Below are 230,686 nucleotides of genomic sequence, written 5' to 3'. Positions count from 1 at the left end.
TGTTCCCGTGATGAGATACATCATCATGAAACCGGTCAGCATGGCGAATCCGCCAAATACGGTGATCAGGAAGGACTTTTGTGCTCCTGACGTTGAGGCTTTACGTTTGTAATGAAAAGCAATCAACAGGAAGGACGTAATACTGGTTAATTCCCAGAATCCGTATAGCACGATCATGTTATCAGACAGTACCACACCCAGCATGGCTCCCATGAACATCAACAGATACAGGTAGAAGCGGTTCAGTGCTTCTTTCATATCCATGTAAAAGATGGAGTAGAGAACAACCAGGACACCGATTCCGGTGATTAGCAGTGTCAGCATTAGGCTTAGACCATCCAGATATAAGTTAAATCCAATGTCCAGTGATGGGATCCATGGGATATTTCCGGATACGTTATTGCGCTGGGACACAGCGGGTATGAGGCTCGCAAAGTATACAAATAATAGTGCCGGGACAAGGAGAACCGGCCATCCCAGATGTAATTTACGGAAGAAACGATGCAGCATGGCAAGAAGAATGCCAGCGGCAAAAGGCAGAATAACAGCAACATGAAGCAGGCTCAACATTACACCCCCAATGTTTAGTATTTCGACTACTCTCTCTGTGACATACAGGCGCATAATCCTCAAAGGATATGCTTGCTCTCTATATTCATAACCCAAGTATGTATATACAGAATCGTGTCTATTCTTTGAATGGAAGAAACACGGTGAAGATTTCAGTATAATATTGTATGGATATGTATAATAAAAAAACACAGAAGTTCCGATAAAGATGAAAACGATTAGGTGACATCCCGTGTACCGTTTGCAGCATAGTTATGTTGAGAAGCAAGATGGTTTCACCGTGTAATGGAGGAAATAATGTCATTCAAAATCAGAACTGTGCTCACTGTCATCTTCGCTGTTTTATCCTTGCTGGTTACCCTGACGATTGGGTCTATTTTTAGCCAAATGTCATTCGTTGCTGTAGAGACAGAGATTGGTCACTCCCTTACAGGCACGGCCTCGCAGGCATCAGACAAGCTGGATCGGTTCATGTCCGCTCGCGCTGGCGAGCTGGACCTGCTGGGCCGAATGGCTGCACTCGAAGATGGATTTATACCTGCGGAGATTCAGATGTTGCTCGATCAGTTACAAGATAGCTTTCCCTCTTTTTCATGGGTTGGATTCATGGACCCCAAAGGAAAAGTTTTAGCCGCGACGAATGGGATCTTGATTGGTGAAAATTTATCGGAGAGACCTGTGTATCAGGAGGGAATTAAGGGTAAATTTATTGGAGATGTGCATAATGCAGTGCTTCTTGCCAAGCTGCTTCCGAATCCAACGGGGGAGCCGTTACAATTCGTTGATATCAGTTTTCCCTTAAAGGATAGCAAAGGTCATATTCAAGGTGTGCTCGCTGCACATTTAAGCTGGGCCTGGACGAAGGAAGTCGAGGAATCAGTGCTTGCTCCGCTCAAGCGGGAGGAAAAGGACATTGAGTTCTTTATCGTGAGCAAAAATGAACATATGGTACTGCTGGGGCCTAAGGAATGGATCGGTAAACCGCTCATGTTACCCGGTATCGCAGAGGCTCAGCTTAACAAAAGCAGTTGGTCCATTGAAAAATGGCCTGATGGAAATGACTATGTCACAGGTTTTGCCTACAGCCAAGGTCACCTGGATTATCCCGGATTAGGATGGACCGTAGTCATTCGTCAAGTCAAGTCTACTGCATTTGCCTCTGTATTTGATCTGATGTGGTTTAATGTGTGGGCAGGGCTTGCTGTCACCTTGCTATTTGCACTTATTGGCTGGTTTGTTTCTCGTCTGATCTCTGCCCCAATAGTGCGTCTCACCAGAGTAGCCAATCGACTGCGAGTAGGAGACGCTCTTGAGATTCCCGAGAATAAAGGGATTAAGGAAATCGAAGTGTTGTCCCGTTCCCTTCGGGATATGGTGACCTCTCTTGTGAATAAAGACTCGGAGCTGGTCGTGATGCAGAATCTGGCACATTTTGATCAGTTGACCAGTCTGCCAAATCGTACTGCACTTGAAGTGTATCTGGAAGAGTCTTTGGAGACCGAAAGTGAAAATCATACGCTGACTTTTCTCTATCTGGATCTGGATGGATTCAAACGTGTCAATGATACACTTGGACATCAGGTCGGAGATGTTCTGCTACAGAAAGTGGCCCAGCGTCTGTCAGCTCTTGGTCAGGAGAAGGGCATAACGGTTCGCTTGGGCGGAGATGAGTTCCTGATTGTACTTCGCTCTGTTGGAAATCATCCGAAGGAGGAAGCCAGCGCTTATGCAGAAGCGATTATTCAAAGCCTGAACAAGCCGTTTATTATTGAATACGAGCGAATTCAGATTGGATGTAGTATCGGAGGGGCTGAATATCCGACCAACAGCGGCAACCCAAGTGAGATTATCCGGATGGCGGATGAAGCTCTGTACGAATCGAAACGTGCAGGCAAGAATAGAATGACATTTTATTCCGAGTTGAAGCAGGGGAGTTAGCATATAATAGTATTAGCTGAGTGATTCCAATCACCTTTGTATGATTCTGTGTATAGACAAGGAGGAATGAAATGTCTGGAAAATATGCATCGGTACCTTATGGGTTTGAGCCGCCTGCGGCCAGCCATAAAGGGACACTGACGTTTTATGACTCGTTTGAACATGTGACCGATGAACAACTTGAACGAGCCGCTGCAACGGTAGATACTCGTTCATTTATACAACTCGTGCTATATCCATTACACGAAAGCACATATAAGCGGATGAGCCGGGATCCGATTCAGGCATATTACAAAAGAGAAGACCGCCTGCATGATTGGCGGCGGGAACATCCAACCTTACGCATACGTGTGGAAGGTCTGGAGGGCAAGAGAAAGAAATATACGCCTGTGGATAGCGCGCTACGCCATATTACTGCGGAATACCCGGCTCCTCATTTTCTGTATATGACAGTGGAGATGGCGAATCTGTTCGCTTCGTTCGATTCCTTTAAGGATTGGATCAAGGAACTGCGTCTGATCATCGACGGATCGTCTGAAGATCTGCATCCAAGGCTGGAACAAAATCGCCATCGCTGGGAATGGGCGGAATGATGATACAGACATAGTTGTAAGTATAGATTTAGGGAGAAAATCGGCTATTGATCATAAGCAAACCCAAAAAAAGTTGTGTTGTACAACCGTAAATTCGGTGTACAGCACAACTTTTTTTGATGTTTTTTCAAGAAGAGCTATGTCAGGTCAAGGGACGTTACGGTTTTATTTTTACCCGTTCGTTTGGCTGCATACAGACAGGCATCCACTTCCTCAAACAACTTGTCTTTGCTTAGGTTGGGACTGTAGCTTTTGAGGCCAATACTCACCGTAATGGAAGCTCCTTCAAGTTCCAGATGGCCCATCAGGGCAATCTTCTGACGAATCTGTTCCACCAGAGCGTAGGCCTGCTCGAAAGACTGCTCAAACATCAATAAGGCGAACTCTTCGCCCCCATACCGTGCTGCTATGTCACTTGAGGTAATGTTCTCCTGAATAATCAATGACACCTTTTCGAGAATAATGTCTCCAACCCGATGACCATATGTGTCATTAACGGATTTGAAATCATCAATATCGATCAGGGCCAGATGCAGACTCATGCCACTATTGGCGTACTCAAATGCTTTTTCATAATAATCCTTGAAGGAGCTTTGGTTATAGAGGTTGGTTAAACCATCTGTTTTGGACTGTTTGGTCATAATGGCATTTCGCACAATAAGATCCTGCTTGGCAAGCATGCTGGCTTGAAGATCGTCGAGCACCTCGACTCCACTGGTTACGATAACCTGCGCTACATATGTACTTAGAATTAGAAAAGCCGGAATGGATACCATGTCAAATGAAGATAGATATAGTCGGTAGACTGGATCGAACAGAACCAGGAAGTAACCCGTCATCTGCATCAGGAAGACAATCCAGACTCTCTTTTTACTGAAGAACAGCACCGAAGCGAAGATGGGTAACAGGCAGATCGCTAATATAATCCGAATGTCATAGTTGACATGAATAATTGTCCAGGCGATAACTGTACTGGCTACAGACATGGCATAGAAGGAAAATGAACTAAAACGACGATCAATCCAACTCGCGATCAAAATACAAGCACTGCTGATCGCAGTAGGCCAAAACAGGACATTTATTATGAAATCTGCAGGCGTGCGATCATACTCCAGAAACAGGAAACAGCCAATCTGAATGGCTAAATGTGCAATAATGACAATCCAGTAGGCATAAAGCATTTTTTTGATCCATTTGGAATGTTTGAATTCGTATTCTGTTGGAATGTGGCTATTGTGGGTATTGAAACTCTTCATATATCACCGCTAACTGCATCATAATGATACGACAGAATTACTCTCGTATATGATGATTATAATTCACGATGAACAAAACGCAAATCATTATATTCGTAGCATGAGAACTAAGCTTACATAATATTACAGAGAGGACAAAAACTTTCCGAGAAGGGACATACAAATTTTGAATGGACCTTCATAGACTCTTATAAGGCTCCGTTCCATCGGATTGTAATTCTTGCTGAAGGGGAGGTGAATTCCATTCCTCTTGTCGTTCGTTCATCCGTCAATGCTACGGGAGCAATTACGTTTACTGGTAATACACTCGGACTAAGCCGCTCCGAAACGTTAGGAGTGCCTGGTACACAGGATAGCATTGGGGCATTTTCGACTGTCAATGCGGATGTGCGTTTCGGAACGTATCCGCTGGGAACAACGAACTTGTACCAGAGTAATAGTTCCGCTGCGATCCTTGTTCTTCCTGCGGGGAGTACCATACTATATGCGGAATTAATCTGGGGCGGAAGTTATATCAATGGATCGGTCAATCTGAGTGCTGCGATCAACAATCCGGTAACGTTGATCACTCCAGCGGGTTCATTCAGCGTTACACCTGATCCGGCAACCTACAATCAGTTCGATCTTGGGAACAATGCGGCAGGATATGTACGTTCAGCCAATGTCACAACACTTGTACAAAATGGGGGAGCAGGTACATATATTACCGGATCAGTCGTGGGAACGATTGTGATAACGAATGATTCCACAGCGAATCATGCCGGATGGACACTAGGCGTTATTTATCAGAATCCGAATCTTCCTTTTCGGAACATGTCATTACGTGCTGGCGCCGTCCTTGTCCAATCGACTTCTCCACCCGTTGTTACCACATTGTCTGGATTCGCAACTCCCCTCTCCGGTGCACTCGGAGGAAGAGCACTATTCAGTGCACAGGAAGGCGACGCGAATCGTACAGGAGATCAGGCTTTGTTCGGACCAACCTCTGCAACATCAGTGGCCTTATCGGGACCGAACAACCTGGCTGCGAACTTTTTCGCATCTCAGATCAATGGAGATACCGGAGCGCTTAATACAACAGGTACTTTCGGTACTCGAAATCAGACCAATGGTGCTCCAGGCACCAATATTATCGGTGGACGTCAAGGCTGGGATATTACCAATGTGGATGTGTCGGCAAGACTGATCAACAACCAGTCGTCTGCGGTGTTGACGTTAACCACATCGGGAGATGCCTACATTGTCAACGCCAATGCGATTCAAGTTGATATTAATGCGCCCAAGATTACATTGGCTAAGGCAACGGTCGCCGCAGGTTCAGTTGCCGGGGATAGTATTCTATATTCGGTTACCGTCACCAATGCAGGTACTGCGAGTGCAGCCAGTGTAGTCTTATCCGATTCACTTCCTGCAGGTCTTACCTTTATTCCAGGCAGTGTCACGGTTGCTGGCATACCCCGCCCAACCCTCGATGTGACCGCAGGCATTCCGCTCGGTTCATTAAGTTTATCCAGCAGTGTCGTTGTAACCTATCGAGCCCTCATCGGTCAGGATGCAAACATCCTGCAGCTGGTGAATTCGGCCAATGCAGCCTTTACATTTCAAAGTGTAGCAGGGGGACCGATCATTACAGGGGTTATTCCGTCTAATAATTCCACCCTTACTGTATATTCACCCAACCTGTCCCTTGTGAAGTCAGCGAGTACAACTAATGCCACGGTGGGTGATCTGGTAACTTATACAATCCAGGTGAACAACGGAGGGAATGTTGCTGCCAACGTTACATTGAGGGATAACATTCCAAGTGGTAGCTCATATGTAGCAGGCAGCTTTCGGCTGAATGGAAATGTGATTGCTGGCGCCAATCCGGTTACCGGCGTTAACCTGGGGAGCCTCGCGGCAGGAAGTGCAAATACCGTGACCTTTCAGGTACTTGTAACAAGTTTGCCCACACCTCCTACGCTGGTGGATCAGGCTACGGCTTCTTATTCCTTCAATTCACCTGATGGTCGGACAATCACGGGAAACATCGCCTCGAATACCTTAACGATCCCGGTAACATTGCCCAATGTGACCACGGTAAAATCAGCATCCGTTACCGATGTTGCTGTCGGGGAAACGTTCACGTACACCGTAGTGACCACCAATAGCGGCATCCAAGTGATTAACAATGTGGTACTCACAGATGCTCTACCTGCTGGAGCAACATTTGTTTCCGGCAGTACGACTGTAAGGGGGACTGTCGTACCCTCTGCTAATCCGAGCAGTGGAATCTCTATAGGAACATTGGCAGCCGGAAGTTCTGCGACAGTGACGTTTCAGGTGAATGTGCAGTCCATGCCTGCTTCGGGTTCGTTAGTCAATCGCGCGGTAGTGTCCTATAGCTCGGGTTCGTTCACGGGCATTTCCAACTCCAACTCGATTACAACCCCTGTATACCAAGCGGTTATCGGCATCACAAAGTCGGCGAGCCAAACCAATGCGACACTGGGGGATCAGCTTACCTACACACTTGTGGTAACGAACAGTGGGAACATAGCGACCCAAGTGAACGTGACTGATACGATTCCGACAGGGCTGACATTTGTCCCGGATTCGGTAACCGTGAATGGTACTGGGCGTCCTGGAACCAGCCCATTAACCGGAATAGCGCTGGGCAGTCTCCTGCCAGGGGCTACTGCCACAGTGGGGTTTCGCGCTACTCTCACCACCATCCCAACTCCGCCGACACTGGAGAATCAAGGGACTGCCAGTTATACGTACCAGCTTCCAAGTGGACGGAATCTCTCAGGCAGCAGCTTATCCAATATCGTTCGTATACCTGCATCGGCTCCCAATATTTCTATTAGTAAAACAATAAACACTCCGGATGCGACAGTAGGAGATGTGCTTACGTATACCGTTGTTGCAACAAACGCTGGAATTAGTGCTGTACAAAATCTGGTGATTTCAGATGCACCATCCGGCTCGGAATTTGTCTCGGGTAGTGTCACGATCAATGGAACTGCTGTTATAAACGCAAGCCCTATTACGGGAATTGCAGTGGGTACATTGAATAGTTCAAACAGTATAACTGTGACCTATCAGACCAGAGTGAATTCCGTTCCATCCACAGGTTCGGTTAGTAACCGGGCTAATGCAGCATTTACGTCAGGCAGTTTTAATGGTGTTTCTTCTTCCATAACGGTAAATACACCTGTATTCCTGCCCGTGATGCAAGTGGTGAAATCAGCAAGTACAACGAGTCTGACGGTAGGCGATTCCTATAATTACACCATCGAGATTAACAATACAGGAAATATTGCCGCGACGGTTACTTTGACAGATCCCATTCCAGCAGGAGCATTATTCAGTACGAATAGTGTCATTATTAATGGCGTACCTACACCTGGGGTTAGCCCGGAGACGGGAATCAGTCTAGGAGAGATTGCCGCTGGCTCCAGTGCAACGGTCACGTTTGTTGCGACAGTTACCAGTTTGCCAGATGCAAGGCAGTTAATGAATCAGGTGGTTGCTTCGTTTGCCTACACGCTTCCAAGTGGGAGAACGGTTGCCGGTCTCTCGTCATCGAACACCATCACTATTCCAGTGTCTCTGCCCAATGTTACGATTGTCAACAGTGACAATGTAGAGTACGGCGTAGTCGGGGATGTCATTCGATACACATCTGTTATTCGTAATAACGGCACAGTAGCCGTTAATAATGTGGTATATGTCAATCCTCTTCCTTCAAATACCCCATTTGTACCCGGAAGTGTCATTGTGAACGGGACTTCGTTCCCGCTCTCCAATCCGACCGCCGGCATTCCAATCGGTACGTTGGCTCCAGGAGCCGAGGTTACCGTAACTTTTGAGGTGACGATTACCATGCCGATCCCTTCGCAGATTAACAATCAGTCGACGGTCAGTTTCACATCCGGTTCATTTTCGGGGTCATCATCGTCCAATACAACACAGACTCCGGTCATACAACCGCAGATTTCACTTGTCAAAACGGCGAACACAGCCAATGCAACCGTAGGTGATACGGTTGTATACACAGTAACGGTCAGCAACACAGGCAATCTCGAGGCAAATGTTACCGTGACAGATACCATTCCTGCTGCGACTACTTTTGTACCCAACAGTGTGGTTGTATCCGGTGTGCCACAGCCTGGATCGACGCCGGCAGCAGGCATTCCGGTAGGCATTGTAGCCGCGGGAGCGACGGCTGTTGTCACGTTTGCCGTTGTTGTGGATTCACTTCCATCTCCACAGCAGCTTAGCAATTTTGCTACATCATCTTTTACATTTACACCTCCAGATGGGCGGACGTTGACTGGCTCAGCCACATCGAATACACTCACGTTCCCGGTCTCGTCACCAAACGTCGCTGTTGTCAAAAGTACAGTTTCCACTGCGGCTACGGTAGGCGATACGGTGACCTATTCCATTCTGGTGACCAACAGCGGAATTGCACCGGTGAACAATATTCAGTTTTCAGACCCGATTCCAGCTGGAGCCTCCTTTGTTACAGGGAGTGTCACAGTGAATGGGGTTGCACAACCCGGAGCCAATCCGGCAGGTGGGGTACCCCTTGGTACATTGGGGCCCGGAACGTCCGCGACGGTCACATTCAGTATCCGTGTCGACGCGATCCCGCCAAGTGATCAGTTGAGCAATCGCTCTACGGTCAGTTTTACCTCAGGTACATTCTCAAGCACAACCTTTTCAAATACCGTGGTCACTCCGGTGTACCAGCCTATTCTTTCAGCACAAAAAGCAGCCAGTACACAAAATGCTACCGTTGGGGATACCGTCAGTTACACGATAACCGTGAACAATCAGGGAAACTTTGGAGCCCAGATTAACCTGACAGATAACCTTCCAGCCGGAACCATCCTTGTTCCAAATAGCGTTATTGTGAACGGTCAACCGCTGCCAGCAGGAGATCCAGCAACGGGCATCCCCGCAGGCAATGTGGCTCCCGGAGCTACGACCACCATTACCTTTTCAGTAGTTGTTGATACGCTGCCAAGTCCGCAACAACTGGTGAATCAGGCTTCGGTAGCTCTATCATATACATTGCCGGATGGGCGAAACATCACGGAGTCCGTTCAGTCCAATGTGCTGACTATTACCGTATCGGCACCGGATGTCGATGTGGTCAAATCCACAACCTCGACGGCTGTATCAGTTGGTGATGTCGTAACGTATAACATCGCTGTAACCAATAACGGAATTGCAACAGTCAACAATGTGGTTTTCACGGATGCAGTGCCGACAAGTACCGTTCTTGCGCCAAGCGGCGTGTTTGTAGATGGTGTTCTGCGCCCTGACGCCAATCCTTCTACGGGAATAACGCTTGGTTCCATCGCACCTGGAGCTACCGTAACCGTTGTATTTAGTGTGCAGGTTACAGCACTCCCGGCAAGTGCAGTGTTAAACAATCAGTCCACAGTCAGCTTTACATCAGGCGCTTTCTCAGCAACCACATTTTCCAATACGGTTACAACTCCGGTCTATCAACCTATTCTGTCGGCAGTCAAAACGGGAGATCAGACGATAGCTACGGTAGGAGATACCGTTGTATACAGCATCGCTATCTCCAATGCCGGGAACTATGGGGCGTCTGTCACGTTGACCGATACCATACCGGCAGGAACAGAACTTGTACCGAATAGCGTTATTATTAACGGGGCTTCTGCACCGGGTGCCGATCCGGCTTCGGGCATTCCGCTTGGTGTTGTTTCCACCACAACCGTGGTTACCTTCTCCGTCGTAATTGTGACGTTACCTTTGAGCCAGTCCATAACCAATCAGGCTTCTGCGACCTATTCTTATACATTGCCTGATGGAAGAACACTGGGAGGTAGTATCACGTCCAATCAACTCAACATCCAGGTATCTGCTCCGAACGTGAGTGTAGTCAAGACGGCTTCGGTAGTCGATGCCGTGGTGGGTGACACGATTGTGTATGAAATGGTTGTGACCAATGAAGGAATTGACCCTGTAAACAATATTGTGTTAACCGATCCCATCAGTCCGGCCGTAACATTTGTTGCTGGAAGCGTCCTGGTAGATGGTGTTCCACGGGGCTCGGCAAACCCGGCGCTGGGCATAGCCCTTGGTAGTTTAGCCCCTGGAGCATCAATAGCGGTATCGTATGCAGTGCTGGTCAATACACTGCCAACACCACCGGAAGTGAGCAGTCAATCTTCCGTAAGTTTCACATCGGGTGTCTTCTCGGGAGCAGCGTATTCCAATACGGTTGTAACACCAATCTATCAGCCGATTATTGCTGTAACCAAAACGGGGAGTACCTCCAATGCAACGATTGGTGACACCATCACCTATTCTTTTGCAATTATCAATAGTGGGAATCTTGCTGCCAATTTGACATTAACGGACAATATACCGAATGGAGCTGTACTTCTTCCTAACAGTGTTCTGATTGATGGTATTCCACAGCCAGGTGCCAATCCAGAGACAGGTATCGTTGTGGGTACCATACCGCCAGGAGGTTCCGTTATTGTAACGGTTACCCTCGAAGTTACTGTGGATTCGTTGCCGCAGGATCAGCAGCTGACCAACCAGGCGGTGGCCAATTATACATTCAGTCCACCAGATGGACGTGTGTTGACGGGGACTGTATCCTCCAATGTTCTAGTTATTCCGGTATCTGCACCAAATGTAACTGTTGTCAAAAGCACAAGTGCAATTGATGCCGTTGTCGGTGACGTGATTACCTATACGATTGTTGTAACGAATAGCGGCATTGAAGTGGTCAATAATGTGGTTATGGTTGACCCGGTACCTGTCGGTACGGTATTTGTTCCAGGAAGCGTTACGGTGGATGGCGTGCCAAGACCAACAGGCAATCCGAATACAGGCATCACGCTTGGTTCGATTGCAGCGGGTGCTTCAGTTACGGTTACATTCAGAGTAGAGGTTGTGGTGATATGAATCAATCTTCCGGTCCGTTGTCCCACTGGCTAAAGAATCAGTCCCTGGTTCGATTCAGCTCGGGTGCGACTGAACTGGAACAGGTATCCTATTCGAATACGGTTGTAACACCGTGGATCGGCCCCAGGGTTGAAGTCAGAAAAGTGTGCAATGTCACAGAGGCTGCCTTGGGGCAGTCTCTTGTCTACCGTATTGAAATTGGTAACTCTGGAAATCTTCCGGTTGTAGTACACCTCTTGGATCGGCTATCTGCAGAGACGTCACTGCTTCCCAACAGTGTATTGCGTGATGGTATTCCGTTACCAGGAGCATCGCCGGAGAGGGGATTGCCTCCGGCAGAGATCGCGCCGGGAGGCATGTTGCGATACCACTTCCAAGTTGTAATTTTGCGTTTACCCGCGGCACTGAAGCTGCTGAATCAGGCACAGGTTAACTATGAGTTTTTGACACCGGAAGGCAGAACGGTTACGGGTGTTGAACAATCCAATATAGTGGAGGTCGATCTGGTCTCATCTCGGCTGGAGATCTCCTTGCAGGCAGATCATATCCATACCTTTTCAGGGGACATTGTCATGTATACGGTCATCGTGAGTAATCCGGGTTTTATTGCAGCGACGAATGCCCAAGTAACGATTGCTTTGCCTCAAGGGATTGCTTTCATACCTGCGAGTGTCATTGTAAATGAGATGTTCGCACCTCAAGTAACACCTGATACGGGAATAGAGCTGGGGCAGATTGAGCCCGGAACTGCCGTTCGGATTCAATACAGGGTTCAGGTTGTAGGGGGAAGTGAAACGAACGGAATATCCAGCGTAGCTGTACTAAAGTATATCTCCGCAGGCAAGCAGGAGACCATCTACTCCAATGATGTTACCCTGGAAGTGATTCAACCTCAGATCTCTGTGGTCAAAAGTGTACTCCCGGTCACGGCCACATTAGGAGATGCCGTCCAATATAATATTACCGTCTCGAATGCAAGCAGCTATGCGGTGGATGGAACCTTGGTGGACGTATTACCAGCAGGAATGACCTTCGTAGAAGGCAGTCTGGGCTGGAATGGGGTTAAACGCCCTGCAGCCAATCTGACCAGAGGGCTTAATCTGGGGACATTGACGGCCCGGTCTGTTCTGAATATTCAGTTCGAGGCAACCCTTGCAGAACGAGGCGAATTAATCCCTGATCACTACAGATATGTGAATCATGCTAGCCTGATGTATACATTTCGGTTGCCGGATTCACGGACAGTGCAGCGGATGATTATATCCAATGAAGCTGTCGTCGAGTTGAAGACACCGATAATCCAAGCATATGTTCAAGTAGTACCGACACTAGTCGAGCAGGGAGGCACAGTCACGTTTGACGTGCGTGTGGTGAATACGGGCAATTGGCCGGCACGCGTACAACTAGGGAGCATTTTACCAGAGGGTGCCAGATGGCTTGGGCAAGCTACGGGTGAGATCCAATGGAGCATACCAGAGTATTCCACACCACGGGTTCTGCATGTGGGGGAGATTGAGCCTGGCACGGAAAGGAACATCTCCTATGTAGCGAAGTTAGCTTCTGAGAAGACGGGGACGCTGCAAGGAGCCTTGATTGCTCGGTACACTTATGAATGGAATGGACAAAAACGGGCTGGCGAAACTCGATCGAATGAGTACAGCATCATTGTGGAGTCTGGAGAAGAATAGGAGGTATCACGGTTAACGGTAACTTGCCTGAAGAATTTGCTCAATATGGGGTTCCATGACATTACACGAACGTAAATGAATGGTATACTAATTGAATATGAACTCGGCAATCAACCCGTGGAATCGGGACGTCGGAGTAGAGGAGGCAGCCACATTGGCAAAAGCAAAAGTAGCAAAAAGACCTACACGGGATGAGTTTGAACTTGAAGAGTTGGGAAATCAGCTGGTTGAAGCCTTTCGTGAACGTTCGGAAGTACTGTTGACGGTATGGGGCAAAGAAGATCAGGTGCAAGGAGTCATCGTCAAAATGGACTCTCGTACAAGACTCGTTCATGTAGAGTATACAGAAGAAGAGTTCACGGCAAAGGTACCTTTTCTGGATATCATGCGAGTACAATCTCCACGGTACTAAACGAAATGAACAGCATTTGAATAATTAGGGCATCCGCCCTGTCAAAGTCGTTCTTCCTGCATAAGATAACCCATACCTGTTGCAGAGGAGGTACGGTCAATGAGCGAAGTATTAGGTGGAGAAACAAGAGGCTACGGCTACGGAGGTTTCACTTCTGTAGGTGCTATTCTGGTTCTGTTCATCCTGTTGGTTATCATCTCCAAAGCGTTCTTGGTATAATTGTAGCATTCAAAATGGTTGAAAGAAGCTCTGCCACCTTGGCAGAGCTTTTTTATTTCAGATCTTGGATGGATGTTTGCGACTGAATATGCCATAGATAATTACGATAAGAACGGGATACAGTACGGCCCAGGAGATGTATTCAGTCATTGGCGAATTTTGTAGAAAATCGGTGTAAGTCCTGCTGACGTTATGTTAGAATATAACCATCCCTAGAGAAAGAAAGAGGTGTTTGGATTATGAGTAAAGAGTTAACAGAATCTTTAAATGAACAGATGAACTTTGAGTTTTATTCTGCTCATGTATATCTGGCTATGGCAGCATATTGTTCCAGCAAAAGTCTGGATGGATTCGCGAACTTCTTCATCGTACAGGCGGAAGAGGAACGATTCCATGGCATGAAAATATACAAATTCCTGAATGATCGTGGACAACGTGCCACACTTGCGGCTCTGCCAGAACCGAAGAATGAATATGCTTCGATGCTGGATGTATTTGAGCATGGTTATGCTCACGAGCAGCAAAACACGAAAAAATTCTATAATCTGGCTGACATCGCCTTGAATGAACGTGAGCACGCGACGATGTATTTCTTGAAATGGTTCATTGATGAGCAGGTTGAAGAAGAAGCGTTGTTTGACAACATTATTCAGAAGCTGCGCCGGATCGAAAAAGACAGCAATGCATTCTACATGCTGGATGCCGAGTTCGGCAAACGTTCTTTCGTTGCTCCTGCTGAATAACTAACGTAAGGGAGTCGAGAAGATTCCAGTGATAGAAGACCATTTACATACAGCATGATACCATATGCTGATTGAAGACGATAAAGCTTGCACTTGTGCAAGCTTTTTTTGCATGCGAAAATTTTTCGTTATTGGTTTGAATAGCTTGAATTGGAGCAAAAGTCTATCAAAATCCTGAATGTGGGTAATAGAGGATATGTCACAATTGATCTATCCTGGCGGGACCTTTATTTTGCTCAAATCTATCAAATTCGTATTAAATTTTAGGTTTATCTGACAAAAGTGTAACTCTACCGTAGCCTTTGAAACGAGAACAGGAGACGCTATCTTTGATAGTATTAGGATTAATCGCCAAGGGATGAAGGTAGAAAAACATGGACACCCGGGGAAATATAACACATAAGGGAGACTTTTAATTATGCTACATATTCGTAAATCTATCATGGTCACACTTGCAATTCTATTGATCATTCCACTATTACTGCCGCAGTCGGTATCTGCCAAATCTGCTACATCCAAGGAAAGCGCAAGCAAAGCGAGTTCCAAAATCATATACCTGACTTTTGACGATGGGCCAAGCGCTCACACGGGTCAATTGCTCGATATTCTGGATCAATATCATGCGAAGGCAACGTTCTTCATGCTGGGTCCTCAAATGGAGCAATTTCAGAAGGCTACCAAACGAATCGTAGCTGACGGACATGGATTGGGCTTGCATGGTGTGACTCATGTTCCAGGCAAATTCTATAAATCCGCATATAGCGGACTAAAAGAAATGCAACAGGCCAATGCAAGTCTGAACAAGGTTGCCGGAGTTAAAACAAGCCTCGTTCGGACGCCATACGGCAGTAAACCATACCTCAAGCCGGCGTTCCGTAATGTACTGCTTGGTCAGGGTGGATTCCATCTGTGGGATTGGAATGTGGATTCGGAAGATTGGAAATACAAGAAGGATCATCAGAAAGTCTATAACAGTGTAATGAAGCAGATCCACAATGTGCAAAAGAGCGGAACAACGCCTGTTGTGCTTATGCACGACCAGGAAGCGACGTTGAAGGTTCTGCCACAAGTATTGAAAACATTGAAGGCAGAAGGGTATCGTTTTGAAGTATTAAGCAAGAAAGTGCAACCGGTCAACTTCTGGAACGACAAGCGTTAATCTCTTCAATCTGTGGATCAGATCATAGATGGATCCGGACTACACACTGGACACAACTCACAACTAAGGAGGTGCACATCATGAAGAAACAACCATTATGGATCACCATTCCGGTAACGACAGCCGTTTTACTCGCTCTTGCAGGGTGTGGTGGACCGGATTCGAGTACTGCGTCATCAGAGAATGGTTCTTCTCCAACGACGACAGTGGGCGAACAGACCCAGACCGGAAGCGGTGGTGCTGATTTTTCTAATGAAAATGAAGCGGGAACCCAAGAGAACACGACCACAACGGATAGTCAAGAAACATCAGGATCGAAGGCGAATGACAACCAAGCTGCCACGGGTCAGTCAGATGTGAATGAGGTAATTCAGCAAATTCGTAATCAGTTGACGATAAAGAATGCATCTTTACCCACATCCTTTACGTTAGAGAAGGGCTCATATTTGAGTGCGGCAATACCGTCTAACACTGCTGATGCGTTTAAAGTAAACTTCTACGTTACGACTAAGCCTGTTGCCATTAATGATGCATCGTTAACTGCATCTGGCAGCAAGGTACCTGTACTGGCTTCCTATGAAGTGAAGACCTATAAGGACCCGGATCAGCCAGAAATTTTCCCTGAGACGGACCTGAAAGACATTCCAAACGATATGGCTGTGGATCTGGGACATGGTATTCAAGGTATGAGTGAAGGTGCGGCAGGAAGTCAATACCTGACTTGGCAAGAAGGTAGATGGACGTTACAGATTCGTTCGGTTTCCGAAGATGAAATGAATAATCCGGCTATTGCGAAAAAAATGGTGGAATATCTGGAGTCACATACATTGCCTGTACCAAAAGATAAAGGGTATATCAAGGTGGAATATCCAACTGGTGGAAAGTCTGTTCATGTAACGATTTCTTGGCAGGACGGTAATAAAATTCACCAGCTTAAGACCGATCAAGTACCATTGGAAGCCCTTGGTATGACAGTATCTGTGAAATCTTGAGCGCTACACGGATATTCTGCAATTGAATTGAGATGAATGCTGGAATGTTGTAATACACAAAAAAGCTTGGCCCAGGAGTGTTTAACTGGGCCAAGCTTTTTATTGTAAAGTATGTTATACGACTTGTGCAGCCGGTTTACGTGCTTACTTATGTTTTAATGGGTTAAAGCGGTACTTTCATTTGAACCACCCTTTTTCCTTGGAACGAGTGATGGCTTCAATGCGGTTACTGGCATTTAACTTGTTGAGAATAATGGAAATGTAATTCCGTACTGTGCCCGTTGTAATGAAGAGATGTCCGGCAATTTCCTTCGTGTTCTTCCCGTCTGCCATGAGGCCGAGAACAGCATTCTCCCGTTCCGTCAGGGGATTCTCTTCTACATAAGCCTCATCGACCAGGTCGGGAGCGAAGATTCTTCTGCCACTCATGACTTGGCGGATGGTTTCAGCCAGTTCTTCAATCGGACTATCCTTGAGCAGGTATCCACGAACACCGCCTTTGAGTGCACGTTCGAAATAGCCGGTTCGGGCAAAAGTGGTCAGAATAATGACTTTACAGTTCAAACCTTTCATCTCTTCTGCCGCTTCCAGCCCACTTTTGACGGGCATTTCGATATCCATCAGACAGATATCCGGGGTCAGTTCTCTGACAAGTGCCAGAGCTTCCTCTCCATTGCTTGCCTGTCCTACCACCTGCATGTCTTCTTCCAGATTAAGCAGGGAGGACAAGGCGCCCAGCATCATGCGTTGGTCCTCGGCGATTACAATGCTGATCATGTTGCATCCTCCTTTATTGGTTTGCGTGTCAGCTTAGGCACCTGAATGACGAGTTGTGTGTCTGTTTTGTCTGCTCCGGAGCGGAGATCCAGACAACCGTTCACAAATTCGAGCCGTTCCTTCATACCCAAAATGCCGGTACCGCGTCGATCCTTGTTGCGCGTGCGTTCTATGCCTACACCGTTATCCTGAACCGTTAAAATGTTATCAGACTGTGTCTCTTTAATAGTGATGGTGCATACCGTGGCCTGACTGTGCTTGACTACATTGGTGACGGCTTCTTTCAAGCACATGCCGAGTACATTTTCATTTAATTGCGATGTGTCTTGCAGCTTCGGATTGCCTTCCAGCCTAAATTCAATTGAAGCGGCCTTCAGAATCTGCTCTGCCCGGAACAGTTCATCGACCAATTGGGTACCACGCATGGTTGTTACCATTTCGCGTACTTCCTTCAGAGCTGTGCTTGCCGTTTGTCTGAGGTCATTCAATTCAATCTCGGCCTGATCGGGATTACTGCGGAGTAAACGCTTCGCTAGATCGGTTTTCAGACCAATCAGTGAGAGCTTCTGCCCAAGAGTATCGTGCAGGTCACGAGCAATACGCTGACGTTCTTCCATTTTCACGAGATCATCCAGTCGTTTGTTGGCATTCTCCAGTTGGCCTTCCAATTGTTCAGTCTTATTTTTATTATACGTACTAATCGGAAGCAGGATGGAGGCCATTAAGCTGATGAATACAAACGGGAACTGACTCACGAGCAATGAACTCTGATTGATGAAACCATAATTAATGGTCAGGAAACTGGCTCCCAAATTCACCGAATAGAGGGTGAAGAAACCGGCTTTATTTTTAATATTCCCAATAAAAAAAGCAAGAAACAATGAGAAATAGGCATAATCATAGGCGATCGTCATCGTAATGGATATGGCAATAAGCAGTCCAATCCACATGTACACTTGCCAACCCTTGGTGATGAAGGCAAGCAAATAACAGACGAAGAAGACGAGAATGATCACAATGCCGGTTACCATTGTCCATAATTTGGAATATTGTGAAATGTAATAGAAGGGCAAGATGAAAAATACAAGCCATACATAAGGGTTCAACCCTGTATTTTTATAAAAGATCTGCATCCACTTTTGAATGGAAATTCTCCTCCTCAACGTGCAATGTACTCAAACTTAGCCTGACTGTAGCATGACTTTGGCCTGAATACAAGAAAACGAATCCGACAGAGTAAAGGCTTCTCTGTCAGACCCGCTGGATTAGTTACTCGAATTGGCGGTTATACAAAAGCTTGCGGGATGAGGTTTTGAGCTGTCTGAAACTAATAAATTGTTTGGAATCTTCGTCCCACAGACGGAAGCGCAGGGCAACCAGACTGGAACGCAGTGTAATGGTCGTTGCTTTTTGCAAAGGCGGTGTTGCATTATGTGCCTCTTCCAGGAAATAGTTCGGTACACGCGGGCTCAAGTGATGCACATGGTGGAACCCGATGTTACCACTGATCCATTGCAACAATTTTGGCAACTTATAATAAGAACTGCCTTCAACCGCTGCTTTTACATAACTCCATTCATCTTCATGTTCAAAATACGTTTCTTCAAACTGATGCTGAACGTAGAACAACCAGATCCCGAAGAAACCGGAGAAGAAAAATACAGGAGCTTGCACCATAACAAAAGCCTGCCAACCGATTAACCAGCACATGAAGGCATAGAGCCCAATGATCAAGGCCGTAGTCAAGTGAGTGTTAATGCGTTCTTTACGTCTTGCACCTTTGCGGTTAAAGCGATAGGCCAGTATGAATACATAGATCGGTCCGATGCAGAACAATACGAACGGATTACGATAAATCCGGTAGAACAGACGACCCCAAAGGGAAGCTGCTTTGTATTCATCAACCGTCATGACCCAAATATCGCCTACACCACGTTTGTCGAGATTACTACTGGTTGCGTGATGGATGGAATGCTCGGCTTTCCATTGTTGATAAGGTGTCAAGGTTAATACACCTGTTATGGTGCCGAGAATGTCGTTGGCGCGTTTACTTTTGAAGAATGAACCATGACAGCAGTCATGAAAAATGATAAACGTTCGCAGTACAAATCCGGATGCCACGAGGGCAATCGGGAAGGTTAACCAATAGGAAACTGATAAGCTAAAGTAAGCGGCAGCCCATAGCAACACGAGCGGGAGTAATGTATTGATTAACTGACGGATACTTAATCTGAGATCATTTTTTTCATAAGGTGTTATTTCTTTTTTTAGCGCCATCTCTTTGGTTCTACTCATTGGATGTCCTCCTTCAATCGTTATATCTGTAACCAGCTATAACTTTCCGTTCCCCAATAGATTTTCCTTTAGGAAGCGTTTTTATCATTGTAAAACAATATGACCATGACAGTAAGTCATAAACGTCAGCCTTCTATAATGATGAACATCAATGATGGACCATGACATTTGTCATGGTGTAGGTGAGGGACTGGCTTTGCAGAAGAGGAAAAAGAGCGTTTATACAGATTCCTTTGCACAAATTACGCAACAATTTGTATTATGTATACAAATTTCGTTGTGGGCATGGTAAAATCTATCTTTGAGTGATTATGACAACTTATGAGATTGTCGATTAGGTTGATTTCTGATGGATTGGATGGAATGCATGATGAAGAAACGAATTACGGATATTCTATTTATTATGGCAGGTGCCTTTCTGTTTGCACTGGCGGTGAACCTGTTCGTGATCCCGAACGATTTAGCTGAAGGCGGCGTCACGGGCATTACGATTATTTTGTATTACCTGTTTGAATGGTCCCCGGGACTGATGAACTTGATCCTGAACGGTATTTTGTTAATTGTGGGATATCGGTTTCTCGATAAAACGACTACAGTGTATACGATCATTGCGGTTGTATTCAACTCGTTGTTCCTGCATCTGACGGAGAGCTGGACGATTGCATCAGATGAACTCTGGATCAATACCATCTTTGGTGGATTATTTGCCGGTCTAGGTATCGGTTTGATTGTTAGAGTGGGAGGCACTACGGCAGGTACAGTGATCCTGGCCCGGCTTGCCAATAAATATCTCGATTGGAATATCAGTTACGGACTTCTGTTTTTCGATCTGATTGTGGCCTTCTCGTCATTCTTCATCATTGGACCACAAGGTTTAATGTGTACCATTGTCCTGCTGTTTGTCGGAACCAAAACGATGGAGTTCATCATTGAAGGACTCAATCCGAAAAAGGCAGTTATGATTATCTCTTCCAAGCAGGATGAGATCGCAAAGCAAGTGATTGAGAAGATGGACCGCGGAGTAACCGTCCTGTCCGGTCATGGGTATTACACCAAAAATAAGAAAGAAATTCTATACATTGTGATTAGCAAGCAAGAAGTTTCCATGCTGAAGAAAATTGTACGAGCAGAAGATGAGATTGCTTTTATTACCATCCATGATGTGCGTGATGTATTCGGTGAAGGATTCATTGAACTCTCTAAGACCTAGAAATGATGCTCTTATATAGAAGAAAAAAGTTGCGGTGGAAGCTCACTGCAACTTTTTTTGTTGCGATCAGGGGACTAATACTGAACTTGTAACCTTGGACAAAAATTGATCTCGGTGATGTGGCAATATGATGTCATCTATTGGAGCATAAAAAGCTGTACACTCCCAAAAGGCGGTGATATATTGAATTTAATTAATTTGTTAATAAACTTAACTAACTATAAAGGAGGCGATAACATGGCTGGCACACCGCAATATATTCGCAATCTGAATGAAAATCTGATTATGGATGCTCTGATAACACAGGGAACCATGTCGAGAGCGGATATCAGCCGTCAGACCGGACTTAGTAAACCCACAGTGTCGTCGGCTGTCGAACATCTGATTGCCCGGAATCTGGTGAGGGAAACGGGGAGAGCTGACAACGCTCAGGGTCGCAAAGCAACCCTCCTCTGCTTTAATGAAAAGGCCTATTATGTCTGTGGTGTAGATCTTGGAGCAACACGTATTCGGATCGCATTATCCGATCTGAATGGAGAGATCATCGCTTATCGAACGTATCCCATGGTAGTCCAAGAAGCCAATGACCAAGCAGAAGCGATGATGCTGGAGCTTCTTCGAAGCTATATGAACGAATTGCTCGAGGAGACACATCTGAACTGGAACCAGATTCAGTGCATTGGGTTCGGCATACCGGGTGTAGTGCAGCCTGAATCGGGGCGTATTAATCGTATTGTGGACCCGTTAGCAGGTTTGGAACAGGCCTTCTCCCTTGAGTCGTTGTCTGGCGCATTTCCCTGTGAAGTAATCTTGGAGAATGATGTGAATCTTGCGGCGCTGGGGGAGTACAGGAGTGGTGCAGCAGCAGGCTATCCCTTGTTTATTTTTTTCTCCATCGGCACAGGAACGGGAGCTGGAATCATGGTGCATGGCCAACTACTTCGAGGTCTTGGTGGCTTAACCGGAGAGATCGCGGAGATGCTGATGGAAGATGGGCGCCGTCTGGAGGAAGTGTTGTCAGCTGATGGACTGATGCAACTGGCAAAACGACATCTTGATTCGCTTGATGAAGTATTGGAGGTTGCTGATTCAAATGCAAAAGCAGATGTAACTGTAACTGCGACTGTACATGTAGAAGATATCCGCACACACCTGACTCCGGAAAAGTTGTTTGAAGCTGCACGTAGTGGAGAAGCAGAGGCATTAGGGATTGTTAAACAATACAGCCAGATGATTGCTTCTGCTCTGCGTCAGATTAGCGTTGTGCTTGCTCCCAATCTCATTGTGCTTGGCGGAGGTGTTGGGGGGAACGGTGATGTGTTGCTGCCATTACTGAGACAGATCGTATCTGAGCAATTCCCGGTCCAGCCACAGTTAATCTGTTCCAAGCTTGGTGAGCAGGCTGTTGTCACTGGCGCGGTGCAGGTGGCCGTACAACAAACAATGCTAAATCTTCAGCAGGAAGCCATGGAATAAGAGAATGGATATATACATGTGAGGAGGGAAACGGGATGACAGAGTCCGTGAAAAACGTAAGTAAGGATTTTCAACCCAATCAAGGTGGTACGGTTAGTGGTATGACATCCGGCTGGATCGCAGGTATTGACATTGGAGGTACCAAAACATTAATCCTGTTGTCTTCACAGAAGGCTGGAAGTAAGGTTCATGAACGCCAGTTACCTACCCTTGTTAGTGATCAGCCGGATGTGTTTTTCCGATGGTTATTCGCTGAACTGGAAACGTTCTGCCGTGAGGTGGGGTGCAGTCTGAATCAACTTTCAGGTGCAGGTTTGGGATTCCCTGGTGTGATTCTGCAGGAGGAAGGAATACTGCGAAATGCTCCGGCTTTTCAGTGGCTTGAGCAAGATATTCGTCCTATTATTGCGAAGTATTACACCGGGAACATCATGTTGGATAACGATGTGAATATGGCCGCAATGGGAGAATATGATCAAGGGGCAGCGCAGGGACATCGCCATTGCGTGATGGTCACGGTTGGAACAGGCATCGGAGCCGCGCTTATCCTGAATGGACAGCTGTATAGCGGTCAGAATGGAGCAGCCGGCGAGATTGGGCATTTTATTGCAGGAGACGAAGGGCTTCATTCAGGTTACGTTGCGGATGCTGATTCATTTGGTGTATTCGAGCAAGCGACTTCAGGTACCGGAATTACGGAACAGGCGAGGCGGTATTTTGCTGATGGAAAGGGAAGTTCCTTATCCCTGATTATGGGTCTGGCAGGAGGAGAAGCCGAACAGATCGAAGCCAGGCATGTATTCAAAGCAGCCGAATCAGGTGATCTTGCTGCACTGGAGATCCTGGAGCTGCCCATGCGATATATGGCGAGAGGTCTGGCGAATATCACGGCTTTACTTAATCCTTCTATTATAGTTATCGGCGGTGGCGTAGCTGCATCCAACCCATCCTATTATCTAAATGAAGTGCGCACACGACTCCAACGTTACACCGTTCTACCTACACCTTTAGCTGTAGCTGAACTGGGGAACAAAGCAGGGGCAATCGGGGCATTGGCTGCGATCAAGTCGAGTCTGACACGCACATATTAAGAGAATAGGCGAAGCAACTACAGAATTAAAGGATGGAGATCCGGATGAGAAGCAGACATATGAAGGCTTACACAGAGAAAATAAAAGCCGATTCCAATGATGCAAGACGTGTTCTACTCAAACTACAGGGCCTGTACCTGTTTATGGGACTTGCGGGGGGAATGTTTAACCCGTATATTAATCCCATATTGGTAGAACAAGGGTTTTCCAGTAAAGAAACCGGATTTATTATGGCGTTTGGTACACTTGTATCTATTATTCTTCAACCTATATGGGGAATTCTGGTAGATAAGTTTAAAAAGACACGGTTTGTACTGGTGATCAGCCTGCTTGTTCCTGCATCGTTAGCGTACTTCTACAATATTCAAGTGTACTTTATATTAATATTGATTTATACTTTATGCACTATATTCCAAGTGACTCAAATACCCGTCGCTGACTCCTATGCGGTTACAGCCGCGAGAGCAGCGAACACCTCATATGGCATGATCCGACTCTTCGGGAGCATAGGAACGGGAGTTGGTGGATTTGCAGCTGGTATGTATCTCTCCCAGTTTTCCATTCACATGTTATGGCTGCCATTTCTCCTGTTTAATATTCTGAGCGCTATACTGGCAAGTACACTTCCCCGGCAGACGAGCATATCCTCGTCCTCGGTAACCTTCTCCGTAGGTTTGGCAAGGTTGCTCCGAAACCGGACATTCCTTCTATTTCTAACAGGTTGTTTCCTGGTTAACCAAACGCTCACTGCGTTTAACTCCTTTTTCGTTATTTCATTTCAGATGGCTGGCGGTTCTGTGACCATGACGGGTACAGCACTGTTGCTGGCGTCGATTACCAATGTTCCATCCATGTTGGCAGCGGCATTCATACTCCGTAAATGGGGACATGAACGAACGATGCTGCTTGCAGCGGGGGCGTATATGTTACGTTGGGGCATACAATGGTTATGGCCTTCGCCTGAGGTGATGATTGGAGTTCAGGTGCTGCACGGGTTATCCTTTGGATTCTTCTATATCGCAGCAGTGGAATATGTGGCTTCCGTTACGGGGCGGGAAATGCAGGCCACAGGACAAAGTTTGTTTAACATGGTGTTTGCCGGATTGGGCGGAATTGTTGGTAATATGCTGAATGGATATTTGCTCGATTCCGGTGGTCCATCACTGATGTACCTGGCTTGTACGATCAGTGCGGCATTAGGATCAGTGATTCTGTATATCGTCAGTAGGCAAGCCAAAGAACAGAGAAGATCATATTCACTAGAATAGAGATGGAAGGAGTTGGAGCCTATGAAAGTAAATTTGAAGCGGAATTGGCACACCAAGTTGATGTATTCGTATTTTCCCATTTTTCTGCTTACGATTTCCATTCTGATCTTTCTCTCCTTCCTGATTGTCAACGAACTCTCACGTAACGAAACTCAAAAAGCCGACATGATCTCTACCCGCTACATCGTGGACACGCTGGAGCGCTCGCTAAGCGACATTGAACTCCGGTTGTTGGAAGATATCGGCACGAACAAGACATACAGTCGTTTTCTGGAAGCCGGGCAGGGACAATTATCAAGCCAGTTCATCTATGATGCGGCAAGTGGGCTGGGACGTATGCTGGATCAGCAGGATATGATTCAATCCATCTATCTCTATCGGATGTCTGATTCACAGATTCTTACGCCCAGAGGCATGATGCGCATGGAAGATTTCGAAGATCGTGCCTATATTGAACAAGCCTTGAAGAATCGAGAGAACCTTGGTTGGAACTTGCCGCGTGAATACAAGGAACGTTATTTCGACTTGCCTTCACAGGTGATTAGCATGAATAAGTGGCTTCCGTTGCCGTGGGGTGGAGAAGGCCTGCTCGTTATTACCATCAACATGTATGCAGTCGAACGTCAGATTGATCATATGACCAATGAAAAGTTGTCTGTACTTCAGGTTCGGGACAAGAGTGATAATCTGATCTATACGGCGCATCAAATGGACCCGTCAGCAGGTGAAATACTTAATCGTGTGTCTGCGGACAAGCTAGGTCTGGTCTTCGAGAGTGGTATTCAATCCGGACAACTGTATTCATGGGTATCCCTTGTATCTTATGTGTGGATCGGTATTGGATTATTAACGATCATTGGTGCGGTGGCTGGACTAATCTACATTACTCGAAGAAATACACGCCCCATTCAGCTGATCATGAATCGAATTCAGGCGCTACAGCCACGTGCCGAGGAGGATGAAGCAGCTCCATCTGTCAAAGATGAACTGGCACTCATCGACCGTGCGCTGGAACATTTGATTGCTCAGACGGTTGACTATGAGAAACAGCATCATGAAAACCTGTTAATTCACCGCAGGCAATTGCTTGTTGATCTGATGGAAGGGGAGCGGATGGATTCATTCCGTCAGCGACTTCGCCATCTGCAACCTCTAGAGGAACGATTCATGGAACCGAAGAGTGTTGCCGTGCTTATTGCAGAGATGAATGGTGAGGATCTCTCGACCAATCAGAATATTCTGAAGATTGCACTCATGAACGTAGTGGAAGAACTTGTGCAGAACGAGATGGAATTCGGTGGTTGGGCTGAATGGTTTGGGAATCGCAGACTTATTGTCGTGATTGCATCGGATGAACAGGAAGGACTGGATCGTGAGTTGCTTATGGATCTAGCTAAACAGATGCATATGTGGATCGCGGAGCATTTCCGACTGCGGTTTACCTTTGGAATCGGACGAACCGTTTCAGGTTGGGAGGAAATTACACGATCGTATGCCAGTGCAGATGCTGGATTGCAGCATAGACTTACTCTTGGTAAAGATGCCATTGTTCTCAGTGAACAACTTCCAGATCGTATTGAGATGCAATCTTACAAGTATTTGCAGATGCTAGCAGACTTTGTCCGTGAATTCAGACTAACCGGTGATGGGTGGCGAACGCAGCTGGATCAGATGTTTGTAGCGTTTGGCGAAGATCAGATTACAGATAACGATATTCGCATGCTGCTGCAGGCGTTAATCCAGATGTTGTCTCGTGAATTCGGCGAGCTGTCTGAGCGATTGCAAAGTCAGTTTTCCGAGGAAATCCTGACTCGTCTTCGCAGTGATATCCAGCAGGTGGAGACACTCGAGGGAATTCAGGAGATTTTGCAGGAATGGCTTAAAGAGGTCTATCGCAATTATGTTTCTGTGAATGAAACAAAAAGTCATCGCGCGATGATCAATGAGCTGCGGATCTATATTGAAGAGCATTTTGATGATCCGGATCTGTCGCTGAAACATCTGAGTGATCGGTTCCAAATCTCGGGCAAATATGCGAGTTATCTGTTCAAGGAAGAGTTTGAGATGAAGTTTGTTGATTTTCTGGTGAAACTGAGGGTCGAAAAGGCCTGCCGTCTGTTGTCTGCATCCGATATGGCTGTACAGGATATTGCTCTGCAAGTGGGTTATGCCAATGCCATCTCTTTCGGCAGAGTATTTAAACGGATTATGGGCGTGACACCAGGGGACTACCGCAAGCAGAGTGGAAAACAAGGCGATCAATAACGGGATTGCACGTGTTAGAACATCCAAGCATCGCATGAAAATCAATATTCTTAGAGATATCATATGAAATCTCCTGTATGAGGCACTAAGGTTCGTACCTTATCGCCTTTGCAGGAGATTTTTTACGTGCGGGAAATGCCATCGATACATTGTTTGGTCAAGTGAAGTTTAATCTTCCACCGAGGAATTAGTGCGTCAAATGCATTTATATGTGCTACACATGGAGATCACTACAGATGTGGTCTCTTTTTGTTATGGTTTGATGGAGTTATCCAGTGGAAAAAGGATTATTGCGTTCTGGGCTATGCCAGACTGTATACGATAAATCATATTCAATACAACACTATGTGTTATTATAGTTAACATTAAGGAAGTGAAAATTGTATATTGTCAGGAAATATGTTTATATATCGTGGTATTTAACTTAAAAACCGTAATTTTTACATTTTGAAAATAGTTTATTGTCTAAATATCAAATCGTATGTAATGATTAGTGACATTCACAGGTGCAACGAAATGGGATGAACAAAGTGGAGTGGCAATCATGTGAATTCATATCAGAGTGTGTGCGAAAGGGGAAAGGTCAAATGAGATTATTTCAAAGACGTAAGGCAGGCAAGGCAAGTTCAATCCTCGCAGTGGTAACAGCATTCACTCTATTGTTATCTGCATGTTCATCAGGAAGCGAATCAACATCTTCATCAGGAGAGTCGGGTTCGGGGGAAAAAACGACTTTGAAAGTAGAAATCTTCGATCGGGGAAACACACCGGCGGGCTACACCATTTCGGACAGTTATCTGACTCGCTTCATTCAAGAGAAGTTTGGCGATCCAAACAACATCGATGTTCAGTTTGTTCCGGTACCACGCTCGGAGGAAGTACAGAAACTTAATGTTCTGATGGCGAGTGGCTCTGAAGTACCTGATATCGTATTTACCTATGATTCGGGAACATTCAACCGGTATGCAGAGCAAGGAGGTCTGACCGAACTTACGGATCTGATCAATCAAAGTGGTCCTAACCTGAAGAAGTTCCTGGGAGATGAAACGCTGGCCTACGGTCAATACGATGGACAACAATTCGCTGTTCCAGGTAAACGTCTTGTACTTGGCAAGTACGCATCCTATGTTCGTCAGGACTGGCTGGACACACTCGGACTGCCTTCCCCTGAGACAGCTGAGGAGCTGCATACTACACTGAAGGCGTTCAAGGAAAAAGATCCAGGTAAAGTCGGCACAGGACTTATTCCTATGGGAATGTCTATTGCTTCGGCTCAATATGAACCGCTGATCTGGTCATTCATTGAACCGCTGACGGAAGAACAGAAATATACATTAACGCAACAACTGGGTTCCAATGACTATCCAACCTTATTGCCTGGTTTCAAGGACGCCCTGAAATATATGAACACACTTTATAATGAAGGATTAATGAGCAAGGACTTTGGACTCGACAAAGATAAGAAAAAGCTGTGGGAAGATGTATCTAACGGCAAAGTTGGATTCTACACCGAGGATGCGGGGGAGATCTACATCTCCGGTACGTACAAAAATCTGCAAACCAATCAACCTGGTGCAGTGATCACACCGATTGATGCATTCAAAAACTCGGAAGGCAAATTCGCCAAACCGGCATATGCGCCAAATGCAATGTATGTCATGATTCCGAAATCAAGCAAAAATGCGGAAGCAGCGATGAAGTATCTGGATTGGATGGCTTCAGACAACAACCTGTTCGACCTGCAATTCGGTGTTGAAAACGAGAACTATGAACTTGTGGATGGGGTTCCATTGATCAAAGATGATGCTTCTCCTGAAATCGCAGGTCGTATCTATAATTCCGGTGACATTGCCATTATTGTCAATGGTAAATACGTTGGAGATGACAAGAAAAATGAAGAGGCCTATGTCGTTCAGGTAGAGTCGAAGTATCGGGATGATATGCGTAAGTCGGTAGCGATCTCTAACACGGACACGATTCAACCAGTGCGCTTCTCTAAACCGATTGATGCAGAAGCACGCTACGGTAATGGTCTGAAAGACAAGTTTATGGAGTTCTTCGTGAAAACAACGATATCCAAACCAGCTGATTTTGAAGCCACGTATGACAGCATGATGAAGGACTACATGGCGAGCGGTGGTCAAGCAATCCTGGATGAACGTACAGAAGCTTACAATGCAATGAAATAGGTAAGTAGAGATCACATCTAATGCATACGGCAACAAAGAACAGGGATTCCATTAAGGTGATGACAACATCACCTTAATGGAGACATCCTGTATGACATGGGGGGAAGGTTTATGAAAACAAGCATCTATTTCCGCAGAAACTGGCAACTATATGCGTTGCTCCTACTGCCCATGATCTACTTCATTATTTTCAAGTATGGGCCAATGTATGGCGTGCAGATTGCGTTCAAGGATTTTAACTTCTTTCAAGGTATCTCCGGTAGTGAGTGGATTGGTTTGGATGCATTCAGAGAAGTGTTTCAAAATCAGGGCTTCTACACTGCATTACGTAACACGTTAGTACTTAACATGCTGGATTTACTGGTCTCCTTCCCGGCACCACTTATATTGGCCATCTTATTGTTCGAGTTGAAGAAGGCCTGGTTCAAAAAGTTGGCACAGACCTTACTGTACATTCCTCACTTTATTTCGTGGGTGATTATTGGAGGAATCGTACTTCAGGTATTTGGTACGCAATCCGGATTCATTAACAATATCTTAATGAGCATGGGATTCGATCCATTGCCTTTCCTTTCAGACAAAAACTATTGGCTCTTTACGTATCTTGCGGTAGGCGTGTGGCAGAGTGCAGGCTGGGGTACGATTCTGTATCTGGCGTCCCTGACGGGCATTAACCGGGAACTGTACGAAGCAGCAGAAGTGGATGGAGCAAGTCGGCTGCGCAGAATCTGGCACATCTCCTTACCAGGCATCAAAACGACGATTGTTACCTTATTGATCATCAATGTCGGCAACATGATCTCCATCGGCTTCGACCGGCCGTTTATTATCGGAAACGTGGCTGTGCGTGAATACTCGGATGTACTCAGCACATTTGTCTATCGTGTCGGTTTACAGTCTGGTCAGGTTACGCTCGCAACAGCTGTAGGTTTGTTCCAGGCTTTAGTTGGACTTGTCTTCATACTCGGAGCGAACTATACGTCCAAGAAATTAACCGATGAGAGCATTATGTAGTGGATTGAATCACATATGATCTGTAAGGAGTGAGTGGGATGTCTGAAAACACGGCGAATCGAATATTCAACACGGTAAACGTCATTCTTATTGTCATTACGATGGTGCTGTGTCTTGCACCATTCATTCATATTATTGCGATCTCGCTCAGTTCAAACCGGGCGATCGGTTCAGGAGAAGTATCCTTTTTTCCCAAAGAGTTGTCCTTTGAGGCGTATACCAAAGTATTTGCAGATGGATCAATGATTCGTTCCCTTATCTATACAATATGGCTGACCGTCCTTAGTACTGTGCTAAGCATGGTGATGACTATCGCAGCAGCTTATCCACTGGCGAAGAGTAATCTGAAAGGGCGCAAGTGGTTCATGCTCGTCATTGTGGTGACGATGTTCTTCAGTGGGGGCATTATTCCCGAGTACATTCTGATCAAAAATCTACATTTACTCGATAGCACATGGGGACTTATTCTGCCTGGATTGATTAGTCCGTTCTACATGATCATTCTCATTACCTTCTTCCGAGGTATTCCTGAAAGTCTGGAAGAAGCAGCAGGCATTGATGGAAGCAGCCATTTTGGAACACTCATACGCATTATCTTGCCACTGTCCCTTCCGGTTATGGCGACACTGAGCCTATTCTACGCGGTAGGACGCTGGAATGGTTTCCAGGATGCACTCATGTATATCACCAAGCCTGAGCTATACCCTTTGCAATTAAAGTTGTATCAGATGATTCAGCAAAACCAGATTACAGAACTGATGCAGAACGAAGGAATTGGTGCCGTTCAGGTATTGCCTGAGAGTCTGAAAGCAGCCAGCGTTATATTCTCAACGTTACCGATCCTGCTTGTGTATCCGTGGTTGCAGCGGTACTTTATCAGTGGCGTAATGGTAGGTGCTGTAAAAGGTTAACAATCTCGGGAGGTCGCATGACATGACACAACGAATGGTAGAGAAGATGTCGAAAGAGCAGCAGTATCTTGTAAATCAGTCGATGTTGATGATGGATAGCTTCTATGATGAGGAACTGAATCTGATTCGGAGTTTTGAAGAGGAGGATTCATCGCAGCACAGCACACGAGCCAGTGCACATTATGCACTCGGGTTGTTGATTCGAAATGAGCCTGGTGATGTGGAACGCGCGATACGGGTGTTCCACAAAGTGCTCGATTATCAATATGACGCTCCGGATGAAATCTATCACGGAACCTTCGCGACCCGACCCAATGATGTGCATCCACCAGCGGGTCACTATGCTTGGAAATCTTTTGCGCCAGGCACGGCCTATTTCCTGGAACGCACCTTTGAGAAGGTGTCTGCGCAGTTTATCCATAAACTACAGGAAGAGGGTTCTCTGCTCACTGAGGCAGCGGATCCCAAACAACTGAAACACCTTTTTAATTCGGCAGTGAATGAGGTTCTCCCACCAGTCTGGATCAGCTATGATCCCAACTGGCGCGAGTTCATCGCTTGTGTCTGTGTGGTCGTAACTGCCGAATTCTCCGAACTTATGCCGGAGACACTCATGAAACGGATGGACCATGCGATGGGGTTGACTGTTCAAGGCTCAATAGAACGCAGGTTATCCGACGTAATCCCCATGAACACAAATATTGAGTTGATGCACATTTTCATTACCCACTACTATGGTCATCGCTTGAACCGAACAGATTGGATTCGTCATTCGGAAGAACAGGCAGAGGGGTTAATGAAAGAGTTTGAACAGTACGATGGTACATTCGCGGAATTCAATACGACAACGTATTACGGGGTGGATCTGTCCGTGCTTGGCATGTATCGAAAGTATGGACTCACCGAACGTTTGATCGAAATTGGCCACCGGATTGAACATGGGCTGTGGAATAACATTGCGCTATATTACAACGCCAACCTGGAGAATCTCTCCGGCCCGTTCTCCCGGGCGTACGACATGGAGATGCGAGAGCACAGTTCGATCGGTGTATTTATCTATCTCTTGCTTGGAGAAGGGTATGAATATCTGGCAGGAATCAACTGTGAATCTGGGCATGATCCGCTGATTGCGCTCCTCGGGGTGGATGTGCCCGCTGAAGCCGTACCCTTTTTCAAGGCTCATCAAGAGGATCGTCTTGTGCAGAAACAGTTCATGGAACTATGTGAGCGCAATGATCCAGCGTCTAACCGGAATCTATGTACGGCCAAGGCCTGGATCGGAGAAGACCGGATGATCGGGGCCATGTCGGGAAGTGTGAATACCAACGGCCAGATGCATCCAGCCACGATCCACTGGCAGACAGATAAGGGTGAGCGTTATTATCTCCGCTTGATCCGTCGTGAGGTGGGCGAGGGGTGGAATAGTCATCTGGGCGGAATAACGTTCGATGCGGATCTCACGCCAGATACGTTAACCATTGATGTGGAATTGGATACGGCGGAAGAGATCGATGTTTATTTTGAAATCAGGGGGCCATCCCTTAGTCAGCAGGATATTACACCAGCGTTATGGCGGTTCCCTGGCCTTACTTGTGCCGTAAAGGCTGAGGCGCCTGAACCATCCGTGTTAATGCTTGTGAATCATGCGGAGATCATCTATCGTTATGTGCCTGGGAAGACTGCGAACAAGATGAGATTCGAATTGACTTTTCGTGAAGACAACGGTTTGAGGAATAAATAGGTATATAAGATGAACTGAACATTTACACGAGAACGAAGAGTGCAGAACCGATCTGAAGAAGCGGAGCGTTCGCCTTTATCACCGGATTTTTCCCTTTGGAGAAGGGGATCAAAAAAATCTGGGGATAACAGCGATCGGAAGATGGTACTGCAATTGGAGTGATCTAGTGTAAAGTTTATTGGTTCAACTTATATAGATAGAGATAAATGGAATATGAATGGGCGATAGAATGAGAGTCAGGAGGACCAAGTATGTACACAGACAAACAAGAATATTCGTTCTCAACATGTTGGAATATCAAACGTCATACGACCGGACAAGGCATGATTGAGGAGATCAAGTCTCTTGGATTCAAACAGGTTGAACTGAATTATAACGTTACGGAAGAGATGCTGCAGACGATAGAGCCGATGATTGAACGGGGAGAGATCGGTGTATCCAGTGTGCATAATACATTTCCGTATGTGGCTGATCCGGATTACGGAACGGATTCCGTCCTGCTCGGATTTGATGATGAACCGCGCCGAAAACGGGCGATTGAACTGTTACTTCGTTCAGCCGAGTACGCACATCGTTATGGTGCCAAGGCTGTCGTTGTACATCCCGGTGAAGTTCCGTTCGAATACAACATAGATGAAGCATTGAAAAAGATATACCACGATCAGGGGCCGGACTCAGCGGCGTATCAAGCTTTATGGCAAGAGATGATCGAGAAGAGGCAAGATGGCAGCACACATTACCTGAGCCGGATTCAGGAAAGTCTCGAAGAGGTATGCGACTTGTCCGAGCAGCGAGGATATGGGGTGAATTTCGGTATTGAGACCCGTTCACGCTGTTATCAGATGCCGACTTTGCATGAAGCCGGAACGATTATTGGACAAATGAAGGGCGCGCCGCTTGGTCTCTGGTATGATATTGGTCACGGTATGATGATGGATCGAATGGGCCTGTACGATAATGTACGGGAGGCTAACGCGTTGATTGATCACGTGGTTGGCGTGCATATTCATGAAACCGTAGGGTTGGCAGATCATTGGTGTCCATACATCCATAGTAAAGACATGACCTTCTTTGATTCATTTTTGGATATCATTGATCGTTCGCCAGTGAAAGTATATGAGCTGAAAGCCGCGTGCACACCGCAGGAAATCGATGAGAGTCATGGTTTGATTACAGCTCGTATTGCTGAACGTCATGCGGCGCGTCAGCACGGATAAGGGAGCAACCGCATCAAACATGAATGCACCTTATAGAAGTAAACCAACATATAGAGCGGTTCAGAACATACCTTAGGTTGCATGTGAGGGGTTCTGCCGCTCTTTTGTTGTTCTCGTAAAATGTTCCATGCTTTAACGTTTCTCAGGGAGTGTTACGTCACCGAGAATCCCTGCCTGATAGCCTTTGACTACAGCACCAATTCTGGACTTAACACCAAATTTCTGCGTAATAGAGGTAATATGATACTCCACTGTACGTTGACTGATCGCCAGATCCTGTGCAATCTCCTTGTTGGTCATCTCCAGTGCAATGCGGTTAAGCACTTCCCGTTCAGTTGCTGTGAGGGATTCCTCCAGATTAGGAGATAACATTTTCTCTGGAATAAGCACATGACCCAACATACTTTGGTGGATGGCGTTGATAATCTGTCCATACGTTGCTTGCTTCGACAAATAGGCATGAACGCCCAGATCATAAGCTTTTAACTGGAATTCGTGATAGTTGTATCCGGATAGTAGTATGATTTTAACGGATAACCCGTATTGATCTTTCAATCTTCTCACAACTTCGAATCCGTCAAGCTGGGGCATGCGGATATCCATCACGACAACGTCTGGTCGCAACGTCTCTACTTCGGATAAGAAAAGCAAAGGATCATTGAATGTCTTCACTACCTGTATGTCTGGTTCACGATTCAAACGGTTGTTGAGACCTTCCATGACCAGAGGATGATCATCAAGCAGTACGACTGTGATTGGTTCGTTCATTATTCAATAGCTCCTTTGATGAAAGGCAAACGAATGCTTATTGTGGTTCCTTTGCCAGGGGTGGAATGTACGGTGAATTCTCCACCGAGATGCTGAATGCTGCTTTGTATGGAAATCAAACCGAAGTGCCCTGTTGCAGTATCAAATGTGGTATGAACATTAAACCCCAAGCCGTCATCTTTGACTTGAATAATCAGATGGTTATCTCTTGTATGTACCTGAATGGAGCAAAACGTAGCTTCGGCGTGTTTCATTACATTCATAATGAGTTCACGGATCGACCGAAAAACAGTGGACTTCAGTGGTTCTTGCTTCAACTCTTCAGACGAAGCATGGTAGCTTAGCTCCATCATGATACCACTTTGCATTTCAAGCGTACGGATGAGCCATTGCAGCGCTTCTTCAAGATCACTTCGATCCATAATATGAGGGTACAGATCATCACACAGTTGGCGAATATCTTTCTGGGAAGCATACAGGCACTCCAGCCAAACAGCCGTTTGACCCCTATCCGTCACTCCGGTATCATGTAATTCCTCCAAATCACGAGACAGGAAGATCAGGTTTTGAAGTAGTTGATCATGAAGGAAATAAGAGGTTTTCATACGCTCTGCCTGTTGGGCTTCCATCAAAATATCATTGAACTCCCGATGACGGCGTATCTGGTGTTCATGAAGCGTTGTCTGATCAACACGGTGTTCATATCGCTTTTGCAGATCGGATAAGAGTTTGCCATTGACGAGCATTCGAATTGCTTCCAGCCTGCCTTGATCAATGATATCCTGTTCTTCTGCTGAAAAAAGGGTGCGATTTTCTTTGTGACCGATACCCAGAAATCCTATCGTCTCCGTAGTGGGTTCACCTGACAGCTCCCAAACCTGTGCCAATTCGTATTTCTGTCGTAAAACTTCAATATCCAACGCCTCATTATTGGTATTCTGAATGGAAGCAAAAATCCCTGTACCTTCCTGAGAATATCTGTGCTTATCATCAATCCATATGACAATTACACCTTCAATATCAAGCATCTTGTGGAACATCTCGGCAAACACGTGAATCATGTCCCGCATGTTTTGCTGCTCAGCCATTCGCACAGTCAACCGCAGTTGCTGGTGTTCCAACCAGTCTTTGTTAAGTTTGTTTTTCTTACGTGAGCGGGTGAGCATGTACTGATACACCCAAGTGATCAGCAAAAACGAGACAAACAACAAGCTGATATGAATTAACGAATGCAGGTGAGAAGCAGCCAGAAACAGTAAAAATACGATTAAAACATATAGTCCTTGAATCATCAATCTTGGCATAACCAGTTTGAGGTCAAGCATACTCCGTTGTACAAGTACATAAGTGAACATCCATGACAAAGGTAGAAATCCAATTAATGTGTACTCTACAGGCAATAATGGTTCACCTTGAAGCAGGGTTGGAATAGCAAAACAGATGATGAAGGGAATCAGGCTAACAAGTATTCCAGTTAACATGAGCAATAGCTGGTTCTGCTCCTTGCGATTGTAGCTTTTACGATTAACCCATGTCATCCAGATTAAGATCAGAAGGGTTGCACAAAGAATAAAGTTGAGCAGGTTGGTTGGACCAGACGGTGCAACAGGAGTACTGACGGTAGTAATGCCTTGATTGATTTGAACATCGGTCATTATCCACTGCTTGATGTACAGAAAGGCAAGGCCAGTAGAGTAGGCAACGGCAATACATCTGCTGATGATTAATAACCATCGGAAACGATGCAGACGGGTACGGAATACAAAAGACACATAAAAAGCAGTTAGACAGTAAGGTAACCATGCCGCACAAAAGGCCAAAATATAATTAGATAAAGGCAACTGGGATGTGTATATCGTCAGTATACATATGGCCATGGACAGGTTAAGGAGGTAGAACAGGCGCATCACTCGTGAACCGGGTTGGCTAAACAAGGCATAGGTTCCGGTCAACAATAGCAATAATTCTACTATGGATGAGAAGCCGATGTTGAACCATTCACGTGATCCAGGCTTCATTGTATGTCCGGATGCCTGACCGTGAGAATTCTCAACGTCGATGGTGTAGGCTTCAGTCACTAAGAATACACCTTTTTGATGGAGTAAGCGGACTCCTCCTTTGGGTTCCAGCGAGATAACGGTGTCACCCGATCGAATCCCGGATGTATAAGCTAAACCTTGCGGATCTACATAATGTACTGCCCAAGAATTGGAGGCATTTGGTGTCAACGAAAGTCCGATATAAGGATTCATAAATGAAGAGATATGGATATACGTGGCTGTCAGTATAAAGCACAGCATCGTTACAAACCACACGAAATTAAATTTAGTTTTCATGAATCTATGTAATGGGAGTCTTAGTCGCATGGTAAAATCATCCGTTCTTATAAAATGCATCATTGGTAAAATGAAGTGGAAAAACAAGCCATGCAGCAATGTCATGGCTTGCCGAGCATCACTCTATGTTAATGTAGCAGAGTGCCTAACATTTTGTACATCAAAACTGATGATTCCTGCCTGAGCATAGGCTGCTTCGATCTATAATCCACAGCACCGGTGCTGGATACGGATACTTCGGGACCGTAGAGACCTAGAGCAACCACAAACTGGACACCTTCTTCAGCCCAACGATCCTGTGAACCGATGAGATCGGCAGTTACGGCAGGTGCGCCAAGTAGTTGTTGTGCCGTTCTCGAAATAATCACCGCGGCCTCTTGCCTTGTTATGGCTTGCTCGGGATGGAACAATCCACGGGTATTACCTTGCACAATGCCCAGTTCATGGGCAGTTTGAATGTAGGCCGCATAAGGACTAGATTGGGTATCTTTAAATGTTGGTGGTTGAGCTGAAATGGACATCCCGCTTATGCCCACAACCTGTGTTACGAACTCCCCACGACTTACGGGCTTCTCCGGTTCAAACAGGGATTGATCCTGTGGATACAGGCCAATCTGTGTCAAACGATAGATGTACGGAGCATAGGGATGGTCTTCTGGCACATCTTCATAAGGCTTGGCTTCGGGTAATTTTTCGGACCAGCTATCTGACTTGTTGTAATAGAAATATGTGATTTCACCTGACTGATTTTTTTTGAAACCAGCAAGCTTACCGTCCTCATCCATGAACAACATGTCCTTAACGGGTGTTAAAGTGTGAGTGCCATAAGCATCTATAACCTGAAGTCCTGTCTCTGTTGCTGAAATATCATATAACCATGCAGGCAGGCGGATATCACGATATAGTCCCTCGTAGGAACGGAGTGAAGACTCGGGTACACTATAATTGACATCTTGGGTCTCTTTGTTCGGATAAAAATGATCCATAAATGCTTGAAAAAGCGTTTCTCGCAGATCAGGTCCATCACTGTTGGAAACGATAAGCAGTCCGGTCTTCTCGTTAGGCAACAGCCACATATTGGAGTGGAAGCCCGCAAGATCGCCTGCTTTACTCACGACTTTCCGTCCATGATTATACTGCGAATAGGTGGATTCGAATCCATAACCTGTGCCAGGTATATCGGGGTGTATGGAGACATCCAACATTTGCATCGCTTGGACGGATGGTGGTTCGAGTATACGTGCGCCCTGGTAGGAACCTTGATTGAGCTGCGCAAGCATAAAATGAGCCATATCCCGTCCAGTCGTTATTAATCCGCCTTCAGGTGAACTGTCGGGTACATTGGGATATTGCGGGATTTCCCGTCCTACAGCGTCATAAGGAGTTGCGAGTTTTCCCAGCGTGTCTTTGCTTAGAGTAAAATGGCTATCCGACATATGAAGAGGGTTGAATATATACTGTTGTATATAAGTCTCAAAAGGAAGGTTGGACTGTTTCTGTACAATGTAGCCCAAGAGTGCATAGCCGTAGTTGTCGTAACGGAAAACTTCTCCTGGAGTTCGCACAACGGACGGTTTGTTGTCTTGGATGAATTGCTCAAGCGGATAAGAACGATCCAGCTCCCTGGGTATAGCTGCTGCATCTGTGAAATCAAACCCGCTGGTGTGGGTCATCAGATGTTTCAATGTTAACGCTGTTCCGGTATGGTTGGTCAGATGCAAAGCATCTGTGTATGCGCTGATATCCTGATCAAGCGTTACGTTACCTTGCTCGACCAATTGCATAATGGCGGTTGCTGTCAGTGTTTTGGAGATGGAGGCTACACGGAATAGAGTGGAGTCGGCATCGACGGGGATTTGTTTTGCCACATTGGCATAACCATATCCTTTATTCAAAACGATCTGTTGATCGTGAACAACGGTGACTACCGCACCTTTCAGAGCAGACTTCACTTCAGGCTGGGCGAAGAATTGATTGATGAACGATTCAGTTTCCTGAGGGCTTACCTGAGGAAGAGGGAGACTGCTCTCTGCCGATACACTGGTTATTGTGGTGAAACTCAGAGATGCAACAAGGAGGATGTTGGCTACGGCACGTTTCCAATTAGGATTCGATTTGTAGCTGTGTTGTTGTTGCTGTTGAGTTGGATAAGTTACTGCGTCAGATTTCATGAAATTCTCCTTTGTTTAATGTTATGTACGCTCTCTTACATTTGAGTTACATCTACAATCTATCAGTTCGACTACATTGGCGATTCCGTAGTGCACACTTATTTTTGCGTGACTTCCGCAATGCTTTTTGCGTGATCCCGCAAACGTAGAGGATGCAGAGTGCGTTTCGAATGATCTTAAATATATGAAAAGAGGTATTTGTCATGATGGACCCAATGGGGGTCTCGACAAATACCTCTTTTTGTTCCACCTTTTATTTTCAAAGGGTAGCGTTATAGTGTGAAGGGATTGGTAGTTAGATATATAAGCTACTCATACATCCGTCGTTCAAGTTCGGCATAGGCGATGGCTGAGTCATTACTCGAGTTGTCGATATAAGCGACGGATGCAGCAGGGAGCGGCCAGGCTACTTCTTTTCGGACCAGAGAAGCTGTGAAGGCATCCCAGTTGGCTAGTTTCCATTCATCCAGTGGGGATTGTCTCGCTGTAATCCGCTCGTGATATAAGGCTTCATTCTCCAAATAAATATAGGCCACCCGCACATCCGTATCATCCAGGGTATGTCCAATTCGTGCAAGTTCCTGAGCAATCCAATCCGGGGTACCGATTTCTTTGGTAAATGGCCCCACAACGATAGTATCGATACCCAACTGAACGTTATCCAGAGCGGCGTCCATCGTAATGCGGTACCCAAGATCACGGCACAACCTTTTGTATTCAGGCGAATCCCGGTCGGATGGATCCAATCCCTGAAGAGTCATAATTGCTTCAGCCGCGGGCCGAAGCAGGATATCCATGTCGAAGAAAGCAGCTTTATGTTTACGTGAAAGGGCTTTGGCAAGTGTAGTCTTGCCGCTTCCAGCCCCGCCGAGAAAGAAAATCAATTTGCTCATGAATGTAATGCCTCCTTAGTGTGTTAGAAGATCGTGTGGAATGTAAGTTAATATTATTTTGTTTATTTTAGCATAGTCCACATTGTAGTCTCACTTGATTACCTGCGAAGGAAACCAGATATGACGCAGGTTCACCCAGCCCTGACTGTTAAAAGATAGACCACGCACGGAAGGCAGATAAGCGGTCTCTACCGGTTTTTCAGATAAATGGAACAGTAGGTTCTGGTCAATCAAGAATCGCTCAATTCGGTCTAATTCAGAAGTTCGATCTGCTGCGATTGGAGAGGCGACGATGGTTTGCAATATCTCATGAATCGTCATCCGAGCAGAATCTTCAAGGTGCTCAGACAACGTGGAGTAGAGATCATATCTGCGCAGTTCTTCATCCCTGTCCCGAATCAGCGAGAAGAGAATCAGATCAGACTCCAGCCGCAGATTTCCTTTGAACTGCTCCATCGTAGCGGTTCGGACGGTACAAGAGAAACCGCACTGCTCCAGTATGAACGCCAGATGTTGAGCATCCCTGCGATATTGTGGAATGGTTGCAATGTGCAGGGAGATGGGACTGGTGGAAGCGGATCTTATAGGTATATCGCTAAAATTCTCTGGGTGGACAGCCCCGGTACTCACGGCATCAGAATTGAAAACCGTGATTTCAGATTCGTCTGCATGTCCGTTATCTCTATACATTCCAGCAAGGCATGACTGAAGGTGTGCTCTTACTTCCGGATCGTTTAACGGTCCGGTTTTTTGCGTATTACACGTGAGTAATTTATGGACCATTACACCTGCACTAATCTGTGTCCAGTCTGCACCCTCAGACGAAGACGGATTATGAACAAGATGGATAAATGGAGTTTCGATATCTTGACTATCATCCCATTTTGCCTTGGTACTCCACGGAATCTGCAGAATATCCACCCGGTCCATATGCGCTCTACCCTGAAAATACGATGTGAATGCTTCAAGTCTGCATAAGTGATCATCCCATGCGGTGACCTTGAACGGGCCAGTCCCAACAGGTTTCTGCATCCCTTGCACATCATCTGCATGCTTTATGTTCTGTTCGTTTTTTCCTGGTGAAGGTACAATCGCTGCACGACTTGTTGTAAGAAAGGACAGAAACAATTCGTGAGGGTCTTTAAGCTGGAAACACACGGTTAAGGGATCAACCGCTTCAATAGAAAGGATCTGTTTACTTACATCACGGTACAGTGTCCGGCGATCTGTGGATTGTAGCCGTTCGAACGTATGCACAATATCATGAGCCGTCAGCATCTGACCATTGTGAAAAGTAATACCTTTTCGTAAATAGAAGATCCAGGTCTGCCGATCTTCACTGACATCCCAGGTATGAGCCAGACAGGGAAGAATCTCACCCTGTTCCCCCCGTTGAACCAACCCGTCAAAGACATGACTGGTAACAAAGGACTCAGCGAGTAAATTGATATATAGCGGATCAAGCGCATGAAGCTGTTGACGGAGAGGCAATCGAAGTGTATCAATCTGCTCATTATTGGTGCCGGCTTCCGTATGATGACCCGAATATCCAAGCAACCACTGATTGAGATGATCCTGCATAGTTGTTGAACTGGAGAATGCGCTCACCTGCTCGGCAGCTTCCAACAATTCCCGGCGATTCATGGCCTGCATCATGTATTCTGCGGCGATTTGGTCAGCCGGGACAAGCAAGGTCAGTGAAGAACGCCGACCACGACCGCGCTGGGAAACCCAATGAATCCAATCGTGGGCTACCATCTTTTTGACAATCGTTAACGTATTGCGGTGGGTACAATCGAGCAATTCAGCGAGATCGGCGAGTGTAAGTTCATGTTCTGTATGGTGACCATAATGACGATGCAACAGCAGATATTGCTGATGTAATTTCAACGTGTGGATTCCCTCCTGGAGGTGATCTCTGGCGTAATTCTCTAAAATAAGAAGTTTTATTGATTTTAATTTCTATTTATATTCCTATTTTATCATCTAGAATAAAGCATAGAAAGGTTAATGGAGGTTTTTCCCATGATTGATAAAATAATGGCTTCACCACAGCGCGCACTCATCACGCTAGGATCTGCATGGATACTGGCTATCATTCACCAGTATTTGTTCTATGACAATGAGATTGGCGTATCGTATCCCATCTTTGTAATTCTCTTTTACAGCTTCATGTATCTGTTCGCTCGGGACCGCATGAGGTCTTTCCAGTGGATTGATGCATTTGTGGCGGGTGTTGTACTGTTGCTGTCGTTAACATTCCTGTTATATGACAATGAACTATTGCGTGTTCTTAATTTTCTGTCTGTACCGGGTCTTATTATTTTACATATGACGTATCTGATGGGCAGGAAACAGAGGCAGTGGTGGGAGATCGGTTTAATCGGAACGGCTATTGACCATGTGCTGCCACAGACCATACGACATTGGGGAACCGTTGCGGCCATTGCTGTGAAAGCAGGAGGACGTGGCATGGGCAAATCACAGAAAACAGTTGTTTTCAAAGTGCTTATTGGCCTTGTGGCATCTCTGCCCATCCTTATTGTAGTCATCGCGTTGTTGTCGTCAGCTGACGGGGTTTTCGATCAGTACTTATCCGGTTTTCCAGAGTGGTTGAATCAACTGGCTTTTACGCCAGGATTGCCTAGAATGATCTGGGTGTTCATCGCAGGTATACTGTTTTTCGGTTATGTATGGGGATTCGTGCAGCCGATGCAATATGAGGCAGACAAGAGAGCGAACGCACATTGGAAAAATGGAGCAGTACCCACGGTTGATAAGCGTGATCACACCTATATATTCTCTCCTGTGGACCCGGTCACTAAAGGTCAGGTTACGAATAAAAACACACCCGAGACGCTACACACTCCGACTCATCGGGAACCATTCAGATTAGACCCCATCATTGTGGGTACGATGCTGATTGTTATCAACTGCGTGTACGTTCTATTTGTGCTAGTACAATTTTCGTACCTGTTCGGTGCGGGTGAGGGGCATCTCCCGGCGGATCTGTCCTACGCAGAGTATGCGAGAAGTGGATTCGCAGAATTGGTTCTTGTCACGGGGATTAACTTTTTTATCCTGATTATTGCTTTGCAGTATACTCGTCCGAGTGGCAAAGCGGGATTAATCCTGCATCAAGTGCTCCTTCTGATTCTGGTCAGTTGTTCAGCAATCATGCTGTATTCCGCGTTCATGCGTCTTAATCTCTATGAGCAGGCGTATGGATATACGTATATTCGCTTCCTGGTACACGCATTCATGATCTTTCTGGTACTCTTGTTGCTGATCGCTGGTCTTCGTATACGCTACACGTCGATTCCGCTGATCCGCTGCTATATTGTACTGGCACTCACTGCCTATGTTGCGGTCAATTATGTGGGAATGGATAACCGGATTGCCGAATTGAACATAGAACGTTATCATCAGACTGGCAGTATTGATGCATCCTACCTGGCGAGTCTATCGGCAGATGCAACTCCGCTACTTCGAGAGTTTGCTCTGAAGGAGTACCCGGATCTCAAGAGAGAAATGCTGGAACGTCAAGCCTACTTGGACATGTACTCATCAGAACGTTCCTGGCCTTCTTATAATGTAGCGAGACACAGAGCCGAGATAGAATTGTCCAAATTGAGAACAGAATAGTTGATTAATCGCTATTTTCAAGCGCGGATTTATGCAAAATCAATATGTAAGTGTTATAATATAAAAACTAACCTATAAAGGGGGTGAATCCCTTGTTTGAACTTCAGGAACTATTACCGTATTTATTCTCGATTGGACTCATCTTCACCGTCAGTTATGCCTATATCGCCCATCTTCACTGTGGCATGACAGAGTATTGGATGGAAGGTAGCGCCGGTGGTGGACTTGAACCAGTACTTCCCGCTTTGAGTTTGGACAGACAACACAGACAGGAAGTCTGGAGTCGCATGATCAGACGAAGAGAAGCGCCCGATGAAGATGATTCAGATTGTCATTCCTCGTTGAACGATTGGTCAACAAATCAACGAGGAGGATATATATGGAAAACAAGACCAACAAGGGATTCACTTTTAGATCGGGCAAGGGACGGATCTATGGCCTGATTGCTATATTGTTTGCAGTCATGCTGCTTGCCGGATGCAGCAACAACGTGTCGGAGATTACTTCATCGACACCGGGATTTTTTAATCACTATATCGTATTTCCACTGTCGTACCTGATTCAGCACATTGCCACCATATTTAGTGGAAGCTACGGGATCGCGATTATTGTAATTACGCTTGTCATTCGTCTGGCACTGTTGCCTTTGATGATGCGTCAAGCCAAGTCCCAGCAGGGGACCCGAGTTATCATGAACGCCATGAAACCCGAGATGGATGCGCTCAAGAAAAAATATGAAGGCAAAAATGACCCTGCGGATAAGCAAAAGCTGTCACAGGAAACAATGGAACTATACAAGAAACATAAGTTTAATCCGCTGAATATTGGTTGCTTGCCAATGCTCATTCAGTTGCCTATACTTTCAGGTATTTACACGGCTATCCGACTTACACCGGAGTTGTCCTCCCACTCGTTTCTGTGGTTCAAACTGGGAGCGCCGGACTACGTACTCGCTGTGGTGGTCGCGGTCATATATCTGATTCAAGCCAAGGTATCACAAGCCAATATGGCCCCTGAGCAGCGAAAACAGTTCGCCATTATGGGTTATCTCTCCCCATTGATGATGGCATTCTTTTCTCTTACAGCTCCGGCAGCGATGCCGCTCTACTGGACAGTTGGTGGTTCATTCCTGGTACTACAGACGTTATTGTTCCGCAAAATGTACCCGTTGGAACACCCACAGGAACCTGTAGTAGTGGAAGTGAGTAAGAAAAAGAATAAAAAAACGGGCTCATCCAAATCTTCTCCGAAACCTGCAAAGTCGTAAGAAAATCGGTCGAATGTGACTAGGGAAACATGCGAATACGGAAACTTGTTGAACACGGAAAACATGATGAAGAAGCCTGATCCATATGGATCAGGCTTCTTTTTGTGTTGAGAGCAGACATTCCTGTCCGAAAGAGGGCAGAAACATCTATGATAGCGAAGTCATGCATTTAAATAAGCATGCCAACTGGATGATTTGAAAGATATCTTAACAAGTTGAATGATTTTGCAATGGACGAAGCTTGTGAAATCCTGCAATGATATAGAAAATAACGACCCATCAATCAAACGAAGTGAATGCCACACAAGTCTACGACATGAAGGAGGAGTGTACATGGCATCTCGGCCAAAGCTCGGCTTGAAAAACCAGGCCAAGTGTATTGTAATGTTTATTCTAATCATTAGTTTGGTTGCAATGGCTTATCCTTATCCGGTATCAGGTGAGGCGTCTGTGAATGAGAATACGTCAGCAGAATATCTGCCAACGATTCATGTGGAAATTGATGCAAACGGTTTCAAACATCCGGGAATTGGGCTCACCAAGGACATTCTTGAGAATATGCGCACACAGGTGCTGGCAAAGCAAGAGCCGTGGTACAGTTATTTCAATCGAATGACAGATTCTCCAACTGCATCTAGGAACGTTACGTCCAGCAATCAGAGCAGTGCGGATCCGACAAAGCCTGGCAGCGTGGATTTTAACAGTCAATCCTTTAACTCCAAATTTATTGCGGACAGCTTAAAGGCCTACACGCAGGCCATCATGTACTATGTAACAGGGGAAGATGTGTACAGAGCTAACGCGATGGGCATCATCCGAATCTGGTCTCAGATGGACCCGGCAAAATACAGCTATTTCACCGATTCGCATATTCACACTGGAATTCCGCTGAATCGGATGGTGACAGCAGCAGAGATTTTAAGATATACCAGCACTACAACGCAAGACCTGGAGTGGACAGACCAGGACACAGCCGATTTTAGCAATAATCTCATCTATCCGGTCATTGATACATTCCAGCATCACAACGGGTATTTTATGAACCAGCATTTGTATCCGCTCCTTGGAGCAATGTCGGGATATATATTTACAGGAAACCGTGACCGTTACAATGAGGGCGTGGAATGGTTTACCGTGAATGAGACCGCTGTGGATCAAGGGCAAAATGGCTCGATTAAGCAGTTATTCCGATGGGTGCATACTAATATTGTGACAGGTGAAGCAGTGGTTCCACCGAGAGTGCAACATGTGGAGATGGGCAGGGATCAGGCCCATGGCGCTGGGGATCTCACCAATGTGGAGATCTTGGCCCGCCTGTTGGAAGCACAGGAAACCAAGGTCGATCCAGTCGCAGGAACGGTGTCCACTGCGGAGAATGCGGTCAATGCCTACGAATATCTGGATCAAAGGATATTGAAAGCGGCCGATTATTTTGCACAGTTCATGCTGGGCCATGATACGCCATGGACACCAGTGGCGGCTCATACGGATGCCGATGGCAATCCGACCATTATCTATAAAGAGCTGGCTGAAGGGTACAGAGGACGTATTGGCGGCAACGTATATGGTCTCTACTATTATTACAAATATGCGGTAGGCCTAGATATGGAAGAGAAAGCTCCATACTATGCCGATATGTTTAAGAAGCGACTGCCTTTCTATTGGGAATCTCCGGATGGAGGCGCTGATTATTGGATGTTTATCCCCGAAGAAGCAGCAACTGAGGGAGCAACAACACTTCCAAAAGTATCGACGAATGCGGATTGGAATGAAATCGAACACCGGGCTACAAGTCTGGATTCACATTCCGAGATAAAACAAGAGGGTGAAACATCCTTTGTAGAGATTACAGCCACGGAAGAGGGGAGTCGATTCTCCGTCGTCAGCACCAGCACTCCCGTCAAAACCATAGGTCTGCGGATTCGGACGAATGGTACAGCTAAGCTCGTGATTAATGGGTGGCATGATGCTCCTTTGATTTTGCCGGATACCAAGGGGCAGTGGAAATATGTATCCTATACCATGCACAACCTGCGAGGTCTAAGTGATTTGACGTATTTCAAAATTCAGGGAGCGGGCACTGTAGTGGATATGGATCACATACATCTAAAAGCGGGTGAACAGCTGACGCCACCTGTCTTTAACGATAGCGGAACCTCTCTTGATTTGTATACGTATGTCGGGTCAAATGCAGCATTGCAGTACGATTTTACTGCCACGGATGCAGGCGCAGGTGACAGCGTCACTTACCAGATCAATCATAAGCCTGAGGGGGCTGCGTTTGACGAAAGTACAGGTGCTTTTTCGTGGAAGCCGGAGCAGGTCGGCACCTATTCCATAGTGGTAGAAGCGACGGATGGGACCACCATCACTGCGAAAGAAGTCAAGGTCATCGTGAGTGCTGACCGTTCGTCTGCCGTTGCCGCAGTGATTGCTGCCTATAACCCGGAAACCAGCTATGTATCGGCGAGTTTAACACACTACAATAGCATATATGCTGATGTCATGGACGTAATAGCAACGGCTTCAGATGATGAGTTTTTGCAAAAGCTGGTGGAGTTGAGAGCTGCGGTAGTTGGTCTCCAAGAATTAACACCACAGCTTCAGGATGGAAGTATGGACTATTCCCATATGCTGGCTGCCGCAACCTTCTACAACGAAACGCTGAATTTATTGGATAATTACGCGGGGAGCTTTGCATTTTACGGTAACGCCGTCAATTTGACACACACCATGGATTTTGGACCGGATTATAAAGTGACTGCGGATGCTTTCTCCCTTCAGGTAAGGGCAAGCTTCCCCGAGCGGATCGGCGGTACTGCGTTTTTTGGTTCTAATGATAATGAAACATGGACACGGCTAACGCCAGGGTTGACCGTCGTATCTGAAGATATGCAGACACTTGAAGTTAGCGAAGGTCACAGAAATACGCCTTTCCGTTTCTTCAAGATTCAGATGATTGAGCCATCCAGTACGATGCTGGAGTTGTCCGAATTCAGAATATTTGGAGAACGCCATGAAACGAATAATAAACTTCAATCGCTCTCAATAAGCTCTCCCCAGAGCGTACAGAATCGAGTTGATGCAGGCAATACGGTTATTCTGACCTTTGAATCCAGTGAGCCGATTCATGATGTGCAGGCAGTGATTCAAGGTCATGAGGCAATCGTGCATTCGATGGATCAACTGAACTGGACGGCATCTGCGGTCATGGATAATCTTGCGCCTACAGGTCCTATTCGGTTTGCCATCGATTATAAGACAGCTAATGGACTGTCCGCAGGTCCTGCTATCTTCACGACGGATCAATCTTCGCTGTACTTGGTGAACCAATCCAAGCTCCTCGATGTAACCAGGCTGGCCACCGTAACAGCTTCAGATAAACAGTATGGTACAGGCGGACTGAGCAAGGAACAGGTAGGGTATCTATTGTTCGATGGCAATACAGGTACTTTTGGCGATCTGGCAACTGGTGCCGGAGCCTACTATACGTTGGACTTTGGACCAGATGTATCCGTAACGCTGAACGATATAATGCTAATGCCCAGAGCCTCCTATCCCGCAAGAATGAACGGAGTGGTCCTGCAAGGTTCGAACGACAATAACAGCTGGACGAACTTGATTGCAGCCGTCACAGGAACAGCAGAAGGCAAGTGGACTTACATTGGCGGGGACAAAATAATCGATCATGATGCTTACCGATACCTGAGAATTTACAACAGCGCTGCATGGAACGGCAATTTGGCAGAAGTGGAATTGTACGGAAAATATGATATTCGCAGCATCGATTCCAAGGTAGTTAGCCCCGATGGATATACGAAGGGAAGCTATTACCAATACATGCAAGAGGTTGAGCGCATTCGAGAACTCTTCAACAATCCTGCATCTGATCGGCCCGCTTTGCTGGAGGAGTTGTACCAGGTTCAAGAGCAGCTTGTCTCTCTATCTTCCCTGCCTGCACAGAAGCTTACCGTAACGCCTTCCATGGTGACGGCCTCCACGCCAGTCTATCAGAACAAGGGGACCAAAGAGCAGAATGGTTGGCGTGCCGTGGACAGTAATGTCGACACGTTTACCGATACCATGGATGCTGTATCATGGATTGATATTGATTTAGGAGAAAATCAGGCCGAGTCATTGTCGAGCTTCAAGTTTTATCCGAGAAATGGTAAGACTTCAGAAATTACGCGTGTTAACGGAGCTATTCTACAGGGATCTAACGACGGCACGCATTACACCGATTTGTATACCATCAGTGGGATCAGTAGCGTCCAATGGCATACGGCTTCGATAACCAACGATACAGCGTTCCGTTATCTGAGGTATTATTCACCGGGCGGTTATGCCAACGTGGCGGAACTGGAATTGTACAGCAAGCCCACAGACCTGACACTGCTAGTCATGCTACTGGAACAAGCGGACACCTTACAGGCAGAAATCTATGACGAGACTGGTTTTACCGCCATGTTGGCGGCCAAATCACTGGCCACGGAAATAGCGGAAGATGCTGACAGCACCCAAACACAGATTGATTCCGCAGCTAACGAGCTGCTACAAGCGATACAGGCACTGGTTATCCAGACGGAAACGAACGAAGAAGGATGAAAGGAGGTGCTGTTGCAGGATGAAAAAAACGTTGATTGTTACCATGTTGTTCAGTCTGTGTATGGGGATATTCGGTTTTGGTTTTGTGGCAAAAGCAGAAGCAGCAGCTGAATTCACTCACCCTGGTTTGCTGCATACACAGGCTGATTTCAACCGCATGCAGCAGATGGTAGACTCAGGTGAGCAGCCTTATTTGGATGGATGGAATCAGCTGCTGAACAGTCCGCTTTCACAGTCTGGTTGGACCCCGCATGCGACCGCTACGATTATCCGAGGGGGGACGGGCGATAATGTAGCCTTGCTGTATAACGATATTGCCCGTGCATATCAGAATGCTTTACGATGGAAAATCAGTGGTAATACGGCTAACGGCGATACCGCACGTGACATTCTGAATGCATGGTCAGGGACGCTAACGACACTCACCGGTAATGCTGACCGTTATTTGGCTTCCGGGTTGTACGGATATCAGATGGCTAACGCAGCAGAGATCATGCGGGATTATCCTGGATTCAATGTGACACAGATGCAAAATATGCTGTTGAATGTATTTTACAAGCCGCTTAATGAACGCTTTCTTATTGGCAATGAATTCGGCGGAGATCACAACGACGCCTATATCCAGAATTACTGGGCGAACTGGGATCTAAGCAACATGGCGGCTACGGTTGCGATTGGTATTTTCTGTGACCGCCGTGACATCTATGAGGTGGGAATTGAATATTTGAAGCACGGTAGCGGAAACGGATCCATCTATAACGCAATTCCTTTCCTGCATCCGAACGGGCTTGCACAATGGCAGGAATCCGGACGTGACCAGGCACACACGATATTAGGGATTGGATTGATGGGTGCAATCAATGAAATGGCATGGAATCAAGGGGAAGATCTGTATGGATGGGCGAACAATCGCTTCCTGCGCGCTGCCGAATACGTTGCCAAGTATAACAATGGAGAGGATAATGTCCCTTTTGCGACCTATGAATGGGGCTCTGGAACGAACGGCGCTGTTCAGACCCAGACTGTGATTTCGAGTGCGGGCCGTAACGAGTACCGTCCGGTTTGGGAGATGATCTATAACCACTATGCACAACGCAAGGGGCTATCCGTTCCCAACATTGCTGCTCGTGCCAACCTGATGAGACCAGAGGCAGGCCCGAATACCGCATATCCTTCAACTTTTGATCAGCTTGGATTTGGAACACTTCTTTATACCAGGCCAGCGGGGAGTGGTGGCTCAGCCACACTTCCCAATGGGAATATAGCTAATGGCACGTACCGATTTACTGTGCGTCTTGATGGCAAAGTGATGGAAGCAGCCGGTACTTCAAGTGGTGCACAAGTTCGAAAATCGACTTATACCGGGGGAACCCATCAAAAGTGGAACGTGACTCATCTTGGCGGTGGCCAATACAGTATCAAAAATGTACAGAGCGGGCTTTCGCTGGATGTAGCAAGCGGTGCCTTGAGTCATGGGGCCAACTTTCAATTGTGGAGCAATAATGGCGGTGATAATCAGAGGTTTGCCTTCATTCCTACAGGGCAGGGTTATTATCGAATCACTCCTGTGCATTCGAACAAACCCGCTGACGTGGTGAATGCATCTTCGGCAGAAGGAGCTCTGATTCAGCAATGGAGATATTTGTTAAGTAGTAACCAGCAGTGGAAGCTCGAACCATCCTAATAATACATTTTGACGAATCTGCTTGTCTGCAAGAAAGCACGTGTTCAATGTTTATGCCCCGAAGTTCCTATACAAGGAGGCTTTGGGGCATTTTTTTGCTTTGTTTTGTACCAGATAAGTGCAGGTCCGGGACAGGGTTGAAAGAAATTAGAATAAAGTTAAAGATTTTATACTGGATTTTAGAGAATGATTTTGATAGCTTAAGCAATATGAATAACTATTGTTGATCTCATTTATGATAGCGCATACATTATTGTGGGGACGGGATAGTGCACGATGAGCGAAGCTAAAGGGGATGGATGAAAATGCCTGAATACAGAAAAACCATCTTTATCAAATTTATTTTGTCATATACCGTTCTGTCCGTAGTTCTGATCGGCATTATGGGTGGGTATTGGTATACTCAGGCCAATGAAATGATGGAGGATGAGATTGCCAAAGACAATAAAAACCGCCTGGTTTCCGCCAAGGATTATATCGAGCAGACGATATTAAAGAAATATGAAGACAACCTGCAGAATAAAGCACTATCCATTCGGTTTATTCAGAATAACTTCAACTTGAATCTATTGTTAACGAAGAGTTGGGAGGGGAATATGAGTCGAATTGCATCCTTTCGGCAGGAACTGGAATTCTACAGGATTGAAAATGAAGGGCTAACCAATGTTACCGTTTATTTTCCGGCCAATCATTATGTCGTGGATGCCAGCAACTTTCATATGAAGAGTGATACATCCGAAGATGCTGCTTTCATTATGAAGCTGAACGAAGTAAAACCTAAAGAATGGCTGTTTCGGACCTTGGCGGATGGAAGCAAGGTGATGACCTATGTGATTAAACTGCCATACGAGACACCTGGCGTGCCAACCATGGGTTATTTCTTTATGGATGTAGGGGTGGAATATCTGCAAACAGCGGCTTCCCGAATTTTGAGTTCTCCGGCAGATCAGTTGTATATTTTCGACTCTTCCGGTAAAGAGCTTCTTCACACGGGGGATTATAATGAGGCTCTCGGTGGTCTATTGCAGAATACCATTCACAACCGCCAAAGCGGAGAACAGATTATAGAAGGAGTGGAAGGCAAAGCCGTTCTGTCTTATCTGGAATCCGCGAACTCCCAGCAGGATTGGACTTATGCCATGTATCGTCCGATGAACTCGTTTGTCCTGTCCTCTGAACAGTTGAAAAACAGTCTTGTAATTAGTTGCGGCGTAGTTGTTCTATTTGGTTTGCTACTATCGTTCTTCTTCTCCAAACAACTCTACATTCCGGTAAAGAGACTGATGATGCAGATCAAAGGTTTACACACATCAAGTGCTGTCACGTCCTTAGGTAATGAGTACGCTTTTATCGGAAGCACCTTTCATCTGATGGAGGAAAAGATCGTAAACCTCGAAACCCAAGCCAGAAAAAATGATTTGAAAAACCTTTTGCTGGGCGTGAGCCTGGAGATCGAAGCGGAACAGTTCATTCAACCGGGATATCACTATTGCACCGTCTATCTTCGGATTCCAGAGGAGGGCAGTGCAGGTCTGAAGATGCGTTATGAAAAGATGAATCGGTCTTTACATAGCATTTTCGTTACATTGAATGAGAATGAGGCGGCTATGATTTATTATATTTCTCCTGATGAGCAGGACGCAGAAGACCATATTATGGCCGATTTGCTGCAAGCTCAGCATTCTGCTGAGCAGGGTTCTCGGTTTGGAGCGGCTATTGGAAGTAGGGTAGACCACCCAGAAGCGCTCGCCGATTCTTATCAGATGGCCAAGCAGGCAAGCAGATATCATTTTTTATATGGAAAAGATTCTATCGTTACGTATTCCAGAGTTCTGGAAATGAGTACAGCGCCTTATCTGTTTCAATACGATCATTTCAAAAATGCATTACAGGCAGGAGATCAGGAGGCGGTTGCTGATTTCATTAATCATTTTCTGGAGGTTCTTCAGGATGGTCATATGCAGATCGAGACTGCGGAGCTCGCTGTGCTGCAATTAATGATGCAATTGTATCAATCGGTGCTTGAGTTGAAGTTACAGCACTTTCTGCCGCATTCCAATATCTTTGATGAATTGAAAAAGGATACGCTGATCGATACGGTTGAAGGGATACGTAGACTCTGCATGCAGATTACGGAACATTTAAAGTATGCCGGTAACCATGCACATATGGATGTGATTCGTACGTTGAAGGTGTATATTGCAGATCATCTGCATGAAGAGTTATCCCTGCAGATCCTCTCGAAGGAGGTTTCACTCGCCCCTGCTTATATTTCTACACTTTTCAGTGAGGGGACCAAAGAATCTTTTACGGAATATGTAACTCGGTTGCGGTTGGAAAAAGCTGCGGATCTGCTGCGTGATCAGCCACGTCTCTCGGTGTCGGTTATTGCAACGCAAGTCGGATACCGGAATCCTCAGTATTTTCACAGCAAATTCAAATCACGTTACGGCGTAACGCCTGTACAGTATCGGAATTCACAGCTGGCAGCGCTGGATTCAATCTCTCTGGATAAAGAATAGCACGAGCAAGTATGGAGGTAGAAGGTAAGGTGAATATGACTGTTGTTTGGAGCATCTAACGAATGTTACCCAAGCAGCGGTCATTTTTTATGAATTCGTTAGATTTTATAAGAAACCGTGAAAGAATTTATAAGGAATCGTATGAACTTGCAATAGAAAAAGCGCTTACATAATTCTAAGATTGAAGTGTGGCTTGAGGAATTTTTGGATGGTTGGAAAGGAGCAGTTATCATGAACCCGGTGCACAATCCGGAAGTGGAAGGCAAAAAAAATATATTTAATGGACAGCCGTCAAAATGGGCAGCAACATGGAGGGAATACAAGAAGTGCAGATATCTGTTTCTGCTGCTAGTTCCGGTGATGATCTGGTACGCGGTCTTTGCTTACGGCCCAATGTATGGTATTCAACTGGCCTTCAAAGATTTCAGAATTATGGATGGAATCTGGGGAAGTCCGTGGGTGGGCTTCAAGCATTTCGAGTTTTTGTTCTTTCAATCTCCTGATTTTTTGATGATTCTGAAGAATACGATCGTCATCAGTTTTTTGCATATTTTGTTTGGATTCCCGGCGCCGATTATACTCGCGCTGCTGATTAATGAGATCCGGTCAGGTGCCTTCAAAAGGGTAGCACAGTCGTTGACCTATCTGCCGCATTTTTTCTCCTGGGTTATTCTCTCTGGGATATTAATTACACTGTTATCTCCATCGTCTGGTGTAGTCAATTACCTGCTCCAGCTTGTGGGATTGGAGTCGGTCTATTTTCTGGGAGATCCGAATCATTTCCGGTCAACACTGGTCATTTCGGCGATCTGGAAAGAAGTCGGCTGGGGCACGATTATATATTTGGCCGCGCTTGCAGGTGTACAACCCGAGATGTATGAGGCTGCTGTGATGGACGGAGCGAGTCGCTGGAGGCAGACCCTCAGTATTACGCTTCCGACAATTATGCCGGTCATTGTACTGATGTTTATTCTGCGCATTGGCAATGTACTCGATGCTGGCTTTGACCAGATTTTGAACCTCTATTCACCTGCGACTTATAGTGTGGCTGATATTCTGGACACCTATGTTTACAGGGTAGGCTTGCAGAATTTCCAGTTCAGCTTGACGACAGCCGTCGGTTTGTTCAAGAATGTGATTGCTTTTGCGCTGGTACTGGCAACGAACTATATGGCTAAAAGGTTTGGACAGCAGGGGCTCTTCTAAACAGAATAACCAGATTGGAGGACAAGGCAGTGAAGCATAGCAGGGGCAGTAACCTTTTTCAGGCTTGTTTGATTACGTTCATGATTATCTTGTGTATTGTCATGCTGTATCCGTTTGTCCATATGCTTTCGATTTCGTTCAGTACGCCGGCAGAAGCATTGAGGTTGGGTATCCATCTGTATCCACAGCAGGTATCATTTTTTGCCTGGGAGAAGGTACTGGGTAACCAGGATATCTGGATGGGGTTCGGAAACACGGTTTTTCGTACCGTGGTGGGGACCGTTTGCTCGATCCTGTTCATGTCGTTTGGGGCCTATCCGCTATCCCGCAAATACTTGCCGCATCGCAATGTGTATACGATGTTAATTGTGTTCACGATGTTCTTTAGCGGGGGGATGATCCCTTCCTATTTCCTGATCAAATCGCTGGGGCTGCTGGATTCGCGGCTGGTGTACATTATCCCGGGACTTATTAGCACGTTCTCCATGCTGATTCTGCGAAATTTCTTTCAGAACATACCTGATGAGCTGGAGGATTCAGCCAAAATCGACGGGGCGAACGATCTGCGTATTCTGTTTCAGCTGGTTCTCCCGTTATCAATGCCTGTTATCGCCACGTTATCGCTATGGTCTGCGGTAGGGCATTGGAATGCATGGTTTGACGCAGTGTTATATATTCAGGACCCTTCCAAGCAAGTGCTTCAGACGTTCTTGAGACGAGTGGTAATCACAGGAGAGAATCTATCCATGTTCGCGGCAGACGTTAAGGGTTCGGAATTGGGTTATCAGGAACCGATCAAAGCCGCTACACTAATGTTTACGGCGCTGCCCATTATTATTGTGTATCCATTTCTGCAAAAGTACTTCGTAAAAGGAACGATGGTTGGTTCGCTCAAAGGATAACACGGATTCATTCAAGCTGCCTCAGGGCGTCTTGATTCAAATATGCGAATAGTTAGATCAAAAGGGAGGAATTCAGAGATGAAACAAAAGAGATTCATTACCGGTATGTTGGGCCTAGTGATGTCGGCTTCATTACTTATAAGCGGTTGCAGTGGTGGTGCGACTACTGATAACAGTACAGGTGAAACTTCAGATGGAGCTAATAAAAAGCCAATTGAAATTTCAATCGCAAACAACTGGAATATCCCTAAAGCCGATAACAATTACGTACAGAAGTTTCTGGAAGAGAAATTTAATGTAAAGTTCAAGAATATCTCCTTCGAAACAGCAACCTGGAAAGAACAATTCAACGTCATGCTGGCTTCCGGCCAGATCCCGGACATTATTTCCGTGGACGGCACTGTAGGCGATGTGGTGCAATGGGCAGATCAAGGCATCCTTGCGAGTGTATCCCAAGAAGAGATCAAGCAATACATGCCTAAATACACGGCGGACGTGGAGAGCGTTGATCCAAATGCATGGGACCCAGGTACATACAACGGCAAGAATTGGGGTGTTCCCAAGGTATGGGGGGAAGGTGCAACTGGTTTTATTCCCGCATACAACGGACAATGGCTGAAAGCTATTGGCTACAATGAACCGCCAAAGGATCTTGCGGAGCTTGAGGATGTGCTGACCAAATTCATGAATAATGACCCGGACGGCAACGGTAAAAAAGATACGTACGGCTTGACCGGACGAGGCAAAGATGCCCAGGCACAGCTGTTCAATACGGTGTTCGCAGCTTATGGAGTAGCTCCGTACCAGTTCAAACTGGACGCGAATGGCAAAGTAACTTATGGCGCAATTACAGAGGAAGCTCGCAATGCGCTGAAACTGCTAAATGAATGGTATAAGGCGGGCATTATTGATCCCGAATTCATCACCGATGGCAATAGCGAGATTCAAACCAAATTTGTCAGCCTGCGTACCGGGATCATTGAAACCGGAATGTGGCACCATCTGTATGATGATGGATACTTTGGCCTGATCTCCAAGGATAAAGGCATTGAACTTGTTCCCGGTGTTCCGTTCTCTGGACCGGACGGCAAGAAGTATGCGATGGCGAACGGAGCTTTACAACCTCCGTTGTTGTTTGGAGCGCAGCTTGAGAAGGATGACGCCAAACGAATTAAAATTTTGCAAATTCTGGAGTATGTCACGACCGATATGGAAGGCTACTTGACGACAGTGTTTGGCGAAAAAGGGAACTCCTATAATCTGGAAGGTGAATTGGCGGTCGTTACGGAAGCGGCGGCGGGTACGGAGTTAATGAATGAACTGGGTGCAGGTTTCTATAATCCATTCGGTGCCAAAGTGAGCTCCATGATGAAGCATCACTATTCTCCTGAAAAACTGGCTTTCAAAGAAAAGTTGACGAATGTGGAAGGTGTAACCGTCCTGAGTGATCTGATGCAGTCGACGGTGATGAAGACCAAAGCCCAATATGAGGCCATTTTGAACACACTACAGGCTCAATATTATATTAAAGCGATCTCTGGTGAAGCGAATACAGACAAAGATTTTGATGATTTCCGGTCACAGTGGCTGAACTCCGGGGGACAGTCGGAACTGGATGAAGCTCAGCAGATTTACGAGGAACGCAGTAAATAAAAATGACTTTCAGGGATGATGGTAAGATCGTTAGCAGATGAACCTTGGAACGGTGCTCATCTGCTAACCGGCTCATCTCTAGGGATGGAGGAGAACGGATATGCAGACTGTAAATACCCATTTAGTAATTTATCCGGACCCGACGGGTGCCGTAGTCAACCCGGACTTCACCGTGAGTGTCCGTAAGCCGCATGGGGAGTGGCAGCCCTTGTTCAGCTACAATGTGAAGGTCGATATGCATGACGTCCGCAATGCATCGATGGTAACGTTTGATTGTTCTGGACCGGTGGAACTGGAGATTGTAAAGAATGAAGGGAGTGTTCAGGCGGCGATCATCCGCCCAATCTCAACAGGATTAAGCTGTGAGTGGGGAGCAAACCGTATGTTGCTTCATCTTGACGGACCGCAGCAGCTATCCTTGGAAGTGAACGGAGATCGATTCCACAATCTGCACATTTTTGCTAATGCTCTGGAGCAGGATGTCCCGCAGGTTTCGGATGATGGTGTCCTGCCGATTGAACCGGGATTGCATAACATGGCAGATATTCTGGGGAATTTGGCAGATATGAGTTTAGCAGTGAGATCCAAAGTGATATACTTTCAACCCGGTCTCCATCATTTCGATACGTCCCGTTTAGAGGTACCTTCGAATACTATGATCTATATCGCCGGTGGCGCAGTAATCTATGGAGGATTTATTTGTAGCCGCGTGGAGGACGTGGTCATTCGTGGCAGAGGAATTCTGTACCTTTCCGATTTTGAGAAAACGACCTTTTATCGTGGGGTGGAAATCAGTTATGCCCGAAATATATCCATTGAAGGCATCACGATCATCGATCCGCCCCATTATACGGTCCTGATTGGTCAATCGGAGTCTATAGATATTTGCAATATAAAAACTTTTAGTACACGTGGCTGGTCGGATGGCATTGACATGATGGCCTGTTCAGATGTGAACATCGACAGTGTATTTCTGCGTACTTCTGATGACTGTATTGCGATCTATGCTTCAAGGGATGAATATCGAGGCGATACCCGAAGGGTTCGTGTTACCCGTTCGATCTTGTGGGCAGATGTAGCGCACCCAGCCAATATAGGCACACATGGTAACTATGAAGGAGATGGAGATGTGATTGAGGATATTATATTCAGCGATATTGATATCCTAGAGCATCACGAACCACAGCCGGATTACTGGGGATGTCTTGCGATCAATGCCGGAGACAATAACACGGTACAGAACGTAGTGTATGAGAATATCCGCATTGAACCTTTCGAATTGGGTGAACTGTTCAATGTGAGAGTACTGCAAAACCCAAAATACAATCCTGCTCCGGGGAAACAGATCCGGGATATTCTTTTCAAAAATATTACGTATAACGGAAGTTGTCTGAATCCATCCCATATCGAAGGCTACGATGAAGCGCGGAAGGTAGAGAACGTGAGATTTGAGAATGTAACTGTTAATGGGGAACATTTCTCAATGGAGAGAGATGTTATTCTCGGACCTCATACTAATGAAGTGGAAGTGAAGCCAACATAAGTGTGATTTTGATCTGTCCAATGGAGCATTCGCACGCTTATCCGCTCACGGGGAAAATAAGCAAGCGACCCCAAAGCACAAGAATATCGTCGCTTAAGAAGTCGCCTGAATGGTGGCTTTTTTTGCTTTGGTAACCCAAGTGAGTTGGAACTGTAGAGTGAATTACTTACCTGTCAGGCTTTATATAGCAGGCTCATCCGACAGCTGGAAGCGAGATACGAAATACCAGATGAGCTCTCGACGCGAGGATACTTTGGTTTTGGCAAAAATGGATTTCAGATGATCTTGAACCGTGTACACAGAAATATGCATCGCGGCAGCAATCTCTTTGGAAGAATAGCTGCGCAGTACATAACCGAGCAGTTCCCGCTCTCGACTGGATAATCCATGGCTTTCAGCGAGCAAGGGCAGCAAATCCTGCGGCATTGCCTGCTCCAGGCGGATGGCAATCTGGTCCGGTCCCACGAACTGTTGCATGAGACTGGCATGAAGTATGAGGTAACGCCCATCCGGAAGTTGTATGCAAACTTTGGAGGGTGAGTCGGGTGCACTCTGAGTACCCAAGACCAGTTCTGCCTGATTCTTGCGCTGCAAGTGGGAACTCACTGCACGTACCGGACGGGGCAGGACGTCTGGCCCTACATGTTCCAGCATACGTAACTGGGACAGCCAATAGTCAGCCGGGGCGTTCAAGGATATGAGTTGGAACGTATCCGTGGTGATCAGAATGCCTGGTTCCTCGGGACTGCTGCTCGTGATCTCATCCATCAGTGTCAGACTGGTGGACCGCAGCATGGATGCAATAGAAGCGGTCCAGGTCTGAATCATCAGCCTTTCCTCCTCTGTAAAGACAGAGTTCTCTGCCTTTCGATACAGGGTCAGGTATCCCCAACAAGCGTCTCCATTAACCAATACAGCGCGCAGTTCATCACCGAACCCCGCTGGCTGAAGAATGTTGATATAACGTGGGCTTTGTTCAGGCTGTGCGTTCACGGATGTGTGGAGTGTAGCTGTATGTTCACCGCTGCGAATTAATTCAGCGTACTTATGTATATCTTCTTCCATGTATTCATTGATGAATAACCGATCATGAATGGCTTCAATGCCATCTTCTGTCACAGCTCCTGTGGAAAGAAGAGTCAGCGGATCAACGGTAGTGAAACAGTACGCATCGTAAGGTACAACCGTATGGATCTGCTTGAGAACCGCTTCCCGGTAGGTACGCGAGGTCCAGGTTCCTTTTTCAAGAGAAGTGATAAGTCTGTGGTTCCGATCAATACGTGATGTCAACAAGATATCTCCTCTCTATGCGTATATCCCATAGATCTGGGATTGTAGGCTCGGCGTATCCTTCTATAATGAAATTAGACGAACAACGAGTCAAGTCTAACTTCAATTCAAGAGGGAGTGCAGTATCCATGAATCACAATCCATCACCGATGAGCTGGGAAACGGCAGATGTTCATCGTTACGAACAATCGATAGCCCTGAAAATTCCGGGTTATTCTCATATGCATGATCTAATGGAAAGGCTGCTTACAGCATCATTTGCGGATAACAACGATATCCATATACTTGTTGCCGGAGCAGGAGGGGGGAAAGAGATTGCTCTGCTTGGAGAACGCCATGCTGAATGGACATTGACTGGAGTAGATCCGTCACAACCTATGCTTCAACTTGCCGAGAGTCGAATCGCAGAAGCGGGCATTGGCTCCAGAGTGAAACTGCAACCTGTCACGGTTGAAGAATTGGCGGAGGATATTTTATATGATGGGGCGACAAGCATGCTCATGTTGCATTTTCTTCAGGGGATGGAGGCCAAGAGAACGTTTCTTACCAGTCTTGCAGCAAGACTCAAACCGGGTGCCCCACTAATCATTGCGGCTGTTAATGCCGATCTTCGTTCACCTGCGTATCCTGTGATAATGCAAGCTTGGAAGGATCACATGCTGAGTGCTGGCGTCCTTCCTGAAGAGTGGGAGCACTTTGCTGCTTCCTTGGGCCGTGAATCCGATCCCATAACATCTGAAGAGATGACTCAGCTGCTTAACGAATGCGGTTTTTCACATATTACACGTTACTTCGGGGCGTTCTGGGTGGAGGGGTATTATGCAAGTCGAAACTAGCGTAAAGTCTGTGAAAGATCAGATCTGGGTGGTTGGTGGGTATGGCCAAGTGGGGCAGATGATATGTACTCAGATGGGACGTTTATTCCCGGGTAAAGTATGGGCAGCAGGTACACGTATGAACCGTGCGGAAGAATTCAGCCGATCCACGGGTGGTGCTGTGTTGCCGCTTCAACTGGATGTAACACGACCTGTAGAACTATCCATGTTACGGCCTGTGAAGCTGGTAATCATGTGTGTGGATCAGAGTGATACCCGGTTCGTTGAATCCTGCGCACAAGCCGGAACCGACTATATTGATATTTCTGCAAAATATGATTTTCTCGCTCAAGTTGAACAGCTGCACACCAAAATGCAACGTTCCAAATCGACCGCGATACTCAGCGTTGGATTATCACCCGGAGTGACTAATTTGCTTGTGCGCGAAGCGACCATGCATATGGATCAGGTGGAGGAAGCAGACATTACCGTAATGCTGGGACTTGGAGAGAAGCACGGAAAAGCTGCCGTAGAGTGGACCGTTGATCAGATGAATGCCACCTACCAGGTGATGCAAAAAGGCAAGCCTGCTGAGGTACAAAGTTTCGGAGATGGGAAAAGGATTGATTTTGGAGCAGAACTGGGGAACCGGAAGGCATACCGATTTAACTTTTCGGATCAGCACGTGGTTGCTCGAACGTTACGTATTCCAACCGTATCTACCAGACTCTGTCTGGACTCCCGTTGGATCACGACAACCATGGCAATCTCCAAACGTGCAGGGTTGTTTTCGTTGCTCCGCATCCCGTCTATTCGCAATGGAACAGTCAAGGCATTTGGCCTTATTCCCGGAGGAGAGCCAATGTATGCGGTCAAGGTTGATGCCGTAGGTTGGGAAAATGGTGAACAAGTCCGCGTCGAACAACTGCTTGTTGGCGACAAGGAAGCAGATGCAACAGCGGCCGTGGCAGCAGCGGTGGCCGAACGCGTATATAGAACAGAGTCAGAGTTACCTCATGGTGTGTTTCATATTGAACAGTGTCTCTCTTTGCAGGACATTCAGGATGCACTTCCTACACCGCTAAGCGTGACGACCAAGATCACCTAGTTTCAAGTTCTTTTGCTGGTACCCTCTGATCTGCTATGATGTAACAATAATCATGACATGAATGGAGGGAGATCATGAACTGCGTTGCTGTATTACCTTATTACAAAGTACAGAGAGAAGTGACGGGTCTCGCCCAAGAGATTGAGATGAATGCCCGCTCCATGATTCTGTATTCAGATAAAATTGTGACCAAATACCGCGAGTTCAACATCACGGAAGTGTTTGACATGTCATTTCGCCGTATGGGTGACAAAGGTGGATTTTTCTATCTGCATACGAGCACAGGAGTATATCCGTATATGGTCGAAATCGATCCTAAACCCTTTATACAAAGTTTCAGAAAGATGACGAACCAAAAATTAAAATGACTTGACCTTGCCGTTACGTAAAGGCTTACCCTCGGATATGGAAGGAACGATAACCAATCCAGAGGAGCCGTGAATGTAATGAGTGTATTGATTCAGCAAGCTACGATCCTAACGATGAAAGATGCCGAGGCCCCCTTTATGGGGGATATTCGTATTGAAGGAGATCGCATTGTACATATTGCGAACCACATTCCTCCTCAGCCTGAAGATGAGATTATCGATGGACGCAATAAGGTTGCCATGCCGGGACTGATAAATGCCCACCAACATACACCGATGAGTCTGCTCCGGGGATTCTCGGACGATCTGAAGCTGATGGACTGGCTTGAACGCAAAATGCTGCCTGCCGAAGCACGGATGAACCCGGAAGACATCTATTGGGGTGCCACGCTATCCATCGCCGAGATGATCCGTTCGGGTACCACTGCTTTTGCGGATATGTATATCCATATGAATGAGATTGCAGAAGCGGTTAAGCAAACGGGTATGCGGGCATCGCTTACACGTGGGATGGTATTCATGGAGGATGATGGGGGACGTAGATTGCAGGAGGCGATCGATCTTGTGCAACGCTGGTCTGGAGCGGCCGATGGGCGAATTACAACCATGTATGGACCCCACTCCCCCTATACATGTCCTGTAGAGCCGCTACGTGAAGTCATCGCTCTGGCTGTCGCGGAGGATATCCCTCTGCATATTCATCTGGCTGAGACGAAGGAAGAGGTCGTGAAGATTCGCGAGCGCTATGGCATGACACCGACAGAGTATTTGGAAGAGGCGGGTATGTTCGAACAGGCGCATGTGCTGCTTGCACATGGTGTGCACCTCAATCGAAGGGACATTGGTAGATTGAAGGGCATGCGCGGCGGTGTAGCACACAATCCGGTCAGCAATCTGAAGCTGGGATGTGGAATTGCTCCAATTACCGAGATGTTGGCCCAGGGAATTAACGTGGGAATCGGAACGGATGGAGCGGGAAGTGCCACAACCGTGGATATGTTCGAGGAGATCAAAGCCGCGACCTGGCTGCAAAAGCTGGACTATGGTGATCCCACTCGCTTGCCAGCTAAGGACGTTCTACACATGGCTACACGCGGAAGTGCTAATCTGCTTGGCCTTCAGCATGAAGTGGGTGTGCTGGAAGAAGGGCGCAAAGCCGATCTGATCCTGATCGATCTGGCGAAACCACATCTTCAACCGGTACACGAAATAGAATCGTTACTGGCTTACAGTGTAAATGGGGCAGACGTGGACACCACGATAGTGAACGGCCAGATCCTCATGAGAGGCAGAAAGCTGCTCACGATCGATGAGGATGAACTTTACCGTGAGGTGAAGGTTAGGGCCAAGCGGGTTGTTGAGGGAATTTAATTTTTAGAGGTAGCGATAGCGCTAAAGTACAGGCATGGGCAGCTGAGCCGGTTGCATCGGCGATTGTGAAAAGGCTGCTGGCAAAAGCCGGATTAATCTATCAAATTTCTGGACACCTACACTTACTTGAGATGATTTATTTCAAGCAAGCTGTAGGTGTTTTTTTGTATATAGTTCTTTTGAACAACCTCTTATAGGTGCAATGGTCCAGTTCATTATCAGTTCATACTGATTTGTTACGATATGAACATCAAATAGATAGATATTGTGCATGATCAGGAGAGGAAGAGATCCATATGAAAATACTAGAAGTTAAAAATGTGAAGAAATCATACACCTTATATGGAAAAGAAAGAGTTCCGGTACTCCACGGTTTGAACTTAAGTTTTGAGACAGGGGAATTTGTCTCGATCCTTGGCGAATCTGGCTGCGGTAAGTCGACACTGATGAATATCATTGGTGGCATGGACTCCGATTATGAAGGGGATGTCGTTGTTCGTGGCAAGAACTTAAGTGCCATGACAGAGAAGGAAATGGATGATTATCGGAAGAATAATATCGGCTTTGTCTTTCAAAACTTCAATCTGATCCCACATCTGTCTGTCCTCGAAAATGTTACCATTGCGATGCAAATGACGGATACGAATGAGAAGGAACGGAACCAACGTGCCGTTGATATATTGACGGAGGTCGGACTGAAGGATCACCTGAACAAACGTCCGAATCAGCTGTCCGGGGGTCAGAAGCAACGGGTTTCCATTGCACGGGCTTTGTCCAACAATCCGGATATTATTCTTGCAGATGAACCGACGGGTGCTCTGGATAGGGAGAACGGAGATCAAATCCTCGCTCTGCTCGAGAGCATAGCTAAAAAGGGAATGCTGGTGATTGCAGTAACTCACTCGCAGAAAGTCGCGGACTCAGGTACACGTATTGTGAAGGTTGAAGAGGGGCGTATTAGTGATGATATTCACCTGAAAGATCCTTCTACGGCTGTTTACGAGAGTGGTCAGGATTCTTCCCGGAGCCTGAGCTTGCTTGCTTCATTCAAGATGGCACTTAAAAATATGAAACTTAACGGCAAGCGTAATGTTCTGGTCGCTTTGGGTGGATCTATAGGTATATTAAGTGTACTCCTGATGCTCTCCTTGGGGAATGGAATAACGACGTATATGAATGACGAAATCAATTCAAGTATGGACCCTTTGCTTGTGGATATAACGAAGCCGAGTGAAGAAGCCAAGGACATGCAAGGCCCTGAGGCCTTGATGGCACCAGGTGAACCGTTCACAGAAGCTGATATTGAGACGATTCGCAATTTTCCTAATGTGGATTATGTAGAGACGATCACGACCATTACAGGCAAATCCACGATGGTGAATGAAGAACAAAGTGTGGGACTCACACAGCTAACAACGTTAACGGATGCTTTTGATCCAGCAATGATGACAACGGGTGTTCTGCCGGTAGAAAATCAGATGTTGTTACCTCTGGATACGGCGAAACAATTAAGCGGAAATGACCAGGCTGAATCGATGATCGGCAAGTCTGTGTTTCTATATATCAATGAGATGGATGGCAATAATAAACCAGTAACTTTGGAGAAAGAAGTAACTATTTCCGGGGTCTATGAAGCAGCAGATCAACGATCTCCAATGCAACAATCCCCAGGATACATTTCATCAGAGACGTTGGAGCAAATGTATATGGACAAAGGAATAACGATCGGGCCAATTCAGGTTAACGCCTATGCAACTGATATGAAATATGTAAATGATATCAATGAAGCTGCTGTTGATGCTGGCTTCGCAGGCTCTCAAATGGCCAAGGTCATGGAGAATATCACGACATATGTAAGTATGGCTTCCATTGTACTCGCTGGTATTGCAGGCATTTCGTTGATCGTATCCGGTATCATGATATTGGTTGTACTCTATATTAGCGTCGTGGAACGGACGAAGGAGATCGGAATTCTTCGGGCGATTGGAGCGAGAAAGAAAGATATCAAGCGAATATTCTTCTCCGAATCTGCTTTATTAGGCGTATTTAGTGGCATTATTGCGGTAATCTTTGCAGTGATCATTAGTTATGTGTTAAATATTCTATTGGACAATGCATTTGGAGCAAAACTCATTAATCTCTCGGGATATTATATCTTGTTCGGTATCGTGGTAAGTACAGCGATTAGTATCATTGCCGGTTTGATGCCATCATCAAAAGCTGCGAAGCTGGACCCGATGGAATCCTTACGATACGAATAAAACCGATGACGGAAAGGATAATGGATACATGAACACGATTCTGGTGGTGGACGATGATTCCCATATCCGCAAATTAATCCGAATCTATCTTGAAAAGAATCAATTTTCCGTGCTGGAAGCACCAGATGGTCAAGAGGCGTTAGATATCCTCTCTCATACGAAAGTTGATCTGGCGATTGTGGATGTGATGATGCCCCGAATAGACGGCATTGAACTGACGGAAGATATCCGATCTTACCTGGATATTCCCATCCTGATGGTGACTGCCAAGGGAGAATCCAAGGACAAAGTCAGAGGATTTAATGCAGGATCAGACGATTACCTCGTTAAACCTTTTGATCCAGTGGAATTAATCCTGCGTGTGAAATCGTTACTAAAACGATATAACAAAAGTGCATCGAACATCATTCAGATCGGCGGTGTAACCATTGATTTGAGCAATCTTATGGTCAGTGCCGACGGACGAACCATCGAATTGAAAAAGAAGGAATGTGAATTGTTATTTTCTCTGGCAAGCTCGCCAGGGAAAATATTCACACGTACACAGCTTATTGATGATATATGGGGCATGGATTATGAAGGTGATGAGCGTACGGTTGACGTACATGTCAAACGTTTAAGAGAACGGCTGGAACCTGTTCCTGAACTATCGATCTCGACGATCAGAGGTCTTGGATATCGGCTGGAGCGAGCATGAATATATTGAGGAAAAGCCTGCGACTTCGAATCGTAGCCACGTTTATCGGGATTGTTCTGGTGAGTTTGATTCTCTCCTTTATGCTGAATAGCGGGTCCCAGGAGAAGACGCCGAATCGTTTTATGGTTACTTTTGCCGAAGACATCGCTACACTGATTAACCTGATCGATGATCCGGAAAAAGTGAAATCAAGCATGGATATCTTTGCCCGGTACGGCTTGAACATCACTCCCGTGAATGAACAAAGTGAAGTGTTATCTTCCTTGCCAGAGGACAAAGTTCATTCGTTATTTGAGGAGGGTACAACCGATGCTATGTTTCTATCGAGTAAAGATGGCATCGCGACCATAGGTGTTCCCGGAACAAACGAGGGGATAGGCACATTTCTGATTCAAAGCGATTTTTCCTCTCTTTTTCATACGCTGCGAAACACCCTCTTAACCTCATTGTTAACGGTTCTGATCATTGGGAGTTTATTAATCCTGTTCATGTCAGGGTTCATTGTGAAACCGATTAAGAGGTTAACCGTTGCTGCGAAGGAGATGTCATCCGGGGATCTTTCGGTGCGGTTAAAACATAATAACCAGGATGAGTTCGGCGAACTGATGGAGAGCTTTAATCATATGGCCAGTGAGTTGCAGAAAATCGATTCTGTTCGTGATGACTTTGTCAGTAACGTTTCTCATGAAATGCAGTCTCCACTGACATCGATTAGAGGGTTTACCAGAGCGCTGAAAGACGGCGTTATTCCACTAGAAGAGCAGAAAGAGCATCTGGATATCATCTATGAGGAAACGCTGCGCTTATCGAGGCTCAGTGATAATCTTCTTCGGCTAGCCTCGCTAGATTCGGAGCATCATCCGGTTCATCTCACCACATTCCAATTAGATGAACAATTAAGAAGGACGATCCTATTGGCGGAGCCTCAGTGGGCGCCGAAGGACATACAGATCGAACTGGACTTGTTGCCCTGCGAGATCACAGTGGACAAAGATTTGTTTGATCAGGTCTGGCAGAATTTAATAAACAATGCGATCAAGTACACCGGTTCACAGGGTACCATTCATGTCGAGATTGAGACGTCATCTTCATTCGTGAAGGTGCTGATTAGAGATTCTGGACAAGGCATACCTGATGACGCCCTTCCGTATATCTTTGATCGATTTTATATGGTGGACAAAGCACGAAGCAGCTCGCTTCGAGGTAACGGATTAGGGTTATCCATTGTCATTAAAATTCTGAAATTGCATCAATGTACAATTGATGTCGAGAGTGAAGTAGGAAAAGGTACGCAGTTTATTGTCACGATCCCCAGATCGGTCATTACACCTTAAGGCAAACCGGAATAGAGAGCAGCAATATGGAAATAATCAATCGGTCTCTGTGAATTCAGGGTTCAGATGGTTTTCATATTGCTTTTTTGATATTTGTCCAAGTGATAGATTTTATATATAGTTTTGTTTAGCGACGGATCATTTGATAATATAGAAGAGACGTTATGTGAATCTATGAACTTAATCAAATTTAATCATATAGAGAATGGAGCCATTCAATGAAATATCGCAATATGGAAGATTGTATTAACGATCTGGAGCAGCATGGTCATTTGATTCGGGTCAAAGAAGAGGTTGATCCTCATCTGGAGATGGCAGCGATCCATATGAAAGTGCACGAGGCTAAAGGCCCGGCTTTGTTATTCGAAAATGTAAAAGGCTCGAAGTTCCAGGCCGTATCGAATCTGTTCGGCACGGTGGAACGAAGCAAATTCATGTTCCGCGGTACGCTCGAAGGCGTACAACGAGTCATGGCTGTTCGTGACGATCCCATGAAGGCGCTTAAGACACCATTGCAGCATGTCCGCACAGGTCTTGCTGCATGGCAAGCTTTGCCGAAACAGAAATCTATTAGTCTACCCGTGTCTGCTCAAGAGATTCAAATCTCGGACCTGCCGCTAATCAAGCACTGGCCGATGGACGGTGGGGCATTTGTGACGCTACCACAGGTTTATTCGGAAGATCCGGACAAACCAGGAATCATGAATTCAAACTTGGGGATGTACCGGGTTCAACTGGATGGCAATGATTTTGAAATGAACAAGGAAATAGGATTGCACTATCAGATTCATCGCGGAATCGGTATACATCAAGCCAAGGCGGTCAAAAAGGGAGAACCACTAAAAGTCAGTATTTTCATCGGGGGTCCACCCGCACATACACTCTCCGCGGTTATGCCTTTGCCTGAAGGACTCAGTGAGATGACATTTGCCGGCCTGCTCGCTGGACGTCGCTTCCGGTACAGTTACAAGGATGGATATTGCATCAGCAATGATGCTGATTTTGTCATTACCGGTGATATCTACCCAGGCGAGACGAAGCCTGAAGGCCCGTTTGGTGATCACTTGGGATACTACAGCCTGACGCATGAATTCCCGCTAATGCGAGTGCATAAAGTCTATGCCAAACCTAATGCCATCTGGCCGTTTACGGTTGTGGGTCGTCCACCGCAAGAGGATACAGCGTTTGGTGATTTGATACATGAGATTACAGGAGACGCGATCAAACAGGAGATTCCGGGCGTCAAAGAAGTGCATGCAGTCGATGCAGCCGGAGTGCATCCGTTGCTGTTCGCTATTGGTAGTGAACGTTACACGCCTTATCAGGCCGTGAAGCAGCCGACAGAGTTGCTTACGATTGCCAATCGCATTTTGGGTACGGGTCAGCTCAGTCTGGCGAAGTACCTGTTTATTACTGCTGAGGATCAACAGCCCTTGGACACCCATAAGGAAGTTGAATTCCTGACCTATATCTTGGAGCGCATGGATATGCAGCGGGATATTCATTTCTATACACATACGACGATTGATACACTGGATTACTCGGGTACCGGGCTGAACAGCGGCAGCAAGGTTGTTTTTGCAGCGTATGGCGACAAGGTTCGGGACCTGTGCACGGATGTGCCAGAGTCTTTGAAGAACATTCGCGGTTATGAAAATCCGCAGCTCATCATGCCAGGGATTGTTTCGATTCAGACATCGGCTTTCACAAGTTATGAGGATACAGCACAGGAGATCAAGGCATTCACATCTCTATTGAAGGAGCAGGGAGGTCTGGACTCATGTCCGATGATCATTCTCTGTGATGACAGTTCGTTCCTGAGTGCTAACCTCAGCAACTTCTTGTGGGCAACGTTTACCCGCAGCAACCCTTCACATGACATGTATGGAGTGAATAGCGGGTATGACCACAAACACTGGGGCTGTGATCAGATTATTATTGATGCGCGCACCAAACCGCACCAGGCACCGCCGCTGATCCCCGATGCTTCGGTGGAGAAGAGTATTGAACGTTTATTTGTTAAAGGAGCAAGTCTGGAATCAATTAAAATCTAATTTGGGATGTTGTAAGAAGTTCAAACGGAAGGGTTTGGACTTCTTTTGCTTACTCTGATCCAGCCAATAGACACCAAAAAGTGTCTACATGTTCAAAACCGGGACTAATTTGGATACAGGAGTGAGGATAAAGTCTTATACGTTCGTATTTACCTTCGCGATTAAGGTCGTTTGAACTATGTATGAAATGAAGAATTATAACGATATAAAGAAGTATAGGTATTTTTGTGGACCCGATCCATTGGGTGCTGTTACTATAATGAATTGTTCAGGGGGAATACCGATTTGAGAATCCATATTATGAACCTGCAAGACGGAGACCGTCTGACTGCAGATACATTCAGCGATGCAGGATTACACGTTCTCGGGAAGGGGACTGTAATTAAAAGTGAGGATATCTCCTTGCTCATGCAGCACCGTGTAGATTATGTAGATATTGAATCACGCGAAGAGGAAATTACTGAGGCCGAGTTTTTTGCTGCAGCGGCAAAGCATGCTTCCGGGTTAACCACAAGCGCCAAGGAAGAGCCGCCTGAAGAAGAGATGAAGTCCCAATTTATTCAGACAGTACATAATTATCAAAATGCTTTTCTCGAAGCTCTGACCGTTGGCAAGTTCAACGCGACCATGGTGGATGATGCACTGCAACCGATGGTTGAGGGACTGGATGAGCAGAAAGATGTGGTTCATCTCCTGATGATGCTGGAGCGGGATGACGTGAATAACTATACACATTCAATCCAGGTAGGATTGTTGTCCTTCTACCTCGCGAACTGGCTTGGGTATTCTCAGAAGGAAAGTTATCAGATTAGTCGTGGTGGCTATCTGCATGACATCGGAAAGTGCAAAGTATCCCACCGGATCCGTAACAAGACAGAACCGTTGACGGCTGATGAGCAGCTTGAAATGCAACGTCATACGATCTATGGCCATGATATTATCAAAAATTCCATGACGGATGAAGCGACGGCATTGGTTGCCCTGCAGCATCACGAGCGGGAAGATGGTTCCGGTTATCCGATGCAATTAAAAAAAGAAGAGATTCATCCCTACACCCAGATTGTATCTGTAGCCGATATCTATATTGGCATGAGATCCGGGAATCACGGAGGCAGCAATCCGAACCTGATCAACAACCTTAGAGATATCTATGGTATGGGATTTGGTAAATTGAACGAAAAGCCGGTTCAGGCATTAATGCAACATTTGCTTCCTAATTTCATTGGGAAACAGGTTCTGCTCAGCAACGGAGAAAAAGGTGTTATTGTCATGAACAATACATCTGATATTTTCAAACCGCTCATCAAAGTAGAGTCTGAGGAATATCGTGATCTCTCCAAAGAGCGTACACTTGCCATTGATGAATTACTTATTTGATCTAAATATTATCTGTATTCCTTACTTATATTGAGAACGGGCCTCCTGCACTAAGACAGGGGACCCGTTTTTTGTTGCATCATCCATGATGTGTTGTTCAAGCAAAAAAGCAGGCGTATACTTTGCAAAGATCATATTTTTCCTATGGGAGCGATTGCCATGATTGAAGTAACAACCGAGATTACGATACATGCCTCGATTGAACGGTGCTTCGACGCTGCCCGGGACATTGATGTACATACTCAGACCGTCTGGAAACATACGAGAGAGCGAGCAGTCGCAGGAGTAACAACAGGAAGAATTGGAGCAGGGGATACAGTTACATTTCAGGCTACTCATTTTGGTGTCAGACAGAAGCTGAAGTCCCGTATTGTGCAGTTTGAACGACCTTTCCTCTTTGTGGATCAGATGGAGAAAGGGGCTTTCAAGAGTATGCGACATGAACATCATTTCAGCGTAATTGGAGATCAGATGACTTTCATGAGAGATACACTTCGATTCGAAGCTCCACTTGGATTGCTGGGATGGGCAACCGAACGACTTGTGTTAAAGAGATACATGAAGGCATTTCTGGAGAGCCGCAATCGTAAGCTCAAAGAGATGCTTGAACAGCATCCAGATTGATTGGATAAGGGAGAGGTGATTTTTGATGGATAATGAATACTTTGTAGGTTGGGGGACACTTGCCTTGATAAATGCCGGACTGGCTCAGGGAAAAAACAGAAGTGGTCGGAACTGGTTTCTGATTTCCCTGTTGTTTGGTCCGTTAGCAACCCTTTTTATAGTTGTCTGGAATAAGTTGGACTAATTCCGATGCATATAACGATCGATCATCCAGAACAGAAGGGCCGCTGCACTAACACCAGCACCTAACCAGCATACAGCTGTCCACCCCGCCCATGCATATACCTGTGTAGAGGCAATCGAGCCGGTCGCACTGCCGATGGAATAAAAGATCATATAAGCTGCCGTCAGGCGGCTCTGTGCTTCAGGACGAACTTCGTAGATCAGGGTCTGGTTGGTCACATGTATTGCTTGAACGGCGAGATCGAGAAGGATAACACCCAGGATCAGGAACCATAGAGATTGATGGACATAACCGATGGGCAGCCAGGACAAGAGTAGAATGACAAGAGAGATACCCGTTGTTTTTTGCCCAAGGCCCCGATCAGCGAGCTTACCTGCACGGGCAGCAGCCAGTGCTCCAGCCGCTCCTGCGAGACCGAATGCACCTATGACCGTATGAGACAGGGACAGTGGAGGGCTACTTAGTGGCAGAACCATGGAAGTCCATAAGATGCTGAAGGCTGTAAAAATGAGCATGGCCAGTACACCGCGTACTCGTAATACAGGCAACTCACGGTACAGTAGCAAGACAGATCTGAGTAATTGGAAGTAACTTTGTTTCATTCGTTGGGGTTGCTGCCTTGGGAGAACAAGGAAAAGGGCAAGAATGCCGAGTAAGGTAAGACTGGCAGAGAAGAGATATACCGATCTCCAGCCGAGCCAATCGTTCAGCGTACCTGCAACAGTTCGTGCAAGTAAAATGCCGATGACGATTCCGCTGGTTACCTGTCCGACAATGCGGCCACGTTCTGAAGGGGCTGCCAAGTATGCAGCAAAGGCAACCAATGTTTGCGTAATGACGGCTAATAAACCAACGACCGCCATCCCCATGAACAACAGGGAACTGGACTGTGCGGTTCCTACAATAACCAGTGCAAGCACGGATAAGAGCATTTGAATAATGATCAGCTTGCGGCGGTTCAAGAGGTCACCAAGTGGAACGAGAAGAAACAGCCCCAGGGCATAACATATTTGAGTTACTGTAATGACAATGCCTATGGAGGATGGAGAGATGCCGAATTCCTGGGCGATGGAGTCCAACAAAGGCTGAGCATAATAGATATTGGCCACCGCGAGTCCGCTGCACACGGCAAAGAGTAGAGCAACTAACTGTGACATGGCAGGACGATCTTTGTTGGATAACTGTGCATTTGGAGAAGAAGTTTGCATAAATGGTTTTCCCTTTCTATTTTGTACCGATTGGTATGATATGTTTCCGCATAACCATACTTTATTTGCTTGAACTCTGTCAACAGAGATTTAGGGGAGTTTGAAAATTCGTTAATGTTACTTTGTAGCTGAAAATATTTACTACTCTGTTAATTAGCTTTGACTTCTTACTTGAGATGAGATTACAATATAATAAATACTGATCGATACATAAAGAGGTGGATTGTATGGTTAGACAACGGGAATTTGATACGGATAAAGCACTTGATGCAGCGATGCATACGTTTTGGGATAAGGGGTTCGAAGCGGCATCGTTGAGTGATTTGACGACTGCAATGGGCATCCAACGCCCCAGTCTATATGCAGCCTTTGGGGATAAAAAGGAATTATTCGAAACAGCGCTACGACGGTATACTACTCAGCATGCGGCTCAAGTCAGAGCCAGACTTCAACAGGGCACCTCCGTGCGAGAAGCCTTTCGTGGACTGTTTGAACATATTGGAGCAGAGGGAAGTGTGACCGAGCCCAGTCACGGCTGTTTTTGCATTAATACGATGGTTGAACTGGCTCCGCATGATCCCAAATTCGCTGTTCTTACACGTGAGCATCAGATGTATCTGGGTGTTCTTTTCAAGGAAACGATAGAACGAGGGCAACAGAGCGGGGAGTTGTCTACTGACATGAACGCGAATGCGGTCGCACAGTCTCTAGTTGTATCCATGATTGGATTAACTGTATTGATGAAATCGGGGCCTGAGCGTTTGTTTGTAGAGCAGAGCATCCAGGTTACGCTGTCTTTGCTGAATTAATAGGGGAATGATCCTGTTTAAAGTGATGCAGAGTAATTCACTAAACGAAGGTTATGGAAGTTGCACCCCTTCTCTTATCTGTGTCTGATGGCATTGGGCAGGCTAAGCCGAAGTTGCTACAATATATATATTGAACTTAACATTTACACAAACGGAGAGGACAGAAATAAGCTGAGGAAGCGGAGCTAAAAGCTATCTGAAAGAAAGCTACATCGGAAGCATATGCCTCGCCTTTATCCCCGGAATTTCCCTCTAGAAAATGAAATGAAAAAAATCTGGGGATAACAGCGATCAGAGGGTTGTTCTGTCATTGGAGTAACTAGTGTAAATATTCTTTAGTTTAATTTATTTGGTTAAGAATGGAGCAGATATAGGAGGAGATCAGGAATGGATACGAAGTTGCGCTGTGCCGTTTTGGATGATTATCAGAACGTCGCTCTGACGTCAGCGGACTGGAGTCCGTTGATGGATCGGGTAGAGATTCAGACATTCAATAACTATATGGGCTCAGAAGAAAAAGTCATTCAGGAATTGCAGGATTTCGATATGGTGATCCTCATGCGGGAACGTACTCCGTTTCCGGAGAAGGTCATTTCTCAGCTTCCCCGGCTGAAACTTCTGATTACAAGTGGTATGCACAATGCGTCCATAGACCTCTGGGCTGCAGAGCAGCATGGAGTCATTGTGTGTGGAACGGAGGGAAGCTCCAATCCGCCAACAGAACTTACCTGGGCTCTTATTCTGGGACTGTCCAGACAGCTGGTAACGGAAAATAATGCACTTCGCTCCAATCGAAACTGGCAGAGCACTGTAGGCTTTGATCTGCATGGAAGAACACTAGGATTGCTCGGTTTGGGCAAAATAGGTACCCGTATGGCTGAGATTGCACAAGCATTCGGCATGAATGTGATAGCCTGGAGCGAGAATCTGACACCAGAAAAAGCCGAAAAACATGGTGTGATCTGGTCCGAGACCAAGGAGCAACTCCTTGCACAGAGCGATATCATATCCATTCATCTGGTATTAAGTGATCGTACGCGGAATCTGATCGGACAAGCCGAATTTCAACAAATGAAATCTAGTGCCCTATTCATCAATACGTCACGAGCGGGCATTGTCGATCAGGAAGCTATGGTGGAGGCATTGCAGATTGGTGTGATTGCTGGCGCAGGTCTGGATGTATATGAGCAGGAACCGCTACCGGTTAACCATGTGATGCGAACATTGCCCAACGTCCTGGCAACACCGCATCTGGGTTATGTGACTCGTGGCAATTATGAGATCTATTATAACCACACCGTAGAAAATATAGAGATGTTTCTGAAGGGAACACCGATCAGGCAACTGCTCCCTTAGATAAACGTGTGCTGAATAACGACTCGCCTATAAGTGATATGAACTCAACAACAAATAAGGTGTTGCCCAGGAAAGGATTATCCCTGAGCAACACCTTTTTAGTGTATCCGTATAGAGAAGAACTGCAGAGATTGCGACAGCCGTAGCTGTAAAGTATTCCATCCTACTCACCAAGTTTACTTGTGTGGTCCTGGGGAAGAAGAACGGATCGTGGTAACACTTGATTCACGAACAATTAAGCGCGGTTCAAATTGAATGTGTTCGTAATCACTCGTGCTCATTTCCCGAATTCGTTTTAACAACAGCTCAGTAGCGAGCCTGGCGACTTCCTCCCCCATGATGGACACAGAACTAATCTGTGGAGACGAGACAGTGGTCCATTGATTATTATCCACGCCTACCACAGCCACATCCTCGGGTACACGAATCCCTAACTCCTTGAAGCGATTAACCAACCCGATGGCGACCATGTCATTAATGGCATAGACTGCATCTGGCATATGCGTTAGTCCGTAGAAATAATCTGCAGCATTGGCACCGGTATTCAAGGAAAAGTCCTCACCGAAGTAAACGAGCGAGATGTCCACGTGGCCTACGGCTTGCTCATATGCACGGAAGCGTTCTTCAATAATGTCCTTCGGTGCTCCGGCATATGCGATTCGAGTCCGGCCGATTTTGAACAGATGTTCCATCACCAATTTGCCTTCAGGTTGAGACAGAGAGACGATATCTGCCTTCATGCCCGGTTCCAGTTTCTTCCCGTAATTAATCATGGAGATGGGAAGAGGGGCTTTATCAATCAGCCCGGGCAACGTTTTGGGATACGCCAGAGGCATGAAGATCAGTCCATCCACATGCAGTTTTTTCACATTACGAATGGTTTCCAGCTCGGTTCGAGCATTGCCGGCCGTATTGATCTGCACAACATGGTATCCATGCTGCTTCGCGGTTTGCTCCACTGACCAGGAGATTTCCGGAATGATGGCGTTACGTATGTCGGGTACAACGAGTGCGATCTGGTGCGTTTGCCGAATTTTCAGACTCTGAGCGGAGGTGTTGGGTACAAACCCAAGTTCTTCAATAGCCTGCATCACCTTATCTCGCGTTTTACTGCTAATGCCTTCTGAATTATTAATAGCCCGGGATACGGTAGCGATGCCCACGCCAGCACGTTCGGCCACGTCCTTGATCGTAAGTTTCTGATCTTTACTCAATGTATGGTTACCTCACTTAATCGGAAACGATTCCGGATTTTTGGGATATGTATGAATTCGCTGATAAATATATAACTTGATTATAACATTTGAGCAATGAAGTATCTCGCGTAAGGAGCAGATTCATGTTGGAGCCTATTGAGTTAAACATTAGTATTCTATATTAAGCTCGATATGATCACGAAATAGACATATTAGTGGAGAAATATGTTTGACAGCGTATCTAAAATGTGACATATTTAATTTACGGAAACGTTTCCGATTATATCACAAATTATGATCTGGGAGATGAAATGAATGAAAGCATTACGTTGGCATGGAGTCAAAGATTTACGTCTCGAAAATATTAATGAACCTCAGCCTGAAGAAGGAAAGGTCAAAATAAAAGTGGAATGGTGCGGTATCTGCGGTAGTGATTTGCACGAGTACACAGCAGGTCCAATCTTCATTCCCGCTCAAGCACCGCATCCGCTAACAGGGGAACAAGCGCCTATAGTTATGGGGCATGAATTCTCAGGACAGGTGGTTGAAGTAGGGGAAGGTGTTACACGTTTCAAGGCGGGCGATCGTGTTGTGGTAGAACCCATCTATGCATGTGGACACTGCGAAGCTTGTAAACAGGGCAGATACAATCTGTGCGATCAGATGGGTTTCCTTGGACTCGCTGGAGGCGGAGGAGGATTCTCCGAGTATGTAACTGCTGCAGAAAACATGGTACATGCCATTCCGGATTCAATCTCGTATGAGCAAGGTGCGTTGGTTGAACCTTCAGCTGTAGCACTTCACGCTGTGCGCCAAAGCAAGCTGAAAGTGGGAGATACGGCAGCCGTGTTTGGCGCAGGCCCAATTGGACTACTGGTCATCGAAGCGCTTAAAGCTTCGGGAGCGTCGGATATTTATGTGGTGGAGTTATCGGATGAACGGAAAGCAAAAGCTGAAGAGCTCGGTGCCATTGTGATTGATCCAATGCATTTTAATGTCGTGGAAGAGATCCATCAACGTACACAAGGTGGCGTTAACGTAGCCTATGAAGTGACCGGTGTTCCACGTGTTCTGCAACAAGCCATCGATTCGACACGTATTGGTGGAGAGTTGATGATCGTCAGTATTTTTGAACAGGAAGCGCCGATTCACCCGAACTCAATTGTCATGAAAGAACGTACAGTTAATGGCATTATTGGTTATCGCGATGTGTTCCCGGCGGTTATCAGTCTGATGGATAAAGGTTTCTTCCCGGCTGACAAGCTGGTGACCAAACGAATATCGTTGGATGAAGTGGTAGAGCATGGATTTGAAGCACTGTTGAAAGAGAAAAATCAGGTTAAGATTTTGGTAAAAGCTGAATAGAAATCACAGATAGTATGAACAAGTAGACAGCACATCAACCGACGTGATTGTCTACTTTTTTTGTATAAATAGGGCGGAATTTGTTGCATGTGCGGGTCGAATTACATAGTATAAAAAGATACAAATTGTATCATCTTGGTGTGAAGGTAATGATGATGAAAAAATGAAGGAGGAAGCGGACATGCAGAGACATACAAAATGGACAGCCGTAATTTTGACCATTGTTGCAGGAATGAGCTGGATGCTTATGGGGAACTCCAAGCCGAAAAACACCACCTCAACGAATCAACCCCCTGCGACGGAACGTGGGCTTGCCAAGGTGTCGAATGCACCGATCAGTTCAGCGGATGTAACAACGAAGATCGAACTGCTAGGCAGACCATTTACCAAAACACCATATGCTAATAACGTCTGGGACATGCAACTGTACAACGGCAAAATATATTTGGGCCACGGAAATAGCAGCAATCTGGGCGTAGCGCAGAATTCAGGCCCTATTCCAGTCATTTATTATGATACGGCGAATGCGAAATTCAAGACCCAGTCGGTGACTAACAGCAACCCGGGCATCTTGCCATCGACGAAGATGTATGTGGATGAGGAACAGATTGATATTTACAGAGTACTAAACGACAAGTTATATATTCCTGGCAATGATTCTGATAGTGAACAGTGGGAATTGGGCAACTTCTATCGTCTGGATGGAGAGGTGTGGACCAAATATCGCAATCTGCCGCTAGGTGTACACGTATACGATTTGGCTTCTTATCAGGGCAAGATGTTTGCCGCGCTGGGTACGGATTCCAAACCAACCATATTAATCTCTCATAACGAAGGTGAGACTTGGCAGAAATATGCGACCATTAATACGTTCGGCTTCCGGGCTTATACGATGTTCCAACTCAATGGAAAATTGTATGCTTCTGGCATGATGTATCCAGCCAATAAAATATGGAATGACAAAACCAATATCCTGGAGATTAACGAAAAGCTTGAGAAACGGGATGTTGTCATCTATGGTAGCAAAATGCTGCCAGGACTCACTTATCAAAAGGGTACGATTCCTTATAATAAAATAGGTAAAAATGTTAACTTCAATAACAAGTTGCTCTATATAGCGGGAGGCGTGTTCAATGATGGGCAGCTGCTGCCCAAATCCTTGAATGTCATGACTGACATTAATCAGGCAAGGCGAGTTATTCTTCCAGATGCCAAGGCTCTTCCTACGGATGTGTTGCTACGGGACGGCAAGGTGTATGTACTCACGTACACACGTCAAAGTGCCAATCTGTACATCAACCGGGTCTACCAATCAACGGATCTGACAACATGGAATGAGATTCTGCGCTTCAATCAAGATACGTATGCCAAGTCATTCGAAGAGAATGAAGGTGACTTCTACTTTGGTCTCGGTACAGACCCTGATGTGCTGTCTACTTCGTCAGGAAAATTACTTCGAGTGAACCGCAGTGATATCCCGATGAATGCTAATTAAATTGGAAGGAAGATTATGGATTATATACTATGCCACATCCACATTATTGGTGACCGGGAAAACATCTGAAGATGTAGTAGAGTGTGGGAAGACTGCTTCGGCAGCGTGCTCAAACAGAGACTGCCACAAGGTAGCTCTCTTTTTTGTCAATAAAATAAGTTTGAACGCCCAACTTCGAAAATTTGAAAATAAAATTAAGAGGCTATAAAATAGATAGAGAAATAACGTTAACCAGACAGCTGGATTACATCTGTTACTTTATACAAAAGCGTGTCGCATTTCGTGTAAATGCGGAGTTTCATACTTCCAATTGCAAAGGAGCAATATACCATGAACGTACCTTCAGCATTATTTAAACCCTTCACCTCGGACAAGCTAACATTGTCTAACCGAATCGTTATGGCACCCATGACACGAGGATTTTCACCAGAGGGCGTACCTGGACCAGAAGTTGTGGAATATTATCGCCGCAGAGCAGCAGGTGGAGTGGGACTTATCATTACGGAAGGTACAGGCATTAATCATCCGTCTTCGGTTAGTGGTGGGAGTATTCCATTGTTCCATGGTGAAGATTCTCTGCAAGGATGGGCTAACGTAGTGAAAGCAGTACATGAAGCGGGTGGCAAAATCATGCCACAATTGTGGCATGTGGGTACAGCGCGTCGTTCCGGCGACTTGCCTAATGCAGAAGCTGAGCCGGTAAGTCCGTCAGGTGTTAGCATGGCAGGTGAACCATCACGTGAACCATTAACGGAAGATGAGATTCAAGGTCTTGTTCAGGCCTTTGCCCAAGCGGTAGCAGATGCACAGCGAATCGGGTTTGATGGAATTGAGCTGCACGGAGCCCATGGATACCTGATTGACCAATTCTTCTGGGGGCAGACGAATCGACGGACGGACAAGTATGGTGGTGATTTGGTAAAGCGAACCCAATTTGCGGTTGAAGTGATTGAAGCTTGTCGTGCGGCAGTTGGTCCTGATTTTCCAATTGTGCTCCGGTTCTCCCAATGGAAGATGGGGAATTATGAAGCACGTCTGGTGGAGACGCCAGAACAATTGGAGGAATTCTTGGCGCCACTCAGTGCTGCTGGCGTAGATATATTCCATTGCTCTACACGCCGGTTCTGGCTACCGGAATTCGAAGGTTCCGAGCTGAACCTTGCCGGTTGGACGCAAAAAATAACGGGTAAACCAGCTATTTCGGTTGGATCGGTAGGTCTTGAAGCTGAATTTGTGGATAGAGCAACCGAGAACCAGGGAACAGGGGATGCCCATCTGGATCTATTGAATGAGAAGCTGGAGAATAATGAATTTGACTTGATTGCTTTGGGCCGCGTTCTGCTCAGTGATCCCGAATGGCCTGCCAAAGTTCGTGAAGGTCGTTCATCCGAAATCATTCCGTTTACAACTGAAGTGTTGAAAACACTCCGTTAATAGAAGAATAAGAACGTTTGGCGAAAGATGACCCAACCCTGAACGGCAACAATTTACAAAGAAAAATGAAACGAAAACGAACAAATGAGCCGCCTTTGGGCGGCTTTTTAATCTACCTATACTAATAATTTCAACATATGAAAAATTCACAACAGAAAAATATTTCGTGCACCGTTACTCCTTTCCATTGCCCCCATACATCGCACTCGCGCCGAGTCACAACAACATTAGGTTCCACATCGCAGTTCCCAAAGCAACCATTTTTTTCGCTGTAACTATATCTGCACTACGATTTAATTTCATACATGACTCATTTTGAAAATCCATCACCTTATGATAAGGTTATGCCTGAACCCATGGGTTGCCAAGACGACATTACATAAGGAGGATGAATATCCTTGCACAACTATAGGGACAACTCGAACAATAAACGAAGAATACCACTGCAGGTGCTGTGTCTTCTACTGGGAATCGTTCTGCTTTTATCCGCATGCGGCCAAGCTCAGAAACCTTCCTCCGCAACGGACTCGAATACCGGATCAAACACTGGCTCTAGCACAGGACAATCATCTTCATCGCCGGAGCAGAATACCGTTCCACCAAAGGAAGAAATACCAGAAGAACCCGATCCGGTGCAGGAACAGCTCAGTTCATTAACGTTAGAAGAGAAGATTGGGCAGATGATACTGGCCGGTGTTCAAGGGACAACGCTGGACGATCAGGCCAAACAGATGATTACAGAACAAAAAGTAGGGGGCATTATATTTTATGCCAATAATGTAACGACACTTGAGGGAACAGCCAAGTTTGTGCGATCCATTAAGGAAGCGAATCAGTCGAACCCGGTACCGATCTTCATGAGCGTAGATCAGGAGGGTGGTAAAGTCAGCCGTATGCCCGAAACGGTAGAGTCCATTCCTTCCAATGGAAAGGTAGGGCGGACGAAAGATAGCGCGCTTGCTAAAACGATGGGCGAATTGCTGGCCAGACAAGTTCAGCTTGTGGGCTTTAATGTGGACTTTGCTCCTGTGCTGGATGTGAACAGTAACCCGAAGAACCCGGTGATCGGAGATCGTTCATTCGGCAGCTCGGCAGAACTGGTGTCACGGATGGGGATTGCTGAGATGAAAGGTCTGCGAAGTGAAGGCATTATTCCGGTAGTGAAACATTTTCCGGGTCATGGTGATACGTCCGTGGACTCCCATCTTGATCTGCCTGTCGTGAACAAAACGGAAAAACAACTGTCCGAGCTGGAATGGATTCCATTCCAAGCCGCAGTGAAAGAGCAAGTGGAGGCGGTCATGGTTGCACACATTTTGTTCCCGAAGCTGGACCCGGATCATCCGGCATCCTTATCCGATGTCATTATTGATGAACATTTGCGTGGGAAGTTCAATTATGATGGTGTGGTCATCACAGATGACCTGAGTATGGGAGCCATCGCGAAGAACTTTAAGTTGGACGAAGCTGCTATAGCAACTGTTAAAGCAGGAAGTGACATTCTGTTGGTCGCTCACAGTTATGAGAGTGCCAAGACGATTTTTGATACACTCCGGAGTGCGGTGAAGTCAGGTGAGATCTCTGAGTCTCGAATTGATGAAAGTGTACGTCGTATCCTGACATTGAAGCAACAATACAAGTTATCGGATGATCAGAAAGCTTCCGGAGACCTGAAACAATTAAATGCAGATATTGTGGATTGGCGTAAGCAAATCGATGCTCGATAATCAATCCTGTGATATGATTTTGGCAGAGGTGAGACTCAACCATGTATACCATTATGATTATAGAGGACGATCCCAAGATTGCGGGATTATTGAAATCTCATATTGAGCGTTATGGAGACAGGGCCGTTCTGGCCGAGGATTTTGAGCGGATTGTACAGCAGTTTGAGCAGGTACAGCCGCATGTGGTGCTGCTGGATATCAATTTGCCCAGCTACGATGGTTTCTATTGGTGCCGCCAGATTCGTACACTGTCTACATGCCCAATTCTGTTTATATCCGCGCGGAGTGGAAAGATGGATCAGGTCATGGCTCTGGAGAATGGGGCGGATGATTATATCACGAAGCCATTTGAGCATGAGATTGTTATAGCCAAAATTCGTAGTCAGCTGCGCAGGGTATATGGGGATTACGCTGCACGTGACGAAGAACGCAAGGTGGAACTGGACGGCTTGGTCGTGTACTTGGAAAGACTGGAGATTCAGCTCGGTGATCGCAAAGTGCAGCTGACGAAGAAGGAAACCATTCTACTGGAAACGTTACTGCGCCGCAGTCCCAAGCTGGTGAGCAGAGAGACAATCTTGGAGAAGCTGTGGGATGACTCTTTTGTGGATGACAACACACTCAGCGTTAACGTTACTCGGGTGCGTAAGCGATTAGCCGAGCTTGGCATTACCGATGCACTGGAAACGGTCAGAGGTTCGGGTTATCGACTGAACAATAACTGGAAAGCCGCTTCTCCATCATGAGATTGTTTATACGAGAACATGTCGCTTTAACTTGTTGGGTTGTTGCCATCTTGTTCACCGTTGTTGCGGTGTTCTGGTATGACGGTTACAACGATTGGATCACGGCTGGTTATGCCGTAGCGCTGGGATTATTTTTGTACGTTGGATATTTGGTGTATCGTTATTATTCACATCGTTCTTTTTATGCCCGGATGTCACGATCGATGGATTCGCTGAAGGAGTTTGTACCATTGAACGAAACAAGTCCTTTATCACTGGCGCTGGAGAAGCTGCTGGATTCACAATACGGACAGTATCATGCTCATCTGCATCGGCTGGAACAGCGGCAGCAAGAATATCTAACGTTCATGAACCAGTGGGTACATCAGATGAAGACACCATTATCCGTCATTGAGTTGACCGTGGAAGATCAGGAGGATGACGATCCTCGGCTCATAAGCATTCGGGAGGAAGCGGACCAGATGAGACGAGGTTTGGAGACTGTGTTGTATGTGGCGCGGTTGGATACCTTCGAACAGGATTTTAGTGTTGAACCTGTGATACTGAAGACCGCTGGAGAAGAAGCGATCCATGAACTGAAGCGATTCTTCATCCGCAATCACGTCTATCCAGAGATGCATATAGAACCTTCGCTGGTTGTGCAATCCGATGCCAAGTGGATACGTTTCGTCCTGGTGCAGTTACTGTCCAATGCAATCAAATACTCCGCAGGCAGCGGGCAAAAGATCCATATGCGTGCGTATGAAGCGGAACGCTCCATCATGCTGGAAGTGCAGGATCAAGGTATCGGTATTCCGAAGTCTGATCTGAATCGGGTATTCCAGCCTTTCTTCACCGGGGAGAACGGGCGGCATTTCAAGGAGTCCACAGGCATGGGGCTGTATATTGCAAAAGAAGTATTGACGCGAATGAATCATCGGATCGATCTTGAATCCGTGTACGGTGAAGGAACGACCGTCCGAATTACATTCAACTCCTGAGAGGCAGGTTGAGGATAAGATTGGACGTGAGCTGTGTATTTTTGTTGAAGAAGTGTGAGTGGAGTATGATTTACAGTGTAAGTGTAAGTATAGACGTCTATTGCCTGGTCGGGGCAGAGACGTCTTTTTTGGTTACCATGATGTAACCTTACAACATTGTCATGTTGATGAAAGGTTAAACCATAGGAGAATGGCCGAAACTTCGATAGACTGTAGTCAGAAGATCACAGGAAAGGCTACGCGCAATACGCATGCACACAGCATGAATGTAACTTGATTTTGAATTCATACATCACTAAGGAGTTGTAACCATGGAGATTTGTTCTGTGAAACAGATCAGTAAAATCTACAAAGGCATCGTATCTTATGAAGCGTTATCAGGTATTGACCTCAGTATTCAGGAAGGTGAGTTTGTTGGCATCATGGGACCATCGGGTAGTGGCAAAACAACGCTGCTGAACATGATCTCAACCATTGATCATCCAACATCAGGAGAACTTCGGATTGCAGGGAAGAATCCGTTTGAATTGGATCAGGACGAACTCGCGCTGTTCCGGCGCAAAGAGCTTGGTTTCGTTTTTCAATCGTTCAATCTGTTAAATACACTGACAGTCAAGGAAAACATTGTGCTGCCACTGACTCTTGACGGCGTTTCGCTAGCAGAGATGAACACACGTGTGGAACAACTGGCAAGCAAGCTGGGGATCGAGGGTATTCTGAACAAACGGACATATGAGATATCAGGAGGACAGGCACAGCGTACGGCCATAGCCAGAGCGCTTATCCATTCCCCGAAGTTGATTCTTGCCGATGAGCCAACAGGCAACCTGGATTCGAAGGCGGCAAGAGATGTCATGGAGATTCTCGAAACACGCAATCAGGAGGATCAGGCTACGATGCTGCTGGTCACTCATGATGCAGTAGCTGCAAGTTATTGCAGTCGGGTTGTCTTTATCAAGGATGGCAAACTGTATAATGAAATTCACTACGGCGATAATCGTGCAGCTTTTTACCAGAAGATTATTAATGTATTATCCCTAATGGGAGGGTCAGGACATGAATTTTCGCCAGTTCGCCATTAATAACGTTGTTCGCAACAAACGAATTTATCTGGCTCATTTTCTGAGCAGTACATTTTCCGTTATGATCTTTTTTACTTACGCATTGCTCCTGTTCCATCCTGATCTGAAAGCGGGGTTAAAGGGATCAAGTGGTACGGTTACGTTGCTTGCGAATCAGGGGTTTATGATTGCAGAGATCATTATATTCATCTTTTCATTCCTGTTCCTGCTCTATTCCGTTGGTTCATTCCTGAAGACGCGCAAGAAGGAATTTGGTATTTTCCTGATCATTGGTATGACACGTAAACAGATGAACAGGCTCCTGTTTATGGAGAACATGTGTATCGGGTTAGCTTCCATTATTACCGGTATCGGACTTGGGATTATTTTCGGGAAATTAATCCTGCTGATCTGTGGCTCCATGCTGGCTGTTGAGAACAGCCTACGATTCTATTTTCCGCTAAAAGGCATTGCCCTGACGGCTGGTGCATTTCTGCTCCTGTTTGTTGTTATCGCAATGTCATCATCCTTGCTCATCCGCAAAGGAACTCTCATTGACCTTGTGAAATCAGAGGAAAAACCGAAACCGGAACCCAAAGCATCACGTCTGCTCGCCTTGTTATCAGTATTGTTGATTGGCGGGGGCTATGCAGGAGTATTCACTTTTGTATGGATAAGCTTCTCGTTTCCGTTATTACTCGCAAGTGTCGTGGTCGTTATTGCAGGTACGTACTTTCTGTTCACACAGCTCAGTGTATACATCATTCGGGCACTCAAAAGAAATCCAAGGTTGTTTTTCCGTAAAACCAATCTGCTCTTCCTATCGGAACTTACCTATCGAATGAAAGATAACGCGATCATGTTTTTCATGGTAAGTATCATCTCGGCTTCTTCATTCACAGGAATTGGCACCATGCTCGCGATTGCTGACCCGGGGTTGTCGTCGATGTCGAATCCGTACGCATTCAGTTATATGAATTCATGGGATACTCCCCAGTCAGAGCGACATATTCGGCAGATTGAAGAAACGTTGATTGATCATGAAGTTCCCTACGTGAAGGGCAGTTATGCTCCTATATTTGAAAATAACAATGGGAATATTATCAAGCTAAGTGATTATAACCGTCTGGCGAAGGCACTTGGGTATGAAGAACGCACGTTGAAACAGGTCGATGAGTCATTTATGACACCAAGCAATTTGGCGGTTCGTAAGAAGTACCGTGATCAGGCCGAACAAGGATTCTCAGGGACGGAGGTCAATCTGGAGATTGATAATCGGTCGGAACAGATTCGGCTAGTGACACCTGGTACCGATATTGTGATTCCTTTTCAAAATGAAATTAATCTCTACGTCGTAACCGACGAATTGTTTGAGAAGTTGAGACCAGCGTATAACCAGGAAGTGGGGATGCCTGAAGATTTCTATTCCAACCGTACGACTCAATTTGTGGTAAAAGATTGGATGAGTACACGCAGCTTCGCTCCTGAACTAATCGAATCCATTCAAAAGGATCAATCCGATCGAGGTTATTTCGAGATCAGCGCGCTTGTGGTGGACTGGCTTAATTCCAAACAAACGAACGGGATCATTCTGATCTTGAGCGGTCTGATTGGCATTGTTTTCTTCACCTTTGCAGCAAGCTTCACGTATTTCAGACTCTACGCAGATCTAGAACGGGATGAAGCGCAGTATCGCATGATTGGCAAAATGGGACTGAGTCGTCCCGAACTCCGCAAGATCGTAACAAGGCAGCTATTGCTTATGTTCTTCCTGCCTATTCTGGTGGCGGTCATCCACAGTTCGGTTGCCTTTGTAGCGTTGCAGCAACTGGTTGATTTCTCGGTCTTCGGATACAGCCTGCGAATTTTCTTGGTGTTTGCTTCCATGCAGATTTTGTATTTTGCACTCGTGCGCTGGAGGTATCTGCGTCACATGTATTCCAAATTAGTCTAAAATAGTATGGCCCAACAGACACCGGACTCATCGCTCGGTGTCTGTTGACTTTTCTATCCCTGGCACAGTACTATTTTATTGGATACATAATGTATCATTACATAGTTTCTCAAGCAGTTAGACGGATGGGGTTACAGAAATGTCAGGCTGATGCCTGAGAGGGAGGACATATCATGAGTATCACGATGTCTCGTGGACAGGCTTACATTCAACGTTTGAATGATGAGCGGAATGTATGGCTGAACGGAGAGCGTATCCAGGTAACCCGACATCAGGCCTTTCAGGGAACACTTCAAACCATAGAAGGATTGTTCAATCTGGTGGATGATCCGGAGACAAGGGAAACCGTGGCCTACTGGGACGAACAGACGGGAAGTTACGTGCATCGGTCCTTTCTTGTGCCTCGTTCCGTTCTTGACGTGAACAATAGGGCGGATGCTTTTCGGCTATGGGCCGATCGGACGTATGGGGTGATGAGCCGACTGTCTGATTATGCCCGATCCCGCCTGACAGGTTGGTACGCAACACGACATGAGATGAGAGCACATGACCCGGCATTTGCAGGTAAAATATCCGCTTATTTTGAACAAGCCAAACGAAAAGATGCATTCCTGACAATTGTTCAGCGGGACCCGCAGATTAATCGTTCCTTGCCTGTTGGCGAAGATGAGGATGCCATGCTGCGAATTGTCAAAAGTAATACAGAGGGCGTGGTCATTCGCGGGGCCAAAATGGTGGCAACAGCAGCGCCTTATGCGGATGATATCATTGCTTATCCCGTTCAACGAATTCCGGGCCATCGACCAGAGTTGGCCCATATGCTGATTGTAGCTGCAGACAGTCCGGGCTTACACATGATGTGTCGGGAATCTTTTGCGGCAAAAGATTCGGATCACTCTCATCCGCTAAGTGCGCAGTATGATGAGATGGATGCTGTTTTATTTTTTGACGATGTATTCGTACCCTGGGAACGTGTATTACTGCACAATAACCCTGAAGCCGTATGGCAGATTCGCTGCAATACAGCTTCAGCCAGTCTAGCCTATCATCAGAGCGTCATTCGATTACACTCGAAACTGGAGTTCATTACAGCCGTCACCACGGCCATTGCCAAGGAGATTGGGGTGAACTCTTTCCTGAATGTGCAGGAACAACTCGGAGAGATGATCAGTCAGATGCAAACCATCGAGGGACTGATTATTGCTGCTGAGGCGCAGTCCAAACCAGATACATTCGGCAACTGGCTGCCGGAATTCAAATATATTGAAACCGCACGTAATCTGGGCAATCGCTATTACCCCCGCGCGGTGGAGATTTTGAAGACAATTGCTGCGGGTGGTCTGATCCAGATTCCTTCAGGTACGTTTGAGATGAATGAAATGATGGGTTCCATGATAGGCAAATATCTTGGTGGAGTAACGATGCAAGCCGCGGAGAAGATTCGACTCTTTCAACTCGCATGGGAGCTGACCGGAAGTCCACTCGGAGCAAGGCATGATCTATATGAACGTTTCTACGCGGGTGATCCCGTGCGCAACCAGGCGAGCCAATATGTGCAATATGACAAGGAACGTTTATGGGGCAAAGTTGAACCGTGGCTTCGTACGGGTAAGAAATAACCTGATACGAATGGCCCGGATGAAGAATGAAAAGCCTGAATGAAGAAGGAAGACAGTCCTGATATAGTTCAAGCCTTGGCCTGCGCCAGGGCTCTATTTCTATTTATTTAGATTATCTTTAGAAATGATTTAGGTTGAATTAAGAGACGTAGTATATAGTAATAATGTAGAGATAGGCATAGAGTATAGGAAATGAGAGGAATAACATGAGATACACCGTATTAATTGCAGATGACGAACCAGAGATTGTTGAACTGCTTCAACTGTATCTGGAGAAGGACTATACCATTAAGACTGCAGTGAATGGAGCCGAGGCGCTGCAAACCATACGTTCAACACAGATTGATCTGGTCATACTGGACATCATGATGCCTGTAATGGATGGATTGCAGTTAATCAAACAGATCAGGGCGACACATCACATGCCTGTTCTGTTCTTATCCGCCAAAAGTCAGGATCACGATAAAATCCTTGGACTCGGACTTGGGGCAGACGATTATATAGCGAAGCCATTCAACCCGCTTGAGATTGTCGCCAGGGTAGAGGCGTTGCTCAGAAGAGTTAATCATTTTGATGCAACGGAGATCCCCGCAGCGAAAGAACAGAATCTGGTATTAGGCGATCTGACGCTGGATCGATCCCAATGTATCCTTTTTCGTTCAGGAAGTCCTGTAACATTAACCTCTACAGAGTATAAAATTATGGAATTGTTGCTCGATCAACCTGGCCGAGTGTTCACCCGTAAAAAAATATACGAAGCGGTCTGGGGCGACTATTATGCGCACGAGGACAGCACCATCATGGTACATATCAGCAACATTCGGGAGAAGATCGAGCGTGACTCCAGACAACCGGAATATCTCAAAACGATAAGGGGACTTGGATACAAAATTGAAGCGCCCATGGAAAGCTAGAGAAAAGCGACTGTTGCAGACATCCCTGACACTGGATTTCTTGCTGTTCAACTTCTTTTTGCTGTTACTGGTACTGATCGTGTACCTTATGGTATCTCTGGATGTCGTGGATTTCCGCATCTCGGATCAAGTGGTTGATCCGGATCTGAATGTCGAAGCCCATGTATATGTGGCAGAGCTGGAGAACGAATTTTACTCCGGTGGAGGTTCGGTGTCGCAAGACAAAGAAACAGAGATCCAACGTCTCAAGGACAGCGGCGGCTGGATTGAGATTCTGGATGCCAATCGCAACGTCATTCATCATGTGGGAGACAAGCAAGATGCGTTCACCCAATACAGTGAAGCCGATCTATATGCTGGATTGGAAAATCGAAGCGATCAGCCCTACTATTACTCCATCACTCCGTTTTCGACAGAAGGAGCGGCAGCCTATGTGTTGCTGAAGATCCCGCGTGATCTGGTCAGCATAAGAATTAATGATAACCAGTTGATTACCAATCTGAAGCATCCATTATCCTTTTACATTATGATTGGCATCGGTTTAGTGTTGTCATTGATCTTCGTATATAGCTATTGGGTCGCACGGAGAATCAAAAAGCCACTCAGTATTCTTTCCTCGGGTCTTACGCAGATGATCCAGGGAAATTATAGTACACGGATGTCGATTTCAGCCGAGAGAGAGTTTGTCCAGATTGGTGAGACCTTTAACTACATGGCGGACGTCATTGAGAATACCTCTGCGGAGAAACGTTACGCCGAAGAGAGCAAACAGCGACTGATTGTAGACTTATCACATGATCTGAAGACACCGATAACATCCATACAGGGATATGCGCAGGCATTGGTGGAAGGACGTGGAGAGGACAAGGACAGGCAGCAAAGATACCTGGGATACATCTATAACAAGTCCGTTCAAGTTGCACGCATGATACAGAATATGCTGGAGCTGCTCAAGGTGGATTCACCCGATTTCCGCATGCAGATTGAGAGAAGAGAGATTGGAGAATTCGTGCGCGAGATTATGGCAGATACCTATGGGGAGATTGAGCAGAAACAGTTTGTCCTTCATGTTCTTGTTCCTGATGAGGAGATCTACGCGAGGTATGATCCGGAGCTGCTATCCAGAGTCATTCAAAATCTGATTACCAATGCCCTATCTTACAATCCGCTCGGGACAGAACTGCGCGTGGAACTCATTCCGCTGGATACCCATGTGGTGATTGAAGTGGCAGATACCGGGGTGGGAATACCCCAAGAACTGTGGTCAACCATCTTTGATCCGTTTGTACGAGGGGATGAGGCACGGACAGCGACCGGAGGCACCGGTCTGGGATTGTCCATCGCACGTCGTAATACGGAGAAAATGGGCGGACGGCTGATCCTATCCCGGCGTGGGCGAGAGACCACCGTGTTTACCATTCAGATTCCGAATTAAATAAGAGAAGAAATGTCCATGTGGAGGGGAATATTTTGTTCAAAGTAAATACGTTTGTCCGGTTCAGTATTGCACTGGCCCTGATATTGGTTAATATCTATTTATTATCACGTGTGAGCTTCATCTTTCAGCCGCTCGTCACCATGATCACGGTCATTACCGTGCCGATGATGTTGTCCGTGTTCTTTTATTATCTGCTAAGACCGCTTGTGAATTACATGGAGAAAAAGAAAATAAATCGCACGCTAAGTATTTTGCTAATCTATCTGGTTATTGCTATTCTGGGAGTGTTCTTCATCATTGGCTTATGGCCATCGTTACGTGAGCAACTGATTAATCTGGTCGATAACGCGCCGAATCTAATCAATTCATTAAGTGAACAGCTGAGAGAGCTGGAGCAGAATGGTGCCATTCAAGCCTTGTTCCCTGAGGGGTCGACACCTTTCTCTCAGATCACGGAGTATATCAACAAAGGATTTAACTTTGTGACGAACTATGTCAGTGGATTTTTCTCGCTTGTTTCCAGTTTTGCGATCATCTTGTTTACCTTACCGATCCTTTTGTTCTATATGTTGTTACAAGGCGAGAAATTTGGTCGTACACTGGCACATATCGCTCCAAAACGTTTCCAAAATGACAGCCGCGAAGTCGTGCTTGAAATTGATCAGGCGCTGAGTGGTTTTATTGTGGGAAGAGTCTTGGTCAATCTGGCGCTGGGTGTATTGATGTATATCGGTTTCCTCATCATTGGACTGCCGTACGCATTACTGCTCACGGTAATCGCGGTCATCATGAACTTTGTTCCGTTTATCGGCGCGATTGTGTCGTCTGTGCCTATTGTGATCATGGGTCTCGTGGTATCGCCATCGGTTGCCATCTGGTCTCTGATTATTATTCTCGTCGCTCAGCAGATTCAGGACAACCTCGTAGCACCTTATGTATTCGGCAAAAAGCTGGATATTCACCCGCTCACAACCATCATTCTGGTGTTGGGTGCAGGGGACCTGGGTGGCATTATTGCCATACTGATTATTATCCCGGTCTATATGATCGTTAAAATTCTTTTGGTTCGAATCTATAACATGTTCTTCAAGGACAAATGGCAGAATGCATAGAATTTAAATTATTCGAAGGAGTGGAGCACATGTCTGAAATTATCGAAAAACAATACAATGAACCTGAATATATCGCACCTCAATCTGTTCAATTGGGTACAATTCACATCTCGAACGATGTGCTGTCCAAGATTGTGGGGATGGCTGCTCAGAACACGAATGGTGTATCCTCCATGTCTGTTGGACTGACTGAAGGAATTGCCAAGAGTATCAGCGGCAAGAGTCTGCAAAAAGGGATTGACGTACACGTCAAAGACGATCAGGCAACCATCCAGTTACGCATCAACATTCAATATGGCAACAAGATGCACGAGGTCTGTCGTGAACTTCAACATAACGTTCAACAGGCTGTAGAGCAATTAGCTGGCGTTATGGTGAATGAAATTAAAGTACAAGTCGTCGGCGTATCCATGCAGGAGACGGTATAAACGGAATGTAAGGATAAACGATTGGCAAAAACAGCACCTTCCCAATTAACAACTTAACTGGGAGGGTGCTGTTTTATGTTTGCGGTAGTAGGTGGGGGCTTCACCCATCACTTTTTTGAACATCTTGGAGAAAAGCAATTGATCCGTATAGCCCACCGAGCGGGCAATATCACCAATGGTCAGACCCGGATCAAGGGTCAATTCGGCTGCCCTGCGCATCCGGTAATGGACCAGATATGACTGAATACTGCTTCCCATCTGATCCTTAAACAGAGAGCACAGATAACTGCGCTGCAAACCGACATGGGCCGCGATGGACTGAACGGTAATGGCATTGGCATAGTTCATTTCAATGAAGTCCATTACCTGCGTTACGTACGTTTCCTTCGAATAATCCGGCATGGGTTGAAGATGCTCTGAATTAGCCTGATCAATCAAAATAGAGAAGAATTGATACAGCAGACCAGTCATGCTAATCTCCCAGCCTTTGTGAGTATTACGCGAATTGATCATTCGGTGCAGACAGGATCGCATCTCGTCATCCTCATTTCCCAGCTCAAAAATCGGGTGATGCTCTGACAGACAGGCTTGCTGTAAGAAGGATGGACTATTGCTGCCTTGAAAAGCAACCCAACTGTATTCCCATGGGTCATCCTGATCTGCTTCGTAATGCACGACGGAATGCGGAACGATTAGAAATCCTTGTCCTTTGCGCAGGGTATACGTTTTGCCACCAACTTCGAAGGTGCCTTTGCCATTCAAAATATAATGAATTTTGTAATAGTCTCTCATCGCGGGGCCAAAGTGGTGACCTGGTGTACAGGCTTCGGTTCCATAATGAAGGAGCTGAAGCTCCTGAAAATGATTGTTCTTGAACATATACGTAATCAAGGTTATTCACTCCTGAAGATTTCGTCTCATCTTGCATTTTAACATGCTACATATCTGAAAAGATTAAGAATCTAACAATAGTATATATAGATAACAATCATTTTTCCATATGGTTATAGTGAAATGCCATATCGTTTTGGCAGAAAAATGTCTAAGATGAAAAGGAATTCAACAAACCTTACAGGAAAGTGAGAATAACGATGCCCTATACTGCGAGTGAACAACGATATGATGAGATGAAATATGTACGCTCAGGCAAATCCGGAATCAGACTGCCGCAAATTGCGCTGGGTTTATGGCAGAACTTTGGTGGCAACCGTACATTGGATATTCAGGAAGAGATGATTTTGCGTGCCTTTGACCTCGGAATTAACCATTTCGATCTGGCGAATAACTATGGCCCACCTCCAGGATCAGCCGAAGAGAACTTTGGTGTGATTTACAAAAAACATCTGCGTCCTTATCGGGATGAACTGCTTATCTCGTCGAAGGCAGGCTATCACATGTGGAGTGGACCTTACGGCGAGTGGGGCTCCCGCAAAAACCTGATTGCCAGTCTGGATCAAAGTCTTGGTCGGATGGGGCTGGATTATGTAGACATTTTCTATCATCACCGTCCAGATCCGGATACGCCATTGGAAGAAACGATGACGGCACTGGATCATATCGTGCGGCAAGGTAAGGCACTGTATGTGGGCTTATCCAATTATAATGCAGAACAGACGCAAGAAGCGGTAACCATTCTCCGTCGTCTGGGTACGCCATGTCTGGTTCATCAGCCAAACTACTCAATGCTGAATCGTTGGATTGAAGACGGTTTGCAAGACGTACTGGATGAGCAAGGCGTAGGTTCAATTGCATTCTGTCCACTCGGCCGCGGTCAGCTGACGAATAAATACGTCGACAAGATCAAGACAGAACGAGCCAATCCAACAGGCCAATTGAAAAAAGAAGCATATACAGACGAGCGGATTGCCAAGTTCGATGCGCTTCAGGCGGTTGCCGAGCGAAGAGGACAGACGATCTCCCAACTGGCTCTGAACTGGATCTTGCGCGGTAATCGTGTTACCTCCGCACTGATTGGTGCAAGCCGTGTGTCCCAGATTGAAGAAAACGTGGCTGCGCTCCAGGCACCGGATCTGACAAAGGAAGAGCTTAATGAGATTGAGAGCATTCTGGACGGAATGGGTAATTATCCTTGGTAACATACACAGTACAGCTAGGTAAAAATTATAGTTAGATTCTCTTATAAAAGTGGCACCTTCCTGAGGAGCAGGTAGGTGCCACTTTTAGTTATGTCATTTTCTTTATAAGAACAGATCTATTATAATGGGAGTTATCGTTAATTGACCTATGTTTATTTTTTCAGAATGAGCCTAGTTCATAGCACCTGGTCCTAGGATTTAGGGTATAATATATAGAAGCTTTACATTTGAACTATGAAGGAGAGGCTCCATTTGAACTTTGAACAGTGGATTTCGCCTGAAAGCTATAACCTGACATCCGAGATGGAGAATCATCCATCAGACCGGATTGCACTTAGATGGCTCAGCGATCAACGAGAATTGGAAGAGATTACGTATGGTGATTTATTCAAGCAGGCGAATCGTCTTGCTGGTGGCTTGCGTGAACTTGGACTAGAGAAGGGTGATCGGGTGTTGGTCATGGTACCACGCCGAATTATTGCCTATGTCATTTATATTGCTTGTCTGAAACTGGGGATTGCTGTTATTCCTTCCTCCGAGATGTTACGGGCAAAAGATCTGGAATATCGTCTGCGTCACTCTGAGGCGCGGGCTGTTATTGTATGGTCCGAGACGACCTCGGAAGTGGAAAAAATGGATGCGGATCTGCCGTCACTTGCACATCGCATCGTGGCATCTCCGAATGGTGAAGTTAGCGTACCTGCTGAAGGTTGGGTCAATGTGCATCAGTTAATGCAGAATCAACCCGATGAGATGGCGGCGGTGGAGACTCACCGTGATGATACAGCAATTCTCGCTTATACATCAGGCACGACTGGTAATCCCAAAGGAGTTGTACATAGCCACGGTTGGGGATATGCCCATCTGCGGATCGCTTCTTCATTATGGTTGGATATTCAGCCATCAGACACGGTATGGGCAACGGCTGCACCCGGATGGCAAAAATGGATATGGAGCCCGTTCTTGTCGGTACTCGGAAGAGGCGCGACCGGACTGGTCTACAATGGATCATTCCAGCCCAAGCGTTATCTGGAGTTGATGCAGGAACATCAGATTAATGTCCTTTGCTGTACACCGACGGAATATCGTTTGATGGCCAAAGCCGATGATCTCGGACACTATGACCTGTCTCATCTGCGCAGTGCCGTGTCGGCGGGGGAACCACTCAATCAGGAAGTCATTGAAATCTTCCAGCGTCACTTCGACCTGACCATTCGAGACGGATATGGACAGACTGAGAGCACGTTGTTAATCGGCAGTCTCAAAGATGCGCCTGTACGCATTGGTTCCATGGGTCAGTCGATTACACCTGGATTGATTGAAATCATTGACGAAGACGGACAACCTGTGCCTGCGGGTGAAGTAGGAGATATCGCGGTACACAAAGAGATGCCAGCTTTGTTCCGTGCCTATTATCAGGATGAGGGACGGAAGGAAGCGAATCAGCGTGGCGATTATTTTGTAACAGGAGACCGTGCACGTAAAGACGAAGAAGGTTACTTCTGGTTTGAAGGTCGCAGTGACGACATCATCATCAGTTCGGGCTACACGATTGGACCATTCGAAGTGGAAGAAGCACTCATGAAACACGCCAGCGTGAAGGAATGTGCGGTGGTTGCAAGTCCGGATGAGATCCGTGGCAATGTGGTGAAAGCATTTGTCGTACTGCGAGATGATTCGCTGGCTTCACCAGAACTGATGCGTGAATTGCAACACCACGTCAAGGAAATCACAGCACCTTATAAATATCCACGTAAGATCGAGTTTGTTACAGATCTGCCGAAGACCAACTCCGGTAAAATCCGCCGGATCGAACTGCGCGAACAAGAAAAACGAAATAGTTAACTCATTTTGTATAAATGAAATTTTGGATATTAAGCCTGCGTAGTGAAAGAGAAGGAATCGATTCTGAAGAAGCGATAGCGCTCGTATTTGTCTCCAAATTTTAACCTTTGAAAATACGATGAAGAAAATTTGGAGACAACGACGATCTAAAGAACGATCCTTCGCTATAACGGCCACTCAGCAGATTCCAAGTCATATTAAAATTTGAAACAGGAGTGAACACAACCATGAGTCAATTTGAACAAACCTTTGAAAAATCGTTAGAACAATACGCAGAGCTGGTTGTTAAAGTCGGCGTGAATATCCAAAAAGGACAGGATCTGCTCGTTACTGCTCCCATCGAAACGCTTGAATTCACACGTCTGATTGTGCAAAAAGCCTATGCGGCTGGTGCAAACTATGTACAAGTGGACTTCGATGATGACAACATTACCCGCAGTCGTTTCCAGCATGGTTCCAATGACAGCTTCGATTACTATCCAGCGTGGAAAGCGGATATGATGGAGAAATTTGCAGAAGCCGGCGGCGCTACTCTGACGATCAAAGTTCCAGATCCAGAACTGTACAACGGTATCGACTCGGATAGCGTTTCCCGGGCTACCAAAGCGGCTGCTCAGGCACGGAAGGGATACGCAAAATATACACGTAACCATGAAATTAGTTGGTGTCTGATCAAGGCACCGACCAAGGCTTGGGCGAACAAAGTATTTGCCGACATCCCGGAAGAAGACCGAATCAACGTGATGTGGGAAACGATCTTCAAAATGAACCGTGTCGATGGCGGGGATGCCGTACAAAATTGGAGAGAGCATCTGGATACCTTGAATAACATGAGTGATCTCCTGAACAAGAAGAATTATAAGAGCTTGCATTACCGTGCGCCAGGTACAGACCTGAAAATTGAACTGGTCCATAACCACATCTGGGGTGGTGGGGGCGGCGAAAATAAACAAGGTGTATACACGGTCGCCAATATGCCGACTGAAGAAGTATTCACCATGCCTAAGCGCAGCGGAGTGAATGGTTATGTTAGCAGCACCATGCCTCTCAATCTGAACGGGCAACTGGTAGACCAGATGAGAATCACATTCAAGGATGGACAGGTTGTAGCGTTTACGGCGGCATCCGGTGAAGAGCATCTGAAGAATCTGTTTGCTACTGATGAAGGTGCGCGTTATCTGGGTGAAGTGGCACTCGTACCGCATGACTCCCCGATCTCCAACCTGAATCGCATATTCTACAATACGGGTATTGATGAGAATGCATCTTGCCATTTGGCCGTGGGAAGTGCGTATCCTTTCAATATGAAAGATGGCACAACCATGTCGAACGAAGAGTTGCTGAAGCATGAGTGCAATGTGAGTTTGACACACGTCGATTTCATGATCGGTTCCGCAGAGCTGAATATCGATGGTGAGTTACAAGACGGTACAATCGAGCCGGTATTCCGCAAAGGCAACTGGGCATTTTAATTTCTTAACAAGTCTTAACTAGCTAGTAGTAGCAGTCGTTAACCAAAAAGTGACTTCAATATGAAGTCACTTTTTTATTTCCTCGTAACGTGGATTACACGGGTCTTACAGGCACACATATCTCGCAATCATGCTGATTGAGCAGTTCCCAACGATATCGTTCTATAACCGGCTTGTTGTCCATCCTATAACCACTTGTGTGCAAATGGGGCATGATCACATTCCATACATGCTGAATATCTTCTGCCGTGTGCTTCACTTTACAGATGAGATAATCTCCGCCTGATAGCTCGCCAAACTCAATAGAATCATCTTCCAGACGTTCAGATTCAGTAATAACTATACAGGCATCATATCTGCAGTTCTGAGGAGGTGTGCTTGCCGGGTCATCTTGGGGAATACCGAGTAAAATTGCTGCTTCATTAAGGAGTTGGTTTTTGTCTGCCCACTGTTTCAACGTATTCATCGCTTGGGCATTAGCTGGACCGTAAGGACCGATTTGTCGAACATAAGCCAGCCGGTATGACGGGAGGTTTTCGATATACATTTCCATGAAAATCTTCCTCTCTGTACGATTTCTCTTACATGTTGAATGCTAACATGGTATAAAAGAAATTGCTTAGGTCATTGTTGAATCCCGGCGACGAAACTCATAGTATAGTGATAATATGTTGGAGGACTGTTCCAATAAACGCGGAGTTCGACGATGAATTTCACATGTTGGATACGTTGATCTATGAAACGTATTAAAGCCACGAGATCGTGGCTTTTTTGCTGTGTCATTTAACTACTTTTATGTTATTCAGCGTGCATTTTGTTGAAGCTAACATATTCGTTAATCGGTTTACGGTAACCGCGTGGGCGTTGTTTGGCTTCCGACTTTTTGCCGATGGTGATCATCATAACCGGTACGTAATGGTTAGGGATATCCAAGCTTCGTTGTAGTTCTTCGGCGTCAAAGCCGATCATTGGACAGGTATCCCAACCACGATCCTGAGCAATCAGCATCAATTGCATGGCGGACAGGCTGGCATTGCGAATGGCATCCTCACGTTGGAAGAATCTGCCGCGAGATTCGTAAAATTCGGTTACACTTTGGGATTCCTGCTCATATTGGAAAGGAGTAAGAGCGCCAAGGTTCAGCAACCCTTCGTTAATGGTGCGGATGTGATGGTGTGCGTTGACATCGCCCAATACGATAATGACTGCAGAAGCTGTTTTTACTTTGTATTGCTGGGAAGCTTCATAGACTTTCTCTTTCTGTTCCTCATCTTTAATCACAAGATAGTGTGTATGCTGCAAGTTGAAGGCAGAAGGTGCGAATTTGTTCAGGGCAAACATCTCTTGCAGTTCAGAATCCGATATTTCAATTCCTTCTTCAAAAATAACGGCTGATCTACGGTTTTTGACCAGATTCTCCAACTCACTCATGGTAGTTTCCCTCGCTTATGTATAATTTATAAACTGACTATAACATACCTAGTTACTTTATGTAAGTATTATTTTTGAATAAGACAAGGTTTGGTTGCCATACGCTAAAATAAAACACTAGAGGTGATTCATGAAAGCTTTTATCACAAAATATAAGGGAGGACATGACCCGCATGAATTTCGGGTCTATGTGATCCAATCTTCGACGTTAAAACGTTTTGTTGTTATGGAGATTATTCTGGGCTCAATCGTGTACAATGTCGCACTGTATTTGTGTCATAATGCACTGCTCGCTGGGGTAGGCTCTTGGGCTGGAACGGAAAGCCTGAAGAGATTGCCACTGGTCTTTAGAAGAATCGCAGGTACATGATGAGGAGTGAAAAGAAAGATTGGAGCAGAGGAGGGCCAGTTTCGGCCCCATCTCTGCTTCAGCCATGCTTCTTTTATCTTGTTCAATAACTCGCTAAGCGTTGTGTTCAAACCTACCTTATTTGGCACGTTCCAAATACTGCTCCAGCGTAAGTTTCTGGCTGGTGATCTCACCAGCAATATATACACCTACATAACGTACATGCCATGGCTCATAAGAGTAACCTGTTAATTTCTCCTGATCTTTGCCGTAACGGATAATGAATCCGTATTTGTGGGCATTGGCTTTCAGCCATTTGCCTTCTTTGGTGTTGCCGAAGCTTTGCTCTAGATCATAACCGGCCGATGCGCTTGAGATATCCATTGCTAGACCCGTTTGATGTTCACTTTGTCCTGGACGAGCACTTGTTTTGTTGGCAACAGCTTCACCTTTGATGCTGGCATTACGGTCAAAAATAGATTTCTGGGTCGCATAAGAGCGATAACCAGAGACGGCTTTAATATCGATGCCGTCTTTTTTGGCAGCGGCGAATAATTTTTCAATAGCCGTTGCAGCCACTTTACGCATCTGTTTCTTCGGACTGGAACCTGAGAAGCTAAAAGGAATATTAGGTACAACCAAATCTTGAGGTGCATAAGTCGAAGGCAGATTTCTCTTTTTATTGACCAGTACAACTGTACTGGACACATTGGTCACGGTTGCCACATTTTTTATCGTTTTGATTGTACGACCAGGTGCATTATCATGCAGAAATTGAGTGAAGCTGGAGCTTGCTGCAGATGCGACAGGATTCAGGATTGAAGTAATAGGAAGCGTAGTAAAAGCAGAACCTGCTACAACAGAACCTATGAGAATTGTGGATATGATGGATTTAGAAGTAAAAGATTTCATGATGTGTGTTCCTCCTCGGATTATATGAATCTATATACCGAGTATACTAGAGGATTATATCCATAGGTTCTCCAATTGTTTCCGAGTTGTAAACAAAGTTTGCTAGAGTCTTCTTTTTGCAACGCTGATAGAGGCATATAAAGAAAAGAACATTAAAAAACCGTTGCATTAGATGCAACGGTTTTTGATGTGAAGAGAGATAATGCTAGATTACTTCAAGTATGCTGGAGACTGTGTTACAACGTGCAGGCGTCAGATCCACCGGAGCTTCCCGCAGTTACGGCACGGGTATCGCGAACACGAACATTGGCGCTGAGTACACCAGAATCACTGCTTAATTTGAAAGAAGGATAATTTTCTTCCGTATCCAGCTTCATGTGTTGTTCAAGATTCAGCTGCTGCTTCGGATCAACATAGAACGGGACCAGATTGGTTTCAATCTGCGCGTCGAGAGCTGCAAGTTCGTCGACAATGATAATAGCGATAACTCCGTTACATCCGCAACCTTCCAGGTCATAGATTACTTTGAAATATCCAGGTTGGTCATTCAGACTTTCCGTCAAGCGTTTTGCAGCCAGATCTGTAATTTGAATATACATATGGGTACACTCCTTTATATGTTGTCATGGTTGTATATGGTAAAAGAAATCATTCAGCTTCTATTCCCATTATACCACTTTGTCAAAAATCAAAGTATTTATTTTCTTGACTGATCAGTCCGAAAAAGGTATTCTTTACTTAATGAACAGGGAGGTGAGGTCTAAAATTGGGAAGAGCCAAGGCGTTTGACACGGAGACCGTTCTAAGAAAAGCAACGTTTGTATTCGGAGCCTACGGTTATGAAGGCACATCATTGAGCTTACTGCTGAGTGAACTTGGCATTGCGCGGCAAAGCTTGTATGACACCTACGGAACCAAACATGATTTGTTTGTCTCTGCTCTTAAATTCTATATTCAGCAGAAGACAGAGGCGGGGATCAGACTATTAAATGAATGCACAAGTGTGAGGCAAGGCGTGACACAATTGTTCAACGAAGTGGTTAACGTGTTGACAGACGATGAACGTCGCAATGAATGTTTCATCATTAATAGCGCGGTTGAACAGGCACCACAAAATCACGAGATCGCAGCCTTTATTCAAATGACTAACCAACAAATGGAAGATGTTTTTCATACTGCGCTGCTACGAGGACAGAGGAATGGCGAGTTGAAGCACGCAGAGGAAGAATTGCCCGGCCTTGCCCGGTTTTTGAATTATTCCCGACTCTCATTGACCTTTACAGCGAAGAGCGGTGCAAGTGCAGAAGTACTGCGAGAGTTTGTACAGATGACTTTAAGGGCCATGGACTAATGTTTCACAGGATTGATCATAAATGCTTATTGGTTTTTTGAAAATGAACGCTTAGGGCGTTTATTTTTTGAATATTATAGACTGATTGGTCTGGAAAAAGAATATCAAACAAACTATAGGAGGAATGAAGAGATGACACAATCCCAGCAGCTGGAAGCGGGCAATAGTGTACCACATCAGATTATGCATGGATTTACTCAATTGCTACTGGAGGGAAAATTGGAACAGTGGATGGAACTATATACAACTGAAGCTATCTTTGAATTCCCATATGCACCAGAAGGATACCCTCAGAAACTGGAAGGCAAAGCCGCAATTTCGAATCATCTACATAATCTACTGGGGATGGTTGAAATCCAGCAGTTTTCCGAACCGGTGATTATTGCTGATTCCACGAAACAACAGTTTGTGGCCGAATTTACTTGTAAAGGGCGTTCATTCGTTACAGGCAAGCCATATAACCAAACTTACATCTCTGTAGTGAGCCACAAGAATGGAAAAATTACACATTATAAAGACTATTGGAATCCGATGATCGTAATCGAATCGGACTTAGGAGGAAGTAAACATGATCAATGATAAACCGTTGACACTTATTACAGGCGCTAATGGGAAGACAGGAAGCCGTGTTGCGGCCATACTTCAAAAGCAACAATATCCGGTGCGTTTGGCAGGAAGAACTAAAGCATCTTTTTCTGGTTCTGGTGATAACTATGTATATTTTGATTGGTATGATTCCGAGACTTATGCTCCGGCACTGAAAAATGTGAACCAGGTGTACCTTGTCGTGCCAGTCATGGACATGACCCCAGAAGACGTCATGATTCCGTTCATCAAGGAAGCATTGTGGAGCGGCGTTAAGCGATTTGTCTTGCTTGGCAGTGCTTCAGTTAATGAAGATGGTCCTATATTTGGCAAAGTACATCAGTATCTAAAAGCGCATGCTCCGGAGTGGGCTGTACTACAACCTTCCTACTTTATGGAGAACTTTACGGAGGGACCACATTGGGAGACGATGAAGCAATTCGGTAAAATCTACAGTGCTGCGGGTGAGGGTAAAATCGGTTTTGTCAGCGCAGATGATATTGCAGCTGTTGCCTTCCGAGCTCTGACAGATATGGTCCCTCATAATACAGCCCATATCATTACGGGACCGGAAACATTGTCTTACGGGCAGGTTGCCGACATCATTAGTCGTATACTGGACCAGTCTATTCAGCACGAATCTTTGTCCGATGATGAATTGAGGAACAGCATGATTCAAGCCGGGATGCCCGAAGACTATGCAACAGTTCTGGCTGGGTTGGATATTTTCATCCGTGAAGAAGGCCGGGAAGATCAAGTAACGGATACCGTGCTGAGATTGACGGGGAATAGCCCCATTAGTATCAGTCAAGTATTTAATCGTTTTATACAATAAAATCGAAGGCATCATAAAAAATAATAGAAATCTTGGAAGAAATTCTGTGGAGTAACAAGAAGGCGGTGCCCGGAGGCCCGTCTTTTTTTGCTGATTTATCAAACATTTGCAATATCCGTCTTGTTCAAGTGGATATCAATCGCACTGCACCTGTTCAATACCAATGATTATATGAGGGTACTTTTGGGGAAATAGATGAGAATGAATGTTTGATAAAGGAGAGAAGAGTCTGGATGATTCAGTTCGAAAATGTATCTAAACAATACCCTGATGGAACTACGGCTTTGCGTCAGGTTAACCTCAACATTAACAAGGGAGAATTGTTCGTCATGATTGGTCCGAGTGGATGTGGCAAAACCACCATGCTCAAAATGATCAATCGCCTGATTGAACGAACAGATGGAGCGGTGCGCATTAATGGACGCTCTATCGATGAATACAACATTCATGAATTACGCTGGAATATTGGATATGTGCTGCAACAGATTGCATTATTCCCGCATATGACCATTGCCGAAAATATTGCGGTTGTCCCAGAACTCCGGAAATGGAAATCAGATCAAATCAAGGAGCGTGTACATAATCTGCTGGACATGGTTGGATTGCACGGAGATACGTACAGTGAGCGCAAGCCTGCCGAACTATCCGGTGGACAGCAACAGCGAATTGGTGTGTTGCGTGCGCTCGCTGCCGATCCCGAGATTGTATTGATGGATGAACCGTTCAGTGCACTCGATCCAATGAGCCGCGAGAAATTGCAGGACGATATTCTGGATATCCAGCGTCAGATGAAGAAAACGATTGTATTTGTCACCCATGATATTCAGGAAGCGATGAAGCTGGGGGATCGCATCTGCATTATGAAGGATGGAGAAGTATTGCAGGTAGGCACTCCGGAAGAGTTAATCCAGCACCCAGCCAATGACTTCGTACGTGAGTTTGTCGGAAGTCCTAATGCCGATACAAGTTCAGAATCTGGATTCGATCTCGAATCCATCATGTCACCACTCTCACCTGGTCATGTGCCAAAATCAGCCAAAACGGCCGTTCCCGTATCCATTTCGTTAAATGAATTAGTTGATATCATGGCTTCCCATGACCATCTGCTGGTTGAAAGTAACCGCCAGATTATTGGCGAGATCAGTCGGGCTGATCTGATGAAATATTGGTCCGGTCAGTTGCAGGAGCGAGGTGATGGACATGAGTAGATTCACGGAGGTGTTCAGCGAGCGTAAAGGTCAGTTATTGTCTGCTCTTCTTGAACATATTCAGATCTCATTTATCGCGTTGTTCTTTGCTGTCCTAATCGCCATCCCGCTTGGTATCTACTTGACACGCAAGCCCAAAGTCGCTGAACCGATTATTGGAGTTACGGCTGTATTGCAGACGATACCGTCCTTGGCACTTCTCGGCTTGCTTATTCCGCTATTCGGTATAGGTACACTTCCAGCAATCATAGCACTGGTGGTGTATGCACTGCTTCCGGTACTTCGCAATACGTACACTGGCATCTCCGAAGTCGATTCTTCCATGGTCGAAGCGGCGAATGCGATGGGCATGAACAGTCGACAACGTCTGATCAAAGTGGAACTGCCACTGGCGATGCCTGTCATTATGGCCGGAATTCGGACCGCGATGGTCCTCATCGTAGGAACGGCGACACTTGCTGCCTTGATCGGCGCAGGAGGCTTGGGTGCATTAATCTTGCTGGGCATTGATCGGAACGATACAGCATTGATCATCCTTGGTGCTGTTCCAGCCGCATTGTTGGCCATTTTGTTTGATGTACTGCTTCGCCAGTTCCAGCGCTTGTCTTTCAAGAAAACATTGGTTACCTTGGGTTCGCTGGCTCTGATCGCGATACTTGTGATCACCATTCCCTTTTTTGCGAGGGGAGGACAGAAGGATCTCGTGATTTCCGGGAAATTGGGGGCGGAACCCGAAATTCTCATTAATATGTACAAATTGCTCATCGAAAAAGACACGGATTTAACGGTTGAATTGAAGCCTGGATTGGGCAAAACACCATTCCTGTTCAATGCCCTCAAGTCGGGGGATATCGATATCTATCCTGAATTCACAGGGACAGCCATCTCCGAATTCATGAAGGAAACGGCTGTGAGTACGGATCGAAAAGAGGTCTACGAACAAGCCAGAGACGGAATGTTAAGCCAGTTCAATATGGTGCTGCTGAACCCTATGGATTATAACAATACGTATACGTTGGCTGTACCACAGAGCATTGCAGATCAATACAGTCTCAAGACCATTTCGGATCTCAAACCGGTTGAGCAGCAGATCAAAGCAGGGTTTACGCTTGAATTCTCTGATCGGGAAGACGGATATCTTGGCATACAGAAGAAATATGGCATTCAATTCCCGAACGTGGCGACTATGGAACCCAAACTTCGCTATGGTGCTCTTCAGCGCAGAGATATCAATCTCGTTGATGCTTACTCCACAGACAGTGAGTTGAGGCAGTATGAACTCGTTGTGCTGGAGGATGATCAGGAATTGTTCCCGCCGTATCAGGGCGCGCCCATGCTTCGTAAAGAGACGGCCGATCAATATCCACAACTGGTTGAGGTGCTGAATCAGCTTGCTGGCAAAATTACGGATGACGAGATGCGTCAGATGAACTATGACGTGAACGTAGAGGGAGAGAATCCTGAACAGGTTGCAGCAGAGTACCTTAAACAGGCTGGATTGCTGTAACTTCAGGCATCCCTGCAATAGATGTACCAAAAGGATGAGGAGGAACCATGATGACTCAAGAAACCTATGACCTGATTGCAATTGGAACAGGGAGCGCAGCAAGCTCTGTAATCACCCGTTGCGCTGAAGCTGGATGGAAAATCGCTGTGATTGATGAGCGTGAGTTCGGAGGAACCTGTGCACTGAGAGGCTGTGATCCCAAGAAAGTACTGACTGGAGCGGCTGAGCTGATTGACTGGAATGAGCGGATGCAAGGGAAAGGAATTCAAGGTCAGGCAAGAATAAACTGGTCTGATCTGATGGCATTTAAGCGGACTTTTACCGAGAGTATTCCTAGAGCAAGTGAGGATCAATTCAAGCAGGCCGGAATGGACACGTTCCATGGAAAAGCTTCATTTGTCGATGAAGACCATATCCAAGTTGGAGAAGAAATCCTTCATGGCAAACACATCCTGATTGCTACCGGTGCAAGACCAGCGCCACTTGAGATTGAAGGGTCAGAGCATCTTATATATAGTGATGACTTTCTGGATCTGGAACGGCTTCCGGATCGACTAGTTCTGGTAGGGGGTGGATATATTGCATTTGAGTTTGCTCATATTGCAGCCAGAGCCGGGACGGAAGTCCATATCCTGCATCGGAGTGATCAGCCGCTAAAATCATTTGATGCGGAGCTGGTGGAATCTCTGTTACAAAAATCGAAAGAGATCGGCATCCACGTTCATCTGAACGCCGAGGTGAAGTCCATACGACAAGAGGGGGATGCTTATGTCGTTCACGGCACACGCAATGGTGCAGACCACCAGTGGCAGTGCGGACTTGTCGTGCATGGAGCAGGGCGCATTCCCAATGTGGATGGACTTGAACTCGAGAAAGGTAACGTCAGCTACAGCAAAAAGGGGATTGCGGTGAACGAGTATTTACAAAGTGAAAGTAATCCAAGAGTGTATGCTGCTGGAGATGTGACCGACACAAAAGGGTTGCCTTTGACTCCATTAGCAGGTCAGGAATCCCGGGCCGTATCGTTCAATTTGTTGGAGGGCAATCAACACAAACCGAATTATACTGTCATGCCTTCCGTTGTGTTTACTGTCCCTGCACTTGGGGCTGTGGGGATGAGCACGGAACAAGCCAAGAAAGAAGGCTATGATGTGCAGGTAAATGATATGTCGAAATGGTATACTTACAAGCGAACTCATGAAAAAATGGCTATGGCCAAAGTGGTGATCGACAAACCAACGGGCCGCATTCTAGGTGCGCATGTGCTCGGAAGCAAAACAGAAGAATTGATTAACCTTTTTGCGATGGCGATTCAGTTCAATCTGACCACAGACCAGTTAAACAGCATGAATTTTGCGTATCCTACGGCTGCATCGGACCTGAGTTCTCTAATATAGAAGTGATGATGAGCCCCTTTGGGACTAAAGGAAGGATGAGAATAACGATGTCGGAATTTATCGGATTTCATACAGGGAAGTGGACTACGGAACCCGTTGCTGCGCGGATGGACGGGGATCGTTTCGTCGTGGAAGCTCAGGAAGGCAGTGACTTCTGGGAGAACACATTCTATGGGTTCTGTCATCGGAATGGACACGCTATGCTTGCTCCATGGGATGGAAGTGAAGCGATTGAAATATCGTTTGATCTAAGCTCATTCACCGAATTATATGATCAGGCTGGATTAATGTTATGGCATGGAGACGATCAATGGATCAAGGCTGGTGTTGAGGTCAATGATGGCGTAGTTCATGTTGGAGCCGTCGTGACAAATACGTATTCGGATTGGTCACTCTCGCCTGTACCAGAATGGGGTGGACGAATCGTAACGATTAGAGCCTCATACAGTAACGAAGCAGTCATCATTCGTGCTCGGACAGATGAGCATCCTTGGCGAACAATACGAGTTGCACGATTTGCCCATCCAAACAACAAGCACGCGGGTCCATTTCTGTGTTCACCCAAGCGGGCAGGTTTCGAGGTAGCCTTTACCAAGTGGAGTTCCACGGCACCTGATGAAGACTTGCATACAGATCCACCGATTACGGATTAAAACAAGTTAAGATGCACGATAAACAATGAAACATGAACAGGTGTATCTGGCTTAGAAAGCAAGACAACACAAATAAGCAAGTCTTCCATCAGCGGAGGACTTGCTTATTTTCGTGTTCAAACATCGGACTATGAAGAGGACCTCAAGGTACCATTTCATAAACACAGGGTTAGCGAGTTTTTTCGCATTTACCGCAAAGGTTCCTTGCGAACTTTTTTGAGTTTAACGTTTATTTACTCGTGTCCGTATCCAGGGACTGGGTATCAGTCTCTTTTTCACCCTCATCATCATTGGACTTATTGAACTCAAGCATACGCTCCTCGTAATCGTCCAGGAACCATAACGGGTCCATACTGTCTTCCTCACCGTTGTAATTAATCACGATTTCATCGCCAGCTTTGATGTCTGTATACGCGTAGAAGTCAAAGGTGTGGTTATCAAAATTGATATCGTAAGTAGCGTTAGGTTCATAGGAGTGGTTGATGAGACTGCCGTAGCCGAGCAGAATGGCGGTATGATTCGCCCCATATTCGAAAACGTAATCTTCCAAAATTGTTTTTTCGACATGCTCATGATCTTCATTTGGGTAAGGCACAACGGGTGCCTGATGGATAAGCGTTCCCTTGGCAATATCAACGGTAGCAAATACTCCGCGATTAAATTCACCGCCATCACCCAACTTGGATTGTTTTACTTCGATCATAATCTTCACCTGATGCTCTTCGAAGAGCTCCGTTCTATATAGTAGTAATTCGTTAAGGCAAAATTTTACCCCATACTTTCATATAAGGCAAATTTCAGACAAAAAGGTGTAATATTTTTTAATATGGCGTTGAGTTGTGCAGGATATAACGCTTATAATATACAAAGAATTAAGTCTATATAGAAAAGGTGTCATGAATGAGCATATTAAATGTAGAAAAATTAAGTCACGGTTTTGGTGACCGTGCTATCTTTAACGACGTTTCATTCCGCCTGTTGAAGGGCGAACATATTGGTCTGATCGGGGCCAACGGTGAAGGTAAATCCACCTTCATGAACATTATTACAGGCAAGCTTCAACCGGATGAAGGCAAGGTGGAATGGTCCAAACGGATGCGTGTTGGTTATCTGGACCAGCATGCTGTATTGAATAAAGGCCAATCGATCCGTGACGTACTTCGCGGCGCGTTCCAGTATTTGTTCGACATGGAGCAGGAAATGAATGATATGTATGGCAAGATGGGCGATGTTACCCCGGAGGAACTTGAACAACTTCTTGAAGATGTGGGTACGATTCAGGATACACTGACAAACCAGGATTTCTACATGATCGATGCCAAAGTGGATGAAACCGCACGTGGTCTGGGTCTGACAGATATCGGCCTGGATAAAGACGTCAATGACCTGAGTGGTGGACAGCGTACCAAAGTACTGCTTGCCAAGCTGCTGCTGGAAAAACCCGATATTTTGCTGCTCGATGAGCCTACGAACTATTTGGATGAATTGCATATCGAATGGCTGAAACGTTATTTGCAGGAATATGAGAATGCTTTTATTCTGATCTCTCATGATATTCCGTTCCTGAACAGTGTAATCAACTTGATCTATCACATGGAGAACCAAAATCTAACTCGCTATGTGGGCGATTATGATCATTTCCAGGAAGTGCATGAGATGAGAAAACAGCAGCTTGAATCGGCGTACAAACGCCAACAACAAGAGATTGCTGACCTCAAGGACTTTGTAGCGCGGAACAAAGCAAGTGTAGCTACACGCAATATGGCGATGTCCAGACAGAAGAAGCTCGACAAGATGGATGTCATCGAGATCGCCAAGGAGAAACCGAAACCGCAGTTCAACTTCCGTGATGCAAGAACATCCGGCAAGCTCATTTTCGAAACCAAAGGTCTTGTAATTGGATACAACGAACCGTTGTCCAGACCACTGGATCTGCGCATGGAACGCGGACAGAAGATTGCCCTCGTTGGTGCGAACGGAATCGGTAAAACAACCCTGATGCGCAGTATTCTGGGTGAAATTCAAGCTCTGGAAGGAACCGTTCAACGTGGTGAACATCTGGAGATTGGTTACTTCCAGCAAGAGATCAAGGATGCCAACTACAATACCTGTATTGAAGAGATCTGGCAGGAGTTCCCTTCCTATACCCAATTCGAGGTGCGTGCTGCACTTGCAAAATGTGGTTTGACTACAAAACACATTGAGAGCAAGGTAGCTGTACTAAGTGGTGGCGAGAAGGCTAAAGTGCGTCTCTGTAAGCTCATCAATAACGAAACGAACCTGCTAGTACTCGATGAGCCGACGAACCATCTGGACGTAGATGCCAAGGAAGAGTTGAAACGTGCGCTCAAGGCTTACAAAGGCAGTATTCTTCTGATTTCCCACGAACCCGAATTCTACCGTGATGTTGTTACGGAGACTTGGAACTGTGAGTCGTGGACAACAAAAGTATTCTAAGGTAATGTAATACGTGCGAGCTTGCGAACAAGCTCGAAGCGTGAGAAAAGGCGCGAATTTTGCTTGCAAAACAGGCAGAAACCGCGCCTTTTTTGCGTGGTTTTAACGAAAAATGTTTAAACCCAATTCACAGTTGACAGCTTGAATAAGGCAATAATATAATTCAGGAAAGCGATTACATTTATATATTAAAAACCTGTTTCACTGCATAGGGGCAAAGAAAACACGGTATTCCGTATGGGTATCATTGCACTTAGAAGGGAAGACGGGTCTTTTTTTGCACTCCAATGAAACCGGTTTCATTAAAATAAGGAGGTGGACAAAAGCTCGTTACTGACCACTGGTTGCTGAGTATAGGCTGAACAACAACACCGCGCATACAAGAACCATGCTTTCATCTTTCACGCCAAAGGAGAGAATGAACATTGGATAAACTCAGGAAACCCATGATATTTATGTTATCTGCAACACTTGCGCTGTCTTCCGGACCGTTGATGCTGCCGAGTAAGGCGTATGCCGACTTGAGCAGTATACCCGCCACGTTGTTGCAGGACGATTTTTCGGATGGGAATTACACGGAATCACCCACGTGGAACGTAAGCTCAGGCAATTGGGAAGTACTCGCTGACCCGACAGATACGTCCAACTCCACGCTTTTCCAGAGCGATACCAATGAAGGCATCATCTCTACTGGAGGCTCCATGTCGGACATGACCGTGTCCATGCGCTTTTACACGGGAGCCGGTCAGGGGTATCCGGGAATATTGCCGCGGTTTCAGGATAAGAGCAACTTTTACTATTTTCAAATGCAGATTCCTAATAATAAACTCGTTTTCTCCAAACGGGTAAACGGATCAGACACACCTCTGAAAACGGTGGATTATGCGTTTGCCAAAAACACATGGTACACACTTAAAGTGGTGTTATCAGGTACCACCATTCGCGGGTATATCGCCGAAAACGGCTCCGATCGGTTGGTATTTGATCTGGTCGATACTACATACGGGTCAGGTACCGTGGGCATTCGGAATAAGTGGCAGTCGGTACATGCAGATGACGTGATCATTGCGGAGCATCCGCCTGAGAACGATATACAGCTCTCCATTGCTGAGCAGACGGCGTCTTCGGTTTCACTGCAATGGTCTGAAATCGCGGGTGCATCAGCCTATCGCTTGTATCGTTCCTCTACGCCTGAAGGCGGTTATTCTCTGATAACAAGTACCGGATCTTTGGGACACACGGATGAAGGATTAAGCGGGGATACGGTGTATTATTACAGGCTCGCTTATGAATACGGAGGCCTAACCGAATCACTATGGACTGCTCCGCTAGAAGTTCGGACGACTGCGGCGGCACCACAGGCTCCTGGCGAATTAAAGGCCGAAGCACTTAACGCGACCAGCGTTCAGCTGTCTTGGCCCGCTGTGGATAAGGCGACTGGTTATCGCGTGGTTCGGGCCGAAGCTGGCAGTGAGCAGTATGAGCAGATCTATGAAGGGAAGGGGCTTGTTTTCACAGATGAAGGGCTTGAGCCTGGCAACAGCTACAGCTATCGCGTAACAGCCTATAACGCAGCTGGGGAGTCAGCATTCACTGTTGCAGAAGCTACGACTTACTCCATTGACTCTCCAGCAGAGTTCGCTGCCACAGCTGTGACGGACACATCAATCTCTCTGGGGTGGAATGTCCTGCCTGGATCTGATGTAACGTATACCGTGTCCCGTGCAACCAGTGCTACGGGTACGTATCAGCAGGTCTATAGTGGCAATGAAAACACGTTTAACGATAGCGGTCTGACGATGGGCACAGGATATTTTTACATCATCCAGGCGACCGTGGACGGCGTAACTTCTCCAGCATCCGCACCGCTTGGTGTTGCCACAGTTCGCACAAGCATTACACCAGGGCAATTGTGGCCAGATCTGGACGGGAAGCCGATTGATGCGCATGGGGCTGGTTTTTTCTATGATGAACAGACGGAGACCTATTACTGGTATGGCGAATATCATAAGGGCGGCTGGCCAGCTGTTGGTGTGCGAGTGTATTCATCCAAGGATCTGATGAATTGGACGGATGAAGGCATGGCTTTAACAACACTTCAATCCATGGATGATTTTGACAATGACCCGTTGATCTCCAAATTGTATGCGGGGCGTGAAGACCGCGTGGATATCTGGGCAGATATCCGCAAAGGACGGATTATTGAACGACCAAAGGTCATCTACAACGACAAAACGAAGAAATACGTGATGTGGGCCCACATGGACGGCGACAAGGACCCCTATAACGATAATGCGAATTACGGTAAGGCGCGAGCCGGTTATGCGATCAGCGACTCTCCAACAGGGCCTTTTGTATATCAGAAGAGTTACCGGATGGACAGAGCTCCCGAAGGGGAGAAAGATTATTTCCCAAGCGATAAGGGCATGGCACGTGACATGACGCTGTTCAAGGACGATGACGGTACCGGTTATCTGATCTACTCCAGCGAAGAAAACCTGACGTTATATATCTCCAAACTGAATGAAGACTATAGTGACGTAACAGGGTGGCATAAGGAAGGACGAACGGATGACAAAGGAAATCCGATACGGGATTCCACCTATCAGGCACAACACGGCGTCGATTACGTGCGGGTGTTCCCGGGAGGACAGCGCGAAGCGCCGGCGATGTTCAAGTATCAGGGGAAATATTATATTTTGACCTCTGGAGCTTCCGGCTGGGCCCCTAACGAAAACAAAGTGACGGTGGCGGATAACATTTTTGGCCCGTGGTCAACGCAGACCAATCCGTTTGTGCGTACGTTACCGAGCGATCCCGATCCAGGCAAAGCATTTGGCACGCAGACCACATCCGTCATTCCGGTCGATCCGGAAAAAGGCAAGTTCATTTACGTGGGCGATACGTGGAATGGTGGCAATTTCTCGAATGACGCTGCAAAATACGTGTTCTTGCCAATTGAGTTTGGAATAGGCTCCGACATTGCCATCAAGTGGTATAACAGTTGGACACCTGATCTGCTGAATTCGATGGGTAAGGTGGATATCGCTGATCCGTTGCCAGAAGCCGTGGCACTAGGCAAAGTACCATCCCTGCCAACGACATTGAATGTGCGCGACGGTGGTGAACTGGTGTCAACGCCAGCAGTATGGACAATTGATAACCGGGCCATGACAGCAGAAGATTTTGCTAAACCAGGACCGCTCACGTTACAGGTCACTACACCGGAATATAACAACAAAAAGCAGGCGGTTCGTGTAAACGTTATTCCGGAGAATACACTTTATTTCGTGAACAGCGGAGGTTACGAAACGGCTGATTACAATCTTATGGGTGCCTATATGAAAGGAACGCTTGCCAACCCGGGAACGGCGGATCAGATGTACGCTCCGGCCGAGGGACGCAATTGGGGTTATGTGAGCGCAGATGCACTGGCATCCGGTTCGAATGGCGGGGATATATTCTCGACCGTACGATATCTGAACGGTGGCAATGTCAGCAATTCTCCCAAAGGCACGGACTTAACCTATACATTTGATATGCCAAACGGGACATACGATGTCTACGCCGGATTCAACGATCCGTGGACCAATGCATCGCGCAAAGCGAACTTCCTTATCAATGGCACCAACACTGGTGCAGTTACTTTTACGCCTGCCAGCGTTAGAACCCACAAAGGCATCAGCGTGTCGGACAACAAGCTGGAGTTGACCGTGCGCAATACGGCATCGCAGGACCCGATGATTAGTTGGATTATGATCGTTAAACCTGACGCCGCGCCACCTGTCAATGACAGTGCTGGTCTCAATGCTGATACGTTGGATTCAATGAGCGCAAGACTTCACTGGGATGCTCGTCTTGGTGCAGCAAGCTACAAGCTCTACCGCTCAGATCGTGAGCAAGGGGAGTATACGCTGGTCTATAGCGGCAATGGACGGGAGTACACAGACAGTGCACTGAATCCTGGCACGGATTACTATTATAAAGTGGAAGCTTTTGATGCGTCTGGGCAATCCGTGAGCGGTTTATCTTCCGCTTATCAGGTGCATATGGTTCAGCAGACCGCTGCCGATATAGCTACAGGCATTACGGCACTGGAACAGCCTTCCGCAGGTGCAAAAAAACTGAAGTTCCCATCCTTGCCACAAGGTTTCACGGTGACGATTGCTTCCAGTTCGGTACCATCTGTCATTCAAACTGATGGAACGATTGTCCCACCATCTAAGGAAACAACAGTAACCCTGGAGTTGGTAATTACTCGAACTTCTGACGACAGTAGAGCCCTGACTGTACCGTTGACGGTGAAGGTGCTCGCATCAGTTCCTTCCCCTGGAGGCACGGACCCTGGTTCGGGCGGTAGTCCAGGCGGCAATTCCGGTGGAAATCCGGGAAATGGTTCTGGATCGGCCAGCAATGGCGGACAATCAGGAAGTGGTAACCCAAGTGCAGAGAATGCGGTACCACAACCTAAACCGGAGAAGGACCGTTCTGTTCTGGAGTTGCAGGGACAATCAGATCAGAAGGGTGTAGTGCAGTCCAACGTGGATGTTTCAACGATTAAAGAGGCTTTTAAAGTTGCCCCTGCAACGGATGCGGGTCAGCGCTTGGTCGAACTTCGGCTGAAGCCGGTCTCAGGAGCAAACGCATATGAACTGTCCCTGCCTGTCTCTGCGTTGTTGGATCAAGACGAGTCACACGTGCTCAACATCGTTACGGAACTGGGGACGTTGGAGCTTCCTGCACAGCTGATACCGAAGGATATGGTGGGTGACGGGATTGCATCAATCCGATTGGTCAGAACGGAGCTGCCGAAAACAGTCGCAGATCAGCTTGGTACGCAGTATGGAGTCCAGCTGGAACTCCAACTGGATGGTCATCCATGGGCATCGGGAAGCGAGTTGACGCTGCGTCTGCCTTACCAATCATCAGACGATACGCAACAGGATCGAATTGTAGCGTTTGTCATTGGCGCGAACGGTGTGGCAACTCCATTGCCGCAAAGTCATTACGATCCAAACAGCGGGGAGATTGTATTCTCCGTAACGTCACTTACAGGAAATTATGCTGTTGTGTCTGTGGAGCAGACATTCGCAGATCTTGCAGAAGTGCAGTGGGCCAAGAAAGCAATGGAGGCTTTGGCTGTTAGAGGTGTAATTGATGCAGAGGCAAGCGGTGATTCCACGCAGTTGTATCCAAAACAAGGGATGACCCGCGGCCAATACGTGCAGTGGCTGATGACAGCGCTGGGCTTGAATGCTGCATCAGGTAATGCGTTCTCTGATGTGAGCGAGACGTCTTCTTACTATGAAGCGGTTACAGCTGCTCATTCACTAGGCATCACCAGCGGTACCGGTGACGGACGCTTCTTGCCAGAGTCCACGATCACCCGTCAGGAAATGATGACGTTGACTGTGAGAGCCCTTGAAGCGGCCGGACTGGTTGACGCTGAGTCGGCTGCATCGGATAGTCTTACCCTTTTCCGCGACGCTTCTGCGATTGGTTCTTACGCCCGGGATAGCGTGGCATTGCTTGTAAATCTGGGTATTACCCGGGGGTATAACGGCGAGGTGAAACCTCTTGCCGAAGCAAATCGAGCTGAAGCGGCTACGATGCTATATGCGATGATGAGCAAACTGGTATGGAATAACTGACGATATACAAGAATTGTAGAGTGTGAAAAAGAAGGCTTACTTTGACCTGAAACGCAGGTCGGAGTAAGTCTTTTTGCGTTACCTTAACAGAGGTGGATTCGCACATATTGTTCCTTTATCAGCGAAACTGATAAATGTCATAAAATCATTGAAATTGACCCTAAACACCCGGTGTGTTAGGTTTTAGAGAGAAGAAATTAAATTAATGTGATCATTTTAGTCGGAATTAAAATCGAAGCAATGCGCGAGGTGGCAAACAGTGGAACTTCAAGTGACAAACAGCCCTTTTAATCAAGAACAAGTTGAACTGCTTAATCGTCTTATTCCTACATTGACCGATGGACAACGTACTTGGTTGAGCGGATATATTGCAGCAATTCAGACAAGCGCGACTATAGCGGCTCCAGCTAACCTGGTACAGGCTGCACCAATTACAGGAATTGCACCTGTCAGTGCTCCGTCAGTGTCCCGAGAAGTTACCGTGCTTTTTGGTTCACAAACCGGGAATTCCAGTGGCCTATCGAAGAAGCTGGCCAAGAAACTTGAAGAGCAAGGTCTTCAGGTAACGTTGTCATCGATGGGAGATTTCAAACCGAACGGACTTAAGAAAATTGAAAATCTCCTCATCATCGTCAGTACCCACGGCGAGGGTGAACCACCGGATAATGCGATTCCGCTGCATGAATTCCTGAACAGCAAACGGGCTCCGAAGCTTGAAGGACTTCGTTACTCGGTTTTGGCTCTAGGGGACACCTCTTATGAGTTCTTTTGTCAGACGGGTAAAGACTTCGACAAGCGATTGCAGGAGCTGGGTGGTACAGCCCTTGTACCACGCGTGGACTGTGATGTTGACTTTGATGAAGCAGCGGCGGAATGGATGAATGAAGTACTGGCCTCATTAAGCAGCACATCGGCTGCTACAGGTACAGTAACCACTGAAGCTGTCACAGCTGCGGTAAGCGGCGGGGATTCCGAATATGATCGCACGAATCCATTCAAGGCAGAGGTACTGGAAAATCTCAATCTGAATGGCAGAGGATCAGACCGTGAAACACGACACATTGAATTGTCTTTGGAAGGTTCCAACCTGGATTATCAGCCGGGAGACAGCCTTGGTGTATTCCCTGAGAATCACCCACGCCTCGTGGATGAAGTCATTGCAGCCATGGAATGGAATGCCGACGAGCGTGTGACCGTGAATAAAAATGGGGATCAGGCATCTGTGTACGAAGCGTTGCTGCGTTATTTTGAGATTACAGCCGTAACGAAACCGGTTGTGGAACAACTGGCGAGACTGAATCCTGAAAGTGGCCTGACAGCGTTACTCGCAGATGATTCCGAATTCCGCACGGTCATGAACAGCTGTGATCTGCTGGATCTGGTTCAGGATTATAATGTGAAAGGCATTCCTGCCGGAGAATTCGTAGCTGCTCTTCGCAAAATTCCGGCACGTCTGTACTCCATAGCGAGTAGCTCGAAGTCTTTCCCGGATGAAGTTCATCTGACCGTTCGTACGGTGCGTTATGAAGCGCGTGGCAGAGAGCGTTACGGTGTATGCTCAGTACATCTGGCTGAACGAATCGAAGCTGGCGACACCTTGCCTGTATATATACAGCATAACCCGAATTTCAAACTGCCTGAGAACCCGGACACGCCGATCATCATGGTTGGCCCAGGTACAGGGGTAGCGCCGTTCAGATCTTTCCTTGGTGAGCGTGAGGAAACTGGCGCAGAAGGTAAGACATGGCTGTTCTACGGGGATCAGCATTTCTCCACCGACTTCCTGTACCAGACCGAATGGCAGCGTTGGCTCAAAGATGGTGTGCTCACGAAGATGGATGTAGCCTTCTCCCGTGATACGGAACAGAAAGTATATGTACAACATCGCATGCTGGAGCACAGCAAAGAGTTGTACCAATGGCTCCAGGAAGGGGCAAGCGTATATATCTGTGGTGACGAGAAAAAAATGGCACATGATGTGCATGCTGCGCTTACCACGATTCTTGAACAAGAAGGCGGCTTATCGCCTGAACAGGCATCGGAATATCTGACACGGTTGCAACAGGATAAACGTTATCAGCGGGACGTCTATTAATTACCGGCCCAGCCGGATTGCATCATCCCGCAGAGACGAGAGGAGAAAGCAGTATGGCTTATAATAACTTACTTAACCCGCAGCGCACGAATAGCGATGTGGAAGATATAAAGATCAAAAGTGATTACTTGCGCGGAAGTCTGACCGAAACGTTGGCTGATCGCATCACGGGTGCAATTCCAGAGGACGACAACCGTCTGATGAAACACCATGGCAGTTATATGCAGGATGACCGTGACCTGCGTAATGAGCGTCACAAATCCAAGCTGGAGCCTGCATACCAATTCATGTTGCGTGTGCGTGCTTCCGGTGGGATTGTAACCCCGGAGCAGTGGTTGATGATGGACAGAGTGGCACATAAATATGCGAATGAGACGATTCGTCTGACCACACGTCAGTCTTTCCAACTGCATGGTGTACTGAAGTGGGATCTTAAGAACACAATTCGCGAAGTGAACGATTCATTGCTAAGCACACTGGCTGCATGTGGGGACGTGAACCGTAACGTGATGTGTAATCCGAATCCGAATCAATCCGATGTGCATGCTGAAGTGTATGAGTGGGCATGTCAGGTGAGTAATCATCTGGATCCTCGCACGCGGGCTTATCATGAGTTGTGGCTGGACGGAGAGAAAGTAATTGATTCTCAGGATTCTGACGAAGAGGTTGAACCGATCTATGGCAAAGTATATTTGCCACGTAAGTTCAAAATCGGCATTGCTGTACCACCATCCAATGATGTGGACGTCTTTTCACAGGATCTTGGCTTTATTGCTATTGTGGAAAACGGCAAGTTGCAAGGCTTCAACGTTTCTGTTGGCGGTGGTATGGGGATGTCTCATGGTGACTCCAAAACCTATCCTCAAGTTTCCAAAGTTATTGGGTTCTGTACACCAGAGCAAATGATTGATGTTGCGGAGAAAACAGTCATGATTCAGCGCGATCATGGAGATCGTGCCGTTCGTAAACATGCTCGTTTCAAATATACGCTGGATGACCGTGGTGTGGAGTGGTTCATTGAAGAGTTGACTACCCGTTTGGGTTGGGAACTGGATGCAGCACGTCCTTATCATTTTGAGACGAACGGAGATCGATATGGTTGGGTAAAAGGTAATAATGGCAGATGGCATTACACGCTGTTCATTCAGAATGGCCGGGTAAAAGATGTAGATGGCTATCCGCTCATGACGGGTCTACGTGAAATTGCCAAAGTGCATACGGGTGATTTCCGTCTGACGGCGAACCAGAATCTGATCATCGGTAATATCAGCAGCCAGAAGAAGAAAAAGATCGAAGCGCTGATTCAGGAATACAATCTGACCGATGGTGCGCATTACTCAGCGCTGCGCAGAAGTTCGATGGCTTGTGTTGCACTTCCGACATGCGGTCTTGCGATGGCTGAATCCGAACGTTACTTGCCGTCCCTGATCGATAAACTGGAGCCTGTACTGGACGAAGCTGGGCTGAGAGACGAAGAGATTGTCATTCGGATGACCGGCTGCCCGAATGGATGCGCAAGACCGATGCTGGCGGAGATTTCATTTATCGGTAAAGCGCCGGGTAAATACAATCTGTATCTCGGTGGCAGCTTCACCGGACATCGCTTGAACAAGCTGTACAAAGAAAACATCGGCGAAACCGAAATTCTGGAGACGTTGACACCAATGGTTAATCAATATGCCAAAGAGCGCAATGAAGGAGAGCACTTCGGAGACTTTGTCATTCGTGCGGGGTATGTTCCTGAAGTGCTGGATGGTCGTCAATTTCATGCCTGATTGATCGGGTGTTAAGAATTAATGTTAGGACTTATTTCAGGACAGAAGCATTCCTTAGGGGGTGCTTCTTGTGTTCTATACAGGCTGGATAGAGGTACCCATAGTTGCTGCAGAGAGATAAATCAGAGGATAAACTGTGACTACACATCATACGGAGATGGATAATCGCCGCAGTTATTCCCATTTTTTCGTGGGTATTAACTTGTTGAAGTACGTTCAACAAGCTATAATGACATAGTAGAAAGCAGATTAAATGTTGAAAGTGAGCGGAAACGATATGGGTCGTAAGTGGAATAATATCAAGGAAAAGAAAGCTTCAAAAGATGCAAACACGAGCCGGGTCTACGCCAAATTCGGTGTTGAGATCTATGTAGCTGCCAAGAAGGGCGAACCGGACCCGGAAGCGAACCGTGCACTGAAAGTCGTGCTGGAACGTGCCAAAACGTATAATGTACCCAAAGCCATCATTGACCGTGCGATGGAAAAAGCAAAAGGCAGCGGGGATGAGAATTATGAAGAGCTGCGTTATGAAGGCTTCGGACCGAATGGTGCGATGGTCATCGTTGATGCACTCACCAACAACGTGAATCGTACAGCGCCAGAAGTGCGCTCTGCGTTTAACAAAAATGCGGGCAACATGGGTGTCAGTGGTTCTGTTGCTTACATGTTTGATCCAACAGCTGTTATCGGGGTGGAAGGCAAGAATTCCGAAGAAGTGCTTGAACTTCTGCTTGAAGCAGACGTAGATGTACGTGATATCGTGGACGAAGACGAAGCTGTGATTGTATATGCAGAACCGGATCAATTCCACGCTGTACAGGAAGCATTCAAAGCTGCGGGTGTTACTGAGTTCACAGTAGCCGAGCTGACGATGCTGGCTCAAAACCATATTGAACTTCCAGAGGATGCACAAGCTCAGTTTGAGAAACTGATCGATGCGCTTGAGGACCTTGAAGATGTTCAGCAGGTTTACCACAACGTAGAGTTCGTATAAGAGAACGATTCTTACCGAATTATAATGTTTAAAAAGAGTGTGCATCCAATCCCGCTGATTGGATGGACACTCTTTTTTATTCATTTACGAGTCGGACTGCAACTTTCCAGGGGACTGATCTGATTTTTCCGATTTACGCCCACCGAACTTGAATAATACAATTCCGCCCACAATGACAAGTACACCGAGCAGTTGATTCCACGAAAACGGAATTTGCTCCAGACCGAGCCACCCCATGGAATCAAAGAGCAGGGCGAAGCTCAACTGGGACGTGAGCACAATGGAGATCGCATAAGTGGGGCCGAGCAGCTTCATCCCTTGCACGAGACAGAAGACTACACCAACACCAATAGCTCCACTGAGCCAGTACCAGGGCTGCATATGCTGGAAGCTGAATGTATTTTTACCCTCCACTAACAGAGAGATGAGGAATGAAGCAATGAATCCGGTGAAAAGCACCATTGTTGTGGTGGACCATGAACCGGTGCGTTCATTGACTTTGCTATTAAAAATCGTCTGCAGACTGACAAGCGCACCTGCCAGCAGTGCAAGCGAAATGCCTGTGATTAACATGGTTGTCGAACTCCTTATTCATAAATGTTGTGACCTGCTATTTCACGTAGACCTGCACGGTCCTTAATCATAATCAATCCCTGATGTCGTTCAATCAATTCGTCTGCACAGAGCTTCTGGATCACCCGATTGAGATGTCGATAGCTGGTGCCAATCAGATTCGCGATGTCGGTCAGATTGAACGCGTCCAGTTCTTCATGAACCACGTTCCCAGCTTCTTCTGTCGAGATGGAGAGCAGGTAGCTGGCTAGACGAACCTCCACGGGATACATTAGGTTGAAATTGGAAAAGTTCGAATCGATATAGAACTTGTGAGAGATGATCTTGAGCAAAAATTTCAGTAAAGGTGCGTAATCGCTGGCGAGCTCAGCGAGCCATTGATAATGAATACGAAGCATCACAACAGGCGATACGGCCTGAACCGTATTGACAATGTTGCTCTCTCGGACGTACTCCACGTCGCCAACCACTTCAAGCGGTGTTTTGAAACATAGAACCAACGTTTTGTCTTGAGCGGAGGTGGTGAAAATTTTGATTTTACCTTCGACCAGAACGTATAGGTATTCGGAAGCTTCGCCTTCACGGCAGATCAGTTCACACTTTTCGAAGTGGCATATCGTCATATGGCGACGCAGGGGCTCGTGAAATACCGTTTCGAGTTGATATTGCTTCAGGTATTGAGTTAATTGCTGCTCATCATGAATCTCTTGCACGCTGTTGTTCACCCCCGACGATATGTTCCAATCATTCTCATAAATTATAGTTTCATAATAATGACACCCGTCACCATTAAGGCAATGCCCAGAAATTGTGGCAGTTTCATCTTCTGTTTCACAACGCCAAACCATCCGTTACTATCGACCAGGAAGGTTAGGAACAGCTGAGCAATCAACAGAGCAGAGATCGTGAATGTAACCCCGATTTGCTGAATGGCCGTTACTTCGCTGAAAATAATGACGGCGCCAAAAGCACCTCCAGCCAGGTACATGGGTTTTACTTGTTTGAGTCCCTGAAGGTTGGTGTCACGAACGAACATCAGGATTAACGCCGCTAATATGAATCCCGTCAATTGTGTAATCGTAGCGGCCTGCCATGTGCCCATATCCGTGCTGATACGAGTATTGGCCACCCCTTGCAACGTGATACACGCACCGCCCAGTAATGCAAAAATAATTCCTCTCATATGTACTCTCCTTATCAAAATCACTTCGACTTCTATTTAATGATAAACTCACCCCGAACGCCAAGGACAAATGTCCTGAGCTCTGAAGTCACAGCATTTAGAGTACAATAAAGAACCCTGAAAATCCAGATGGGGCATGAAGAAAAGGGGCGGTAAAACAGGGGGGAATGGAGAAATAGGGTGACTATAAGTCGTTACATTTAAAACCGAGCACATATTTGTTAAATAGAGTGTGCTCGGTTCGTTAGCTATTCAAGAAACGAAAAGAGAGTCTCCCTACTAGACCCCGGAGTGTAGAAAGTATGCAAACCTCAGGGGAACGCTGGGCAATTGAGATTAGAACCAGTCAGCTAGACCCTCTCCGTACAAATCAAATCAAAAACATTAGATCACAGTGTAAACAGGCTTTTCACCTACAAAGCGAACAGACAATTCAGGAAAGTGTGCTGCCAACGTGTCTGACAAAAGCTTCATCCCTGAAGCCTCGCTTTCGGCATGCCCCATCATGATAAGTGCTTTGGACTGTCCTTGTTGCACAGCATCACGAATATACTCCGGTGTCTCCCATTCGAACCCTTCTCCAGCGATGATGAGATCCAATTGCTGGTGCTGAATCAGGGGAATTGTCACATTTCCATTGCCGCGAAAACCAACCAGTACCGCTACGCGTTGACAGATCATTTCCACATCGCCAGCAACGCGTACATAATCGATCCCCAGGAAGCTTTTTACATGTTGTGCAACAGCTTGGGCAGTCTGACCTTCCGGCAAAGAAAGGATATCTGCTTCCGGTAGTCGTTGCTCCACATAAGGGGACCATCGCAATGCCTCAATCAATCCTTCCGTTATGCCATCAGGTTTAAATCGATGGATGATATCATGACATCGATAGATGGAAATGCTTGCTTCGTCGATCATTTTCCTTTTGTGTACATAAACAGGATCACTTGCGAGCCAATCCGTATGACTATGATGGTTATAAAAGGGAGACTCATGTGCAATGATCAGGTTGGCACCATGCTTAATGGCTTGTTCAATGACATGTTGCGTCGGCATAAAAGCAATGATAATACCTGTGACCCTATGAGTAAGGGAGCCTGTAATGAGCTGATCTACCGTGTTTTCCGGCAGTTCAATGTTATCTGTAAGATGAAGTACAATATCTTGAACAGTAAAGTCCATATGGCGTATTCCTCCAATGACAGGATATAAAGCTAGTGTACCATGTTGGGGAATACGTTGTTGTAGCATTGTGGTTATGCGTAAGGAACCGCGGGTTAATTGGGGGTCAGTATTACTGTTTTCGGTTAATACTAGTAAATAGAAACTTCAGGTCAGTTAAGATAACAACGAAGGAAAGTATGGAGTACGTACTGTTGTTGGATTCATATAGTGTTCTCTAACAAGAATAAGTATACTTACATAGAGTCTTTGTCTGCGTTAATGGAGCTGATTGCAGCGCAAGTTGTTTCTATTTTTAAGATACAGCGAGATTCAATTGAGGGTAAGCATGAATTTGCATATACAGAACAGATTGTGAAAGGGGATAACTACAATGACAGCAACAAATATTATGGAACGTCTGAAGAGAGAGACTGCTCATTATCACAGACAAGTCGAACAGAACCCCTATGCGAAAGCCATTATGAATCAAACGGTGACGATAGAAGAATATAGAACATATCTAGAGAAATTTTATGGGTTTCTGAAACCGCTGGAGGATCAGGCTGTACAGCAGCCTTTCTGGGGAAATACGGGACTGGATATTGAGATTAGAGGCAAGGCTGGATTACTGGAGAAAGATCTGCACAATCTGGGTGCGAGTGAAGAGGACATCCGCCAACTTCCGCTCTGTGAAGAACTGCCGGATATTTCAACACCTGCCCGTTTGTTTGGATATCTGTATGTGATTGAAGGATCTACGAACGGTGGACAGATCATGACCAAACGATTGTCGCAGTTCCTGCCGATTGATGCTGATCGTGGATTGGAATATTTCAACGCCTATGGTACTGAGACAAGAACGAGATGGAGCGAATTCATGGGTTTGCTGCAGCAGTCCATCACGACTCCAGAAGATCAGGATAACATGGTGCACAGCGCATCAGAGACTTTCCGACTGCTTGATCAGTGGATTAATACGGACAAGTAGCATCCCTTTTCATCAACCCGAACGCCTGTAGGGCAGATTTTTTCACATTTAAAAGGTATCTATATAAGTTGAACTAATCATTTCCACTTATATAACATCATGAGAGGGGATTTTCCTGGCCATGGCCGAACCGAAGTCCAAGAAAGAACAAAATTTATTGAATCGCAGATTACTGCATCAAGGGACATATACCAATGATCCAATTGATCTGAATAACTGCGAGAAAGAACCCATTCACATCCCCGGTTTTATTCAACCTCATGGTGTACTCTTGGCCATTAATACCAGTCATACGCCTACCATTGTTCAGTGTAGCCAGAATACGGAGGATCATCTGGGTATTGCCTCTGAGGACGTTCTGGGTATGCCTTTGGAACATTTGATTGGTAAGGAATATGTAAGCAAACTGTTGAGTAGCAGCTTCAATGCATCGGTAACCTCTGACTTGCATTACATGGATCTGACTATTAAGGTATCCGGTGAGGATCGGATTTTCTCCTCTGTTCTTCATGAAAGTGAAGGTCTGCTTATTCTGGAGATCGAGCCTTTTTATGAAAAAGAAGATATGGAAACCACCGACTTTGAGTGGATATCCCGATTCTTTGGCCGAATCAAAAGTATAGACAGTCGCGTGGAAGCGAGCCAGATTGCGGCTGAACAGGTGAAAGAAATGCTCGGCTATGACCGGGTTATGATCTATGAGTTTGATGAGCAATGGAACGGTAGAGTGATTGCTGAAGCGCGTGAACAAGAACTCGAACCATTCCTGGGACACCATTATCCGGCTTCGGATATTCCCAAACAGGCTCGGGAATTGTATCTTCGCAACTGGCTGCGAACTATTGTGAACGTAAATTATAAACCAGTGGAGATTGTGCCTACATTACAACCGCTCACAGGCAAACCGCTGAATTTGAGTCTTTCGGTTCTGCGCAGCGTATCTCCCCTTCATATCGAATATTTGCATAATATGGGTGTAGGTGCGACGGTTACGATCTCACTCATTCATAACAATCAACTGTGGGGACTCATTACATGCCATCATTATTCGGTAAGATACGTACCCCATCGCGTTCGGAATCTGTGTAATTTCCTTGGAGCGTTCTTCTCCAATGAATTGTTCCAGCGTCAGCAACTGGATGATTACCAGTCGGAGATTCAGTCACGTGAGGCCGCTTCACGAATCGCCAACATTTTTATCGGAAATACAAGCCCTGCCCGAGTTCTAGAGGAATTACAGGGAGAAGATGAGACGATTTTGAGTCTGATGGATGCTACAGGAGCAGCAATCTGTTATCAGGACAAGCTCTTGTTATATGGTGAAACCCCAAACAGTGGACAGATTCGTGAATTGGCAGGTTGGCTTGCAGGCAAGTCGGATGATTACAGTTATCATACGTCGAAGCTCAGTGCAGAGTATGAGACATCCAAAGCTTATCAAGATAAGGCTTCGGGGGTTATTTATGTTGCGATTTCGCCTGGACAGCAGAACTATATACTTTGGTTCCGACCGGAGGTCATCCAGGTGGTCAATTGGGCGGGTGATCCAGCAAAGGCGGTGCTAAAGACAGATGATGGCATACGTTTGTCCCCGCGTAAATCATTCGAGAAATGGAGAGAAGTTGTAAAAGCGACTTCATACCCATGGACAACGAAAGAACTAAGCGTGTTACCTTTGCTCAAAACCATTGTACGTCGTCAGACCGAGAATCAGTTGATTCAGGCCGAAGAGCAGGCACTTCAGAATGCCCGTATTTTGCGACAGAATGAACAGCGTTATTTGCAGCTAATGGATTATTCACCCGTGGCATTCTTTACTCTAACGGACGGTCAGATTATCTACTGCAATACGAAGGCAGCTGAGTTGCTTGGATTCGATAGTTCCAAAAAACTGATGGGCAAGGATTTCAGAGAATTTGTACCTGATCAGGCGAGGGAACCACTACAACAGAATTTTGAAGAGTTAAAGCAGAACAATACAAGCTTGATCACAAGCCAGTCCTATTTCACGACAGCGGCAGGGACCTCGTTGTTGCTTGAAGTTACACTCGCTGCTGTTACGCATGCAGGCAAACCTTCTGTGATGGTACTTCTGCACAGCGGAGCTTCTCACCTTGAACAGGACCATTACTCCGAAACGACAAGCCAACTGCAAAATTATCTGAACACAGATCCGTTAACGGACATGCCGATTCAAACGGTGTTCAAGTCTCAGCTTCAGGATGATTGGGATGACTGTTTGCAGGCGAAGTGCAGTCTGGGGCTACTTATTATAGATATTGATGATTTCCGATCATATAATGCAGCATACGGCCTTCAGGGAGGCGACCTATGTTTGCAATGGATCGGTGAGGTGCTTACAGTGGTCAGTGAGCAGCACAACGCACTAATTTCGCGACTTCGCGGAGGCACATTCATGCTGAAATTGAAGAGCACAACTTCTGAATATTCAGCGCAACTTGCGGAAGCGATTAGACAACACGTTCTGGCTTTACAGATCCAGAGGGAATTATCCGGCCCAAGTGGAGTCGTTACTGTTAGTGTTGGGGGTGCAGTTCTGGTACCGGATGAACGGTCGAATGCATCCGACCTGATCGAAAAGGCGAATCGCGCGCTGACGCAAGCGAAACGTGAAGGGAAAAATCGGGCAATCGTTGTGTGATATTGCCTAAGCAACGTTCATTTTGACCAAGAAGAAAAGAGGGCAGAAATGCCTTCTTTTTTTGTGTCCAAGAATGTCTTAATTTCGTCACCGCAGACACAGGACAAGTGATATAATGATCCCTATGGATACACTTGTTCGTATTCTGTCTTGGAGGAGGGTGAGATAACGTTCTATGAAAGACGATTCAAGACAATTGGAATTTATGGAGATAGATCTGAGTGAAGAACCGGATACAGCGGCTGTTTCGATTCCTGATCGTTCAACCATTGTACAGAGTGCTTATGATGGGATGCAGCATCGTGGAGGCATATTGTCCTCAGAGAAACGTTTTGTAGAGGAAGCAAGGCAATGGGCAGAGATGGAGGGAGATATATCCCCGTGGGTACCCTTCATGAGTTACTGGCCAACGTATGGCGTGATGAACGAAGCCCAGCGTAAGTGGTATATGTATTGGAGGAAGGAAGTACGCGAGGGGAGATATCCGGATACCGATCTGTCCTATCTATTCATTCATATCTACGAGCTAATTAACGGCATTGGCTGGCAGAATCCTCTGGATGGGTATGATCAATTAAAACAGTTATGGGTGAACTACCGTGAACGGCTTCCTCAACTAAATATATATATGCAAGAATGGATGGTTGATTATGTACTGATCCATCAGATGGAGACGTCATTATCCGAAGTCATGGACCTTTCGGGCGGATATCTGCCAGCGGAGATGCTGGATATGGAGCTACAGCGTATTTTACAAGGGAAGTTATCGGACATTTCGCTGAATATGCTGCAAAGATACTATGATTACGATATTACACTTAGTAAGTTCTATAGAGATGGCGGCAAAGAAGTGATGGAGCAGTACATTCCAAGAGTCATGGCATTGGTTCATTCGTACCTGGAACGTACGCGACAAGTTGGACTGTTGCCTGAGTTTGAACCCAAAGATGAACGTACGGTGGAGCGCATCCTGTTTCGCAAAGCAGTCTATGATGATTCGATCTATGGAAGATCGGTATCGTTCAGATATATGCCCATAGGTGAACAGGCTGATTTTGTGCAGATGGTGACCCGGATCTATCGATGTACTGAAAATAAACTTCGTGAACTGCTCGGATTCAGAGGCCGATTGCGTGGACAGACCCTAGAGCCTGAACTTGCGAATCTGATTGAGCGTTACCTGGACAAAGCATATGCGACCGAGCAGGCGGAGTCTGTGGAACAACCGGTGATTCGTATTGATTCAGAGAAACTGGCGTCGTTACAGCAGGAAAGTGAGTACGTGCGAATGGCACTTACGATTGAGGATGGTCACTCTTCTGAAGTGAAGGGTGAAGAGGTTAACGATGCAAATGTTGGGAGTAATCGATTAGATGCACTGGGAGCATGGGACGAGATAACTTCAACTGAAGGTTCGTTGGAGCCGAACCCATCCGCAGTAGAGATTGCAGCAGGAGGGTCAGCAGAATCGATTAGGTTGCAGTGGGATGAGTCTGCTGAGGCTGATCTGGATGAAGAGTGGCTGCATTTTGCCAAAGAGCTGTCTCCTCAGCAGGTGCAAGCAATCCATGCCCTTCTAGGCGCAAGTCCGGATACGGATTTGATGCGTCTGGCTGAGCAATATGGGACGATGCCTGCTCTTTTGCTGGATGAAATTAATGATGTGGCTATGGACACGATCGGTGATCTTCTGATTGATGGGGATCGGATTGTTCCTGATTATATAGATGTGTTCGAACATGTGAAGAGGTGATACGCAGTGACAGAACTTAAAATACCGAAGCGGCTGACCACCGCACTTGTAAATTCATTAACAGCGGGTGTTGTCCCGCGCATAGGACTGGAGCAGATTGCTGTTGGTCGTAAGGCTGAAGTGGACGCGATCTTGCGAGATATGGACAATATCGCCGAGGGCGGCGCAGCGTTCAAGCTCATCACCGGCCGTTACGGCAGTGGTAAAAGCTTTCTTTTGCAAATGATTCGTAACTATGCCATGGATCGCGATTTCGTTGTGGCAGATGCGGATCTGTCACCGGAGCGACGATTGGTGGGCACCAAGGGTCAGGGACTTGCCACATACCGTGAGCTGATGACTCGTCTGTCTACACGCACGCGACCTGATGGGGGAGCGTTGGAGCCGATTTTGCAAAAATGGATCGCAGGGCTGCAACAATCCACGATGCAGAGTCAGAACCTGCGCCCGGATGATCCCGCTCTGCCGCTGGAAGTAGAGAAACAGATCTATGCGGTGACGGGTGAGATGCAGAATCTGGTTCACGGCTTTGATTTTGCCAAAGTACTGGCGTCGTACTGGAACGGGTACAAGCTTGCTGATGATGATCGTAAACAGGCGGCGCTTCGCTGGCTTCGAGGAGAATTTGCAACCAAAACGGAAGCGAAAAAAGAACTGGCTGTTGGCGTTATCATTGATGATGACAACTGGTACGACTACTTCAAGTTGTGGTCTGAATTCACAGCGCGCATTGGTTACAAAGGATTGCTGTTGTTCATTGATGAAGCGGTGAATCTGTACAAAATTACAAACAGTGTCTCCCGTCAAAGCAACTATGAGAAATTGCTGACCATGTTCAATGATACGATGCAGGGCAAGGCAGAGCACCTGGGCATATTTGTAGGAGGTACACCACAATTTGTAGAGGATGAACGGCGCGGACTATACAGCTATGAAGCGCTTCGCTCCAGGCTTATTGATGGTCGCTATGCAGCAAAAGAGTATGCGAATTATACAGGCCCTATCCTGAAACTGGCGATGTTATCGCATGAAGAGATTCTGATTCTGCTTCAGAAGCTGCGGCAGATTCATGCCTTGCATTTTGGATACAGCGCAAGTCTGACAGATGAACAATTGGTTGATTTTATGCAAACGGCAGTGAATCGATTGGGTGCGGATGAATTGCTGACGACGCGTGAAGTGGTAAGGGACTTTATGGATGTACTGCATACGCTCCACCAGAATCCCGAAGTGACTTATACTCAATTACTTGGTGACCGGGCTGCCAAACCTCAGGAAACGGGAAAAGGGGATGCATCCGCGAATCCGGATGATCTGGACGATTTTCTGGCGGAGTTTGAATTATGAGTGATAATCCATTCTATCGGCTGGCGCCGTTTGTTCAGGAGTTTATATATAAAAAAAGATGGGATTCGCTTCGGCCTGCCCAGATTGAAGCCTGCAATATCTGCTTTCATACCCCGCATCATATGCTGATTGCGGCGGGAACGGCCTCCGGCAAGACGGAGGCGGCTTTTTTTCCTGCATTGACCGAGCTGCATGAACGGCCTTCCAAATCGGTTGGCATTTTGTACATTGGACCTTTGAAAGCCCTGATTAATGACCAATTCGAACGTCTCAAGGATTTGTTATCCGAGGGAAATATTCCGGTATGGCATTGGCACGGGGACGTACCTCAGGCGGAGAAAACAAAACTGATGAAGAACCCGTCTGGTGTGCTCCAGATAACGCCAGAATCGTTGGAAGGTCTGCTCATGAATCGACCGAATGCAATCCCGGCGCTGTTTCATGACTTGCGATATGTCATCATCGATGAGGTGCATGCCTTCATGGGAGCGGATCGGGGCATTCAGGTGCTCAGCGAGCTTGCCAGAATCGAGCGTATGGCTGGCTGTGCACCGCGAAGAGTGGGTTTGTCGGCTACACTTAGTGACTATAATGCGGCGACAGCCTGGCTTGCTGCCGGAACGCAGCAGGGGGTAGATGTGGTCTCTTCCCCGGGGGGGCGCAAGCTGCGACTGCGAGTGGAACATTTCTCTTTTCCTGATGCACAGGATGAAGAGCAGGCGGAGCAACTGCATAACGCACGCAAAGCCTACTATGACTTCATCTATGAGAGCACACATCGTAAAAAAGCGCTGATCTTCACCAATAGCCGCACGGATGCCGAAGTCACCATTCTTGAGATGAGACGCGTTGCGGCTCGCAGACAGGAACGTGATGTATTCCATGTGCATCATGGAAGTATCTCGGCTATGTTGAGGGAGGAGACGGAAGCTGCCCTTCGTACCGGATCGGGGCCAGCTGTTGCTGCGGCAACAGTCACACTCGAACTGGGCATCGATCTGGGGGAGCTGGAACGTGTGGTTCAGCTTGGTGCACCGTATAGTGCATCTAGTTTTGTGCAACGGCTGGGCCGTTCGGGTAGACGGGAAGACATGGCATCGGAAATGCTCTTTGTATGTCCGGAGGAAGAGGATGAAGAAGCGCAATTGCCGGCACGGATGCCCTGGACGTTGATGCGTGCGATTGCTGTTATTGAACTATATGTAAAAACGAAATGGGTCGAGCCGCTTGAAGCCCGCAAAATGCCCATAGGTGTACTCTACCATCAGACGATGAGCATGCTGAAAAGTATGGGGGAGGCGGAGCCGAGAGACCTTGCGGAAGCAATCCTCTCCCTTGCACCGTTCTCGTTGATTAGCCCTGATCAATATCAGGTATTCCTGAATTACCTCATTGAGACGGATCACCTGCAATGGACAGAAGAGCGAACTTTAATTATTGGACTTACCGGTGAGAAAATTGTGAATAATTATCGCTTCTACGCAGTGTTCAAGGACGATGAGGAACATAAAGTGCTGAATGGTTCCGAAGAGATTGGTTCCATTACAACCGTACCCCCACCGGGGTATTGCTTCTCCCTCGCAGGGAAACTGTGGAAAGTAGAAGAGGTGGACCACAAGCACAAAGCTGTGTATGTGAAGTCTGCCAAAGGAAAAGTGGATACGTTATGGCTTGGGGCGGGAGGAGATATTCATACGACGGTGGTACAGAAAATGCGTGAAGTGTTGTCCGACTCGATCATCTATCCGTACCTGTCACCGCAAGCCGTCAATCGACTGGAACGAGCACGCCGCCTCGCTCGCGAAAGTGGTCTGCTGAACCAAGTCGTTATTCCTGCAGGGGGAGATTCCATGTATGTTCTTCCATGGGTGGGAAGTAAATCTTTCCGTACATTGGAGCGCTTAATGAAGCATAATCTGTCCGGCAAACTTGCTTTGCGTTCTGTCGTACCCATGGAGCCCTATTATTTTGTAGTGTCCGGCAAGGTCGATGAACGAACTTTGTTAGCCGAAATCATGAGTGAGTGTCGGTCAGCTCAGGACGCATCTGCGTTACTGGCTGAAGATGAAGCACCTTATCTAGGCAAGTATGATGAATTCGTCGCACCGCCTCTGATCCGTGAAGCTTTTGCCGTGGATGGGCTGGATTTGGATGGATTGAAGGCAGGTCTACAGCAAACATTGGAGTGGGATTCCTCGAACTCCAATCAGGTATTTTAACTTTTACATCGAATAGGGTTGACACCACCTCACCTCCCATGTAATATATGAAAAGTCGTCACACACGAATTACATCAAATTGCATATATCATTTCGTATAACCTCGCAGGCCGAAAGTGTACACAGGGCGAGGGTCTCTACGGGAAGCCTATACTTCCTAACTACGATGCCAAGGAATCGATGTATTCCTTGCTCGTAGTTAGGATTTTTTGCATTTTCGATGGTGTCTGTGACCTTGGCATGAACCAAACATGCGGACGTATTTTTCAATCATCAGGAGGTTTATTCACAAATGAAATATTATCTGTCCGTTCTCGCGGGAGCGATGAGCTATGGCATATTATCCACGATTGTGGTTCTGGCTTACGGTGAAGGATATAAACTTGGAGAGGTTGTGGGAGCACAACTGATTACGGGTTTTCTCCTATCCTGGATGCTGGCGCTATACACACGATTTAGAACAAAACGCAAGTCACAAACAGCTGGAAAAGCTTCAGGAGCCGTGGCTCAGGTATTCAAACGGTTGACGTGGAAACAACGTCTGCTATTGATGGCTGCCGGAACACCAACGGTAATTACAGGTCTCGTCTATTATCAGTCTTTACGCTATATCCCGGCATCACTTGCCATTATCCTGTTGTTCCAGTTCACATGGATTAGCGTATTGATTCAAGCGATAAGCAAACGTCAACGTCCAGATAAAGTCACGTTCCTGACGTTGATCATTCTATTCGGCGGAACTTTGCTGGCAGCCGGTTTCCTGGAACAGGGACTGGGTGAGTTTAACGGTCTGGGTATTGCTCTTGGACTAATGGCAGCCGTAAGTTATTCCCTGTTCGTATTGTTCAGCGGTAAAGCAGTTCCTTCTGCACATCCGGCCTTCCGCAGTGCGTGGATGGTTACAGGCGGATTGATCCTGCTGTGCATTTTGTTCCCGCCGACATTTCTCTTTAACGGATTGATCTGGAGTCAGTTACTGGTGTTCGGACTACTGCTCGGATTCTTCGGGGCTTTCATTCCACCAGTACTGTTCGCCATAGGCGTTCCGCATATTGGTGGCGACATGGCCGGAATTCTGGGCGCAGTGGAGCTTCCAATTGCTGTCTTGTTATCCTCTATCGTTCTCCATGAGCATGTCAGCGGATTGCAATGGTTCGGGGTTATCATTGTGCTCATTGGTGTTGCCCTGCCAGAGTTGTATAAATTACGAATGAGACGAAGTCGGAATACACCGATCTATTCCTGAGTTATGCAAAAAGGGATATTGCGAAGCATGAACGGGAATACCCGCAGATAAGCCTGAGAAATCAGGCTTTTTTGATTGAAATATTCTATATAAATTGAACTAAACATTTACACGAAACGGAGAGGACAGAAATAACCTGAAGAAGCGAAGCGTGCGCCTAAAAGCTTTCTGAAAGAAAGCTGCTTCGGAAGCATACGCTATTCCCGGATTTTACCCTTTGAAAAAGGAAATCAAAAAATCTGGGGATAACAGCGATCGAAAGGTTGTTCTGTCATCGGAGTGTCCAGTGTAAATATTCTTTAGTTCAATTAATATAGCTCAATCGCAATAGCCCAGAGGGGTCATTTTCATTGTCATGCGAATCAGGTATGCTTAAAGAATACATCCGTCTGTTGATTGAATATTGATTGGACATCGAATGAGGAGTGTTTAGATGAAAAGCTGGTTAGGAAAAACATGGCCTTGGTTAACACTGGGCCTGACCGTTGTTGTATTGCTTGGATCATTTTTGGTTTATTTTATGGGCAAAGACCTGTCCCCGGGATCGGGAAGTGCGGTAACTGCACAAGCGGAGACACCGGAGGATCTGAAAGGATATGAAGTCATTGATGTGGACGTAAGCAACGATGGTTTTGGACCCGACGTTATTGAGGTGAAAGCTGGCGTGCCGACTAAAATCAACTTTATTCTGACCCGGTCGGTGACACATGTCAAATCCGTGGGATCACAAAAGCTTGGCATGGATCTATACATGCAAAAGGGAGCCAACTATTATACTGTCGACAAAGACCTGCCCAAGGGAGAATACGAAATTCACTGCGGCATGTATATGATATACGCAACGATTAAGGTCGTATAAGCAGAAGGAGCATGGTTTCGGATTACCGAGCTTTGCTCCTTTTTTTGGTGCGTGATATCATGGGAAAGTGGGTAAAATCGATCAGGAGGTGCGAAAATGAAAGCGCTATTTATTGGAGGGACAGGCACCATCAGTACGGCTATTACAGAAATGCTTGCACAGCAAGGCTGTGAACTCTATTTGATTAATCGAGGTAATCGTAATGATGAGTTACCAGCCGAAGTCAAGGTACTTCAAGCCGACATTAATGACGAGGCCCGCGTAGCGGAACTGATTGCTGATCTGGAATTCGATGTTGTGGCAGACTTTATCGCCTTTGTACCGTCTCAATTGGAGCGAGATTACCGTTTGTTCAAAGATAAAACAAAGCAGTTTATTTTTATCAGTTCAGCATCTGCGTACCAGACTCCTTTGGCAGATTACCGGATTACGGAAGGGACGCCATTATCGAATCCATACTGGGAGTACTCTCGCAACAAGATTGCCTGTGAAGACTATCTGATGAAACAATATCGTGAGCATGGATTCCCCGTGACCATTGTGCGTCCGAGCCATACGTATGGGGACCAATCAGTACCTCTCGGTGTTCATGGTGCTCAAGGCAGCTGGCAGGTTCTCAAGCGCATACGAGAAGGAAAACCCGTTATCATTCATGGAGATGGCACATCACTGTGGACCATTACGCACAATACTGATTTTGCCAAAGGGTTTATCGGGCTTATGGGAAATATCCATGCGATTGGTGAATCGGTACATATCACCTCAGATGAATCTGTCACGTGGAATCAGATTCATGAGATTATTGCCAGCGTGTTGGGCGTTAAGCTTCATGCGGTACATGTACCCTCCGAGTTCTTGGCAGCATGCAGTGACCAGGATCTGCGCGGCGGTTTGCTAGGGGACAAAGCCAATACCGTTGTGTTCGATAACAGCAAGCTGAAACGGCTTGTTCCAGAATTTGTAGCAACGACAAGAGCCGATCAGGGCATTCGACGTACGATTGAGCATATTCTGGCGCATCCTGAATTACAGACCGAAGATCCTGAGTTTGATGTATGGTGTGACAAGGTCGTTGGCGCATTGGACGAGGCGTTATTGAAGATAAGGGATGAGAAGTGAGCAGTAAAACGTTCATGATCAAGTGTTTACATTCATGAGCTGAATCGTTATAATCAAGAAAAAATGACACTTGTTAGGGGAGGCACCCCAACTTAGGACATCGTTCCTTTGTTGGGGTGCCTCCCTTTTTTGTGTGCCAAAAAGGAGAGCAGACGTTGAAGAAATCAGGAAAACGTGTGAAGAAACAAGCGGAACAGTTAACCAAAGTGGTACTGGCATTTGCGTTATTATCACCTCAAGCCCTGTTGCTTGAATGGGGTGCAACCACGGTAATGGCTGAAACGGTTGAAACAATCGGGATTGTATCCGATACGTCCAGCATGAAGGCTGTACAGTCCTCCAAGGTCAAAGTGGAGATGAACAGTGAGGGTAAATATAGAATTGTATTACTACCGAACACGAATGTATTTTACGGTGGTGACACAGGGAATGTATCTACCATTATCGACCACAACGGATCTCCGGTGAATTTCAAAACTTTGCCGCTTAATTATTACCGTATTAACAATAATGTGATTGAAATGTCCCGGCAAAAGGACAATGTCGAATATATTTTGCGTGTATCTATCGTCAATGCTACCTCACAGGGTGGGTACATGAAGGTTGAGCTGGAAGCCATCAACCGCAGCGGATCGGCAATGAATTTGGGTGGAACATTTTATTGGGACACGATGGTGAATGGCAATGATGCTTCTCCGTTTGAAGTCATTGAGAATGGATGGCGCAATTATAGTGGCGGTGTTCAGGTCACGGCTTTTTATGCGAACACGTACAATGTTATTAATGCAGATCGCATATACATGGGACAGTACAGCGGTCCGGATAATGCGCAGCTAACAGGGGGGTCTTCACCTTCGGCATTCACTCCAGGCCAGACCGTTACGGCGAGTGATACAGCTGCACAATTCTGGTGGAATGCCAAAGCAACAGCGAATCAGGCTTCACGCAAATTTTCAACGATCGTGGGAATCGGCCCTCAGAACGTTCCGCCTTCATTTACACTAACGGCTCCTTCTTCGGGGCAAACGTATTACAAAGGCGAGCAACTTCAGATCTCTGGTACCACGCGAGATACGGATGTAGGTGACCTGTTGACCGTCAAATGGTCAATCGATGGAGGGTCTGAGAACATTTTGACCCAGATGACTGCGACGGGTTCGAATCAGTCTTTTAACACCAATTACACCTTGCCTGATACCCTGCCAGATGGCACGCACACATTGCAAGTATGGGTCATGGATGATAAAGGTGGGGTGTCCTCAGCAGGAACCGTTAACTTTACGGTAAGAAGTTTTGTTGTGCCGGGAACGCCCACATATACACTGGTTAACCCTAATAACTTGACGGTGAACTGGGATAAGAAGGCGAATGATGCGTCCGTTACGTATGAACTCAAGAATATGACGACCAATCAGATCGTGGATACAGGTGCGTCAAACAGTCGGCAGGTGACAGGACTCACTCCGAATACGAGTTATTCTTTTGCTGTACGGGCCAAAAATTCAAGTGGTTCCTTCACGGGATACTCCAGTCCGTCCACCAAATATACCTTGGCCAATCCACCCGTTGCTGCGGCAGTGACACAATCAGGCAACTCTGTTACAGCGAGTTGGAATAACAATAGCAACCCTGCGGGTACCCGTTACAAAACAGAAATACGCAGTCCAGGCGGGCAAGTCCTTGCAACGGGAACAACAACTTCCACACGTACAGCGTTTGCCCTGACCGGACTCGCGGACGGAAAATATGAAGTATTCGTGGCGGCAGTGAATGGAGAAGGCATACAGACTTCGTTTATATCCGCTGGTGAAATGATTAAAGATACGACAGGACCAACTGCTCCTTCCGTGTCAGTCACTCCTTCCGCATGGACAAAGGAAGATGTTCTCGTCACGGTTGAAGAGGGAAAGGATACATTGAGTGGAACTCAGAAGACTGAGGTCAAAGTCGGGTCGACAGGAGAATGGCGTGAATACAGTGTTCCGTTTACCGTGAACAGTGAAGGCAGCACAACTGTTATGGCACGAAGTATTGATGCGATCGGTAATACAGGACAGGAAACGACTGTGACAGCCAGGGTAGATCGGACGGCACCCACGCCTCCCGTCATATCGCTGAATCCGCCCGAATGGACAAAAGCTGCGGTAATCGTCACATTAACGGAGGGTGCGGACGAAGCGAGCGGCGTTGGTCTAACGCAGTATAAGCTTGGAAGCGAGGGAGAATGGATCGATTACAAGAATCCATTTACACTGAGTGAAGAAGGGATAACCGAGATTTACGCTCGAAGTGTTGATCGGGCGGCGAATGTCAGTGCTTCCACTTCTGCAACTGCCAGGATCGACAAGACTGGACCCGAGCAACCCACTATTACGTTAAGTGAAGAGGATTGGACGAATCAGGATGTATCTTTTGCATTAATCAGCGGTGAAGATGTAGGCAGCGGGCTAGCCAAAAGCCAATATCGACTACATGAACATGGTCCTTGGATCGATTACACCGGGGAAGTGACGGTTACGGACGAGGGAGAAACGATCGTATATGCACGCTCTATTGATCATGTAGGAAATATAAGTAAGCCCGCTCAGGCAACGATTAGAATCGACAAGACCGCTCCAACCGAGCCGGTGATTAGTATAAATCCATCTGGATGGAGTAAAGAGCATGTACAATTCACCATCGCTGGAAGTGTGGATGAACGAGCGATATCCTATGAATATAGTATGAACGATGCCTCTTATATTACTGGAAATACCGGTACAGTGAGCGCGAACGGGGCTACCACCATTCGGGCCCGAGCGAGGGATACGGTTGGTAATGTGAGTAAGGAAGTCAGTCGAATCGCCTATGTGGATCAGCTTGCTCCAACGATTACATTCACAGCGAACGGACAAGGGTGGACGGATGCGGACATATCTACCACCATTCAGTATGCCGATGCTCATTCAGGTATCCAGGAACTGGAACGATTCTACCAGGTTACGAACAGTGCAGAATCACCGGATCATTGGCTTGAAGCTCGCTCTGATGAGCATAAAATATCCCTCGAATCGGAAGGCATCTGGTACATCCATGCCAAAACGATGGACAGAGCAGGTAATACATATGAGACGACATCTTTGCCTTATCAGATTCAACGCAAGCCTGAGCAACCAAGTCATGTGAAAATAACACAGATCGGTGAGACATCAGCTGAACTTACAGTGGACTTGCCGACGGGTGAAAGGTATACCGATGGATATCAGTATGAGATTACGAATAGAACGACAGGACAGTCGTGGACACTGGATTATCCGAACCACAATATAACGGATCATTCCCTAAGCGGGGGTCAGGTCTATGAATACGAAGTGAGAGTGAGAAACCATACCGGAGTAAGTGATGTAGCCACCGCTCATGTATTGACCACCCCGGCAGCTCCCGGAACGTTGCACGTTCGGAAAGTAGATTCCCAGCCAGATTTGGCCGAAATTCAATTCGATTCAATACGGGGAGCAGATGCTTACCGCATCATCGCGGCTACTTCGGACGGAACCGCCGTATTTGATCAGACGGTACCTGACTCTGCCAGCCTTCCCTATATCAGCAACCTCGTTCCAGGAACCATTCATAGCATCTCGGTAACGGCTATGAATGAAAGCGGAGCAGGTGGTAGTAGTAGAACTGGATTTCTCACACTGCCGGCAGTGCCAGGTGAGTTTATGGCCGTTCAGATTCGGGAGCATGATATTTCATTAACGTGGGAGACGGTGACTTCTGCAACGTATTATGGTCTTTCGCGCGATGGAACAGCCATATATGAAGGAGAGCAGCCGGAGTATCTGGATTCGGGTCTGGATAGTGGTACGGAGTATAGCTACGAATTAATTGCCGGAAACGAGACTGGACCAGGGCCGCTGGCAGGATTACCTTTGCTGAAGACATTACCTGGGCAGGTGTCCGGCTTAAATGTATCAGATGCTTCCACAACGAGTCTTCGTCTGGGTTGGGACGCAGTACGAGGAGCCGATCGCTACGAGTTATGGTTGAATGGAGAGAAGTCGGGAACCGTTTCTGCCGGAACCCTGGAATGGGTCTTTACTGGACTGGATTCGGGAACATCCTATCAACTGGATGTTCAAGCGGTGAATGGAAGTGGACAAGGCATTCGCAGTGCAGTATCAGGAACAACGCTACCGGAGAGCCCGTCCGGACTTCATGTTGTTCAAGTGACTGATCAGGGAGCGATCTTGAGCTGGGAGCCTGTCGTTGGTGCAACGAAATATCGTGTGATCATCGATGGACAGAGCCATGAGATATCAGATACAGAACTTACAGTCCACCAGCTGTCAAGCAGTCGTGAATACACCTATGAAGTACAGGCAGGCAATGTTGCCGGGTACGGTGCATCCACCAGGAGTAAAATTCTTACGCTACCTAGCAGACCAGAAGGACTGAATGTCACATGGACTGGTGAAACGAGTATGGAGCTAGCATGGCAAGCTGTAGAAACGGCGGATCTCTATATTGTGAACATCAATGGAACAGAAGTGGGCAGAACAATAGAACTTGCCTACACGGCTGAGGGGTTATTACCAGGAACAGAATACGTTTTGGAAGTACAGGCTGTGAATGTTTCCGGTTCTGGTGAGACTGCGCAGCTTATCCGATTGTCTAAACCTGTGTCTCCTGCCGACGTACTCGTTGATCCAGGTGTACATCGTGCAAAAGTGTCCTGGTCTGTCGTAGAAGGTGCCGCTGAATACGTGATTGAGCAGAATGGCAAGGAAATCTACAGGGGAATGGAGAATGAAGCAACGTTTACGGGGCTCCCGGATGGAACATGGCATCATTATCAACTATGGGCGGTTAACCGACAGGGGACTCGTTCTGAAGCGAAGGATGTATCCTTACTGACTTTGCCTGAGAAACCCGTTGAGGTTGCGGTATATGATGTGGCAAAAAACAGCCTTGGTTTGGATTTCAGCAATACAGGTGTTCAAGGGGCAGATCACTATATCATTGAACGGGATGGAAGAGAAATCGCTCAGATGGATTCGGGTGAAACCCAATTTGTAGACAAGGATCTATCGCCAGGAACGAAATATACTTACGTGATTCGGGCAGTCAATGCCAGTGGAGCGAGTGCGCCGTTAACTTTCAATATCATGACTCAAACTTTACCTTTGGTTGCAGATAGTATCACGGTGAAAGCTGGAACGCATACGCTGGATCTGGCTTGGGATGTTGTAAAAGGAGCGGCTGCATATGAAATTCGCAATCAGGTAACCGGAGAAGTACGAAGTGTATCTGAGCCATCTGTACATTTCAACAGTATGCTGGATGGCACTGCGTATGAATTCGAACTCGTCGCCATCAATGAAGCTGGTCATCGGTCAGATCCCATTCAGATTCAGGTTCTGACAAAACCCATATCGCCTCAGACGGCAGGTATTGTGAATATCACAGATCAGACTACGGTACTGGACCTGACTGGAAGCTCCACACAGGGAGCAGAGCATTTCATCATTATGCGGGATGGTGTTGAAGTCGCAAGGGTGCCAGCAGATCATGCTGCGTTTGAGGATCATGGACTGACCCCAGGAGAGCATTACATATACACCATCAAAACTTCCAATGCAGCGGGTGAAAGTGATTCAGGTTTTGAAATTCACTTGCGAACGTTGCCTGAGAACATTACGGAACCTTTACATGCAAGCATGATTGGGGAAAAGGAGGGATTGATCTCTTGGCCGAATGTACAGGGTGCTGAGGGATATGTCATACATATCGGAGATCAGATGTTCACCACGATTGAAGAAGGGGATATCACAGAGGTGAGATTAACGCATCTGGCAAGTGCAACCCGATATGATCAGGTACAGGTTATTCCTTATAATACGGCTGGCACAGGAAGCCCGATGACCGTAGATCCTTTTTACACCTTGCCTCATGTTGATTCTTTGGAAATGAAGTTATATCCAGAAACCGATCACGCCAAACTGGAATGGGACTTCCCTTATGTGAACGAAATATTCGTTGTATTACTGGACGGTACTGAAGTATACCGGGGCCAAAAAAGAGAGTTTATCGTAGATCAACTGAATGCAGGCAAGCAGTACGAGATTGAGATCTATACGGAGAATGATCAGGGAGATGCATCAGAAAAGCTCGCGTATTCCGTTCTGACCAAGCCGGCGGCTCCTGTCAAAGTGGAGTATCAATCGGCGAAGGACCACATACGTCTTCAATTGGAACAGAGTCAGGTTCAAGGAGCAGAGCAATTCATCATTGAGCGGGACGGTGTGGAGATTGCCCGTGTTCCTGCAGACGAACGGTTTTACAATGATGAGGGACTTGAACCAGGTGTGAATTATATCTATACGGTCAGAACGATGAATGCCTCGGGCAGCAGTGATGGTGGTTATTATCTTCATGCGATGACACTGCCTGGTAGCGCTATTTCTCCTCCTATAGTAGAGGGACGTTCCACATATGGCGCCGACATCTTATGGGAACTGATTCCAGGTGCTGCGGGTTATCGAATCTATCGGAATGAAGAGCTTGTGGGAACAACAACGGAGACATCCTTTCATGTGTCTGAATTAAACAGTGCCGAGCGTTATCCTAACTATTCGATCATTGCATTCAATGAAGCAGGGGAGGGCGATGCGTTTCACGTACTGGAATTCGAGACGCTACCTTCCGAGAAACTGACAGTAGCAGCCATAGCGCAAGGTACCCATACGATTAAGCTAACTTGGGAACTGGAATCAATGAATGAAGTGGTTGTGATCACCCATAAAGATCGTGAGATTTACCGTGGCTCGGAACGAAATTATACATGGACAGGACTGAATGCCGAGCAGCATTATGAGGTGGAAGTATGGACGGAGAATTCAGCAGGTGAAAAAAGTGAAAGCAAACGGGCAGCAGCTACGACTCTCCCGTATCCACCATCTACCTGGGACGGTGCCAGTATAGCCCCAAATTCAACAGGTACTTCGGTCAAAGCCGATGAAGTGAGTTCACAACCTGAACCCCTTGAGCAACCGGAGTTACCTACGAAAAAAAGTATCAAGTTTATCGATATCGGCCAAACGTTCAATAAAGACCAGATCACCTGGCTGGCAGAACAGAATATCATTCAAGGTGTAAGTGAAACTCGCTTCGAACCGCGACGTCCCATTACACGTGCGGAGTTCACCGCACTGATCGTACGATTGATGGGTGTAGACATCTCGGCCAACGATCAGCATGGTTTTCAGGATGTAACGGATGAGGATTGGTTTGCTCCTGAGATCAAGGCGGCCGTTCATCATGAGATGGTTCAAGGTATGGGGAATGGGAAATTTGCTCCGCATGCACTGGTGACACGTGAACAGGCATCCAAGATTATAGCGAATGTCGTCCGTAAAATCAGACCGGAACCGTTGAATTCCAGAAGATCGTTTACCGACCAGACTGATGTATCTGATTGGGCCAAAGAAGAAGTAGAGGAGCTTGCAGGCTTGTACATGATTACGGGGTACGAGGACGGCAGCTTCCGCCCCATGCAGCATTTAAGCAGATCCGAAGCGGCAGCGCTAATCTTCCGTTTGAATAAGTTGATGCAAGTCATTACCGCTTGATTGGTTTTTAATGCTATAATAGGTTGCCAATATGATAAAAAAGGGTAATGAACAATGGTGATGAATAATGAATAATAAATTTATCCGGATATATGAAGACATTGCAGATCGTATTCGGACTGGAGAGATTGAGGCAGGTACGCTGCTTCAATCGGAACTGGATCTATCGGAAAGTTATCAAACATCCCGAGAGACCATTCGCAAAGCGCTGAAAATGTTGTACGAAGAAGGTTATATTCAGAAGATTCAAGGCAAGGGCTCGATTGTACTCGACATTCGCAAGATCGATTTTCCCATCTCAGGTCTGGTTAGCTTCAAGGAATTAGCCAAAAAAATGGGACATCGGGCTCAAACGTATGTGAAGGTTTTCGAGGAGCAACAAGTGGAACAGGCATTGTACAAGAAGATCAACTTTGGTCTGAATGAACACGTCTGGGAGATCAGACGTGTGCGCAAAGTGGATGGAGAACACGTCATTCTGGACAAAGATTACATCAGCCAGCGACTTGTTCCGGGTCTCAGCAAAGAGATCTGTAATGATTCCATCTATGAGTACATTGAACAGGAGTTGGGTCTATCCATTTCATTTGCCAAGAAGGAAATTTTGGTGGAAGAACCCACTGCGGAGGACAGGGAATTACTTGATCTCGAAGGGTTCCACAATGTGGTTGTGGTGAGGAGCCAGGTGTACTTGGAGGATGCCAGTCAATTTCAGTATACGGAGTCGAGGCATCGACCGGACAAGTTCAGATTTGTGGATTTTGCAAGGCGCAGATGAGTTAAACAGAATCGATCAGAGAGTACCTTTCACTGCTTTATTGGGTGGATAGGTACTCTCTTTGGTTGTAGGGAAATCCGAAGATCGTCCATCAAGAACCGCTTAATGTCAATGTTCTTCCTTCATGCTGGAGCGTATGATCATAATATACACGAGGCCAAGGAGTGAGGGAATTGAATCACGTGACTGCGAAATCGAACGTTCGCATATGGGAAGAAAGCAGAGATATTCCAACCTATGGTACAGGTAAACCGGACAAAAATCCGATGTTTCTTGAAAAGCGAATCTATCAGGGGAGTTCGGGTAAGGTGTATCCGCATCCCGTGATCGACAGCATTGAAGATGAAGCAAAAATGCAATCTTATCGATTAGTTATTCTGGAAAATGAATATGTACGTATTGAGATGATGCCAGAACTGGGTGGTCGAATCTACCGTGCGCTGGACCGAACTAACGATTACGATTTTGTATACTATAACCGGGTGATTAAACCTGCACTTGTGGGTCTCGCAGGGCCATGGATCTCAGGGGGAATTGAATTCAACTGGCCACAGCATCATCGGCCGAATACGTTTGGTCCGGTAGACTATACATTTGCCAGTAATGAAGATGGAAGCGCTACCGTATGGGTAGGTGAGATTGATCGCATGTATGGTACCAAAATGACTGCGGGCTTCACATTGCATCCGGGCAAAGCCTATCTTGAAATTCATGCCGAGGTATATAATCGGACCACCGCACCTCAAACTTTTCTCTGGTGGGCCAATCCGGCTGTGGCCGTCAATGATCATACCCAATCTGTATTTCCACCAGATGTAACGGCTGTGCTGGATCATGGCAAACGGGATGTATCCCGGTTTCCCATTGCAACAGGCACGTACTATAAGATGGATTATTCCGAAGGCGTGGATATTTCACGTTACAAAAATATACCGGTTCCTACATCTTACATGGCGTATAAGTCAAATTATAATTTCGTAGGCGGCTATGACCATGGAGTTCAGGCTGGTTTGTTGCATGTAGCTAATCACCATATCTCACCGGGCAAGAAACAATGGACCTGGGGTAACGGTGCATTTGGGCAAGCCTGGGATCGACAGTTAACGGACGAGGATGGACCATATATTGAACTAATGACAGGTATCTATACCGATAATCAGCCGGATTTTACATGGTTACAGGCCTATGAAGCCAAGTCATTTTCGCAATATTTTATGCCGTATAAAGGAATTGGCATGGTCAAAAATGCAACGATCGATGCAGCGGTTAACCTGGAAATGGACGAAACGACAGGAACAGTAACCGTGATGGTGTACGCTACATCGGTTTATAATCAAGTGACCATTGAAGTAAAAGGCTCGACCGCGGTGTATCTCCAGGACAGATGTAACATCTCACCCACGCAAGTATATCAAACTTCATTTCTGTGGAGTGGGCACGATGAATGGCATCAGGTGAAGTTAACTGTTCGAACTGCGGAAGGAAGACTGCTTGTGGCCTATCAGCCTGAACGGTCTGAGATTCAGGAAGTACCTGATCCGGCCAAACCACTCCCGCTCCCGTCCGAGATTCGGACTAATGAACAACTATATCTGGCGGGTCTGCATCTGGAGCAATATCGGCATGCCACGTATGAACCGGAATCTTATTATCTGGAAGGGTTGAAGCGTGATGCAACGGATATTCGTCTGAACATTGCGTATGGTACATTGCTGCTGCGGAGAGGGTTGTTTCAAGCTGCAGAGAGACATTTCACACAGGCGGTAAAATCACTTACGTGGAAAAATACGAATCCATATGATAGTGAAGCTTATTATCAGCTCGGTCAGTGTTTGAAACTACAGGGGAAACAGGAAGAATCCTATGCAGCTCTCTATAAAGCCGTATGGTCTGCCCAGTATCAAGATACCGGCTATTATATGCTCGCTCAGATAGATACGGTGCAACATAGAGACAAGGAAGCGCTGGATCACATTGAACGTTCGCTGATCCGTAACGCCAGGAATTATAAGGCACGTCATCTGAAGGTGACTCTTCTACGCCGAATGGGCCAGGACTTAACTGCCATCAAATATGCACGTGAGACACTGGAACTGGACCCGGTTGAGTTTGGAGCTGCACATGAATTAGTTCTAATCTACAGCGGAGCAACTACACCTTTAGAGAGAGAACAAGCCGAGCAAGCACGTGATCATTTCCATCGTCTGATGCGAGGAAACGTTCATAATTATCTGAATCTAGCCGCGGATTACGCGGAGAGTGGGTTGTGGGAAGAAGCTCTGAAGGTACTCTCTTATGTTGAATCCGAAAATTCACAGCCGTATCCTATGGTTGGTTATGCTCAGGCCTACTTGTATCGTCAGCTGGGGGATGTGGAGCAGGCCCGGGAATGTCAAAAGCAGGGGAAAGCTGCTCCAACGGATTATTGTTTTCCTAATACGCTATTTGAATTCATGGTGCTTCAGGATGCATTGGCAGTTGATTCGAATGATGCGCGTGCTCACTATTACCTGGGAAATTGGTTATATGATCATAAACGTTACGAAGAAGCAATCTCCCATTGGGAAACTTCGCGTGAGGAAGATGCTACATTTTCAACGGTACATCGGAATCTGGGGTTGGCTTATTACAACAAGTTGAATCGGCCCGATCTTGCACTGGCATCATTGGAGGAAGCTTTCCGGTTGGATTCGCAGGATGCACGGATCTTCTACGAGTTGGATCAGCTGCGCAAGAAGATGGGCTATTCCTGCGAGCATCGAATCAAACAGCTGGAAGATCACATGGAGCTGGTTCATCACCGTGACGATCTGTACATTGAGTGGGTAACTTTATTGAATATGCAGGGTAGCCATCAGGAAGCATGGAATGCCCTTCAGACCAGGAGGTTTCATCCTTGGGAAGGTGGAGAAGGCAAGGTCACAGGACAATACGTTACGGCGTTGACGGAGCTGGCGAAGCAGAATTTGAAGAAACAACAACCTGAACAAGCGTTCGAACTGTTACAGAAAGCTTTGGAATATCCGGAGAATCTGGGTGAGGGCAAGCTGGAGGGAGCCGGTGACAATCCGTTGTACTATTACCTTGGCTGTGCATATCATCAGATGAACAATATACAGGACGCCGAGGAAAGTTTCCAGAGAGCTTCGATCGGCCTGAACGAACCTGCAAGCGCGATGTTCTACAATGATCAGCCGCCGGAATGGATCTATTATCAGGGTCTCGCTTGGCAGAAGCTTGGCAATACGAAGGAAGCAAACCGACGTTTTAACAAACTCATAGATTATGCGGAAAGACATATGCAAGATCACATCCGAATGGATTACTTTGCGGTATCTCTGCCCGATTTTCTAGTATTCGACGACGATCTAGATCAGCGAAATGAAGAACATTGCCGGTATATGCGGGCATTGGGTCTTCTGGGACTGGGTCGGACGAGTGAAGCCAAACTTGAGTTGGAGCGGGTACTGGAGAAGAACCCGAATCATCAAGGAGCAATCATCCATAAATAATCGATCCACCCATATTCTCATATAACGAAGGAGTTATATTTCATGAATGATAATATAGCAGGTAGCCAGATTCGTTTCATATTGGATGCGGAAGATAAAGAGATTCGTGCGGGTCGCATGACTGACAGTGGCGGTAAAAGTCCACGAGGGGAATCGTATGATTTTACCAACTATTATATGACCCGTAATGCTAAACCTTATATTCCCGTGGTTGGTGAATTTCATTTCTCCAGATTCGCTTACTTGCAGTGGGAGGAAGAATTGCTGAAGATGAAGGCAGGCGGGGTGAACATCGTCGCTTCGTATGTCTTCTGGAATTTTCACGAGGAGCAGGAAGGCGAATTTAATTGGTCAGGAAATCTGAATTTGCGGCACTTTGTGGATCTGTGTGGCAAACATGAGCTACCGCTGATCGTGCGAATTGGTCCATTCTGTCATGGGGAAGTGCGTAATGGCGGGATGCCAGATTGGCTATTCAGCTATCCATTCGAAGTCAGGTCGAACGATGAAGGGTATCTGTATTACGCCAAGCGATTATATCGGGAGATTGCCCGTCAGCTCAACGTCAGTTTTCACCAGGAGGGTGGACCTGTGATTGGGGTACAGTTGGAAAATGAGTACATGCACGCTGGCGCACCCATGGATGCCTGGGGTTATACACGCGAAAAATACATTTCCTCCGGCCGGGATGGACGAGAACATCTGAAGGTGCTTCGCCATATTGCCGAAGAAGTCGGTATGAAGCCGATGTTCTATACTGCCACGGCCTGGGGCAATGCTGCGGTGCCTGAAGAAGGAACGTTACCGATGCTAGCGGGGTATGCTTACACACCATGGATCCCCAATCAGCCTCCAAGCAGGGAGTATTTGTTCCGGGATCTGCATATGAATCCTGTGGAAGAAGTGGACTATGATAGTCTGGAGTACCCTGCTGCGTATTGCGAGCTTGCTGGTGGCATGCAGGTCAGTTATCACGCTCGTCCGGTTGTCGATGCGGACAGTGTCGAGGCGATGACCATTGTGAAGCTCGCGAACGGCAGCAATCTGGTTGGGTATTATATGTATCACGGGGGGACCAATCCGATAGGCAAAAATTCATATATGAATGAGCAGGCATTGCCGAAAATGACGTATGATTACCAATCGCCACTCGGGGAGTTTGGACGTATTGGTGAATCGTATGACCGCATTCGTACCTTGTCCATGTTCCTGGAAGCATACGGTGAGTTGCTTGCGCCAATGGGCTGTGTTATACCGGATGGTCAACAATCGATAACCCCGGAGAACACGTTGGATCTGCGCTGGTCTGTTCGGCAACAAGCAGGCTCTGGATTTCTGTTCATGAATAATTATCAGGATCATGTGGCGTTGCCTGATCGTGATATTCAGTTGGAACTGCATTCAAGTAAAGGGGTTGCTTCATATCCAAGAGAAGGAACGATGCAGCTGAAATCCGGATCGGCGGCTATTTTTCCTTTCCATATGAATCTGGATGGCCTAAAGATCATTAGTGCTACCGTTCAACCACTGACCCGATTTATGGTGAATCAAGAGCTCACGGCTGTGTTTTATGCCCATGAAGGCATGACGCCTGAGTATGTTATTGATACAGCATCTGTTACGAATGTGGAAATGCACGAAGGCACAGTATCGGAGCAGGGAAATGAAATTGTGATACACCCGATTGCCGGCATGGACCATCATCTGCGAATCACAACATCGGATGGGGTGGGAATACGAATCATTACGTTGACCCGTGAAGAGGCCTTGCATGCCTACCGTTTCCGTGTGGGTGGACAAGAGAGACTTATAATCAGCAACAGTCATCTGTATCTACAGAATGAGATGCTCATATGCACATCTGTGGAGCAACCGGAGATGGAGGTATCCTTTTATCCGGCACCAGAACAGATTACCGCTTCTGAATATGCCGTCTCATCTCAATCTAAGCAAGGAGTATTCGATACGTACACATTCCAAGTTGCGCCCTACAAGCCTACTGTAGAGGTTGATTATCCGAAAGAGTATGCAGCAACACTGAGATTGGACACAGAATGGCCGGAACAGGTAGACGATGTATGGATTGAGATTGATTATGAAGGAGACGTTGCGGCAGCTCACATCCATCATCAGATGTTAACGGATCATATTCAATATGGTCATAGCTGGAAGATTGGTCTGAAGCAATCCTGTCATTTACTGGCCGATCACGCTTTACGGCTGTCCATAACACCAATCCGGAGAGGAACGACAGAGAGTTATGTGAATCAGGCTTATGTTGAACGATTTAATGGTGTGGAGATTGGAACGTTTAACGAGATTCGGGTAGTACCACATTACCGGGTCAGGTTGGTGTTGGCGTGAACAAGAAGACCAAGTTTAGCATAAGAGTTAACTAAGGTTTTATTATTATTAAACAGAGGGTTCTTTCTCCGAACGGCAATGAGGAGAGAGAGCCTTCTTTTTTTGTGAGGAAAAATTACTTCCTAATCATGGTAAAAACAACTTGACTAGTAAGCGTTTTCATTTTAATATAATTTCATAACCTTATCGATAAGGTTTATTAACCAGAAACAAATAGATTAATTAAGTTTTTTATTTTAGGTTTAATTAGGTTTTGTTTACTTCGATAACCAACGATTTTAGTTAACTTATTGCCTTGAGCAGGGTTAATTGAAATAATAAAAAAATACAGGAGGTTCCAAACGAATGGTCAATCTGAAAAAGTGTACAATCTTCACGGTTATTGCTGCTCTCATGTTCATGGTATTAGGGAGTGCAGCCCCCAAAGCGTCTGCTGCTACAGGTTTTTATGTAAGCGGTAACAAGTTGTACGATTCCACAGGCAAGGCTTTTGTCATGAGAGGTGTTAATCACGGACATTCCTGGTTCAAAAATGATCTGAATACCGCTATTCCTGCAATCGCCAAAACAGGTGCCAACACGGTACGTATTGTTCTTTCGAATGGTACCCAGTACACCAAAGATGATCTGAACTCTGTTAAAAATATGATTAACGTGGTCAACCAAAATAAAATGATAGCCGTACTCGAAGTACATGATGCCACAGGGAAAGATGATTATAATTCATTGGACGCGGCAGTGAACTACTGGATTAGTATTAAGGAAGCCTTGATTGGCAAAGAAGATCGGGTCATCGTCAACATTGCCAATGAATGGTATGGAACGTGGAACGGAAGTGCCTGGGCTGATGGATATAAGAAGGCCATTCCGAAACTTAGAAATGCAGGAATTAAAAATACGCTGATTGTGGATGCAGCAGGGTGGGGACAGTTCCCGCAATCCATCGTGGATTATGGACAAAGTGTATTTGCAGCCGACTCACAGAAAAATACCGTCTTCTCCATTCACATGTATGAGTATGCAGGTAAAGATGCAGCAACGGTCAAAGCCAACATGGAGAATGTGCTGAACAAAGGTTTGGCTCTGATCATTGGTGAATTCGGGGGATACCATACCAATGGTGACGTGGACGAATATGCCATTATGAGATATGGTCAGGAAAAAGGGGTAGGCTGGCTTGCCTGGTCGTGGTACGGAAACAGTTCCAATCTGAACTATCTGGACATGGCTACAGGTCCGAACGGAAGCTTGACCAGCTTTGGCAACACCGTCGTTAATGACACGTATGGTATCAAAAACACTTCTGTAAAAGCAGGGATTTTCTAATACGCCGATGAAACAGGAACACTCTGACGGTTACGTCAGGGTGTTTTTTTAATAAAAATGCTTAATCCATGGTTGCTTTTGAATTTTTCCGTTTATATTTAAAATCTTTTGTTTTCAAAACAAAACAAAGATGATAAACTCGGATTAGGAATAAAACAAACATTATCGGAGGGAAACGAATAATGGTACAGAGTTTATGGAATGCATCGCAGGCATCTGAGAAAACAACAGGACTTGAGCAATTGGTCTACCGATCCAATCTGATTGGATCTGATCGCAGTGTATGTAACATCTACGGTGGCAATACGTCTACCAAAACGACAGTAAAGGATTTTCGGGGTCGTGATGTAGAAGTAATGTATGTGAAGGGAAGCGGCTCTGACCTCGGTTCCATGGAAGCGAAGCATTTTACGGGACTTGGACTTGAAGACATTCGACCATTAATTGAACGTGAATCCATGTCGGATGAAGAGATGGTTGAATATTTGGGTCATTGCATGATTGATGCCAAGCACCCGCGCGCCTCCATCGAGACTCTGCTGCATGCGTTCCTTCCATATAAGCATGTGGATCATACTCATCCGGATGCCATTATCAGCTTGTGCTGTGCACATAACGGCAAGGAACTGGCGAGAGAGATCTACGGTGATCGTTTTGTATGGGTACCTTATGTACGTCCAGGATTCACGTTATCCAAAATGATTGCTGAAAGCGTATTCTCGAATCCAAATGCCGAACTCGTCTTGATGGAAAAACACGGACTTGTGACTTGGGGAGAAACATCCGAAGAATGTTACGCTCAGACAATCAAGATCATCAATGAAGCAGAAGCATTCATCGAAGCTCGGGTGAACGAAGGCAGCTTGTTCGGTGGTGTGAAACACCCGGCACTTGCCCCAGAGGTTCGTCGTCAGATCGTATCACGTGTAATGCCAACGATTCGTGGAGCGGTATCGGATAGTAAAAAAATGATTTTGTCCTTTGATGATCAGGAGGATGTGCTGGCTTTTGTGGGCGGAGCGGATTCTCCGCAATTGTCTCAGGTAGGTGCGGCTTGCCCGGATCATCTGGTACATACCAAAGTTGTACCTTTGTTCATTGACTGGACGCCGGATGCGGATGATATTGAAGGCTTGCAAGCCAAGCTGGTGGAAGGCGTTGCCGCCTACAAAGAGCAATATCAGCAGTATTTTGAGAGCAACAAAAACGAAGGTGATGTCATGTTCGAAGCGGCACCACGAGTGATCCTCATTCCAGGTGTGGGCATGATCAACACAGGCAAGAGCTGGGCGCTTTCTCAAGTGAGCGGTGCGTTGTACCACAGAGCCATTGCCGTTATGCGTGGGGCCACTAGCCTGGGTCAATTCGTATCGCTTAGTGCAAACGAGTCTTACAATGTGGAGTACTGGCCGCTGGAACTGTACAAATTGTCTCTCGCTCCAGCAGAAACGGAATTCTCCCGCAAAGTGGCGTTTATCACAGGTGGAGCAGGCGGGATCGGAAGTGAAACAGCACGTCGATTGGTATCTGAAGGCGCACATGTGGTGCTCGCTGATCTTAACCTGGAAGGCGCACAGAAGGTAGCACAGGAAATTAATGATCAGTACGGTGCGAATCGTGCTTATGCGCTGAAAATGGACGTGACCGATGAGGAAGCCGTTCAATCTGCGTATGCAGATGTTGCGGTGCAGTATGGCGGAGTGGACATCATCGTGAACAATGCCGGATTAGCCACATCCAGCCCATTTGACGAGACGTCCCTGAAAGAATGGAATCTGAACATGAATGTACTGGGCACAGGGTATTTCCTCGTCGCACGCGAAGCCTTCAAGCTGATGAAACAGCAGGGTATTGGTGGAAGCATGGTATTTATCGGGTCCAAGAACTCGGTGTATGCAGGTAAAAGTGCCTCGGCTTACAGCTCAGCGAAAGCGCTGGAAGCACATCTGGCACGTTGTATTGCAGCAGAAGGCGGAGAGTATGGCATTCGCGTCAACACGATTCTTCCAGATGCGATTCTACAGGGTTCAGCGATCTGGAACGGTTCCTGGAGAAATGAACGAGCAGCGGCATACGGTATCGAGCCCGATCAATTGGAAGAGTATTACCGCAAACGGACGACATTGCTCGTGAATATCTATCCAAGAGATATTGCGGAAGGAATCGCATTCTTTGCTTCTTCGAAATCCGAAAAAACAACCGGTTGCATGATGACCATTGATGGCGGTGTACCGGCAGCATTTACACGTTAAATAGGAGGGTTCTTGCGGATGGATAACCAAGTCAAGCAAGCTTATGAAGCAGCTAAGTCATTGTATGCGCAGCACGGAATCGATACGGACCAGGTACTGAACAAACTCGCGGAGATCAAAGTATCCGTGCATTGCTGGCAAGGCGATGATGTCAAAGGCTTTCTGAATAAGGATGGGGAGCTAACAGGCGGGATTTCCGTTACAGGTCAGTATCCGGGGGCTGCAACAACTCCTGCGGAGCTTCGTAACGATCTGGAGCAAGCTTTTGCTCTGATTCCTGGCAAACATAAGGTCAATCTGCACGCGATCTACACGGATACAGACGAGCAGGTTGAACTCGATCGGATTGAACCGAAGCATTATGAGAACTGGGTGAAGTGGGCCAAAGAACAAGGACTCGGTCTGGACTTCAACCCAACATGCTTTTCCCATGAAAAATCAAGTGACGGGTTCACGCTCAGTCATCCAGACCCTGAGATTCGCAAGTTCTGGATTGATCACTGCAAGGCGTCCCGCCGAATTGGTGCTTACTTCGGGGAACAGCTTGGTCAGACTTGTGTAACCAACGTATGGGTACCGGACGGATTCAAAGATAATCCGGTTGATCGCATGACTCCACGCAAACGTCTTAAGGAATCGCTGGATGAAGTATTCGGCGAACCGCTTAATCCAGAGCACAATTTGGATGCGGTAGAGAGCAAGCTGTTTGGTCTCGGTTCGGAAGCTTATGTGGTGGGTTCACATGAATTTTATATGGGGTATGGTTTGCAAAACGATACGTTAATCTGTCTTGATGCGGGCCATTTCCATCCAACAGAGGTCATTTCCAACAAACTGTCGTCCCTTGCTTTGTTTACCAGCGGCATCCTGCTTCACGTAAGCCGCCCGATGCGTTGGGACAGTGATCACGTTGTCATTATGGATGATGAGTTGCTCGAAATTGCACGTGAACTGGTTCGACATGATCTGCTGACGACAACTCATATTGGATTGGATTTCTTTGATGCAAGCATCAATCGTGTTGCTGCATGGGTTGTAGGGACACGTAATACGATCAAAGCTCTTCTGCGTGCAATGCTGGAACCGGTGGATGCCTTGAAACAAGCCGAACTGGAAGGGGATTACACGCTGCGCCTTGCCTTGACGGAAGAATTCAAATCCTATCCGTTTGGCGCAATCTGGGACTATTATTGTGCCCAGCAAGGTGTTCCGGTTCGCGAACAATGGATCACGGATATCAAAACCTATGAACAAGAGGTATTGCTACAACGTGATAAATCATTGGTGTAACGTTACACTTTCTAAACCACTACGGATGAATATTCCGTGGTGGTTTTTTTCGCATAATCACTTTGAAATGCATAAGTAAGGCGATAAACTCCATACTAGGAATAAGGATCCGTGTTGCACAAGTATGCTACGCAGAGGAGGATTAATAGAGTTGAATCTAGCCCACAACAAATTATATATCGCTGCACTTGGCGGGGTGAATGAAATAGGGAAGAATATGTATTTCATCCAATACAATCAGGACATCATCGTGATTGACTGTGGTTCGAAGTTTCCGGATGAGACTTTGCCGGGGATTGATTTGATTATCCCGGATGTAACCTATCTGCTGGAGAACCTGGATAAAGTAAGGGCTCTTGTGGTTACCCACGGACACGAAGATCATATTGGTGGCATTCCCTATTTGCTAAAACAAATGAATATTCCTGTATATGCTTCTAGACTTACACGCGGATTGATTGAACTTAAACTGAAAGAGCATGGGCTGCTACGCAAGGCTGATCTGCACACCATTGATGCCAAGTCCAGCATTAAGCTGGGTGAGATCGATGTTTCCTTTTTCGCGACTAGTCATAGTATTCCGGATTGTCTTGGTATTTTCTTTCAGACCCCCGCAGGCAATGTCGTACATACCGGAGATTTCAAATTTGACATGTCTCCCGTTAATGGACCTTTCCCTGATCTGCACCGCATGGCCGAGATTGGCAAGCAGGGTGTCCAACTATTGCTCTCCGAAAGTACCAATGCAGAAAGGCCTGGATTTACACCTTCCGAGCGTATCGTAGGGGACCACATTCTGGATGCCTTTATCCGTGCAAAACAAAAAGTGTTTATCTCCACCTTTGCGTCAAATGTCAGCAGAGTTCAGCAGATTGTTAATGCAACATTCGAAACGGGGCGTAAACTGGCCTTATTGGGCAGAAGTATGGTGAATGTGGTGTCTGTTGCGAGTGAACTGGGCTATTTGCAAGTTCCTGATGGATTATTAATCGATGCAATGGATTCCAATCAGTTTCCACCAGAGCAGGTCGTTGTATTATGTACAGGTAGCCAAGGTGAAGCTATGGCTGCCTTGTCACGCTTGGCAACAGGGAAACATCCCCATGTAAGGGTAGAGGCCGGAGATACAGTTATCATTGCAGCTGGTGCTATTCCGGGCAATGAGCGCAATTTGGCTCATGTGATTGATAACCTGTATGTTCTCGGAGCGCGCGTGATATATGGTTCTAGTGGTGCCGCAGGAATGCATGTCTCTGGACACGGCAGTCAGGAAGAGCTCAAATTGATGTTGACCCTCATGAAGCCTGATTATCTGATTCCGATCCACGGTGAGTTCCGTATGTTGTATCAGCACAGACTGCTTGCCGAGTCCGTAGGTATAGAGCGTGATCATGTCTTTATTGTGAATAACGGAGATATGGTTCAGTACAAAGACGGCGTGGCTTCTCCTGGTCCCAAAATTGCTTCAGGAAACAGTCTCGTGGACGGTCTGATCATGGGTGATGTAGGCAATATTGTACTGCGTGATCGCAGGCAACTGTCATCCGATGGTATGCTGGTGATCGTAACCACATTGAGCAAAACGGAGAAACAAATGGTTGCCTCACCCGAAATCATCTCCAGAGGGTTCGTGTTCGTGAAGGATTCGGAAGAATTCATGCATGAGATCCATGAGTTAGTACTTAGCCGAATGGATGAGTTAATCGGGGCTGGAGTGAATCAGTGGAATGTGATCAAGAAAAAGCTGAAAGACGAGATCGGTCACTACATCTACGCGCAAACGAAACGAAGACCCATGATCTTACCGATCATAATTGAAGTATAAGTCAGCAGGAATAGGGATTATCCTTGCCTGGATAGTCTGGACGAACCTGCATATGGAAGCTTAACAGCCTGATGAATGTCGGATCATACAACTGTATGATTACTACATTACCATCGGGCTTTTGCTGTTCGTACGATTCGAAGTATAATAAAAGGTAAAACAGTTAGGACGTGTCTCAAAACTCGCTGAAGTGCATCTTTTACCGCCTTTTCGCCCCCTGCTGCGTCACTTTCCCTTGACGTGCCCCGGCACGCCTGCGGAAAACTTCCTGGCTTGGAACGAAAATTCGGCAAAATCTGCTTCCTTCGGAGTTTTCAGACACGCCCTATGAATTTAAGAGGAGTCTTTATGAATAAAACGATTTCTGATATCGCTCAGATGGCAGGTGTAGCGAAGAGCACGGTCTCTCGCTTCCTGAATGGCGGATCGGTTAGTGAAGATACACGCCAGAAGATTGAGCGCATTATCAAACAATACAATTATGTTCCCAACACATTTGCACAGAGTCTCAAGGCGAAGAAGACCAGTATTATCGGTACGGTAGTGCCGCGACTGGATTCTTTTGCAACATCTCAGACGCTGATCGGAATTGATGAAGAACTGAGAAGTAATCAATATCAGATGCTGATTGCGAATACGAGCCAGGACATGCAACGCGAGATTGATGCCATATATGATTTTGCAAGACAGAAGGTGTCGGGTATTATTCTCTTGGCTGCTGAAGTGACAGAAGCACATCTGAAAGCAGTGGAGGACATACGTATCCCCGTATTGTTGGTGGGGCAGCAGCATGAGCAACTACATAGTCTGGTTCACAATGATGATCAGGCCGGTTATGAGATGGGCAGATATGTCGTAGGACAAGGCCACCGCAAGATGGTATACATGGGAGTAAGCGAGAAAGATCAGGCGGTGGGCATCCATCGTAAACAAGGGTTCCAGCGTGCAATTGCCGAATGTGGAGAATGTGAAGTGAAGTATTATGAGACAAGCTTCAAGATGTCGGAAGCCATCGTTACCGCTGAAGCCATACTGAAAGAGATCACACCAACGATCATCGTGGGGGCTACGGACAATATCGCATTGGGTGTAATGAAGATTGCGTTCTCCAATAAAATCCGAATACCGCAAGATTTATCCGTTACCGGATTTGGCGGATATGATATTACGGAGATGATTCATCCCACGCTGACGACTGTGAAATATCATTATTTGCAGGCAGGTCAAGTCGCGGCAAATCACATAATTCGTCTGGTCAAAGGCGAGCCGGTGGAGGAACGGACAGTACTTGATGTAGAACTTATTCCTCGAGAAAGCGTTGACAAATTATAAAAACATCCTTTATGATAATTCCATCGAACCGGTTCCAATGCGAATGTAAAATTCGGATAAGCGAAATTGGTCAGGCATTTATGCCATATGGAATTATTTTTTTGCGTCTAATGGAACCGGTTCCTATATTTTGAATGGAGAACAGCTATGAAAATGACTAGAGAGCAACGCTACAGACGAATTGAGCAAGCTGAGCCTGGAGAGATTGCGAAGCTTGAAGCACAGATATCCGAGTGTCCATGGAGACAGGGTTACCACATTCAGCCCATTACGGGTCTGCTTAATGATCCTAACGGCTTTGCATATTATCAGGGCTATTATCATCTGTTCTATCAATGGTTTCCGCTCGGAACAGAACACGGCATGAAATACTGGTACCATACCCGCTCGAAGAATCTGGTGGACTGGGAAAATGTCGGAATTGGAATCGAACCGGGTGACAGATATGACTCGCATGGTGCGTATTCCGGTAGCGCGATTGAAAAAGACGGTAAGCTGCACTTGCTGTATACAGGCAATACCAGGGATGAGGCGTGGGTCAGACATCCATATCAATGCTTGGCAGTGCTGGATGAAAGCGGTTCAGTAAGCAAATTGAATTATCCGGTAATCTCTTCGGTGCCAACGGGATACACGGAACATTTCAGAGATCCGAAAGTGTGGCAGCAGGGGGAGTTGTATTATTGCGTAATCGGAGCCCAGCGAACAGACGAGACGGGATGTACGGTGTTATATCGTTCAACAGATCTGAAGAACTGGGAGTTTCTTGGTGAGATTAGCACCGGGTTAACCAACTTCGGCTATATGTGGGAGTGCCCGGATTATATGGAGCTGGACGGGAAAGGTGTACTTGTCTTTTCTCCACAAGGTCTAGATGCTGCGGGAGATCATTACCAGAACATTTTTCAGTCCGGTTATCTGACCGGTGAACCTCTGAACCTACAGACGAGAGAGTTCAATCATGGTGAGTTTCAGGAGCTGGATCGTGGATTCGACTTCTACGCTCCGCAAACGATGCAGGCTCCGGACGGAAGACGTATTCTGGTTGGTTGGATGGGACTTCCCGATCTGGTGTATCCGACCGATGATAGCGGTTGGGCTCATTGCTTGACCATTCCTCGGCAATTGTCACTGAGAGACGGCAAGTTAATCCAACAACCCGTTGCAGAGATAGTCGAATTGCGTCAGCAGGAGGAAGGAACTCATATTCACGCAACGATTGATAATGAGAGTCGATCCTTCGCTGGTTTCGAGGGGATTGCCTATGAACTGATATGCGAGATAAGTCATGTAGATGCAGAGACTGTCGGTATCGAATTTCGGGCAAATGGAGCTGAGAAAACGGTTCTTCTGTATGATCGGATTCAACAAAAAGTTGTATTGGACCGGACCATGACTGGTGCCAAGCTAGCAGAACAAAATGGTACACTCCGTCAATGCACGCTTACTACAGACAAGATTAAGTTCCATCTGTTCGTGGATTCATCTTCGGTTGAGATCTTTGTGAACGATGGGGAAGAGGTCTTTACCAGCCGGATTTTTCCAAGCCGGGACAGCGTGGATATTCGTTTCTTTGCACACGGAGGCAAAGCTGATTTTGAAGCAACCCAATGGAATTATTAAGTATTACGTGAGAGGAATGAGATAACATGTCGGAGAATCAACGCATTGCCCAGGAAGTCATCCATGCCATCGGGGGCAAAGAGAATATCGCATCTTTTGCACATTGTGCAACTCGTCTTCGCATCATGGTGAAAGATAAAGAGAAGATTGATCAGAAAACGGTCGAGAACATCGAGAAAGTTAAAGGCGCCTTTTTCAACTCGGGTCAATATCAGATTATCTTCGGTACGGGAACAGTGAATCGAATCTTTGAAGAGGTCGAGAAGCTGGGAATCGAAGGATCGTCCAAGGAAGATGTGAAGAGTCAGGGAAAAAAAGAAGGCAACGCTTTTCAACGGGCTATCCGCACGTTTGGTGACGTATTCGTACCCATCATTCCCGTACTGGTAGCTACAGGTTTATTCATGGGATTGCGCGGATTACTTACCCAGAATGAAATTCTGGCGTTGTTCGGTGCAACACCTGATGATATCTCGGCCAACTTCCTGTTGTTCACTCAGATCCTGACGGATACGGCATTTGCATTCCTGCCTGCGCTTGTAGCGTGGTCCGCCTTCCGCGTATTCGGCGGAAGTCCGGTTTTGGGTATCGTATTAGGGTTAATGCTGGTCAATCCGGCACTACCGAATGCTTACGCAGTGGCAGATGGATCAGCAGAACCTCTGCATATGTTCGGCTTCATACCTGTTGTGGGTTATCAGGGATCTGTTCTGCCTGCATTCTTCGTTGGTTTGATTGGAGCCAAGTTCGAGAAGGTTCTGAGAAGACGGGTGCCTGAGGCACTGGATTTGATTCTGACTCCTTTTATTACGTTAACAGTTATGATTACGCTCGGACTCTTCGCCATTGGTCCAGTGTTCCATTCTCTTGAAGAGTGGGTTCTGCAGGGAACAACTGCCGTATTGGATCTTCCTTTCGGAATCGCAGGTATCATCATTGGTTTCTTCCATCAGATTATTGTGGTTACCGGTGTGCATCATATCTTCAATTTCCTGGAGATTCAACTACTGGAAAAGACCGGATTCAATCCGTTCAACGCTATCATTACCTGTGCCATGGCAGCACAAGGAGCGGCTTGTCTCGCAGTCGGTCTGAAGACCAAAAATACGAAGCTCAAAGCACTGGCATTGCCTTCGTCCTTGTCCGCATTTCTGGGAATTACCGAGCCAGCTATCTTTGGTGTTAACTTGCGTTATATGAAACCATTTATTATGGGACTGATTGGTGGTGGTGTAGGTGGTTTCATCGCTTCCTTGTTCCATCTGCAAGGTACAGGCATGGCTGTAACGGTTATTCCGGGAACATTGCTCTATCTGAACAGCCAACTGCCGTTGTTCATCTTGTCCAACGTGGTTGCCATGGCGATTGCATTTGCACTTACCTGGTTCTTCGGGTACAAAGATCAACCAGTTGCAGAGGAATCGGTGAGTCACGCCAATAGTGGAATGTCATCAACTGAAGTTAATAATATGGATTCTAATCCACAAGTCAATTCAACTAGTAATGTCATTACAAGCAATCGTCCTAAGGTAGAACTGCTCGAAATAGCTTCGCCGATGAACGGAACCATCGTTGCTCTGGAGCAGGTTCCTGACCCGGCGTTCTCGGAAAAACACATGGGTGAGGGTATCGCCATTGAGCCATCAGAAGGCAAAGTGTATGCACCGTTTGATGGAGTCATTGCGCATGTGATGAACAAGAGTAAACATGCCGTGATTCTGGAGCATGAAACAGGTGTACAAATGCTGGTTCATATCGGAATTAATACGGTTGGACTGAAAGGTAACGGCTTTACCGCACATGTGAATAGCGGAGATCGTGTAACTGCAGGACAATTGTTGATTGAATTTGACATGGATGTCATTCAGGCAGCTGGTTTGCCATTGATTACACCCGTGTTGATCCCAAGTGGAAATGAAGCGATAGCAACGGTAACAGCAACGTCATCAGGCCATGTTCAAGCCAATGGGGAAGCAGTATTAATCGTTAAATTTACTGAGCCACAATAGTGGCATGTAATAAGGGGAATGGTAGAGATATATCTCTACCGTTTCCCTTTTTTTTGTGTACAGCCGTGTGAAATCAAAGAAACGGTTATCCAATCGATGCCTTATGAAAAACAAACGTCAATCTGAGTCTACAGGCCAGCGTGCCGCTTCAGTCGCTCTGCAATCTGCATTAGATCTTCCGCGGATATCCCTGGCGCAAATTCTTCCGGCAGATCAGGCAGCTCAGGTACCGGCCCTCCATAACCCGGTAAGCCGGCAAAAGCCTCCAGTTTACCGCCATCGGTTGGGTGTGTTCCTTTCCAGATCTGAGCAATTCCCTGATAATCTTTGTCACTAAACGTGTACAGCCTGCGATGTTCTCCCATCGCTTCCCACTTACGTGTGGTTTCAAAAGCTTTGTTATCCAGTCGTGGAATAGGGAACATCTTCGTTACATCCACACCCGTTGCAATTTCCAGTGCCTTGGCATACGCAAGAACGTGCACACCGCCGCGTACAAGAAGATAACCTGTCATTTCTCGAGCTGTCTTGTTGTCGGTCATTTCGTAGACTCTCATTTTGTGAGTCCGGGCTCCACACTCAAGAAAGAAATTATGCAGCAGATCGAAGATCAGATTGCCACTGCTCACGACATATGATCCATTCCAGGGTCTTCCCATGGAGTCATAAGGGAGCGCTGTCTGAGCAGATTCAATAAAATGTGAAGTCATCCGTGCATCCTTACCAACACGCAGTGGCGTGGAGTCTGGAGCACCTGGCGATGTTGAACCTTCAAGCATGAGATTAATCGTATTGGCGACAAGTTCGACATGGCCGAACTCTTCAGCGGTAATACTTGCAACAATGTCATAAAAGGGACGCAGCTTGGATCTGCCTCTGAAATTGAATGACTGAAACATATAGTTGTTCAATGTTGACATTTCCCCGAACTTTCCACCGAGCAGCTCCTGAACTGCACTAGCTCCATTAGGATCCGGATTATTCGATATGGGTAGTTCGATGGCAAGACGGTCTACACGTTTAAACATGATATTTCCCCCTCAGTCCTAGTTAGTGTAAAGGTATGAAGGGCCACTTGTACGTTATGCTTCGATAATGTATGAAACAAAAACGTTCTGCCAGAGCTTTAAGCTCTGAGCAGAACGTTAGATGAGTTCTTATTTGGAAGCTACACCAACAACGCTGGTTCCATTTTTCGTGATTTTGTACGTTAGCACATCTCCGTTCCAGAAATGGAACTTAAGCGTGACTTCGCCATCATTGGTTTCATTGAAGAAGTTAGGTTTCAGCTCAATCACATTACGTTCGTAATCTGGGCTGAATGTGTAGGAGAATTCTTTGAACGAAGTCCAGTTCTGTGGACCTGCGTTTTCTCCGTTTGCATATGTTGCTTCCATCGTTGCTAGTTGGTTACCGTTAAACGTAGTCGGAATGGCAAATGCACTGGTTGTACCCGTTGCATCGTTCAACTTAGGTGTGTCATATTTAATAATATTGAAGTTCCAGTCAGCACCTTGGTTGAATCCAGCTGTGAGTGTAGCATTTACGCCCAAATCACCAGAGGCTGTCAATTTGGTTAACAGATTGGATTTTAACGTAAGTACATCTTTTTTGATCGTATAGTCTTTACCTCTTACAAGAGGGGTAGTGCCATTCTTCAAAGAATTGAATTTGTTCCCATTCAGATTGAGCTTTACCTTCTTATCTTGAATGGCTTCATTTTGTTTAAGATATACGAGGTCCGTTTCGGCTGTGGATGAGCGACCTGTCCAGCTGGCTTTCATGGTATCAAAAAGTTCCTGATCAGACCAAGTAAAACTTGTGCGACCGAAGTGTTGTCCGTTGTCCCATAACATCGTTGTCATCTGTTTTTGACGCAGATATTGTCCAACAAATTCGAAGAATTTCAGCTTTTCCCCTTGTTCAATGACACCTGTGTGCTGGTCAAAACCAAGCAAGCCATACTCACCGACGATAACCGGAATGCCTTTGGCTGTGAAGGCATTGTATACCCGATCGAATGTATCGGTAACGTCCTTCTGTACTTCATCGTTATACTTGGTGTAACCTGCAATGTTCACACTGAATGGCCAGAACCCGTAGTAGTGAACGGTTGCAATAATATTGGTGTCATTCAATTTTTGAATGGTCTTATTCAGTTCATCCAGATCAGGTTGAGCGGAAGAGGTATGCATCGTCGGAAGCACGAGTGGACGTGTCTCGTTGTTTCCACCCGAAGTTCTTACGATCTTGTGAAAAGAAGTATTCAACTCGTCCAGCATACGGTATCCAATAGCCGCATCCGTTGTGCCGCCTTCAGAGAAGCGGGGTTCGTTAACACTTTCGAACATGAGCTTATCGGATGCATCCTTGAACTTGTCCGCGATCTGAGTCCAAGCAGAGTTGTAACGTGCCAGCACGTTGTCATGGTCTTTCTCCATGTAACTGATCCAGCGCCAGGAATCATGGTGAAGATTGATCATGACGTAGAGATCCGCATCAAGCGCCCAGTTTACTACTTCCTGAACCCGGTTCATGTAAGCGGAATCAATTGTGTAGTCGGGTGCGTCACCGATGTGGGCTTCCCAGGTCACAGGGATACGGATACTGTTGTAGCCCTCATCTGCGATCGATTGAATCAGTTCCTTCGTAATGCGTGGGTTGCCCCAGGCAGTCTCATCTTCACCAACGGCGTCCAGAGAGTTACCCAGATTCCAGCCAGGCTCCATGGCGTTTACATAGGTCTGCATTTTGCTTGGTGCAGCTGGTGCATCAGCCCGTTCGCTGTTGTCAGTCGCAGCGGAAGCCATAGCCGAGGAGAACAGAGATAGAATCATGGCAGTCACAAGCGTAAGAGAAAGGACTGATTTACGGTTTTTTTTCATCAATATAGTCTCCTTCAAATATAAAATGGTTGAACTTGAATAGCGGTTAAGCAGGGTGAAAATAGAGCTCAACGCAAATAAAAACTCACTTGTTTAATACTGAAATCACCACCGATTTATGTACTGAAAGCGTTTTCGTAATTTACTATATCATGATTTGATATTGGACAATACCTGCACAATTGGAATAAAAACCATATGAAAATCAGTGATTTTGTCATATGAATAGATTGTGTAGTGAGCGTTTATTTCATTGGAAATGAAAATCATTTGGTTGCTTTTTAATGATAATTAGATTTAAATACCCTGGGAGGGATGTAATATGAAGCTGGACGCACATCAACATTTCTGGGAATACAATGTCGCCGAGTACGGATGGATTGGAGAAGAGATGAAAGCCATTCGTCAATCATTTCTTCCGGAAGATCTTGAACCTTTATTGGTCCAATCAGGAATGGATGGATGTATTGCGGTACAAGCCAGACAATCACTGACAGAAACCGAGTGGCTTCTGCAGCTGGCACATCGGCATGAATGTATCAAAGGTGTTGTCGGGTGGGTGGATCTTTGTTCGGATGAAGTTCGGAATCAACTTGAACTGTTCGCGTTCAATCCGTATATGAAGGGCGTACGTCATGTCATACAGGATGAACCTGATCTGAAGTATGTATTAAGAGAAGACTTTCAGCGGGGGATTTCCTTACTTAAAGAGTATGATTTGGCCTATGATCTGTTAGTATCCAAGGAGCAACTGCCTTATGCCGTTGAACTGGTTAAGGCGTTCCCTGAACAGCGATTTGTACTTGATCATCTAGCCAAACCCGACATAAAATCAGGTATACTCACACCCTGGAAAGAAGCACTTGAGTCATTGGCCGCACAACCGAATGCGTACTGTAAACTTTCAGGGATTGTGACGGAAGCAGACTGGGCAAATTGGACTCCAAAGGATTTTACACCCTATCTGAATATCGCCATAGAAGCCTTTGGTGCGGAACGGTTAATGTTCGGGTCCGACTGGCCCGTGAGCAACGTTTCAGCAAATTATGCCGATGTATACGGTCTCATTAACTCTCACATTGATTCCCTACCTATATCAGATCAACAGATGATTTTTGGCGGTACATGCGCTGCGTTCTATCAAATATCGTAGTGGGCAATCCATAGCTAAACCGGTTTTAAGAAGTTGACAACTGTTCTGATTCTTGCTAAAGTTTTATGCAATCCGCATAATCATGATCTGGGAATGTTACCGATATGGGCATAACCTGAGCTGGCTTGTTTACACAATTTCGTGTATCCAGGCTGGTTCGGGTTTTTTCTATTTAAGTTGAACAAACGATTTTACACGAGACGACTGCGCGGCCAGAACAATCTTCCAATCGCTGTTATCCCCAGATTTTTTGATCCCCTTTTTAAAGGGGAAATCCGGTGATAAATGCGAACGCTTCGCTTCTCCAGATTTTTTCTGTCCTCTCCGTTTATGTGTAATTGTCTGTAGTTCAACTTAAATATTATGTCTTTTTAATGTTTCTAACGATTTGAGTGGATAGCTGAATTACATATTTGGAAGGAGAATGATGATGACGAATTTTAAATTTCCTAAAGATTTTCTGTGGGGTGGAGCGATTGCTGCCAATCAGGCGGAGGGCGCGTATCTCGAAGATGGCAAAGGGCTGAGTATCGTTGACTTGCTTCCGACAGGAGAGAACCGCAGAAGTATTATGAAAGGTAATGTTCCGGCCTTTACGCCGCTCGCTACCGAGTTCTATCCTTCACATGAAGCGATTGACTTCTATCACCGTTACCCCGAAGACATTGCTCTATTTGCAGAAATGGGATTCAAAGCACTGCGTGTCTCCATTGCCTGGGCACGGATTTTCCCGACAGGAGAAGATTCACAGCCGAATGAAGCTGGATTACAATTTTACGATAACCTGTTTGATGAATTGTTGAAAAACGGCATTGAACCTGTAGTTACATTGGCTCACTTTGATGTGCCTGTGCACCTGATCGAGAAGTACGGCAGCTGGAGAAGTCGTGAACTGGTAACGCTATTCGAGACGTACGCTACAACGGTATTCACTCGGTACAAAGACAAGGTGAAATACTGGATGACATTCAATGAGATCAACATGTTGCTACATCTTCCTTTCCTTGGGGCAGGGCTGGCGTTCAATGAAGGGGATAATATCAAGGAGATCCAATATCAGGCTGCTCACCACCAACTGGTTGCAAGTGCACTGGCAGTCAAGGCATGTCATGAGATTATCCCAGGTGCCATGATTGGGTGCATGCTCGCCGCAGGAAGCTTCTATCCGTATACCTGTAATCCGGAAGATGTGTTCCAAGGCATGGAAAAAGATAGAGAGTCCTATTTCTTCATCGATGTGCAGTCACGTGGGGAATATCCTGGTTACGCCAAACGTTTCTTCAAGGACCACGAATTGAACATCGTTATGCAGCCGGAAGATGCAGAAATCTTGAAGAATCATACGGTAGATTATATCGGTTTCAGCTACTATTCAAGTCGTACAACCAGTACCGATCCGGAAGTTATCAAAAATATGACCAGCGGTAATGTATTTGGCTCGGTAGCCAATCCATATCTGGCGAAGTCTGAATGGGGTTGGACGATTGATCCCAAAGGATTCCGTATTACCGCCAATCAACTGCATGACCGTTATCAGAAGCCACTGTTTGTCGTTGAAAATGGATTTGGTGCCAATGACGTGGTTACCCCGGAAGGTGAAGTGGATGATGCGTACCGGATTGATTACTTGAAACGGCATGTAGCCGAAATGGGTGAGGCCATTCAGGACGGTGTGAACATCATTGGTTACACCAGCTGGGGACCTATTGATATTGTGAGTGCTTCCTCGGGTGAGATGCGAAAACGCTATGGCTACATTTATGTGGATCGTAATAATGAAGGTCATGGTGAACTGACACGATTGAAGAAGAAGAGTTTTGAGTGGTACAAAAATGTGATCGAATCCAACGGAACCAATCTGGGCGACGCGTAGTCCTCAAGGTAAAATGGATTAGTTCTAATTATAAGCAATCGGAAGAACCATGAATTCACGGAACTTCCGATTGTCCACACATTGAAAGCGTTGACATATAGTCAGGTTCGCGCTATACTTGACGCAATTATATCGTTTCTGGGATTGTTACTACACGACGTAGGCAAAACCTAAGCACCAAAAAAACAGACCACCATGTCTTGTTTATTTTGTGATGCTTCAGGTTTTTTTTGTATGCCCAAAAGACGATGTATAACTGCCAAGAGAGTGGAACGTGACGGGGGGATTGAAGTGAAAATAGCAAAGGTTATCAATAATAACGTCATTAGCATCTATCAAGCGGATGGAGCAGAGCTTGTGGTGATGGGACGTGGGATTGCCTTTAAGAAAAAGCCGGGGGATAAAGTAGACGAGACCCGCATCCAGAAAGTATTTGCACTGAAAAATAAACAAACATCCGATAATTTCAAAATGCTGCTACGCGAAGTTCCGATGGAACTGATTGAAATTGTGGAAGAGATCATCACGTATGCACGTGAGAATCTGGGCCGAAAATTAAATGAGAACATCTATGTATCTCTTACGGACCATATTAACTTCGCGATTGAACGCTATCGGAAAGGTGTGGAGATCAAGAACGCATTAATGTGGGAGATCAAGCAGTTGTACAAGCCCGAATTCGCACTGGGCCTGAAGACGCTGGAACAGATCAACACCCGCATGAATATTGAGCTTCCACCAGATGAAGCTGCTTATATTGCCCTGCATATTGTCAACGCAGAGATGAACGAAGAAGTCATTACGACGATGAATATTACGAAGTTTATCCAGCAGATTATTAATATAGCGAAGTATCATTTTAAAATGGAATTTGATGAGGAATCCCTCAGTTATTTTCGCTTTATCACACATCTGAAGTTTTTCTCCCAGCGAGTGCTCAGTGGAACTCACTATGACAACAACTATGATCATTTCTATGACATGATTAAGGAGAAGCACCCGGATGCCGCAGCGTGTACGGAGAAGATTGAACTGTTTGTCAAAAAGGAATACAATCACGAGCTGACTAATGAAGAAAAGTTGTATCTAACCGTTCATATCGAAAGAGTTGTCAATCGATAATAATTAAATGTTGACAAAAATGGTTTATTTATATTAATATGTGATTAACAGGAATTGAATACGATTTAACTGGGATTGTTACTGGTTACGCAGGCAAAACCTAAGTCATGAGAAGGTCAGGACCGTTGTGTCCCCTCACTCAAGGCTTAGGTTTTTTGCGTGCAAAAAAATCGGTAAAGGGCCTGTTTGAGAAAAAGTGGGGGTGCAGATTATGAGTCAAGAGAAACTGGCCAAAGAGATTGTAGAACTGGTTGGCGGTGAGAAAAATGTGGAATCGCTGGTTCATTGTGCAACACGGTTACGGTTCGTATTGAAGGACGATGCGAAGGCAGATAAAGCCAAATTGGAGAAAACAGAAGGTGTTATCGCAGTCAAAGAAAATGGGGGACAGTTCCAGGTTGTTGTTGGTAACAAGGTGCCTGAGGTCTATAGTGCCATTGGGCAGATCAGTAACATTCTGGACGATTCGTCAGAGAAAGAAAAACCTCGCAAAGCATCCAAAGGATTTGGGGGCATTATTGATATCATATCCAGCATATTTGCACCGCTACTTGGTGTTATGGCGGGAGCCGGTATTCTTAAAGGGTTATTGTTGATTGCAAGCAATATCGGATGGCTGGAAACGACAGAAACAACGTATAAAATCCTGTATGCAGCAGCGGATAGTCTCTTTTACTTCCTGCCGCTGTTGTTAGCGGTTACAACAGCCCGCAAATTCCAGGGAAATATGTTTGTAGCGATGACGATTGCGGGGGCGTTAATCTATCCATCCATCATTACGCTAAAAGCAGAGGGAACACCCACGGATTTCTTCGGTATTCCTGTAATCCTGATGAACTATTCGTCTACGGTTATTCCGATCATTTTAGCTGTAATCGTAATGAGTAAATTGGAAAAAATCTTCAACAAGGCTCTACACGATAGTGTGAAAAACTTTGTTACACCGTTGTTCCTGCTAGTGATCATGGTACCTCTGACACTGCTTGTATTCGGACCATTCGGCGTATACGTTGGTAATGGAATTGCAGCTGGTCTCGTTGCTGCTTTTGGATTCAGTCCATTGCTCGCAGGGGCGGTGATGGGTGCAAGCTGGCAGTTGCTCGTTATCTTCGGAGTACACTGGGGTCTGATTCCTGTATTTATCAACAACGTTGCAGTGTATGGACAGGACGGGGTTAAACCAGCTGCAACGGCTTCGATCTTTGCCCAAACGGGTGCAGCTTTTGGGGTTATGCTAAAAACAAAGAACAAAAAACTGAAAACATTGGCGGGATCATCCACATTGACAGCATTGTTCGGTATCACTGAACCGGCCATCTATGGGGTAACATTACCACTGAAACGTCCATTCATCGCAGGAGTTATCGGCGGTGCAGCTGGTGGAGCTATTATTGGACAAGCGGGCACATTGGCATTCGCATCTGGCGCACCGGGGTTGCTGACCTTGCCGATCTTCTACGGACCAGGTGGACAAGGCTTCCCTGGATTGATTCTGGGTATCGTAGTATCGTTCGTCGTTTCTGCTGTACTGACGTACATCATGGGCTTCAAAGATCCGGTCGAAGAAGAAACAAAAACCGAACCTACTGCATCCAACGAGCAACCTGTTCGTGTAACGAATGCTTCGGACGAAGTTGTATTTAGCCCAATCCAAGGAACAATTGTGGAATTGTCGGAAGTTCCAGACCCGGCGTTTGCATCCGGAGCGATGGGTAAAGGGATTGCGATTGAGCCAGCAGTGGGCAGAGTGGTAGCGCCTTTTGACGGTACAGTTACGGTTGCATTCAAAAAGAAACATGCCTTGGCTGTTGTATCAGACACGGGTGCTGAGATATTGGTTCACGTTGGCGTAGATACGGTCAAGCTGGACGGGCAGCATTTTGTCTCCCATATCAAAGAAGGCGATCGGGTTCAAGCGGGGGATCTGTTGCTAGAATTCGATATTGCACAGATTAAGGCCGCTGGTTATCATACGGTAACGCCTATTATTGTAACCAATTCAGCCAACTACGAAGAAGTGATTCCGCAGGCTACAGGGAAAGTTAATAGCCAAGAGCTTCTATTGAAATTAAATAGTGGAAATGGTCAGGAACAAAAGTAGATTGACGTACTAATCCGATGCTGTCGTGTTTTCATCGTTCCGTTGACATGGTGGAATTGGAAAATTATAATTAAGATTGTGCATCTATAATGATAATGAAAGGTGGATTATTGAACATGACACATGCGATGAGACTGCGTTTCCTTCCTTTGAATCGGTAATTGAATACGTTCAAAGGCTCTGACCGATGGTTCAGAGTAAACGGGATCAGTCTGTCATTTTCAATCATCCTGACCTTAAAATAAGTGTTATACTCGTTTTCCCGTTTACGTTGAATCACAGGCCGTGGCCTGTGATTCTTTGTTTTTTTATGACTATCTTAATTAGTTAAGCGTTCACTACAGACTACTACTGGAGGTACCGCTATGATGACGTTACTGTTCTATTGATACGAGCTGGCACGATAAGCTCGTATCGATAGAAGCGTGCTTCGCTATCGATACGAAATAAATCTTATTTCGGAGGTAGCGAATATGGAAAAGATATGTTTTGAGTTAGAACAGGTTGAGATGACCTATATGGATAAAGCAATACTGAACATTGAGCGACTGGCTGTGCATCAACTGGATCGCATCGGTGTAGTAGGTGGAAATGGTCAGGGTAAAAGTACATTATTGAAACTCATTGCGGGACAGATTCAGCCCACAGCTGGAAAGGTAAAACGTTACGCAGAGTTCGGCTATTTGGAACAAGTGGAACCACCCCAGTATAAAGGGAATCTGGAAGTTGACGGGGCTTTACTGAGTAAATTAGCTATTCCTCAACACGACCAGCCATGGAGTGGCGGAGAACAAACGCGTCTAAAACTCGCTCAAATGTTCTCTCATTATCACGAAGTATTGTTGCTGGATGAACCAACAACACATCTGGATCAGGAGGGCATTACATTCTTACTGGATGAATTGCGCTATTACTATGGGGCAATTGTGCTGATTAGTCATGATCGTGCGGTACTGGATGAGCTGGTAACCACGATCTGGGAAATTCATCAGGGAGAGGTTCGGGTATATTCCGGCAATTACAGTGGCTATCAGGCACAGAAGAGGGTTGAGCGTGAACAGCAGAACCAGGCCCATGAACAATTCTCCAAGGAGAAAAGACGATTGGAACTGGCCGCCCGGGAAAAGATGAAGAAAGCCGAAAAAATAACGCAGGCCGGAAGCATGTCCAAAAAAGAATCCAAGGCAAAAGCAAATCGTATGGTTGAAACGAAATCCAAAGGCACCAGTCAAAAAGCAGTGCACCGCGCAGCCAAAGCGATAGAACAGCGTATGCAACAACTTCACGAGGTGAAAGCAGTGCAAGAGGATCGGCCTATCATCTTCCGTCAGCCAAAGACACTGGAGCTGCACAATCGCTTTCCGATTATGGCAGATCGCCTTACACTTGAGGTAGAAGGCCACGTATTATTGGAGGATGTAAGTTTTCAGGTTCCATTAAAACAAAAAATAGCGATAACCGGAGCCAATGGCAGTGGGAAAAGCACATTGCTTAACCATGTTTTCCATGTCGGAGATCACATCAAGATATCTCCAAAAGCAAAGCTCGGTTATTTTCAGCAAATGAGCTATCGTTTTACAACACAAGAGACCGTATTACAATTCCTGAAGAATCGTTCGGAATATGAGGAATCAGAGCTCAGAAGTGCGTTGCACGCGATGCAATTCGCAGGTAACGACCTGCTGAAGAATGTTGGGACATTAAGCGGAGGAGAAGCGATTCGTCTTCAATTATGTCACTTGTTTCTGGGCCAATACAACATTCTATTGTTGGATGAACCAACGAATTTTCTTGATATGCACGTACTGGAAGCGTTGGAGCGTTTTATCAAGGCGTATGAGGGAACAATTCTGTATGTATCTCATGATCAGACATTTATTGAAAATACAGCAGATCTACAATTTCAGATTTCAGATCAGCGATTGCTTCAGGTGACTAGATAAGTTGAACTAAAGAATATTTACACTAGACACTCCGATGACAGAACAACCTTAGAGGAAAAGAAGTAACAAAAACAGCCAAAGTGATTTTGGCTGTTTTTGTTTGAGAATATGGAGGCTCGTGATCTAATAGGATATGTAGATTCATTAAGAATCGACTTTTACAACCGTTGAATGCATGTTACCTGTGAGACGTTGAGGCGGGAAAACCATGCGCACTGGTGCAATGATGATCGCAGCAAATACAGCTTTGATCAGATCTCCAATAATGTAAGGGTAGAACCCTTGAATCATAGCCTCAGGAAGGTCCATTTTGTATGCATAGGCAAGCCAAGGGACCCCAGATACATACACGAGCAGTGAACCAAACAGTTCAAATACAACAAAAGCGAGAATGAATCCTGTGACACCTTTGATGTTGATTCGTGCAAGAAGCAATCCAATTAATAATGCGGAGATCGGCCACATCATCACATATCCTCCGGTAGGTCCGAGTAATACCGCAAGTCCTCCGGTCCCGTGCAGCAAGGGGAATCCAAGAGCGGTGAGCAGAACAACCATCGTGACACTTAGAAAACCATAGAGTGGACCAAGTAATCCTCCGGCCAGCATGACAGCCAAAGTTTGTAATGTTATCGGTACAGGGGAGAAGCCAATGGGAATGCTTATGTAACCAAATAGTACTAAAATTGCGGCCATAAGTGCGCTGAATACAATGCCTCGCAAAGATAATTTCATGTTTGAACAATCCTCTCCATTTTGGTAATATGATTGTTAACCAATTAGAAACACGTGGTTAACGATTAGGATCGTACCACATAACCATAGAAAGGGAAAGGACTAATTTACGATGCAAGGCAACCTACCAATAATGATATTAGAAGATGCTAGAGTGTATTATGCTTCCGAGGCTGGTCAAGTAAGAAAAGCGCTGGATGGAGTCTCACTTACGCTTTACCAAGGAGAATGGATTAGTATTGTAGGGGCGAATGGTAGTGGGAAAAGTACGCTCGCTGGAGTACTGATTGGATTCACTCCGTTATCGGGAGGGGTACGGAATATCTCGGATGAACTTACCGTTCGGGGTGTATTGCAGCAACCGGATGCACAGGTACTAGGCGATACGATTGAAGAGGAATTTCATTTTGCGCTGTCACCATTGATGGATTCTGTAGAAGAGCAATTGGAGCACAGGCAGGACGCATTACATACCGTAGGACTTCAATATCCCCCGGAGAAGGCCATCTCACAATTATCCGGTGGACAGAAACAACTGCTTAACATTGCCGTAGCGCTTGCAGCCAAACCGGATGTCTTGATTCTGGATGAGCCGACAGCCATGCTTGATCCGGAAGCAAGAGACCGCATCGAGACCATCGTTCAGAAGATCACCCAGCGGGGTACAACGGTGATCTGGATTACACATCATCTGGAAGAAGCAACGCTGTGTGATCGAATTATTGCTATTGAACGGGGACGTTGTGTGTACAACGGGGCGCCTGAGTCCTTTTACTATGAAAAAGAGACGAAAGAGAAGATTACCTGGGAAAATGTACAGCTGTCGCCCTGTGAGCGGTTAGGTTTGGAACCTCCTTTTACTGTAAAGACTGCGTTATTGCTCAAGCAAAAAGGCATGCTGCCAGAAGCCATGCCACTGCGACCCGAGCAACTGGCTAAGGAGGTCGCACGTTGGAGATTCAATTAACCAATATACGTATAGAAGCATCGGATTCGAGCAAACGTACACTACTTGAAGATGTGACAATGCAATTGAACGGTGGGGAAATCACTTTGCTGCTGGGCTGTACGGGTTCGGGAAAAACAACATTATTACAGACGCTGGCTGGTCTGAAGCCTCCCGATGCAGGAAGTATTACACTGGATTGCACGCCTTACTGGCGAGAAGGGAAAGTGCCGCAATCGATTTTATTGCAGATGGGGCTGGTATTTCAATTCCCGGAACAACAATTGTTTGCCCGGAGCATTCAGCGTGAATTCACATATTCTTTGCGTCCATATCGACTATCGGACAGCCAGCAACAAGAGCAGATTACGAAAGCACTTAATCACTGGGACCCACCGGTATCCCCGGAGCTGGAAAGGCGATTCCTGCTGGACAGGTCGCCATTTGCACTAAGTGGGGGAGAGAAGCGCAGGCTTGGACTTGCACTCGGAAGTGTGCCCAATCCACCATGGCTTCTGCTGGATGAGCCGAGCGCTGGGTTGGAAGCGCAAAGTGTTGGACTGTTGCTGGATGCAATAGAACAACATCGTCTGGCGGGCGGTGGGGTCGTGGTTGCAACACATGATCTGGATACATTTTTGCCTTGTGCTGATCGGGTATTGTTGTTACAGGAAGGTCGTCTAATCGCCGATCTCACGCCGAGACAACTTCACGAAAGTCCTGAACTGCTGGAGCAGACAGGGATCGGATTGCCACCTTCCATGCGACTGGCACAGCAGTTCAGAACTGCAGGTATTGAGCTGCCTTTTACCGCGATGACGCCAGAGGAGATGGCCAAAAGCATTGTTCAGTCCAAGTCAGTTGAAGTACAGATTCAAAACGAATCGAAAGAAGCATCAGGGACGGTAACGATGGAAGTCAAGAGCGATGCAATGAAGTATGAAAAAGGAGCATCGATGCTGTCGTCCATTAAAACGGAAGATGATCCGAAGCTTCTTCCGAACACCTTGACTCATTCGGGTGGATTATATGGCGTCATGGACCCGCGTCTGAAGTGGATTTTGTATATTTTACTGGTTACCGCCGCGATGCTTCAACAGCGCTGGCTGGGATTGACGTTAACATTGGTGCCGGTAGTAGCAGCACTTGCCGTTCTCCCGCGTCAGACTTTGGCTGGATGCCTAAAGTTAATGAAGCCACTATTAATCTTTTTCCTCATATCGACGGCGTTATCTGGAACAACCCTTTCAACTGAGGGAGGAGGACTGCACTTTGGCTTTTCCCTGGTACAAGCGGAGGGCACTTTACTGAATGTATATCGTTTGTTTATCGTCACGTTGGCAAGTCTATGGTTCTCACTGACGACGCCTTATGGGCGAATGGTAGAAGGGCTGAACTGGGTACTCGGTATCGGTAAAAAAATCAGGCTGCCCGTTGCTTCGTTTGCACTTGCTGTATCGTTAATCTTTCGTTTTATCCCGATGATCTGGAGTGAGTGGCAGCGATTCTCGCTGATCGTGCGGGCGCGTGGGAAGGCAGCTTTGAGACCAAACACCGTGCGGATTCGTGACCTAGGCCCGATGGTTATCCCCTTGTTAATGGCACTGTTCCAACGTGCAGAGGATATGACCATTGCGATGGAAATGCGAAAAGTTAGAGAGCACTCCTTGCTTGGAGCACGCTCTTCGTTATTGGTATGGTCTAAACGAGATACCTCGATTAGCATGGCTGGCCTCATTGGTTTTGTACTATTAGTATGGATTCGTCAACTGTGATGGCGATGATTAACGTGATTAATCCGGTGATGAATAAGACGATGGATTAGGATGATGGATAACCATCATAAACGCAGTGTTTCCCAAAGATCATGCATAAGTATGGTTGGTCTTGCTCACAATAAGTGTGCGTGGATCATCTGGAAGCGGATCAGGAGGGACGAACGATGAAAGATAAGTTTTTGCGTGAAGAACGGCAAGAATATACCGATGTGTCTACGGTGGAGTCGCAACGAAACGATATCACACTCGAAGAATTCCCGGAGGGCCCTTACGGTTCATCTTTACTATCCGAGTCTCTTGGAAAAAGTTCTCCGTGGCGGGCAGATCAGCGGTCTGCACATCGTTTTGATTATGAAAATCATGAGCTTCATGAAGGAGAAGTACGAGATTATCCGGGTCAGGATGTGTTCGATGAAACGGTTCCGGATAACGTGTCCAAGCCTCAATACCCGGAAGAATCGTAATGACATTTTGAGATAAATTAGAGTATAGCCTCCGACAGGATTGTCCTGTTCGGGGGCTATTTTCGTTGAGGTAGTTTAAAACAAATCTCCTCTAATTCCACAATATGGGTTATTATTAGGGGGAGCTAGAGATTGAATGAGTGGAGAGATGACATGAGAGAGATCGATTATAGTCAATATTTCTGGCAGGATGACAAGGTTAGATTGCGTGCTTTGCGTGAGGAAGATTGGGAAGATCATTATTATAACCGCTTTGATACACCCGCCCGTCGGTTATTAGAGTGTGCAGTAGAGTTGCCGCCAACCCATGTTGAAGCGAAGAGTTTCACGGAAAACTTCTCTGATTTTTCTTTAGCCAAAGGACGGATCATGTTTACAATTGTAAATATGGATGGTGAAAATGTCGGAGGTGTGAATCTGAACAGCATTGATGAGAGAAACGGTACCTTTAGCATTGGCATTCAAATTGACAGGGATCATCGAGGAAAAGGATACGGAACCAGAGCCGTTCGAATCTTGCTGAACTATGCCTTCTTCGAGCGTAGGCTCAACAAATTCAATGATTCTGTACTCGAAGGAAATGAACCTTCCGCAGCGATGATGAGAAAACTTGGATGTATTCAGGAAGGCGTACGTCGCCAGGTGATCTATACGGATGGAAAATACCAGGATATGATCCTCTTTGGATTAACCAAAGACGAGTTTATGAAAAAAGAGGGCCTTGTATGAGTCCAGCATAAATAAGATCGCCAGGGAGCTCGAAATCTGCCAATTTTAGTTGGATAAATGAAAATGTACATTAAGCGGAAGGCGAGAGTATCCAAATGATATCAAAATCTGAGGTGATCGTGTGGATAGAGTAATACCCGATCCGACATGGAAAAGGTTAGGTTTTGCTGAACAGCCTGATTTTCATACTTCTGGTCTGGGTGTGGGGATTGTAATTATCGATTCAATTAAACCACATCATCTCGTAAATCACTTAAATACACGAATCAAATGTGTTGAAGTACATGAAAATATGACTGTCACTGTGCGAGACATTTCATCTATGAATAGGGAGGAGGATAATCGGAAAGGTGAGCATGGCCTTATGAGTATACTGGCTTTGGCCCATGAGCCTATTCTATTAGAGGAACAGATTCATGTCGGGATTGCATCAGCGGCAACATTTATCGTTCTTGACCATGGGGCATTTACAGCTGGAGAAGGAGAACGTCTGAAAAAAGGAATGGAATGGATTCTTGAACATGGGGTCGAATGGAATATAAAAATCATTTTATGCACTGGTTGGCAGGCATCAGATAATGAAGTTCATCTTAAAAATACGAGTGAAAACTCAACGGTTAAAGCATTGGCGACAGCTGTGCAACAGGGCATTTTGGTTATTTGTTCGAATGGAAATACACGTTTAAATAACATCATGCCTCCAATACAATATCTAGCAGTAGGAGGCTACGTTGATCGTGGAAAGGCCGATCGTTCATCACATGTTCCTTTCCCGGATGAACCTTATGGTAGGAATGGAGATGGTCACTTTAGGCCAGATATATTAGCGCCCAGACTACATCTTACAATCCCTTACTATGAAAGTGAAGATTCTGGTCATAGCGTATCTTATTATGGGGGAACATCTGGAGCTGCTGCGCTTGTAGCTGGTGTTGCGGCCCATTTGTTCTCCCAATTTCCGAGTCTAAGTTCCGAGATGCTGAGACACGTATTAGTCGAGCATGGAGAACCACTTGAGGGTGATGATAATTTGGCTCCTCGAATTAACGTAGAGAATACAATTCGTTATTTGTACATGGCAGATAAGCCAAGATACATATCAAAAACTTTACCCAAGATAAGTATTCAAAATCAAAATCCCTATAGCGCAATTCATTCAATGGATGAGATTGAAAGAGCCCTTTCTTTAACTGCTTTAGTTGCGAGGGATGAATTATCACGTGAAGAGTTATGGAGTTTCACTAAGGATTCATCCGCTATTGTTCGTAAAATTGCAGTATCTACCCTCGGTGAACCGATGAACGAACAAGAGAGGCAATTGTATTGGGTATGCTTAATGCATGAAGCAGAAGGGGGTGTGCGTGGGTGGTACATGCATGGATTACTGCAAAATGCTCCAAAGGAGGAAATACACAATTGGATTAATTGGACAACAGATATTAACTGGTCGGTTCGATGGTGTGTTAGCGAATATCTGGCTCGATATCCAGAGTGTTTTCCCCAACTTGAAAAAACACAAGATCCTGATGCTATACATATCAAGGCATTGCCTTTAAGGCAATGGTACATGGCACTATGATATAACGAGATTCATTATGTGGAGGCAATCTTATGAAACAAAGCAATTCAAACGATGAATTAATCATCGACTGCAAGGATATTTATTTGCGCGAGTATCGACTTGAGGATTTGGAGAAAATGCAGGGAATTACGTGGCAACCCGAGGTTTATGAGTTCCTACCAGGATGGAACGCCACGATTGAAGAGAGAGCCCTGTGGCTCGCCGAATATGAAATCCCTGAGAATCAGCGTTTTAAACAAGCTGTGATGGCGGGAGGGGATATCGGAGAGTTATATTTACGTATGGCTATCGTACTCAAAGAAAATGATGAGTTCATTGGATGGTGCTGCTCAGGGATCAAGGACGAACTGCCAGCACCCAATCGGGAGATTATGTACGGTATTTCGAAACACTTCAGGAACCGTGGCTATACAACGCAGGCTGTAAACGGAATGACGGAGTATTTGTTTGAACATACAAACGTGGAAGTGTTAAATGCCATCGCTTTGACTACCAATCAAGCATCCAATAAGGTCATACAGAAATGTAATTTTGAACGGTTAAATTTGATCGAGATCGAGGATGAACCCTATAACCATTACCAATTGTGTAAGCATCAAGGTCGTTCTTAATATAACAAAGCCCCAGAGAGAATGGCTTATAATATCAAATTTTCGGATCAGGTTATACAGTTATTACTGCTGCCTGATTTTTTGTTTTGTTTAAGAAGCTGTTGAGGAAACATTGTTAGGAACGTGCTCCCTTACATAAAATTCAAAACTTTAATCTGCAGCACAAGGCTTATATTAGTAATTTTCTCCACGATAATAGCGCTCCAGTTTGTTATCCAAATGAACAAGCTGCGCTTTTTTCTCCTCGATATCATTCAGCAACTTTTGTTTTTGATCTTCAATCAGTTTGGTTCTTTCCTTGAGAGTAGAGGTCCCCTCGTTTACCTGATCATAGTATTTTTTGATGTCTTCCACACTCATTCCGGTTTCGCGAAGGCATTTGATAAAAACCAACCAGTTCAGATCATCCTCGGAATAAAGACGGTTATTCTGCTCACTTCGTGCAGCAGGTTTCAACAGTCCCTTTCTTTCGTAAAAGCGGATCGCTCCGATCGAGACCTCGACTTTTTTTGCAACTTCTCCAATGGTTAACATGTTAAACCCCTTTTATAAAAAAGATTTGACCTACACTAAGTGTAGCATAGTAACTTATACATTGTTAAATATAAATCAAATTATGGAAAGAAGGGTTTGCATGAAAAAGACTGTCTTGGTAACTGGTGCAAATAAAGGAATTGGATATGAAATCGTTAAGCAGTTAGGTGAAGCAGGATGGAAAGTTATCCTTGGCGCACGCAGTGTTGAACGGGGTGAAGCCGCTGTTTCGGAGTTAACTTGCAAAGGGCTAGACGTAGAATTGTTACAAATAGACATGACTGACTTGAAGAGCATCCAGCAGGCAGCCGATACGATTAACAAGACTTATCCCGCAATAAAGTTATTGATCAATAACGCGGGTATGCCGGGTGCTTTCTCGCATTCATTTACGGATACCCAGGAGGAAGATCTACGGAACGCCTTTGAAGTCAACTTTTTCGGCACCTTCCGTTTGAATCAGCGATTGTTCCCGTTAATTAAAGATAATGAAGGCACAATCATTAATGTATCAACCGACATGGCTTCTCTGGACCATATGCAAAATGCAGAATTTACTTTAAATGCCTTCGACTATAACTCATCTAAAACGGCCAATAGTGCCATGACACTTTCGATGGCTTATGAATTGAAACACAGCAGGGCTCAAGTCTTTGCGGTAACGCCTGGATTCACATCAACAGATCTTAATGGCAATGCCGAAGGCGGTAAATCAAAAGAAGCTGGCGCCGCGATTATCGTGGGCTATGCGACAGATGGCAAACGTCATAACGGGGAGTTCCTGGATGAGAATGGCGTGTACCGTTGGTAATCCACCATTGCCAAAAGTAACAATGATCGAGATGAATCTAAGTGTATCTTCAAACTCAAACTCAGGAAAGACATACGATGATGGATATAAGGGTCTATACAGTCTTGAGGTTGATGCTTGATGATCTTGTACCCTGGATGATACGGAAAATTAGATGAAGCTATTGGCGTGGTTACGTTACTTAGATAGCAAGGAATATGAGAATACAACGTCGAATAAAAAAATATGTTTGTTTTATCTTGTTTATATGCTGTAAATGAAACAAACACCAAACTTAGACGAATATCTTTCTTGTACTAAGTTAACAGAGCAAGTACTATAAATCGTATTTCTAACAAGCGTATCAATCGGAGGTATATATCTAATGGAGGTTTCACTATATAAAGCAGATTTAAAAGATGCAGTGACTATTCATGAAATGAAAGTCAAAGCATTTATGCCCTTGTTGGAAAAATATCAGGATTTTGCAACAAGCCCTGCCAATGAAACCGTAGAAAGAATTATTACTCAAATCAATCAATCTTTCACAGATTATTTCATAATTCATCATCTTGAGGTTGCTGTTGGTGGGATTAGAGTCGTGGAAAAAGATAATCATATCTATAGTGTTAGCCCAATTTTTATACTGCCAGAACATCAAGGAAAAGGAATTGCACAAAAAGTTTTTACAATGGTTGAGCAGATATATGATGATGCAAAGTCATGGAAATTGGGTACCATCTTACAAGAGAAAGGGAACTGTTATTTGTATGAAAAGATAGGCTACAAAAAAACGGGTGCAACAAAAACAATTAACGACAAAATGACTATGGTATTTTATGAAAAGCATATATAAACTTCAAATCCTTGAATAAGACGTCTCAGATTCGTTAGCCCGAAACAATTGGGCTACAACTGTACAATCGGATACAAAATAGAATCCCCCTCCATTTTCTAAATCGAAATGAGAGGGGGATTCGTCATGCAATCAAGAGCGGGAATTAAAATGGAAGCGTTTGGAGAGCTTGACTAGAGCATGAGTAATGATCAAGTAGATCTTACGTAAGCTGCTTATAGCCAACTTATAGGCTACTTAGGGGTTACGCTCAGCTTAGACATCAGCCTTATTCAGCGGCAGTAAAATCATAAATTCCGTTCCCAAGCCTACCTGACTTTGTACGGTAATTTTCCCACCATGCGACTCCACAATCGAGCGGGTAATGGCTAGACCAAGACCTGCACCACCTTGTTTTCGCGAACGAGAACTGCTTGTGCGGTAAAATCGCTCAAAGATATGGGGCAGATGTTCAGGTTCAATGCCTGTGCCGTTATCCTTCACGGACAATTCAGCCTTATGGTGAGTGGCATATAGCGTTATGGAGATGGCTCCGTGCTCTGGATCGGTGTGCTGAACCGCATTATGGAACAGATTCAGCACAACCTGCTTCAGCTTGTAAGGGTCAGCGAGGATATGGACTTCAGCCGTCAGATCGAGATGAATGGATCTTCGTTGAGCCATCATGGCCAGCTGTGGTTGCATTTCGAGTAGCAGACTATCCAGTTGAATGATCTCTCGTTCCTGCTTTGGAGCTTGATCCAGTTTGGTCAGAAGCAGCAAATCTTCAACCAGCTTGTTAATTCGTATCGACTCGCCGTGCATACTGTCCAGCGCTTTATACAATTGATCTTGATTGGTCGCTGCACCCCGCTGTAGAACTTCGATAAAGCCATGAATCGAGGTGAGGGGGGTACGCAGTTCATGGGAAGCATCGGATAAGAAACGCTGCATCTGCTCTTTCGATTCCCGCTCCGCTTCAAACGAGTTCTCCAGCCTTTCAAGCATGCCATTGAATGAAAGTGCGAGCTGATCCACTTCTTCTTGTCCCTGAACGGCGGGAAGGCGTTCTGCGAGACTGCCTACATCGATCTGCTGTACTTTATTCACCATGTTGGACAGGGGAACAAGCGTCCGGCGTAATACCTTGGTGTATAGAATAAGACCGGCTACCATGGCCAGAAGCGATAACATGATGAAGATAAGAAGCTGTTTAATAATCAGATCTCTCAGTGGTTTCGTAGCCGTGCCCATCTGGACCATCGGTAACCCGCGATTACGTGGACCAGGTGAGGCGAATACAATCAATTGCTCATTCCCTTGGCTATCCGTTACGATTCGGTAGGGAATATGTTTTTGTTCTTTTAACTGCGTTGTAATGTCCTGATATGCAACGGTTGAGAGATGAGGGGCGTTCAGACCATCTTCTCCAAAAACATCTTCGAACGTGCCTTGGTTATCAAACAGAGCCAGTGAACGGTCTGGAATAAACAACACCCGATTGCCAGACCCGTTTCCTGCCTGTCCACCAAAAGGATTGTTGGAAGCGCCGCTACGGGACTGGATTCCGAGCCAAACCGGGGGCATGGACATGAGCTGTTCTTCCATGGTTTTTGCCTGATTCCGGTAGAGAAAACTTTCCATGATCCAAAATTGCAAAATACCGATTAACAATAACAGCCCGGCAAGCACGAACAGGGAACGTGAGAGCAATTGAGAGCGCAGTGAACGAGGCCAGATCCATTGGTGCAGACGCTCTAAACGAAGTTTATTTTTCTTGGACAGCGAACTCATCAGAGATCCACCCTGTACCCGACACCCCGAAGCGTGCGAATAAGTCTATGCTCTTTATCCCCGAGTTTGTCACGCAAGGAGCGGACGTATACCTCCACAATATTTTCTTCCCCGCCAAAATCATACCCCCACACCCGGCTCAGAATGGTCGCTTTACTGAGTACAATCCCATGATTAAGCACTATAAATTTTAGCAGTTCATATTCAGTTGGAGACAGTTCCAGAACCTGATCCTGATAAGTGATCTCTTTGCGCTGATCATCAATTCGGAAGGGTCCATGAGTGACGGCTCCTATTAATAAAGGAAATTGATTGCGTAATCTGGCCTGAATCCGGGCGAGCAGCTCGTCGAAGGCAAAAGGCTTGATCATGTAATCGTCAGCACCTAGCCACAAGCCTTTCACCCGATTTTCGACTTCGTCTTTCGCTGTCAGCATAATTACGCCAACCTGGGCACCAGTCTTACGCAGACGCTCGACCACTTCGAATCCATCCATCTCTGGCATCATGACATCCAAAATAGCCATATGCGGCCTGAATTCAAGCGCCAACTCTAGTGCAGCTGCTCCATCCGGTGCGGTGCGCACATCGAAACCTTCATTACTTAATCCCAGTTCCAGAAATTGCAAAATATGCGGTTCATCATCAGCCAAAAGTATTTTAATTCCGCTGCTAAGCTTCATAATGTGCGTTCCCTCCCTGCTTGAATCCATCTAAATTTCTCCCTCACTTTGGAGGGACTGTATGTAGTATTATCGCTGGCCAAACTGAAATTTAGCTGAAAGGATTATGAATTATCCTCAGACAACATTCAGCGGGCACTCATCCCAGCTTTATTTTGGCATGTCACAATACTAGACATGAAGAACTAATAAGGAGTGATTAACATTGAATAACACCAAAAGAAGGATGGATTTTGTCCTTCTGCCGATTGTATTACTGGCGGCATTTCTGAACGGGTACGGCATCTGGAACGATCCATATGCGAATTCCTATTATACGACTGCTGTTGGGAGTATGCTCAGCAACTTCCATAACTTTTTCTTTGCTTCACTCGATTCGGCAGGCTCGGTAACTGTTGATAAACCACCGGTTGTCTTCTGGATTCAGACGGCCTTTGCCTATGTATTCGGATTGCATGGATGGAGCGTTATTTTGCCGCAGGTATTAGCGGGAGTCGGTTCGGTGCTCCTGATTTATTTCATGGTGAAACCTACATATGGTTTTGCAGCAGCACGAATCTCGGCACTTACGATGGCGACTGTGCCTGTCGTGGCGGCAGTCAGTCGGACCAACAATATTGACAGCATGCTGGTGTTTACGCTGCTGTTGGGTTCATGGTTTTTGTTCAAAGGCAGCAAACAAGGCAGTGCTTGGCGCATTTTGGTTGCCTTCGGGTTAATAGGCTTAGCCTTCAATATGAAAATGCTTCAAGCCTACATGATTCTCCCGGCTTTTTACTTGTTCTATCTGCTCGCATTTCAGGCGAAGTGGAGAAGGAAGATCATCCTGCTGATCAGCAGCACAGCGGTTCTGGCGGTGGTTTCCTTATCCTGGGCGGTCACTGTGGATTCTATACCCGAAGACGAGCGGCCTTATATCGGCAGCAGTGAAACAAACTCGGTCATGGAACTGGCATTTGGATACAATGGTCTGGCTCGCCTAACGGGTCAGCAGAATACTGCAGGTAACGCAGGTATGCCGAACGCTACTGGACAGGGCAATAATCGTGGCAATCGAGGAGACTTGTCTTCAGGCCCTAATCAGACAGACAGTGGTGTTCCTGGCGCTGGGCAAGATGTCAATGCACCGGATAACGATAATATGAATGGTTCGAACGGCTTGAACGCCATGGGCGGCATGAATGGGCCGAATGGCAATTTCCCGAACGGGCAGATGCCGAATGATATGGAAATGCCAAATGGAAGAAATTTCGGCGGAGGCAAGGGAGGAATGTTTGGTACGGGGGAAAAAGGTCCTCTGCGTCTGTTCCAGACTGAACTGTCAGGTCAAGCCAGCTGGCTTCTGCCAGTTGTATTGCTTGGATGTATTGCCTTATTTGCAGGGTTGAGACGGAGAAATATTACGAACAAGCACAAGGAGGCTTTATTCTGGCTGGCCTGGCTGCTTCCCGTTGCTGCCTTTTTCAGTGTGGCAGGTTTCTTCCATCAATATTATCTGATTATGCTTGCACCTCCAATTGCGGCGCTGACTGGCGCAGGGTATGTAGCCATGTGGAAGTTATATCGTGAACGAATTGGCTGGCAGGCCTGGTTGCTTCCGGAGTCCGTGCTGCTGACGACCTTGTTCGGCTGGTATATCATGCAGGTGTATAACGATACGATCGGTGCAGGCTGGTCCATTAGTGAATTGATCGCAGGCATTCTGGTCACGGTTATCCTGGCCGTTATGCTTCGACGTACACATCGATGGAAACAGGGTTTCGTTATCGCGGGATTCGTGGTCATGCTGATCGGTCCAATCTACTGGGCATTTACCCCGATTAAATACGGTGGTAACAGTATGATTCCTGCAGCAGGACCTACTGGTTCCAATAGCATGTTTGGTGGAGCCGGAATGGGCATGCCGATGGGTAACGGTGAAGGAGTCACAGGAATGCCTGCAATGGGTGGCCGTGGCGGAATGGGTAACCGTAACGAAGAAGTGGATACAACCACACTGAATTATCTGAAAGAGCACAATACAGGCGAAACGTATCTCTTCGCCACAACAGACTATAATCAGGCAGCACCTTATATCATCGATGAGAATGAAGCGGTGATTACACTGGGAGGTTTCTCCGGGTCAGACCCGGTGTACACAACAGAGGAACTGGAACAACTTGTCAAGAGTGGGCAAGTGAAGTACTTCTTGGTTGGCGGCATGGGTGGACGAGGAGGGAACTCGGACATTAGCGATTGGATCAAAGAGCATGGTACCGAGATTCCGTCCTCTGAATGGCAGACAGGCACGGATAGCGGATCTACGGATAACGGAGACACCGGAAACAGAACTGGATTTGGATTCGGCGGACAGACCACCTTGTACGAAGTGAAATTGTAGCTATATAAATTGAACTTATCATTCACACGATAACGGAGAGGACAGAAAAAACCTGAAAAAGCGAAGCGTTCGCCTACAAGCTTTCTGCAAGAAAGCTACATCGGAAGCATACGCTATCCCCGGATTTTCCCTTTATAAAAGGAATCAAAAAAATCTGGGGATAACAGCGATCGGAAGGTTGTTCTGTCATCGAAGTGTGCAGTGTAAATAATCTTTGGTTCAATTTGTATAGAATGAAAATCTCGAACGAAGTCCATTGAAAAGGGAGGGGACGAACATGGCTCACACGTACCGATACAGTATTATTATTCCCATGTATAACGAGGAAGCGGTGATCGAGGAGACCTATCGGCGTCTGAAGAAAGTCATGGGTAGCACAGGGGAGAGTTATGAACTGCTATTTGTTAATGATGGCAGCAGGGATCAAAGTGCACAGATGATTCGTGACTACGCCCGATGGGACGAGAGTGTGAAACTGATTGATTTTGCCCGTAACTTCGGTCATCAGATTGCGATAACAGCAGGTATGGATTATGCAGCGGGGGATGCGGTCGTTATTATTGATGCGGATCTTCAGGACCCTCCCGAACTGATTCTGGATATGATCGCGAAGTGGAAAGAGGGCTATGAAGTCGTGTATGCCCGTCGCACCAGACGAAGTGGGGAAACCCGCTTCAAGAAATGGTCGGCCAGTCTCTTCTATCGTGTACTCCGTGCTTCAACCGATACGGATATCCCGGTGGATACCGGAGATTTCCGCCTGATTGACCGCAAAGTATGTGATGAGATGAAACGTCTTCCAGAGAAAAATCGGTTCGTGCGCGGGTTGGTCAGTTGGGTTGGTTTCCATCAGACTGCCATTGAATACGAACGTGATGAACGTTTGGCAGGAGAAACGAAATATCCGCTGAAACGCATGCTAAAGCTGAGCCTGGACGGCATTACATCATTTTCGTATAAACCGCTCAAGCTCGCAGGTTATGTAGGTACGATTCTGTCGGTTGGCGGATTCATCTATATGCTAACGGTTATTGGTTCGGCTATCTTTACGGATTCAACCATTAAAGGATGGCCTTCCATTGTGAGTATCATGCTGATGTTTAACGGATTCATCCTGATTATGCTGGGTATTCTGGGCGAGTACGTTGGCCGAATCTATGATGAGACCAAGGCGCGTCCGCTATACATTGTGAGAGACGTGGTTCAGGCCGAGAGCCAGCAAGTGCAATCCCGATTGACAGCCCGAGTGGCTCACCATGACTAATCGTCTGGTCACAATCTTCAAGTTTGGAATTGTGGGGGTCACGAATACGGCAGTGGATGCAGTGGTATTTGTTTTATTGGCAGTGGTCGGTGTACCGGTTCTGATTGCTCAAGTAATCTCGTACAGCTGCGGTGTGGCGAACAGTTATTGGCTGAACGGCAGGTGGACTTTTCGAGATACGGCACGAGGGGGCGGCGATAGAGCGAAACTTATTCGTTTTCTAATCACGAATCTCATCGTTCTCGCGTTATCCGCCCTCATTCTGATGACTTTGCACGATATGCTGGGTTGGAGTCTCGTGATAAGCAAGATTCTGGCAACCTTGATCGGAATGGTTCTAAATTATATGGCCAGCAGATATTGGGTGTTTCGTACAACGAACATATGAAAGGAGTGTATGATGAAATGCGAATTAAAAAAGCAGTCATTCCGGCAGCGGGTCTCGGAACCCGTTTTCTGCCAGCGACCAAAGCACAGCCCAAAGAGATGTTACCGATTGTGGACAAACCGGCTATCCAATACATCGTTGAAGAAGCAGTGCAGTCAGGCATTGAGAATATCCTCATTGTGACCGGACGCAACAAAAAATCCATAGAGGACCATTTTGATAAATCGGTTGAACTTGAACACTCTTTGTATGCCAAAGGCAAACAGTCTTTACTGGAAGAGGTGCAGGCCATCAGCGAGATGGCAAATATTCATTTTATTCGTCAAAAAGAACCGCTTGGATTGGGGCATGCCATTGGGTGTGCACGGCAATTTGTAGGAGCTGAGGCCTTCGCTGTATTGCTAGGAGATGACATAATGGTGTCTGATCCGCCTGCACTTGCACAGATGGTTCATCTCTATGAAAAAACAGGCAACCAGATCATTGGTGTCCGTCAGGTAGACGCGGAAAATGTTAGCAAATATGGCATTATTGATTCGAATGGTGCTGAGGACCGGGTTCACCGGGTCACCAATCTGGTCGAAAAACCTTCTCTTGCGGAAGCGCCATCCCGTACAGCTGTAATGGGACGATACATATTGAAACCTTCTATCTTTCCCATTCTGGATCAGATCGAGAGAGGGGCTGGAGGGGAATATCAGTTAACGGATGCCTTGAAAGAAATAAGTCAGACGGAGGAACTGTTAGCCCTTGAACTGGAGGGACGCCGCTACGATATCGGCGATCAATTCGGATATATTCAGGCGATCTTGGAGATCGGACTGATGCGCAAGGAATTACAGCCCATGCTTACACCATATCTTCAGAAGCTTGCAACCCAGTGGGCATAGGGATTGATATGTAGCAAAGGTTTTTCCAGCATTGTACAATCCTTCCTGTAACGCTACAATGAGCAAGAAAGTTCAAGTTGCTCTTTGAGGAGTGAGGAATCATGAATGAGTCTATCATCAGGGACCTTATTAAGTATATGGACGTGGAGGACAACGCCGCCATTCAGTACATTCAGACCGAGCATCGGATGAAACTGGGACACTTTTGGGGGATACAGGAAGGCAGCCGCGTTCTGGAAATCGGGTGTGGGCAGGGAGATACAACGGCCGTGCTTGCACATCTGGTGGGGGAGCATGGGTACGTTCATGGTGTAGATATTGCACCAGAGGATTATGGTTCACCGCTGACCGTAGGCGAAGCGGCAGCCAAGCTGCGGAGATCTCCACTGGGTAACCGAATTCGAATGGATTATGATTTCGACATTCTAAGTGATCAAGCCCAATTCGCCGAGAGTGAGTTTGATGTGATTGTGCTATCCCATTGTTCATGGTACCTGAAATCATTTGATGAACTCGCGCAGATTCTTAGCAAGGTTAGGACGTGGGGACATCAGTTATGTTTTGCTGAATGGGATGCACGAGTTACAGATGTGAGCCAGCTCTCGCACTGGTTATCCGTTCTGATTCAGTCCCAGATCGAATGTTACAAGGAGAACAGCTTCTCCAATGTGCGCACGCTCTTTACACCAGAGGATATTCAAGAGCTTGTCTCAGCAGCAGGCTGGACGATGAAGGAAGAGACTTCGATCCATTCTCCCGAACTGCAGGACGGTCGCTGGGAAACCGAAATGACACTCGCAGAAGCGCCTGTGGAACTGAAACTGCTTCCGATTCCGGACAAAGTAAAAACACTTCTTCTTTCCGAACTGAAATTACTTAGGACACATCATACCTCGGGGCATGGGAGTCCACTGGGAACGTATGCGATTGTTGCCAAAAAGCAGTAAAGAAATAGCCATTTGCAGCAATTTATAGAAAAACATCTATCGACGGCTTTCACAGGAGACAGACCGCATTTAGCTGAAGTTTTCCTTGCAATAATTGGATTGTTCAGCTCCGCTGAAAACGTATAAATTCCGTTATCTAAAAAAATGTGTTTACTTCATCACAGTAATTTTGATATTATAATCGCAATATCAAATGCGATGAAGAGACGAGTAGATAAAATTCATTCTTTCAAAGAGAGCTCCGGCAGCTGAAAAGGAGTAAAGAATCTTTTATTGAATAAAGACTCAGAGCAGCACATCGGAACTTAGCATTAAGGGATGGTGTGACAGGAGCTCCTGTTACAGAGCTAGAGTGTGAACGGCTTACAGCTAGCAACATAGTTGTAATCCTTTACTTGAAGAGGCGGATATGGTGACATATCGGCGAATCTGGGTGGTACCACGAGAGTTCAATCTCGTCCCTGAGACTATTGTCTTGGGGATGGGATTTTTTGGTTTTTCCGGGGCTGTGACTACACGCTTTGGGATTGCCTGAATAGTGTTAATTAACGAGTCAATTTCATAATACGTTTTTAGTGAGTTATGAAATTGATTCAAAGAGAAGAATCACTCAAACCGAAAGGAAATGATGATTGAATGTCAGCAAAATTGAAAGTCGGTATCGTCGGAGGAACGGGAATGGTAGGTCAGCGTTTTGTGGACCTGCTCGATCAACATCCATGGTTTGAAGTAACAGCTATTTCTGCAAGCGCCAATTCGGCAGGTAAAACATATGAAGAATCCGTACAAGGCAGATGGAAACTCGCAATTCCTATTCCGGAAGCTGTGAAGAAAATCGTTGTTCAGGATGCTTCCCAGGTAGAGGCTTTTGCCAGCCAGGTTGATTTTATTTTCTGCGCAGTTGATATGAAAAAGAACGAAATTCAAGCGCTCGAAGAGGCTTATGCGAAGACTGGCACACCTGTCGTGTCCAACAACTCGGCTCACCGCTGGACGGCTGATGTTCCTATGGTAATCCCTGAGATTAACCCGGGACATCTGGATGTCATTGAAGCACAGAGAAAACGTCTGGGTACCAAAACCGGATTCATTGCCGTAAAACCAAATTGCTCGATTCAGAGCTATGTGCCAGCACTGCATGCCTTGCGTGAGTTCAACCCGACTCAGGTTGTCGCTTCCACGTACCAAGCAATCTCCGGAGCAGGTAAAAACTTTACCGACTGGCCTGATATGCTCGATAATGTCATTCCATACATCGGTGGCGAAGAAGAGAAGAGTGAGCAGGAACCACTGCGGATCTGGGGTAGCATCGAAAATAATCAGATCGTCAAAGCATCCGCTCCGTTAATTACAACACAATGTATCCGTGTACCGGTAACGGATGGGCATCTGGCTACAGTGTTTGTCAACTTCGAGAAAAAACCAAGCAAAGACGAAATTCTGGAGCATTGGTTGCAGTTCAAAGGTCGCCCGCAGGAACTGGCTTTGCCAAGCGCACCAAAACAATTCATTACGTATTTTGAAGAAGAGAACAGACCACAGACGAAACTGGATCGTGACATCGAACGTGGAATGGGTGTCTCCACAGGCCGACTTCGCGAAGATTCACTCTATGATTACAAATTCGTGGGATTGTCGCACAACACGCTCCGCGGAGCGGCAGGTGGTGCGGTTCTGATCGCAGAACTGCTTAAAGCTGAAGGATATATTCAGCCGAAATAAGCACGAAAGCATCATGAGCAGTAACAGATTTCTGAACAGAATGATTATTTGAAAACCATCACTCGTTGATGGTTTTTTCTTATTGTGGGCAGGGATTGGGAAATGGGCAGGATTAGATAAAAGAGATTACAGTAGAGGTTACCCGTAACGAAAAACGCCGACAATGATGTCGGCGTTTTTTAAACATTCCAGTATGTTGTTAGGCAGCGGATGTCTTATCCGACTTTTGCAGAAGCTGCGAGCGACGACCGAGCAAATAACCTGTCAGTGAAGCGAGCATCTGTTGGAATACCATGCCAAGCACGACCGGGACAGCAACAGGTGGCGGAAAATAGGAAACAGCCAATACTGCGCCTGCGCTAATATTGCGCATGCCTCCATTGAATACGAGAGCGACCTGATCGGCCTCATTCCAGCCCAACAATCGGGCGATGAAATAACTTAGTGCATAACCGAATGACGCCAGGAAAATAATGATGACCGCAAGTCCAGCCAACTTCCAGTTGAAATCAGCCAAGTAAGGCGCAACGACGGATCCGTTAATCGCGACGACTGATGCCATGAACAATTTGGACAACGGATTCAATCTCGGTCCCCAGACCGGGACAATGGCGCCTTTGGTCCACTCATTCAGCAGCATACCGAGCAGGGATGGTACAACAATCATCCAGAACAGACTGCTCATCATAGCTGCCGTATCCAGTGTGACACTGGTGCCGATTAGCAGGGATAACACCCCGGGTACAACGAAAGGGGCAAGCATGGTATCAATCAGGATAATGGAGAGCGTAAGTGCGATATTGCCCCGATAGATGCTAACCCAGATGAAACTGCTTATTCCTGTCGGAATCACGGCTGCCAGAACGAGGCCCGTAATGGTGTACGCATCTGTAGGAAAGACCAGATGACCCATGCCCAGAGCAATGAGTGGCATTGCCAAATGCAATATGAACAGACATACAAACAGGGGGAACGGCTTCTTCAGCACGTTCACAAAATCCCGTATCCCCAGACTGATGCTTCCAGCGAACGTCATGAACGCAAAGAGCCAAGGGGATAAAAAGGTATAAGAAGAAAGAAAACTCCCGCATAACACGCCAATAATAATGCTGATTGGGGTAATCAGTGGCATGATGCGGTTCAAGCGTTGGTTTAAGGCTTGAAGCATAATCATGACATCCCTTTACCGTGTGATTCTACTATTATACATGTTAATAACGCTGGCTGCAGACCCATTTGCAATGAAGCAGTCCAAACAGGTATCATGGACTTGGAACAAGGATTCCGATGAGGAGAAGGGGAGATGATCATGTTCATAAGAAAAAGAAAGCACACGTTAATGATGACAGGCCTTATTGCATCAAGTATTCTGCTGATTTCAGCCTGTTCTGTCGTGGAACAAGCCAATCAAAGTCTAAATTATGTGAGTGGGGCTACTGATTATATAGAACAGGTATCGAACGCCGGGGCTGATCTGCAAGAGCTCGCATCGAGTGCGGTGAATAATCCGGAGATAACGACTCAGATTCAGGAGAAAATTGATCTGATCCAAGCAGAAGCGAGCGAATTTTCTCAGCTGACGGCACCAGCGATAGGAGAAAGCATTCATGAGAATCTGGTCAGCTATAATACGCAATTAACCGAAGTGGTAGGCAATTTCGAGAATACGATTGCGGAGCAAGGTTTTACGGCAGAAAATTGGGAGAAGACAGGGATTCCTGAACTGATTACAAACATTAATAACCTGAGAGATCCGCTAAGCGGGCTTCAGGGTGAATAGTTTGTAATCTTAAACTTTAAAAGGGCGGGATATCGGAATGACTGAATTACCGATATCCCGTCTTTTTAATTTTCCGAAAACGGATGCATATTTAATATCACAGGAGCTAGACTATATTATGTAATTATGAGATGCATATGACATTTATCTCATATTCATGTGAAGATGATCTATGATTTGACAAGGTTTTGACATAGGCGTATGATAAGTATATAAGTTAATAAAATATAGTTACTTACTATAAGTTTATACTGTAACTAAATATGTTTTGCCAAAGGAGAACTGCGTCATGACTGAACACAATGGAAAAGTAATCATTATTACAGGTGGAGCTAGTGGTATTGGTAAAGAGACAGCACTTCAACTTTCGGATCAAGGCGCGACTATTGTTGTTGCTGACTATAATGAAGACGGTGCGAAGAAGCTTGCCGCAGAGATTGAAGCAGCAGGCGGAACAGCAGGCGCGTACAAAGTGGATGTATCCAAAGGGGACGAGATCAAAGCCCTGATTGATTGGACAGTAGAGCAATATGGTACGCTAAGCGGTATTTTCAATAACGCAGGGATTGGACTTGTGAAGCCATTTCTGGAGATGGACCCGGAATCCTATCACAGAGTCATTGATGTAGACCAGCATAGTGTATACTACGGCATGTATTATGGTGCGAAAAAGATGGTTGAATTGAATGTACAAGGTACCATTGTTAATACCGCTTCGATCTATGGAAGTGTTGCAGCAGTGGGCAGCTTCAACTACAATGCAGCCAAGGCTGCTGTTGTCATGATGTCCAAATCCGGTGCACTGGAACTGGCTGAGCATGGAATTCGCGTGGTTGGAGTAGCGCCTGGTTTTATCGAAACACCGATTCTGGGTGATGACCAAGCCATGAAGGATGCGCTTGCTACCCAACATATGCGTGGAGAGCTCATTCAACCGGAAAAAGTAGCCAGTGTGGTTACATTCCTGTTCAGTGAAGCAGCAAGTGCAGTGAACGGTACAACTATCGCAGTGGATGATGGCTTCCTCAGCTTCAAAACCAAATAAGCAAGGTTTACAAAGAAACTCATTTGCAAAAAAACAGAAAAAAACGGTGCAGAACGATTTATTCGTTTTGCACCGTTTTTGTATTTTTATCATAATAGTAAACCTGTCATATGTTATAAATTAGTTTGTCGAATTATCCCGAAAATTCAGAGATCGTGATACAATTAGCAAGGTTGAATCTTTTTATCATTTTGTGGTGTGTCATACACAATTCGAACACCCAGAGAGCCATAGCTCTCTTCTTTGTAATGACATTGAGAACATATTTTTGTCGAGCATAATGCATCGTTGTGAACTTGTAATTTTTCGTTGCATAGTGGACATTTATTTTCAAAAAGAGCCTTCAACACGTTAAACATGCTTAATCACTCATTTCGGATTAATTTACTTGGTTTTTATTATAACGGATAATATTCGCTGTGTATACCAGTTTTAAGCTGAATAGAAATGAGATCTATATAGCAAGAAAGGAAGCGCATAACCGATGGATCTTCTGCTTTTTGTCATCATGTTCATACTGGGTCTGATCGGTTCATTCTTCTCCGGTTTGTTGGGTATCGGTGGTGCCATTATCAATTATCCGCTACTGTTATATGTTCCATCCCTCATGGGGCTAGAGCCGTTCTCAGCACATCAGGTATCTTCGATCAGTATGTTTCAAGTATTCTTTGCTTCACTTGCTGGTGTGATTGCATTCCGCAGAAAAGTACGAACGGGTAGAAGTGGTGGGGCTATCGTTCACCGCGGATTGGTGCTGTACATGGGCTCCAGCATTCTTGCTGGCAGTCTGATCGGGGGCTTCATATCCGGTTATCTGGACGGTAGGGTTATTAATCTGATCTATGGCATTCTGGCTATCATTGCGATTGTTCTCATGCTGATTCCCGGAAAAGGAAAGCTTGAGACATCAGATCCGCTAGTGTATAACCGATGGATTGCGGCAGGTACTGCTTTTACAGTAGGCATTGTCTCTGGAATTGTTGGTGCGGGTGGTGCCTTTATTCTCATTCCCATCATGCTGACGATTCTAAACATTCCAGTACGGACGACGATTGCTTCATCGCTGGCGATTGTATTTATCTCCGCCATTGGCGGGGTTATGGGGAAGATTACGGGTGGAGACATTCCGCTGGAACCCATCATATATACGGTAATCGGAAGTCTGTTGGGGGCATCCCTTGGTTCACGGGTTAGTTCGATGATCAATGTGAGCGTACTTCGGTATGCATTAATTGTACTTATTGCCATCACAGCGGTAAAAGTCTGGTCCTCCATTTTGTAAAATCAAGTCCGTTGGCATGAACAATGACTATTTCGTAACCAAACGGTTCGATCGCCGTATAAAGGTTATGAACATGAGCTGACGCGAAGGATATACCACCCGAATGAGTTCAGTTTTCGTCCATGGAGCACCTCACACTCCTTTCATGGATACATGTTTAACATTAATAGAAGTTGAGGTATCCACCCTATGAATAACGTACTTATAGATCAGGCTGATGCAGGATATCGGCTAGCTGAGCAGAAAGCATCGCAGTATTTTACTTCTCTTCAACAGCAACTTATGAATAATTCGTATACAACTGCACTCACCCAAGATATTCATGATTGGCAAAAAAAACATATTCATCGTTTTGCCTGGCTTTCTCTTTTATCACCAAGCAAAAGAAAACCGGATTCCCGGGATACTCATAGATATATTCATTGGCTGAATGCGACAGGAAGACTGGATGATTATCTGGATCGGAGTATCTCCTATATTTATATGCGGGACCTGGGGCAAGCCCTTGATTCTGCAGATACGCAGACCCGAATTCAGCACGTTGTCCAGAATACTAAAAAATACTTTATGCGCTCTGCTACCGAACGCAAAGGACAGCCTGATTATATCAGTCTGGCTGCATTGTACCGATGGGGACAGAAGGAACACATTGAATCGGCTGTCATCTGGGTGATGAACAAATTAAAGAACGTAGCATCCAACATCCCGAAAGAGCTGGATGCAGAGCAGGCGCAGAGGAAGCTCATCAAGATCATTCTCGGTGTGGTCCTTCATGTGGACGATGAGATGAACGAGCAGACACCACCTGAAGAACGGTCGCGGAGATTTGATGCGGCAATCAGACTCGGTTATTCGTACGGTTTGACGTATCCATTTGTAGATGACCTGTTGGATTCTCAGGCCTTGACTGTTCAGGAAAAAGAACAATATTCCCTGATGATACGTGATGCACTTCTTACCGGGGTCGTACCCGATCTGGGAGAGTGGAAAGGCAGTAATCTGGAAGTGATTAGATATGTTCATTCCGAGCTTCGGGAAGCATTTGAGTATATTAAGAACTATCAGCGTCCGGAGACTCAGCGCACGTTCCTCGAGCAATCCTATGTGTTCTTTCAGTCTCAGGAGATCGATCGCAACAAGAAATTATCCAATGCGAATTATACGAATGAAGAATTGTACATTCCGATTATTATCAAGTCATCTTCCTCCCGCTTAATCGTTCGATCTGTTCTCAGTGCTCAGGAGGATGAAGGATTCGATCTGCGGACGTTCTATTACGGAATATACAATCAGCTTGCAGATGATTTTGCCGATATGTTTGACGATATGGAAGAAGGCGCAGTAACTCCGTATACGTACTATTTGAAGTATCGCGACCTGCGCCCCGACTTGATTAATCCCTATGAATTGTACTGGGCTGTCATCTCGCATCTGATCCATGATGTATATAACTCGGACGCCAAGACCCGCGAGGTCATACTGGATCGTGCCATTAACGGTCTGAAGCGTTGTAAAGAGCGCCTGGGTCAGGAGAAATATGATGAAGTGATGCTGATTTTTGCTTCCGGACAGCCCGAATTCAATCGATTGGTTCAACAGATGGTACGCAAAGCAGATGATGTCGATTTCCTCGATAAATTGTTACGGGATCAGGTCGTACTTCAATTGAAGAATGACAAGCAGGAGAAAGAGGAGTTCCGGCAGACCATTCGAACAGTTCGCGAACAGATTAATGTGGAGTTACAGATAACCAAGCCCGGTGGACTTCCCGAGATGAAAGAAACGCTGATCGATGCAGCCAATTACAGCTTGCAGGGAGATGGAAAAAGGCTACGCCCCATATTGACGTGGGTTATGGGTGTGCGCGAGTATGGTTTACCTGAATCCTCCATCGTTCCACTGCTTAGGTCGCTGGAGTACATGCATACTGCTTCCCTGATCTTTGATGATCTGCCTACCCAAGATAATGCTTCGACAAGGCGTGGTCGCTCCACGCTGCATCAGGTACACAATAGCGCCACAGCAGAACTTACGGGTCTGTTTCTCATTCAAAAGGCGATTGGTGAGCAGTCATCATTGGATCACTTCGATGCGGCGACTGTGCTCACACTGATTCAATATTCAGCTGAAAAAGCAGAGGATATGTGCATGGGGCAGGCGATGGATCTGAACTCCAAAGGCAAGGCTTTGACGCTGGAGCAGTTAAACATGATCTGTTTTTACAAAACAGGCATTGCCTTTGAGGCTGCCCTTGTCATGCCAGCCATTCTGGCTCAAGTAAAGGATCCGGAGATTGCAATCCTGAAGAAATTCGCGTATCATGCGGGGATCGCCTTTCAGATCAAGGACGATTTGCTGGATTATGAGGGCGATCACCTTATCCTTGGTAAACCGGCAGGTCAAGATGAACGGAACAACAATTCAACCTTTGTATCCATTCTTGGTGATGAAGGCGCAAAGAAAGCGATGTGGGAGCATTATTGTTTTGCAACAGATGCATTGAATGAGATGCCGAAACCTATTCCATTTTTGAGACACCTATTGGATTATCTCGTTGGGCGGGAGCGCTGACCCATTTTCTCGCAATGCCTTGCAACATATGACTTATAATGATATATAATGACAAAGGTCTGGATTCCATATGATTGGATTCCGGGCCTGGTTTGGTTTCATAGACACCAAACTTTTGAAAAGATATGTTTCGACGCCTGAATTTTTGGGTACTAAGCTGGTATTATGATTTTAAAACGGACAGATCCGTTGTGGAACAACTTCCTTCCAATTAAAATTAACTTTCGACTATTTATAACATGAGTGATACGCCAAAAGGAGAGTTTACAATGCAGGTTCAAAAGGTTGACCATCACGAATTGTTCGAGCAGATCTACAACCAAGCACCTATTGGAATTGCACTCGTTGCTCCGACAGGAGAATGGAGAAAAGTGAACCCCGCATTTTGCTGTATGCTGGGTTTTACGTATGAGGAATTAACAAAGCTCACCTACCAGGATATTACGCATCCGGATGATTCTCCACAAGACGTGATCTATAACTGCGAGCTATTCGAAGGTAAATCTAAAGAGTATCAATATGAAAAACGTTATATCCATAAAAATGGTGACATCCTATGGACTTCATTGCATGTTTCATTAGTTCGTAATGAAATTACGGATGAACCTCTTTACTTCATTTGCCATATTGTTGATATTACTGACCGCAAAATGTCTGAACAAAAACTTCTGCATAGTGAAGAGATGTTCAATCTTATTACAGATCATGCTCAGGAGATCATCTATATTGCTGATCAGGAGGGCGTTTGTCGATTCTGCTCTCCCTCAGTCCAACGTTTATTGGGTTATTCGCCAGAAGAAGTGATTGGTCAAAATAATGATGCATATTTCCACCCACAAGATCTGGAACGGATCTCAAAAATGGACTTAACTAAAGGCAATCTGTTGGATATTAGGGTCCGTCATAAAGATGGGCATTATCTGTGGTTTGAAACCACATACAAGGTCTTTGGTGATGCTGAGCATGGACAGCAGATTCTTTCGATTGGACGAGATGTATCCGAACGAAAAAAACATAAGGACATCAGTGCAGAGGCTGAACGCATCGCTTTAATTGGCAGTTGGGAGTGGGATATGGTCAAAGACCAGATCGCGCTTTCAGATCAGATCTTTGAGATTTTTGAACTTGAACGCACCCGCAAATCATATTGTGCAAATGATGTTTTTAAAGTTATGAATGCTGCGGACATAGCCTCTTTACAAGAACAAATGGAATGGGTGAAACAAGGAAAACCGCTTGATTTTGAATACAAGCACAGTAGCTCTGATGGAAGTGAGAAGTATCTTCACTTACGCGGGCTGATCACGCTCGATGAATATCAGCAGCCAGTCCAGTTGAACGGAACATTACAGGACATCACTGAGCGTAAACGTATTGAATTCAAATTGCAGGAATCTGTGGAGCGATACACCTCACTTAAGAAATATAATCATGATGCCATTATCTCGTTTAACATGGATGGTAATATTATGAATGCCAATCCAGTAGCGGTGAAAATGACGGGCTGTCCCGTGGTCGAAATGATGGGCACAAGCATAAGCAGATTCATCGGAGCCAGTAATCTGGGTCTGATCCTGCGGAGTGATTATGAGATGGCTGAACAGGAAATTAATGCTGTTCGTCATACAGATGGAACCGAGACAGAAGTCTTGGCTACGCTTGCTCCGATCATTATTAATAACTCCAATGTCGGGTTCTACTTGATTGCAAAAGATATTACGGAGCAGAAAAAACTGCTTGTGGCCAAAGAGACAGCTGAGAGAATGAATAAGGCCAAAAGTGAGTTTCTTGCGATGATGAGTCATGAAATTCGTACACCGATGAACGGTGTAATTGGGATGACGGATTTGCTTCTGGATACCCCTGGTCTTAGCGGGGAACAGAAGGAATATATCGAAATCATCCAGAAGAGCGGAGATTCCTTACTGGCCATCATTAATGATATTCTTGATTTTTCCAAAATCGAGTCGGGCAAAACCGATCTGGTAGATGATCCTTTTGATCTCGCAGAAATCGTGACAGAGACCGTGCAAATCGTAAAACCACTGGCTCGCGAAAAGAAGTTGGATGTTCGTACGTGCGTAGATGACGCCATTCCGACTCCTGTGTATGGTGATGCTTACCGTCTTAAACAGGTACTTACCAACATCATTGGCAACGCGGTTAAGTTCACTTCAGAGGGCGGCGTTGAAATTGACGTTGGCATTAAGGAGAAGTGTGGCAATACCGTTCAACTTTATTTTAAGGTGAAGGATTCGGGTATTGGGATTCCGCTTGAGAGGAAACAACAGTTATTTGAGCCATTCTACCAACTGGAGAATTTCATGACCCGCAAACCTCAGGGCACGGGCCTTGGCCTTGCCATTAGCAAAAAATTGGTGGAACTCATGCAGGGAGATATCTGGATCGAGGAATCGGATGAGCCGGGTACAACATTTGTATTTACTGCTCGCTTTAAATTAACCAACGGTGAAGAGGGCAGCAGGTTAGATCAACAACAGAAAAAGAGCAGAACCTCCGCCTTGCGAATCCTAATTGCGGAAGACAATGAAGTGAATCAGCTCGTCCTTAGCAGGATAATCGAGAAAAAAGGACATGTTGTGGATCATGTCGTGGACGGTGTTGAGGCGGTCGAGGCGGTCAAACAAGATTCATACGATATTGTCTTCATGGATGTGCATATGCCAAGGCTCGATGGATTCGAAGCGACAAAAATGATTAAAGAATTGAAGTCCTCTGAGGATTGTCCATATATTATTGCGGTGACAGCAAATGCGGTAAGAGGAGATATGGATAAATGCTTGAAAGCAGGCATGGATGCGTATGTAAGCAAACCAATTAAGATCGAATCCATTATGCAAGCAATGGAGACCTATTACATGAAGTGTAATCTCTGAATGGACTAACACTTGATCGGCAAGAGAGCCGCTAGCTTATCATTTGATAAGTTAGCGGCTCTTTGTTTTTGACTTCACTCATGAAAGGATGCCTAAGGATTTTTGATCCACAGTTTGGAGATGTCCATATATCCGAATTCCGCTGTCTGCATGCCGAAGATGCTCTGATCCAGCTCAGCTTGCTTGTTCATGTGACAGCCATGCAAGATCCAACAGTGATCACGCAGTAAAGCTTCCGCCTCATCCAAGAGTGCCGTACGGTCTGCCCGATGGAGCTGGGCGAAATGATCCAGTTTGTCATCCAACAGGGATTGGAAAGCAGGAGACATGCACATATGAAAATGATTGGACAGGTTCTTGAAGAAATGAATCATGCCGTACTGCCAGTCTTCCTCCAGGATCTCTTCAGCCAAGATCAATTGCGCGTTCGTAGTTTCCTCTGAGTTGAAATAATCCACAACGGCCTGCATGCTAATGTTCAGACCGATGGACTGCGCACGATACTGGAACCACTCCGCAACGTCTGCATCCTTATTATGTTTATACGATAATGTTATCGTTTCACCTTGGTATCCACAGCGATAGAGTAATTCACGAGCTTGCTCAAGAGAGGCAACGGTCCAGTCTTGGGCTGCACTATTCCAGGGCAGGAAGCTGCTGGCTGGTGTGATCCGATTCCCACCGAGATCCTGGACAAGCGCAACCGAATCATAGACGATACGCAGGGCTTGTCGAAATAGGGGATGATGATGGATGCCTTCCTTGTGAAAATTGAACAGCATATACTGACAACCCAGCGCAGGATAATTGATGCTATTCGTGTGATCGCAACCAGTTGCCAGACTCAATCGATCTGTGCCCGGTAGCTCATAGTAGCGATCATTCGGACTTAGGTCTGGCACAAACCAGAAATGCACTTGATCCAGATGAGGCCGGATGCCGTAGTATGCATCATAAGCGGCAAGCTCCAGCACATCTTCATTCTGTTCTGTAATCTGAAAAGGGCCAGTTCCCATCAAGGTATTGGTTACATTGTAATCGTAGGGCAGGATCGTCATCCGAATACAACTGAACAGATGCAAGAAAAACCGATTAGGTCGACGAAGAACAAACTTGATGCAGTAATCACCGGCTACTTCCGCACGTTCGATATCCCGATACAACCAGATAGAGGGACTATTCACATCAAACAATCGTTGCAACGTCGCCTGTACATCCCGGGACGTCATAGCACGGCCGTTGTGGAAACGTACACCTTTTCGGAGATAGAAAGTCCATAAGCGATGGTCCTCGCTGCACTCCCACATGTGAGCCAGAGCTGGCAGGAATGATTCCGTCTTGGCATCATAAGTGATCAATGTATTACAGACTTGGCTCAGCAAATAGGTTTCAAATGCAGTATAGACAAAAGCGGGGTCCAGATCGCCCAACTGGCGTGACCTCATGATACGCAGGATATCCTGACCTGAAGCCGTTTCATTGTGGCCGTGAAATCCCATCTGTTGATGGAGGGAGAGCATGAGTTGTTCTCGCAGTGCATCATCCATCTGCACGTTTCCGATGAGTTCAATCGCGTCTTTCATTTTGCCTTTACCCAGAAGTTCCGTAAAACTCGCTTCCAGCGCCTCATTCAAGCTACGCAGCATCGTTAGCTCCGAATGATGTCCACGACCACGTCCCGGTTGCCAATGGATGAAGCCCTGTTCCTCCAATTTTCTGAGAATGAACTTCACATTACGAGGGGTGCAGCACAAGGTGGCGGACAGGCTGTCAATCGTCACCGCTACAGGTTCATGAAGTTTGAAAGAAAGTTGTTCGGCCCCGGCGAGCCTTACAAAGTGCGTATGTATGGTATCCATGGTCACGACTCCTCTATTAAAGGTGAAAAGTGTGATCATATGTTTACACTTTTATTTCCCCCTTTTATCCTTACAATTATACATTAGTAGAGGTAGTTCAAAAAGTCCGTTTTTGAAGCATCTAGAAAGAATAGGAGAAGTTCGCATGAAGCAATATTTAAGGCAAATTCACCCCTTGGCATGGACGATCATTGTTGGTACCATGTTTGGACGTCTTGTGACGTCAATGAGTATTCCGTTTCTATCCATCTATCTGACACGTGTACTGGAGGCAACCCCAACACAGACCGGTATTACCGTTGCGGTCAGCTCGCTGGCAGGTGTGATGGTCAGCTTTTACGGAGGTTATATCTCGGACCGGATCGGTCGCAAAATCGTGATGTTAATCTCGGTATTTAGCTGGGCAGGTGTATTTTTTATTTTCTCAGCGGCAGAGCATCTATGGGTGTTCTTTGTGGCCAATACATTAAACGGGTTATGCCGTGCTGTATTTGAACCAACCTCGAGAGCACTATTATCGGATATTACTTCTCCGCAGAACAAGTTGCTGGTATTCAACCTCAGATATGCTGCCATTAATCTTGGTGTAGTATTTGGGCCAATTATCGGCTTTCAACTGGGGTCATCTGAATCGACGTTTCCATTTGTAATTTCAGGTATGGTATACATAGCCTATGGACTTGTGTTATTTCTGCAATTCAAGCTACAGCATGCCAATCTGCCCGAGCGTCACCAGGCTACCGCCCCACGTTTGCGTGAAGCGCTGATGACCACCGGTCGCGACCGGGTATTTCTCCCGGTGTTGATTGGTACCACATTTTGTGTGCTGGGTTACGGACATTTCAGTTCTACGTTGGCACAGTACTTGGCGAGGAGCCCGATCTTTGAAAATGGAAGCCAGATGTTCTCGTACATGCTTTCCCTGAATGCCGTGACGGTACTGATTATTCAGTATCCGCTTGTGCGAACATTCCGAAACTTTCCACCGCTTGTTCCTCTGATTGTGGGTAACCTGCTGGTCGCAACCAGTCTGATGATGGTCGGAATCGCTGAAGGTGTACTCATGATGATGATGAGTGTCATACTATTTACCATTGGGGAAGTGCTGTTGTTCACGATGATGGATATGCTCATTGACCGGATTGCGAAGCCTGAATGGAAAGGAACGTATTTCGGGACGATCGGCTTCAATAATATCGGTAGTGTCATTGCTCCTGTCATGGGCGGGTTACTGTTAAGTCAATTTGGAGCAGAGAATGGACTCGCTGTATTTGTACCGATTGCGCTGACGACTGCACTCGGAGTACCTTTTCTTCTGATAGCACATAGACGTCTTGTCGCCAGAGAGAAACAAACAGAACCCACATCATTGAGTATGTAGGGGAACGTAGAAGTTTAATGACATGAATTAAATAACAATTTAGTTAAAATTATCTTGACGGATGTTTATTCAGCGAATACAATAAACAACAAATATGTGAAACGGGTGGGATGATGATTATGTTTATGCCGAACCAGATTTCGAATCGATAACTGAATACGCATGAGCATAGTGACATTAATCCAATTTTTTGCAATGATCGCGTTGGGACAGTCATGTTTGTGCACTCCTGTCGTGGACGCTCATCATTATTGCGATGCAAAGGAGAATTGGAGAAATGCGGTGCATTTCATCCGATCTCTTTTGGTTACAAGCTGTAGATGAACATTAGTTCATCTATGGCTTTTTTGCATGCATTCCACCAATCTGTTCACATGGAAAGGAGCGTTTGAAGCGTTATTTTATAAAAAAACTAACCTGTTAAAAGGAGAATGTACAATGGTCAACTTACGTTCTACATATCAATTATGGGCGGGAAATGCCGATTTTTATGTCATTATGTATGACTCATCCTAGTAGCCGAAGAACAACGATATAAAACGAACTTAATAATTACACGAGAACGGAGAGGACAGAAATAACATGAAGAAGCGGAGCTAAAAGCTTTCTGTGGAAAGCTACTTCGTAAGCATAAACACGCCTTTATCACCGGATTTTCCCTTATAGATAAGGAATCAAAAAATCTGGGGATAACAGCGATCGAAAGGTTATTCTGTCATCGTAGTTGCAGTGCAATGTTCTTTAGTCATTTTATATAAATAAACCGATGAAGAGGTGGGACCTGTGCCCAAAACAGAAAAACGCTCCATGTCATGGTTGCTGCGCTATTTGAAACCCGTTAAAGGACGGCTCGCCGTACTTTTGATCATGTTGCTGACTTCAACGGGACTTCAGCTTTTGAATCCACAGATTATCAAACGATTTATTGATACAGCCGCAAGTGGGGGAGTCCTCACCAACCTCATTCAGCTCGCAGGACTATTTCTGGTGGTCGCTGTGATTAATCAACTCATCACGGTAGCGGTCAGTTATCTGGGAAACGACGTGGCCTGGCGGGCTACGAATCAACTGCGCGGAGATTTGCTGAAGCACTGCCTGCGTCTTGATATGCGTTTTCATAATGTGAAAACACCTGGAGAGATGATTGAACGTGTGGATGGTGACGTAACGAGTATCTCCAATTTTTTCGCGATGTTCATTGTACAAGTGATCGGGAGTTTTGTGCTGCTGGCCGGAATTCTCGGGTTCATGTTCAGCGTCAACGTGCCCATTGCTTTGGTCATGACCGTGTTTACCTTGTTATCGATCCTGTTCATGGTCTTCATCCGAAATCTGGGAGTGGATTCTTCCAAAAATGAGCGGGCGGCCAGTGCTACCTTGTTCGGATTAATTGAAGAACGAATTGCCGGGATTGAGGATGTGCAAGCGAATGGTCATGTGCCTTATGTGATGAACCGCTTTTACCGCACGATGCGCACCGTATTCCGTAAGGGGAGAAAAGCCTGGCTGCTTCGGGTTATTCCCTGGAATACCACAGTAGTTTTGTTCGCTCTGGCAGTAACTGCAGTGCTTTTGCTGGGTGTGCATTACTATATGGAAGGTCTAATTAGTATCGGAACATTATTTTTGATCTACCAATATACACAGATGCTGAATGATCCAATTGAAATGCTTGGAGATCAGGTGCAAGAGTTCCAAAAAGCAAAATCCGGTATGCTTCGCTCCAGAGAGCTGTTGTCCATGCAGAGTGTAATTGAAGAGGGCACAGAAGAGCAATTGCCTGAAGGACCACTTGGCCTGGAGTTCAGTCAGGTTCACTTCAGTTATAACCAGGATAAACCTGTATTACAGGACATTAATTTTGCAATTAAGCCTGGTGAACGTCTGGGTATTATTGGTCGCACAGGTAGCGGCAAATCAAGTCTAAGTCGTGTTCTTCTCCGCCTGTATAATCTGGATCGTGGTACGATTCGTGTAGGTGGAACAGATATCACGAAGCTTTCTTTACAAGCGCTCTATCGCCGCGTGGGCATGGTGACACAGGATGTGCAGCTGTTTGATGGCACGTTGCGTGATAATCTTACTCTATTCAATGGGGATGTCTCGGATCATATGATCAAGGAGACCACGGACCGACTTGGACTAAGTCAATGGATTGATTCACAGCCCGCAGGACTCGATACGTATCTGGCAGCAGGTGGAGCTTCATTGTCGGCAGGGGAAGCACAGTTATTTGCTCTAACCCGCGTATTCCTGACCGAACCGAGTCTGGTTATTCTGGATGAGCCTTCGTCACGTCTGGATGCTGCTACAGAAGGCATGCTTCAATCTGCGATTGACCAGTTAATGAAACAATCCACCGGAGTCATCATTGCACACCGACTGGCTACGCTGGAAAAAGTAGATCGAATTATGGTGCTTGGAGATGGCAAGGTGCTGGAATTTGGAGCAAGAGAAGAACTTGCCAGTAACCCGGCATCCCATTATGCCAGACTGCTGATTACAGGCCGAGAGGAGGAATTGGCATGACTGTAGCAGGATTTATAGGCCGTTTGTTTCAATTCAGGCCGTTGTTATTTGTGATCAACGGATTGTTATGGTGCATATTTCATTCCTTGCCGTTAGCCATCGGGATCGGAATGCAGTGGTTTTTTGATCGGACGACAGCGGGTTCAAATGACTACATGTGGCTAGCTGTGCCGCTGATCTTTATTGCTCTGGTGCGAATGGCACGAGTGGGCACATTTTTTGTAGCGTTCTATGCGTGGGTTACCTATTTGTATCATATTCAAGCCATTTTACGTACCAATATGCTCGCAGCTATCATGCGCTGGCCGGGGCGTAATCTTCCGGCTTCACCCGGGGAGGCGATGAGTCGCTTTCGAGATGATGTGGATGAAGTCGTCGAGTATGTAGAATCATGGGTGGATTTCTGGGGGCGGCTCGTATTTGCTATCGTATCCATCATCATCATGGCGAACATTAATTTGCAAATTACGTTGGTTGCCGTACTGCCACTGGTGGTCGTGACCTTACTCAACAATCTGTCCGGGAATCGGGCTCGGAAGTACGCACAGGTTAATCGCGAAGCGACCGGGCGAATTACCAGCTTTATTGCGGAAACGTTTAGAGCCGTTCAAGCCCTGAAACTGGGTCAGGCCGAAGAGAATGTCTCCACGCGATTTAACCAGCTTAATGAAAGTCGTCGCCAAGCTGCACTTCGGGATAATCTGTTCAAACAGTGGATGAGATCATTGAATCAGCATGTTCTAAGTATCTGTACCGGATTGATTCTACTGATGTGTGCAGCTGAGATGAAAGCAGGGAATTTTACTGTCGGTGATTTTGCCTTATTCACCAGTTATCTTGCCAATATCGGATTTAGCATATCACTGTTTGGCTATATGGTGTTTCAACACAAAAGGCTCAGGGTGTCCTATGATCGTATGCGTAAGCTATTCCGCCCAGGGGAAGAAGACCAGATCATGGATTCGAGAGAAATCTATCTGTATGAAGATCCGCCAGAACTGGTAAGTGAACTGAGAGATCCCAAGGAGAAATTGCAATCTCTTGAGGTTAAAAATCTAACTTATCAATATCCGAATTCTGCAAATGGGATTCAAGAAATCAGTTTTCGTCTGAAACGCGGACAATTTCTTGTCATTACGGGACGGATTGGCTCAGGTAAATCAACACTCGTACGAACACTTCTAGGACTATTACCCAAGCAAAAAGGAGACATACACTGGAATGGAAAAGCTGTTGATCCAGCCACGTTCCTGATGCCGCCTAGAGCTGCGTATACCCCGCAAGTGCCCAGATTGTTCAGTGATACGCTGAAAGAAAATATCGTACAGGGCAAGCAGGGTAACATTGAGCATTCGCTTGAAAAAGCAATTCGTCTGGCTGTGATGGAAAAGGATATCAAGCATCTGGATCAGGGGCTTGAGACCTCGGTTGGTCCAAGAGGGGTCATGCTGTCAGGTGGTCAGATTCAGCGCGCAGCTACAGGACGCATGTTAATGACGGAGGCGGACCTGTTTATCTTTGACGATCTGTCCAGTGCACTGGATGTGGAGACAGAACAACAAGTATGGGAAGGGCTGTTCCAAGAGCCGGATGTAACCTGTATCGCGGTATCCCACCGTAGAGCAGCACTTTCCAAAGCAGATCATATTATCGTGATGAAAGATGGACGCATTGAAGCTGAGGGAAGTTTGGCTGAATTGCTTGCCACCAATGAAGAGATGCAGCTGCTGTGGCAAGGGGAGCAAACACCCGCGAAAGTCGGGTAGCTTAGAAACTTAGCAAAAACAATAAAAAGCAAAAAAGCCTTACAGACGACTCCTTGAAGAGTACAGTCTGTAAGGCTTTTTATTGTTATAACGAGTGTAACGATGGAATATTTTTATCTCATCATTTGAGCAATCAACGAATACGCAATGATAACCAGGAAGATAATAGTGATATGGTTAATGGAGAAGATAAACATCCGTTTGGACCATTTCTCTGTTTCTTTCTTATCAAAGGTAGCCACACTAAGAATGAGCCATGCCAAGCTAACCAAAAATGCTACTATAGCAACAAATGGGCTCATCGGCCAGAATAAAAAGCTGGAGATCAATAACAGTACCAGATACACATTCGTCTGAATGTATGTCCGTCTAATACCTTTAACGACAGGTAGCATGGGAACGCCAGCAGCTTTGTATTCGTCAAAACGACGAATCGCAATCCCGTAGAAGTGAGGCATTTGCCATAAGAGCATCGTAACGACCAATGCCCAGATCTCAAAATGACCCAGTTCCGGTGAAATGGCTGCCCAACCGATTAGCGGGGGCACAGCACCCGAAAGACTTCCCACTTCCGTGTTGTAGATCGTTGTACGTTTGGTCCACATGGTGTATGGGAACACGTAAAGCAACAGACCCAAAATACCAAATACAGCAGCGGATGGGGAAGCGATGTACAACATGATGCCCCCGATGATGGTAATTGCAATACCGAGAATCAGACCCGACTTGGTATCTACGCGTCCCGTAACGGTAGGACGTTTCTTCGTACGTTCCATGATCGCATCAATATCACGATCATACAGATTGTTAAACACCCCTGCTGCCCCAATAATGAGGGAAGATCCAATAAAGGAAAGGATGATCGGTACAATATTAGCTAAGATTGAAGCATCAAATACATATAAAGCCAAACTTAAACCCGCAAACATGGCGATCAGGTTGGACTTGATGATTCCGATTTTGATCGTATCGAAGAAAACTTTCGGAATCGAGCTATACTCCAGGCTGATATTGGTCTGTGAACCATTGTTCAATGTTTTCAAGAACTCACTTCCTATATCTATACTTATATATTATGTCGCTATTATACCATTCAATACACTATGTGATTTAATTAACGTTTTAGTATTTAAAATAATGTCATTTGATTGTGAACAATTTAAAAACAAGGTTTTTTTTAATTGTTAAATAATTATTTCTGTGTTACAGGAGAAAATTCCTGTGATATCCCAGCTGGGGTGAAGAGGAGGGATGAAGATATGTCTTGCAAAATGCTCAGGTTTTGTTTATTGTAGATATAAGATATCTTTAATGGTCTTGTTTAAATATGTTCTCGTCAATCTCCGATATTACTTTTCTTTAGAGAAAACGGAGGTTATTTTTAAAGATAAATTAGAGATATTAAATGTCTGGAAAGGGTGAATAATATGAGTAATATGAATCAACTCTTGGATGTACTTATTATTGGTGGAGGACCAGCGGGGCTTAATGCAGCACTTGTACTTGGCAGGGCTCGTAAGAACGTAGTTGTCATAGACGATGAGACGCCGCGAAACTGGGTTACAAGGGAGACTCATGGGTTTGTGACAAGAGATGGGGCCAGCCCACGAGAATTCCGCAAAGCAGCCAAAGAACAGATTGCAGCATATCCCTCAGTTCAATTTGCATCCGATACAGCAACGGCGATAACAGGTAGCGATGGTGATTTTCGAATCACAACTGCACAGGGGGCAAATTATCGTACGAAAAAGATTTTGTTTGCGGTGGGTAAGAAAGATCTGCCCTTGGACATCAACGGGTTAACAGAGGTGTACGGCAAAAGTGCTTTTGTGTGTCCGTATTGTGATGGATGGGAACTAAGAGACCAGAAGCTGGTCATTATCGTTAATGGTGATAATGCATTACATATGGCAAAAGTCATATCCGGCTGGACAGAACATTATACGATCTGCACGAATGGATCAGGTTCATTAACCGATGAACAGCGTGAAGAGTTGAAACAGCATCATGTTACTGTATTCGATGCACCAGTTCAATCCATTGACTCAGAAGAGGGGATGGTAAAGCAAGTTGTCCTGGATGATGGTACAGCAATTCCATGCACGGGTGTCTTCTTCCAACCGAAATTGTTTACCGGATCAGAACTGCCGAAGGCCATCGGTTGCGAAATTACAGATTCCGGAACGGTTGTCGTTGATGGAACTGGCAAAACATCCGTTCCGGGTGTATTCAGTGCTGGTGATGCAGCATCCGAGTTGTATCAGGCAATCACGGCTGCTTCTCTGGGGGCGTTGTCAGCGGTAAGCATGAATAATGAGCTGAATGTGGAAGCATGGAATGCACAGAACATTCACTAGTTTGGTAAGTAAACAATACGGATCAGGTTTTAACAGGGGATTGTTTATGCAATCCCCTGTTTATTGTCACAACAGGTTCATATGGAGTGGTTCTCTCTCTATTAATGAAGCGATGCAAAATGAGCCCATATCTGAAAATAGAAAATATGCTCACAAATACTGAGATCTGGTATAAGAAAGATGGTGGCGTTTACATTAAAATTTGAAATAAAAATGATTGACAGTCCTGATCTGAACGAGTTTAATTATATAGACCGATTGTTATAATTATTTGAAGGAAGTGGCTTTCGTTGAGTGAAAAGTCTAATGCTAGAGAGTCCATTGTCAGCACAGCAGCGAGACTGTTTTTTTCACAAGGATATCATGCGACCGGTCTGAATCAGATCATCAAGGAGAGTAGTACGCCGAAAGGGTCGTTGTATCATTATTTCCCGCAAGGCAAGGAAGAGCTCGCGCACGAGTGTATTCAAAAAGCCAATGAACATATCCTGCAAAAGTTTGAAGAAACCTTCGCAGCTCATGACAATACGGCAGATGGAATTCAGCGATTCATACACGATATGGCTCATGAAACGGAAGAAGCTGGTTTTACCGGATTCCTTCCATTCAGCTTCTGGGCAGCCGTGGAGACATCCTGCATCAGCCATCAGCTACGCATTGCCTGTCAGGGTGTATTCGCAGGTTGGCAGGATGTCATTACGAAACATCTGATTATGGATGGTATTGGTGAAGAGAAGGCGCGGGAGACATCACTTCTGGTCATTTCCTTGATGGAGGGAGCACTGATTATCAGCCTGACGAATCAGGATAAACAGCCTCTGCTGACGGCTGCTGATTATTTGTCGGTTGTGGCGAAAAATGCCAGACAGATTCAATAAGTTATACCAAGAGAAAAAGAAAGTTCGATACGTTTGAGGAGGATGGGATCGTGGAGGTTTCCATGAAGGCTGATTCTGTACAGAATCAAGAAGAAACACAGCAATACAAGGTATTTCCGATTTTGTTCGCCATGCTGCTGAGCGGCTTTATTGGCCTGTTTGGAGAAACGGCATTAAATGTGGCATTGACGCCACTTATGACTCTACTGGAAGTAGGTCCTACAACGATTCAATGGTTAACCACAGGTTACTTGCTTGTGTTGGGAATCCTGGTACCGGTATCCGGTATGCTGTTGCAATGGTTTACCACAAGACAGCTGTTTACAACATCCTTGATATTCTCGATTGCAGGAACATTTGTTGCTGCACTTGCACCTAGTTTCGAAATTCTGTTGGTGGCACGGGTATTGCAGGCGATAGGTACAGCGCTATTGTTGCCACTGATGTTTAACACCATATTGGTTATTTTCCCGATTGAAAAACGTGGCGCGGCCATGGGCTTGATCGGATTGGTTATCATGTTTGCACCAGCAAGCGGTCCGAGTATCTCCGGTCTGATTCTGGCTAATCTGAGCTGGAACTGGATCTTCTGGATTTCCTTGCCGTTCTTCCTGATCTCACTGGTATGCGGTTTGCTGTTCTTGCCGAATATTTCGAAATTGACCAAGCCCAAAATTGATGTATTCTCCATCATTTTATCTACAGTGGGCTTTGGCGGTATCGTATATGGCTTCAGTAGTGCAGGAGGACATGGAGAAACTGGCGGTGGCTGGACAAGTCCGGTTGTTATCTCCACTATCGTCATTGGTGCGCTGTCCTTGTTGTTATTCAGCATCCGTCAGCTGAGAATGAAACAGCCAATGATGGATCTGCGAGCGTTCAAATATCCGATGTTTACAATTGGCTTGATCCTGATTTTCATCTGTATGATGATGATGTTGTCATCCATGCTGATCCTGCCAATGTATCTGCAACAAGGTATGGCTGTTACAGCGTTAACTGCCGGACTGGTTCTATTGCCGGGTAGTTTGCTGAATGGTTTACTGTCTCCGGTCATGGGCCGACTGTTTGACAAGTTCGGTCCGAAGTGGCTTGTGATTATTGGTCTGGCTGTCGTAACGGTTGTACTCTTCATGTACACTGGAATTACACCAACAACAACACTGGCCAAAATCATTACGCTGCATGTGTTCATGATGGTCGGAATCTCGATGATTATGATGCCTGCACAGACGAATGGTCTGAACCAATTACCACGTGAGTACTATCCTCACGGTACTGCCATCATGAATACGTTGCAACAGGTTTCCGGAGCGATTGGTACGGCTGTTGCAGTAAGTATACTGAGCGCAGGACAATCCCGCTTTTTGAGCGGAGTGGCGAATCCGGAAAGTCCTGAGAATCAACTGGCAGGTTTCACGTCAGGTGTACAGAATGCGTTTGTATTTGCATTAGTACTGTCGATTATCGGTCTGATTACTTCACTCTTCGTGAAACGGGTCAAAGTCGGATCAACGCCAGGACAACAAGGTCCTATGCATTAATCCATTAAGTAACATGAATAACCCGATATAATATAAGAGCGATGGGTTCCTAGTATAGGAGCCCATCGTTTTTTTTTGTTTTTACATATTGTCTTTTTTTGTGTTGACGTGAAACGGGTTACAGCCATTAGAGTAAGAATATAGCCGGACGATGGTGGTTCAAAAGAATGATTTTCAGAGCAAATACTTCATGTTCCGGCAAGATTGTATATGTTCATATTAATGTAAAAGGGTAATATAGAATGTATTAGTGCAATTTTGAACTATTTCGAAAACGGTTTATATTTTATCTATACTCAAGGAGACAACGTTATGATCATCATTAATCCCATTGGCGATAACATCGAAAAGATGCTGTTGCACTACGAAAAAAATGGCCACCTGACTCTACAGGCTTCGCTTATCAGTAATAGCTCGGTTGTATATAGATTGCAAGATTACTGTCTCAAGGTATATGCTTCACGTGCAAAGTTGGATGGAGAAATGGAAAGTGAAGCTCTCCTGTCATTGCAAGGCAATACGTATGCACCCAAATTGTATGCGTATTCACCAGGGGAGTACACGCTGACCGAATGGATTGAAGCATTCAGTCTGAAACAATACCGTGCGAAGTATGGACACGTTCCTCACCACTTAATATACGATATATTAACAACGGAACTTCAGCAGATTCATGCTGGATATTGGGACTGGGATGTCATCCGATATGAGAATTTGCTCTGGACGGAGACAGGAGATGTGAAAAGAACGGACTTTTGGTTGTGTGAACCTGTAAGGTCCAGGCGGGAGAGTCTGTATAAGGAAGTAATTCAGAGAATTGAAAACATCTACAATGGGGATCGAGACGAGATGGACGCGATGCAGCAGTACTTTTACCGTCACCAGCTCACGTCATCTGAGATCGAACAAGCCTTCAATGATTTCAGATCCCAGCGACCAAGACTGGCGATAGCACAATAATGTTCATAGTCAAAACCCCAAAGATTGGAGAATCTTTGGGGTTTCTTTCGCAATATAGAGTATCCCTACCTTAGCTAAGTGTAAGTTACTTCTTCACCAGGGCCAATATTTCGTCGGCTACGAGGTCAGGGCGATATTGATGGATGTAATGATCCGTATCTTTGAGTGTGATTTGTTTGGATTCATTCGACCAGGACTTAAATTCAACTTGAGTTTTATCCCAATCGGGTTCACTGGCACCAAGGTAATCAGCGGTCAGTATGGTGAGAGGAAACGGTAACGTTTGCTTGTGATCCACGACCACTTTGGCATTGGCTGCTATTTCACGTAACTCATCCAATGTGTTGGCATTGCCATAGTTGTACAAGAGGGCAGTTGTATCCCATTTTTTTAGATCGTCGGGTACAAGTTTCAGTTCATTTCGATTGGCATTGGAAGTCTCGACAACCAAGTCAGATTGCATGGAGAGGCGGAATAGTCCAGTTTGAATACGTAACTTGTTTGCAAACCCACCAATGGTATCCGCCAAGGTATCATCGTCATTGGAATAGTATTCGGGACTTCCGCCATCGATCATGACGATGCCTTTCACGAGATCCGGGTACTTCTGTGCGAAACGGATGGTTTCCAGCGAGCCGAGTGAATGTCCAACCAATACATAAGGGGGCTTCTGTCCAGATACTTGCAACAACTCGTGTAATTCCTCTGCTACGGTATCGACATCACGTTTCTTATCGGTTCGATCACTATACCCGTATCCAAATCGGTCATATACAGCGAATTTTGTGTTGGGAGCAAGCTTTTCATATAATGGATAATAATCTACATAAGGATTAGCGGTACCCCAGCCGGAGGCAAGTACTACCGTTACATCGCCTTCTCCACCGGTATATAGATGCATATTGTCACCATGTACGTTGTACAGTTTTCCAGGGGGTACGAGTATTTTGGCATCCTGCCTTAAACCCACTTGTTGGTAGATCACGCCAGTACCCAGAAGCAACAGAACTACCGCCAGGTCGAATATCAAAAATTTAACTAATCTTTTGCGCCATTTCTTCATGTTCTCTCACATACTCTCCATGTATTTTCTCTATCATATATGCCCAATCTTATACGAGAGAAAACAGAGTCTTAATTCTATCTTAATTGAATCTACTTCGATCATGCGGGGATAGTTGAATTCTACCGAAAATTGAATATCAACAGCCAATGAATTAATATAAAGCTACGATATAAGTTGAACTAAAGAATATTTACACTGGTCACTCCGATGTCAGAATAACCTTCCGATCACTGTTATCCCCAGATTTTTTGATTCACTTTTTACAAAGGTGAAAATCTGGTGATAAAGGCGAGTTTATGCTTACGAAGTAGCTTTCCACAGAAAGCTTTTAGCTCCGCTTCTTCAGGTTATTTCTACCCTCTACGTTCTAGTGTTAATGTGTAGTTCACCTGATATAGTTGAATATATCTTATTCAAAAGTTGAATCACAGGTTGATTATATAGAATAGAAGGTATGCACAATGACAAAATACGAAAACCAGATCCCGACATCAGCCGGCATGAACTTTAAGTCCCTGATCAGTATATTGAGAGATTCCATGCGTGGCAATGTAGAGCGGAGGCCATCGGGCATGATGCCTATGGAGATATGTGAACCTGCTGAAACCATTCATGCATCCGACAATCCACAGGTTACATGGTTCGGTCATTCGGCCTTTTTGCTTGAAATTGAAGGTCACAGATTGCTCTTTGATCCGATGCTGGGCAATCGTCCATCACCCGTGTCTTGGGTGGGTACCAAACGTTACAGCACCAATCTACCCATTCAACCGGAGGGTTTCCCAACGCTGGATGCAATCATTATATCGCATGACCATTATGATCATCTGGACTATGACTCCATCCGCAGATTGAAGGATAAAACAAAGCGATTTATCGTGCCACTGGGCGTCCGTCGTCGACTGATTCAACTGGGTGTGCCTTCAGAACAGATTACTGAGCATAACTGGTGGGATGAGTTATCATTCAAAGGTTTAACATTCGCTTGCACGCCAGCTCGCCATTTCTCGGGCAGAGGATTATTCGACCGTAATTCTACCTTATGGTGTTCGTGGGTTATCGCTGGACAACATACGAAGGTATTCTTTAGTGGAGATAGCGGATATGGTCCTCATTTCAAGGAGATTGGCAGTAAATACGGTCCATTTGACCTGACGTTGATGGAATGTGGGCAATATGATGAGCGTTGGTCCAACATTCACATGATGCCGGAAGAAACGGTACAAGCGCACTTGGATGTAGGTGGTAAGTTGCTCATCCCGATTCATTGGGCCGCATTTACGCTCGCCTATCATGCCTGGAATGAACCGGTTGAACGAATCACGAAGGCTGCACATGCCCTGAAAGTCAAGATTGCAACACCCAAAATCGGCGAGAAGGTTGTTCTTCATACGGAGGATTATCCTATACATCCATGGTGGAGACCGGAATTAGGATAAAAATAAAAGCGTTCAGCTCATCGAATGAGTGGACGCTTTTTCTATTACATTTTACATCAGGATCGATAGTGCACTGTAAATTAACAACATACCCATGACGATATTAACAGGCCGCTCGTATCTCAATAGAAAGCTCTGGAATAACAGACCACCGAACGCCCAGGTCATATTGGCACTAATGCCGATGAAGGTGAGCAGCAAGGAAAATACGATCAGTTGGACATGGGACTGTCCAAGAGGCAGAACAAAAACGGATATGGCAGTAAGCCCATACAGAATGACTTTGGGATTGATGAATTGCAGGGTGAACCCGAATAGAAATGAATAATGATTAACCTTGTTTTCTTGCGAATCTGCAGGTTTACTTCGCATGATTTTGAGCGCCAGATAGAGCATATACACACATCCTAACACGTTCAAGACAGGTGTGATTCTTGGGATGTATTGATGAAGAATAAGGTTGAAATAGCTGGACAGAAACATAATAAGCAGGCAGCCAGCTGCAACTCCTCCAATAAACGGAAGGGTCTTTCGGAACCCCTGATTTCTTGCGTGCGTCATGGAAATGATGTTGTTGGGTCCAGGTGTAAATGAAGCGATGATTGCGTATGTCACTAAAGGTATGATGTTCATGTATCCTCCACGTCTTCTTGGTTGTATGATATAATGACCTAAAATGTACGTTATAGCGTACGGTCTTTATTATTGTACAATATGTACGTTATATAGCACAACATAAATATAAAAAAAGGAGGATGGATTTTGAAAAATATTAATAGTATTCTTGCTCAGAACCTGAAACAGCTTCGGGAACAAAGAAAGCTTAGTTTGGACAAGGTCGCAGAGATGTCTGGCATTAGTAAGACCATGCTTGGTCAGATTGAACGTGGTGAATCCAATCCATCGATTGCAACCGTATGGAAGATTGCTAACGGCTTGAAAACCTCCTTCACTGCTTTGATCCACGAGCCGAAGTCAGATACTACCGTTGTAACGGGCGATGATATTCAAGTATTGATGGAAGACGAGGGCAGGGTTCGAATATATCCGCATTTTACTTTTGAAGAAGGACGCCGCTTTGAAATGTACATGATGGAGATGGACCCCAAGTCTGCGTTGAATGCTGAACCGCATATCGAAGGTACGGAAGAATTTATTATGGTCTTTGAAGGTGAAGTTACGATTCGGGTAGGGGCGGAAGAATATACGGTGAGTTCAGGGGAGTCGATCCGTTTTGGAGCGGACAAGCCTCATGCCTATGTTAACTCCGGTGCGAAGACGAACAAATTAAACATGGTTATACATTATTCGAAGTGACAATAAAGCAGCCTGATGTAATGAACTGCAACTCCCTTGTTAGTCATGTCTAACAAAGGGTTCAGTTCAAAACATTGGCTGCTTTATTGATGTTTGCACTATGGAGCCCAACCGCTTGCGATAGGGGACTCTGAGTTAAGGCTTTTCTTTGGCCTGACGCTGGATTTCCTTAGCTGTTAATGCTTTATCATACACGCTTACGTTATCCAGGTTGCCTTTGTAGAACGGATCAGACGCATAACGACTCTTGCCCACATAAGCCTCCGTCACATGCAGATCTTTCGGGTTAAAGGTGATCTCGGAGCTGCTTGCAACCGATGTGCCATTCACATATAGAGTGCCCACATCACCCTGAAGGGTTACAGCCACATGAACCCACTCTTTGGAAGGTAGTGGATCTGCAGCAATCAGACTCTGGTCCCGCCCCTCATTATGAATGGTGAATTGTAATGCGCCATTATGCTGGGAGGGCGTGAGGAACATATGTCGGGTTAATCCATTTCCAAAATCGAAAATACGTTGCCAGGACCCGCCGCCATCCCAGTTGACCCAGGCGCTAAATGTGAAGTCTGTTGTATCTGTAACGAGTCCAGGTAACTGGATGAAACTGTCGGTCCCATTGAAAGTGGCAGCCTGATTTTTGTCACCAGGAGTAGAGCTGACCACGTTAAAGGCTTGTCCATGATATCCGTTTTTGCTGTAATCCTGTGCGACTTTGCCAAGTTTCTTGTGATCAAAAGTATACTCCCCGAGCAATGGGCTTACCGCTTGCTGTGGAATGATAACATTGAACGTTTTGGAGCTTGTCGCAGTTCCTTTACGAATCGTGGCGGTTAATTTGACTTTGGCATCGCCCTTACCAGCCCGTGGTCGCTGTACTACGCCTGTAGCGGATAGAGCCGACGGGTTGGAGCTTTTCCACGTAATGTCTGCACCACTTGTTCCCTTTGTAGGCAGAGACAGATTGAAGAACACATGATCCGTATTACCAATGCTCAGATCCTTTTTCACCGCATCAACAATGTCCTGATCACTCCGTTCAACACCTTGACTTCCCCAGATGGCAATCCCGGAGGAGGAGAGAGCACTAAAGGTCAGAACCGTACTTTGAGATTCTGAATTCCATTCATGTGTGAAAACACCTTTGTACACAACGTTATTCGATGTGATCTGAACCTTGTTGTCTGCGCCAAGACTCCATGTTCCTGTCACTGCACCATGAATCTGCCCATCTGCCGTGAACTGAACGGTCTGGGATGGCTTAATGTCTGCCGTGATATCCTTACCATGATTCACCCATTGGTACTGGCCAGCGATATCCTGCGTTGTCAGTTGCGTTGTATCCTCTCCCAAAGCCGCATAGCGATACGGCGAAACAACGGGCCAACCATCTGCATTCATATGCATCTCATGTACGCGAACTTCATGCTCTTCGCCACGCCCTGGAAACCGGGTATGGAAGATGAGAAATTGTTTGCCAGTCTCCGGATCAACATAAGCAGAGTTATGTCCTGGCGAGACATAGCCGGTTCCCACACCTGTGCCTGGATCGCCGATCTGTCTCTCGAACAGGAAGTTCCCCATTAATTTGACTCCAAACGGTTCAATAGAACGATCGTCAAACAATGGTTTATCCTTGTCCGCCTTAACGTTGATCATATCGTTTCCTTCCGCATCGAGGAAAGGTCCATCGGGTGTTTGGGAGCGGGCTACGCGAATGTTATATCCTCCATCAGCACCTAGTCCACCGTAAGACAGGTACAGATAATAGTAATCGGTTTCTGGACTGTAGAGCATGTAAGGGGCTTCAATACGACTATGGTTGCCTCCGGTTAGCTTCTTGCCATAACCTTGATTCGGCAGCGGTTTGCCTGTCGTCGCATCCATCTCCAGAATGAAAATCCCCCCGGAGTAGGAGCCATACACCATCCATAACTTGCCGTTTTTATCATAAAAGACATCCGGATCGACCACATTGGGATGAATCGTTGCATCGTAAATGGTCCCATCCTCACTGATCTGATCCCACATGCCGGATTTTAACAGAATGCCTTGATCCTTATAAGGTCCTTCGATGTTGTCTGCGACAGCAATGCCGAGCGCTGATCGGGGAGAGTCTCCTTTACAAGCATTGTAGTACATATAAAATTTGCCGTCCGCCAATTGAATGACATCTGCTGCCCATAACGTATCCGTCTGTGCCCATTCCAAGGCTTCAGCGAATTCCTTGGTTACATTGGGGACAACAGGGTTGTTATCCGTAACGCCAGAGGCGACCAAATCCCAGTTCAGAAAGTCTTTGGACTTGGCCACTTGCAAATGAGATCCAAAAATATAAAACGTATCATCCACCTTAATGACAGAAGGGTCATGAACGGAAACATTTTTGAATGATGGAGCAGGAGTTGCGATTGGTGTGGTGGAGGTCTGCGAGTCACCCACAGTTGTCCCTGAAGCATTTGCGAACACCGAGACCGGCGCCAAAGTTGTTGCAGTAAGTAATGCGGTGCTTAGTACAGAAATGTTAAGTACGCGTACCCAATAACGTTTCATACGTTTCCCCTTTCCTATTCCCGGAATGAAAAATTAACCGATACTGGCAACACACGATATAAGGTTCGACAGCCCTCCTTTGGAGCAAATCATAAATCAAGCGCTTTCATTTGTTATATTATCAATTGGTTTATATGTTTGTAAACCATAAATATAATGTTTATAAGACTTAAATGAATAATTAAAGAGAGACGGGAAGAGCCCATACAGCTAATTACATTCAAATAAACCAGTCGTCTTTCTCAAATTTAGGATTGAAATTGGGATCGATGATGCGATATTATTACGTTTAAGTAATGTGTTTAATTATTTATCAATCATTTTATATTAATACGAATCAAAAGCGGAAACCGACAATCCCCAACTACATAGGAGGTAAGAACATGAGCTCATATCAAAATCAATTAATCGCACAATACACGTTCGAAGATACCGTTCAGATCGGAAAGGACAGTTCCGGTAAGGGACATGATGGTATAGCCAAAGGTGAAATCCTACCTGTGGTATCCGAGGTGAAAGGCAGATCGGCGGTAACTTTCAACGGGGGAGCGAATGGAACTTCTTATCTGCAATTACCTTCGGATCTGCTTCGGGATGTAAGCGATAACACAGGAATTACAATTGCCACTTGGGTGTTTCTGGGCAAGGGGTCTAATGTGTGGGAACGCATTTTTGACTTTGGTAAAGGGGAGAAGGGACCGTATTTATTTCTGACACGTCAGCTCCTGGGTACGTTATATGCTGGTGATAATCTGGTTGTCCACCCAAGCCGGGGAGTTGCAAGTGGAGAATGGATACATATTGCACTTTCTGTAACAGGCAGCCACGGGGGGACTTTGAGCAGTGCAGGGCCAATTGTATATGTGAACGGGGAGAAGGCGGCAGATGGATCGATCAGTCAGACGTCCAGTGGCAATTATGCCAAATTGCGCGAATGGTTTGACTCTTTCACCGATCCTGAGAATTATAGCCAGAATTATATTGCACGTTCCCAGTATGCAGCTGATGTGGATTTTGCAGGTTCGTTATCCGACTTTCGGATCTACCAAGCAGCGCTTACCATGGATGAAGTCATTGAAGTCATGTGTGAATCACTCACAGATGAAGCGATTGTGAAGCTAGCGGCAGACAAGTACTTGTCCTTCCCGAACCGAATCATCACCAAAGATGTGTCACTGCCCGCAGATTTGCTGGGTGGTAAAGTGACGGTTCAGTGGAGTTCCAGTGATCCGGAAGTTCTGTCCGAGAACGGAGAGGTTCAGGCAATCACATCGGCACATGAGGTTACGCTCCGTGCGCTTCTGAACAGGGGTGATAGTGAGCAGAGTCAACGCTTTGACGTGTCTGTTGTGCCGGAGCATCTCCCGCCTTATACGGTCACCATCCACGGAGATCAGAAGGTGGCTGACATCAGTGAAGTCATGTATGGGCTGTTCTACGAGGATATTAACAACGCGGCAGATGGCGGAATCTATGCAGAGCTTGTTCAGAATCGATCATTTGAATCTTTTGCATTCGATACGTACTCGCATGACTCTGGAGAATGTGGTTGTTCGACAGGTCGAAATCGTGAGCCTTTGTTTGCCTGGTCAGGCGATACGGAGAAAATGCTCGTAAAGCATACGGATGGACTGAACGTTCACTTTAACGTGGAAGACCCTGAAGTAAATGCTTATTATGTCACGGTTCAGGATGGGGCAACGATTCGAAATCGCGGATTCTCCGACTCCAACCAGCATTGTGCCATGTCCATCAAGCAGGGTGAGGCCTATGACTTTACCGTATGGGCAAAAGCAGAATCGGCAGGAAAGATCACCGTTCAATTGCAGGATGGAAGGGACATTTCCATCAGTGATTCGGTAACGCTGCAGATTGAAGGCGGGAACACATGGAAGAAATATGGCTTAACTGTGAACGGAGCGGAGACGGCGCTCGGTCAACTGGTACTCACTTTTGCAGGTGACATCTCCATCGATATGGTGTCCTTGGTCCCTCAGAATGTATGGGGAGCTGAACCGACAGAAGAAGGCATATCGGCTACAGCACATGCCAACTACACAGGTAACCCGAACTATCGATTGAGAAAAGATCTAATCCAGGCACTTGCAGATCTGCATCCGAAGTTCTTGCGTTTTCCGGGCGGATGTATCTCGGAAGGATCATTTATCTGGGACAACGTGTATGACTGGAAGGATTCTGTGGGTCCGGTTGAGCTCCGCAAAGAGAATTATAATGTCTGGGGTTACATGATGACGATGGGGCTTGGTTATATGGAGTACTTCCAACTGGCGGAAGATCTCAATGCTGCTCCGGTTCCAGTCATGGCTTGCGGTGTGTTATGTCAGGCTCGCTCGGATTATGCTCACCCTGCGGGTGGTGCTTTAAGGGATTATTATATCCGGAACTTTACAGACCTGATCGACTTTGCGCTCAGTACAGACTTGGAACACAACGAATGGGCGGCGATACGAAGCCAGATGGGACATCCTGAACCGTTCGATCTTCGTTATCTGGGTGTAGGTAATGAGAACTGGGGCACTGAATTTTTTGCCAACTTCGAAGTATTCAAACGTTCGATAGATGAGTACATGAAACAGAACTATCCTGATCATGAGCTGCACATTATCTCGACGGTTGGTGCTCAGGCGGATGATGATGCGTACCAGGAAGGATGGAAATTCCTCAGCGGGAACCTCACCGGGTCAGCTCAGGTTGCTTTTGCAGATGGTACTGAGGTGATTGAGGAGACGGTAACCTGGTATGAAAATCAGGACAATTATATGGACACCATCGCAGATGAGCACTACTACCGCTCCAATGAATATTTGCTGAATAACGTAGATCGATACAACTATTATGACCGGGCTTATCATGAAGATGGAAGTATCGATTGGAAAGAAACATCCAAAGTATTTGTTGGAGAATATGCTTCCACGGACAAAAACACGCTGGCAGGAGCGGTCGCAGAAGCTGCGATCATGACCGGATTTGAAAATAATGCAGACGTTGTTCGTTTGGCAGCCTATGCGCCATTGTTCAACAAAGTACTAACGGACGGTACCTACCGCTGGACGCCAGACTGCATCTGGTTTGATGATGAAACCGTGTGGTATACACCGAATTACTATGTGCAGCAGCTTTTTGCAAAACATGTAGGAGATCAGGTGCTTGAGACTTCGTTCTCCACCTACAGCAAAGGCAAACCGCTGAGTCTCATTCCGCGTGGCGGCATCGAAATTGCAACAGGTCATGCAGACATCGTGGTGAAACGTGTCACGGTCACGTCCAATGTGGATGGCAGTTTGATGTTTGATGAAGATTTCAGGGAACGTACAGAGCCTAGTGAGGCATGGAACCAGATTCCCGGATCGGAAGGATACACGTTAACCGCAGGAAAAGGGCTTATCTTGAGCGCACAAACAAGTGGATTGAACGGATTGTACCTGCTGAATGACGAATGGAGCAACTACAAAGTTCACGTTGAGGCTGAAAGAATTTCAGGTGAGGATGGTTTTTACATCGGCGTGGGACTGACGGATATCTCCCCCGAGAATAAGGATGTCATCGAGTACGCAATCAGTTACGGGGGAAGTGCCACAGCGGTGAAGGTGTACAAACAAGGGATTGAGGGTTACACCTTGGGAGACTATTCATCCAGTTCGGCAGCAGGTAACCTGAGAGCGGCCAACTATGAACCACTCGAGAATGGGACCAATTATACAATCACGGTTAACTATGGTGGGGATACAGGAAAGAATCTGATCTGTTCCTATACAGACGGTCGCAATACCAGCAAGGTTCTGGATTACAAGCTGGAAGCTTATAACCGGGAAGTATTCCACTCCGTTACGAAGGACGCACGGCATGTGTATGTGAAACTGGTGAATGCAGATGGTGTGGATAAATCAACCCGGATTTGCCTTCAGGATCTAAAGGTTGATGCTTCAGCCAGATTGATCACACTTACTGGAGAAGATCAGTTGGTGCATATTCCGAATGTGAATCAGAAGAATGATGAGAAAGTGGTTCCCCAAGAACAGGAGATTACACTGTCCGATACATCGGTGGTGGTTAACTTAAGGGCTCATTCAGTGAATGTATTAGTTATGGATATTCTGAATTAAATTCATATCGTGAACAAGAGACCGCGGATATCGCGGTTTTTTGGCGTTCCAGGGGAGAGGGTCAACAAAAGATACCCAAAGTAAATAGCCCACACTATTGCGGTGATCTGGCTGCTCCTATAATAAACGTTGAAGGAGGAGTCAGCTATGCGTTCCAACTACAAACAATTTATCCGAAACGTTCCGCTTCATCTTATGATTCTGCCTGGACTGCTCATTATTATTGTATTCGGTTACATTCCGATGGCAGGTCTCTCTATTGCCTTTCAGAATTTCTCTCCCATTGCCGGATTCAAAAATATGAATTGGGTGGGATGGGACAATTTTAGGTATCTGTTCGATCTGCCGGGGTTCTCGCAGGTTGTATGGAATACGGTATTTATATCGACGATGAAAATTGTGTCCGGCTTGGTAATTCCGGTACTTGTAGCCTTATTGCTCAACGAGGTTCGCAAGACAGGATTTAAACGAACGATTCAGACCGTGATCTATATGCCTCACTTTTTCTCATGGGTTATTCTGGCGGGAATCATCGTGGATGTGTTATCTCCAAGTACCGGGATCGTTAATATGTTGCTGAAAGCCGTGGGGGTTGACCCGATTCAATTCCTGGCCAGTAACGAGTGGTTCCCTTACATACTTGTCATCACAGACCAATGGAAAGAATTCGGATTTGGTACGATTATCTATCTGGCTGCCCTCACTAATATTGATAAATCTCTGTATGAGGCCTCTGTTATGGATGGTGCGGGAAGATGGAAGCAGACATGGCATATCACACTGCCAGGCATTCGCCCGATTGTGATTTTGATGGTAACGCTTAGTCTGGGTAACGTACTTAACGGTGGCTTTGACCAAGTGTTCAACCTCTATAATCCATTGGTATATGAATCAGGAGATATTCTGGATACGATGATCTACCGGATCGGATTGCAGGATGCACAATATTCCGTATCAACAGCACTGGGTCTGATCAAATCTGTCGTGTCTTTCATTTTTATCGGACTTGGTTATTTCTTGGCCTATCGGTTCGCGAATTATCGGATATTCTAGAAAGGAGGCAGAATCATGCACCATGCTTCAAGAGCCTATCGGTGGTTTCTAGGGTTTAACTACGTCATCCTGACGATTCTTGCCTTGTTATGCCTGTTCCCGATTGTGAATATATTAGCGATTTCATTTAGTTCAAGTGATGCGGTAAAAGCGGGAAGCGTCACATTCTGGCCTGTCGATTTCACGTTGTCCTCCTATCAATACATTCTGGAAAATCAGCAATTCCTGAACTCATTCGGCACAAGCCTTCTTCGTGTCGTTCTGGGGGTTACGACCAATCTGATCTTCACGATTCTCGTAGCTTATCCGCTCTCCAAAGAGGCTGCCAAATTTCGTTCAAGAACGTTCTATGCCTGGATATTCGTATTCACCATGTTATTCAGCGGAGGATTGATCCCGGGTTACCTGGTGGTTAAGGAAGCGGGGCTGTTGGATTCCATCTGGGCTTTGATTCTGCCGGGCGCCGTTCCGATCTTCAATGTACTTCTAATGCTTAATTTCTTCCGGGGATTGCCGAAGGAACTTGAAGAAGCCTCCTGGATGGATGGGGCAGGACATTTCCGCACCCTGTGCAGCATCTACCTTCCTATTTCACTTCCCAGTATCGCAACCATTACGCTGTTCGCCATGGTGGGACACTGGAACGCTTGGTTCGATGGCATGATCTACATGAAGAGCCCGGAAGGCTATCCGCTGGCTACATATCTTCAGTCCATGTTACAGCAGGTGACGATGATTCAGAGCGAGATGATGACGCTGGAGGATGCGACGCTCTTAAGTCAGGTATCGGATAGAACCACCCAAGCTTCCCAGATCTTTTTGTCCGTTATTCCGATTCTGCTCGTGTACCCATTCCTGCAGAGGTATTTCGTTCATGGTCTTGTTGTCGGAAGTGTAAAGGGATAAGATCGATAGGAGGAAGACCGATCGATGGAAGGAGCCGATTTCTGGCTCCTTTTTTGCTATTGAGGAGAGAGAGTGAGGAGAGGAGGAGGGAAACATTGCGATTCATCCGGGGGAGATGGAAAGAGTCATCCATTGTCGTCAAACTGATGATTGCTTTTGTACTGGTCATTCTGCCCTTGTACGGGATAAGCATTATGATTACGCAACTCAGCTCCAAACAAATGCAGACGGAAGTGGAGAAGGCACATGAGTCCAAATTGTACTTCTACCATAATCATCTGCAATTCGAATTGGAGCGAATGAGTGCGCTGGTTACCGAATTTTCATTTGATGAACCCATGTCCACGCTAAGTACACGAGCCGCGATTATGAGCAGATATGAAGTCACGTCCAGTCTGAACAACATTCACAATAAGCTGGGTCAGATTATGGTGACAAGTCCCTACATTAGTGATGTGGTGTATTATGTTCCCGCTTTGCATAAACGAGTCAGTGCCGCGGACGGGATTCGGGACGTAGAGGATACCGAGTGGAAAAATCTGCTCGCGACGATGGGGAATCTGAATGGCGAATTATCGCATTCCAATAACGATCTCTATTTCCTGAAAAGTAATCCGTATAACATGAACCATGAGGAGCCACCCAATTTCATATTAGGGATACGCTTGTCTGCTGAAGAACTGAAACATCGTTTGCAGCAGCTATCGGAAACGGGCGAAAGTGAGATTACACTGAGTTTTGGTGAACAGCAACATGTAGTGATCTCTTCTTCAGAGCACCCAGCACCAGTAAAACCGATTCGAACAGTTTCGCCAGAACCGTCCGAGTCCATGCAAGTTACGAAGTTTCAATCTGATTCATATCTCTATTATTCGTTACATGATAAGGATCACTCATTCACGCTGACAGCCACTATTCCGCAAGATGTGCTGAGCGCACCGCTGGAACAATACAACGTATGGTTATGGATGGTGACCTTCATGTCGGTTGTGATCATTATTGTCTTCTCGTTTTCGATCTACCGATCGATTCACCAACCCTTAGCGGTGCTCATTCGAGGATTCAGGATGGCAGAGCAGGGCCAGACAAGCGTACATATTCCTTCATCCAGAAGGGATGAATTCGGCTATTTATACTCCCGATTCAACCATATGATAGAGCGCTTACATATTTTGATCGATGAGAATTATGTTGCACGGATTCGAACAAGTGAGGCGGAACTCAAGCACCTGCAATCCCAGATTCAACCTCACTTTCTATACAACAGTCTGTTCAGCATCAAGCAAATGGCTGAGGTGGAGAATGTGGAGCTCATTCAGGAATTCACCGACTACCTGGGTCAATATTTCAGATATATGTCCCGGGATTCTCATACGGAGGTATCGTTGGGGGCTGAGATTGATCATGCGCTGGTTTATGCATCCATTCAGAAAATCCGGTTTGGTTCGAGGATTCAATTGGAATTGGAGGATCTGGATGCAAAGTACAGAGTTATTTCTGTTCCCAGAGTCATGATTCAGCCGATTGTAGAGAATGTGTTTGAGCATGCACTAGCTAAACGTAGCCAGGGAGGTATTTTACAGATTTCGTACCAACAAGATCAGGATAACCTGTCCATTCGCATTGAGGATGACGGGGATCAGTTAAGCGACGAAACATTGAATTACCTGCAATCTGCCTTCGAGGAAACAGAGCGGAAACATGGAAACGAAGAGATAACCGGGCTCATGAATGTGAATCAGCGATTAAAAATCAAATTCGGGGCTGCCTATGGTCTTACTGCGCAGCGAAGTGAGCTCGGTGGGTTGTGCATTATAGTGAAGATTCCATGGAAAGGGGAGTAGCGTTATGCAGCGGATGCTTATTGTTGATGATGAACCCGTTATTCTGGACGGACTGTATGCGTTCTTTCAAAAAGCAAATCTTCAGGACATGGAGATAATCAAGGCATACTCTGCCTATGAAGCTATTGATTGGTTGAACTCGGTAAAGATTGATATTGTACTCAGCGATATCTGTATGCCTGGCATGGATGGCATGCAGTTGATTGAGCAGATTATGGATCGGTGGCCACGATGCAAAGTTCTATTACTG

The 230,686-nt window shown here is 46.0% G+C and carries 161 protein-coding genes, 1 riboswitch and 1 other annotated feature (2 of these 163 only partly in view); of the genes, 126 read left to right on the top strand and 35 right to left on the bottom strand.

Annotated elements, in window-relative coordinates; all coding sequences use genetic code 11:
• On the bottom strand, window positions 1-567 hold the start of the coding sequence (locus FS628_RS01815) for a Na+/H+ antiporter subunit A (RefSeq protein WP_145318168.1). 2,388 nt of this gene lie to the left of the window's left edge; only the first 567 of its 2,955 coding nucleotides appear in the window; the start codon lies at window positions 565-567; the stop codon falls past the left edge of the window.
• A gap of 300 nt (window positions 568-867) precedes the next feature.
• Here FS628_RS01815 and FS628_RS01810 point away from each other — a divergent pair, with 300 nt between their 5' ends.
• Both FS628_RS01810 and FS628_RS01805 read left to right on the top strand, forming a co-directional pair.
• Entirely contained in the window at window positions 868-2,508 is a 1,641-nt protein-coding gene (locus tag FS628_RS01810) for a sensor domain-containing diguanylate cyclase (protein WP_145318165.1), read from the top strand.
• 71 nt (window positions 2,509-2,579) lie between these two features.
• Window positions 2,580-3,101, top strand: a complete 522-nt coding sequence (locus FS628_RS01805; protein ID WP_145318162.1) for a hypothetical protein — start codon at window positions 2,580-2,582, stop codon at window positions 3,099-3,101.
• Between the two features lie 137 nt (window positions 3,102-3,238).
• On the opposite strand, the gene FS628_RS01800 is transcribed toward FS628_RS01805, so the two are convergent.
• Window positions 3,239-4,357 carry a GGDEF domain-containing protein gene (locus FS628_RS01800; protein ID WP_145318159.1) on the bottom strand — a complete coding sequence of 373 codons (1,119 nt, stop codon included), beginning with the start codon at window positions 4,355-4,357 and terminating at the stop codon, window positions 3,239-3,241.
• Window positions 4,358-4,591: 234 nt separating this feature from the next.
• Here FS628_RS01800 and FS628_RS01795 point away from each other — a divergent pair, with 234 nt between their 5' ends.
• From FS628_RS01795 to FS628_RS01765, 7 genes are all read left to right on the top strand, one after another.
• Window positions 4,592-11,302 carry a DUF7507 domain-containing protein gene (locus FS628_RS01795; RefSeq protein ID WP_145318156.1) on the top strand — a complete coding sequence of 2,237 codons (6,711 nt, stop codon included), beginning with the start codon at window positions 4,592-4,594 and terminating at the stop codon, window positions 11,300-11,302.
• Complete coding sequence (locus FS628_RS01790) at window positions 11,299-12,990, top strand: DUF11 domain-containing protein (protein WP_145318153.1); 1,692 nt, start codon at window positions 11,299-11,301, stop codon at window positions 12,988-12,990. The genes FS628_RS01795 and FS628_RS01790 overlap by 4 nt, the downstream gene beginning before the upstream one ends.
• Window positions 12,991-13,144: 154 nt before the next feature.
• On the top strand, window positions 13,145-13,402 hold the full coding sequence (locus FS628_RS01785; protein ID WP_036608707.1) for a YolD-like family protein: 258 nt from the start codon (window positions 13,145-13,147) through the stop codon (window positions 13,400-13,402).
• Between the two features lie 99 nt (window positions 13,403-13,501).
• Complete coding sequence (locus tag FS628_RS01780; protein ID WP_017688846.1) at window positions 13,502-13,621, top strand: hypothetical protein; 120 nt, start codon at window positions 13,502-13,504, stop codon at window positions 13,619-13,621.
• A gap of 239 nt (window positions 13,622-13,860) precedes the next feature.
• On the top strand, window positions 13,861-14,364 hold the full coding sequence (locus FS628_RS01775; protein ID WP_145318150.1) for a ferritin: 504 nt from the start codon (window positions 13,861-13,863) through the stop codon (window positions 14,362-14,364).
• Window positions 14,365-14,782: 418 nt separating this feature from the next.
• Complete coding sequence (locus FS628_RS01770) at window positions 14,783-15,523, top strand: polysaccharide deacetylase family protein (RefSeq protein WP_145318147.1); 741 nt, start codon at window positions 14,783-14,785, stop codon at window positions 15,521-15,523.
• 80 nt (window positions 15,524-15,603) lie between these two features.
• Entirely contained in the window at window positions 15,604-16,515 is a 912-nt protein-coding gene (locus FS628_RS01765) for a hypothetical protein (RefSeq protein WP_145318144.1), read from the top strand.
• 177 nt (window positions 16,516-16,692) lie between these two features.
• On the opposite strand, the gene FS628_RS01760 is transcribed toward FS628_RS01765, so the two are convergent.
• The 3 genes from FS628_RS01760 to FS628_RS01750 form a co-directional block, all read right to left on the bottom strand.
• A complete protein-coding gene (locus tag FS628_RS01760) occupies window positions 16,693-17,292 on the bottom strand; it encodes a response regulator transcription factor (protein WP_145318141.1) in 600 nt (199 codons plus the stop codon).
• Window positions 17,289-18,425, bottom strand: coding sequence for a sensor histidine kinase (locus tag FS628_RS01755; RefSeq protein WP_260870902.1), 1,137 nt, complete (start codon window positions 18,423-18,425; stop codon window positions 17,289-17,291). Before FS628_RS01755 ends, FS628_RS01760 begins: the two co-directional genes overlap by 4 nt.
• 136 nt (window positions 18,426-18,561) lie before the next feature.
• A complete protein-coding gene (locus FS628_RS01750; protein ID WP_145318138.1) occupies window positions 18,562-19,587 on the bottom strand; it encodes a fatty acid desaturase in 1,026 nt (341 codons plus the stop codon).
• 370 nt (window positions 19,588-19,957) lie between these two features.
• Between FS628_RS01750 and FS628_RS01745 the strand changes: the two genes are divergently transcribed.
• From FS628_RS01745 to FS628_RS01700, 10 genes are all read left to right on the top strand, one after another.
• A complete protein-coding gene (locus FS628_RS01745; RefSeq protein ID WP_145321320.1) occupies window positions 19,958-20,797 on the top strand; it encodes a YitT family protein in 840 nt (279 codons plus the stop codon).
• A gap of 237 nt (window positions 20,798-21,034) precedes the next feature.
• The gene (locus tag FS628_RS01740; RefSeq protein WP_186327689.1) at window positions 21,035-22,273 is read left to right on the top strand and encodes an ROK family transcriptional regulator; all 1,239 of its coding nucleotides are present in this window, start codon (window positions 21,035-21,037) and stop codon (window positions 22,271-22,273) included.
• Between the two features lie 35 nt (window positions 22,274-22,308).
• Window positions 22,309-23,364 (top strand): ROK family protein, encoded by a 1,056-nt coding sequence (locus FS628_RS01735; RefSeq protein ID WP_145318132.1) that lies wholly within the window; start codon window positions 22,309-22,311, stop codon window positions 23,362-23,364.
• Window positions 23,365-23,408: 44 nt separating this feature from the next.
• Window positions 23,409-24,632, top strand: a complete 1,224-nt coding sequence (locus FS628_RS01730) for an MFS transporter (RefSeq protein WP_260870901.1) — start codon at window positions 23,409-23,411, stop codon at window positions 24,630-24,632.
• A gap of 21 nt (window positions 24,633-24,653) precedes the next feature.
• Window positions 24,654-26,897 carry a helix-turn-helix domain-containing protein gene (locus tag FS628_RS01725; RefSeq protein WP_145318129.1) on the top strand — a complete coding sequence of 748 codons (2,244 nt, stop codon included), beginning with the start codon at window positions 24,654-24,656 and terminating at the stop codon, window positions 26,895-26,897.
• A gap of 587 nt (window positions 26,898-27,484) precedes the next feature.
• A complete protein-coding gene (locus tag FS628_RS01720; RefSeq protein ID WP_145318126.1) occupies window positions 27,485-29,086 on the top strand; it encodes an extracellular solute-binding protein in 1,602 nt (533 codons plus the stop codon).
• 111 nt (window positions 29,087-29,197) lie between these two features.
• Entirely contained in the window at window positions 29,198-30,100 is a 903-nt protein-coding gene (locus tag FS628_RS01715; RefSeq protein WP_062834078.1) for an ABC transporter permease, read from the top strand.
• Between the two features lie 38 nt (window positions 30,101-30,138).
• Window positions 30,139-31,011, top strand: a complete 873-nt coding sequence (locus tag FS628_RS01710; protein WP_145318123.1) for a carbohydrate ABC transporter permease — start codon at window positions 30,139-30,141, stop codon at window positions 31,009-31,011.
• A 22-nt stretch (window positions 31,012-31,033) separates the two neighbouring features.
• Window positions 31,034-32,752, top strand: a complete 1,719-nt coding sequence (locus tag FS628_RS01705; protein WP_145318120.1) for a hypothetical protein — start codon at window positions 31,034-31,036, stop codon at window positions 32,750-32,752.
• 251 nt (window positions 32,753-33,003) lie between these two features.
• Window positions 33,004-33,969 (top strand): sugar phosphate isomerase/epimerase family protein, encoded by a 966-nt coding sequence (locus FS628_RS01700; protein WP_145318117.1) that lies wholly within the window; start codon window positions 33,004-33,006, stop codon window positions 33,967-33,969.
• A gap of 132 nt (window positions 33,970-34,101) precedes the next feature.
• Here the strand turns inward: FS628_RS01700 and FS628_RS01695 are convergent, their stop codons facing one another.
• The 5 genes from FS628_RS01695 to FS628_RS01675 all read right to left on the bottom strand — a co-directional run bounded on the left by FS628_RS01695 (window position 34,102) and on the right by FS628_RS01675 (window position 42,027).
• Window positions 34,102-34,737 (bottom strand): response regulator transcription factor, encoded by a 636-nt coding sequence (locus tag FS628_RS01695; protein WP_145318114.1) that lies wholly within the window; start codon window positions 34,735-34,737, stop codon window positions 34,102-34,104.
• Complete coding sequence (locus tag FS628_RS01690; protein WP_222125164.1) at window positions 34,737-37,073, bottom strand: sensor histidine kinase; 2,337 nt, start codon at window positions 37,071-37,073, stop codon at window positions 34,737-34,739. The genes FS628_RS01695 and FS628_RS01690 overlap by 1 nt, the downstream gene beginning before the upstream one ends.
• A gap of 128 nt (window positions 37,074-37,201) precedes the next feature.
• Complete coding sequence (locus FS628_RS01685) at window positions 37,202-39,244, bottom strand: serine hydrolase (protein WP_145318108.1); 2,043 nt, start codon at window positions 39,242-39,244, stop codon at window positions 37,202-37,204.
• A 308-nt stretch (window positions 39,245-39,552) separates the two neighbouring features.
• Entirely contained in the window at window positions 39,553-40,137 is a 585-nt protein-coding gene (locus FS628_RS01680; RefSeq protein WP_145318105.1) for an AAA family ATPase, read from the bottom strand.
• A gap of 90 nt (window positions 40,138-40,227) precedes the next feature.
• Window positions 40,228-42,027, bottom strand: a complete 1,800-nt coding sequence (locus tag FS628_RS01675) for an ABC transporter substrate-binding protein (protein ID WP_145318102.1) — start codon at window positions 42,025-42,027, stop codon at window positions 40,228-40,230.
• Between the two features lie 135 nt (window positions 42,028-42,162).
• Here FS628_RS01675 and FS628_RS01670 point away from each other — a divergent pair, with 135 nt between their 5' ends.
• From FS628_RS01670 to FS628_RS01625, 9 genes are all read left to right on the top strand, one after another.
• Window positions 42,163-43,782, top strand: a complete 1,620-nt coding sequence (locus tag FS628_RS01670) for a DUF4153 domain-containing protein (protein WP_145318099.1) — start codon at window positions 42,163-42,165, stop codon at window positions 43,780-43,782.
• Window positions 43,783-44,161: 379 nt separating this feature from the next.
• Window positions 44,162-45,049 carry a membrane protein insertase YidC gene (yidC, locus tag FS628_RS01660; RefSeq protein ID WP_145318096.1) on the top strand — a complete coding sequence of 296 codons (888 nt, stop codon included), beginning with the start codon at window positions 44,162-44,164 and terminating at the stop codon, window positions 45,047-45,049.
• 333 nt (window positions 45,050-45,382) lie between these two features.
• Window positions 45,383-49,654, top strand: a complete 4,272-nt coding sequence (locus FS628_RS01655; protein WP_186327687.1) for a discoidin domain-containing protein — start codon at window positions 45,383-45,385, stop codon at window positions 49,652-49,654.
• Between the two features lie 19 nt (window positions 49,655-49,673).
• Entirely contained in the window at window positions 49,674-51,338 is a 1,665-nt protein-coding gene (locus FS628_RS01650) for an RICIN domain-containing protein (protein ID WP_145318090.1), read from the top strand.
• Window positions 51,339-51,643: 305 nt separating this feature from the next.
• A complete protein-coding gene (locus FS628_RS01645; RefSeq protein WP_186327686.1) occupies window positions 51,644-53,860 on the top strand; it encodes a helix-turn-helix domain-containing protein in 2,217 nt (738 codons plus the stop codon).
• Window positions 53,861-54,091: 231 nt separating this feature from the next.
• Complete coding sequence (locus FS628_RS01640) at window positions 54,092-55,066, top strand: ABC transporter permease (RefSeq protein WP_145318085.1); 975 nt, start codon at window positions 54,092-54,094, stop codon at window positions 55,064-55,066.
• Window positions 55,067-55,095: 29 nt separating this feature from the next.
• Window positions 55,096-55,968 (top strand): carbohydrate ABC transporter permease, encoded by an 873-nt coding sequence (locus tag FS628_RS01635; RefSeq protein ID WP_260870900.1) that lies wholly within the window; start codon window positions 55,096-55,098, stop codon window positions 55,966-55,968.
• 78 nt (window positions 55,969-56,046) lie between these two features.
• Window positions 56,047-57,621, top strand: a complete 1,575-nt coding sequence (locus FS628_RS01630; RefSeq protein ID WP_186327685.1) for an extracellular solute-binding protein — start codon at window positions 56,047-56,049, stop codon at window positions 57,619-57,621.
• 100 nt (window positions 57,622-57,721) lie between these two features.
• The gene (locus FS628_RS01625) at window positions 57,722-59,164 is read left to right on the top strand and encodes a glycosyl hydrolase family 28 protein (RefSeq protein WP_145318078.1); all 1,443 of its coding nucleotides are present in this window, start codon (window positions 57,722-57,724) and stop codon (window positions 59,162-59,164) included.
• Between the two features lie 180 nt (window positions 59,165-59,344).
• On the opposite strand, the gene FS628_RS01620 is transcribed toward FS628_RS01625, so the two are convergent.
• Complete coding sequence (locus tag FS628_RS01620) at window positions 59,345-60,454, bottom strand: helix-turn-helix transcriptional regulator (RefSeq protein WP_260870899.1); 1,110 nt, start codon at window positions 60,452-60,454, stop codon at window positions 59,345-59,347.
• A gap of 128 nt (window positions 60,455-60,582) precedes the next feature.
• On the opposite strand from FS628_RS01620, the gene FS628_RS01615 reads away from it, so the two are divergent.
• From FS628_RS01615 to FS628_RS01570, 10 genes are all read left to right on the top strand, one after another.
• Window positions 60,583-61,290, top strand: coding sequence for a class I SAM-dependent methyltransferase (locus tag FS628_RS01615; protein ID WP_145318072.1), 708 nt, complete (start codon window positions 60,583-60,585; stop codon window positions 61,288-61,290).
• Window positions 61,274-62,377, top strand: coding sequence for a saccharopine dehydrogenase family protein (locus FS628_RS01610; RefSeq protein WP_145318069.1), 1,104 nt, complete (start codon window positions 61,274-61,276; stop codon window positions 62,375-62,377). Before FS628_RS01615 ends, FS628_RS01610 begins: the two co-directional genes overlap by 17 nt.
• Before the next feature lie 74 nt (window positions 62,378-62,451).
• On the top strand, window positions 62,452-62,745 hold the full coding sequence (locus tag FS628_RS01605) for a hypothetical protein (protein ID WP_145318066.1): 294 nt from the start codon (window positions 62,452-62,454) through the stop codon (window positions 62,743-62,745).
• A 78-nt stretch (window positions 62,746-62,823) separates the two neighbouring features.
• Window positions 62,824-64,116 (top strand): amidohydrolase, encoded by a 1,293-nt coding sequence (locus tag FS628_RS01600; RefSeq protein ID WP_145318063.1) that lies wholly within the window; start codon window positions 62,824-62,826, stop codon window positions 64,114-64,116.
• Window positions 64,117-64,412: 296 nt separating this feature from the next.
• The gene (locus tag FS628_RS01595; protein ID WP_145318060.1) at window positions 64,413-66,377 is read left to right on the top strand and encodes an ABC transporter ATP-binding protein/permease; all 1,965 of its coding nucleotides are present in this window, start codon (window positions 64,413-64,415) and stop codon (window positions 66,375-66,377) included.
• Window positions 66,378-66,405: 28 nt separating this feature from the next.
• Window positions 66,406-67,074, top strand: coding sequence for a response regulator transcription factor (locus FS628_RS01590; RefSeq protein ID WP_145318057.1), 669 nt, complete (start codon window positions 66,406-66,408; stop codon window positions 67,072-67,074).
• Window positions 67,071-68,408 (top strand): sensor histidine kinase, encoded by a 1,338-nt coding sequence (locus FS628_RS01585; RefSeq protein WP_145318054.1) that lies wholly within the window; start codon window positions 67,071-67,073, stop codon window positions 68,406-68,408. Before FS628_RS01590 ends, FS628_RS01585 begins: the two co-directional genes overlap by 4 nt.
• A 218-nt stretch (window positions 68,409-68,626) precedes the next feature.
• A complete protein-coding gene (locus FS628_RS01580; RefSeq protein WP_145318051.1) occupies window positions 68,627-70,462 on the top strand; it encodes a UbiD family decarboxylase in 1,836 nt (611 codons plus the stop codon).
• 285 nt (window positions 70,463-70,747) lie between these two features.
• Window positions 70,748-71,839 carry an HD-GYP domain-containing protein gene (locus tag FS628_RS01575; protein WP_145318048.1) on the top strand — a complete coding sequence of 364 codons (1,092 nt, stop codon included), beginning with the start codon at window positions 70,748-70,750 and terminating at the stop codon, window positions 71,837-71,839.
• 159 nt (window positions 71,840-71,998) lie between these two features.
• The gene (locus tag FS628_RS01570; RefSeq protein ID WP_145318045.1) at window positions 71,999-72,463 is read left to right on the top strand and encodes an SRPBCC family protein; all 465 of its coding nucleotides are present in this window, start codon (window positions 71,999-72,001) and stop codon (window positions 72,461-72,463) included.
• Window positions 72,464-72,643: 180 nt separating this feature from the next.
• On the opposite strand, the gene FS628_RS01565 is transcribed toward FS628_RS01570, so the two are convergent.
• A complete protein-coding gene (locus FS628_RS01565; RefSeq protein WP_145318042.1) occupies window positions 72,644-73,855 on the bottom strand; it encodes an MFS transporter in 1,212 nt (403 codons plus the stop codon).
• 227 nt (window positions 73,856-74,082) lie between these two features.
• On the opposite strand from FS628_RS01565, the gene FS628_RS01560 reads away from it, so the two are divergent.
• Both FS628_RS01560 and FS628_RS01555 read left to right on the top strand, forming a co-directional pair.
• Window positions 74,083-74,664: a TetR/AcrR family transcriptional regulator gene (locus FS628_RS01560; RefSeq protein ID WP_145318039.1), complete on the top strand. Its 582-nt coding sequence runs from the start codon at window positions 74,083-74,085 to the stop codon at window positions 74,662-74,664.
• A gap of 387 nt (window positions 74,665-75,051) precedes the next feature.
• A complete protein-coding gene (locus FS628_RS01555; RefSeq protein WP_145318036.1) occupies window positions 75,052-76,020 on the top strand; it encodes a D-2-hydroxyacid dehydrogenase family protein in 969 nt (322 codons plus the stop codon).
• Between the two features lie 176 nt (window positions 76,021-76,196).
• Here the strand turns inward: FS628_RS01555 and FS628_RS01550 are convergent, their stop codons facing one another.
• On the bottom strand, window positions 76,197-77,234 hold the full coding sequence (locus FS628_RS01550; protein ID WP_145318033.1) for a LacI family DNA-binding transcriptional regulator: 1,038 nt from the start codon (window positions 77,232-77,234) through the stop codon (window positions 76,197-76,199).
• Between the two features lie 297 nt (window positions 77,235-77,531).
• On the opposite strand from FS628_RS01550, the gene FS628_RS01545 reads away from it, so the two are divergent.
• The 13 genes from FS628_RS01545 (at window position 77,532) to FS628_RS01485 (ending at window position 93,489) form a co-directional block, all read left to right on the top strand.
• The gene (locus FS628_RS01545) at window positions 77,532-78,581 is read left to right on the top strand and encodes a 2,3-butanediol dehydrogenase (protein ID WP_145318030.1); all 1,050 of its coding nucleotides are present in this window, start codon (window positions 77,532-77,534) and stop codon (window positions 78,579-78,581) included.
• A gap of 181 nt (window positions 78,582-78,762) precedes the next feature.
• Window positions 78,763-80,076, top strand: a complete 1,314-nt coding sequence (locus FS628_RS01540; RefSeq protein ID WP_145318027.1) for a hypothetical protein — start codon at window positions 78,763-78,765, stop codon at window positions 80,074-80,076.
• A gap of 330 nt (window positions 80,077-80,406) precedes the next feature.
• On the top strand, window positions 80,407-81,510 hold the full coding sequence (locus tag FS628_RS01535) for an NADH:flavin oxidoreductase (protein ID WP_145318024.1): 1,104 nt from the start codon (window positions 80,407-80,409) through the stop codon (window positions 81,508-81,510).
• Between the two features lie 398 nt (window positions 81,511-81,908).
• Window positions 81,909-83,237, top strand: a complete 1,329-nt coding sequence (gene nagZ, locus FS628_RS01530; protein WP_260870898.1) for a beta-N-acetylhexosaminidase — start codon at window positions 81,909-81,911, stop codon at window positions 83,235-83,237.
• 41 nt (window positions 83,238-83,278) lie between these two features.
• Entirely contained in the window at window positions 83,279-83,983 is a 705-nt protein-coding gene (locus tag FS628_RS01525) for a response regulator transcription factor (protein WP_145318021.1), read from the top strand.
• On the top strand, window positions 83,980-84,963 hold the full coding sequence (locus tag FS628_RS01520) for a sensor histidine kinase (RefSeq protein WP_145318018.1): 984 nt from the start codon (window positions 83,980-83,982) through the stop codon (window positions 84,961-84,963). Before FS628_RS01525 ends, FS628_RS01520 begins: the two co-directional genes overlap by 4 nt.
• 311 nt (window positions 84,964-85,274) lie before the next feature.
• Window positions 85,275-86,045 carry an ABC transporter ATP-binding protein gene (locus FS628_RS01515; protein ID WP_145318016.1) on the top strand — a complete coding sequence of 257 codons (771 nt, stop codon included), beginning with the start codon at window positions 85,275-85,277 and terminating at the stop codon, window positions 86,043-86,045.
• Window positions 86,020-87,978, top strand: a complete 1,959-nt coding sequence (locus FS628_RS01510) for an ABC transporter permease (RefSeq protein WP_145318014.1) — start codon at window positions 86,020-86,022, stop codon at window positions 87,976-87,978. The genes FS628_RS01515 and FS628_RS01510 overlap by 26 nt, the downstream gene beginning before the upstream one ends.
• 173 nt (window positions 87,979-88,151) lie before the next feature.
• Window positions 88,152-89,597: a 4-hydroxyphenylacetate 3-hydroxylase family protein gene (locus tag FS628_RS01505; RefSeq protein ID WP_145318011.1), complete on the top strand. Its 1,446-nt coding sequence runs from the start codon at window positions 88,152-88,154 to the stop codon at window positions 89,595-89,597.
• A 206-nt stretch (window positions 89,598-89,803) separates the two neighbouring features.
• A complete protein-coding gene (locus FS628_RS01500) occupies window positions 89,804-90,511 on the top strand; it encodes a response regulator transcription factor (RefSeq protein WP_145318008.1) in 708 nt (235 codons plus the stop codon).
• Entirely contained in the window at window positions 90,477-91,946 is a 1,470-nt protein-coding gene (locus FS628_RS01495) for a sensor histidine kinase (RefSeq protein ID WP_260870897.1), read from the top strand. The genes FS628_RS01500 and FS628_RS01495 overlap by 35 nt, the downstream gene beginning before the upstream one ends.
• 35 nt (window positions 91,947-91,981) lie before the next feature.
• Window positions 91,982-93,061, top strand: a complete 1,080-nt coding sequence (locus tag FS628_RS01490; protein ID WP_145318002.1) for an AI-2E family transporter — start codon at window positions 91,982-91,984, stop codon at window positions 93,059-93,061.
• A 29-nt stretch (window positions 93,062-93,090) separates the two neighbouring features.
• On the top strand, window positions 93,091-93,489 hold the full coding sequence (locus FS628_RS01485) for an Asp23/Gls24 family envelope stress response protein (RefSeq protein ID WP_145317999.1): 399 nt from the start codon (window positions 93,091-93,093) through the stop codon (window positions 93,487-93,489).
• A 45-nt stretch (window positions 93,490-93,534) separates the two neighbouring features.
• Here FS628_RS01485 and FS628_RS01480 read toward each other — a convergent pair whose 3' ends face one another.
• On the bottom strand, window positions 93,535-94,380 hold the full coding sequence (locus FS628_RS01480) for an AraC family transcriptional regulator (protein ID WP_145317996.1): 846 nt from the start codon (window positions 94,378-94,380) through the stop codon (window positions 93,535-93,537).
• A 200-nt stretch (window positions 94,381-94,580) separates the two neighbouring features.
• Here FS628_RS01480 and FS628_RS01475 point away from each other — a divergent pair, with 200 nt between their 5' ends.
• The 3 genes from FS628_RS01475 (at window position 94,581) to FS628_RS01465 (ending at window position 98,902) form a co-directional block, all read left to right on the top strand.
• Window positions 94,581-95,585: an aldo/keto reductase gene (locus FS628_RS01475; RefSeq protein ID WP_145317993.1), complete on the top strand. Its 1,005-nt coding sequence runs from the start codon at window positions 94,581-94,583 to the stop codon at window positions 95,583-95,585.
• Window positions 95,586-95,819: 234 nt separating this feature from the next.
• Window positions 95,820-97,430 carry an acyl-CoA synthetase MbcS gene (gene mbcS / locus FS628_RS01470; protein ID WP_145317990.1) on the top strand — a complete coding sequence of 537 codons (1,611 nt, stop codon included), beginning with the start codon at window positions 95,820-95,822 and terminating at the stop codon, window positions 97,428-97,430.
• Between the two features lie 227 nt (window positions 97,431-97,657).
• Entirely contained in the window at window positions 97,658-98,902 is a 1,245-nt protein-coding gene (locus FS628_RS01465; protein ID WP_145317987.1) for an aminopeptidase, read from the top strand.
• A gap of 94 nt (window positions 98,903-98,996) precedes the next feature.
• Here the strand turns inward: FS628_RS01465 and FS628_RS01460 are convergent, their stop codons facing one another.
• Both FS628_RS01460 and FS628_RS01455 read right to left on the bottom strand, forming a co-directional pair.
• Window positions 98,997-99,455, bottom strand: coding sequence for an AraC family transcriptional regulator (locus FS628_RS01460; RefSeq protein ID WP_145317984.1), 459 nt, complete (start codon window positions 99,453-99,455; stop codon window positions 98,997-98,999).
• A gap of 245 nt (window positions 99,456-99,700) precedes the next feature.
• Window positions 99,701-100,333 carry a nitroreductase family protein gene (locus tag FS628_RS01455; RefSeq protein WP_145317981.1) on the bottom strand — a complete coding sequence of 211 codons (633 nt, stop codon included), beginning with the start codon at window positions 100,331-100,333 and terminating at the stop codon, window positions 99,701-99,703.
• A gap of 130 nt (window positions 100,334-100,463) precedes the next feature.
• On the opposite strand from FS628_RS01455, the gene FS628_RS01450 reads away from it, so the two are divergent.
• The gene (locus FS628_RS01450) at window positions 100,464-100,703 is read left to right on the top strand and encodes a hypothetical protein (RefSeq protein WP_145317978.1); all 240 of its coding nucleotides are present in this window, start codon (window positions 100,464-100,466) and stop codon (window positions 100,701-100,703) included.
• A gap of 117 nt (window positions 100,704-100,820) precedes the next feature.
• Here FS628_RS01450 and FS628_RS01445 read toward each other — a convergent pair whose 3' ends face one another.
• Both FS628_RS01445 and FS628_RS01440 read right to left on the bottom strand, forming a co-directional pair.
• Window positions 100,821-101,594, bottom strand: a complete 774-nt coding sequence (locus FS628_RS01445) for a M15 family metallopeptidase (protein ID WP_145317975.1) — start codon at window positions 101,592-101,594, stop codon at window positions 100,821-100,823.
• Between the two features lie 236 nt (window positions 101,595-101,830).
• A complete protein-coding gene (locus tag FS628_RS01440; protein ID WP_145317972.1) occupies window positions 101,831-102,193 on the bottom strand; it encodes an iron-sulfur cluster biosynthesis family protein in 363 nt (120 codons plus the stop codon).
• A 167-nt stretch (window positions 102,194-102,360) separates the two neighbouring features.
• Here FS628_RS01440 and FS628_RS01435 point away from each other — a divergent pair, with 167 nt between their 5' ends.
• From FS628_RS01435 to FS628_RS01405, 7 genes are all read left to right on the top strand, one after another.
• On the top strand, window positions 102,361-102,945 hold the full coding sequence (locus FS628_RS01435) for a TetR/AcrR family transcriptional regulator (protein WP_145317969.1): 585 nt from the start codon (window positions 102,361-102,363) through the stop codon (window positions 102,943-102,945).
• A 132-nt stretch (window positions 102,946-103,077) separates the two neighbouring features.
• The gene (locus FS628_RS01430; protein WP_145317967.1) at window positions 103,078-103,524 is read left to right on the top strand and encodes a nuclear transport factor 2 family protein; all 447 of its coding nucleotides are present in this window, start codon (window positions 103,078-103,080) and stop codon (window positions 103,522-103,524) included.
• Entirely contained in the window at window positions 103,514-104,365 is an 852-nt protein-coding gene (locus FS628_RS01425) for an NmrA family NAD(P)-binding protein (protein WP_260870896.1), read from the top strand. Before FS628_RS01430 ends, FS628_RS01425 begins: the two co-directional genes overlap by 11 nt.
• 233 nt (window positions 104,366-104,598) lie before the next feature.
• Window positions 104,599-105,573 (top strand): ABC transporter ATP-binding protein, encoded by a 975-nt coding sequence (locus FS628_RS01420; protein WP_145317964.1) that lies wholly within the window; start codon window positions 104,599-104,601, stop codon window positions 105,571-105,573.
• Window positions 105,566-107,080, top strand: a complete 1,515-nt coding sequence (gene opuFB / locus FS628_RS01415) for an osmoprotectant update ABC transporter permease/substrate-binding subunit OpuFB (RefSeq protein ID WP_145317961.1) — start codon at window positions 105,566-105,568, stop codon at window positions 107,078-107,080. The genes FS628_RS01420 and opuFB overlap by 8 nt, the downstream gene beginning before the upstream one ends.
• Before the next feature lie 50 nt (window positions 107,081-107,130).
• Window positions 107,131-108,477: a dihydrolipoyl dehydrogenase family protein gene (locus FS628_RS01410; protein WP_145317959.1), complete on the top strand. Its 1,347-nt coding sequence runs from the start codon at window positions 107,131-107,133 to the stop codon at window positions 108,475-108,477.
• A gap of 47 nt (window positions 108,478-108,524) precedes the next feature.
• The gene (locus FS628_RS01405; protein WP_145317956.1) at window positions 108,525-109,130 is read left to right on the top strand and encodes a DUF1349 domain-containing protein; all 606 of its coding nucleotides are present in this window, start codon (window positions 108,525-108,527) and stop codon (window positions 109,128-109,130) included.
• 229 nt (window positions 109,131-109,359) lie between these two features.
• Here FS628_RS01405 and FS628_RS01400 read toward each other — a convergent pair whose 3' ends face one another.
• Complete coding sequence (locus tag FS628_RS01400) at window positions 109,360-109,833, bottom strand: SET domain-containing protein (protein ID WP_145317953.1); 474 nt, start codon at window positions 109,831-109,833, stop codon at window positions 109,360-109,362.
• Between the two features lie 197 nt (window positions 109,834-110,030).
• Between FS628_RS01400 and FS628_RS01395 the strand changes: the two genes are divergently transcribed.
• From FS628_RS01395 to FS628_RS01375, 5 genes are all read left to right on the top strand, one after another.
• Entirely contained in the window at window positions 110,031-111,587 is a 1,557-nt protein-coding gene (locus FS628_RS01395) for an ABC-F family ATP-binding cassette domain-containing protein (protein WP_145317950.1), read from the top strand.
• A gap of 446 nt (window positions 111,588-112,033) precedes the next feature.
• Window positions 112,034-117,238 carry an S-layer homology domain-containing protein gene (locus FS628_RS01390; protein WP_260870895.1) on the top strand — a complete coding sequence of 1,735 codons (5,205 nt, stop codon included), beginning with the start codon at window positions 112,034-112,036 and terminating at the stop codon, window positions 117,236-117,238.
• A gap of 259 nt (window positions 117,239-117,497) precedes the next feature.
• On the top strand, window positions 117,498-119,333 hold the full coding sequence (locus FS628_RS01385) for an assimilatory sulfite reductase (NADPH) flavoprotein subunit (RefSeq protein WP_145317944.1): 1,836 nt from the start codon (window positions 117,498-117,500) through the stop codon (window positions 119,331-119,333).
• A 53-nt stretch (window positions 119,334-119,386) separates the two neighbouring features.
• Window positions 119,387-121,108 (top strand): assimilatory sulfite reductase (NADPH) hemoprotein subunit, encoded by a 1,722-nt coding sequence (cysI, locus tag FS628_RS01380; RefSeq protein ID WP_145317942.1) that lies wholly within the window; start codon window positions 119,387-119,389, stop codon window positions 121,106-121,108.
• Between the two features lie 277 nt (window positions 121,109-121,385).
• A complete protein-coding gene (locus tag FS628_RS01375) occupies window positions 121,386-122,102 on the top strand; it encodes a YebC/PmpR family DNA-binding transcriptional regulator (RefSeq protein WP_026081105.1) in 717 nt (238 codons plus the stop codon).
• A gap of 84 nt (window positions 122,103-122,186) precedes the next feature.
• Here the strand turns inward: FS628_RS01375 and FS628_RS01370 are convergent, their stop codons facing one another.
• The 4 genes from FS628_RS01370 to FS628_RS01355 all read right to left on the bottom strand — a co-directional run bounded on the left by FS628_RS01370 (window position 122,187) and on the right by FS628_RS01355 (window position 125,040).
• Window positions 122,187-122,675, bottom strand: a complete 489-nt coding sequence (locus FS628_RS01370) for a DMT family transporter (protein WP_145317938.1) — start codon at window positions 122,673-122,675, stop codon at window positions 122,187-122,189.
• Between the two features lie 14 nt (window positions 122,676-122,689).
• Window positions 122,690-123,388 carry a Crp/Fnr family transcriptional regulator gene (locus FS628_RS01365; protein ID WP_145317935.1) on the bottom strand — a complete coding sequence of 233 codons (699 nt, stop codon included), beginning with the start codon at window positions 123,386-123,388 and terminating at the stop codon, window positions 122,690-122,692.
• Between the two features lie 44 nt (window positions 123,389-123,432).
• Window positions 123,433-123,858, bottom strand: a complete 426-nt coding sequence (locus FS628_RS01360; protein ID WP_036608521.1) for a DMT family transporter — start codon at window positions 123,856-123,858, stop codon at window positions 123,433-123,435.
• A gap of 384 nt (window positions 123,859-124,242) precedes the next feature.
• Window positions 124,243-125,040 (bottom strand): Nif3-like dinuclear metal center hexameric protein, encoded by a 798-nt coding sequence (locus FS628_RS01355; protein ID WP_145317932.1) that lies wholly within the window; start codon window positions 125,038-125,040, stop codon window positions 124,243-124,245.
• Between the two features lie 373 nt (window positions 125,041-125,413).
• Between FS628_RS01355 and FS628_RS01350 the strand changes: the two genes are divergently transcribed.
• The 19 genes from FS628_RS01350 to FS628_RS01255 all read left to right on the top strand — a co-directional run bounded on the left by FS628_RS01350 (window position 125,414) and on the right by FS628_RS01255 (window position 163,136).
• Entirely contained in the window at window positions 125,414-126,010 is a 597-nt protein-coding gene (locus tag FS628_RS01350; protein WP_145317928.1) for a biliverdin-producing heme oxygenase, read from the top strand.
• Window positions 126,011-126,131: 121 nt separating this feature from the next.
• Window positions 126,132-128,672: a diguanylate cyclase domain-containing protein gene (locus FS628_RS01340; protein ID WP_145317925.1), complete on the top strand. Its 2,541-nt coding sequence runs from the start codon at window positions 126,132-126,134 to the stop codon at window positions 128,670-128,672.
• A 175-nt stretch (window positions 128,673-128,847) separates the two neighbouring features.
• Window positions 128,848-130,425 carry a TerB N-terminal domain-containing protein gene (locus tag FS628_RS01335; RefSeq protein ID WP_145317923.1) on the top strand — a complete coding sequence of 526 codons (1,578 nt, stop codon included), beginning with the start codon at window positions 128,848-128,850 and terminating at the stop codon, window positions 130,423-130,425.
• 6 nt (window positions 130,426-130,431) lie between these two features.
• On the top strand, window positions 130,432-131,772 hold the full coding sequence (locus FS628_RS01330) for an ATP-binding protein (protein WP_145317920.1): 1,341 nt from the start codon (window positions 130,432-130,434) through the stop codon (window positions 131,770-131,772).
• Window positions 131,769-133,991, top strand: a complete 2,223-nt coding sequence (locus FS628_RS01325; protein WP_145317918.1) for a DEAD/DEAH box helicase — start codon at window positions 131,769-131,771, stop codon at window positions 133,989-133,991. The genes FS628_RS01330 and FS628_RS01325 overlap by 4 nt, the downstream gene beginning before the upstream one ends.
• A 73-nt stretch (window positions 133,992-134,064) precedes the next feature.
• Window positions 134,065-134,175, top strand: a riboswitch (purine riboswitch).
• Window positions 134,176-134,283: 108 nt separating this feature from the next.
• Complete coding sequence (locus FS628_RS01320) at window positions 134,284-135,237, top strand: EamA family transporter (RefSeq protein ID WP_145317916.1); 954 nt, start codon at window positions 134,284-134,286, stop codon at window positions 135,235-135,237.
• A gap of 433 nt (window positions 135,238-135,670) precedes the next feature.
• Complete coding sequence (locus tag FS628_RS01315; RefSeq protein ID WP_145317912.1) at window positions 135,671-136,096, top strand: cupredoxin domain-containing protein; 426 nt, start codon at window positions 135,671-135,673, stop codon at window positions 136,094-136,096.
• A 96-nt stretch (window positions 136,097-136,192) separates the two neighbouring features.
• Window positions 136,193-137,215 carry an SDR family oxidoreductase gene (locus tag FS628_RS01310; RefSeq protein WP_145317907.1) on the top strand — a complete coding sequence of 341 codons (1,023 nt, stop codon included), beginning with the start codon at window positions 136,193-136,195 and terminating at the stop codon, window positions 137,213-137,215.
• Window positions 137,216-137,370: 155 nt separating this feature from the next.
• On the top strand, window positions 137,371-144,825 hold the full coding sequence (locus tag FS628_RS01305) for a fibronectin type III domain-containing protein (RefSeq protein ID WP_145317904.1): 7,455 nt from the start codon (window positions 137,371-137,373) through the stop codon (window positions 144,823-144,825).
• A gap of 67 nt (window positions 144,826-144,892) precedes the next feature.
• A complete protein-coding gene (gene treR / locus FS628_RS01300) occupies window positions 144,893-145,603 on the top strand; it encodes a trehalose operon repressor (RefSeq protein ID WP_145317901.1) in 711 nt (236 codons plus the stop codon).
• 173 nt (window positions 145,604-145,776) lie between these two features.
• Window positions 145,777-149,115: a DUF5107 domain-containing protein gene (locus tag FS628_RS01295; protein ID WP_145317898.1), complete on the top strand. Its 3,339-nt coding sequence runs from the start codon at window positions 145,777-145,779 to the stop codon at window positions 149,113-149,115.
• Between the two features lie 42 nt (window positions 149,116-149,157).
• The gene (locus tag FS628_RS01290; RefSeq protein ID WP_145317896.1) at window positions 149,158-151,479 is read left to right on the top strand and encodes a beta-galactosidase; all 2,322 of its coding nucleotides are present in this window, start codon (window positions 149,158-149,160) and stop codon (window positions 151,477-151,479) included.
• Between the two features lie 393 nt (window positions 151,480-151,872).
• Window positions 151,873-152,805, top strand: coding sequence for a glycoside hydrolase family 5 protein (locus FS628_RS01285; protein ID WP_440131258.1), 933 nt, complete (start codon window positions 151,873-151,875; stop codon window positions 152,803-152,805).
• 182 nt (window positions 152,806-152,987) lie between these two features.
• On the top strand, window positions 152,988-155,057 hold the full coding sequence (locus FS628_RS01280) for a bifunctional aldolase/short-chain dehydrogenase (protein WP_145317890.1): 2,070 nt from the start codon (window positions 152,988-152,990) through the stop codon (window positions 155,055-155,057).
• 18 nt (window positions 155,058-155,075) lie between these two features.
• Window positions 155,076-156,347, top strand: a complete 1,272-nt coding sequence (gene rhaA, locus FS628_RS01275) for an L-rhamnose isomerase (RefSeq protein ID WP_145317887.1) — start codon at window positions 155,076-155,078, stop codon at window positions 156,345-156,347.
• Between the two features lie 151 nt (window positions 156,348-156,498).
• Window positions 156,499-158,172, top strand: a complete 1,674-nt coding sequence (locus tag FS628_RS01270; RefSeq protein WP_145317885.1) for a ribonuclease J — start codon at window positions 156,499-156,501, stop codon at window positions 158,170-158,172.
• Window positions 158,173-158,520: 348 nt separating this feature from the next.
• Window positions 158,521-159,504: a LacI family DNA-binding transcriptional regulator gene (locus FS628_RS01265; protein WP_145317881.1), complete on the top strand. Its 984-nt coding sequence runs from the start codon at window positions 158,521-158,523 to the stop codon at window positions 159,502-159,504.
• Window positions 159,505-159,651: 147 nt separating this feature from the next.
• Window positions 159,652-161,127: a glycoside hydrolase family 32 protein gene (locus FS628_RS01260; protein WP_145317878.1), complete on the top strand. Its 1,476-nt coding sequence runs from the start codon at window positions 159,652-159,654 to the stop codon at window positions 161,125-161,127.
• 26 nt (window positions 161,128-161,153) lie between these two features.
• Entirely contained in the window at window positions 161,154-163,136 is a 1,983-nt protein-coding gene (locus tag FS628_RS01255; RefSeq protein ID WP_145317875.1) for a sucrose-specific PTS transporter subunit IIBC, read from the top strand.
• Between the two features lie 128 nt (window positions 163,137-163,264).
• On the opposite strand, the gene FS628_RS01250 is transcribed toward FS628_RS01255, so the two are convergent.
• Together FS628_RS01250 and FS628_RS01245 are read right to left on the bottom strand one after the other, a co-directional pair.
• The gene (locus FS628_RS01250; protein ID WP_076214846.1) at window positions 163,265-164,164 is read right to left on the bottom strand and encodes a manganese catalase family protein; all 900 of its coding nucleotides are present in this window, start codon (window positions 164,162-164,164) and stop codon (window positions 163,265-163,267) included.
• 129 nt (window positions 164,165-164,293) lie between these two features.
• Window positions 164,294-166,024, bottom strand: coding sequence for a cellulase family glycosylhydrolase (locus FS628_RS01245; protein ID WP_145317872.1), 1,731 nt, complete (start codon window positions 166,022-166,024; stop codon window positions 164,294-164,296).
• Window positions 166,025-166,343: 319 nt separating this feature from the next.
• Here FS628_RS01245 and FS628_RS01240 point away from each other — a divergent pair, with 319 nt between their 5' ends.
• The 5 genes from FS628_RS01240 (at window position 166,344) to FS628_RS01220 (ending at window position 174,213) form a co-directional block, all read left to right on the top strand.
• The gene (locus tag FS628_RS01240) at window positions 166,344-167,174 is read left to right on the top strand and encodes an amidohydrolase family protein (protein ID WP_145317869.1); all 831 of its coding nucleotides are present in this window, start codon (window positions 166,344-166,346) and stop codon (window positions 167,172-167,174) included.
• 430 nt (window positions 167,175-167,604) lie between these two features.
• Window positions 167,605-169,047, top strand: coding sequence for a 6-phospho-beta-glucosidase (locus FS628_RS01235; RefSeq protein WP_145317866.1), 1,443 nt, complete (start codon window positions 167,605-167,607; stop codon window positions 169,045-169,047).
• A gap of 291 nt (window positions 169,048-169,338) precedes the next feature.
• On the top strand, window positions 169,339-170,169 hold the full coding sequence (licT, locus tag FS628_RS01230) for a BglG family transcription antiterminator LicT (protein WP_145317863.1): 831 nt from the start codon (window positions 169,339-169,341) through the stop codon (window positions 170,167-170,169).
• A 211-nt stretch (window positions 170,170-170,380) separates the two neighbouring features.
• Window positions 170,381-172,270 (top strand): beta-glucoside-specific PTS transporter subunit IIABC, encoded by a 1,890-nt coding sequence (locus FS628_RS01225; RefSeq protein WP_145317859.1) that lies wholly within the window; start codon window positions 170,381-170,383, stop codon window positions 172,268-172,270.
• A gap of 473 nt (window positions 172,271-172,743) precedes the next feature.
• Window positions 172,744-174,213: an Msr family ABC-F type ribosomal protection protein gene (locus FS628_RS01220; protein WP_145317856.1), complete on the top strand. Its 1,470-nt coding sequence runs from the start codon at window positions 172,744-172,746 to the stop codon at window positions 174,211-174,213.
• A gap of 144 nt (window positions 174,214-174,357) precedes the next feature.
• On the opposite strand, the gene FS628_RS01215 is transcribed toward FS628_RS01220, so the two are convergent.
• Window positions 174,358-174,948, bottom strand: a complete 591-nt coding sequence (locus FS628_RS01215; protein WP_145317853.1) for a biotin transporter BioY — start codon at window positions 174,946-174,948, stop codon at window positions 174,358-174,360.
• A gap of 133 nt (window positions 174,949-175,081) precedes the next feature.
• On the opposite strand from FS628_RS01215, the gene FS628_RS01210 reads away from it, so the two are divergent.
• From FS628_RS01210 to FS628_RS01185, 6 genes are all read left to right on the top strand, one after another.
• A complete protein-coding gene (locus tag FS628_RS01210; protein WP_222125163.1) occupies window positions 175,082-175,915 on the top strand; it encodes an ATP-binding cassette domain-containing protein in 834 nt (277 codons plus the stop codon).
• Entirely contained in the window at window positions 175,900-177,669 is a 1,770-nt protein-coding gene (locus FS628_RS01205; protein ID WP_145317848.1) for an ATP-binding cassette domain-containing protein, read from the top strand. Before FS628_RS01210 ends, FS628_RS01205 begins: the two co-directional genes overlap by 16 nt.
• A gap of 167 nt (window positions 177,670-177,836) precedes the next feature.
• Window positions 177,837-178,136 carry a hypothetical protein gene (locus FS628_RS01200; protein WP_124114457.1) on the top strand — a complete coding sequence of 100 codons (300 nt, stop codon included), beginning with the start codon at window positions 177,837-177,839 and terminating at the stop codon, window positions 178,134-178,136.
• Window positions 178,137-178,268: 132 nt separating this feature from the next.
• Window positions 178,269-178,865, top strand: a complete 597-nt coding sequence (locus tag FS628_RS01195; protein ID WP_260870894.1) for a GNAT family N-acetyltransferase — start codon at window positions 178,269-178,271, stop codon at window positions 178,863-178,865.
• Window positions 178,866-178,986: 121 nt separating this feature from the next.
• The gene (locus FS628_RS01190) at window positions 178,987-180,444 is read left to right on the top strand and encodes a S8 family serine peptidase (protein WP_145317845.1); all 1,458 of its coding nucleotides are present in this window, start codon (window positions 178,987-178,989) and stop codon (window positions 180,442-180,444) included.
• A 32-nt stretch (window positions 180,445-180,476) separates the two neighbouring features.
• Entirely contained in the window at window positions 180,477-181,058 is a 582-nt protein-coding gene (locus tag FS628_RS01185) for a GNAT family N-acetyltransferase (RefSeq protein WP_145317842.1), read from the top strand.
• Between the two features lie 174 nt (window positions 181,059-181,232).
• On the opposite strand, the gene FS628_RS01180 is transcribed toward FS628_RS01185, so the two are convergent.
• On the bottom strand, window positions 181,233-181,592 hold the full coding sequence (locus tag FS628_RS01180) for a MerR family transcriptional regulator (RefSeq protein WP_145317839.1): 360 nt from the start codon (window positions 181,590-181,592) through the stop codon (window positions 181,233-181,235).
• Window positions 181,593-181,692: 100 nt separating this feature from the next.
• Between FS628_RS01180 and FS628_RS01175 the strand changes: the two genes are divergently transcribed.
• Window positions 181,693-182,403, top strand: coding sequence for an SDR family NAD(P)-dependent oxidoreductase (locus FS628_RS01175; RefSeq protein WP_145317836.1), 711 nt, complete (start codon window positions 181,693-181,695; stop codon window positions 182,401-182,403).
• Window positions 182,404-182,767: 364 nt separating this feature from the next.
• Window positions 182,768-183,238: a GNAT family N-acetyltransferase gene (locus tag FS628_RS01170; RefSeq protein WP_145317833.1), complete on the top strand. Its 471-nt coding sequence runs from the start codon at window positions 182,768-182,770 to the stop codon at window positions 183,236-183,238.
• Between the two features lie 255 nt (window positions 183,239-183,493).
• On the opposite strand, the gene FS628_RS01165 is transcribed toward FS628_RS01170, so the two are convergent.
• Window positions 183,494-185,011: a sensor histidine kinase gene (locus tag FS628_RS01165; protein ID WP_145317830.1), complete on the bottom strand. Its 1,518-nt coding sequence runs from the start codon at window positions 185,009-185,011 to the stop codon at window positions 183,494-183,496.
• Window positions 185,011-185,694 carry a response regulator transcription factor gene (locus FS628_RS01160; RefSeq protein WP_062834175.1) on the bottom strand — a complete coding sequence of 228 codons (684 nt, stop codon included), beginning with the start codon at window positions 185,692-185,694 and terminating at the stop codon, window positions 185,011-185,013. Before FS628_RS01160 ends, FS628_RS01165 begins: the two co-directional genes overlap by 1 nt.
• Window positions 185,695-185,920: 226 nt before the next feature.
• Between FS628_RS01160 and FS628_RS01155 the strand changes: the two genes are divergently transcribed.
• The 6 genes from FS628_RS01155 (at window position 185,921) to asd (ending at window position 193,285) form a co-directional block, all read left to right on the top strand.
• A complete protein-coding gene (locus tag FS628_RS01155; RefSeq protein WP_260870973.1) occupies window positions 185,921-188,074 on the top strand; it encodes a glycosyltransferase family 39 protein in 2,154 nt (717 codons plus the stop codon).
• Between the two features lie 277 nt (window positions 188,075-188,351).
• Window positions 188,352-189,338: a glycosyltransferase family 2 protein gene (locus FS628_RS01150; protein ID WP_145317824.1), complete on the top strand. Its 987-nt coding sequence runs from the start codon at window positions 188,352-188,354 to the stop codon at window positions 189,336-189,338.
• Entirely contained in the window at window positions 189,331-189,726 is a 396-nt protein-coding gene (locus FS628_RS01145) for a GtrA family protein (RefSeq protein WP_145317821.1), read from the top strand. The genes FS628_RS01150 and FS628_RS01145 overlap by 8 nt, the downstream gene beginning before the upstream one ends.
• A gap of 17 nt (window positions 189,727-189,743) precedes the next feature.
• Window positions 189,744-190,616, top strand: a complete 873-nt coding sequence (gene galU / locus FS628_RS01140; RefSeq protein WP_145317818.1) for a UTP--glucose-1-phosphate uridylyltransferase GalU — start codon at window positions 189,744-189,746, stop codon at window positions 190,614-190,616.
• A 101-nt stretch (window positions 190,617-190,717) separates the two neighbouring features.
• On the top strand, window positions 190,718-191,563 hold the full coding sequence (locus tag FS628_RS01135) for a class I SAM-dependent methyltransferase (RefSeq protein ID WP_145317814.1): 846 nt from the start codon (window positions 190,718-190,720) through the stop codon (window positions 191,561-191,563).
• A 189-nt stretch (window positions 191,564-191,752) separates the two neighbouring features.
• Window positions 191,753-192,029, top strand: a binding site (T-box leader).
• A 170-nt stretch (window positions 192,030-192,199) separates the two neighbouring features.
• Window positions 192,200-193,285 carry an aspartate-semialdehyde dehydrogenase gene (gene asd / locus FS628_RS01130; RefSeq protein WP_145317811.1) on the top strand — a complete coding sequence of 362 codons (1,086 nt, stop codon included), beginning with the start codon at window positions 192,200-192,202 and terminating at the stop codon, window positions 193,283-193,285.
• Between the two features lie 199 nt (window positions 193,286-193,484).
• On the opposite strand, the gene FS628_RS01125 is transcribed toward asd, so the two are convergent.
• A complete protein-coding gene (locus FS628_RS01125; RefSeq protein ID WP_074094894.1) occupies window positions 193,485-194,453 on the bottom strand; it encodes a bile acid:sodium symporter family protein in 969 nt (322 codons plus the stop codon).
• Between the two features lie 141 nt (window positions 194,454-194,594).
• Here FS628_RS01125 and FS628_RS01120 point away from each other — a divergent pair, with 141 nt between their 5' ends.
• The 5 genes from FS628_RS01120 to FS628_RS01095 all read left to right on the top strand — a co-directional run bounded on the left by FS628_RS01120 (window position 194,595) and on the right by FS628_RS01095 (window position 202,860).
• Window positions 194,595-195,065, top strand: a complete 471-nt coding sequence (locus FS628_RS01120; RefSeq protein WP_145317808.1) for a DUF6376 family protein — start codon at window positions 194,595-194,597, stop codon at window positions 195,063-195,065.
• 289 nt (window positions 195,066-195,354) lie between these two features.
• On the top strand, window positions 195,355-196,110 hold the full coding sequence (locus FS628_RS01115) for an SDR family NAD(P)-dependent oxidoreductase (protein WP_145317805.1): 756 nt from the start codon (window positions 195,355-195,357) through the stop codon (window positions 196,108-196,110).
• 484 nt (window positions 196,111-196,594) lie between these two features.
• Window positions 196,595-197,392 (top strand): sulfite exporter TauE/SafE family protein, encoded by a 798-nt coding sequence (locus FS628_RS01105; protein ID WP_145317800.1) that lies wholly within the window; start codon window positions 196,595-196,597, stop codon window positions 197,390-197,392.
• A gap of 189 nt (window positions 197,393-197,581) precedes the next feature.
• Window positions 197,582-199,963, top strand: coding sequence for a polyprenyl synthetase family protein (locus tag FS628_RS01100; RefSeq protein ID WP_145317797.1), 2,382 nt, complete (start codon window positions 197,582-197,584; stop codon window positions 199,961-199,963).
• Window positions 199,964-200,232: 269 nt separating this feature from the next.
• Complete coding sequence (locus FS628_RS01095; protein ID WP_186327682.1) at window positions 200,233-202,860, top strand: PAS domain S-box protein; 2,628 nt, start codon at window positions 200,233-200,235, stop codon at window positions 202,858-202,860.
• A gap of 92 nt (window positions 202,861-202,952) precedes the next feature.
• On the opposite strand, the gene FS628_RS01090 is transcribed toward FS628_RS01095, so the two are convergent.
• Entirely contained in the window at window positions 202,953-204,719 is a 1,767-nt protein-coding gene (locus FS628_RS01090) for an ABC transporter substrate-binding protein (RefSeq protein ID WP_145317792.1), read from the bottom strand.
• A 145-nt stretch (window positions 204,720-204,864) separates the two neighbouring features.
• On the opposite strand from FS628_RS01090, the gene FS628_RS01085 reads away from it, so the two are divergent.
• From FS628_RS01085 to FS628_RS01075, 3 genes are all read left to right on the top strand, one after another.
• Window positions 204,865-206,100, top strand: a complete 1,236-nt coding sequence (locus FS628_RS01085) for an MDR family MFS transporter (protein ID WP_145317790.1) — start codon at window positions 204,865-204,867, stop codon at window positions 206,098-206,100.
• Between the two features lie 783 nt (window positions 206,101-206,883).
• Window positions 206,884-208,629 (top strand): ABC transporter ATP-binding protein, encoded by a 1,746-nt coding sequence (locus FS628_RS01080; protein WP_145317787.1) that lies wholly within the window; start codon window positions 206,884-206,886, stop codon window positions 208,627-208,629.
• A complete protein-coding gene (locus FS628_RS01075; protein WP_145317785.1) occupies window positions 208,626-210,395 on the top strand; it encodes an ABC transporter ATP-binding protein in 1,770 nt (589 codons plus the stop codon). The genes FS628_RS01080 and FS628_RS01075 overlap by 4 nt, the downstream gene beginning before the upstream one ends.
• A 113-nt stretch (window positions 210,396-210,508) precedes the next feature.
• Here the strand turns inward: FS628_RS01075 and cyoE are convergent, their stop codons facing one another.
• The gene (gene cyoE, locus FS628_RS01070) at window positions 210,509-211,438 is read right to left on the bottom strand and encodes a heme o synthase (protein WP_036608378.1); all 930 of its coding nucleotides are present in this window, start codon (window positions 211,436-211,438) and stop codon (window positions 210,509-210,511) included.
• Window positions 211,439-211,831: 393 nt separating this feature from the next.
• On the opposite strand from cyoE, the gene FS628_RS01065 reads away from it, so the two are divergent.
• The 4 genes from FS628_RS01065 to FS628_RS01050 all read left to right on the top strand — a co-directional run bounded on the left by FS628_RS01065 (window position 211,832) and on the right by FS628_RS01050 (window position 216,134).
• Window positions 211,832-212,752: an NAD(P)/FAD-dependent oxidoreductase gene (locus tag FS628_RS01065; RefSeq protein WP_145321308.1), complete on the top strand. Its 921-nt coding sequence runs from the start codon at window positions 211,832-211,834 to the stop codon at window positions 212,750-212,752.
• 290 nt (window positions 212,753-213,042) lie between these two features.
• The gene (locus FS628_RS01060) at window positions 213,043-213,630 is read left to right on the top strand and encodes a TetR/AcrR family transcriptional regulator (RefSeq protein ID WP_145317782.1); all 588 of its coding nucleotides are present in this window, start codon (window positions 213,043-213,045) and stop codon (window positions 213,628-213,630) included.
• 62 nt (window positions 213,631-213,692) lie between these two features.
• Window positions 213,693-215,174: a DHA2 family efflux MFS transporter permease subunit gene (locus FS628_RS01055; protein ID WP_145321306.1), complete on the top strand. Its 1,482-nt coding sequence runs from the start codon at window positions 213,693-213,695 to the stop codon at window positions 215,172-215,174.
• A 312-nt stretch (window positions 215,175-215,486) separates the two neighbouring features.
• Window positions 215,487-216,134, top strand: a complete 648-nt coding sequence (locus FS628_RS01050) for a hypothetical protein (RefSeq protein WP_145317777.1) — start codon at window positions 215,487-215,489, stop codon at window positions 216,132-216,134.
• Between the two features lie 85 nt (window positions 216,135-216,219).
• On the opposite strand, the gene FS628_RS01045 is transcribed toward FS628_RS01050, so the two are convergent.
• The gene (locus FS628_RS01045) at window positions 216,220-217,197 is read right to left on the bottom strand and encodes an alpha/beta hydrolase (protein WP_145317774.1); all 978 of its coding nucleotides are present in this window, start codon (window positions 217,195-217,197) and stop codon (window positions 216,220-216,222) included.
• A 464-nt stretch (window positions 217,198-217,661) separates the two neighbouring features.
• Here FS628_RS01045 and FS628_RS01040 point away from each other — a divergent pair, with 464 nt between their 5' ends.
• A complete protein-coding gene (locus FS628_RS01040) occupies window positions 217,662-218,639 on the top strand; it encodes an MBL fold metallo-hydrolase (protein ID WP_145317772.1) in 978 nt (325 codons plus the stop codon).
• Between the two features lie 51 nt (window positions 218,640-218,690).
• On the opposite strand, the gene FS628_RS01035 is transcribed toward FS628_RS01040, so the two are convergent.
• Window positions 218,691-219,272: a LysE family transporter gene (locus FS628_RS01035; protein WP_145317769.1), complete on the bottom strand. Its 582-nt coding sequence runs from the start codon at window positions 219,270-219,272 to the stop codon at window positions 218,691-218,693.
• Between the two features lie 129 nt (window positions 219,273-219,401).
• On the opposite strand from FS628_RS01035, the gene FS628_RS01030 reads away from it, so the two are divergent.
• Entirely contained in the window at window positions 219,402-219,956 is a 555-nt protein-coding gene (locus FS628_RS01030) for a helix-turn-helix domain-containing protein (RefSeq protein WP_145317766.1), read from the top strand.
• Between the two features lie 135 nt (window positions 219,957-220,091).
• Here FS628_RS01030 and FS628_RS01025 read toward each other — a convergent pair whose 3' ends face one another.
• Window positions 220,092-222,509 carry a family 43 glycosylhydrolase gene (locus tag FS628_RS01025; protein WP_145317763.1) on the bottom strand — a complete coding sequence of 806 codons (2,418 nt, stop codon included), beginning with the start codon at window positions 222,507-222,509 and terminating at the stop codon, window positions 220,092-220,094.
• 383 nt (window positions 222,510-222,892) lie between these two features.
• On the opposite strand from FS628_RS01025, the gene FS628_RS01020 reads away from it, so the two are divergent.
• From FS628_RS01020 to FS628_RS01000, 5 genes are all read left to right on the top strand, one after another.
• Entirely contained in the window at window positions 222,893-226,633 is a 3,741-nt protein-coding gene (locus FS628_RS01020; protein ID WP_145317760.1) for an alpha-L-arabinofuranosidase C-terminal domain-containing protein, read from the top strand.
• A 147-nt stretch (window positions 226,634-226,780) separates the two neighbouring features.
• Window positions 226,781-227,686, top strand: coding sequence for an ABC transporter permease (locus FS628_RS01015; protein ID WP_145317757.1), 906 nt, complete (start codon window positions 226,781-226,783; stop codon window positions 227,684-227,686).
• Between the two features lie 15 nt (window positions 227,687-227,701).
• Window positions 227,702-228,592: a carbohydrate ABC transporter permease gene (locus FS628_RS01010; protein WP_127545810.1), complete on the top strand. Its 891-nt coding sequence runs from the start codon at window positions 227,702-227,704 to the stop codon at window positions 228,590-228,592.
• A 95-nt stretch (window positions 228,593-228,687) separates the two neighbouring features.
• Window positions 228,688-230,436: a sensor histidine kinase gene (locus tag FS628_RS01005; protein WP_260870892.1), complete on the top strand. Its 1,749-nt coding sequence runs from the start codon at window positions 228,688-228,690 to the stop codon at window positions 230,434-230,436.
• A 4-nt stretch (window positions 230,437-230,440) separates the two neighbouring features.
• Window positions 230,441-230,686, top strand: the start of a protein-coding gene (locus FS628_RS01000; RefSeq protein ID WP_145317754.1) for a response regulator. It continues 1,434 nt past the right edge of the window; the window shows 246 of its 1,680 coding nt (coding positions 1-246); it begins with the start codon at window positions 230,441-230,443; its stop codon lies off the right edge, out of view.

Origin of the sequence: Paenibacillus xylanexedens (assembly GCF_007676705.1) — a bacterium.
Classification (GTDB): Bacteria; Bacillota; Bacilli; order Paenibacillales; family Paenibacillaceae; genus Paenibacillus; species Paenibacillus xylanexedens_C.
Note: the sequence above shows the minus strand (reverse complement) of the source record. Positions and strands in the feature narration are given on the sequence as shown.

What these genes read in the sequence shown, in the direction of transcription:
- FS628_RS01810 (WP_145318165.1), top strand. Translation starts at nt 868, where the DNA reads ATGTCATTCAAAATCAGAACTGTGCTCACTGTCATCTTCGCTGTTTTA.
- FS628_RS01805 (WP_145318162.1), top strand. Translation starts at nt 2,580, where the DNA reads ATGTCTGGAAAATATGCATCGGTACCTTATGGGTTTGAGCCGCCTGCG.
- FS628_RS01800 (WP_145318159.1), bottom strand. Translation starts at nt 4,357, where the DNA reads ATGAAGAGTTTCAATACCCACAATAGCCACATTCCAACAGAATACGAA.
- FS628_RS01790 (WP_145318153.1), top strand. Translation starts at nt 11,299, where the DNA reads ATGAATCAATCTTCCGGTCCGTTGTCCCACTGGCTAAAGAATCAGTCC.
- FS628_RS01780 (WP_017688846.1), top strand. Translation starts at nt 13,502, where the DNA reads ATGAGCGAAGTATTAGGTGGAGAAACAAGAGGCTACGGCTACGGAGGT.
- FS628_RS01775 (WP_145318150.1), top strand. Translation starts at nt 13,861, where the DNA reads ATGAGTAAAGAGTTAACAGAATCTTTAAATGAACAGATGAACTTTGAG.
- FS628_RS01770 (WP_145318147.1), top strand. Translation starts at nt 14,783, where the DNA reads ATGCTACATATTCGTAAATCTATCATGGTCACACTTGCAATTCTATTG.
- FS628_RS01765 (WP_145318144.1), top strand. Translation starts at nt 15,604, where the DNA reads ATGAAGAAACAACCATTATGGATCACCATTCCGGTAACGACAGCCGTT.
- FS628_RS01760 (WP_145318141.1), bottom strand. Translation starts at nt 17,292, where the DNA reads ATGATCAGCATTGTAATCGCCGAGGACCAACGCATGATGCTGGGCGCC.
- FS628_RS01755 (WP_260870902.1), bottom strand. Translation starts at nt 18,425, where the DNA reads ATGCAGATCTTTTATAAAAATACAGGGTTGAACCCTTATGTATGGCTT.
- FS628_RS01750 (WP_145318138.1), bottom strand. Translation starts at nt 19,587, where the DNA reads ATGAGTAGAACCAAAGAGATGGCGCTAAAAAAAGAAATAACACCTTAT.
- FS628_RS01745 (WP_145321320.1), top strand. Translation starts at nt 19,958, where the DNA reads ATGAAGAAACGAATTACGGATATTCTATTTATTATGGCAGGTGCCTTT.
- FS628_RS01740 (WP_186327689.1), top strand. Translation starts at nt 21,035, where the DNA reads ATGGCTGGCACACCGCAATATATTCGCAATCTGAATGAAAATCTGATT.
- FS628_RS01735 (WP_145318132.1), top strand. Translation starts at nt 22,309, where the DNA reads ATGACAGAGTCCGTGAAAAACGTAAGTAAGGATTTTCAACCCAATCAA.
- FS628_RS01730 (WP_260870901.1), top strand. Translation starts at nt 23,409, where the DNA reads ATGAGAAGCAGACATATGAAGGCTTACACAGAGAAAATAAAAGCCGAT.
- FS628_RS01725 (WP_145318129.1), top strand. Translation starts at nt 24,654, where the DNA reads ATGAAAGTAAATTTGAAGCGGAATTGGCACACCAAGTTGATGTATTCG.
- FS628_RS01720 (WP_145318126.1), top strand. Translation starts at nt 27,485, where the DNA reads ATGAGATTATTTCAAAGACGTAAGGCAGGCAAGGCAAGTTCAATCCTC.
- FS628_RS01715 (WP_062834078.1), top strand. Translation starts at nt 29,198, where the DNA reads ATGAAAACAAGCATCTATTTCCGCAGAAACTGGCAACTATATGCGTTG.
- FS628_RS01710 (WP_145318123.1), top strand. Translation starts at nt 30,139, where the DNA reads ATGTCTGAAAACACGGCGAATCGAATATTCAACACGGTAAACGTCATT.
- FS628_RS01705 (WP_145318120.1), top strand. Translation starts at nt 31,034, where the DNA reads ATGACACAACGAATGGTAGAGAAGATGTCGAAAGAGCAGCAGTATCTT.
- FS628_RS01700 (WP_145318117.1), top strand. Translation starts at nt 33,004, where the DNA reads ATGTACACAGACAAACAAGAATATTCGTTCTCAACATGTTGGAATATC.
- FS628_RS01695 (WP_145318114.1), bottom strand. Translation starts at nt 34,737, where the DNA reads ATGAACGAACCAATCACAGTCGTACTGCTTGATGATCATCCTCTGGTC.
- FS628_RS01690 (WP_222125164.1), bottom strand. Translation starts at nt 37,073, where the DNA reads ATGAAAACTAAATTTAATTTCGTGTGGTTTGTAACGATGCTGTGCTTT.
- FS628_RS01685 (WP_145318108.1), bottom strand. Translation starts at nt 39,244, where the DNA reads ATGAAATCTGACGCAGTAACTTATCCAACTCAACAGCAACAACAACAC.
- FS628_RS01680 (WP_145318105.1), bottom strand. Translation starts at nt 40,137, where the DNA reads ATGAGCAAATTGATTTTCTTTCTCGGCGGGGCTGGAAGCGGCAAGACT.
- FS628_RS01670 (WP_145318099.1), top strand. Translation starts at nt 42,163, where the DNA reads ATGATTGATAAAATAATGGCTTCACCACAGCGCGCACTCATCACGCTA.
- yidC (WP_145318096.1), top strand. Translation starts at nt 44,162, where the DNA reads ATGGAAAACAAGACCAACAAGGGATTCACTTTTAGATCGGGCAAGGGA.
- FS628_RS01655 (WP_186327687.1), top strand. Translation starts at nt 45,383, where the DNA reads ATGGCATCTCGGCCAAAGCTCGGCTTGAAAAACCAGGCCAAGTGTATT.
- FS628_RS01650 (WP_145318090.1), top strand. Translation starts at nt 49,674, where the DNA reads ATGAAAAAAACGTTGATTGTTACCATGTTGTTCAGTCTGTGTATGGGG.
- FS628_RS01645 (WP_186327686.1), top strand. Translation starts at nt 51,644, where the DNA reads ATGCCTGAATACAGAAAAACCATCTTTATCAAATTTATTTTGTCATAT.
- FS628_RS01640 (WP_145318085.1), top strand. Translation starts at nt 54,092, where the DNA reads ATGAACCCGGTGCACAATCCGGAAGTGGAAGGCAAAAAAAATATATTT.
- FS628_RS01630 (WP_186327685.1), top strand. Translation starts at nt 56,047, where the DNA reads ATGAAACAAAAGAGATTCATTACCGGTATGTTGGGCCTAGTGATGTCG.
- FS628_RS01625 (WP_145318078.1), top strand. Translation starts at nt 57,722, where the DNA reads ATGCAGACTGTAAATACCCATTTAGTAATTTATCCGGACCCGACGGGT.
- FS628_RS01615 (WP_145318072.1), top strand. Translation starts at nt 60,583, where the DNA reads ATGAATCACAATCCATCACCGATGAGCTGGGAAACGGCAGATGTTCAT.
- FS628_RS01610 (WP_145318069.1), top strand. Translation starts at nt 61,274, where the DNA reads ATGCAAGTCGAAACTAGCGTAAAGTCTGTGAAAGATCAGATCTGGGTG.
- FS628_RS01605 (WP_145318066.1), top strand. Translation starts at nt 62,452, where the DNA reads ATGAACTGCGTTGCTGTATTACCTTATTACAAAGTACAGAGAGAAGTG.
- FS628_RS01600 (WP_145318063.1), top strand. Translation starts at nt 62,824, where the DNA reads ATGAGTGTATTGATTCAGCAAGCTACGATCCTAACGATGAAAGATGCC.
- FS628_RS01595 (WP_145318060.1), top strand. Translation starts at nt 64,413, where the DNA reads ATGAAAATACTAGAAGTTAAAAATGTGAAGAAATCATACACCTTATAT.
- FS628_RS01590 (WP_145318057.1), top strand. Translation starts at nt 66,406, where the DNA reads ATGAACACGATTCTGGTGGTGGACGATGATTCCCATATCCGCAAATTA.
- FS628_RS01585 (WP_145318054.1), top strand. Translation starts at nt 67,071, where the DNA reads ATGAATATATTGAGGAAAAGCCTGCGACTTCGAATCGTAGCCACGTTT.
- FS628_RS01580 (WP_145318051.1), top strand. Translation starts at nt 68,627, where the DNA reads ATGAAATATCGCAATATGGAAGATTGTATTAACGATCTGGAGCAGCAT.
- FS628_RS01570 (WP_145318045.1), top strand. Translation starts at nt 71,999, where the DNA reads ATGATTGAAGTAACAACCGAGATTACGATACATGCCTCGATTGAACGG.
- FS628_RS01565 (WP_145318042.1), bottom strand. Translation starts at nt 73,855, where the DNA reads ATGCAAACTTCTTCTCCAAATGCACAGTTATCCAACAAAGATCGTCCT.
- FS628_RS01560 (WP_145318039.1), top strand. Translation starts at nt 74,083, where the DNA reads ATGGTTAGACAACGGGAATTTGATACGGATAAAGCACTTGATGCAGCG.
- FS628_RS01555 (WP_145318036.1), top strand. Translation starts at nt 75,052, where the DNA reads ATGGATACGAAGTTGCGCTGTGCCGTTTTGGATGATTATCAGAACGTC.
- FS628_RS01545 (WP_145318030.1), top strand. Translation starts at nt 77,532, where the DNA reads ATGAAAGCATTACGTTGGCATGGAGTCAAAGATTTACGTCTCGAAAAT.
- FS628_RS01540 (WP_145318027.1), top strand. Translation starts at nt 78,763, where the DNA reads ATGCAGAGACATACAAAATGGACAGCCGTAATTTTGACCATTGTTGCA.
- FS628_RS01535 (WP_145318024.1), top strand. Translation starts at nt 80,407, where the DNA reads ATGAACGTACCTTCAGCATTATTTAAACCCTTCACCTCGGACAAGCTA.
- FS628_RS01525 (WP_145318021.1), top strand. Translation starts at nt 83,279, where the DNA reads ATGTATACCATTATGATTATAGAGGACGATCCCAAGATTGCGGGATTA.
- FS628_RS01520 (WP_145318018.1), top strand. Translation starts at nt 83,980, where the DNA reads ATGAGATTGTTTATACGAGAACATGTCGCTTTAACTTGTTGGGTTGTT.
- FS628_RS01515 (WP_145318016.1), top strand. Translation starts at nt 85,275, where the DNA reads ATGGAGATTTGTTCTGTGAAACAGATCAGTAAAATCTACAAAGGCATC.
- FS628_RS01510 (WP_145318014.1), top strand. Translation starts at nt 86,020, where the DNA reads ATGAATTTTCGCCAGTTCGCCATTAATAACGTTGTTCGCAACAAACGA.
- FS628_RS01505 (WP_145318011.1), top strand. Translation starts at nt 88,152, where the DNA reads ATGAGTATCACGATGTCTCGTGGACAGGCTTACATTCAACGTTTGAAT.
- FS628_RS01500 (WP_145318008.1), top strand. Translation starts at nt 89,804, where the DNA reads ATGAGATACACCGTATTAATTGCAGATGACGAACCAGAGATTGTTGAA.
- FS628_RS01485 (WP_145317999.1), top strand. Translation starts at nt 93,091, where the DNA reads ATGTCTGAAATTATCGAAAAACAATACAATGAACCTGAATATATCGCA.
- FS628_RS01475 (WP_145317993.1), top strand. Translation starts at nt 94,581, where the DNA reads ATGCCCTATACTGCGAGTGAACAACGATATGATGAGATGAAATATGTA.
- mbcS (WP_145317990.1), top strand. Translation starts at nt 95,820, where the DNA reads ATGAAGGAGAGGCTCCATTTGAACTTTGAACAGTGGATTTCGCCTGAA.
- FS628_RS01465 (WP_145317987.1), top strand. Translation starts at nt 97,658, where the DNA reads ATGAGTCAATTTGAACAAACCTTTGAAAAATCGTTAGAACAATACGCA.
- FS628_RS01460 (WP_145317984.1), bottom strand. Translation starts at nt 99,455, where the DNA reads ATGGAAATGTATATCGAAAACCTCCCGTCATACCGGCTGGCTTATGTT.
- FS628_RS01455 (WP_145317981.1), bottom strand. Translation starts at nt 100,333, where the DNA reads ATGAGTGAGTTGGAGAATCTGGTCAAAAACCGTAGATCAGCCGTTATT.
- FS628_RS01450 (WP_145317978.1), top strand. Translation starts at nt 100,464, where the DNA reads ATGAAAGCTTTTATCACAAAATATAAGGGAGGACATGACCCGCATGAA.
- FS628_RS01445 (WP_145317975.1), bottom strand. Translation starts at nt 101,594, where the DNA reads ATGAAATCTTTTACTTCTAAATCCATCATATCCACAATTCTCATAGGT.
- FS628_RS01440 (WP_145317972.1), bottom strand. Translation starts at nt 102,193, where the DNA reads ATGTATATTCAAATTACAGATCTGGCTGCAAAACGCTTGACGGAAAGT.
- FS628_RS01430 (WP_145317967.1), top strand. Translation starts at nt 103,078, where the DNA reads ATGACACAATCCCAGCAGCTGGAAGCGGGCAATAGTGTACCACATCAG.
- FS628_RS01425 (WP_260870896.1), top strand. Translation starts at nt 103,514, where the DNA reads ATGATCAATGATAAACCGTTGACACTTATTACAGGCGCTAATGGGAAG.
- FS628_RS01420 (WP_145317964.1), top strand. Translation starts at nt 104,599, where the DNA reads ATGATTCAGTTCGAAAATGTATCTAAACAATACCCTGATGGAACTACG.
- opuFB (WP_145317961.1), top strand. Translation starts at nt 105,566, where the DNA reads ATGAGTAGATTCACGGAGGTGTTCAGCGAGCGTAAAGGTCAGTTATTG.
- FS628_RS01410 (WP_145317959.1), top strand. Translation starts at nt 107,131, where the DNA reads ATGACTCAAGAAACCTATGACCTGATTGCAATTGGAACAGGGAGCGCA.
- FS628_RS01405 (WP_145317956.1), top strand. Translation starts at nt 108,525, where the DNA reads ATGTCGGAATTTATCGGATTTCATACAGGGAAGTGGACTACGGAACCC.
- FS628_RS01400 (WP_145317953.1), bottom strand. Translation starts at nt 109,833, where the DNA reads ATGATCGAAGTAAAACAATCCAAGTTGGGTGATGGCGGTGAATTTAAT.
- FS628_RS01395 (WP_145317950.1), top strand. Translation starts at nt 110,031, where the DNA reads ATGAGCATATTAAATGTAGAAAAATTAAGTCACGGTTTTGGTGACCGT.
- FS628_RS01390 (WP_260870895.1), top strand. Translation starts at nt 112,034, where the DNA reads ATGATATTTATGTTATCTGCAACACTTGCGCTGTCTTCCGGACCGTTG.
- cysI (WP_145317942.1), top strand. Translation starts at nt 119,387, where the DNA reads ATGGCTTATAATAACTTACTTAACCCGCAGCGCACGAATAGCGATGTG.
- FS628_RS01375 (WP_026081105.1), top strand. Translation starts at nt 121,386, where the DNA reads ATGGGTCGTAAGTGGAATAATATCAAGGAAAAGAAAGCTTCAAAAGAT.
- FS628_RS01370 (WP_145317938.1), bottom strand. Translation starts at nt 122,675, where the DNA reads ATGTTAATCACAGGCATTTCGCTTGCACTGCTGGCAGGTGCGCTTGTC.
- FS628_RS01360 (WP_036608521.1), bottom strand. Translation starts at nt 123,858, where the DNA reads ATGAGAGGAATTATTTTTGCATTACTGGGCGGTGCGTGTATCACGTTG.
- FS628_RS01355 (WP_145317932.1), bottom strand. Translation starts at nt 125,040, where the DNA reads ATGGACTTTACTGTTCAAGATATTGTACTTCATCTTACAGATAACATT.
- FS628_RS01350 (WP_145317928.1), top strand. Translation starts at nt 125,414, where the DNA reads ATGACAGCAACAAATATTATGGAACGTCTGAAGAGAGAGACTGCTCAT.
- FS628_RS01340 (WP_145317925.1), top strand. Translation starts at nt 126,132, where the DNA reads ATGGCCGAACCGAAGTCCAAGAAAGAACAAAATTTATTGAATCGCAGA.
- FS628_RS01335 (WP_145317923.1), top strand. Translation starts at nt 128,848, where the DNA reads ATGAAAGACGATTCAAGACAATTGGAATTTATGGAGATAGATCTGAGT.
- FS628_RS01325 (WP_145317918.1), top strand. Translation starts at nt 131,769, where the DNA reads ATGAGTGATAATCCATTCTATCGGCTGGCGCCGTTTGTTCAGGAGTTT.
- FS628_RS01320 (WP_145317916.1), top strand. Translation starts at nt 134,284, where the DNA reads ATGAAATATTATCTGTCCGTTCTCGCGGGAGCGATGAGCTATGGCATA.
- FS628_RS01315 (WP_145317912.1), top strand. Translation starts at nt 135,671, where the DNA reads ATGAAAAGCTGGTTAGGAAAAACATGGCCTTGGTTAACACTGGGCCTG.
- FS628_RS01310 (WP_145317907.1), top strand. Translation starts at nt 136,193, where the DNA reads ATGAAAGCGCTATTTATTGGAGGGACAGGCACCATCAGTACGGCTATT.
- treR (WP_145317901.1), top strand. Translation starts at nt 144,893, where the DNA reads ATGAATAATAAATTTATCCGGATATATGAAGACATTGCAGATCGTATT.
- FS628_RS01290 (WP_145317896.1), top strand. Translation starts at nt 149,158, where the DNA reads ATGAATGATAATATAGCAGGTAGCCAGATTCGTTTCATATTGGATGCG.
- FS628_RS01285 (WP_440131258.1), top strand. Translation starts at nt 151,873, where the DNA reads ATGTTCATGGTATTAGGGAGTGCAGCCCCCAAAGCGTCTGCTGCTACA.
- FS628_RS01280 (WP_145317890.1), top strand. Translation starts at nt 152,988, where the DNA reads ATGGTACAGAGTTTATGGAATGCATCGCAGGCATCTGAGAAAACAACA.
- rhaA (WP_145317887.1), top strand. Translation starts at nt 155,076, where the DNA reads ATGGATAACCAAGTCAAGCAAGCTTATGAAGCAGCTAAGTCATTGTAT.
- FS628_RS01265 (WP_145317881.1), top strand. Translation starts at nt 158,521, where the DNA reads ATGAATAAAACGATTTCTGATATCGCTCAGATGGCAGGTGTAGCGAAG.
- FS628_RS01260 (WP_145317878.1), top strand. Translation starts at nt 159,652, where the DNA reads ATGAAAATGACTAGAGAGCAACGCTACAGACGAATTGAGCAAGCTGAG.
- FS628_RS01255 (WP_145317875.1), top strand. Translation starts at nt 161,154, where the DNA reads ATGTCGGAGAATCAACGCATTGCCCAGGAAGTCATCCATGCCATCGGG.
- FS628_RS01250 (WP_076214846.1), bottom strand. Translation starts at nt 164,164, where the DNA reads ATGTTTAAACGTGTAGACCGTCTTGCCATCGAACTACCCATATCGAAT.
- FS628_RS01240 (WP_145317869.1), top strand. Translation starts at nt 166,344, where the DNA reads ATGAAGCTGGACGCACATCAACATTTCTGGGAATACAATGTCGCCGAG.
- FS628_RS01235 (WP_145317866.1), top strand. Translation starts at nt 167,605, where the DNA reads ATGACGAATTTTAAATTTCCTAAAGATTTTCTGTGGGGTGGAGCGATT.
- FS628_RS01225 (WP_145317859.1), top strand. Translation starts at nt 170,381, where the DNA reads ATGAGTCAAGAGAAACTGGCCAAAGAGATTGTAGAACTGGTTGGCGGT.
- FS628_RS01220 (WP_145317856.1), top strand. Translation starts at nt 172,744, where the DNA reads ATGGAAAAGATATGTTTTGAGTTAGAACAGGTTGAGATGACCTATATG.
- FS628_RS01215 (WP_145317853.1), bottom strand. Translation starts at nt 174,948, where the DNA reads ATGAAATTATCTTTGCGAGGCATTGTATTCAGCGCACTTATGGCCGCA.
- FS628_RS01210 (WP_222125163.1), top strand. Translation starts at nt 175,082, where the DNA reads ATGATATTAGAAGATGCTAGAGTGTATTATGCTTCCGAGGCTGGTCAA.
- FS628_RS01200 (WP_124114457.1), top strand. Translation starts at nt 177,837, where the DNA reads ATGAAAGATAAGTTTTTGCGTGAAGAACGGCAAGAATATACCGATGTG.
- FS628_RS01185 (WP_145317842.1), top strand. Translation starts at nt 180,477, where the DNA reads ATGAAACAAAGCAATTCAAACGATGAATTAATCATCGACTGCAAGGAT.
- FS628_RS01180 (WP_145317839.1), bottom strand. Translation starts at nt 181,592, where the DNA reads ATGTTAACCATTGGAGAAGTTGCAAAAAAAGTCGAGGTCTCGATCGGA.
- FS628_RS01175 (WP_145317836.1), top strand. Translation starts at nt 181,693, where the DNA reads ATGAAAAAGACTGTCTTGGTAACTGGTGCAAATAAAGGAATTGGATAT.
- FS628_RS01170 (WP_145317833.1), top strand. Translation starts at nt 182,768, where the DNA reads ATGGAGGTTTCACTATATAAAGCAGATTTAAAAGATGCAGTGACTATT.
- FS628_RS01165 (WP_145317830.1), bottom strand. Translation starts at nt 185,011, where the DNA reads ATGAGTTCGCTGTCCAAGAAAAATAAACTTCGTTTAGAGCGTCTGCAC.
- FS628_RS01160 (WP_062834175.1), bottom strand. Translation starts at nt 185,694, where the DNA reads ATGAAGCTTAGCAGCGGAATTAAAATACTTTTGGCTGATGATGAACCG.
- FS628_RS01155 (WP_260870973.1), top strand. Translation starts at nt 185,921, where the DNA reads ATGGATTTTGTCCTTCTGCCGATTGTATTACTGGCGGCATTTCTGAAC.
- FS628_RS01150 (WP_145317824.1), top strand. Translation starts at nt 188,352, where the DNA reads ATGGCTCACACGTACCGATACAGTATTATTATTCCCATGTATAACGAG.
- FS628_RS01145 (WP_145317821.1), top strand. Translation starts at nt 189,331, where the DNA reads ATGACTAATCGTCTGGTCACAATCTTCAAGTTTGGAATTGTGGGGGTC.
- galU (WP_145317818.1), top strand. Translation starts at nt 189,744, where the DNA reads ATGCGAATTAAAAAAGCAGTCATTCCGGCAGCGGGTCTCGGAACCCGT.
- FS628_RS01135 (WP_145317814.1), top strand. Translation starts at nt 190,718, where the DNA reads ATGAATGAGTCTATCATCAGGGACCTTATTAAGTATATGGACGTGGAG.
- asd (WP_145317811.1), top strand. Translation starts at nt 192,200, where the DNA reads ATGTCAGCAAAATTGAAAGTCGGTATCGTCGGAGGAACGGGAATGGTA.
- FS628_RS01125 (WP_074094894.1), bottom strand. Translation starts at nt 194,453, where the DNA reads ATGCTTCAAGCCTTAAACCAACGCTTGAACCGCATCATGCCACTGATT.
- FS628_RS01120 (WP_145317808.1), top strand. Translation starts at nt 194,595, where the DNA reads ATGTTCATAAGAAAAAGAAAGCACACGTTAATGATGACAGGCCTTATT.
- FS628_RS01115 (WP_145317805.1), top strand. Translation starts at nt 195,355, where the DNA reads ATGACTGAACACAATGGAAAAGTAATCATTATTACAGGTGGAGCTAGT.
- FS628_RS01105 (WP_145317800.1), top strand. Translation starts at nt 196,595, where the DNA reads ATGGATCTTCTGCTTTTTGTCATCATGTTCATACTGGGTCTGATCGGT.
- FS628_RS01100 (WP_145317797.1), top strand. Translation starts at nt 197,582, where the DNA reads ATGAATAACGTACTTATAGATCAGGCTGATGCAGGATATCGGCTAGCT.
- FS628_RS01095 (WP_186327682.1), top strand. Translation starts at nt 200,233, where the DNA reads ATGCAGGTTCAAAAGGTTGACCATCACGAATTGTTCGAGCAGATCTAC.
- FS628_RS01090 (WP_145317792.1), bottom strand. Translation starts at nt 204,719, where the DNA reads ATGGATACCATACATACGCACTTTGTAAGGCTCGCCGGGGCCGAACAA.
- FS628_RS01085 (WP_145317790.1), top strand. Translation starts at nt 204,865, where the DNA reads ATGAAGCAATATTTAAGGCAAATTCACCCCTTGGCATGGACGATCATT.
- FS628_RS01075 (WP_145317785.1), top strand. Translation starts at nt 208,626, where the DNA reads ATGACTGTAGCAGGATTTATAGGCCGTTTGTTTCAATTCAGGCCGTTG.
- FS628_RS01065 (WP_145321308.1), top strand. Translation starts at nt 211,832, where the DNA reads ATGAATCAACTCTTGGATGTACTTATTATTGGTGGAGGACCAGCGGGG.
- FS628_RS01055 (WP_145321306.1), top strand. Translation starts at nt 213,693, where the DNA reads ATGAAGGCTGATTCTGTACAGAATCAAGAAGAAACACAGCAATACAAG.
- FS628_RS01050 (WP_145317777.1), top strand. Translation starts at nt 215,487, where the DNA reads ATGATCATCATTAATCCCATTGGCGATAACATCGAAAAGATGCTGTTG.
- FS628_RS01045 (WP_145317774.1), bottom strand. Translation starts at nt 217,197, where the DNA reads ATGAAGAAATGGCGCAAAAGATTAGTTAAATTTTTGATATTCGACCTG.
- FS628_RS01040 (WP_145317772.1), top strand. Translation starts at nt 217,662, where the DNA reads ATGACAAAATACGAAAACCAGATCCCGACATCAGCCGGCATGAACTTT.
- FS628_RS01035 (WP_145317769.1), bottom strand. Translation starts at nt 219,272, where the DNA reads ATGAACATCATACCTTTAGTGACATACGCAATCATCGCTTCATTTACA.
- FS628_RS01025 (WP_145317763.1), bottom strand. Translation starts at nt 222,509, where the DNA reads ATGAAACGTTATTGGGTACGCGTACTTAACATTTCTGTACTAAGCACC.
- FS628_RS01020 (WP_145317760.1), top strand. Translation starts at nt 222,893, where the DNA reads ATGAGCTCATATCAAAATCAATTAATCGCACAATACACGTTCGAAGAT.
- FS628_RS01015 (WP_145317757.1), top strand. Translation starts at nt 226,781, where the DNA reads ATGCGTTCCAACTACAAACAATTTATCCGAAACGTTCCGCTTCATCTT.
- FS628_RS01010 (WP_127545810.1), top strand. Translation starts at nt 227,702, where the DNA reads ATGCACCATGCTTCAAGAGCCTATCGGTGGTTTCTAGGGTTTAACTAC.